This is a genomic window from Novipirellula aureliae (genome assembly GCF_007860185.1).
In the GTDB taxonomy this organism is placed as follows: Bacteria; Planctomycetota; Planctomycetia; order Pirellulales; family Pirellulaceae; genus Novipirellula_A; species Novipirellula_A aureliae.
This window is the reverse complement of the sequence record NZ_SJPY01000007.1, coordinates 230,687-461,372: the sequence shown is the minus strand read 5'-3', so window position 1 is coordinate 461,372 and position 230,686 is coordinate 230,687. Positions and strand designations below refer to the sequence as shown.

Sequence of the window (230,686 nt, the reverse complement as noted above, 5' to 3'; positions counted from 1 at the left end):
GCATCTCATCCGCCGCGCGAGCGCAAGGAATACCTAGCAAGACCGCCGCCAAACCTAGGCATAGCCACTTCGTGGACGTCATGTTTCGTGTTTGCATAATCATCTTTATTGCTCCAATCCCTCTAGTCGATCAGCCGATCGGATCGTATGAGATTTCAAGTCCACATTCTAACCCATCCTCGGCATGAATTCTAACCTAGGCTTCATCATCTCCGTACACTCCCTGGGAAGAAATGTATGCATCTTGAACAACCTCGCTTCGGGCTCGGAAGAACCGCGGCTTGGGCTCTGGCTCCGTTCCGCAACGCCATCGTTTTTGTCGTGGTGGTCGTAGTCGGGTGTTTGGGAGGCACGGTGACCGTGAAAGCTCAGGTCCCTTCGTTGATCCAGTTTTCGGTCGAAGGCCAGCGATATGAGGGGATGAAACTGGTATCACTCGCCCATGAAATGCTGCTGATTGGTCGCGACGGGGGGCTTCATACGGTGGACCCGAGAGATCAGCAATCGCAAATTCGAGAACTCGGAGAACCATACCAACCCGCATCCGTCTCCGAATTGAGAAATCAATTGCAAAGTGAGTTTGGAGCTTACTTTGAAGTCTTGACGACTCAGAACTTTTTGGTTGTCCAGCCTCGTGGGCGAGGCAATCAGTGGCCTGATTTATTCGAGAAATCGCATCGTGGTTTCATAAGCTATATGACTCGTCGCGGGGTCAACATCCGTCAAGGTCGCTTTCCGATGGTGGCAGTCGTGTTTCCTGATGAGGTCGCGATGTACAACGAATTTCGAAAACGAAAGATCGATATGTCTCGTGTTTCCGGCGTCTACTCGATCCTATCGAACCGCGTCATCACGCACGACGGTGGTCACTCGTCGATGATTGCGGAAACCGTACGGCATGAAGCAGCCCATCAATCCGCTTTCAATAGCGGCGTTCATAGCCGAGTCAACGATACCCCTCGATGGATCACCGAAGGCATCGGACAAATGTTTGAGCCGGAAGGGATGTTGACCTCGCAATCGGCATCGCAGCGGCGGGAACGTGCGAACTTAGAAAGTATGATGGTTATCAAGAAGTGGGTCGGTCCCAAAGAGAACACCGAATTTGCTCTGGCAATGCGCAGCTTGGTCGGCGGAGAAGAGTGGTTCGAGGATCCAGCGAAAATCGATTACGCGTACGCCACGTCTTGGGCGGCCATGTTCTACTTAGCCGAACGACAACCGAAGCAGTTTACAGCGATTTTGAACCATACCGCTTCAAGACCACCCCTGGTGGTTTACCAACGCGCTCAACGGATTGCCGATTTTGAGAAAATTGTCGGAATGAACATCCAAGATTTCAGTAATCGAGTGATGTGGTTTCTACGAAAAATGTAGCCTTCGGCACTCGATAACACCACTTCACACCGCGTATTCGAGGATCGACCACGATAAACGGAATGATCGCTACACGGTGCTGCCTGCACCGATCGATCGAGCGGTTTGGTGGATGCCTCCACCATGAAAATGACCCACAGTTGGGTGGAACGTTTCCGAGATCAGCCTCCAATAGAACAAACCATGATTGATAGTATCACGAGCGAGCTAGCCACTTCTGACTTGAATCCCAATGTAGGGCCTAACAAGCCGATTGTCGCCAAGGTACTTCATGTCATCAACGGCGAACACTTTGCGGGTGCCGAGCGAGTCCAATCCCATCTGGGACGCTGTTTACCCGAGTTCGGAATCACAGCCGATTTCGTCTGCATTAAACCGGGAAAGTTCCCGCAAGTACTCAAGGAGAACGGCGGCGATTGGGGACGTTGCCATTTGGCGAAAATGCAAAACCGATTCGACCTGCGTTCGGCGTTTCGAGTTCGAGATCTTGTGCGAGCCTACCGTTACGATTTGCTTCATGCCCATACGCCACGCTCTGCTATGATTGCTTCGGTCGCCTCGCGGCTGTCGGGCATTCCATGGGTCTATCACGTTCATAGCCCAGCAGCCCGCGATTCGTCCAACCGATGGTCGAATCGAATCAACGACAACATCGAAAAACTCTCTCTGTATGGCTGTTCGCATTTGATCACGGTATCCGAAAGTCTCTGCTGCGAAGCAATTGCCCAAGGAGCGGATGAGAGAAAGGTGACGGTCGTTCACAATGGTGTACCGACGATTCGGCCTGAGCGAACGAGGGTGCCGGAGCCGGGCGGACGATGGGTTTTGGGGATGGTCGCATTGATGCGCCCACGAAAAGGTTTGGAGATCGTTCTCGAAGCGCTTGCTCGGCTCGCACGCGAGGGACTTGATGTTGTGCTTCGCATTGTCGGTCCGTTCGAAACCGACGCCTACCAATCAGAGATCGAAGAGCTCATTCATCGCCTCGGGCTCGAGAATCGTATTGAAAGAGTGGGGTTCACCAGCGATGTGCCAGCGGAACTGGTAAAGATGGATGCGATGGTGCTGCCTAGCCTCTATGGCGAGGGTTTGCCGATGGTCGTGCTCGAAGCGATGGCGGCAGCCGTGCCAGTGATCGCGACTCGAGTCGAAGGGACTCCTGAAGCTGTCAATGACGGTGTAGAGGGATTGTTGGCCGAGCCTCGTGATCCGATCCGTCTGGCTGATAAAATCCGAACGCTGGTTAGCGGCGAGATCGATTGGCGGACGATGTCCGAGGCTGCGTTCCGTCGGCAAAAAGGCTGCTTTTCTGATCGCGCGATGGCGAAAGCTACATCCGACGTGTATCGGAAATTGTTAGGATTGGGATAAGCTGTGCCCCGAATGTTTCGCACTGAATGTTTCGCACTGAAATCGCCAAGGAAAACGATCATGATTCCTCGTCCCTATAAACAAATGCACTCGGATCATCCTGCTTTGATGCAGGCGTACGAAGCGTATGGCCAAGCGGCAGCGGAAGCCGGGCCATTATCGGATCGCGAAGTTGCACTCGTCAAGCTAAGCATCTCCATCGCCGCTGGCCTAGAAGGTGGCTCCCATTCGCATTGCCGAAAAGCACTCGCAGCAGGCTGTTCGGCTGATGATCTGCGTCACGTTGCCCTGCTTTCCGGACCAACGATTGGCTTTCCAACCATGATGCGTGCTCGAAGTTGGGTCGAAGATGTTTTGAAGAAACAGTCCTAGATCGAAAAACAATGTCGTTCCGCTCGGAGAGCAGAGCGACAATTGAGGCGATAGCGGATGGAGGAGCCTGTCGTCCCTTTCGGGACGTTAGTCGCGGTTTCGATCCATTTCCTCGGACTTGCGTCGAGGCTATTCCCTACCGTCGCTTTGCGACTACGAAAAAATTCAACTTTCGCGTAGCGAATGGCGACTAAAGTGAACGCGTGTAAGACGTCAGCGCCTTCATGTAGTTCGCTCGATTCAATCCCTCGGGGTTCGAACAGTTCTTCATGCTCATACTCCCTTTGATTTGCTCGACCGACTCGTATTCGTGCTCTTTCAGCCAAGACTCCAAGCCCGTTCTTAGCTCGGTCAAATGGCTACGTCCACATTGAAGCAATGACGACGCAACCATGACAGCATCCGAACCGACTAACAGCGACTTGACGACATCGGCGACACGATGAACACCACCGGTTGCGCAAAAGGAAGCGTCCACTTGATCGCGGAGGATCGCAATCCAACGCAGCGCTACACGTAATTCCTCTGGTGAACTGAGTTGCAACGCTGGCTCAAATGTCAATGACTCCAAGTCGATATCGGGCGCTAAGTATCGATTGAACAGAACCAATCCATCCGCTCCCGCTTGGACGAACCGGTGAACGACATTTGGAAGCGACGTAAAATAGGGGCCGACTTTGACTCCCACTGGAATATGCACCGATTCGCTGACTGCGTCGATTAAGTCACAGTATTGGTTTTCGACCTCGTCGGCGTTGGCATCGCTTTCCATGGGAATGAAATAGATGTTTAACTCGAGCGCTGCCGCACCAGCTTGTTCCATCGACTTGGCATAGCGAACCCAGCCACCGGGCGTCGCTCCGTTCAGACTGGCGATCACCGGCATTTTAAGATTCAAATTGGCTTCGGCAATCAGTTTGAGGTACCGGTCAATCGAGATATTGTAATGGTCGATCTGCGGGAAAAAACTCAACGATTCGGCGATGGAGTCAGCTTGGAATTCCTCGAGACGTTCCATCTCGGCTCGCTCATGTTCAATCTGTTCTTCGAACAACGACGGCAGTACTGCTGCCGACGCGCCAGCTTGCTCCAACTTTTGAAGTGATTCGATGTCCCCCGTCAACGGACTGGCCGATGCAATGAGCGGACTGTCAAGTTTTAAACCTAGATAGGTGGTCGATAGATCGATACCCATTGAATTCCTTTTGAGTTACGGTGTTAGATCAGTGTATTCTCTCTCGACACCCGCGAGTTGGGAATAGTACTTCCACGTCTCGTCGATGTCGCGTTGGGCAAGCTGCATCAAGTCCTTCGCCCGCTCTGGCTTGGACCTGGCCAACATCGCAAAACGTGCCTCCTTCATCGCTACTTCCTTAAACGGTATCGTCGGCTTTTTGCTGTCGAGTCGGAAAGGATGTTCGCCGGTTCGTGCGTTTCGTGGGTCGTATCGATACAGTGGCCAAAAACCGCTCTTCACCAAGTCCTTCTGATGTCCCATCCCTGTGGTCATGTCAATGCCGTGAGCGATACAGTGGCTGTAAGCTAAAATCAGTGACGGACCGGGGAATGATTCTGCTTCGTGAAACGCCTTGATCGCTTGAGCAGGATTGGCGCCCATTGCAATTTGTGCCACATAGACACTGCCGTAGGCGATTGCCATTTGGCCCATGTCTTTTCGGTGGGCTTCGCGTCCAAACGCAGCAAACTTGGCTGTCGCTGCACGCGGCGTCGCTTTTGATGCTTGGCCCCCTGTGTTGGAATAAACGCCTGTGTCGAGAACCAATAGGTTGACGTTTCGACCTGTCGACAAAACGTGGTCGACACCACCGAAATCAATATCATACGCCCATCCATCGCCGCCGATGATCCACATACTGCGGTCGACCAACGAATCGGCGATCATCGACAATTCATTTGCATCTGCCGAGTCATTACCCTTCAGCAATTCCTTTAATCGCGCGATCCGCTGCCGCTGATTTTGAATCTCGCGTTCGTTATTCTGCGTCGCTTTGAAAACGTCGCCTGCCAATTCGCTGCCAATCTCTAAAGAGAGCCGGTTGAGTAAATGCTCAGCACGGTTGCGTTTTCCATCGAGTGCCAAACGGATGCCAAGGCCAAATTCGGCATTGTCTTCGAACAGCGAATTGCACCAAGCCGGACCGCGTCCGTCGGCGTTGGTGGTCCAAGGTGTCGACGGTAGGTTGCCACCATAAATGGATGAACATCCGGTCGCGTTCGCGACAACCATCCGGTCGCCGAACAACTGTGAGAGCAGTTTCAAATAGGGGGTCTCGCCGCACCCCGCGCATGCGCCTGAAAATTCAAACAGCGGCAACATGTACTGAGACCCTTTGACGGTCGCCGACTTCAGTTCGGTACGATCCCTCTCTGGGATATTGGCAAAGAACTCGAATCGCTCTTTTTCCGCTTCAAGATGTTCGCTCTTGGGAAGCATGTCGATCGACTTGTGCTTCACGGACTCTTTACTCTTGGCGGGACAAACGTCGACACAGACGCCGCAACCGGTGCAGTCCTCGGGGGTGACCTGAACGGTCATCGCCGTTTTGGGATCTCCTTTGCTCTTTTCAAAACGCACTTTGAAATTCTCGGGTGCGCCTGACAATTGCATCACGTCGAACTGCTTGGTTCGAATGGCTGCGTGGGGACACACCAATGCACACAGCCCGCATTCGATACAGATATCAGGATCCCAGACAGGGATGAGTTCTGCGATGTTTCGTTTCTCATACTTTGCCGTTCCCGTCGGAAAGGTGCCGTCAACGGGAAAAGCACTCACCGGCAGCAAGTCGCCCTGGCCCGCAATGATCATCCCGGTCACCCGTTTGACGAAATCGGGTGCAAAGTCGGGCACGGGAGGCAAGCGATGCAGTTCACTGTTCGTTGCTACGGGAACGGTCACCTGGCCAAGCGAATCCAGCGTCACGTCGACCGCTTTGAGATTCTTTTCGACGACGGCAGGTCCTCGTTTGCTGTAAGTTTTTTCAACCGCTTTCTTGATTTGCACGATCGCTTCGTCGATCGGAAGCACTTTTGCCAAGGCGAAAAAACATGTCTGCATGACGATGTTGATGCGTCCAGCCAATTGCACGTCGCGAGCGATTTTTGCAGCGTCGATGACGTAGAACTTCAGTTGCTTGTCAATGATTTGCTTCTGCATTTCCAGCGGCAGTTGCTCCCAGACCTCATCGCTTGAAAACGGACTGTTGAGCAAGAACGTGCCGCCGGTTTCGGCGGTCTCTAGCACGTCCATCCGCCGCAGCAATTCGAATTGATGGCAGGCAACGAAACTAGCTTGACGGATCAAATAGGTGGACTGGATCGGACGGGAGCTAAATCGCAAGTGCGAAATCGTTGTCGAACCGGCTTTGCGAGAATCGTAGACGAAGTAGCCTTGAGCGTAGAGCGGCGTGTTCTCGCCCACGATCTTAACCGAGTTCTTGTTGGCACCTACCGTTCCGTCGCTGCCGAGTCCATAAAACACCGCGCGGGTGACATCTTCGGGTTCACTGAACCTGTCTTCGTCCCACGGCAAACTGGTTAGCGATACGTCGTCATGAATGCCGATCGTAAAGTGCCGTTTGGGATTGTCGCTCGCCAATTCATCAAAAACAGCCATCACCATCGCTGGCGTGAACTCCTTCGATCCGAGTCCATATCGACCACCGATGACCAGTGGCGTTCGCTCGCTCAGCGGATTGTATGATTCCGCGATAGCCGTCACGAGATCCTGATAGAGCGGTTCTCCAATCGCTCCTGGTTCCTTGGTTCGATCGAGAACGACAATGCGGTGGGCCGAATCGGGAATTTCTGCTAAGCAGCGACTCACGTCAAAGGGACGGAACAAACGGACTTTCAATAGCCCAACCTTCTCACCCGAACGGTTCATCGCTTCCACCGCTTCTTCCGCAGCACCGATCCCCGAGCCCATCAAGACCATCACGCGATCGGCATCGGCGGCACCCACATATTCAAACAGTTTGTAGTGACGCCCCGTCTTTTGAGCAAACCGATCCATCTCGACTTGCACGATATCCGGCGTCGATGCGTAGAACGGGTTAGCTGCTTCACGCGCTTGGAAAAAGACGTCTGGGTTTTGTGCCGTACCGCGGAGGACAGGCCGATCCGGATCGAGACTCCGCTCGCGATGCTGCCATACCGACGGCATGTCGATCAGGCTCAATACGTCCTCTTTGGAAAGTGGCTCGATTTTGTTGACTTCATGCGATGTTCGAAATCCGTCAAAGAAATGTAAAAACGGAACACGAGACCGTAGGGTTGCCGCTTGCGAAATCATGGCAAAATCGTGAGCTTCTTGGACCGACGCCGATGACAATAACGCGAAGCCTGTACTGCGGACAGACATCACATCGCTATGATCGCCAAAGATGGAAAGTGCATGAGTGGCCAAACTGCGCGCAGCGACATGGATGACCGCCGAGGTCAATTCACCAGCGATCTTGAACATGTTGGGGATCATCAACAACAAGCCTTGCGAGGCCGTGAAGGTTGTCGATAAGGCTCCTCCTTGAAGTGACCCGTGTAGTGCCCCAGCGGCGCCACCCTCGCTCTGCATTTCAATGACTTGCGGAACGCTGCCGAACACATTTTCTTGTTCGTTGGCTGCCCAAGCGTCGGCCAATTCACCCATCGTCGACGAGGGAGTGATTGGATAGATCGCGATAACCTCATTCGTTAGAAAGGCAACACGGGCGGTCGCTTCGTTTCCATCGACGGTGACAAACCCGTTTTCCATGAGCGGTTTCTCCAGTTTCAAGCCAAGTGCCAGTTTCAAATAAAGTGCATAAGCAGTTGTGCAATGCGGCCTCCATCCTAGCGTATCGAATATCGAATGGGTAAGAGCGGCCGTCGTGGATCGAAGCGTCAAAAGGGCGAGTGCATTTTCTTGCCAATTGTCAAGCTGAAATTGCAAGACAGAATGTCGCACAAGATCATTCGCCAAGTGAAAAAACAACACGGAAAACAGGTGGCAAACGTTCGGTCGTGGCAAAAACACCAATGCGACTTGCATCCTGCGGCAAAACAGCACGGTGGTGAATTTTTTCGTTTCTCGGGCAGGTGAAAAGCTTCTTGGGCAGGTGAAAATGGTTTTTTCATCATGACCCGATGCGGAATGCAAGAACCATCCAATTTCGATAGAACCTCCATTCTGGCCGTCGAATTCATACTCCGTTCTCTAGGGTCGCTTTAGGGGCGTCAAAACTTCACTCGTCAGCAATTCGACATTGGCATCGCGCCTTGCCAGGACGTGCTGCTTGTTACCAGGACGTGCTGCTTGCAAATGCCTCACGTCTACAGGCGGAGATGGCACTTCGTCGGGAACGCCGCATTGCCCAATGACTGCGGCGAGGCAAACGCGTGCGGCAAGGCAAACGCGTGCGGCGAGGCAAACGCGTGCGGCAAGGCAATGGGACGGCACATCATGTCACGCGATGCAACAACACCCCAGGCAGACTTTACCCCAGGCAGACTTTGTTGCGATTTTGCCGTGCGTTTTGCATTCGTTTTTTGGCGAGCCCCAACGCTCATGCCCCAACGCTCATGCCCCAACGCTCATGCACGGTCCTGAGGCAGAACGGTTGCCCTCGTTTGCCTCGCCTGCCTCGTTTGCCAAAATAGAATGCCTCGTCTACCAAGATAGAACTGGGAAGCCGAGATCCTGACTGGCTTTAACATGGAATGCCAAACCACTTGCAATCCGCAAGGTGCACTCTAGCCCGTGCACTCCAGTCCGTGCACTCTAGCCCGTGCACTCCAGCCAATTGTGTCGTGGTGTCGTGGTGTCGTGGTGTCGTGGTGTCGTTAGGGATGGTATTGATTTCTATCGGTTGAATGGTTCTATTCGTAATGTCGCTAGAGTCTGCTTTGGCTCTGGTCTCGCTTCCTAGCATTTGAATTTGCAAGCACGCGACGGGGGAACTTAACGTATGACGACGAACACGGCAAACGGATCCAGCACCAAAGGAATGGCCAAGAAAAAGGGAAACGTGTTTCATCGCCGCCTTGGTTCTCTGACCTATTTCCAAGCTTGCCAATTGCTTGGTGACGAAGGCGCAAATCTGATTCGCGATGGCGGACGGCTGTTTGAGATTGAATCGGATGATCACGTTTATCTTGGCGGCGATTTGTATCGCGTGCGAATCGAAGATCCTGAGGTCGACGGTGGCATCGCGATTGCATCGATCACACTTCAATCCGCTCGGTCCAAACAGCTGCAAACCAATTGCGATTGCTGTGAGGTTCCCTGCGTTCATCTCGGAGCCGCGATCGATCACTTGCTCAACGCCAAAACCGACTTGGGATTAGCACAGCCACCTGATGAATCGGTACCGCTTGAGAACTTGACTCGCGACGAACTAAACGAGCGAGCTTTGTCGGACCGAATGAAACGAGCCGAAGAAGAAAAGATGAAGGTTCGTTCGACCAATACCGGTTGCCCCTGGACCGATTATGTCGTGACCAGTGTGCAATCGGGGCGGACGTACCGTGTTGCCCTGCGGTCGTTTGAAACGGGCGAATCCTATTGCTCCTGCCCCGACTTTCGTGGCAATCGATTGCGCACGTGCAAACACATTTTGCACGTGCAAGCCAAAGTGAAGCAGCGTTTCAATCCATCGAAATTGGGCAAGCCATATCGACGCAAAAAATTATCGCTTCGGATCGATTATGGTAATGAGCGTGGCTTGCTGTTCAACATGCCCCATAAATCCGATCCTCGCATCGAAGAAATCGTAGGCAACGGCTCGGTCGTCCCGATGATCGATGCTGAGGACGTGATGACTCGCATTGCTGCACTCGATCAAGCGGGTTTCGATGTGACGATCTATCCCGACGCCGAGGATTTCATCCAACGGCAATTGGTACAAAAGCGTGTTGCCGAGGCGTGTCAAGAAATCCGCAAAGATCCTGCGACCCATCCGCTGCGGACGGAATTACTGGACGCCGAACTGTTGCCTTACCAACTCGACGGGATTGCGTTCGCCGTTGGAGCAGGCCGGGCGATTTTGGCGGACGATATGGGACTTGGAAAGACCATTCAAGGCATCGGGGTCGCGGAGCTTTTGAATCGTTTGGCCGAGATAAGACGCGTCTTGGTGATCTGTCCTGCTTCTCTGAAATCACAATGGCGGAGCGAGATTTCTCGTTTCAGTGGTCGTGATTCGCAGATCGTTCTCGGTCGTGGCGCGGATCGAGCCGAACAATATCGCAGCGACAAATTCTTTACCATTTGCAACTATGAACAAATTCTTCGTGATCTGTCAGCCGTTGAAGCGGTGCCCTGGGATTTGATTATTCTCGACGAAGGACAACGGATCAAGAACTGGGAGTCCAAAACCAGCAACGTTGTTCGGCAGCTCGACAGTCCCTTCCGCTTGGTTCTCTCAGGAACGCCGCTCGAGAATCGCTTGGGTGATTTGTTTACCGTCACGCGGTTTGTTGATGAGACACGGCTTGGGCCAGCGTATGAGTTTTTTCACCGGCACCATGTTGTCGACGAACGCGGCAAGACCCTTGGCTATCAGCGCCTCGATGAACTTCGCGAACGTTTGTCGCCGATTTTGTTGCGGCGGACGCGAAGCGAAGTCGCGAAGCAATTGCCTCAGCGTACCGATGAAATTATTCGCTGTAGTCCAACGGCGGAACAGATGGAAATTCATGATTCGCACATGGCAATCGTTGCTCAGATCGTCCACAAGCGATTCATGACCGAAATGGATTTGCTGCGGATGCAGAAATCACTGCTAATGGCTCGGATGGCTTGCGATAGTACCTATTTGATCGATCAAGAAGAGCCTGAATACAGCAGCAAACTCGAACGCTTGAGCGAACTGCTCGATGGATTGATCGACGATCCCTCCCGCAAAATCATCGTGTTTAGCGAATGGCGCCGAATGCTCGATCGGATCGAGCGTAAACTCAGCAACCTAGGTGCCGACTTTGTGCGGCTTGACGGTCAAGTCCCCCAGAAGAAACGTGGTGCATTGGTCGATCGGTTCCAAACCGATCCCGAATGCCGCGTGATCCTGATGACCAACGCTGGTTCAACCGGTCTGAACTTGCAAGCGGCCAACACGGTCATCAACGTTGACTTGCCTTGGAACCCGGCGGTGTTGGAGCAACGAATTGCACGGGCTTATCGAATGGGGCAAGAGAACCCGGTACACGTCTACAAAATGGTGACAAGTGGCGATTCGATCGAAGAAAAACTATTGAATACGTTGGCATCGAAGCAAGAATTGGCGAATGCATCGATCGACTACAATAGTGACGTGACCGAGGTCGCCATGACTAGTGGAATGGAGGATTTAAAACGTCGCTTAGAGGTCATCCTCGATCCACTGCCTCCGGCGGAACTTGACCAAAGTCAACAACGACGTGTCGAAGCGGAAACGCAACGCTTGGTGGAGCAGCGAGAAAAGGTATCAGCGGCGTCGGGACAATTGATTACCGCCGCCTTGTCACTGGCGGGTGAATTGATGAGTGGCCCCGATACAAATCCTCCAGCCGAAGAGTCGGTCGTGAAGCTGACCGAGAGATTGTCGCAGTGCGTTGAACGAGACGAACAGGGGCGTCCGAAATTGACGATCTCACTAGCCGACGACACCGCTCTTCGAGGGTTAGCGACGACGTTGGCGAAACTGCTCGATTCGTGAGCTGGCTTGACGCTTTCGTCATTTCGTCCCGGTCGATTTGAGGCATCGGTTTTGCCGTTTTGGTGACGTTGGCGTCGGGAACGAAACGATGCAAGTGATTGTTCATGTAACCGTGTCTTTTGAGCACCCGTGTCTCTGCCTACCGCTAGCGGCCTGCTGATTTAATCGGTTTGACTCGACTTATTGTTTAACGCCAAGCCGTAGGCGACCGCTTACGGAAAAGCTGACGCCTTCGGCTAAGCGTTAAACGATTAAATCGACAGGCCGCTAACGCCAAAACGGCTAATACGCAGACTGTTTTTCGAGCAATGAACGTAAACGCTTGAAGGCGTAGACGTTAGCAAAACAATTTGCAAGCCCATGAATCATCTGGGCTAGGGGAAGAAGTAGCGGAGCCAATTGCGGATTCCTTGGCCGGGAACGTAGGCAACGGGTTGCCCCCACAATCCTTGGCCGACCTGTACCAAGTTTCTTTCCTGGCCAAGCGTGATCAATGATCCAATGGGTGCAGCGGAAGCTGACTGCATCTGCGGTGGGCCGGCAACGGGCGCAGTCGCTGTCGGGAGCGTGGGCGTGCCAGCAACGGCTGCGACAGGAGCCGTGTAGCTGACCGGCGAGCAAACACCGCAATCGACGACCGAGTAACCACTTGGACCCGTTATGCAATTGCAATTGTTCATGGTCGCATAATCAGGCTGCAAGCTCGGTTGAATCAGAGGTGCGAGATCACTTGAGCTTGATGGTGAATTTCGAGGTAGCAGGTTCTGTGACGGCTGAAGTGGATTCGAGCTTGGAGCCGGCGTGCTGGACTGCACACTGGGCTGGGAATTGGGCTGGGAATTGGGCTGGGAATTGGGCTGCGTCATGCTACCAGGGGAAGCTGCTGCCGTGGGCTGAGAATTCATTGGCTGTGAATTCATTGGCTGTGAATTCATTGATGGGGGACTGAATCCACCTGATGGGAGCGGCAAACTCGAGCTTGGGGGCAACATCGGAGCACTCGGGGCTGGCATCCCATACTGCTGCATCCGTGCCGTTTGCCGGGTTTCGAATTGGCTTGCTTGGTTCGACGGATACGAACGGTTTTGAACGCGATATTTGTCAATCGCGCTCGGCGAACCGATTGGCCGCATTCTTAAGCGGGCCGCGTCGTTCACGCCCGATTGCGCTTTAACCGTCACCGGAACCGATAGGAACGGCGTAGTGGTCGCGACGAGCAAAAATAGAAACGGTTTCATCCGTACGTTCCTTCGGATTCGTAAGTCATCGAAGTCAAATTAGTGGGCAACCTTTGACTGTTACCAAATGAAATCGGTGAGCCGCAATACGAATCGGGCGGAATCGCGAGGGATCCGAGGGATTACTCGTTCGAGTCTTCTTCCGGCTTACGTCCAGCGAGTTGGGCGTCGATCATGAACAGCCCCATCGGTTGATCGCCAATCATCCTCAATTTATCGACAATCGCCTGAGCGGCTGCTTCTTCTTCGACCTGTTCGTTCACGAACCACTGTAAAAATGCTGTCGCTGCATGATCGCTATGTTTCGTGGCCAAGTCGACCAACTTGTCGATTTTACTACTGATCAGACATTCGTGGTCGTAGGAATCTTGGAAAGCTTCGAGGGCGTTTTTCCATTCGACTTTAGGCGTGTCGATCTGTTGCAGGATGACCCGGCCGTTGCGTTCATTGATAAAGTCGATGAACTTCATTCCATGGGCACGTTCTTCGTCGGCTTGCAACCGCATCCAGTTTTCCATTCCAGATAGGCTTTGTGCCGCGAAATAGTTGCTCATCGACAGATACAGGTACGACGAGTGCAATTCCGCGTTCAAATGGTCGTTAAACGCAGCTTCAATTTCTTTATTCACGATTGGCCTCAATGTCCCAGGTTGGTGATGTCGAATTGCTTTTATAGAGCGTAGCGTATTGCTCTCCGCTAATGAAGAGTATACAGATGGAGGCGTCATCGTTGCCAAAACGCTAGCCTGATGACACTACGCCTGATGACAAGGCCCCATCGGCTCGAAACCAGTTCAAAAGCAAGTCTCGTTTCTTACGAAGCGTCTTGGCAAGATCTTTCATTGGCTCGATTTTGCTTCGCATCGCTCGAGTACACCAAGCATCAAGAAATTTTCCCGCCGAAGCAGCATACGTATAACTCCGGTGGCTCACCGGGCTGTCGATTTAATCGGTTTGACTCGACTGATTGTTTAACGCCAAGCCATAGGCGACCGCTTATGGAAAAGCTGACGCCTTCGGCTAAGCGTTAACCGATTAAATCGACAGCCCGTCACACCACCGGCAGTGGATGTTTCGGCCTCCGGCCTAGCTCTGCTGAGGAGCAACTTACTTAGGGACAACGGGTCAGGGAGGGAAGAATGTCTCGCTTGGCCTTGATAAAACGGCTTGTATTGCCGAGGTTTCTTTTTGAACGTCCGATTGCCGATGCACCGAAAACATTCTTTTAGCCAGTTCTTTGCTTGATGGATGGCACCTATTCGTTTGCTGGCACCTGTTCGAGCAGCTGACGGCAATTTCCCTGAAAGCAGGCCCTCACCGCCTTGCAGGTCGTTGACGCGGGGGACTTCACGGCCCAAGATGCAATCGTCGTTCGGGGGTGGTCCCCAGCGGGCAACACGAGTTCGGAGGTTGCTGGGTGTTTGCACTTAGCAGCGGACGATCCCAAGGACAGTTACCGGAGACTCGCTAATGTTAAGAGCATGGTTTCTTACATCGTTTACTATCTGCCTATCCCTCGTACTCTTTTTGCCCCAGTCACCGCTGATCGGTGCGGATGGTGCCCAGAAAGATGGTGCCCAGAGAGATGGTGCCCAGAAAGATGGTGCCCAGAGAGATGGTGCCCAGAGAGATGGTGCCCAGAGAGGAGAGATGGCCGGATACCTGATTGTCCCACAGGGGGAAGTTCAGGAAACGTATAACGCAGGGTTCTCTCTTTATGTCGCGGCCTGGCCTTTGTTGGAAGAATATCCCGGCAATCGTTTCCAAACGGGTCTGTTCGGCACTTGGATGCACGCACAGTATGACACCAAACCGACTCGCAGACTCTATTCGGATATCGAAGGCGGTCTGGGCTGGTGGCGTGATACCCGGTTTGCCACCGAAACGCCAAAGTTCATCATGGGCGGTGTGGCTTTGAATTTCGTGGAGTGGGCCAACGGCCCCGGCGCCGGCAAAGGCAGAAGTTGGGAGCAGCCGAAAGGCAAGTATGGCATTGCCCAGCTCAGCCCATGGGTGCTATGGCCGATGGACGGACTGAACCTGAAGCAAGGCACTTCGGGTGACTTGTTCGGCTACGGATACCTGCCGCTTCCGCTCACCGAAGCCAAGCCGACGACCGCCGGGAAAGACGTTCCCACCGGCGATCAAAGCTGGACTTTGTTTCTGAACACCGGAAACTTCAAAGGCCCGGTTGCATTTTTCACTCCCTATTTTTGGTCCGCCGCGACAGCCGAAGACCCCAGTTTAGCTGGCATGTTCCTCGACGCTCGTCCGTCCAAGCCCAATCGGGCTTTGCAGATGGAAACCCAGCATATCCCCAGCATCTTGGCTACTGACAATAAGGGGGTGACTTACGCGCGAGTGGCCCCCTCTTCATTCCCTCGCGATGCCGACGGGAAATCGACAGTCGTTCACCGCGTTACCGCCTACAACAAGACAGCACTCTGGGACTCCGTGAAAGAATGGTTCGATGGTGGGAGCCCAGCCAGCGGCGCGATCAGTCCCCAAGGAGCCGCTGTGCACCGTTTTCGCGGGGGAGGTGGCGCAACCTGGAAAATCTATGCCTCCCGTACGGCCAAAGAAGAAAGAGTCCCTCTTGCTTGGCGTTCGTTTGCGACGCCGGTCGCACCCGATCCGATTTCCTACGGATTCGAGTGGAGCCCCGAGCTTACTTCGAAAAAGGACGCCAAAGACGGCCCGTTGGTCGGGTTACCCGAATACTATCGTCTGCAGAAAGATGACAATGGCAAACCTCTTTGGGTTGTCGTCCAGCCCCGGGACGTTCCGGCCGAAACGGGATTGGCCGAGGCTAGCTTTCGTCGGCCCGACGATAGTCCTTTGGAAGCCTACGTCACGCCCGACGATGCCGCGAGTTGCTGGAAGACGCCTGGGCCCGTGGCGGGACCGTTTGAGGCACACCCGGGAGACGGCAGCACGGTGACGTACTACTGGTATCGATTCGCCGACCAACCTGCAATCCTCAACGCCGACTTGACGGATCAAGAGCGTGAGCAGCTGCAAAAACGAGTCGAAAAACTCCACCGCAGTTGGACAAAGGACCGCGAATATCTGCCAGCACCCACGACTGGAAAACTGGCGGACATTGACCCCGCCTTGATTGTGACCCCGCCGAAGGGTTTGGAGGTCGGGTACGTCCCGATCGCCACACGACAAGGAATCGAATAGGTTCGTTGTGACGAGGAGGCATTTCAATCGCTCTTGACGATCCGTTTTCATGCTGCCGCAATCTGTCCAGCAAAATGTTTGTTCGATTTTCTTACTCCACGCTTATGTGGTATCTTTAGGTATCTAAGAAATTGAGCCGCTTACGCCTTCAAGGCAACAGATTGCGATGGACACCGGCATCCCGGATGAACAGTTGATGCAGTTGGTCGCCCAAGGAGATTTGAAGGCCTTTGAACTTCTTGTACTGCGGCATCAGAAAACCGCTTGGCGAACTGCCTACCGTCTCGTATCCGACCACCAAGCAGCCGAGGACCTTACGCAGGATGCCTTTGTGAAAATATTCGAGGCAGCAGACCGGTATCGCCCGATTGCTGCTTTTGGCACCTATCTTTATCGCGTCGTGGTTCGGGTCTGCCTCGACTATCTCCGCAAACACCGCCCGGAACCTACGGAGTACCTCGGCACCGACTTGGGGCCAGCCGAGCGATCCCTCTCACCCGATCAGCAAGCGGTCATTGCGGAACAGGAGCAGCGTGTACGAGTTGCCCTCCATCGCCTTCCGGCGAAACAGCGAACCGCTGTCGTTTTGCGATACTACGAGGGGCTCCGTGGTCGCGAGATTGCGGACGCGATGGCGATCAGTGTGAAGGCGGTCGAGCGGCTTCTCGCCCGCGGTCGAAAATCTCTCGAAACGCTACTGACGGATATTTTCGAGAATTAACCAATTTTTCGCGGGGGTTTCTCGAGGTTGATCCGTTTGTTCTCTTGCAAGAGGCCGCGAAACCGCAAGAAAACGTAGCCTAGGCTTCCAGCCTGGGACCACAAAAAAAACTAGGCTGGAAGCCTAGGCTACGGCCCAAGAGCGTCAAATGCGGCGATAGCGAATGTAGTACCTAGCAATTAGAGAAAGGAATGTCATGCGATGTCGTATGGTTCAACGCAAGCTGGAGCTCCTGGAAACGCAAGAGTTATCGGACTCGGAGCGTGATCAGGTCCAATCTCACCTGGAATCTTGCGGCCCCTGCCGTTCGGTTCAGGAGAGACGCCAGAAACTGCAAAAGCTACTTGTGTCGGTGCCCGTGCCCCCAGTGCCCGACCAATATGCTGCCATGGTCGTTGCTCGCGTTAAGAAACGACAGGCGATTGCCGCCGCTGCACAACGTAGACGATCGGTGCCGAAGCAGTCAATTTGGACTGGGTTCGAGTATTTAACGGGAACGGCTGCAGCATTGGCGATTGGGTTACTGATCGGGGTGTTGATGGGATACGACACTTGGCAGAACGACCGCCAGCAATCCGTTGCGATTGCGGCCAGATCAACCGACCCACTGGCCGAGTCGGGATTCCAGTACCTGGTGGAATCACGCGAGGATTCATTGGCACAAGACTACCTGCGACTTCTATCCGACTTTGAACGTTGAGGACGATTGCTGTGTGGAAGAGAGTGAAACGCTATTTGATTGTCGTATCCGCCGCACTGAATGTGGCATTCATCGGCATGTGGATGACTCAAGCGACGGCGCGTCACACACGCTCAGCCGATGCGGGAGAAAAGGTCGCCCATACGGTTTGGTGCCCGCTTCATCGGCAGTTAAAGGTGACCGAAGAACAATGGGTGCAGATTGAGCCCCCGCTGCGAGAGTTCCAGGCCGCCGTTGAGGCATTGCGAGAACAGACCGGCGAATTGCGGTCGAAAGTAATCGCTTTGATCGCTACCGAAGATCCCGATGTTGAGATGATCCACACAATGCAGGATCAAATCCTGGAGACGAAACGGCAAATTCAGCATCTCGTACTCGATCACCTTTTGGCAGAAAAAAAGATACTCACCACTGCGCAACAACAGCACCTATTCGACATGCTTCGCAACCGAACCCAACACGCTGATGGTCCACCGATGACCGCGCAGTCGCAAGGTGGCCTAGCTCCAGTACTGCAGAATCCGAACGGACCCATGAAATGACCATCGACTCCCCCGATATCACAGCAGACGAACTCAAGTCGCCACCCCAGAAGAGTATTGCAGGCAATGTGGCAACGCGAACGGTTAAGTCACGACGAGGGCAACCTCACGTGACTGACGCGTCTACCGGTCGAGCGTTACGCAAGAAGCGACGCAAGAAGAAGAGACGAGTTGTTTGGTGGCTGTTCCTTTTTTCGATGATTGGATTCAGTGTTGGATGGTGGTGGTATGCTAATCGCACGACACATTCGGCAGAAACCGTTGTCTCCACCGCAACCGTAATCCGCTGCGATTTCTCTTCGTCGGTGCTCGCGACGGGCGCCGTGCAACCACAGGTTGGCGCGGAGGTACGCGTGGGAGCTCGGCTTTCGGGAAAAGTGGAACGGTTGTATGCAAATATTGGCGACAAGGTAACTAAAAAACAGGTCATCGCTCGATTAGAACAGTCAGACCTGGAGGCGACAGTCCGGCAGCGGCAGGCGGAATTGGATCTCGCCCGCGCTAAGCTCACCTCCATCGAAACGCTGCTACCCACAGAATTGGAAAAAGCACAACTGGATTTGGATGAGTGTCAAGCTACTTACACACTCAATGAGAAAGAGTGTCAGCGTCAGCGTCAGCTCCATAGCCGAGGTGCTGCGGCGGACGATGAGTTGGAGGAGGCGGAGGAGCGTTTCGCCGTTTCAAGAACTCATGTTGCTACGGCTCGTAAAGAACTGGAGCTTGTCGAAACCCGCTTCACTGAAGAAATTCATCAGGCCCGACCCGAAATCTCGAGGGCGATGTCAGCTTTGGAACACGCACAGGTCCAACTTTCTTACGCAACAATCACCGCACCGATCGACGGTGTGATTGCATCGGTTTCCACCGAGGAAGGAGAAACCGTTGCCGCGGGGATGCAAGCGCCGACATTCGTGACGATCATTGATTTGCAGCGGCTTCAGGTCGATGCCTATGTCGATGAAGTGGACATCGGCAAGGTTCAGGTCGGTCAACGTAGCGTGTTCACCGTCGATGCTTTTCCAGAAAGCGAGTTTGAAGGTAGGGTCTCAGCGATCTATCCGACCGCATTCATCCAAGACAATGTCGTCAACTACGATGTGGTCGTCGATATCGAGACGCCTTTTCACGGACGACTGAGACCCGAGATGACTGCTAGTGTGACCATCTACCTCGAAAAACGAGACAATGTGTTGGCGATTCCAGCAAAGGCCATCAAGCGAGAACGAGGCCGAAACGTCGTCTACGTTTCCAACCACGGCCAACCCGAGGTTCGCGATGTCACGATTGGCTGGAAGGATGGCCAGTCGGTCGAGATCGTCGCGGGGCTGGAGGAAGGTCAAACGGTCTTTCTCGAACCACCCTTAGAACGCCAAGTTGACGTTGGTGACAAAACAACCATTTAGTTATCGTAGGCTGGCCGATAGTACGAGGAGACTATCATCCATGATTGAATTACAGAACATCGAAAAAACGTATCAGACGGGGAACGTAACCACTCCCGTACTCAAAGGGATCTCGTTCAGGGTCGAACCTGGCGAATACGTTGCGATCATGGGCTCGTCCGGTACAGGAAAGTCGACGCTCATGAATATCCTCGGCTGCCTCGACAAACCGACCGAGGGACACTACCGACTTGACGACGTCGATATGGTTGACCTGGATGATGACGAACTGGCGCATTGGAGAAATCACAAGATCGGGTTTGTTTTTCAGCAGTTCCATCTGCTACAGCGAACCACCGCACTTAAGAATGTACTCCTGCCCCTGCTCTACACCGACGACTATCCAGAGGATCCCGAAGAACTCGGCGAAAACGCACTTAGCATGGTCGGTCTTGCCGACCGCGTGGAATACCGGCCCCGCCAACTCTCAGGGGGCCAGCAACAACGGGTCGCGATTGCAAGAGCGTTGATCACAACTCCTTCGATCATCTTGGCCGACGAACCGACAGGCAATCTGGACAGCCGCAGCGGTGCAGAGGTATTGGCGATTTTTCAACGCTTACATCAAGAGGGCAGGACGATCGTGATGATCACTCACGATCGTGACGTGGCCGAGCACGCCGATCGCGTTATCGTCTTGGTGGATGGCCAGATCGCAGAAGACGAACTCATTCGTCAACCCAGGGATGCGGAGGCGGAATTGGCCTCGCTGCCCGCAGCAGCGGAGATCGGGTCATGAGGATGCTACGGATTGCAGGCGAAGGCGTCAACTCGCTAGCCGCGAACAAGGTACGAACGTTTCTCATGATGGCTGGCACGATTGTCGGGATCGCCGCCTTGACCGTCATCATGTCGATCGGCAAAGGCACCGAGAAGAAGATCATGAAACAGGTGGACAATTTCGGCCCGACCGCGATGATGGTCATCGCCGGTGGAGGAAGAGCTCTGCCCCCGCCGGACACGAGCGTGACGACGCTCACTTTGGCCGATGCCGAAGCAATCCGCGAACAGGTTGACGGAGTAAGAACAGTCGCTCCACAAGCTTGGCAGTTCGACGTGAATTTGAAGTACCAGGCGAACCAAATTCAATCGGTCGTCTGGGGTGTCGAACCAAATTGGCACAGCGCGTGGGCTTGGGATGTCGCTCAGGGGGATGGGATCACCGACCAGGATGTGGCAACCATGAGCCGCGTCTGTGTCATCGGTGATTCGGTTGGACGCGATCTTTTTGCTGGCACAGACCCGGTGGGAAAAAGTCTCTATATCAACAAGGTTAGTCTCACCGTCAAAGGGGTGTTGGAGCGTCGCGGTACCGCGGGGGGCGGAGGAGGCGATTTCGACAATCGCATCGTGATCCCGATCACAACCGCGATGCGACGTGTGATGAATGTGGACCATATCGGTGCCATCCGCGTTGTCAGTGAGGATGCGTCTCTGATGGCACAGCAGGCCGAACAGATCGAGCAAATTATCCGCAGTCGACACCACATTACCCCTGCCGTGGAAGACGACTTTCGCATCGTCACGCCAACGATTATTGCCGAACTTGCCCGTGGCACCTCACGCACCTTTTCGATACTGCTGATTGCGTTGGCGGCTTTAAGCTTACTGGTCGGCGGAATTGTATTGATGAATATTATGCTCATCTCCGTCGCTGAACGCACTAACGAAATCGGGTTGCGACGGGCACTGGGAGCAACGCGAAGCGATGTGTTTGTGCAATTTCTTACCGAATCCCTCAGCGTAACCTTTCTGGGAATGCTGTTGGGCAGTTTGCTCGGCGCAGCGGTTGCAATCGGCATCGCAAAGCTGACTCCGCTGCCTGCGATGGTAACCTGGCAACCTTTTGCTTTGTCAATTGCATTTGCACTCTTGGTGGGGACGGTTTCTGGCGTCCAGCCGGCTTGGCGTGCTGCGCGGCTAAGCCCCGTGGAAGCGCTGCGATGAAATGGTCCAAGAGCGTTGCCCTGTCCGTTGAAATCTTGGCGGCACACCCGCTCCGAACGATGCTCAGCACGCTGGGCATCATCGTGGGGGTCTCCGCAGTGATTCTGATGGTCTCGGCGGGTAAAGGCGCTGAAGAACGCATCCTGGGCCGGATCCGCCAAATGGGGACGAATTTGATTACTGTCAGTGCTGGCCAGACAAAAATCATTGCTGGCCGACAGCGGCAAATGAGCACCGTTACCACTTTGAAGGTCGAGGACGCTGTCGCAATTCAAGCCGATTGTCCGGCCGTTGCTTTGGCGTCGCCTGCAATAACCAAGAAATTTGCCACCCGCTGGGAATCCGAAAACGCCAACACCACCGTCCTTGGGATCACGCCACAAGGGTTTCCGATCCGCAATATCGGCATCGCATCGGGGCGTGTTTTTGACCAGAACGAATGCCGTGGTCGACGCCGAGTTGCCGTGCTTGGTCCCACGGTGGTCGAGAACCTCTTTCTAGGGGCTGATCCGATTGGGCTTACGTTTCGGGTCGGGCGAGTCCCCTTCGAGGTTATTGGTGTTACCGAACCCAAAGGGATCGATGGCAACGGACTCGATCAGGATGATGTGGTAATCATCCCGTTGGATACCGCGATGCGGCGTGTGATGAATGTCGATTTTGTTCAGACGATCTACGTGCAGGGAAATTCGAGTGGTGAGCTTGCCCAAGCGGAAAATGAAATCCGTGAACGACTACGTCAGCGGCACCGATTGGATGATAAGCCAGACGATTTCACCATCCAGAATCAAGCGGTGCTGCTGGAAACCGAGCGTGAAACGGCGCAGGCGATGACGTTGTTGATCGGTAGCGTTTCGGGAATTTCGCTAATGGTCGGCGGCGTAGGAATCTTGGCTGTTATGCTCATTTCAGTGCGGGAGCGGACCCCAGAGATTGGACTTCGCCGAGCCGTCGGTGCTAGGCGGTGCGATATCCGCAACCAGTTTCTTCTGGAATCCGGGATGCTCGCTGGCCTGGGAGGACTGATGGGCGTGGCGATGGGGGTTGGCGGTGCCAGGATCATTGGCTCTCTAGGTTACGTGGATATGGTCGTCTCGTGGCCCGCAGCCGCCATCGGCGTCGTCTTCTCGGTCTCGCTAGGGGTTGCCTTCGGTCTTTATCCCGCCGTTCGCGCTGCCTCCCTCGAACCTATCGATGCACTGCGCGCGGAATGACACACGCGGTGTGGCGTCTTCGACTGCACCACCGATTTTGGTTCGGTCGTGGCTCGAGCAAGTCAATTGGTGCAAACTGGTTAAGAACTTTGGAAAATGGTTCGCCGCATCGTCTGGTTCGCCGCTTCTTACGCGTCCAAAACGGCTGGCACTGAGTATTGAACCGTTCGATGTCCAAGCACAATATGCCGCCCCCCAGGACGATATTGCAATTTTGTTGTTCACCTTCAACGTTGATGAAATGAAATTTCTGAATGCCTGAATGCCTGAATGCCTGAATGCCTGAATGCCTGAATGCCTGAATGCCTGAATGCCTGAATGCCTGAATGCCTGAATGCAATGCACTCAAAAATGAGATTGCACCGATATTTTGCCGAAATCGGTGCACCGGTTTTTCTTTGTCGCTCTTCGACTTATCGTATTCTTGAATCCAGTTATTTGGCGGCGCGAGCCTGTTGGCAAAACACGGCCTTCGCGAAAGCATTCAAGCAGAGTAAATTCACGGTTGGTCGCTCGATGTTATCTTGCGTTTTGAGCGTGGGCTAGGCTAGAAGCCTAGGGCACGGTTTATAAAAGAATCCCTAACGATCCACTGTCATGCGAATTGTTCTTTGCTATCCGGTCTTAGACCATCATATTAAACAAATCCAAGCTGCCGCACCTGATGCCGAGATTGTGGCTGCGGAGCAGAGTGAAATTGACGAACTTTTGCCGACCGCCGATATCTTTATCGGCCACGCGAAAGTACCGGTCGATTGGGATCGCGTTCTGAAGGCAGGCCGATTGCGGTGGATCCAATCATCGGCCGCAGGACTCGATCACTGTTTGGTCCCCGGGGTGATTGACTCGGATATTCCGGTTAGCAGCGCGTCGGGCTTATTTGCTCCGCAGGTGGCCGAACAAACGTTTGCACTATTGTTTGGGTTGCTTCGCAAGTTGCCTCAATTCTTTCGAGCCGAGGCGGCACGAGATTTCACCCGTTTGCCGACGGATGATTTACGAGGCAAGACGGTTGGAATCGTCGGTATGGGCGGTAATGGGCGAATGATTGCCAAAATGCTAGCGCCTTGGGACATCCGCTTGATCGCCACGGACTACTACCCTGTCGATAAACCAGCGGAACTGGACGAATTGTGGGAATCCGACCGGCTCGATCAACTGCTGTCCGAGAGCGAGATCGTGATTTTGACGTTGCCGCTCAACAACAACACACTCGGTTTGTTCGACGACGACCGATTTGCGAAGATGCCAGACCGATCCTACTTGATCAACGTAGCACGCGGCAGTGTGGTTAAAGAAGCTGCACTGGTCAGAGCACTGCAGAGTGGGAAACTTGCGGGGGCGGGGTTGGATGTCACGGAAGTCGAACCGTTAGCCGCGACGAGTCCTCTGTGGGACAACCCGAACGTGATCATCACGCCGCACGTCGGTGCCCAGTCATTCTCACGAGTGGATGATTCGACTCATTTGGCTTGCGTGAATTTAAGACGTTTTCTGGCGGGAGAAAAACCGTACAATTTGGTCGATAAACGTCTAGGGTTTCCCCACCCCTCGGTTGTCTATCAAGGAATGGGCGAAACGACACGATCGGATCGAGACGATCAGTAAACGAAATGGTGTTACCACGAAAAGAAGGGAGTCGGTTCAATGAGCAGTCCACGAAAAACTGGCCAGTGTGATGCGGTCATCTTGAACGAGGACGCCAAGGCAGCTGGTTCGATCGTATTACCCGATTCGGCCGCCGAAGACTTCATCGCCGAGTTCAACCGCACGTACGCATCGATCGGTTGGACCGTCGAATCGATCCGACCGCCGATCAAGCGGTAGCGGAAGTCGCTCGACATTGGACCGCATCCATTGCGCCGATCCAAGTTCGCTTCAGCAGAAGGACGTGTGCTATGTCACCGCTTGATTTTAGGCTTGGCAAAGAGTGGCTGGGGCATCTTGCTCCAGCAGGCTGCGGCGGGAAGCCACAGCCACGAAAGGCTCTGACCCTAATTCTTGGCTGCGCCAAAGCATGAGTGCATAAAAAAAACTCGGAGCAACTCCGAGTTTTTTAGATGAATCATAAGTGGGAAACGACTTTGGAAGCACGGAAAAAGGCCGTGACAACCCATTCGTTATTTCTTGCGATGGCGAATCTTTGCTCGCATACGCCGCTTTTTACGCCCTACTTTTCGCCGGCCTTTTCCTGTTCGCTTCGTACCCACCTAGATTATTCTCCCGTTTCTTCGATTTAAGTTTTCTGTGCGGCTCAGGCCGCTTTGTTCATTTCTAAATGTTGAATAAGGACCTTCCTTAACGGTCAGTGTAGCAAAAATACGACAACGAACCAAGGCCCTGGACCTGCACTCCGCTAAAATGGCTTGCAAAGAAGTCCCGCAACAAGCGTTTTTATTCGAACCAGCTCCGAATCGCGTGCAACGTGGTCGCTCGACCGGCGCGGGCAATGGAAGTGGTAAGCGGAATCTCTTTCGGGCAAACGGCCACGCAGTTTTGAGCATTTCCACAGATTTGAATGCCGCCAGGGCCGCTCAACGCATCGAGTCGTTCGCCTGCTAAAGCTTTTCCAACCGGATTGTTGTTGAACAACATCGCCTGCGAAATCGCATGAGGACCAACAAAGGATTCGTTGTAGGCCGCATTTTTGCGAGCTTGGAAATCCTCATCGCTTTCACCAGCCTTCTGTTCCAATTCGATCTTCAAGAATTGAGGACAGGCATCCAAACAGCAACCACAGCTCATGCATTGGCTGAGCGGGTAGTTTTGTTCCTGGGAGTCGCGGGATTGCCGTTCGCCTGGCCCCATGTCGTAGTAGCTGTCGACGGGGACCCAAGCTTCGACGCGTTCGAGGGCCTTGAACAACCGTTGACGGTCGACAAGTAAATCTCGCAAAACAGGGAATTTTCGCATTGGCTCTAGGACGATTTCGTCGGGGTTGTCTTCGAGCAAACGATCGACCAAGGCACTGCAGCTTTGCCGTACTTTACCATTGATGACCATCGTGCAGGCACCGCAAACCTCTTCCAAGCAGCCACAATCCCAGACCACGGGAGTGACTTTTTTGCCGTCGCTGGTCTTCGATTGGGCAGCAATTTTTTGCAAAATACTGATCACGTTTAGCTCGGGCTCATACGGCAAAGTATGGAGTTCCCAATAGGGCTTTTTGCCAGGCCCGTCTTGCCGACGGACTCGGATCTTGATTTCAGTGCGTTTTTTCGTGTCGAGGGCAATCATCCGTCGATCCTGATGTTTCTAAATTTGCGTGGAAAAATGTTGTGAAGGAAACGGTTGAAGAACTCGAGAGGAGTTCCATCATTGTCGTAGCGGAGTCTATTGAGCAGGAGGTCTAGTGAGTATTGGCGAGTTTCTGCTCTTTCTTCGCTTTGGCTCGCTCGTTCCAAACCTCTTCAATCTCACTCGCACCCACCAAACCATACAATCGTGGACGTGGTGGAATGATCGAGGTGTCGAGGTCTTCGTACGTGATTTCAGGCATTTGAGTTTCGTGATTCCAAGTCGCAATCGTGGACTTGAGGAACCGTTCATTGTTCTTTTCGAAGGCATCACACCACTCTTCCGCTTGGCGACGTCGCTCGGCAGGGTCCTCCGCGGTCAACGATGGCTTCTCGAACTCCGGCTTATAATGAGCACCGCGACATTCGTCTCGCATTAACGCACCGAGCAAAATGGTTTTTGCAAGTGGAAACATGTCCTGCAGTGCTTTTGCAAACACCACGTTTTGGTTGGTCCAGCTGCCGGTATCAGAAAGGTTGACCTTCATCGCTCGTTCGTGCAGACCTTTGACCTTCTCGATTGCATCCGCCAATTGATCGTTGCGGCGAACCACGGTAGCCACGCGAGTCATCAAGTCGCCAAGCTCTTGGTGAATTAAATAAGGGTTCTCATCACTCCCTGGATTGCCGCCCAGCAGATCGTCATGACGTTTTTGCTCTTTCGCAACCGCGGCGCCGATCACATCCGCAGGCAGATCGTTTGCCCCCGAGGTTTGCTTCTCGACAAAGTTCAAGATCGACGGTCCCGTGAACAGACCGGTAAAGATACAGGACAACAACGAGTTAGCACCGAGGCGGTTAGCACCGTGGTAGTGGTAATCGCATTCACCGATGGCGTACAAGCCTTCGATGTTCGTCATATGGTTTTGCGGAGCACCTTGTTCCATGCCATCATCGGCGGACTTGACATAATCGGCCCAAAGACCGCCCATGCTGTAGTGGACCGCCGGGAAAATACGCATCGGCTCGTCACGAGGATCGACCCCTTGAAACTTCTCATAGATTTCCATGATCCCACCTAACTTGCGATCCAATTCGGCTCGCGGAATATGGGTCAAGTCAAGATAGACGCACATTTTGTCGGTATCGACGCTCAGACCATCATTGACACAGATGTCAAAGATCTCTCGCGTCGCGATATCCCGAGGGACCAAGTTGCCATATTCGGGATAGCGTTCTTCCAAGAAGTAGTAGCGTTCATTTTCGGGGATGTCGTTTGGTTCACGTGGGTCCTGAGCTTTCCGCGGCACCCAAACTCGGCCACCTTCACCGCGAGCCGATTCGCTCATCAGACGTAGCTTGTCGCTGCCAGGAATTGCGGTGGGGTGAACTTGGATAAATTCGCCGTTAGCATATTTAACGCCCGATTGGAAACAGCGGCTGACGGCGCTTCCGGTACAGAAAACGCTCATCGTGCTACGGCCATAAACCAGACCACAACCGCCGGTCGCAACGACGACCGCGTCGGCCGGGAAGGCCTTGATTTTCATCGATACCAAATCTTGGGCAACAATCCCACGGCAACGACCGGTTTCATCTTGGATAGGGTTCAAGAAATCCCAGTACTCATATTTCTTAACCATACCCTCGCTTTCCCAGCGACGAACTTGCTCATCGAGAGCGTATAGCAACTGCTGTCCCGTTGTTGCTCCTGCAAAAGCCGTTCGTTTGTATAGCGTTCCACCGAATCGTCGACGATCGAGGAAACCTTCTCCGGTTCGATTGAAGGTGACACCCAATCGGTCCATCAGGTCAATGATCCGTGGAGCCCAATAGGCCATTTCTTTTACGGGCGGTTGGTGGTTCAAGAAGTCACCACCGTAGACCGAGTCATCAAAGTGTTTCCACTCATCGTCACCAAGTTGGCGAGTCGAATCGTTCACACTGTTGATCCCTCCTTGGGCACAAACACTGTGCGACCGCTTAACGGGCGTGAGGCTAATCAAGTCGACTTTGATACCAAGCTCGGCAAGTCTCATTGCCGAAGCAAGCCCAGCAAGTCCACCACCAACAACAACAACACGATGCTCAGACATAATTAATTAGTACAGTTTTAGGTTGCAAAATAGGTTTGATGCGACAACGAACGATTCGTGGGAACCAATTCTATCAACATTCGCTTTCCGATTTACTCTTGGTCAGCCAACACTTCGGCGCCCGCGTTTTCCAACTGCTCATGAATCGCTTGTTCCTCGGCAGCCTCTTCGGCCTCAAATTGCTCCGAGATCTCGTCGGGTTGAGTACGTTTTTCTTCGGAAACAGGAACATAACCGGCATCCAAACCAACTTGGTACATCCGGTCTTCAATCATTTTCGCCCGTGCGATGTCCTCCGGTCCTGCGGAAGTCGCCGCATACCAGGCTGCCGTACCGACGAAAGCGAGCCCGATACCGAATGCAGCGCTCACGATCGAAGCACGCCGCTGAGCCGCTGGGGTCAACCACAATCCCCAAGTAATTCCGGCGGTCCAAATACCGTTGGCCAGGTGGTAGACGCAACAAAGCATGCCAACCAGATAAAACGCAGGCCAGACAAAGCCGCCAAAATCGTTCATTGCTGACATCATGGTGCTCGCCGCATTGTATGGCTTGAACTGGGCAAAATTCATTGGTTCAATGACCGCCAAATATGGCGCGAAATGGAACCAACCGTGCAGGTGCAAGACATGGACGAACAAATACACCAATGCGATCACACCCGTCCAACGCTGCCAAGAATAGCGTCGGTTGCTGGTGTACTTATATTGGCTTGTGTTCAATTTCGCATTCTTGGCGATCCAAACGCCGAACAGAGCATGGAACAGGAGCGGCAGAAAAATGCCGCCCCATTCGACGATCGGTAGAAACCGACCCAAACTGTGGATGCCATAAACGGCACCCTGGAAACTCTGGACGCTGTTGAGCAGGCTGGAGTTTACCGTCAGGTGGACACACATGTAGAGTCCTAACGGGACGATGCCTGTCAAGGAATGCAAGCGTCGGAGCAAGAACTCGTGGCGAAGAAAGAACGATGGTTCGTGAGTTGATTGAGACACTTTAGGCGTCAGGGGGAAAGCGGAGTGAGTTGTCTAGTAACCTATAAACCGAGAGTCGGCGAATTTGGCAATCTAAGTTGAGCGATGATTTTCAATTTTGTTGCATGCAACAAATTCCCTATCTGGCAAAACCGAGAGCTTGGTCCGCGAATCTGGCGAAACGACAGTCTAGCGAAAATTGACATCGAAGGAAAAGCCAGCTTTCTTTCGTCGTGGCTGGTCCTTGGACTTATGAATCTACGGATATCGCAGAAAACTACAAGCCGAGCGGCGCCAAGTTTGATGCAACAAGGACAGAATGCCACACTGGCGCACCGCTAATTGAAATAAACCTTCCCTCAAACGAGCCGAAGGGGGACATTGCCCGTGGTTCACACCCATGCTTTGCCAGCACTCAGAATGAGGGTAAAAATCTTTCGTGGCTGCGGCTTCCAGCCGCAGTTTACTGGCTCAGTTTACTGGCCGCAAAATGCCCCAGCCCTGATTCTGGCAAGCCTCAGATTCTGGCAAGCGGCCTGCTGATTTAATCGTTTAACGCTTAGCCGAAGGCGTCAGCTTTTCCATAAGCGGTCGCCTATGGCTTGGCGTTAAACAATAAGTCGAGTCAAACCGATTAAATCAGCAGGCCGCAAGCCTCAAGTCAAGCTGTCACAAAGCACTAAGCTTTCCCAGCCCAGTCGGCCCACCAGGCTTGGAACAATTCCCACTGAGTTCGTGCAAACGCCTTTTGGCTTGGACTCAATGCGTCTCCTTCCTCCAGCGGAAGTTCGTAGGCATCGTGACCGGCCAGAACCATGTAATACTTATAATAGAGAACCAAGTCGGGGCCTTCGTCGAATTTTGAAAGTACACTTAGTGCTTCGTCGAGTTCCTGAGCGTACCGGCGAGCTTGCGTGTTGCCTGATTGGGCTTGTTTACACAGTGAAACGAGTTTCAAGATTGGTTCGGGCAGACAATTTCCGATTCCCGTGATCGCACCATCCGCTCCACAATGAACAAAACCGTGGTAAACGGTTGTATCGACGCCGGCCAGCAGCAGAATGTCTTCGGAGGCGTTGGTGATGAATTCCGCAGCGTAACTTAAGGAACTTGCTCCACCAAACTCCTTGAACCCGACGAGGTTCTTAAATCCACGTCGCAGCTCGAAAAACAAATCAGCTTTCGTTTCGTAGCCATAATAGGGGCTGTTGTAAATCACCGCAGGCAATTCGGGCGCAGCCGAAAGGACGGTTTCAAAGTGATTTTTTTGGGCTGCCGAGGAGGTGCCGCGTGATAGTAGACGGGGGATGACCATTAACCCCTTGGCCCCTACCGATTGGCCATGCGCGGCATGTTCGGCGGCAAGTTTTGGGCTAATCGCCCCGGTGCCAACGATGACGGGGATACCGGCCTGAGCCAATTGCCGGACACCTTCTTGCCGCTGCGAGTCGCTTAGAAGAGGCCACTCGCCCATCGAGCCGCAGTAGACGACGCCATCCATCCCTTTCTGCATCAAATCCTGGGCCGTTTCGACCAAGGCTGCGTAATTGGGGGTTCGGTCCTTGTGGCAAGGGGTCATGATGGCAGGGATGCAGCCGCGGAAAATACGAGTGTCCATGTTGGATCAGTTGGTAAGAAGGATGTGAAAACTGGGGGGGGCCTGGGTAGGCCGAATCGCTTAATTTTCTCGATAAGCGCGGGCAACCTCTTCGGCGATTATTTTATAACCTGTTTTGACGTCGCCGTCAGGCATGGTAAAAGTGACTCGCAAACATTCGCTTGCATGTTTCCAATCGGAGTGGTCCATTCCGAAGAAAAAGTAGTTGCCTGGAACGACCAAGACATTACGTCGTTTCAGCCGCTGGTAAAGTTCCTGCGATGAGATTGGTAGATCCTTGAACCACATCCATAAAAAGAACGCCCCTTCGCTACGATGCAAAAAATAGGGCAAGGAATCATCGAAAAATTCGTGCGCCCACTGTTGGGCCAGTCGTGATTTCTCGCGATAGAAGGGTTGCACGACTTCATTGCTCAGTCGCAAAACCTCTCCGGATTCGATCAATGGCGTCACCAATGCTTGACCAAAGTTATTGTTCGCAAGACCAACGATTGACATCATCGACGACAACGACTGAATAATCTCCGTATTCGCAACGACGATTCCTGTTCGAGTTCCCGGCAAGCCGATCTTTGATAGGCTTAAAGTCAAGATCGTGTTGTCGTTCCAAATCAACCGCGTCTCCGAAAAAATCGCGTTTGGAAAGGGCGCTCCATATGCGTTGTCGATAATCAACGGGATACGATGCTGGTGGGCTAAACGCGAAAGCCGGTCAATTTCGGCATCGGTGAGCACGTTACCGGTCGGATTGGTAGGCCGGGAAACACAGATTGCTGCGATGTCGTCGGTAACTTCTAGGGCATCGAAATCGACTCGATACTTAAACTCGTGTTTCCCTGTGATTTCGATGCGTGGCTTTATCGCTCGGAACAAACCGTCGCCTGGCCCCCTTTCCGCATTGACAGACTGGTTCGCGTAACCGATGTATTCGGGTACGAGCGGAAGCAAGATTTTTTTGCGTCTTCCGTCTCGGAACTTACCAGCCAACGCGTTGAAGAGCAGAAAGAAGGCCGTTTGCCCTCCAGCCGTCACGGCGATGTTATCGGCGGAGAGGTCCCAATCGTATTGGCGGCGCAGCAGGTTGGCCATGGCCGTGCGAAAGGGGGTGTTTCCGACAGGCGGTTCGTAATGACCAAGGGTATGCTCGAGTAAACCTGGTTTGGCCAAGATCGCTTCGGTTCGCTGCCGCCAAACCGCGTCCATTTCAGCAATGTGTGCTGGTTGGCCGCCTCCGAGCATGCAAACTCGCTCGTTGCCTGGTGACGTCGCGGCGATCGCCAAAGCGTTGCCGAGATCGTCCATCAACTCGCTGATTCCGCTACCAACGCCGAGTTGCTCTCCAAATTCCGATAATTCCAAGCTCATGATCCGTCCGATTCCATCTTCTTGTTGTGTTTTTTATCAAATGAATGTGATTGGGTGAAAGATTGTGTGAAAGGCGACGATGGCCAATCATGCCGGCGACTTCTCGGCCTGTCGATTTAATCGTTTAACGCTTAGCCGAAGGCGTCAGCTTTTCCATAATCGGTCGCCTATGGCTTGACGTTAAACAATCAGTCGAGTCAAACCGATTAAATCGACAGCCCGTTCTGCTGGGCAGCTTGTTCAGCAAGCAAGCGTTTTTGGTATCGGCTTTGAACCACATCGACGACGATCAAGACCGCCAAGACAAAGTAAAAAGTACTCTTCGCCATCGGCATCACGATATGCCCAAACAGATGCAGGTCGGCCAAATGCCCTCCTTCGCTCGTCAGCATGACGCCGACAATAAACAGGATAAACAAACCGAGCACTTCGTACATGCGGTTCTTTTTCAGGAATTCGGCAACCCGATCGGCCAACCAGATCATCATCACACCACTAATCACGACGGCCGTTGCCATGATGGCGAAGTTCTTTGTCAACGCCATGGCACTCAGGATCGAGTCAAATGAAAAGACCAAATTCATGGTGACGATCAAAGCAATCGTCTTGCCAAAACTCTGTTTCTCTGACTTTTTTGATCCATCACCAACCTCATGGATCGCCAGCAAGTGATAGATTTCCTTGATCGCCGTCCATAAGATGAACGCGCCACCGAACAAGACAATCAGACTGTGTCCGGAGATTTTGGCCTCGATCAACTTGCTACTGTATTCATAAAAAGGATCCTCAAGCAACGCGATCAAGTGAATGATCAGATACAGCAGTATGATTCGAAACAGAATTGCCAAACCAATGCCGACCTGCCGTACCTTGGACTGCTGGCTCTCCTCCACTCGTTTGCTCTCGATCGAAATGTAGAGCAAATTGTCGAAGCCCAATACGACTTGCAAAAGCACCAGCATCCCGAGGGTAAAGATGCCATGCAGCGAAAAGAAACTCTCGACCGGTCCATCCGCTACGCCGGTCGCCGAAGCAAGCAATCCAACCGAGTCGGTCGCTGATATCATCCACTGCATTTTGATGCTCTTTTCCTATGAAATGGGCTCTTGCTTTGTCAACATCCTACCGCCAACGCGAAGTTTGAATCCGATAGAAACACTAGCCACGCCCGTTTTCGTGCAAAACAATTCGCGCAAGACAAAGCACAAGTATGATGCGCCGTAACCATTCAGGCTACCCGCCATTCCCCTAGCCTCGTTGGCATATCAGAGGTCGCTATCCCGGTCACCCGAGCCCGAAAGTTAAATTGGGATCGAGAACGAGTGACCCGCGTAGCCAAGGCACCAAGAAACAGCTGCGACGAATCGCTCGGCCGGAGAAGTGAAGTGGATGAGCGATGAAGTGAATAGCGATGAAGTGGATGGCATCTTAGGAGCGGGATAAATGGTAGTGGATCTTGATAAAGACCCCAGCGTGTGGGATCTTCAGCAGCGAGAAACCCGTGTCACGAGAGATTGCCTCCCAATGGCTCGTCCAAGACATCCATCGTGGTTTCTATCAAGGACACCAGCAGCTTGGTATATTGGAGCTGCATATTCTTTCATACTTCGGAAAAAGGTAAGTTGAGTTTCGATGAAGGTTCCATTTATTCACGAAGAGTTTCTGTTGGAGACCGAGGCGTCCCGTCGGCTGTTTCATGATTACGCCGTGAGCGAACCGATTTTGGATTACCATTGTCATTTGCCGCCGAAGGATGTGGCGGAAAACCGCCAGTTCAATAATTTGTTTGAGATTTGGCTCGAAGGCGACCACTACAAATGGCGAGCAATGCGGGCCGCAGGGGTTGAAGAGCGACTCTGCACCGGGGATGCCGATCCGTATGACAAGTTTTTGGCTTGGGCGCGGACGGTACCACAAACCTTGTGCAACCCGCTGTATCACTGGACGCACTTGGAGCTGAAACGCTATTTCGGCATCGACGTGTTGCTGAACGAACAAACCGCACCGGCGGTTTGGGAGCAAGCCAACGAGCTACTCGCTTCAGCGGAGCTTTCCGCGCATGGCATCCTGAATCGATTCAAGGTCAAAGTGGTCGGCACGACAGACGATCCAACGGACGATCTATCGTATCACCAAGCCATCGCCAAGTCGGAGCTCAGCACCAAGGTTTTTCCGACGTTTCGCCCTGACAAGGCGTTCAACGTGCATCAACCACAAGTTTGGAATGATTGGGTCGATGCCTTGGAGCGAGCTACGGGCCAGAGTATTTCTACGCTGGATGAGTTCCTTGATGCACTCAAGAAACGCCACGATTTCTTTCATGAAATCGGTGGGCGTCTCTCCGACCACGGCATGGAGAAATGTTATGCAGACTTTCCGAGCGATGCCGAGGCAGCAGCGATCTTCGGCAAAGCTCGTTCCGGAACGGCCGTGACGAGCGTGGAAATGGGCCAGTTCGCCAGCCACATCCTGCTCTCGGTTGGGCGTTGGAACGCTGAAAAAGGTTGGACGATGCAATTGCACCTCGGAGCTCGCCGTAACAATAACACTCGCTTGTTCAACTCCGTCGGTCCTGATACCGGGTTCGATTCGATCGCAGATACCCCGCAGATCGCACCCCTCGGTCAGCTCCTCGATCGGCTCGACCAAGAAAACGCTTTGCCGAAAACGATCGTCTATAACTTGAACCCTGCAGACAACTACGCCTTTGCAACGATGGTGGGTAACTTTCAAGATGGATCGATTCCGGGCAAGATGCAATTCGGTTCGGGGTGGTGGTTCCTGGATCAAAAGGAGGCGATGGAGTGGCAAATACGAACGCTAGCAAACCTGGGGTTACTTTCGCGGTTTGTTGGGATGCTGACCGATTCTCGTTCGTTTATGTCCTATCCACGTCATGAATACTTCCGGCGTGTACTGTGCAATTTACTCGGCCGCGATATGCAGTTGGGCCAACTGCCGGGCGACTTCGATTTGGTCGGCGGCATGGTCCGGGACATCTGCTACGCCAACGCGAAGCAGTTCACGGGCTTGGCTAACGGGCTTGGCTAGACGGGCTTGGCTAGACGGGCTTGGCTAGACGGGGCACCCTGAAAATCGGGGACATTCGTCCTCTGCCTTTGGAGAGCACTCCGTTTGGGGAGCACTCGTCATCGCGAATCAAACACTCGTTGAGTGGACCGAAGTTAAAAGGCCTTCGCCTGATGCTAACGGGATCGTGTTATTTTGCACTTGGGCTCAAATCGTAAACTGTCAAAATCTGTCTTTAGACATCCAAGAAATGTTGCTATGGTGCAGCGGTTGAAATTCTCGTCTTCATTTAATTCCTCTTTCCTGGCATGGGTTCAATGTTGAGTCGCTGTTTCGTATTGTTCGTAGGTATGGTGGTGGGTGGCTTTTTCTCGGGAACACCGCTGCGAGCCCAGAATTGGGCAGACAAGATGTTCAAGGTCCAATCTCACGATTTCCGAACGGTCGGACGCGGCGCGAAAGCGGAGTTCCATTTCGAACTCACCAATCTCTACGAAGAGGATGTGCATATTGCGGCGGTGCGAAGCAGTTGTGGATGCACCACCCCTTCGGTCACCAAAGATACCCTCAAAACTCACGAGACCGGAGCGGTCGTCGCGACGTTCAACACCAGTACGTTCGTTGGCAAGAAGGGAGCGACTTTTACGGTCGTATTCGATAAGCCCTATTACGCGGAAGTTCAATTGAAGGTCAGCGGCTACATCCGTACTGACATCACGTTTGATCCACCCGAAGTCGCATTCGGCGAATTCCGATCGGGTAAACCCCAAGAGCGTGATGTGGTCATCTCGCATACCGGTAACAGCAACTGGCGAATCACCGACGTCCGCAGCCACTGCAGCAACTTGAAGGTTTCGCTCGGACAACCTGAGCTATCGCCTGGATTGGTGCGTTATCGGATGCATGTCACGATGCAAGAGGATGTACCGGAAGGTGAGATTCAAGAGCGATTGACGCTGATCAGCAACGATCGCAGTTTTCCGACCACCGAAATGGCGATTTCAGGCCGCGCTCGAGCCGCGTTGAGTGTTTCGCCAGCCGCGGTGACGTTGGGATCGACATCCGCCGACGCCGTTGTTGAAAAACGCTTGGTTGTCAAAGGAGATGAGCCTTTTTCCGTGAAAGAAGTCGTTTGCGACGACAAGCGATTTACATTCGAAGTTCCCGTCGGCAGTAAAAAGTTGCACTTCGTCAAAATGAAGTTCGAAGGAGATGGACAAGCCGCTCAGATCTCTCAAACGATTCGCATCATCACGGATTTGCCCGGCGATCCGTCTGCAGATTGTATCGTCACCGGAACGTTGTCCGCCAAGTAAACCACTTTGTTACGAATGAACTTGCAATGCAATCCGGCGACTTCACGAATCACCCCAACCCATTTGCTCTGCACGTTGATGGCAACCGTCCGTCCAGGTCCTCCTTCCGAACGGCTGCAAAGTTCTTTGCCATGATCACGCTCTTGTTTGGCGTGACCCTTGCCGTCGGTAGCCAAAGCCGCCAATGGATTGTAAACCGTTTGATGAGCGGCTTTAGTGAATTGCAGGTGCCCGAAAAGCAGCAGCGATTGGCTCAAATCTCGGAGCTTGGTATTCCGGCAATCGAACCACTTGTCGATGCCATCCTTGATCCAGAAACCGAGGTCGCTCGGACCGCTTGCGAATTGCTTCGGCAATCGCAAAACCATTGGACCTCTTTTGACTGGTCGGACTCGCGAACCTACCATGAAGAACTCGTTAAACAACTCGCCCGGATCTCCTCTGCAATCCCAGAGGGACGCACCGGATGGACGACTTCCTTGATCCAGCAAACGATTATGGAGTCGGTGCAAAAAGATGACGCTGCTTCAAAGAACCTCTACAATTTCGCCTCTCAAACGCTCGGCAGTATGTCGCTCAGCACGGGTTCAGGGCCGAGCGTCCTCGATACCCAACCGCTCGACCAGAACGCTCCGGTGCGTTTAATGGTCCGCTCAAAGCCGTTGCCCGTTGCGGATGCGGAGAGTTTCGGGGCGTGGACCGATTGGCCAACCCCGCAGTCCCGCGAAACATCGTCGCACATTCCATCGGATGAGCAACCCTCGCAAGAATCAAAGCCAGGTGCGTCCGTTTATCGGTCGAGTGCATCGAAACTGCGACCCGTTGAATCAGGTGAAAACATTGTTTTGCGTGATATCCAAGCGACCAAACCCGACTCCTTGGCGGCGGAGACCGTGCCTGTTTCTGCTTCTCCGCTCGCTGTCACGCAATCGCCGCCTGCTGCAAACGGTACGATTGTTCCCACCAGTTATTTAACCGATTCCGCGTTTGAATCCTACGACGACCAATCGGTCATCCATTGGCTCGGCAGTGAAGAGGCATCCCTTCGGCAGAAGGCCAAATTGGAACTGATGCGGCGTGGTTTCTCGGCACAGCAGATCGAGATTGCGACTCAGATTGCATCGCCTGATTCCGCGTCGCGTTTAGCACTCGTCGACGCGATTGCACGTTCACGAATCGAGAATCCTCGACCCTGGCTCGCCATTTTGCTCAACGATTCGTACCGCGAGGTGAGGCTGAAAACGATCTCGGTGATCGCGACAATGAACGACCCCGAGATGATGCAAACTCTACGAAGTCGACTCGAGCAAGAACGCGACCCGATCGTAAACGCCCGCATCCGACGGGTTTTGAAACTCCGCTAGGTGAGACGCCCCCTGCTGGTCATCAATCTCTGCTTCCACCCCCCGGGCGAGCTAGACAATCATGTGGCTGCTATTGCTAGCGTCGAAAACCATGTTCGGGGGGTCTGTGGGGCGTCGCTCGAAAAATCGGGTCAAAATTCTTAACTTACTTATGCAGAAGGCTTTACGCTCTTTCCGGCGACTCGGCTGGAAGGAATTTGTAAAATCGGAGGTTGACCGGTGCGGTGAACGACGTACCCTAGTCCTGTCGCTCCTAAATGCAAAACGCATCGCGAAGTCATGGTTGACCAACAGATGTCCACCCATCTTTCCATTCGTACTTGAGCGTCTTCCGCGAGTTCGCCTTGCGTGAGGTTATTTCGTCAACCAGCTTGCGGCCACGGGCTGGTTTCCGTCGATGTCTCTTTGGCATGAGCCGCCGATTCATCACCAATCTCACGGGCCGGGTACGCAAAACGCGTATCCGGTCGCGAACGCTCACGGGAATAGGATTGCAATATCCGGTCGGGTTCGATCAAGGCGGCGGCCTACGAGTTTCCAGCGGCCTGCGAGTTTCCGCGCGCCAAGCTTTCAACTTTTGATGGGCGGCTGCGTGCCCGCGTTCAATAATCCAAAGTGGTTTGCGGAAATCGAACCACTCGATGCTATCCAGCTGAGGGCAAATCACGATATCGGAGGCCTCTCGCTTTTCGCGGCGCATCATTCTCTCGCCGATATCCTGCATGCGCATCATCACATCGAGCGCGGTGGTGCAATCCTCGACTCGGTTTGGATACTGGCCCACATCGACGGCGATCGACAAATCGGATGCGTAAGTTTTTGCCACAATCGATGGCAGGGAATCGATCACCCCAATGTCAGCGAGCAGCATTCCATCGATATCCACGGGAGGAAAAATGCCTGGGATTGCCATCGATGCCAGCACCGCTTGGCGAACCGATCCGTTTTCAATGACGACCCGATGGCCGCTGCGAAGATCGACCGCGACGATACTGAGGGATCTTGGCAAATCAGAAAACTGCCGATCAGGAATAAGGGCATCGACAGCAGCAGCCAACAACTCCGACGGCAGCAAAGATCGCGTTGTGGCCGCCCGAGTTAACCGGCGGTGCGCGGAATAGAGATGCTTGACGCGGTTGTACCAAGCGATCAGGGTACTCTGCGAATCATCCATAGGCTGTTTCGTCGAACCAAACAATCGTCGCTGGTCCCGCGAAAAAGCCTCTGACGACAAAAACTCCAGCGCTTGAGCTTGCACTTTCGGAGCCGACGGTTCTGCGGCGCACATTGCACCTACCATCGCTCCCAAACTGACTCCGACAAATCGTTCGATTCGGATTCCTGCCTCACCGATCGCCTGGATCGCCCCCAGATGGGCAAGTCCTCTGGCACCGCCACCTCCGAGAGCGATCACGGCTCGCCGCATCCGCGGAGCTTGCATCGGCTCGTTTTGTCCCTTTGCGGTTCGATTTCGGAGAAAGTTGGTCAGTTTCATAGAGGCGACTCTCAATGGATGCATTATAGAGAAGCGAACGGTTTGGCGTCTGTTTTTCTACTAAATCCTAGCCACAACCGGCTTTGCTCGCTGAGCCGCCCTGTTCAAGAAAGTAAATGTCGCACTATATTTACCGCTCGTTCGCTCTTTCGCGATGAATGGGATGGAATTTGTTCATGAAATACTCACTGATTTTACTTGGATTGCTATTCGCCTCTTGGTGTGTTTGGTCAGGTCATTTTGACAATCCATTTCTGTTATCGCTCGGTGTACTTTCCAGTTTTTTCTGCTTGTGGTTATCGCTGCGAATGAAAATCGTGGACGAGGAAGGGACTCCGTTAGAATTAGGCATTCTGCCGTTGGCGAGGTATATCCCCTATCTGGGAATGGAAGTCGTCAAATCAAACTTGACGGTTGCCAAGATCATCTTGTCTCGCGATCTTCCTCTGCGTCGCTGTGTGGTGACGACCAAGATGGGCCCTAAAACGGAATTGGGACGCGTCATTTTGGCGAATTCAATCACGTTGACTCCCGGAACCGTTTCGATCTGTTTGGACGACGACAACATTTCCATCCATGCGCTCTCACAGGTGGAGGCCGACGAGGATATCGCGGGCGAAATGGACCGTAAAGTTTGCGAATTGGAGGGGGCGAGATGAACAACATTGATTGGATGTTTGCGATTACAGCGATTGGAATTCTGCTGACGATGTCATTGGCGTTGACCCGGGCGATTTGTGGGCCAACGGTTTTCGACCGCGTTTTGGCCCTCAACACATTCGGCACAAAGACCGTGCTTTTTATATGCGTTGTTGACTTCATGACGACTCGTGATGATTTCCTCGATCTGGCACTACTCTACAGCTTGATGAACTTCATTGGCATGGTCGCTTTGCTAAGGTTTACCCACGACGAATCTTTAGCGGATCAGGAGCCGGCGTGATGAGCCTTTGGGATATTTTCAGTTGGGTGTTGTTGATTACGGGGTCGATCTTTTCGATGATCGGCGGGATTGGAATTGTACGACTCCCCGAATTCTATTCTCGAATGCACGGTGCCGGGATAACCGACACGATGGGTGCTGGATTGATTGTTGCTGGGTTGATGTGTCAATCGGGACTTAGCCTCACAACGTTGAAGCTTGTTGCGATTCTTTTCTTCCTGCTGATCACGAGCCCGAGTTCTTGCCACGCACTGGCGCGATCAGCGATGGAACACAGCTTTATGCCAGGCGTCGACTTGGATTCGAGTCGCCGGGCGGGCCGCTCTGGATCCGGCCGCTCTGAGTCAGGCGGGCCTGCGATAGCAGAGCAGAAGGACGCGATCAAGTCGGCTTCGCAAGAGAAGGGAACCGAGTCAGCATGAGTTTATTGATCGATTTTTCCATTCTGGCTTTTCTGGTCGTCACGGCTGTCACCATTGCTCGGCTTCGAGACTTGTGGGCCGCGATCATGTTTACGGGTATCTACAGCTTTTTGAGTGCAAGTTGGATGCTGGTTCTTGATGCACCCGATGTGGCGTTTACCGAGGCGGCGGTCGGTGCTGGGATCTCAACGGTATTGATGCTTGGCACCTTAAAACTGACCGGCAATCGAATACCGCGTCTCAAGCGAATTCGAGTGCTGCCGCTCGTATTGGTCTTAACGACCGGACTAATCCTAGGCTACGGCACGCTCGACATGCCGCATTTTGCGGATCCACAAGCACCGATTCACCTGCATCCCTCCCCATCGTTTGTTGAGCGGTCCTTGCATGACATGCATGGACTACCCAACATTGTGACTTCGATTTTGGCTAGCTATCGTGGCTACGACACGCTCGGAGAAACGACCGTGGTTTTAACGGCTGGTATTGCCGTGATGCTTATTTTGCGTCGAGACAAGACACCGTCGAGCGACTTGGTTGGCAAAGACTCAACATTCGGAGCGTCAACCAAATGAGAGCGTTTCCTATCATTCGAATCATTACCAAGATTCTGATTCCGTACATCTTGTTGTTTGCTTTCTACGTCCAATTTCATGGCGACTTTGGACCGGGGGGCGGATTTCAAGCGGGGGTGATCTTGGCGTCAGCATTGATTTTGTATGGATTGGTGTTCGGCTTGCCTGCCGTTCAGCAGGTTGCTCCACCGCGAACGGTCGAAAAACTGATGGCGCTGGGCGTCAGCATCTACGCGGGCACCGGCTTTTTGACGATGTTCCTCGGAGGTCATTTTCTCGACTACGAAATGCTCGAACATAATTGGTTGACCGATTACGGTGTTCCGGCGGGCCAGCACCTAGGCATCTTTTTGGTGGAATGTGGTGTCGGTATTACCGTGACGGCTGTGATGACGATGATCTTCTATTTATTCGCGGGCAGGAGACGAGTCACATGAATTTGGAGCAAATTTTTGGGCTATACAATTATTGGATCGTGATTTGTTTGATGATGACGGGGTTCTATATTGTGATCGCCAGCCAAAACATGGTGAAGGTCGTGTTGGGGTTAAACATCTTTCAAACATCCGTCATTCTGATGTACGTGACGATGGGAAAAGTGGAAGGAGGCACGGCACCGATTGTTCCGCCAGCAATCGCGAATGGACATGCGGCCGAGGCAGCGACTGGACATGCGGCAGCCGAGGCGATCATTTACTCCAATCCACTTCCGAGTGTTCTGATGCTTACCGCGATCGTCGTCGGTATTGCGACCACCTCGTTAGCACTCGCATTGATCGTTCGAATTCGTGAAGAATACGGCACGATCGATGAAAGCGAAGTCTTAGAAATGGATCTTCAATCGTGATCGATTTCAATTTGCCAATCCTACTAATCGTCATCCCATTGATGGCTGCCCCCCTATGCGTGTTGGTCGGCCATCGACGGGCGGCTTACGCGATTTGTTTGTTGACCACCTATGCGGTGTTTGCAATTGCGGTGGCTTTGATGATAAAAGTTTCCTCCGAAGGGGTCATCCGATACAACATCGGCAACTGGGAACCGCCGTATGGAATCGAGTACGTTGCCGATGGTTTGAGTAGCTTTGTGGTGATGTTCGTCTCGGCTCTCGGAGCGATGGTGATGACTTATGCACCGGCCAGTATTGCCAAAGAAATCCCTGAATCGAAACACTATCTGTTCTTTGCAACCTACCTGCTTTGCCTAACGGGGTTATTGGGGATTTGCATCACCGGAGACCTGTTTAATCTGTTTGTGTTTTTGGAAATTTCGTCGTTATCATCTTATGCACTGATCAGTTTAGGCCGAACGCGACGTGCTCCGCTGGCAGCTTTCCACTACTTGATTTTAGGCAGTGTGGGGGCGACGTTCATCTTGATCGGAATCGGATTGGTCTACCAAATGACCGGCACGCTGAACATGGCGGATATTGCTGGCCGTTTGCCGATCGACCATGGGCCGCGAACCGTTTTGGTCGCGTTTGCCTTCATGACGATCGGTCTGTTTATCAAAGTCGCTGTCTTTCCACTTCATTCTTGGCTGCCAAATGCCTACACCTATGCTCCTTCGGTGGTCACTTGCTTTATTGCTGCGACAGCGACCAAGGTATCGGTTTACGCATTGCTGAGAATCGTGTTCAGCATTTTTACGATGCAATTCGCGTTCGAGCAGTTACCGCTGCGAACGGCGCTTATGGTTTTGGCACTCGTCGGGATCTTTGCGGCATCGACGGCTGCGATTTTCCAAGAAAACGTAAAGCGTTTGTTGGCCTATTCGAGTATTGCCCAAATCGGCTACATCTTGCTCGGTATTAGTATGGCCAATCAAGCAGGCTTGACTGCCGGGATTAGTCATATGTTCAATCACGCGATCATCAAAGGTGGCTTGTTTATGGTGGTTGGCTGTTTCGCTCTGCAGCTTGGCTCGGTTCAGCTTTCCGATTGGCGTGGTGCCGGGCGGACGATGCCATGGACGTCGACGGCTTGGGCCATTGGTGGACTCGGTTTGATCGGTGTTCCCCTAACCGCTGGCTTTGTTAGTAAATGGCTACTACTAACGTCCGCGTTTCAAACCCACCATGTTATCGTTGCCGTCTTAATGCTTCTCAGTTCGCTGTTGGCGGTCGTGTATGTATGGCGAGTCGTCGAGACGCTGTTCTTTAGCGAGCCGACGGAGGTAACGGCGGCTGCAAAAGAGGCTCCGCTAACAATGCTTGTGCCAACCTACCTGATGATGGGATCGATTTTGTTGTTCGGTTTTTGGACGACGTATTCGGCTGACTTGGCTGCGGCTGCGGCTGCGTCGCTATTGGGAGTCGCACCATGATGACCCCAGAGAACTTGATCGTCGCAGCTCTGGTTTTGCCATTGGTCGCGTTGCTGCTCATCAATGCGTTTGGTGAATGGCCAAACGTACGTGAAGCGTGCATGTTAGCGGTTTCTGGCATGCTGTTTTTGGTCACTTGTGGATTGGCAAGTCATGTCTTTGCGGGCGAGCGACCGATGTGGTCCGTGGGCGAAATGATCCCAGGCTTCGAAATCGCTTTCAAAGTCGAACCGCTTGGAATGCTGTTCGCACTCGTTGCATCCGGCTTGTGGATTCTGACAAGTGTTTATGCAATCGGCTATATGCGTGGTCATCATGAACAGCATCAAACTCGATTCTATTGCTGTTTCGCGATTGCGATTTTCGCCGCAATGGCTGCCGCGTTCTCCAGCAATCTTTTTACATTATTTGTCGCTTATGAATTGATGACCGTGTCGACCTACCCGCTCGTTACCCATCACGGCACCAAGGCAGCACGCGATGGTGGGCGAGTCTACTTGGGAATATTGCTTTCGACATCGATCGCGTTCTTCATGTTGGCGGTCGCCTGGACTTGGTTTCTAGCCGGTACGCTCGATTTTACGCCTGGTGGGATTTTAAACTTTGCGTATGCCGATGGTAAAATCAATGATCTGCAGCTCGGCGTCTTGCTGGGGCTATTTGCATTTGGCATTGGCAAGGCCGCGCTCATGCCATTTCATCGTTGGCTGCCCGCTGCGATGGTCGCTCCGACACCCGTTAGTGCTCTGTTGCACGCGGTCGCCGTCGTAAAGGTCGGCGTCTTCTCGGTGCTAAAAGTGGTCGTGTACATTTTCGGCATCGATTTGCTACAGCTCAGTGGCGTTAGCGTTTGGTTAGCTTACGTTGCCGGCGCGACGATACTCATCGCTTCATTGGTTGCAATGAGCAAAGATAATCTGAAAGCTCGCTTGGCTTACTCCACCATTAGCCAGTTAGCCTACATCACGCTTGGCGCGGCGTTGGCGACTCCGAACAGTGTGATCGGTGGTGGCATGCACATTGCGATGCATGCGGTCGGCAAAATCACGCTCTTCTTTTGTGCGGGTGCGATCTACGTCGCCGCTCATAAGACGAACATCAGTGAACTGCGAGGGTTGGGGCGGAAAATGCCATTCACGTTTGCTGCTTTCTTGGTTGCCGCGGTTAGCATCATCGGATTGCCACCGGGCGGTGGCGCCTGGAGCAAATGGTTTTTGGCGATTGGAACGGTCGAGGCACACCTCTATCTGTTGTTGGCGGCATTGATGATTAGTTCATTATTGAATATCGCCTACTTGATCCCGATCCCCATTCGCGCGTTTATGGCTCCGTTAGAAACCGATTCCATCGGCGACCACAATTTCACAGACAGCGGGGACACAGACAGTGGGGACACAGGCAGCGGGGACACAGACAGTGGGGACACAGGCAGCGGGATTCAGGAGGCACCTTGGATGTGCGTCGTCCCGCTTTGCATCACTGCCTTGTTGAGCGTCATGTTGTTCTTTAGCGCCGAGTGGATCTACGACGTTTTGCTGCCCATTACGACGAAATAAGCTCGTTCTCAATACGATTTTAATCCTTATGAATGACTCTTCCCAAAACAGCGGTGAATCGGTTCACGCCAATGGACATGACGATCCGAGTTGGTTTGAAAGACCGAGCAACATCAACAAGATGGTGATTGCGTTGGTGGTCGTTTGCGTTCTGTTAGTTCTAGCCGATTTCTTTTACACGAACCCGCATCCACATTTCCCCGCCTGGGAAAATGTGATCGGATTCCAAGCCTGGTTTGGATTTATCGCTTTTGTCGTTGTCGTCTTTTTAGGTCGTTTGTTAAGGATTTTTGTTTCGAGACCCGAGGATTATTATGATCGATAACATTCCACCTGGTTTGATCATGATCCTCGGCGCGTTGGTATTGCCATTCTTTGCGCAACGTCTCCAAGCGATCGTGGTACTGGCATTGTCGCTGCTTAGTTTGTTGCTGTTTTGCTTGACAAGTGAAACGAGTTTCGGACACATTGAGTTGTTTGGGACAACGCTTGAAATGGTTCGCATCGATGCGACGAGTCGCATTTTTGGCATCGTGTTTCATATCGCAGCGATTGTATCAGCGATCTATGCGCTGCATGTTCGCGACACGCGGCAACACGTATCGGGAATCGTTTACGCCGGTGCCGCCATCGGTGCTTGTTGCGCAGGTGATCTGCTAACGTTGTTTGTTTACTGGGAATTGACAGCTCTTTCGAGTGTCTTTTTGATTTGGGCCAGTAACAATGAACGCTCCTATCGCGCCGGGATGCGATATTTGATCATCCAAGTCACATCAGGAGTGTTATTGCTTTCCGGTGCGATCATGCGTCTCGTCGAAACGGGGTCGCTTGAGTTTACCAAGATGGTTGTTGAAGGAGAGCCGCTGAGCGCATCGGCATGCTTGATCTTGTTTGCCTTTGGGATCAAGTGTGCGTTTCCACTGCTGCACAATTGGTTGCAGGATTCCTATCCCAAGGCGACGGTGACGGGCTCGGTATTTTTGAGTGCGTTCACGACCAAGTTGGCCGTCTATTCATTGATCCGAGGCTTCGCTGGTTTCGAGCCGTTGATTTGGGTTGGCTGCATCATGACGTTGTTCCCAATCGTATTTGCCGTGATCGAAAACGATTTGCGTCGAGTACTGGCTTACAGCTTGAACAATCAGCTCGGGTTTATGGTCGTTGGGATTGGGATTGGTAGCGACTTGGCGATCAACGGAACCATTGCCCACGCGTTTTGCCACATCATTTACAAGTCATTGTTGTTCATGTCGATGGGAGCGGTCTTGTACCGAGTCGGAACGGTAAAGGCGACCGAACTCGGTGGCCTACATAAATCGATGCCTTGGACGACTGCATTTTGCATCATCGGAGCGGGGGCGATTTCTGGTTTTCCGCTGCTCAGTGGTTTTATCAGTAAATCGATGATTATCAGTGCTGCGGCCGAAGAACATCAGTTCATCACCTGGTTGATCTTGTTGATCGCGTCAGCGGGGGTGATGGAGCACTCGGGCATCAAGATTCCGTTCTTTGCGTTTTTCGCGCACGATTCCGGCAAGCGGGTCAAAGAAGCGCCGATGAACATGTTGGTTGCGATGGGGATCGCCTCGTTTTTCTGTATCGGACTTGGGATTGCCTATCCATTGCTCTATCGGCTATTGCCCAACGATGTCGAATACCATCCTTACACCGTCACTCACGTCGTCACACAGTTGCAGCTATTGTTGTTCGCAGCGTTGGCGTTTGTGTTTTTGATGAAGACTGGACTCTACCCATCGGAACAGCGTGCCACCAATTTGGACACCGATTGGATCTATCGGCGGGCGCTACCGAAGTTGGTTGCGGTAACCAGAAAGGGCGTCCGTTCGATCGATCAGTTTTTGCGTCAGGGAGTGCTTGCGATACTTCGCCATATCGTTTTTGACGCAAGGACTCGTTTCAATGAACAGGGGCTACTTGGTCGTACGTGGTCAACGAGCACCATGACGTTCTGGTCCACTTTCTTGTTAGCGGTATGCTTGGTTTTGTACTATTTGCGGTCGTAGTTTGTAGGTAGAACCGACAAGCAGCAGGTAGACTGGCTCGACAATTGGGAGCCCCCGCACCCACCACTTGGCAACGGGAAAGCATCTCCCGGTTTTCCTCGCCGGGTCGGCACCGCCACAGCGGCTTCAAGTACAGCGTTCGCGCACGCGGGCGATGTCCGTATTGAAAGCCGCATGATCACGCTCGCAGCTTGACAATCAAGTGCGCAGAATCAAGTGCGCAGACTGCCAGATGAAAGACTGGCGTTTTGATTGAACAGCGGCAGACGATAAACATCCCGAGGAGGCTGTTGACAAAAATGGCAGAGGCAAGAACCGAGCTGCTCTAAGACTGCTTCGTTTCCACAAAACGACTCCCCAATGCCCTTTGGATTGACGCGTATTGGTCCCTTTCCAGACATTGATACCTTCTGCGAATCTTTCTGTTTCCATCTTATCGTGTCGCAAATCATTAACACTTTGCCGAAAAAAAATAATGCGGACGGTGCTTATATTCTCCTTGTATTTATTGACCGTTGCGAATTTTGTCCCTATACTGGATTCCCATGGAGTTGGCTGATCACTTGGCGGATGGTTTTGCTCGATTTTAGAGGTTGCTTCCGGGGGAGTGGGGGGTGATCCCCGTTCTGGCGAGGTTTTAAGTGGTCGTTAGCAGCTTCCTAGAGTTTTTCTCGATTTGCATCATCTCATGATTGCGGAGGGTGTTCTTCCCTAGTCTGCATTTTTAACGTGTACTTGCGCGGCGCCGAGAATGAAGGCGTCGATCGATGGAGTGCCAACAACGGCGCTCCATAATATTTCTGCCCAACAGTAAATCTCCGTAGTTTTTTCCTCTTTCTCGTTTGCACGGGTCTTCGAAATGAAGTTGTCTTATTCGTCCTTGTTCGCTGATGCCTATGTCCGCGCGCGTCGGGTTGATGCGGTCGATGGAAATCTTTTGACCGACGCCGGTGTGGCTGGCGATTGTGACCGATTTCGCGATACGCAAAGACCTCAATTCTGGGATTCTACTTCCGCTGCATACGGAACGATTACCAGTTCGGAAGAGCGACGTGGTTTCCGCAGGGTGTATGGACGCGCTCTGTTCACGGGTATGACGACAATCAATCCGCCAAATTCAACGCTCTGCATGAATGGCGATAATGCCAATACCGATGGGATTTTGCCGCCTCGTAGCAACCAGCAAAGCGGTTACCACGTTCTGATGGGCGATGGAGCCGTGAAGTTCATTACGGATTCCATGGAGGCCGGCGATCAAACAGGCGGCCAGATGATCATCTTTAAGAATAACCCTGGCGATAAAAGCCCATTTGGCTTGGGGGGTGCCTTGGGCACTATGGCCGCCAAAGAAGTTATCGAAACAGAGTTTTAAGAAGCTCTTTTGTACTAAAAGCACTTTTGTTTCGTTGCCAGCGGTGCTGGCAACGAGGCACAGAGATTGAGATTTTCCTTGTTGTTTGGACTGTCGTATCAGTCCACTTTCTTTTCTTCAGACACGGTGCTGGCACGGTCCAGCGTCGGTAATCGTCATGTATTTGAGGTATTCAAAATGCGTATGAGATTGAGAAAACGTGGCTTCACGCTCGTGGAGTTGTTGGTGGTCATTGCCATTATTGGCGTTTTAGTTGGTTTGCTGCTACCAGCAGTTCAAGCCGCTCGGGAAGCTGCTAGACGGATGAGCTGCAGCAATAACTTCAAGCAAATCGGCTTGGCGATCCATAATTATCACTCTGCCTTCAACCAGCTACCCAAGCAGGGCAGCGGCACAGGTAATAATGGAGGATTTGCATGTTATAACGATTCGGATCTGTTCAATAACTACCGCCTGAGTATGTTGGTGGGAATTTTGCCGTTTATGGAACAGCAAGCATCTTGGGAGCAAATTTCTAACCCAAGCGCACAGCGATCGGATGGGAATACGGGTGCAGGAATCGGAACACCAACCAATCCATGGGCACCGATGGGGCCAACTCCCGATGAGGCTAACTACATTCCCTGGGTTACCGAGTTTCCGGGCCTTCGCTGCCCGAGCGATGATGGGCAAGGCCGACCTGCTCTTGGACGAACCAATTATGCGGCTTGTCTAGGCGATTCCACCTACAATACGATGTACGGTACATGGGACCGAGATCGAACCGATCCAGCGGACAATGCCGCTGACTCAAATAGCACCCATCGTGGATTCTTCCGGCCATTTATTAAAAATTCGATGGGGTTCAGGGATATCCTTGATGGTCTTTCCAATACGATCGCGATGGGAGAAATCGCAACGTATCTCCAAGATTCAGACAAGCGAACGGTATTGCCCGGTGGCAATTTGACCGGGGGTAACCTGGATACGACAAATCGAAATATGCGTGACAACCCGAGTATTTGTGGCAACCATGCAAATGGAGTCGATCCTGAATCTCCAATGCGTTGGCAAAGTACTTCCCGGGAAGGAAATGCTCGCGGTTACCGATGGGCCGACGCTCAGGGTATCTACACCACTTGTTTCACGATCTTACCTCCCAACCGCGAGATTTGTTCACGTAGTAATGGTGATGACTTGGATCTAATCGGGACGATGTCGAGTAATCACTCAGGTGGTTGTCATGTATTGATGGGTGACGGAGCTGTAAAATACATGACCGACTCCATTGACGCGGGTAACTCAACTGCCGGCGCCGTTTGGTCGGGTGGATCGGGGGCTCAGGCTCCTGGTAGAGCGAGTCCTTACGGCCTTTGGGGTGCTTTGGGCACTCGCAGTGCGAAGGAAGTCATCGACGAAGAGATTTAACCCTCACCTTGTTTGACATTTGATCGCACCACGGAAGTGTCTTCCGTGGTGCGATTTTTCTGTCTGTTTCACTTATGTTTTTTAATCATTGCGGATTGTCTTTAGGAGACTTGGAATGTTTCGATCGTGTTTATTCGTTTTACTCCTTTCACTGTACGTGTCGACGATGGTCGGTTGTGACGGCGATACGGCCTCCTCTGGCGGTACCAATACGTTTGCCGACATGACTCCCGATGAATGGGCCGAATACAATGCAGAGCAAGAGAGGATCCAGAAGGAACAGGCGGCGGAGATGCCGTAATAGGGATCGGTTACACGATTCGGTACCAGCAAAAACCAGTCCATTACGGTTCATTTGGCCATGATCGCAAGGCTGATTGAACCGGGATCGCTGAGGTTATTTTTTTGCTCGTTTCGGCAGCCCCTAGCAACCATCAAACGCTCGGTTTCTCCGGGCGTTTTTTATGTCTGGAATGGGCCTATAGGGTGTCCCGGTTTCTAGCCGGATCGGCACCGCTACCGCGGCTTGACCCAGCCGACTCGAAACGCAAATTTCATCAGTACACTCGCCCTCCGCTGACCCGAATGATTCATTAGCCGTTTCGGCGTTAGAGGCTTGGCAAAAGCCACGAAAGATGCTTACCCTCATTCTTCGTTGTGACAAAGCACGAGGGCGGCTTGGCGACGATGAGGGATTGGCGCTGGTCGTACCACAGCCCGAGCTCACGATGCTTTGGTTGCGCTGACACGGCAAAACGGATGAAGAAGCATTAGGCATGCCTGACGAACAGGACCAGAAAACAAAACGACTCCGACCAAAGCGTTGGTCTCGATATGCTCGTTGAGTATGGTTGTCGTCCCCGGTATCGACAGGATATCTTCTCGTTGACGCTTCGGTTTTTCTACTCATGTCGCTACTGCGTTTTATCTATTTCCAGGCATCGACTGGAGCCTCGAGTTATCCGTTAAGGTTTAGGTAGTAGGCAAGTTATTTTGTGCTAGGATGGCTAAGGTTGTATGACTGGCAATCCCATACGCAATAACCCCTACGACTGAGAGTGGAGTTTAGAGATGAATCAACGTGGTCTTTGCCTCCTGGCGATTGCCTGTACTGTTTCGGTTGGTTGTTCATCCGAGTTGGCCTCGAATGAGACGACCAAGGTTGTTGACTTTTCAGACGTCAAGGCAGCTTCGGCATTCGATAGTGCAGCAACTTGGAAGCTAGATGCTGACGTGAAATCCAATTCAATCGATCCGCTGGAAATCCACGGAAAAGTGATTGATGAAATGCAACAACCGGTCGCCGATGCACGCGTGGGTTGCTGGGTCCAGAACTGGGACAATCAATGGAAATTGATTTCCAAAACAACGTCTGATGAGAATGGCGAATACACCTTGGATGCCGCATTCGTTCGCGATCTGGATGAGCGTTTCGCTGCAATGGGTAAGCGACATATAACTTCCGATTCATACCTATCGTCGATCAACTTTATGCTCGATGGCCGAATCGAGCGGTACGGATTCCCCGTTTACGTGTTTGCTGCGACGCCCATTGATCGTGTCGCTTGGGTAACACCGCAGCTCTTATTGTCTCGTTCGAGGATTGATTGCGACTTGGAACTCCAGCCGATTGGCGGCTCCGTCTATGGCGTTTTATATGATGAATCGGGAGAAGTTGTGGTTGGCGAGGATGTCGCGCTGGGTAGCATTTTCCAGCAGCGCAGCGGGGAATCCCTTGTTCCGTATTTGTCTCCCTTAGGTCTCAGCGGATGGAAAACAAAAACAGACAAACGGGGTCGATTCCTGTTCAATAACCTGCCGCCCAATACAGAGGTATTTGTTAACCACGAGCAATGTTGGACCAATACTCCGCTGAGAGCGGGACCCCATGCCCAAGCGATTAGGTCGAGTCCGTTTGCACTTACGAAGAGGCCTGAGATGGCAGTCGTCCTGTCTGGAACGGTCTTGCATAGCAGTGGCGAACCGGCTGACGGTGCGATCATCAAATCAGCAACCAAACAGATCACGGTCGATGAACGGGGACGTTATCAAGTCGAAGTCTCACGCTACGTATCATCCCTGAAGGTGATCCCTCCGCCAGACAGCACTGATCTAGGCTGGAAATGGAGGATTGATCGCAAAGCTGTGGCAAAGGGAATGCCACAGCCTGACTATCAATTGGTCGCCGGACGATGGATAAGTGGCACGATCCGATCGGCGCCCCAGCAGGAACCGATAAAGGATGTGATTGTCGAAACGAATGGTAGGCGATTGCTTGCAAGAACGGACGAAGCGGGAACCTTTCGTGTTTTGGTCGAGCATGGTTGCAAGACTCTAAGATTGATGCCGGGATGGCTGAGTGATCGTGAGCTAGAGCAGTACGTCAGTCAAGGGAAGTCTCTTGAAATCGAGTTATCCGTTTCTGATCGCGATGTGGAGTCGCTCGGAGAAATTCGGTTCGTCGAATCCGATTCACAACCACCGCTTCCGGTCCAAGTGACTTTTCCCGATGGATCTCCGGTGCCCGATGCAAAAGTTCGGTGTTGGGTGACGCCGAATCGCAAGCCCGGCCGCAATAAGTCAAAGCCTATTTTGCAGACGCAGTCGATCGAAGGGCAATATCGAACGTTTGCGTTGACCGACAATAGCGGTAAAGCCGAGGTGCGAACTTGCTTCGATTTTGAATGCGATCGTCTTGTTACCGTCATCTATCCCGAAGTGGATCCCCAGTTCTTTGCTGAGCTGAAGGTGAAGTCAACGCAACAACCTATTGTTAAAATCCGACTACAGCGAGCCGTTAAAATTGATGGAGTCTTGACGTTCAACGAACAACCGCTTTCGCACGGACTCATTCGTGCGGTCGCCACTGCGGAGCATTCAAACGAAGAAAACTTTCAAGTGTTGAATTTCTTAGGCGTCAGCGATTCGGACGGGCATTACGAAGTCATCGCAGCCGATGCCAATCAGTACGGTCTCACAATCCAGCCGGGGTTACTAACGAAGGGGTGGACGTTGATCGGCAACGAACCGGCAATGGTCAGCAAGGAAGAAGGTGTTGAACGAGTCACAGGCCCGGAGTTATCGATTTTGAGGGGAAACCGAACCGCTGTTTGCCGCGTCGTTAATCATCTCGGACGCGATGTCACCCAGGCGAACGTGTCTTTGTTGCCTGATCCGGGGCAAGTCGTGCTGAGCATGATCGCTGGGCAACGCGATGGCAATCGGACAAAGTTGTTTGACGTCCCCAACCGACCGATTCGTGTGACGGCTACTCTTGATCCGATCTTTCGTCCTGGTGGTTCCTTTACGAAAATGTTAGCGACTACACCGATGATTCAAGCGAGCGATATCGAAACAGAGATTGTAATTGCTCCCGCCAAGTTTTTTCCTCTCAACACGACGGCAAAGGATTGAATACATAGGTCAACGTCGACCACTCGGAACCCACCGTTTTGTTACGCAATCAAACCATCTCCATTCGCTTGCCGAGAACGATTCATTGCCATCTACCATTCTGCCGATCGAGCCAGCCCGGGTATTCGAATCGCTCAGCGTTTTTGACATGTTCAAAATTGGAGTCGGTCCATCTAGTTCACATACGATGGGCCCCTGGTTGGCAGCGACTCGGTTTTTGAAGGAACGAACGCCCGATGAATTGGAGGCCATTACGCGAATACAAATCGAGTTATTCGGTTCGCTCGCGAAGACGGGGAAAGGTCATGGAACTGATATCGCGGTCCAGTTTGGGTTGATGGGCGAGCATCCTGAAACGATTGATATTGAATCCCTGGACACGCGACTAAAGCGAATCGCTGAGTCGCGAGTCATTTGTTTGCTCGGTCGACATTGGATTACGTTCGACCCAAAGACGGATATCGTCTTTCACTTTGACGAGGTACTCCCTCAACATCCAAACGGCATGAAGTTTATTGCGTGGGCGGGTAAACAACCATTGCAGAGTGAGGCTTTCTTTTCAGTCGGTGGTGGTTTTATCCTGAAAGCGGGCGAAACGGACCTATCGCCGACGCCATCGGTTCCGTTCCCGGTTGATTGTGGTGAAGACATGTTGGTTCATTGTGCTGCTCAATCGCTATCGATTTCTCGGTTGGTTTTGAAGAACGAATTGAGCTGGCGAAGCGAGCCAGCTATTCGCGACAAAATGGGTCGGATTCGTGAAACGATGCTCGAAACGATTCATCGTGGCTGCCGATGCGACGGGACGTTGCCGGGCGGTTTAGGCGTTCGCCGGCGTGCCGCTCGAATGGCGAGGAAACTTCTTGGCGGCGAAGTCCCCGCGGATCGTGACGAGTGGATTTCAATTCTCAAGCGTCAAACGCACGACTTTTCCGTCGTGTTGGACTGGGTCAGTTGTTTTGCGCTCGCGACGAACGAAGAGAATGCGGCGTTCGGCCGAGTCGTCACGGCACCGACCAACGGGGCGGCAGGAGTGATTCCGGCGGTGATGATGTATCTACTCCTTTTCTGTGACTCCAGCGATGACGATTGGATAACGTTCTTGTTGACAGCCGCGGAAATTGGTTGCATTTTCAAAAAGGGTGCGACCATCTCGGCTGCTCAAGGCGGTTGTCAAGCAGAAATCGGTGTCTCCTCTGCAATGGCGGCTGCGGGCTTGGCAGAATGCTTGGGCGGTTCTCCACGGCAAGTGACCGAAGCGGCCGAGATTGCGATGGAGCATCATTTGGGGATGACGTGTGATCCGATTGCTGGTCTGGTTCAAATACCATGTATCGAACGCAACGCGTTCGGAGCGATCAAGGCCATTACGGCTGCCCGCTTGGCGATCGGACGTGATCCCTCGGAAGCTCGCGTCTCGCTCGACGGTGTGGTTCGAACGATGTGGGAAACGGCGCTCGATATGAACGCCAAGTACAAAGAAACATCCGAAGGCGGATTAGCTGTCCAAATAGCCGTGAACCTGAGTGAATGTTAAACGAAACGGCTCAGGCCGCGACCTTGCTTCGCTTTGCCAGAGTGTTTTGCAATCGTGAGCCTCCTTCGCGAATGCTTTCCTTTTCGGCGAGCCATTGACTGAGTGCACGGCAGGAAAACGGCTTGCTAAGCACTAAATCGACGCCTGCTCGACGAGCCGAGTCCGATTGATCGATTCGTGGGCTACTTGCAATCCAAGCGTGCTTGGTATTCTTCTGAGTAGCAACCGACTCGGTTCGGTGTCGCCATGTTTGAAAGGTCGCTGGCGAGGCGAGCGAATCATCCCAAATCACTTGATCGATGTTACGAACCCTCACCGACTCGGGGCTTCGTATCCAAACCACGCTATGCCCCAAGTCACTGATCAAATCCAAGATTGGCTCAGCCGCTGCAAAGGTTGCTGCGATAACGGCAACTGTTTTTTTGGTCGTCGCGATGATCGGCTGAGAAACATCCGTACCATCGAGCCATGCGGGTAATGATTGATTCCAAGCGTGCGATTTGATAAGGAGGAGCTTTTGATTTACGTCTGCAGAGGAGGATGCAAGTCGCAATCGATTCGACTCTGAAATTGCAAACCGTTCGTTATGCGGGACGCCATCACAAAGGCTCCCTATCAGACATGCTGCGCGAATATCGTCCGTCTTACTTAGAACCGTATTCGCGAAACGCCAATCGAAGGGGGCTCGGTTGATGCGAGCAAACAAGATTCGGTCAACGCTCATCGCAGGTCGTTGGATGGCATCGGCAATCGAATGCCGGTAAGCGATTTGAGAGGCAGAACGCTCGCAGAAATCGTACGCCTCATGTAGCTCCTTCGCATCACGTGGCCCAATCCATAAAAGAGTTTGGCAACCGCCATGCGCGGTTGGTCTGCTTGGTAGGTGACGATCCATCGTTCGTTCGTTCGGTTGGTGTTTTGTTTAGGAGTTTCGAATCGCCGAAAAAGCTAAACTTTTTACTCCTGATCGATTCGCTCTTCGCAATCCCGCAGACAACTCCATGCTTCGCCAGCGGTCTCGGTGGTGCGCAGTTCATCGAGGAATCCGTCCGCGACGATCATGCGACTCAGCTTGGCGAGGATACGAAGGTGAGTGGCGTCGTCGTAAGAGCAAATTAGAAAGAAAACATCGGTTAGTTGACCGCGATCGGCGAACGGAAGCGGCGAGGGACAAATGCCGAGGGCGACCACAGAATCGGCCAAGATCGATGTTTGGGGACGGCGTGGGTGAAGCAAAGCGACGCCGCAGTCGAGTGCCGTTGGGTGCATTTGTTCACGGACACTCACGGCTTCTGCCATCGCGGGGGCATCCCACATCAACCCCGATTTCGCCGCTAAATCGGACATTGACCGAATGACCGACCCTCGAGTCCGTGAATTCAGCGGGACGGCAATCGCGTCAACCGAGCAAAGCTCGGCGATCGGACGGTCAACCGCAGTCGGGGAAACGCGATCGAGCACTTCTTGGACTTCGTCGAGTTGTGCCGAGTCACTCGCACCAATCCTTGCCTCAAGCCAATGGTGAATCTCAGCCTCGTTAAAAACGTAATGGCCGCCCACCTTGCGGGCTGGAATACGTCCGCGATCTGCCATTTTCACGACTTGCGGCGGTGTTAAGTGCAAATACTCGGCGATTCGTGCTACGTCTAAATCTTCCATCGTTGTGTCACATCGAAAACAGGGGTAGGCGGGATTGAGGCAGTCCTGCGGTAGTGGATTTTTTTAAAGGCCCCTCTGAGGCGGGGTCTTTAACAAGATCCACTACGGTGTTTTTGCAATAAACCGCGATGAGGCGGTTCCTTGCTTTCATTGTGGTCAATTCGATCCGTCCTTCGCAACAAGCTTGTCGGCTAAAGTTTCCGAAAGCTTGAAACAAATTCCTTCCATTTTCCATTTCATCTTGACATTGGTGGTAACGAATTCGTAACTCAACATAGAACTGAATCGATTGCCTGTTTTCCCACCGTCCCTTTTGCCGTTTTCGTATGTCACTTGCTTTCACCCCAAACTGGATTCGCTCGCGAGGCGCGTTGTTGATGCGCAGCCTGGGAATCGGCTTGATTGTGGCAACTTCGGTTGTCGGCGGCAATTATGTTTCGGGGCAAAACTCGTTCGACACGCCGCAAACGAATTTGCAACCGATCGGTCCACCGCCGGGAACGAACGGTCCTTCAACGTTCCAAGGCTCGACATCGCCCGCACCGAGCGGATCGTTTAATCCGTACGCTGCCAATCCGCAGGGCTATCCGTCGAGCGCAACATTGGGGAACGCAATTCCTGCCGCTCCGAACAATGGTGGTTTGTTGAACCGACTGTTTTCTGGCACGCAAACCCCGTTTAGCACTGCGGCTCCACTCGGCTCGCCAGCCGGTTATGGATTGAACGATAACGTTCCACCGCCAGCCAACGCGGGTGTCTATCCTCCGGCATATGGGGCAGCATCGACATACGGGACACCGATCACCAATCCGCCCACTTATCCACCATCCTACGATCTACCTAGTTATGGGCAAACGACGTTGCCACCGTTCACGCAATCACCTCCCACCACTTATGGAAGTGCACCTCTAGGTGTTTCGCCCTACGGTTCCCCTTACCCGCAATCGGCACCGACAACGCTGTTCCCGAGCGGCTTGTGGAACGATTCAATGAACTGGGATACGGCAACCATGAGCGTGTATCGGTTACTGCAAGGGCCGCGTTTCCGCTATACCTACATTGGATCTGGCGATTCGACCGCGTATGATCTAGGAATCAATGACTTCGATACTTCTATCGTTTTTGCTTGGCAGAACTTTTTATATTCCAGCCAGCCGCTGATGATCGCTCCTTCCTTCTCGCTTCATTTGTGGGACGGTCCCGAGAGTAGCACAGGAGCCGATTTGCCACCAAACGCGTATAGCGCATTTCTCGATTTAGGTTGGCAAAGCGATCCGAACCAGATCTTTGGAATGGAAGTGGGAACTCGTTTCGGTGTGTTCACTGATTTTGATACCTATACCAATGATAGTTTTCGAATCATGGGGAGAGTGTTGGGGAATTTTCGCTTGACTCCGACGTCGACTCTGAAAGCAGGCGCGTACTATCTCGATCGGAACAAGATAAAACTGCTGCCTGCGGGTGGTTTGCTTTGGCAACCGACCCCCTATTCTCGTTGGGACATCTTCTTTCCCCAGCCAAAGTACTCGCGTTATTGTCGAACGGTTGGCACGCAAGACGTGTGGGGGTACATCGCAGGGGAATACGGAGGCGGTTCCTGGACGATCAAGCGAGAAAGTGGGATGAACGACAGTGTCGATATCAACGATTGGCGGATCATGATGGGGTTAGAGTGGGGACAACACGACTACATCCGTGCGGGCCGCCGAAACTCGTTCATCGAAATCGGCTACGTATTCAACCGAGAACTCGTGTATCGCTACAACCCAAACGATGACATCGACCCCGACGACGCCTTCATGCTACGCCTGGGCATCGGTTACTAACCGCACTCCAACCACTCGTGGTGCGTCAAGGTTTCGTTTTAGAGTAGTGGACGAGGTAACGAGTCCTTTTGGACCGTTGTACAGTAAGGGACTCGTAACCTCGTCCACTACGACCAACCCTATTTTTTTTGCCTCGTCAGAAGAATCTGTGGGTGAAAAGGAAGTTGCGGAAGTTTTTTTGGGGGCATGGCATTCGCGATACCCATTGCCACTCTTGCTCGACTCCCTCGATGCCTCGGAGCAAGAAACGACGCCGATCGAACATCACCTTGATGACCGCGAACGGTGGTTCGCCGAAATGACTGCGGCGACGGTATGCGATCTTGGACTCCTCCTCCGGCCTAGCTCGAATGGCGTGGACTTAAGAAAAACGGAGTGAGTTTCACAGGGGTGTTTTTCCTGCTTCCGTCCGGCTTGTCCGGGCGGAGCAACAGGTGGCAGCTACCATGAACGCAAACTCCCACGCTCGCCCCACCCCCACGAATCGCCTCCGGCGATTCGTGGGGGTGGGGCGAATTTCTTTCCGGCGTGCGGTTTGTAGCCGCCACTTGTTTCCTCCGCCGAGACAAGCTCGACGGAAGGATGTTTCGCGTTTTAGAATTCCTTCAGTCCACGCCATTCCGGGCTAGCTCTGCTGAGGGAGCAACTTCCTTAGGGACAACGGGGTCAGGGCGGGAAGGATGTCTCGCTTGGCCTTGATAAAACGGCTTGCGTTGCCGAGGTTTATTTTTGAACGTCCGATTGCCGATGCACCGGGAACATTCTTTTAGCCCTGCGGTGCCTGAAAAACCTAGCCTTCGGTACATGGGATTAATGAATCAACCCACGGATTTTTCGGTCGAGCCATTTCTCAATCTGGGCAAAGCACGAGGGTTTGCTACGACTGTTTCTGCAGTCACACACTGGCACTGAGGGAGACCGCCTAAGTTTGGGCCATTCGTCTCCCCGAGGAATGTACCCAATCACACTACTACCGCGAGAGATTCCAACGGACAAGAATTCTCCCCTCTCTTATTCTCCAAGCTCTGCTTCGACGGCTTTCAGCAATTCGGCGTCGCTCGGGGTGGTTCGCGGGCTGAAGCGATGCACCAATTTGCCCTCTCGGTTGATCAGAAACTTTTCGAAGTTCCATGATACTTTTCCACTGCCCACTGGCTCGACATCCTTGGCGGTGAGGAACTTGTAGAGGTCCGCAGCATCCTCACCGTTCACGTCGACTTTGCTGAACATCGGGAAGGTGACGTTGTACTTCGTTGAACAGAACGTCTTAATGTCCGCTTCGCTGCCTGGTTCTTGTTCCGCAAACTGGTTGCAGGGAAATCCCAGTACGACGAAGCCTTGCTCAGAATACTTTTTGTAGATCGATTCCAGCCCCGCGTACTGTGGTGTCAATCCACATTTGCTTGCCGTATTGACGACCAGAACGACCTTGCCGTGGTAATCTTCCAGGTTGACCACCTCGCCGTCAATGTTTTTGACTTTGAAATCGAGTGCACCTTTTTGGTGTTCGTCGGCATTGGCATGATTGGTCATTGCGGCGAATCCGAGAGTGAGGGCGAATGTCAGTGCGAGTAAGTATTTCATCCGAGAATCAATCCTGTTTGAGGGTTGTTTGAACATTTCACACGTTTGTTGGAAACGAGGCTTTCGCCGATTTCCGCGACTCTCTCTCGCCGATCCCGCGTCGCGGGCCCGGCACTCAGCGGGCAGGAGTCTAGGAACGAGTGGCTGAATGACATTGTACCAGCCTCGGCAATGCCCCCCAAACGACTCACTCTTTCATTGCTAAATCGCTAATTACTGACCCGCTCGATGTACTCACCCGTCCGCGAATCGATTTTGATGACGTTGCCCATCTTGATAAATCCTGGGACCATGAATTCGGCTCCCGTCTCCACCTTCGCTGGCTTGGTCACGTTCGTTGCGGTGTCGCCTTTGGTTCCGGGGACACAATCAACGACTTCCAACTCGACATGATTGGGTGCTTCGACAATAATTGCATTGCCGTTATAAAGCGTTGCCGTGCAGGTCATTCCGTCTTTGAGATACATCCAGATATCGCCAGCGATGTCACTGGCAACTTCGTATTGTTCGAACGTTGCGTTGTTCATGAAGACGTAATCTTCACCTTGGCGGTACAAAAACTGGACTTCGGTCGTTTCGACGTCGGCCGATTCGAGAGAGTCGCCCCCCTTGTAGGTGCGGTCCAGTGACGTGCCACGAAGCAAGTTTTTGAGTTTACATTTGTAGAAAGCGTTACCTTTGCCCGGTTTGACAAATGTCATCTCGGTCATCAGATAAGGATCGCCGTCAATTTGGACTTTCAGGCCTTTGCGGAAGTCACTTGTGTTATAAGTAGCCATATTGAACGGCTCCGTTTTACGAGTCAATTTTTCTATACAGGATCGGTTGCTACCGTAGAAATCGTATGAGTCAGACCCTACCGAATGGTCGACCCGGTACTCAACCGGCCAAGATTCTAACGCCGGGATCAAATTTTGTCCTACCCGGTTCGGGGGCAGAATCCACACTTTTTGACCAAAATCGTGTCGATTGGGACGTTGATTGGCTCGCAGCGATGCGCCGATCGGTCCGATTCACCGATCAGCTGAGGCGGTTAGTCGGTTTGCCGCCCGAATCGGAGGGTGGTGAGCGGGACAAGAAACAGGCAGAATCGGCTCCGGTTTTCCCCACTTTCGTGCCGCTCGAATTTCTCAGGCGGATTCGTCTCGGTAACCCCAACGACCCGCTGCTTCGGCAAGTTTTGCCAACCGCGGCAGAGGAAATCCTTCACAATGGATTCGTGCCAGACCCGGTCGGAGACCTTGACGCAATGGCGACGTCGGGACTGATTCACAAATACGATGGACGTGTGCTGCTGATCGCATCGTCGGCCTGCGCGGTGCATTGCCGCTACTGTTTCCGGCGTGAATTTCCTTACATCGAGGCTGGTTCTCGTCGTGAAAATTGGAATCCGGCCATCCGCTATATCGAGCTAAACGAAGATATACGCGAAGTTATCCTCAGCGGAGGTGATCCGTTGACGCTCGTCAATGACCAATTGTTTGAGTTACTCCAACGCATCGACTCCATCAAACACGTGAACAGGATTCGTTTTCATACGCGGCTTCCGATCGTGATACCGCAGCGTATTACGGCATCCCTATGCGAGAAATTGCGTTCGCTGCGAGCCAGCGTTTGGTTTGTCGTCCATGCCAATCACGCCAATGAACTCGACCAAGCTTGCCTTGACCGGCTCGGCATGCTGGTCGATTCGGGCATCCCCGTCTTGAATCAAGCGGTCCTGCTTCGCGGCGTTAATGACGACGAAGACTCGCTCGTCGAACTTCTGCTAAAATTAGTCGACCACAAAATCCAACCCTACTATTTGCATCAACTCGATCGAGTGCGAGGTACGAAGCATTTCGAGGTGCCGATTGAGAAGGGACTTTCATTGTTGAGCCAAATCCGTCGACGTTTGCCTGGCTATGCGGTCCCCACCTACGTTAGCGAGCTAGCTGGCCAATCCTCCAAGACCCCCACGATCGAACGGCGTTAAGAGCGTCACAGAAATTCGCCGATGTACATCTTTGAAAACCCGGTCCTACAGCGAGAACTGTTGGGAAACCTGCGGACGAACCGAGCTTTCGTGTTGCTGCTGGTCTATCAACTGCTGCTGGCTGCTGTCGTCCTTTTGGCATGGCCGAGTGAGCAGCGGTTGGATCTGACGAGCAATCCCCCGTCGGCCGCAAAATTGGTGAACCTGTTTTTCCTCGGCCAATACGTGATCGCATCGCTGATGGCCCCCAGCTTTGCGGCGGGAACGATCACTGGCGAAAAGGAACGACACACGTACGAGATGTTGCTGGCCAGTCCGTTGCGGCCTGGTGCGATCGTGATTGGCAAAATGGTTGCGTCGTTAACCCACCTCGGGATGCTAATCTTAGCCTCGCTGCCGATTATCGTTTTATGTTTGCCGCTTGGTGGCGTCAGCGTTTATGAGGTGTTGGCCGCCTACCTCGGCCTAATCGTTTCGGTGATCCTGTTCGGCGCGATTGGCGTTTTCTGCAGCAGTTACTTTTCGCGGACCAGCAATTCGTTGGTCGTCAGTTACATGCTTATCTTGCCGTTGGTCATCGGTGCCGTCCTGTTTTGGCAATCGCTCGAAGGACAAGGGGAATTGCGACTAAAATTGGCGGTTTTGGTGATACCTGCATTCGCGCTGACCGCCGTCATTTTGATGTGCTCGGCGGCAGCCGGTCGGATGCTCTACCCACCTGATGTCGGCAGCGAAGGGAACGAGGTGGTCGATTTACAACGTGAGGCGGAAGAGGCCGTTGGTTTGATTATTCAACCAGACCAATTTCCTGATCGATTGTTCGCACCGCCGAAAAAGTCAGAGCTTATGGCGGATGGGACCAATCCCGTCTACGACAAAGAGATTCACAGCGAGATTTTCAGCCAAGGCACGCTGATGCTTCGCTTGGTGATCCAGATTAGCATGTTGTTGGCAATCCCGTTGATGGGCGTCTTTCTGTTTTTCTGGGCCGAAAAAATCGCTTGGTTTACGCTCTACGTGATCGTCTTTAACATGTTGGTTGGCCCCGTCTTCTTGGCGGGATCGATGACCAGCGAACGAGAGCGGCAGACGTTGGATCTACTGTTGACGACCACCTTAACTCCTTGGCAAATTTTATGGGGTAAGTTCGTGGTCGGCTTTCGTATCTCAGGCGTTTTGACAGGGTTTCTGCTTTGGCCACTTCTATTGGGACTACTCAATGACAGCTATTGGACCAATCTGCCGAGCGTATTCGGAATGTTTGCGATCGTCGTGATGGTTTGTTTGGTCAATGCAATCATTGCATTGGCTTGCTCGTTGTTTCAAAAGAAAACGTCGATTTCGCTGCTGAGCACGTATGTCGTACTGCTACTGTTGTATATCGGGCCGCCGACGATGGTTGCGCTGATGACGATTCTCGATTTTCCAATCGAATCGATTGCAAAGGCCGAAGGGTTTGGGATTACCAGTCCTTTTTCGGCAGCCTTCTCATTGCCATTTAACGCCGATGTGCTCGGCAGTGATGGGGGAGAGGAGCCCGCGAACGTAGGCAACTTGAATATCGTATGGGGCTATTTTCTGTTTAGCGCCGCATTGGTTGTTGTAACCGTTGTTGCAATGATTGCACGCCTAAGAGCACGCGACGGTTTGTCGGAGTCGTCGTTGTAGGCTTGGTCGAAGAGCTTTCTATTAAACGACGCCGATCCGGCGTCCGTAGCGAACCACAGACCTTCTCAAGAGAGAGAGCGTGCGCAGCTTGTGAGTCTTTTGTTTTATAGCAAATTATCCAAATCAATCTTGTGGTGGCGACTTACTCAGTGGTAGTTAGCAAGTCAGACCATTTCGCAGGACTTAGCCGCGATCTTTCCAACCGGTAATTTGGCCGCATGACTCGACATATAATCAATTCCGCACCCGCCTCGCACGGCTTCGGTGCATCGACTTGCATCGTGAAACCGATCGTTTCACGAACGCCATCGATGTTGCTGTGGACACTTTTATTAGCATTTTTCGTTATTCCGGCCACCGCGGATGCCCAAATGGGCGGCGGTGGGTTTGGAGGCGGTGGTGCTGGTGCCGGGCCCAACGGCCCGACCCCCGACACAAAACCGAAATTCTTGGATCATGTTCGCAGTCGTGATGGGTTGGCCATTCGCCGCGAAAAAGGGGACGCGGTTGTCTTGGGCGTGCGGGTTGTTGGCAACAAGGTCGTCAGCAGCTATACGATTCAAGAAAAAATACAAACTCGGCGCGATCACTTTTACGATTACGAAACGGTTCTCGGAGACGTCCGTCGGCTCAATGACATCGGTTCGTTCGACCATGTGACCTTCAAAATCGACGAACAACCTGGCGGAGTCACTGTGACCTTTGTGGTTCACGAACGGCCCGTGATCACTCAGGTCGTCTTTCACGGCAACCGGGCCTTGAATGATCGCGAATTGGCAGGCCGCGCGGGCGTATCGAAATCGGATCCTTTGAGCGAATTTTCGATCGAATCGGCACGCCGCCGAATGATCGACTATTACCAAGAAGAGGGATTCAATCAGGTTTCGATCGATTCAACGATCGGCTTTAAGGATGATCCCGGAACGGTGATTTTTCGAATCAACGAAGGGCCCAAAGAGCGAATCGAAGCGATCGAGATCAAAGGGGCAACCATCGTTAGTGAGTCTCGTCTAAAGAAAATCATCAAGAGTCGCGGGCCAACCGTCGGCGTGCTCTACCACATCGGCAACGTGGCTGACATGCGAAAGATTGATGACGATGTCAATATCTTGGCTAGCTACTATCACAACTTAGGCTTTTTAACGGCAACGGTAGGTCGCCGCATTCGCTATGACGAATCGGGAAAATGGATGACCGTGACATTTGTGATCAATGAAGGACCACGCTTTACAGTCAACGATGTAAAAATTGTTGGTAACCAATTCATCACCGAAGAATCATTGCGTGCTCGTTTGGAACTGCATTCGGGTGACATGTTTGATGGCACACTGATGCGCCGCGATATTGGTGAAATTACCTATGGTTATGGTGAAATGGGCTTCATCTACGCGGAGGTGGAACCGAAAACGGTGATGCGAGATGAGGGAAATGTTGTCGACTTGGTCTACGAGATCAACGAAGGCGATCGCTGGAAGGTAGGCCGGATCTTGGTCAACATCGAAGGCGAGCCGCATTTGATGAAAGAGACGACGATGCTCAACATGGTCGATCTTCGCGAAGGTGATTGGATCGATCGACGTTCGCTTGAATTAAACCGTCGCCGTATCGAAAAGAGCTCTCTACTCGAAACGAATCCGCAACTTGCGGACCCACCGGATATCAAAGTGGTGCCTCGCGATGACTTCTAACACCGAAACAAACAAACGATATGTATCGGCTATGACGAACACGTACTGCGCAGATGAAGACGCTTTGATGAAAAAAACTGTATCCCCGTATCTCGGTTTATCGATGCTTGTCATCGCAGCGCTGTCATGCGGATGCAACCGCTGGATCGCTGGTCCTGCGCCGACGGTCGGCAACAGTCTGTTTTCCGCGAACACGCCGGGCGGGGCCGCAAACGGCACTCGATTGGTATCGGCTCCGGCAACCGAGGCGACTTCCGACGGATCCGAATCGAGCGATCGCTATGTCGCCCGTCAATATCCATCCACGCCTCCGTACGTTCCACCAACGACCGCACCGCCACCATCGACCACGCTGCCACCATCGAGTTATTCACAACAGCCGTCGCCGTATTCACAACAACCGTCTACGTATTCACAACAACCGTCTACGAATTACAACACGCCGCCATCTCTGTCATCACCTTCGAACAATGTGCCTAACTATGGTGGCGGACAAAACTACGGTTCACCAAGTGCACCGGCGTCTCCACCAACCGTTTCAGGCGAGATGTTTCCAGGAGGCGGATTTCCCAACAGTGGCCTGCCGGACAGCAGTATGCCTGGCAGCGGCTTGCCGAGCACGCTCTATGGAGATCCGGTTGCACCGCCTACCACCTATGTGCCCATGCCGACGGTGCGCGAAGCGGATCTGATAATCAATGGATACCCCGCACGAACCGGACGAATCATGCTCGGCGGTGCGGTCAATAGCGATGCTGGGGTTACCGGACAAATTACGCTCGACGAACGCAACTTTGACATCACTCGTTGGCCAACTTCCTTTCAAGATCTATTTAGCGGGACCGCGTTTCGCGGAGCGGGGCAAACGTTTCGTGTCGAAGCGGCGCCGGGCAGCGACTTTGATCGCTATACGATCAACTTCGCCGACCCCAACTTATTCGGATACAAACCCGTCAGCATGTCGATCAGCGGTTTCTTGGTCGACCGTCGGTTTCAAGATTGGGACGAACAACGGCTCGGCGGTAAGTTGAGTTTTGGTTACCGGATCACACCAGACTTGTCCGTCTCGGTTGGATTTAGTGGTCAAAACGTTGAAATCAGCAATGCTCGTGTTCCAGCGGTCACCCCCAATGGTGAAAGCGATCTTTATAGTGGTATCATCTCGCTCAAACACGATACACGGAACAGTCCGATTCAATCGAGTGAAGGACATTACTTTGACTTCAGCTTCGAGCAAGCGTTTGGTGATTTCGAATATTCGCGTTTTGAAACGGAGTACCGCAAGTATTGGTTGTTGGCTCAGCGAGCGGACGGCAGCGGTCGGCAAACGCTTTCGTATTCGAACCAATTCGGATACAGCGGCGACGACACACCCTTCTTTGAAAACTTTTTTGCCGGTGGCTATGCAACACTTCGTGGTTTCGATTTCCGTGGTGCCGGTCCAGTCGAAAGTGGCGTTTCAATCGGTGGTCGGTTTAAGTTCCTCAATACAATCGAATACATGTTTCCAATCACAGCAGATGACGCATTCAAAGGCGTCGCGTTTGTCGATTTTGGAACGGTGGAAAAAGACATTGAACTCAACAGCGATTCGTTCCGGGTGTCGCCAGGTGTTGGTTTACGGGTAGCCATCCCAATGCTGGGGCCTGCACCGTTGGCCTTCGACTTTGCCTTCCCTGTCAACAAAGCCGATACCGATCAAACCCAAGTGTTTAGCTTTTACATGAGCTTGGTTCGGTAACCTGTGACTCAAAGTAGCTTGGCGAAAGCGGCGAGGTCAGAGAGATCTTCGAGGACGGTGAACGGTCGTTCGGCTTCGAGGGATTCGCGATCATAGTTACCTGTGCAAACGCCGACGGCGCGGGCACCGATAGCGTGAGCACAGCGAATGTCCGCTGGCGTATCACCGATCACCATCACACGCCGAGTCGCAGCCTCACCCGCCATTTGAAGGATTTTTATCCTGGCTCGCCTAGCCAAATCATCTCGGTGTGCGTCATGGTCACCACCAATGATGAACCGAAAATAGTGCCGAATCCCGAAGTGATCGAGCTTGTGAATGGCGCTTTCCTGAAAGTTACCGGTCATCACGCTTAGGCAAAGCTTCGAATCGGCTGCCAACTGGTCGAGTAACTCCGCGACACCTGGCAAAAGTTCGCCACCATAGTCATTCAAAATTTTAGGGAAGATCGAAAGATAAACCCTTTGCAGTCGCCGTCGGTTTTCGTCATTGGCCGCTCGATCATTAAGGATCAGCAGTTCATCTACGATATCGCGATCGGTACGTCCACAAAACGCAATATCGACCTTGGCGTCATCGAGCTCAAATTCGCGTTGGAGAGCCTGTTGCAAGGCACCCCGCCCCCCGTTGTTGGTCAATAGAAGCGTTCCGTCGATATCGAACAGCAGCGTTTGCATTGCACGGAATTCTTTGGAGCGGGGGATTTTTGTTGGTAGTGGGACCTGTCAAAAACAGTTTAGCAGAATGGCGAGTTGATCAAGTTAGCAGCGATAGGATTTAGCGGTTGGTGCGAGCCTTCGAAACGGATTGTGGTATCGATCTCCAATCCCCCCGCTCCAATCCCCCCTCCCGTTCCAAGCCCCCCCGCGGGTGAATAAGCGGATCCTTCGAAGTAGCGACCTTCGCATTTTCTATGAAATCACGGACATCTCTCGGTGATCGACACCGCGTTTCAAACCCGCCGAGCGTGTCGCCCACAGGGCATGCGGCGAAAAAAGCAGAAAAGCCTTCACAGGGTTGCCGCGGTTTCGCCTGCCAAGCTGGCAAAACCGCGAATGGCCTGAACCACCGAGGCGGCCCTTCATGTGTCGCTAACCTGTTTTATACAATGCACTTGCGAATATTCTTTCACTTGCGGCACGGCGGTTGCTCAAAGAATCAAACCGTAACGTGGCTGCTGCCACCGTTGCAGACTTGCGTTGCCTGAGGAGTCCTATTTCTTGAGGGCACGCAATCATTATTGGAATTCACTCACCTTTACTCTGTTCGAGTGAGTCGGGCGTGCACTTTGCTTTGAAGTTAAGCGTTGCATGGTCGATTTTAGCGAGCAGTCCCTAGACGATCATTACAGGAGAAAAACGTCGTGGCAAAGCAAATCGTTTTCGACGACGACGCACGCGCGCCGCTGTTGGCCGGTGTAAGTAAGCTCGCCCGAGCTGTCCGTAGCACGCTTGGTCCTCGTGGCCGAAATGCGGTTCTGGACAAAGGCTGGGGGTCCCCCAAGGTCACCAAAGATGGTGTGACCGTGGCCGAGGATATCGAGCTAGATGACGCATTCGAGAATCTCGGTGCTCAATTGGTAAAGGAAGCTGCCAGCAAGACGAACGATGTCGCTGGAGACGGGACAACGACGGCTACGGTTTTGGCCGAAGCTATTTTTCGCGAAGGCCTAAAAATGGTGGCCATGGGGGCTGACCCGATGGCTTTGTCGCGTGGCATCGCGAAAGCGGTCGATGTTGCATCGGCCCACGTCAGCAAGTTGGCGACGCCGATCAACGAGAAGAGCAAGAGCGAAATCAAGCAAGTCGCTACCATCGCTGGTAACAATGATCCCGAAATTGGCAACGTTTTGGCCGATGCTTTTACCAAGGTCGGTAAAAATGGCGTGATCACCGTTGAAGAAGGTCGTTCGAACGAAACGACGGTCGAAGTGGTCGAGGGCATGCAGTTTGATCGCGGTTTCTTGTCGCCCCACTTCGTGACGAATCAGGACGACGTTAGCGTTGAACTTGAAGATTGCCACGTTTTGCTGTTCGAAGAAAAGATCAGTAACAATAAGAAGCTCATTCCGCTACTCGAAGCGATGAGCAAAGCGAAGAAGCCGCTTTTGATCATTGCCGAAGATGTCGAGGGTGAATCGTTGGCGACGTTGGTTGTCAACAAGATGCGAGGCATCTTGTCGGTCTGTGCGGTGAAGGCTCCTGGGTACGGTGACCGACGCAAGGCGATTCTTGGCGACATTGCTGTTCTGACCGGCGGTAAAGCGATCTTCAAGGATCTCGGTATCGATTTGGAAAGCGTCAAAGTGAGCGACCTTGGCCGCTGCAAAAAGGTGACGATTACCAGTGACGCGACCACCATGGTCGGCGGTGCAGGTAAGAAAGTGGATATCGATGGCCGGGTTGCTCAGATTCGTCGCGAAATTGAAAATACCGATAGCGATTACGATCGTGAAAAACTGCAAGAGCGATTGGCGAAGCTGGCCGGTGGCGTTGCTCAAATCTCCGTAGGTGCTGCTACCGAAACGGAAATGAAAGAACGCAAAGCGCTTCTTGATGACGCCCGCGCGGCGACGCAAGCTGCGTTGGAAGAAGGTATCGTTCCCGGTGGGGGTGTCGCTCTGCTTCGCTGCAAGAAGGCCGTCGAAAAGTTGGAAGCCGAAACCGAAGGCGATCAAAAGTTGGGTGTTCGAATCATTCGTAAAGTACTCGACCAACCGCTGCGGGCGATCGCGAACAACGCTGGACTCGATGGCGCCGTGGTTGTCAATCGCGTGTTGCAAATGAAGGGCAAAAACGACGGCTACGATGCCAACGCAGAAAACTATTGCGACCTCGTTGCTGCCGGGATCGTTGATCCAGCCAAGGTTGTAAAAACCTCTCTAACCAATGCCGCGAGTGTTGCTTCCTTGCTGCTGACGACCGAATCCTTGGTCACTGAAATTCCGAGCAAGGAAGAAGAAGGTGGCGGCGATCACGGCCATGACCACGGCATGGGTGGTATGGGCGGAATGGGTGGAATGGGCGGCGGCATGCCTGGCATGGGCGGAATGGGTGGCATGGGCGGCATGGGCGGCATGATGTAAGTCGCCAGTGTGCGAAATCCGTTTCTCAGTTGCATAACTATTTTCAAAATCAATTAACCAACTATAAGAATTACAAACATGGCAAAGTTAAGTTTACGTCCGTTGGATGACCGAGTTGTTGTCGAGCCAAACGAAGCCGAAGAGATGACCGCAGGCGGCATTTTGCTTCCCGATGCAGCACGCGAAAAGCCGCTTCGCGGTACCGTGGTTGCTGTCGGCCCTGGCAAGATGCTTGACAGTGGCAACCGTGGCGAGTTGACCGTCACCGTTGGCGACACGGTGATCTACGGTCGATATGGCGGAAGCGATATCGAAGTGGACGGCCGCGAGATGAAGATCCTTCGCGAAAGCGATATCTTGGCAAAGGTTCTTTAGGCTTTTTTCGTTGTCGACTCCATTGAGGTCGACTTCGGAAAATCATTATTATTTTCCGAGCTTCCGTAGCTCGGCTTTGGCGGCCATCGGCCGCGTGAAACATCTACAAAACCCAGCAAAATAGGAATTCAGTCGTGGCAAAACAATTGTTATTCGACGACCACGCTCGCGCCCGCATGTTGGCGGGTGTCGAAAAGTTGGCCAAAGCGGTTGCTGTAACCATGGGGCCAACCGGTCGTAACGTGATTATCGACAAGTCATTCGGTGGGCCGACAGTCACCAAAGATGGTGTGACGGTCGCAAAAGAGGTCGAACTCGAAGACCCTTTCGAGAATATGGGTGCAAAGTTGGTGATGGAAGTGGCTCAGAAGACCAGCGATGTCGCTGGGGATGGGACCACGACTGCCACCGTTTTGGCTCGTGCTATCTTCAAGGAGGGCTTGCGGAACATTGTCGCCGGTAGCAACCCTGCTGCCGTACGTCGTGGAATCGACAAGGCGGTTCAGGCCGCATCCGCAAAGCTGATCGAGATGGGCAAGCCCGTTGAGAACAAAGATCAAATCGCAAACGTGGGTGCAATCAGCGCCAACAATGACCGCGAAATTGGTGACCTTCTCGCGGATGCACTTGAGAAGGTTGGCAAGGATGGCGTGATCACCGTCGAAGAAGGCAAGAGCCGTAAAACCGAAGTCGAATATGTCGACGGGATGCAGTTCGACAAGGGCTATATCTCGCCCTATTTCATCAACGATCCGAGCACGATGGAAGCGAACTTGGAAAACGCGTTGGTGCTGCTCTATGAAAAGAAGATCAGCAACATTCGCGACCTTGTGCCGCTGCTTGAAAAATCGGCACAAACGAGTCAGCCGTTGCTGATTATCGCTGAAGACGTCGACGCCGAAGCCTTGACGCTGTTGGTGGTCAACAAGCTGCGTGGCACGCTGAATGTGTGTGCGGTGAAGGCCCCTGGGTTTGGTGATCGTCGCAAAGCGATGCTTGGTGACATCGCCGTGCTAACGGGCGGAACGTTGATTAGCGATGATCTTGGTATTCAACTAGAAAACGTCACGCTTGAACAACTTGGCCGCGCCAAGAAGGTTTCGGTCGACAAGGGTAGCACGACGATCGTTGAAGGTAGCGGTAGCCGCGAGGAGATCGACAAGCGAGTCAATCAAATCCGTGCCCAAATCGAGCAAACCGATAGCGAGTACGATCGCGAGAAGTATCAAGAGCGTTTGGCCAAGCTTTCCGGCGGCGTTGCTGTGATCAGCGTCGGTGCCGAAACCGAAGCCGAAATGAAGCAAACCAAGGCTCGGCTTGAGGACGCCCTTCATGCGACTCGCGCTGCTGTCGAAGAAGGAATCCTTCCCGGCGGTGGTGTTGCACTTGTGCGTTGCCGTGAGGCCGTTGCTGAGGCGAAGAAAAAGGCGAAGGGCGACGAGAAGATCGGCGTCGATATCGTGCTTCGCGCTCTCGATGCTCCGATGCGACAAATTGCAGATAACTGCGGCATCGACGGCAGCGTGGTCGTCGACACCGTGTCTCAGCAAACCGGTACGAATGGCTACAACGCCAACACGGGTGAGTACGTTGACATGATGAACGCTGGTGTCATGGATCCTGTGAAGGTTGTCCGCACCGCACTTGCCCATGCTGGAAGCATCTCGGGTCTTCTGCTTACGACCGAAGCTCTCGTCACAAACTTTGATGACGAAGACAAGGAACGCTTGCCTGTGGAAGGTGTCGTTTCCTAAGCGACTCCTTTGAAGGATCCCCCCAGATTCGAAGGTAATTATCGAACGGGTCGTCGCCATCGAAACGTTGGTGTGCGACCCGTTTTTACAATCCGGTTCCGAATACCATTCAAGACGACATGGCTGAAAAACGCGACTACTACGAAGTCTTACAAGTCACGCGGACGGCGGGCAAAGGCGAAATCGATCGCGCTTATCGAAAATTGGCGATCAAGTTTCATCCCGACTCAAACCGTAACGACGAAGATGCGGTTGCGAAGTTTAAAGAAGCTTCCGAAGCGTATGAGATTCTAAGCGACCAAGAGAAACGTGAGCGGTATGACCGATTTGGCCATGCAGGTGTCGACGGAGCGGCTCATCAATTCAACGATGTCGAAGATATCTTTGAAGCATTTGGTGATCTGTTCGGCGGTGGTGTGTTTGGCAATATGTTCGGTGGCGGTGGTGGTCGCGGTGGCGGACGCCGGCGATCACGGCGAGGTGCCGATATCCGCTGCAATGTGACGCTTACGCTCGAAGAGGCTGCTCGTGGGGTTAGCAAAGAGGTTTCGTTCCGTCGGCGGGTACGCTGTGGAACGTGTTCCGGCAGCGGTGCTGCACCAGGTAGTCAACCGGAAACCTGTGCAACGTGCGGCGGACAAGGGCAAGTGATCCAATCGGCGGGGATCCTACGGGTCCAAACCGCTTGTCCTCATTGCCACGGTAGCGGCCAACAAATCAGTCAGAAATGCGGTGATTGCCAAGGGTCGGGGCTGCAGCAAGAGAAGGCGGAGTTGACCGTCGAAATTCCCGCTGGAGTCGATGATGGTATGCGAGTGCGACTCCAAAACGAGGGCGAAGCAAGTCCCGATGGGGGACCACCAGGCGATTGCTATTGTTTTATTTCCGTCCTGCCTCACGCTTTGTTCAAACGCGAAGGCAATCATCTCGTTTTGCAGCTACCGATCTCGTACACCCAAGCGGCACTCGGTGCAGATATCGAAGTCCCGACGTTGGACGGCCCCAACACGTTGCGGGTTGAGGCAGGAACGCAGACGGGCGAAGTGTTTACTTTGAAGGGAGAAGGGATCGCTGACCCACGAGGTGGTCGCCCCGGTGATTTGTTGGTCCAGGTTTTCATAGAGGTGCCTAAGAAGTTGTCTGCCGATCAAGAAAAATTGTTGAGGTCACTAGCGGAAATGGAACGCGAATCGGTACTACCTCATCGCAAGACTTTTTTAGAAAAGCTGAAAACGTTTTTTGAACCCGATGAGACTCCACAAACTTAAACGTCAAAGTGCGATAGGCTTCTAGCCTGGCAAAAAATCGTTTCGTCTTGGTGTAACAGGCTAGAAGCCTATGCTACGAAAGATCACATAGAGAAAATCAAAAATGAATGACAACCAAAATAACGAACCGGAAACCTTTCAGCACGATGATTTACCTGAGCCTTCAGGCGAGCATTTTGATTCGGACACTGACAAGGACTCGTTAGCTGACGATCAAGCGGCGAAGGATGCGGTGCATGGCGAAACGCGAGATGAAGAGATCGAGCGACTAAGAGCGTCGTCGGAGTCCGCTGAGAAACGCGTGTTACAAGCTCAAGCGGAAGCGGAAAATTTTCGCAAACGTTTGCGCAAGGACTTCGAAGATCAAATGCGTTTCGCATCACTGCCCTTGATCAACGATTTGCTTGCCGTGCGTGACAACTTGAACCGGGCGACCGAAGCGGCTCAAAAGACGAGCGATCTCCAAGGGCTCCTCGATGGTGTTGCGATGGTGATTAAGCAATGGGACGATACGTTGGCGAAGTACAACGTTCATCCCATCCCGACCGAAGGGGAAACATTCGATCCCAACGTTCATGAAGCGATTTCGCAAATGCCGAGTGACGAGTTCCCCGAAGGTGCCATTTCGCATGTTGCATCCGTTGGTTACCAGCTACACGATCGTGTCATACGGCCGAGCCAAGTGGTGGTCAGCAGCGGATCCTAAGATTACCCGAAGCAAGATTTTCGGAATCCACTCGTCACAAGGCTCCTGCCTTGTTGCGTGAAGACAGGAGGCTCCTGCCTCCTCTACGGTACTTGGGGAGGCGCGAGCCTCCTACCATTGTGTCCCCAGACGCTAGGCAAAAGCCTCGATTCCAACTCGTGCTTTGTCACAACGAAGAATGAGGGCAAGAATCTTTGGTGGCTGTGGCTTCCAGCCGCAGCTTATGGGGGCAAAATGCCCCAGCCACTGTTTTGCCAAGCCTAAAAATCAAGTCCTGACAAAGCCCTGGCGTGAATCGGCGAACGCCTGACTCCAACCACATTCCTGTCCTTTTTATTCCTCGAGGCAAAGCCATGCCAACTTACGATTACGAGTGCGAAGCGTGCAACCATGCGATGGAACTTTTTCAGGGGATCAATGATCCTGTCCTAAAAAAGTGTCCTGCCTGTGGTAAAAACAAACTGAAACGATTGTTCGGCACCGGTGCCGCGATCATGTTCAAGGGCAGTGGATTTTATCAAACCGATTATCGCAGCGAGGGCTACAAAAAAGCAGCGAAGGCGGATAAGAAATCGGCCAGTGAGTCGAAGGGCGGGGATTCAAAGAAGACGGAATCGAAAGCTTCCGAAACAAAGTCGCCCGCCAAAGCGGAGACAAAGCCAAAATCTTCAAGCGGGGACAAATCCTAATGCCACACATCGAATCACCTCTGCGAGTCTCCGCGGCTCGATGTGGCTTGTTGATCGTCGATTTGCAAGAAAAGCTTGTGCCAGTGATTCCAGCCGGCGAAGCGGTTGTGAAGCAGACTCGCCGATTGATCGAAGCGGCGAAGCGATTGGAAGTTCCCTTCGCCGCAACCGTTCAGTATCCCAAAGGTCTTGGCCAATTGGTTCCACGGATTGGTGAGTTGACGGAGGTGCCCGAAGAAAAACTAGCGTTCAGCTCTGCGGTTTGTCGCAAAGCGATCGACCGGTGGGCGAACCAAGCACGCGACCAAATTGTCGTTTGTGGCATTGAGGCGCACGTCTGTGTTCTGCAAACGGTTTTCGATCTGATTGCAGAAGGTTTTTACGTTTTTGTCGTCGCCGACGCGATCGCATCACGCGGCGAATTGGACGAGAAAATTGCGATTGAGCGAATGACAATGGCCGGGGCGACGGTCATTTCCGCAGAATCGCTGCTGTTTGAATGGCTCGGTTCGGCGGAGCATCCTGAATTCAAAGCGATCAGCCGAATGATTAAGGATTTTTAAGGGCGTGACAGTCTTTATAAATCGAGTAAACTGTCTATATGACTGAACAAACCAACGAGCAAGATATGTCTCCATCGACCGCTGCTGAAACCAAGCCAGATACTCCCAAACCCGCTGCGGTAAAGGATCCGATGGTGACCGCTAGCCGTGCGATCCGGCATCAAGGTACCGAATACAGCCGCAAATTGGCTGCTGCTGCCGCGCAGGTCGCCCTCGACAATAAGGGGGAAGATGTGATGGTGTTGGACATTTGTGGCCAGACCGCAGAGTTTGACCTGTTTGTCTTGGCAACCGGTTCGAGCCGCCGGCAATTGCATGCGATCAGCGAACAGATCGACGATGTTTTGGAAAAAGAAATGGGTGATCGCCGAATGGGCATCGAAGGCTACCAAGAAAGCCGCTGGATCGTGCTCGATTACGGCAGCGTCGTGGTTCATTTGTTCGACGAAGACACTCGCGAGTACTACGACTTAGAGACCTTGTGGGCCGACGGCAAACGGATCCCCCTTGATGAACTCGGGGTGAAGGGTGTCGAGGGATAGTGCCCGTTCGGGGGATAGCCCCGGTTCTTGGGTGGTGAAATTGTGGCTGGGGTTGAGCGGTTCAGAATTTTGGCTTGTGGGGTGAATTTGTGCCGTTTCTGTTTTCGTTTACCCGTCGCAAAGCAGCGGCAGGAGGCACTCCCCCCCAACTGACGTCCCGGGCTGCTCTCGGACGTCGCTTCGTGACTTATTACGGCTTACGGCTGAATACAATGCCAAGAAATCGACGAAACCAACGAAACCAACGAAACAAGACGACATCTCAACACCTCGTTTCGAACGGCCCATGGCTAGCGGGCTGTCGATTTAATCGTTTAACGCTTAGCCGAAGGCGTCAGCTTTTCCGTAAGCGGTCGCCTATGGCTTGTCGTTAAACAATAAGTCGAGTCAAACCGATTAAATCGACAGCCCGCTAGCGCCAAAACGGCTTACCAAATGATTCAAATCTCCCTAACCAACCCCTTGCACGATGCACCTTCCTCAACTGCTTAGCCACCGCTTCTTGGTCGCTCTTGACTCACTACCAAACACTCAATCGATCGACGATTTGCAATCCTATGCGTCGATGATCCGATCGACCAATGACCCGAAGTTTGGCGACTATCAAGCCAATTGTGCGATGCCATTGTCGAAACAAATCGGCGGCGGCAATCCTCGTGACTTGGCTGCTCAGATCGTCGAAAAACTTGCGGTCGACGACCTCTGCGAACCAGTCGAAATAGCAGGTCCCGGTTTTATCAACTTGAAGCTTCGAGATCGGTTTTTGCTTGATAAGCTTCGACGGATGCTCGGCGACGAGCGTTGTTTGATCCGTAAAGCGACCGAGACAAAGAAGATCATTGTCGACTTCTCTTCGCCTAACGTCGCCAAGCCGATGCACGTGGGGCATATCCGTAGCACGGTGATCGGTGATGCACTCGCCCGCATCTTAAAATTCCTCGGGCACGAAACAATCACCGACAATCATCTAGGCGATTGGGGCACTCAGTTTGGCATCATCATCTACGGCTACAAACACTTTGGTGACCCAGATCAAGTCGCCAAGAACCCAGTGCCCGAATTGGCCAAGCTTTATCGATTGGTCAATCAACTGATCGAGTATCAAAAGGCTAAGAAATCGATTGCGAAATTAAAAGCGGCGATCGAACAAGCCAAATCGGACGTCGCATCGGCTTGTACAGCAGCCGATGCGGTTGCTGCCCCGAAGGATGCGAAAAAGGCTAAAAAGCGTGTCGAGAGTGCGAAGGGGAGGGTCAAAGCGGCGGAGTCGCAGCTTACTGAAGCGGAAGAGAAGATCGCCGCAGTCGACCGAGACGCGGAAATGTCCGCGAAAGCGAAACAACATTGCGATGTCGATACGGCTGTCCTCGAAGAAACGGTCAAACTGCACCAGGGCGACGCTCAAAACTTGCAGTTGTGGGAGCAATTCTTGCCACATTGCAAAGACGAGATCAATCGCATCTACGACGCACTCAATGTCACGTTCGACCATACACTCGGTGAAAGTTTTTATCATCCGATGTTGGCTGGAGTGGTCGAGGACTTGGAAGCACGCGGGTTGGCTCGCGATAGCGAAGGTGCCGTGTGCGTCTTTTTGGACGGATTTGATGCACCCATGATCGTCCGAAAAAAGGATGGTGCGTTCTTGTATGCAACGACCGATTTGGCAACGCTCGCTTACCGCCGAGAGCAATTTAGCCCCGACGAGATTTTGTATGTTGTCGACTCCCGACAAGGCGAGCATTTCGACAAATTGTTCGCGGTCGCTAAGCAGATCGGGATGCAAGACGTCAAAATGGTACACGTCAATTTCGGTACCGTGCTCGGCGAAGATGGTCGCCCGATGAAAACGCGAAGCGGCACGCTGATCGGCCTCGAAGGCTTGCTCCAAGACGCCATCGCTCGCGCCCGTGAAGTCGTCTGTGACCCCGATCGCATCACCAAACTCGATCCGCCGATGAACGAAACGGAGCAGGATGAGGTAGCCAATGTCGTCGGAATCGGAGCGATCAAGTACGCCGACTTATCGCATCATCGGACGAGCGATTACCGTTTTAGTCTTGACAAAATGGTTGCACTTGAAGGAAATACGTCGGCTTACGTCCAGTATTCCTACGCTCGGACTCAAGGGATTTTACGGCGTGCAGAAACATCCGAGGAGGAGGTGGTATCGATTGCCGAATCGGTCGACTCATTCTCTCACCCTGCCGAAAGAGCCTTGGCGATTTGTTTGTTAAGAATGGAAGAATCGCTCGCCACGGTGTATCAAGATTACGCTCCCAACGCGTTGGTTGACTACTTGTACGAAACGGCAAAAGCCTATGCCGTGTTTAATGACAATTGTCACGTCTTAAAAGCGGAAAGCGAAGCGATTGCGTCACTGCGTTTGGCACTCGTCGCCTTGACCGGCCGCTGTTTACGGCTGGGATTGAATCTACTTGGAATCAACGTCGTGCCACGTATGTAGCTCTCTGAAACTTCGTTATCCGTCCTAAAACTGCACTGGCTCTTTGCCTGATTTGGTTAGCAGTGCCTTGAACGTTTCGGGGTCAATGTTTTCGGTCAGGAACTTTACGGCTCCATCCCCCAACGTCGCATGCACACCCGGTCGTCCACGCATGAATGCCGTTGGATCATTCAAGTCGATTTCAATGTCGCTAGGCTTGGTCCAAACGACTGCGTTTTCTGCGTTCGTTTCGACAATCATGATCGTGTATGACAATCCATCTAAGATCTCGCGAAATCGCGTCGTTTCTCCAGGATTAGCGATCGTATTCTCGCCAACGGGCGTTTGGTAAACGGTTTGTCCTGGTTCCAATGTCAAGCGAGGGTCTACATAGATTTCAGGCATTTGCGAGATCAGTTGGCGGTTGTGCTCACTGTCCCACGGTTCGTCCAAATGGAATCGGGAATACAACGGTTGCTGTTCGATGAATGGCAAAATCTGAACCCGCCAACTCAGTAACGGTTCACCCGACTCGCTATGGATGGTTCCGGGTAGGCGACCATAAGCGGCGTGGTAATTGTGAAATGCCAACCCGAATTGTTTCATGTTATTCGAAGATGACATTCGCCTAGCAGCTTCGCGAGCGGCTTGGACCGCGGGCAATAGAAGCCCAACCAGGATTCCTTGAGTGGCAACTCCGTACTGCGACGATGTTTGAATGGTCAGTCTGCGACCTTGTTTGATCGGTTTTAGAATACTTGTAATTTGGTCGGCCATGCGATCAACGTATTGGCGCGATGCTTGTGTAACCGCATCATCGCCTTGCATGTCTTCGGTCATCGCAGCGACTCCCATTTGCCGCCCCCGTTCAATCGATTTTTCGGCAATCGCTAACAGCTCGTCGCTCGATTCCTCATCGCGAGCTAACATGACAACCCGAAAACCTGCTTCACTATCCTCAAGGTCCAACTGGATCAGTGTCGCGTCAAGCAGATCGGGTATTTTCGTAAGGTCGCGAAACTCGGGTGGAATTTGCTGAGACTGAAACTGGATAAAACCGTTCACCATCGGACGTACCGGTTCGACCGCTAACAGCACCGATAGATTGCCACGATGCGGAGTTGCACCGGATAGTTGTGCAAGGACTCCATCGGTAGATCCGGTTTCACCCGCGTCCAATACCGACTCCATATAATTCGCACTAGCCAGGATCACCGTGCGAGAGTCCTTGAGGTGGACGATCATGTCGGGCGATGCCACGAGCGGGTAACACGGCTTTGAATCGATATCGATGGCGTCCTCCATATCGATCAATCCTTCCTTCAAGTCGCCGAGTGCAAGGTCGCGATTCAAGGAGAACACCACAGCCACCATGGGAGGTGTTGGTCCAGGAACTCCGACGATGACTTTGACGCGATCGACTTCGCTGGGTAGAACCCCGATGTTCTCTTTCCCCATCGCTTCGACGATTTCGACCGGATACATTTCGACAATCGGGCTCTTCATCGTTTCACGAACACTGAAGACGGCCGTCAACATGGCATCGCTAGGAATGTAATCACTACCGATCTTTTCTTGGCCATACAATGGCGAGGTGAAAGTGCCCGTGAGACAAAGCACCATCGCTGCGGCTCGAAGTTGCATCGTGAATCTGGCGTTCATGAAAGTGCATCCTATGTGACGAAGGGAACCCAAAAGTCGTATCTTTCAACGACTCAAATCCTAGCAGATTCTTTCTCGCAGTGGGGGGTGCCCCAGTCGTTTTTCAGGAAACGGTCTCGAGCGTTATCGTCGCGAATGCGACGGGACCATCGCACAACTCATTGTCGCTACCCGTGAACGGGGGTTGCGTCGATCAAGTATCATGCCGAACCGTAAAGCAATGAATGAATCACTTGCGCATGCGAGCCAATAAATAAACGCCTGCGATGCAGATTGCGATGCCGACAAAAAGGCCCGTGAAGTCGCGACTCAAATCACTGATCGCTTCCCATTGGCTGCCGAATCCGTAGCCGAGTCCACCAAAGACTAGAAGCCACGTCAGTTCGCCGGCGATATCAAAGGCGATGAACCGTTTCAGCGAGTAGCCGCCGCTTCCGGCCAAAAGATTGGTCGGAACCGCGAGCGGCGTTAGCAGCCATCGCGTTAGGTAGATTGCCACTCCGCCGCGTTTTTGAAAGGTCGATTCAGCACGTTTCCATTTTGGGCTATCGCTGAAGCGTCGCTGAATTCTCACGCGCATCGATCGTCCCATCCCATAGGACGTCAAGTCGCCGAGTACCGCACCGGCGAACGCTTCAATGGGCGTCCAAGTGACATCCATCACCCCTTGTCGCATGAATGCACCTCCAGCGATAACGAAAATCGTACCTGGAAGCGGCACACCCACGGCGCACAGAAACAGTGTCGCTCCCAAAAATGGTGGCCCATACGCGACAATCCAGGTGAGGACATGCTCATTCAGTTCGGCGGGTGAGAAGCTCATTGTGGTTCCACCGATCGTTCTGCAATCACACGCTCGATCGCTTCACCTAACCCACCCGGTCCACCCGGGTAGTGCAAATCACGAGCTAAATCGAACAGCGGCCGATGGACGTTGACCTCGATCTTTCGATCGGAACCGTTCGGGGCCGATAGCTCGCGTGCCCGGTCATCCAAGCCAAGGTCATCGACAATCGTTGATGCGGGTATTCCTGTACTGTTGGCAACATACTCCAACGTCATCCAATCACGCAGTTCGCTGAGGCCTGTCGCGACAGGATCGGCACGATAGTCGAGGATGATATTGCGAAGACGTTTTATCAACGGAAGTTCGGATCGCGGTGAGGAATGTCCCAACTTCAAATCGTCATTCAAACGTCGAAGATCAATATCGCGTCGGTTGCGATCAGGATCAATTCCCAACTCGGCGTAGATATACTCCTTCGGCACCGCATAAGCCGCAGCAACGAAGTGGATCGTCATCCACGGTCGAATTGCGTCCAGATCAGCGTCACCGCTATCAAAGCCTTGTTCTTGGATGAACCGTACCTGTCGGTACGACTCAACCGTCCGATTTCCAAAATAGAACACCAGCCCAAGCCCCAACAGAATCATCGCCACCGTTGCTAGCCGTCGCCACGATAAAAAATCAGTATTCTCTGGCAAACTCGGGCCTCTTGAATGGAACAGCAAAGCGGATTCAGGTGGACAGCAAACGAATCCTGAATGGAGAAGGAGAACATCCCACTGTCAATATCTTACGCACAAAACACCTCTCCCCCAAGAGACCAACCCGTAGTGGATTTGCTGTTTGGTTCGTAGTCGCAGCCGCTCGTTCCGCTACGACCTGGCCGGTCGATGCAATTTACATGCGTTCCGATAGAAGCGAGAAGGGTTGGTCGGTGGTTTCACCTCTCCGCGGGCTGACCCATCCATTTCCACCGGCAGCGGATGTTTCGGCCTCCGGCCTAGCTCGAATGGCGTGGACTTAAGAAAAACGGAGTGAGTTTCACAGGGGGGCCTGCTTCCGTCCGGCTTGTCCGGGCAGAGCAACAGATGGCAGCTACCATGAACGCAAAATCCCACGCTCGCCTCACCCCCACGAATCGCCGGAGGCGATTCGTGGGGGTGGGGCGAATTTCTTTCGGGCGGCGTGCGGTTTGTGGCCGCCACTTGTTTCCTCCGCCGAGACAAGCTCGGCGGAAGAATGTTTCACGTTTTAGAATTCCTCCAGTACATGCCATTCCGGCCTAGCTCCAATGCAGTCGCGCTGTTGATCGGATACTTTGGCAACACCGCATTGCCCAATGGCCTCCGCTAGAATAAAGTCCATCCGTTGGTCGCTGGTGTCCGTGGACGGGGACGCAGCGTATAACCGGGACGGTTCTTCCAGATTGACGAAGAACGCGATTCCTTCACAGATGATCGCCTCGCCACCAGCGAAGTTTGGAGCCGGTCTCGATATGACAATAGGCCCCTTCGAGCTGAACCGACCACGCAACTTCGACCACCAACTCTGGTGCGGTTCTATTTCATTCGGAGGTCGGTAAGGATTTGCGTTGTCGGTCATCCTCATGCTTCCTGTTTAGAAATGGCGGATCGCTGCTGTACTGCTGTTTCCATGAACCACTATAGCGGATCTTTGATCGAGCACTATCATGACCAACTGGGTGACAATCGAATCTGGGTTCGTTGGTTTCTCTTCATCGGCGGACGATGGCTCACGGCGATTCTGGCAATCGCTACACTCGCCGACATAATGATTCCGAGCCAGGATTAAACACGATGAATAACGATCATTCGGCTGGAGAAGCATGTTCGGTTTGGCACTGCCAACAAATGTCAAAGGTTGGTTCATTAAGCTCGCCACCGTGAACACCTTCCCATTGTTCCGCTGAGTCTAAATTCAATTTTTGCCTTGACTCATGGGCGACTACAATTTTGCGGGCTTCCTCATAGCGGTCTGGGGGAACCAGAATCCTCGGTGCGGTCGCTCCGATGTCGAGGTGGTTGAGGATGCCACGGATAGGGTTCCCAACAACACGTGCCTCGATGCCTTCATTTTGTAGTTCGCTGCATAACAAATACGCCTCATTGTCATCAGCAGCCCGATAGACTTCACGCATCTCTGATTCTGACATGATCTGAATGGCTTAGGGACGGAGGGTTAATAACACCGGAAACGTTTGTCGCTATTTAATGGCAAACAATTTCGCACACCCCACAAAGCTGTTAAGGTATTTTCATCACAACGGGGAATTGATTTTGATTTCAACCTGGGATCGCATACGGTAATTTGTCAGATATTGCCCCCGACACAAAACACTTTGTTCGCGAACAACCGTAAAACCTTGAGCGGCGAAGAAAGGTTTTGCCGTGATGCTGGCCTCGGTCGTGATTTCTGCGATCCCCAGATTACTCGCTCGAAGCTTCAGTTCATCGACAAGCGTCTTGCCGACGCCTCGTCGCTGGTGATCAGCGGATACGAAGAGTCGGTCCAGATGCCCGGCCAGCGTCATGTCCGCAAAACCGGCGATCTCCGTGCCCGACTCCACAACGATGGCGATTCGATCGTTGAATCTTTTTTGCCATGCATCCAGATCTATTTCCGCCGGCGCCCAAGCCTGAAGCTGTTCAGTGGAGTAGTCACGCCAGTTGACTCGGTGAACACAATCACAAAAGAGTTCCGCCAGCGGCACGGCATCGGCAGGTCGATAGTGGCGGATCCGATAGGTAGAGGAAGCTTTGCGGGGAGTCATTAATCGATTCTGTACAGCAAATCTAAGGAGCAAATCTAAGGGACAGAGCATCATGTCAGGTGACGCATAAGGGACAGAGCATCATGTCAGGTGACGCAGTCAGAATCTAAGGGACAGAGCATCATGTCAGGTGACGCAGTAACACCCCGAGCAGACCAGAATCTAAGGGACAGAGCATCATGTCAGGTGACGCAGTAACACCCCGAGCAGACTATGTCGGGATTTTTGCTTTGCTATTGCACCAGATCGTCAAATAGCGTGTGTGCAAGCCAGTGAGATAGGCTTTTTCCTCGGAATGGCCGTATGACAGAGCATAGGGACAGAGCATCATGTCAGGTGACGCAGAATCTAAGGGACAGAGCATCATGTCAGGTGACGCAGTAACACCCCGAGCACAGAATCTAAGGGACAGACATCATGTCAGGTGACGCAGTAACACCCCGAGCAGACTATGTCGGGATTTTTGCTTTGCTATTGCACCGGATCGTCAAATAGCGTGTGTGTAAGCCAGTGAGAGGAAATCATAGGGACAGAGCATCATGTCAGGTGACGCAGTAACACCCCGAGCAGACTATATCGTAATTTTTGCTTTGCTATTGCACCTGATCGTCAAACAGCGTGTGTGCAAGCCAGTGAGATAGGCTTTTTCCCTCGGAATGGCCGTATTGGGTGCGTGCCTTCATCCTGGGGGCAGCTCAAAGAGCGTCACAGCAAATCATAGGGACAGAGCATCATGTCAGGTGACGCAGTAACACCCCGAGCAGACTATGTCAGGATTTTTGCTTTGCTATTGCACCGGATCGTCAAATAGCGTGTGTGTAAGCCAGTGAGATAGGCTTTTTTCCTCGGAATGGCCGTATTGGGTGCGTACCTTCATCCTGGGGGCAGCTCAAAGAGCGTCACGAAAAGGAGGGAAATCGAAGAAGGGGCACTCAGTCCGGGAGCGTCAATAGCTCGCGGGCGCGGCGGCGGAGATGGTAGCGGCGGTGCGTGCGGTGACAACGCATCGAATCGACACTCTCGGGGCGTCCAGCAATGCTGCAGAACAATTTCCCAAAGTCCTTCACCAGTTCGCACCAAGTCGCTTGCTCGAGTCCCAACCGAACCAAAATCGGTGGTGCGGCCGAAGGCGTCACTCCGCGTTTGCCCGGCGCCACCTGCCGAGCCGTCCAATCGAGTAGCTTCAAGTAATCCACGAGCGAAATCGGTAAGAAGCCTTTATCACTACAACGCTTGCCGCTGTCGCTAGCACAGGGACCTACGGGATCAAGCTGCTCATCGATCGACAGAGGTGCCAAGAAAGCATCCGGCTTGTTTTCGCTTGGTGACTCACTTTTCATCGCCTCGATTCGTTTTTGCACCGACGTATGATCGCTCTGCTCCAGCGTTTCCGCCATCGCGGCACGAATCAGGTTCAAATCCACGTAAGCGGCACAGGCCAGCAGGGATGCTTCGTCCGTCAATCGAGTTGCACGGTAGCGATCTTGGAAGAACCGGCCCGACTCCTGTTCCTCGCGATTCGCTCGCATCGCAACGCGTTGGCACAACAGCCGCATCCACCAACTGAAACTGCTCAGCCGCTCGCGGATTTCTTGGCATTTGATTGGACAACCAGCGATCGATTTGAGTTCTGTCTCGCTTGGGGGCAAAGGCGACCCGTCGGATTTGCGGCGGTGTGGACAGAGCATCAACCAGCGCCGAGCCACCTCTTTATCGCTCCAGGTCGCCACCAGATCGGGCCGCGATCTTAGGATCAAGTGGAGGTGGTTGTCTAGTATGGAAAAAGCTAGCAAATCTAAAGAGAAAAATTCTGCAAACTGTTGCAGATACTTTTCGATCCAGATTTTCCGGTGGTCGAAGTTTTTGCCGGACACTTGGTCATTTCCCATCAGGAAACAGCGTCGGCAGGTCCGATTGTACAGATGGGCGATAACGACCTCATGCGGATCAAACACTTCGCTACGTGCCAACCGAACCATCACACACCTCCCGAGAGAAAAGCATCAGCAGAATCACCAGGAATCGTATACCTCGGTTAGGGAAAAGGCAAATCCGCCAGAATCATGCTCTGTCCCTAACTGAACCTCGGTTAGGGAAAAGGCAAATCCGCCAGAATCATGCTCTGTCCCTAACTGAAATGCTCTGTCCCTAACTGACTCTCCGCCAGAATCATGCTCTGTCCCTAACTGAAATGCTCTGTCCCTAACTGAACCTAGTCCCTAACTGAACCTATCGCCCAGCTCCGCGGCCTAGCCTGTGGACCTAAAAACGAAGCATCTCGAACCTTAGCTGGCTATCGTTCTGCGCTGATCTTGAAAATGGCGTTGCAAATTGCCGAATCGGAGCACATATCAAAGGCTCACTCACTCAAATCGACCTATGAAGCACCGTTTCTAATACTCGGTCAAGTCTTCCGAAGGTGTTGTTCCTGGAGATCAGCGATGGCGACCACTTCGCCATCCGAGAAGGCGGCAAAACCGTCGGTTCGGGTGTCGTCACGAAAGTCGTCGCCTAGTTCATTAAACGCAAAACGCCAGCGGTGGAGCAATCTGCCGCGGGCGTTTCTTCGTGGTGTGCCGTCAACGAATCCAAAGGGCTGAATCCTGCTCGATCGCAAGCAGCATCACTACAGCAACTTCGGCAGTTCTTTCTCAACGAACAAACGAACCTCGTCGCGTACGCGGCGATAGCAATCGAGTGCTTCTTCCTCGCTGGCGGCTTCCTTGGCGAGTTTGGGCGGATCGTCGAAGCCGACGTGGACGAGCTTGGCTTTCGTAAGAAAGGCCGGACAGTTCTCATCTGCGTGACCGCACACGGTGATGACCAGATCGAGTGGGACGTCCGTGAGCGAACTCGCCAGTTTCGACGACTGGTTCGAGATGTCCACGCCGGCCTCCTTCATCACCTGCATCGCATTAGGATTCATTCCGTGAGCCTCGATGCCCGCTGAGTACGCTTCGATGGTATCGCCGTGAAAGTGTCTCGCCCATCCTTCGGCCATTTGGCTACGGCATGAATTTCCGATGCAGAGAAACAGAACATTCTTTTTCGTCATTTGTTTTGGTCCTTGGGCAAATCGATGTTCGTTATTGAGTAAGCGATGACTCCGCCGCAACGATGCGGCGTAATCCTGCGAGTCCGGTTGGCGGTTCGCTTTGCCAAGGAACCAACGCAACGCGACTTGCATGTGTCGATTTGACTTCTTCGATGAACGGCAACTCGTGTTGTTGCCGCTGACGCAGTGTCGGATCAGTCACTGCCAACGGGACGAGACTTTGGTTGATGACCCACGCGAACGGTTCAATCTCCGCTCGCCGTAGGTCTTGTTGCAATCGTGCGGCTTCGTGAACGGGAGTCGCTTCGGGCAACGTCACCACCAAGACTCGCGTGAAATCGGGGTCACGCAATCGCGGCAACAACTGTTCAACCGACTCGGGCATTTGGCTCGCTTGCCGAGTCACTTCGCGATGATATGCCAAGGCCGAGTCGAGTAACAAAATCGTGTGTCCTGTCGGTGCCGTGTCAAGAACGACGAACCCGTTTTCGCCTTTCGAGACCGCTTTGGCGAACGCACGGAACACCGCAATTTCTTCGGTGCATGGCGAACGCAAATCCTCTTCGAGCAAGGCTTTCCCCGGCGCGTCCAAATCTCTCCCCGCCGTTTGCATTACTTCGGCGGTGTAGTCGGCAGTCTCTTTGGCCGGGTCAATTCGCCCCACGGACAAACCGGGCAGTTCGTCGGCTGCGATTGTCGCGGAAACATGAGCCGCCGGATCGGTGGTCGAAAGGTGAACGTCAAAGCCACGTTCGGCTAACGCCACCGCAACCGAAGCCGCGACCGTCGTTTTGCCAACACCCCCCTTGCCCATCGCCAAGATCACACCATGGCCAACCGCAGACAGCTCATCAACCAAAGAGCCAAGGCCATTGGGATAGTCTGGGAGATGGGGAGTAGGAAGTGTGGGAGATTGAATTTTCAACTCGGCTTGCCCGACACGACGAAGCGAATCAACGCCCATCAATCCGCCGGACGCTAGAGGGACCGAAGTGCGATCGAGGCCCGCGATCGTTTCGGGCATCGACGCGACTGCCTCGTCACCCCGACGCTGCATCGCCGTTGCAATTTCATCGGTCGGCGTCTGGTTCTTGAAAACGCCGTTGACGATCAAGTGCTGATTGTGAACGCCCAGCTCTTGCAACTCACTACTCGTCCGGGCAGCTTCACGAAACGCCGACGGTTCGGGGCGTGTGACCAGCACCAACGTCGTGCAGTCGCCGTCTGCCAATGCATCGACGGTTTGTTTGTAGATCAATGTCTGAGCCTGCAAGCCAGCAAGCGGCCCGAGACAGGACGTACCCGTCGTGTTGTTCTCGATGTATCCCGACCAAGCCGACGGCAGCGTCAACAAACGCAACGTGTGACCAGTGGGGGCTGTATCAAAAACAACGTGATCGAACTGCGACGTTGCTTCTTTGTCGCCCAGCAATTTTGCGAACTCATCGAACGCGGCAATCTCTAGCGTACAAGAACCTGAGAATTGTTCTTCCATGCTTGCGACCGCCGCGTCAGGCAAGACGCCACGATAGGGGCCGACCATCCGTTCGCGATACTCTTTAGCCGCCGCCTCGGGATCAAGGTTCATCGCCAACAAGTTTGGCACCGATTCTATCGGCGTCGGGTGACTCGCCAGCGGCGTTCGGAGCACTTCGTCAAGGTTCGATGCCGGATCGGTCGAAACGAGCAATACTCGCAAACCGCGATCAGCCAGTTGAACCGCAATCGCGCAGGCCATCGAAGTTTTGCCGACTCCACCTTTGCCGGTGAAGAACAAGTTCCGCGTCGGCGTTTCTAAGAATTTCATCGCAAGTCTCCTGGTGTGCAAGCAAATCGAATCAGCAGCAACCCGTGTCGCCACCACAGCATCCCGAGTCGGACGCCATCGGCAGGGTCGCTCTTGGTTTGACTGCAGTGCCGGCCCACATTGCCAAATTTCCCCGTGATGGGTACTCGCTGCGACTGACCACACGATCGTCGACGATTACCAATGGCAGGCACTCGACGCCTTCGTCAGCGAGCATTTTTTGCACGGTCGCGTTCTTGACGAACTCGGTCGGGTCTTGAGCCAGGTTGAAACGAACAACGTCGTGGCCTTGCGCTTTCAGCCAATCGAGATCAGCGGAAAACTTTGGCAAGACGGGATCAACTTGCGGCCCGCAAACGCCGGTCGAGCAGCACATGGCTTTGTCGTAAATCTGAACTTTGGTCATTTCGTGTTCTCCGTTTTGAAGAGGACTAATCATTCGCTGAGACAGCGTTTTGGAGTGCGATCCTTGCCATATTCCTGCTGGCGCGTCGATACGCAACGAAAACACCTTGCCCTGTTGCTCTCCTGCTCGGATGCGTCTAGGGAAAATATTTCCAAAACAATCTTCGTGTTCTACGTGATTCATTAGACACCATTCTAGTTGGACACCAAACTAGGTTCTTGCAACTCGCCATTGTCTGAAGACTCGGCTGGAAACCAATCTTTCGTTTTGAGACAAAACTTGACCAAGCCCAGCATCAATGGCACTTCGATCAACACGCCGACGACAGTCGCTAGTGCCGCCCCCGATGACAATCCGTACAACATCGTGGCCGTTGCGATCGCCACTTCAAAGTGATTCGACGCGCCAATCATCGCGGTCGGTGCAGCGGACTCGTAAGTGAATCCCATCGCTTTGCTAATTCCATAACCGAGTGCAAAGATCACCAACGTCTGAATCGTCAACGGAATCGCGATCCACAGAATCGTCAGTGGGTTTTCAACGATGGTTTCACCCTTGAATGAAAACAACAGGACAAGCGTCGCCAGTAGCGCAGTGATCGTGACAGGCGTCAGGAAATGCAAGAATTTTTCATGGAACCAAGACTCACCCTTGGTAGCGATTAGCCATTTGCGAGAAACGTAGCCAGCCAAGAGCGGTAGTGCCACGTAGACGCCGATCGACAACAGTAACGCTTGCCACGGGACGGGAAGTTGGCCGACTCCGAGTAGGAATCCACCCAAGACTCCGTAAAGAACAAGCATCGTCAGCGAATTGATCGCGACCATGACGAGCGTGTGTCCGTCGTTACCCTTTGCCAAGAATCCCCATACCAAGACCATCGCAGTGCAAGGAGCGATGCCGAGCAAAATGCAACCAGCCAAGTAGCTTCGCCACAGCGGAACCTCGAGCATCTTCACTCCTTCGACCAGCACCACTTCGCCTGCACCATAAGTCGCCCCCACCTCAAGATTGCTTCCCAACGGAGCCTTCACGTAATCGACTGCGTCGGGGCCGATGAAACCAAGGAAGAGAGTGCCAAGAAAGAAACTGGCGATCGCGTACATGGTGAAAGGCTTGATCGCCCAGTTGATAAACAGGGTCAGCCCGACGGGCCGAATCGCCTTGCCAGCCTTCACGACTTCGCCGAAGTCAATTTTGACCATGATCGGATACATCATAAAGAACAGGCAGATCGCGATCGGAATCGAAATCACTGGCGCATCATTGACATAAATCGCCATTCCATCGAGTGACTTAGCGATTCCTGGGGCGATTTTGCCGAGCAAAATACCGGCAACGATGCACAGCCCGACCCAAACGGTCAGGTAACGTTCAAAGAATCCGATGCCTTTTTCATCAGTCGGGCAAGTGTCGGGTTGATTCATTTTCGTGTCTTTCATTTTGTGTCTCCGTCGTCGCTACAGTTTCGCCACGAACGCTTTCAGTTGCTCAAGCCGCTCGGGGTTGATGCAATAACAAACCTTCGGTCCATCGACTTCCCCCTCGACCAGGCCCGACTCTTTGAGGATTTTCAAGTGCTGTGAGACGGTCGATTGAGCCAGCGGCAATTGGTCCACGATCTCGCCACAAACACAAGCTTCGCGGCCGATCAGTAACCGCACGATCTGCACACGAGCCGGATGAGCGATCGCCCAAGCCAATGCCGCGAAATCCTCCGCCGTCGGATCTGCTTTCAGCTTCACCGGGCTTGAATCGCATCGTTTCTTGCTCGTCTTTTGCATCTTTCCGAACTCCAATATCGTTCATCTACGATAAACGATATCGGGCTAATCGAAAACTGTCAACAACAGAAATCGCGAATGAAAGCCAAATTATTTCTCGTGCTTTCATTTGACAGGTTTTGCGATGGCCAAGTTTGCTAGCTCGTCTTGTTGTTGAACGCCAAGCCGAAGGCGACCGCGTTTTGTGAGATTCCGCTACGCCTTCGGTTTGGCGTAAAACAACTCCGCTTCCGGCGGCGAGATGCCGCCGGTACTCAATGAACACCACTCAGCTACGCCGCGTCGCACGCCCGAACCGAGGCACGGTCATCGACCACCTTGCCATTTCGTATCTTCAGAACACGCTTCGCTCGCTCCGCAGCAACGGGGTCGTGTGTGACCATCACAATCGTCTTTCCTTCTTGATTAAACTCCTCGAAGAAACCGATGATTTGGTCGCTCGTTTCAGGGTCCAAATTCCCGGTTGGCTCATCAGCCAAGATGACCGCTGGGTCGTTGGCTAACATTCGCGCCAAAGCAACACGCTGTTGCTGCCCAACGCTCAGTTCGCATGGCTTGTGGTCCATCCGGTCACCCAAGCCAACTCGCTCAAGAAGCATCGCCGCCCGTTCACGCTGATCGTTTTCGCTATGTCCCGACAAGAACAATGGGATCTGAACATTCTCTTGAGCGGTTAGGTACGAGATCAGGTTGAACGTCTGGAAGACAAATCCGACATTCGCCCGACGAAGCCGTGCCCGGCCATTCGGAGTCAAGTCATACATTGACTCACCATTGAGTTGCACTCGTCCGGATGTTGGTGAGAGCATACCACCGAGCATCACCAACAAAGTACTCTTGCCACTGCCGCTTGGCCCGATCAAGGAAACGAAATCGCCTTGCGGGATCTCCAAAGTTGCGTCGTCCAATGCGACAACCGTCTGGCGACGCAATTGGTAAGTCTTCGTTACATTCTTCATGCACAACATGATTCAAACCTCCTGAAATGAAGTGACTGGGTCGAGCTTGGCGGCACGACGAGCGGGAAAGAAGCTAGCAGCCAAAGTGATACCAACGGAAATGCCAATGGCCCACAAGGCCAGTACCGGCATCGGAAAAACAGGAACGCCAGCGAGTCGCGGCCCCAACGTGATCGCCAATACCGTGCCGATTACAAAACCGCCCACTCCGCCAGCCATTCCGAGTAGAAACGCCTTAAGCAAAAAGACGCGTAGAATTAACGTTGATTCGGCCCCAAGGGACATTAACGTGCCGATCTCGCGGCGACGCTCATGAACATTGGCGAGCATATAGTTTGCAATCCCCGCTCCACCGACAAAGACGATGATCAGAACGAAAATCAGCGACAGCTTCTCCATCATCCCGTTCACCTTCGCTTGAGTGGCGACGACCTGAGTCACCGTGACCACTTTTGCATCGGGCAACAGCTTGTTGACGTTTTCGACCAACCCCGCAGCGATTTCCTTGCAGCAGCCGACAATCTCGATGCAACTGACGACAGCGTCTTTGTTGGACATCTCCTGAACGGTGTGCAAGTGAGCAAAGATCCGCGAGTCATCAACCGTCCCCGTTTCTGGTAACACAGCGACGATGGAGAATTCCTTGTCCATCAGCTTGAGGGTTTGGCCTTCTTCCAAATCGAGAATCGCGGCCGTATCCGCACCAACGAGTGCTTCATCGGTTCCCAAGTCGTCAATCACACGCTTGCGGACCAACGTCTTCTTGTCCTCACTGTCGTCGATTTCCTCCGCCTCTGGTGTCGTGCCAAGGTCAATCGCACCACAACCGATCGGCCTTGAGAAAATCCCCGCCCCAGCCCACGCCGCCTTGGCCTGAAATTCGCTTTTGGGCAGAATCCCGGTTAGCGTAAACTGGCGGCCTTCCAAATCGACCGGAACGCACAGTTTGGGGGAAAGATTGTCAACGCCTTCAAGTTCGGACATGGTCAACCGCAGCGCGTATTCCTCTGGAATCGTCTCGCTGTGCATGTCCGCTGAATAGTAATCCTGAAGCGTCACGGACTTCGGCAGCACAAGCACGTTCGCGCCCAAGCTGTCTAGCTCTCGGGCAACGGCCATCTCTGAGAAGTGACTGACGTTTTTGATCGCAACCACCGTCGTGATTCCCAGTAGGATACCGACGAAGATCGTAATCATCTGGCTCTTTCGCTCGAACAGCTCTCGCCAGACTAGGGTTTTAAGGTTCATGGGTGGGTTTCCTTTTTCAATTCCATTTGATTTCAGTATCAGCGGCATCCTGCCGCCGTTTTTGTAGCGTTTTTCTCACGGCGGCAGGATGCCACCGATACGGCAGTCAGGTAACTAGCGTTATTTCGCGGGGCCACACGGCTGGCCTGGGGCACACGTTCCGCCAGGGCAACAGGACGAGGAACTTAACTTCGTCAGTTGCTGGACGATTTCATCTTTCGTTGCGTTCTCTTGGAAAGTCGCAACGGGTTGACCTGGCGGAGTCAAGACGACCGTGACAGCCTTGTTGGCTTTTGTATCGACCTTCAACGATTGCAAGAAGTTCGCTTCGGACGGATCGGCAGCATTGACGTTGACGATCTGCGACGATTCAGCGAATTGGGGATCGACCGACAAGTCACGCACGCCTTGAAACGCCTTCGGTTCGTCGGTCATCTTCACGCATAGCAGAACTACCTTGCGATCCTGGAGCGCCTTCAAGCACGACGCAGTGCCCGTGCTGACCACGGCTTCGCGTAGCTGTTGCTCGTTAAAGTTCACCGGCAGAGCTTTCGTCACCGCACCGTTGGGGGCAATCGCCAAAACCAACGGCATTGGTGCACGACTGACGCCATACTCCTTTACGATCGCCGCGTTCTGCGGATCTGTGATTTGGATCGCGACCGTGTCAGCATGGTCCGACATCTTGCCGGTGGCATCTTGGAACACTCGCTGCATCGACTGGGTTTGCTGATCGTCCTGTTTGTAGAAAAAGACGAACAGGTACTTTCCATTGCGAGCGGCTTCCTGCACGGCATCATTCCCTGCACTTTGGGAAACCGCCGAGGTTGCCGTCAGCTGCTGGGCGTGACCTGGGCTGCTGTGGGCAAACAAAAACGCACCCGCCATGGATGCGGCAATGACGATGCGTTGGATTCGCCAGTGACTCAATTTCATTTCAAACTCCTTCTAAAGGGTGAGGTGATGTTCGCCTGAGTGGACAGCGAGGCAGGGAAAGCCAAATTCGCTTATGGGCGAAGCATTGTGCGAGCTTAGCTTATATTCGGCTAGGCAGATATAGCAGTTTAGTCGATTCGCAGTTTTTTCGTCGGATAGCGAAAAAGGGTGCAATCCCCAGCAAATAAGCGACTTGACCTTTTCTGCGTATTTGGCTAAACTGCCAAATACGCATTGCCGATAAAGAGCGAGCCAGCAAGAAGGTGGTCGCAACTAACAACGCTTTACGGCATCGCCTGCTTCATTTGCCGAATACGCCATTGAATCCAGTTTGCCTTTCAAAGAACCAGCGAAAGATATCGAGCACACGTCGCATGAGAACCCAACGCCTCCTAAACCTCGCCAAACTGCTCGGCGTCATTGCGCTGATCGGCTATGCGGTTTACTACTTCCAAACAATCCCCGTGGCAGTTTCCTCCCACACCGTCGAGCAAGACACCATCGTCGAAGAAGTCATGGGAACGGGAACACTCGAGGCCCGCGTCAAGACAACAATCAGTCCCAAAATCTCGGGACGCATTGCGGAGGTACTCGTCGATCAAGGACAAACCGTTGCCTCGGGAGAACTGCTGGTGCGATTGGATGACGAGGACCTGCAACAGCAAGTCAAAATGGCGGAAGCGACCGTTGCAACGGCGGAAGCTTCGGTGAAACGATTTGTAGCAGAAAATCAGCAAGCCGCGTCCGTGTTTGATCAATCCAATGCCGACTTTGAACGCGCAAAGTCATTGCTTAAATCTCGGGCGACCAGCCAAGCCGAGTTTGATGTCGCTCGTGAAGCGTTCGATGTCGCCAAGTCGGGAATCGCCAAAGCGGAGGCAAGCCTGGAAGAGGCGAAACAGCAAGTACAATTGGCAAAGCAGTCTTTGAAATACAATCAGGCTCGTTTGACCGATTCACGCATTGTCGCACCTTTTGACGGATTGATTGTCGAGCGATTGCGTGATGCAGGTTCGATCGTGGTTCCCGGCACGCCTGTCCTGAGTCTGATTTCGCTCGATGAGCTTTGGATTTCGGCGTGGGTAGACGAGACAGAGATGAGCGGTTTGCAACCGGACCAGCCCGCCAGAGTCGTGTTCCGTTCCGACGCCGATGCGGATTTTACCGGGCAAGTGGCCCGATTGGGAAAGCAAACGGATCGCGAAACACGGCAGTTCACTGTGGATGTGCGTGTGCTTGAGATGCCCGAGAATTGGGCCGTTGGTCAACGAGCTGAGGTTTATATTGAAACTGACCGTGCTGAGAAAGCCGTCGTGTTACCCGCCAATTTTGTTCGGTTGCAGGATGGTAAACCTGGCGTCTTTACTTTGCAAAACGAACACGCACGCTGGCAACCTATCCAACTGGGGATGAAGGGGCGTGGAAAAGTGCAAGTCACTTCGGGGTTAGCGGTTGGAGATGAAGTTGTGACTCCTGCAGTGGCGGGCAAATCAAGCATCCAAGGGCGACGGGTCGTAACACAATGAACCTCGCAATCAAAGACATCTACAAGAATTTTGGACGTTTTTCACTGACCACATTCGGCATCGGTATGTTGCTAATGATCGTCATGGGAATGGCCGGCATCTATCGTGGATTGCTAGAGGATGCCACTCTGCTTGTCGATAGCATCGGGGCTGATTTATGGATTGTTCAGCAAGATACACGGGGACCGTTTGCTGAGATTTCACGGGTTCCGACAACGCTGGTTTATCGAGCTGCCGCTGTGCCAGGTGTCGAATCCGCTCGCGAGTTTGTATTCCACACCATTCAGCGAAGGAGGGACGAAAAACTACTTCGCATGTCGATTTTGGGGCTAAGTTGGCCAGACGACAACGGCGACTGGTTGAAATTGGTCGAAGGCAGACCGTTAGAACAGAACCACTTCGAGATGATTGCTGACAAAAGCCTTGGATTGGACGTCGGTGAAGTCATTCCGTTGGGGAAAGATGAGTACACGATCGTTGGACTTACCAAGGGGATGGTCAGCACCGGTGGTGACGGAATGGCCTTCACGACCGTTCTCGATTCCCAGTCAATTCAGTTTGATTCGCCACCTGAGGCGATTCGACTTGAACGCGCTGCGCGAGACCATCGTGGAGAAACGAATGAGGTTTTCTTGCGGCAGCCTCAATTGACTGACCAACTGGCATTGCCAGGCTCTCAACTGCCAGCGGTTGCGGCTCCGATGCTAAGTGCTGTCATCGTCAAGTTAAAACCTTATGCCGACCCGACCGAAGTGCAATCCGTTATCGAGGGATGGCAGGATGTGTCGGTCTACACCACTGCAGGGCAAGAAGAACTGCTGATCCAAGGCATGGTCGACAAGGCACGTCGTCAGTTGGGAATGTTCCGAGTTTTGTTGACCATCATCGCGGGCATCATTATGGCATTGATTATCTATACATTGACTCTCGATAAACTGCATGCGATCGCGCTGCTGAAATTGATCGGAGCGCCCAATCGCGTGATTCTTGGGATGATTTTTCAGCAAGCGTTATTGATGGGCAGTTTAGGTTACGTGATTGCCTATAGCGTTGGCAGTCGCTTGTTTCCGTTCTTTCCTCGGCGTGTCGTTTTATCGAATCCCGATTTGATTCAGTTGGCTGTTGTCGTACTCGTGATCTCGTTGCTTTCTAGTTTGCTGGGCATTTGGAAAGCAATGAAGGTCGAACCCAATAACGTCTTGATGGGATAAGCCATGGTTGAATCGGAACAAGACATTGCACCTGCCCCCTCAACGCCGTTGGCGATCGAGACGCGAGGATTGCGGAAAGTCTACGGAAGCGGGAATACCGAAGTCGTCGCGATGCACGATGCCACTATGAAAGTGCGGAATGGCGAGGTGGTTGCGTTGCTCGGCCCCAGTGGAGCCGGAAAGTCAACATTCTTGACCGCAATCGGACTCATCAATCCTCCCACGTCGGGCCAGATTTGGATTGGTGGAAAGCTCGTCATGGATGGCTCTGAGGCGCAGGTGGATGTTCGCTCATTTCGTCGAAAGCATATTGGGTTCGTTTTTCAAAAGTCGAACCTGATTGATTTTCTTAACGCTCGCGAGAACGTGCAGATTGCAATGGAGCTAAACGGGGATCGTCCGCGTGTTGCCCGTCAACGTGCAATTGAGTTACTGGAAGAACTTGGCGTCGGCGACCGTGCCGATCATCGAATTTCGATGCTGTCCGGGGGACAACAACAACGTGTTGCGGTTGCGCGTGCATTGGCAAATCGGCCGAGCATCATTTTGGCGGATGAACCAACTGCGGCGCTCGACAGTCGCCTGGGAAGACAAGTGATGGAGCTGTTCCGACGGATTGCTCACCAGCATGGTGCGGGGGTGATTGTGGTCACGCACGACCACCGAACGTTAGAAGTATTCGATACACTTTACGAGATGGAAGATGGGGCGATTCATAAGCACGTCGAGGGGCTGGTTCAGCGAGCCGACGGCGAGGTTGCTTGACCGAAAAAAAATCTGAAAAGACCACTTGGCGAAAGTTACCCATTTGGCTAAACTGCCAAATACGCATTGACGATAAAGAGAAGACCATGAACAAAAAAGAATTTGCCAAATACGAAGCACGTGCCCAAATCTTCAAAGCGCTCGCCCATCCCGCTCGATTGCGGATCATGGACGAACTGACGCAATATGATGAACGGTGCGTGTGCGATTTGACTGCACTGATCGGCTCCGATATGTCGACCGTGTCGAGGCATTTGTCCGTCCTGAAGAACGCTGGTTTGATCGGCGTCGAGAAACGTGGCCAAATGATGTTCTATCGCTCAACCGTTTGTTGCCTTTCGGGATTCTCCGACTGCGTCGAAAAGGTTCTCGCTAGCAACATGGCCGAACAACGGGCACTGCTGAAATGAAATCAGCAGACGGTTAAAATTTTTTACCACAACATTTGGCGATTACGCCAAGTAACCACTTAGCAAAGTTTAACTAAGATCGAGGATTCAGCGGATGAATGCGAAACAATTGTTAATTTTGGGATCGCTCGTAGGCGTCTTTCTGTTCGCCTACTACGTGAATTTCACCAGCCCTGAGATTCAAAACGCGATCCACGAAGCGTTCTATATGTTGCAGTGGTATGTGCGTTACCACACACTTGCCTGCGTCGTTCCCGCCATGTTCATTGCCGGTGCAATCTCGGTATTCTTTTCCAAGGAAGCGGTGCTGCGACACTTGGGTCCGAAAGCGAACAAGGCCGAAGCGTATGGAGTGGCTTCAGTATCGGGGACGGTGTTGGCCGTTTGCTCGTGCAGCGTGCTGCCGATGTTCGCAGGCATCTATCGTGTTGGAGCGGGATTGGGGCCTGCGTCCGCTTTTCTTTATGCTGGACCCGCGATCAACGTGATGGCGATTTTTCTCACGGCCCGAGTGCTTGGATTTGACCTGGGGATCGCCCGCATTATCGGCTCGATCGTGTTCGCGGTGATCATTGGTCTGATCATGTCGGTCATCTTTCGTAGTGATGAAGAAGAACGGACCGCAGCAGTGATGCAATTGCCTGAGCCTCCACCTGCGAAACGCAAGTTATGGCAGACCGCTTTGTTCTTTGTCTGCATGATCTTTTTTCTCGTATTTAGCGATTGGGCAAACCCGAGTCAAACTGAAATCGTCAAGACGGACGGAACAACGATGAACGCCTCGGTGCTGATCCGCACGGCGCAGATTTACCGGGTTCAGCTTCAAGAGCCATTAGGTGATTTACCTAAGGGTGCAAAGATGATGCTCGACGTGAAGGACATTGCGTCCGAAAGAGATTTGACGCCTGACAATTACAAATGGGTCGCGTGGGTCTATCACCATCGCTGGTACTTTGCGGGCGTGTTGTTCTTGGCGGTCCTGGCAATGTCGTGGGGATGGTTCGACCGCCAAGAGCTGGCCGACTGGATGTCGGAAACTTGGAGTTTTTCTAAGTCGATTATACCGTTACTATTCGGTGGTGTTTTGGTGACGGGTTTTGTGGGGGCATTGATTCCCGAAGAGATCGTGGCGAGCTGGGTTGGCGGCGATAGTTTCAAATCCAATTTGATTGCTTCGATGATTGGCGGCATGTGGTATTTCGCAACGCTGACGGAGATTCCGATTCTTGAGGCACTGCTTGGTTTGGGAATGGGACGGGGGCCAGCGTTATCGCTGCTGCTTGCCGGGCCTGCACTTTCGCTGCCCAGTATCGCGGTGATCTACAGCGTCATAGGATTTAAGAAGACGCTTACCTTCGTAGCTCTGACGGTTGTGATGAGTACGATGGTGGGGATGATCTTTGGTTGGTTTTTCGTTTAACAAAAAAGGAAGGTATCTGATGAAGTTGATTCAAATTTTAGGAACAGGTTGTACCAAGTGTGAAAACCTGAAGGCGAACGCTGAGCAGGCGGTTCAGCAATCGGGCGTGGAAGCCAAGATTGAGAAGATAACGGACATCGTCAAGATCACGAGCTTTGGTGTGATGATGACGCCGGCCCTGGCGATCGATGGTGAAGTGAAAGTCGTCGGGAAGATACCATCGGCGGATGAAATCGCGAAGCTGTTGATTTAAGTACTCTCTAACGTCGAATGACCGGAGTATTGACGATGCAATCCGATATTTCTCGCCGTCGTTTTCTTGGTGCAGCCGGCGCTCGGTTGTGGAACGATGGAGGTGACGATATCAGCACCGATGAGTTTGGCATCCAAACGGCCAAGAATCTCGGCAAGAGGGTCGCCGAAGTCACGCTGCGTTTGAAATGATTTTGCGATGAGCCTATTTGAAATTTGCAGAAGGTAGAGAGCATGGATAACACAGAAAACCAAAAAAACAGTTGTGCGTGCAGTGAAGCTCCCAAGTTGATCTTTGCTTGCTCGGGTGCTGCCGACGTTGGACACGTATCCGATCTCGCAGCAAGAAAACTGAGTGCCGAGGGCGTCGGCAAGATGTTTTGCTTAGCGGGAATCGGTGGCCGAGTTAGCGGTATTGTCGAAACCACGCGAGCCGCTTCATCAATCTTGGCGATTGACGGCTGCCCGCTCGATTGTGCTCGCAATTCACTTGAGCAAGCCGGATTTACCGACGTCCAGCATATTCGGCTATCGGATATGCAGATGGAAAAAGGTAAGACGCCACCTAATCAGGAAAACGTCGACAAAGTGGTGCAACAGGGCCGAGCTTGCCTCATCGCCTAGTGCCGTCCCCCTAAACATGGAAACAAGCTGATGGATTTACAGAAAGCACTAAGTATCTGTCTGATTTCGTTCTTTGCAGCGACAGTCGTGGTTTTGATCGCCCGCGCTCTCGACTCACAGGCGGCAAGTCGCTTGGAGCCTCAGTTGACTCGGATTGCCGACGAACTGGAGGCGATACGGGCCTCAGGTGGATTGGCGAGCATGACGGTCGGCGATGCCGAGGATATTGCCGTCAGCGATGGCGTTGTCGTCAATTACTTCTACAGCAACACACGCTGCGCAACGTGCCGAGCGATCGAAGCACAGACGGAAGAGACAATTCGAGCAGATTTCGCGGAAGAACTCGACAGTGGAAAACTCTCTTGGAAGACGCTCAATTACGAGCAAGACAGAAACTCAGAGCTGACAAGCCAATTTGAAATCGTCATGCCCGTTGTCGTGCTCACTCGGTTTGAAGATGGAACCATGGTCGATTGGAATCGGCTGGACCAAGTTTGGGGACTGGTTAGTGACAAACCAGCCTTTGCCGAAATGATACGAGGCGAAGTGAACAAGATGCTTCGTGAGTCGCAAGGCAGCGATTTAGAAACTACGGACTCTGAAAACAATGAGTCAAATGGCAATGATTCGATTCCATTGCCCGACAGCGATGGAATTCCTTTACCGACTCCGTAAGCACGGGGTTGATTTTATTTTCCAGACCTCAACAGGAGAAATGTTATGTACCGATTTACGCTAATGACAATTGTTGCGTTTTCCAGCTTACTTGGCTCCACTGCGATTGCCGCTGAACCGCCTGCGGATCGAGTGGTGGCAATGTATTTTCATCGCACCGAGCGTTGCCCGACATGCAAGATGATGGGAGCCTACTCCGAAGAAGCCATCAAAACAGGATTTGCCGAGAAGCTGAAAGATGGCACCGTTGAATTCCGTTATATCGATTTTCAGAAGAAGGAAAACGTTGCCTTAGCAAAAGCTTACAAGGTCACCGGTCCCGCTTTGATCATCGCGAAAATCGAAGACAACAAAGTCGCCAAATACACGGACTTGAAAGACATCTGGACCAAGGTTCGCGAGAAACCCAAGTTCATCAAATACGTTCAAGAGAACGTCACAGGTTTTACGCAGTAACCGGAGCTATTCTTGTTTAACGACAAGCCGTAGGCGTGGGCTTTAACGACAAGCCGTAGGCGTCGGCGAGTCTAGGAAAACGCGGTCGCCTATCGGCTTGGCGTTAAACGAATTACGTGAATTAACAGTACGCCACACAAAGGATTGGCAATGCTCACTTACCTTCTTTACTTAATCGCCGCGTTGTATTTAGGCGTTCTGACTTCGATCAGCCCCTGTCCACTCGCGACGAATATCGCTGCGATTTCGTACATCGGAAGTAAGGTCGAAAACGGTCGCTTGGTCATTCACGCGGGGTTGCTTTACACGCTCGGACGTTGTGTTCTCTACATCGCACTCGCTGGGCTGTTGACGTTGACCAGTCTCTCGATTCCATCGGTATCACTTTTCTTGCAGAAGTACATGCACCTCGCTTTAGGACCGATTTTTCTGATCCTCGGGATGTTTCTGGCCGGCCTCGTCTCAGTAGCCTTTGGTGGCGGCATGATGAACGAGAAGCTGCAAAAGCGAGTCGATTCAATGGGGGTATGGGGAGCACTGCTTTTGGGCATCTTGTTTGCTATCTCCTTTTGTCCAACCTCAGCCACTTGGTTCTTTGGTCTGTTGGCATTGACCTTGGGGGCGGACTCAGGCGCAATCACAAGCGTACTAACCAGAATCGGCATTGCACTACCATCCGCATCGGTTCCCGGCGGTGCGTTTGTGCTTCCGTTGGTGTATGGCATTGGCACTGCGCTGCCAGTCTTGGTCGTCGCGTTTCTTTTGGCCTACAGCGCCAAATCGGTTGGCCAGACTTTCAAGGTACTCACCAAAGTCGAGTGGTGGGCGAGAATGACGACCGGGTGGGTGTTTATCTTGCTCGGCGTGTATTTCTCCTTGGCCTACGTTTTCGATATTTCCTTCACTATGACTTAGATGAAATCAATCATGACTCAGATCAATCGACGCAAAGCGTTCACGTCACTTGGAATGATCGGCAGTGCCGCTATGTTCGCGGGGTGCAGTGAAAGTGGCCTCGGGGTCGCGAATGCACAATCACACTCCGCTCCGGTTTGGAACTATGTAAAGCTTGATCCTACTGAAGTAGCCGACCGTACTTATCGCTTGTATTCCGAAGGTGGGTGTATGTACGGCCTTGTCGGAGGAGTCCTTGGGGCATTGGCGGACAAGGTTGGTGAACCGTTTCGATCCTTTCCGATCGAAATGATGCGCTACGGCGACGGCGGCGTGGGAGGCTATGGTTCACTATGCGGCGTAGTCAATGGCGGATCGGCGTTGATCGGAATGTTTCACCATGAGAAGCCAAAGGAGCAGCGAGAAGCCATGATTGCCGAACTGGTGGTCTGGTACGAGACAACACCGCTGCCGCAATACAAACCAGTGAACCCAGAATGGGCGGACGACGCAGAGCCGAGCGTCTCGGGTTCAATCTTATGTCATCTTTCAACAAACCGATGGTGCGACGCCAGCGGTTACGAAGCGTTCAGCATGGAAAAGAAGGAACGTTGTCGACGGCTGGCTGCCGATGGAGCAAGTAAAGTTGTCGAATTGCTCAATCGCGACCTTGATGGAGTCCAGATATTGGGCGAGCTAACACCACAGGTTCAATCATGTATCGATTGCCACGGCCAAGAAGAGATGGGCAACACCATGGTAAAAATGAACTGCGGAGCGTGCCACCAATTCGACGGCAAGCATCCTTGATTCAGATGGACTCACGGGTCGCCTAAGGCCTCTTTAAGTCATTTGGCTAATCGCTATCGTCGGAGGGAGAATCTTAGGGACAGAGCATCATGTCAGGTGATACAGCCACACCCCGGGCAGAAGAATCTTAGGGACAGAGCATCATGTCAGGTGATACAGCCACACCCCGGACGGACGCTGTCGGGATTTTTGCTTTGCTATTGCACCGGATCGTCAAATAGCGTGTGGAAGAATCTTAGGGACAGAGCATCATGTCAGGTGATACAGCCAGAAGAATCTTAGGGACAGAGCATCATGTCAGGTGATACAGCCACACCCCGGGCAGACGCCGTCGTGATTTTTGCTTTGCTATTTCACCGGATCGTCAAAGAGCGTGCATGCGAACCAGGGAGATAGGCTTTTTACCTCGAAATGGCCGTATTGGGTGCGTACCTTCATCCTGGGGCAGCTCAAAGAGCGTCACGAAAAGGAGGGAAATCGAAGAAGGGGCACTCAGTCCGGGAGCGTCAATAGCTCGCGAGCACGGCGGCGGAGATGGTAGCGGCGGTGCGTGCGGTGACAACGCATCGAATCGACACTCTCGGGGCGTCCAGCAATGCTGCAGAACAATTTCCCAAAGTCCTTCACCAGTTCGCACCAAGTCGCTTGCTCGAGTCCCAACCGAACCAAAATCGGTGGTGCAGCCGAAGGCGTCACTCCGCGTTTGCCCGGCGCCACTTGCCGAGCTGTCCAATCGAGTAGCTTCAAGTAATCCACGAGCGAAATCGGTAAGAAGCCTTTATCACTACAACGATTGCCGCTATCGCTAGCACAGGGACCTACGGGATCAAGCTGCTCATCGATCGACAGAGGTGCCAAGAAAGCATCCGGCTTGTCTTCGCTTGGTGACTCACTTTTCATCGCCTCGATTCGTTTTTGCACCGACGTATGATCGCTCTGCTCCAGCGTTTCCGCCATCGCGGCACGAATCAGGTTCAAATCCACGTAAGCGGCACAGGCCATCAGGGATGCTTCGTCCGTCAATCGAGTTGCACGGTAGCGATCTTGGAAGAACCGGCCCGACTCCTGTTCCTCGCGATTCGCTCGCATCGCAACGCGTTGACACAACAGCCGCATCCACCAACTGAAACTGCTCAGCCGCTCGCGGATTTCTTGGCATTTGATTGGACAACCAGCGATCGATTTGAGTTCTGGCTCGCTTGGCGGCAAAGGCGACCCGTCGGATTTGCGGCGGTGTGGACAGAGCATCAACCAGCGCCGAGCCACCTCCCTATCGCTCCAGGTCGCCACCAGATCGGGCCGCGATCTTAGGATCAAGTGGATGTGGTTGTCTAGTATTGCAAATGCTAGCAAATCTAAAGAGAAAAATTCTGCAAACTGTTGCAGATACTTTTCGATCCAGATTTTCCGGTGGTCGAAGTTTTTGCCGGACACTTGGTCATTTCCCATCAGGAAACAGCGTCGGCAGGTCCGATTGTACAGATGGGCGATAACGACCTCATGCGGATCAAACACTTTGCTACGTGCCAACCGAACCATCACACACCTCCCGAGAGAAAAGCATCAGCAGAATCACCAGGAATCCTATACCTCGGTTAGGGAAAAGGCAAATCCACCAAAATCATGCTCTGTCCCTAACTGATGTCTTGCTTTGCTATTGCACCGGATCGTCAAATAGCGTGTGTGCAAGCCAGTGAGATAGGCTTTTTCCTCGGGAGAATCTTAGGGACAGAGCATCATGTCAGGTGATACAGCCACACCCCGGGCAGACGCCGTCGTGATTTTTGCTTTGCTATTGCACCGGATCGTCAAAGAGCGTGCAGAACCAGGGAGATAGGCTTTTTACCTCGAAATGGCCGTATTGGGTGCGTACCTTCATCCTGGGGCAGCTCAAAGAGCGTCACGAAAAGGAGGGAAATCGAAGAAGGGGCACTCAGTCCGGGAGCGTCAATAGCTCGCGAGCACGGCGGCGGAGATGGTAGCGGCGGTGCGTGCGGTGACAACGCATCGAATCGACACTTTCGGGGCGTCCTGCAATGCTACAGAACAATTTCCCAAAGTCCTTCACCAGTTCGCACCAAGTCGCTTGCTCGAGTCCCAACCGAACCAAAATCGGTGGTGCAGCCGAAGGCGTCACACCGCGTTTGCCCGGCGCCACTTGCCGGGCTGTCCAATCGAGTAGCTTCAAGTAATCCACGACTGTAATTGGTAAGAAGCCTTTATCACTACATCGCTTGCCGCTGTCGCTAGCACAGGGACCTACGGGATCGAGCTGCTCATCGATCGACAAAGGTGCCAAGAAAGCATCCGGCTTGTTTTCGCTTGGTGACTCACTTTTCATCGCCTTGATTCGTTTTTGCACCGACGTATGCTCGCTCTGCTCCAGCGTTTCCGCCATCGCGGCACGAATCAGGTTCAAATCCACGTAGGCGGCACAGGCCAGCAGGGATGCTTCGTCCGTCAATCGAGTTGCACGGTAGCGATCTTGGAAGAACCGGCCCGACTCCTGTTCCTCGCGATTCGCTCGCATCGCAACGCGTTGGCACAACAACCGCATCCACCAACTGAAACTGCTCAGCCGCTCGCGGATTTCTTGGCATTTGATTGGACAACCAGCGATCGATTTGAGTTCTGGCTCGCTTGGCGGCAAAGGCGACCCGTCGGATTTGCGGCGGTGTGGACAGAGCATCAACCAGCGCCGAGCCACCTCCCTATCGCTCCAGGTCGCCACCAGATCGGGCCGCGATCTTAGGATCAAGTGGATGTGGTTGTCTAGTATTGAAAAAGCTAGCAAATCTAAAGAGAAAAATTCTGCAAACTGTTGCAGATACTTTTCGATCCAGATTTTCCGGTGGTCGAAGTTTTTGCCGGACACTTGGTCATTTCCCATCAGGAAACAGCGTCGGCAGGTCCGATTGTAGAGATGGGCGATAACGACCTCATGCGGATCAAACACTTCGCTACGTGCCAACCGAACCATCACACACCTCCCGAGAGAAAAGCATCAGCAGAATCACCAGGAATCCTATACCTCGGTTAGGGAAAAGGCAAATCCACCAAAATCATGCTCTGTCCCTAACTGATGGAACGATCGCGTTTTTGATGTCGGCAAACCGTCGCTGTTTCGGTGTGGTTTATTGACACGCATGAGTCTGAATTTGCGAAACCGAGTTGAAAGCCGCGTCTCCTAAGTACAGACTAACGAATCTATCCACCGTCTCACTTCCACAATTGGGAATCGAAAAATGATTCGAAAGTCTTTAGTCGTCGTCACCACCTTGTTAGTGTTTTCGACCATGGCGACATCGCAAGCTGCCGACACGACCACGCTCGACGTCTCGAAGCCGACTCTTGTCATTAATCTAACGAGCGGCCCTGATGACTTGCACGCGGTTAGCATGGGATTGAATTTTGCTGGCCATGGTATCGCGGATGGCCGCGAAGTCGTCGTCTTTTTCAACGTCAAGTCACCCCCCTTGGCGCGTAAGGACTTGGCGGATTCCGTTCGCTTTCAAGACAAAGAACCGATTCACACCTTGATAACCGATTTGCTAAAAAACGGTGCAAAGATGTTTGTTTGTCCAATGTGTGCGGAGATTACGGAGGTCAGCGAAGACCAACTGACGCCGGGAATCGAATTGATCAAAGATCGGAAACAGTTGTTCGACTATCTGCACAGTAACTCGGTCGTGTTCAGCTACTAGTGCTTGGTTAATCTTTCATTTTAGGGTAGTGGACGAGGTAACGAGCCCTTTTGGACCGCTGTGGAGTAAGGGACTCTCGTAACCTCGTCCACTACGACCAACCCCCATTTTAATCTGGACGCAGCCCTACACCGCGTTCAACCAGATGATCGCCCAGGGGGTTGTTCCGCAGCGCGGCTACTAGAATACTGTTGTCAACAGTCTTACGGATGTCCGGTCTCCCCGTTTTTGGTCACTAAAATGAAACGTATCGTTCACTTGTTCGTCCTTTTGTCTATCTGTTTACTCGTTGGATGTATCGAACGCTCTGTCGTGGTGAAGGTGAGCAAGGACGGAACCGGGGTTATTCATGTTCGTTCATATAAAAAGAGCGTCCAATTTGCGTTCGGTAGCCTAGCGAATAAACAGGATTCGGAAGCGGATGCAAACGCTAAGACTCCGAAATTCCCTGAGCAAGCAGAATTGAACAAAGTGGCTGAGAAACTCGGATCAGGGGTCCGGCTACGCTCCGCTGTGGCCGCGAGCAATCCTCAAGGCTGGCAAGGGTACGAGGTCGTCTTCGAGTTTGATGACGTTAGTCAGCTGCGACTGGACGACCAACTATTCGATTTGGATGACGACAAGACGAAATCGAGCAACGATAAAGAATCCTTGTCACCGAACAATTTTCTGCAAGAACTTTCAAGTCCAAGCAATCTTCGATTTGCGTTAGCAGGGGAGACGCTGCATATCACACGCCATGTAGCCGAGTTGGACACCCAAAAAGCAGTACCAAATGAAAGTCTGACGGATGACCCTTTTGCGAAAGCACCCAAGTCACGTGCATCGGCTACCATTTCGAACGCGGCGATGGAAGGCTTTCTCGCGCAGTCCTTGAAAGACGCTCGCATTGGTTTGTTCGTCCAGTTTAACGGAGGCATTGAAGCCACGAATGCAAAATTTCAAGCGGGAAATCAAATAACGTTGATGTCATTTAATCTTGGCAAGTTAGTTGAACAACGAGAAAAAGTGGAACAACTTAATTCGTTACCGTCCCAGTTTGAGGGCGATGAACTTTCGAAGCAGTTCCAACAGAGCATCGACGAAATCGACGGGTTTCAGTTCGACTTGAATCAGGAAATCTTCATTCGATAGATTTCCAATCGTCGAGACTTCCTCGCAGCGGCAAAGCTTGACTACCTTCGATCGTCTTGATCAACGTCGATTTCGTGAGCCACTTCGACGTCGTCGATAAGCCATGCCGGCAGCCTTACTTTTACGATTGGAGGATTGCCGAGCGTTGCTGTCATGGAGCGGACTCTGATTATCGGCAATCGATTCTCACGAACTTCATGGAAATCGGTCCAAGGGATCAGGAGAGGAGGATGATCATTGGAGTGGCATGAAAGTTGGGCTTTATGAAAACGGGTTCTTGCGTTTCACAATTATCATACCGTCCATGGCTGTCTTCCGCCTGCGTACCTTGCTGACGCGTCGGGACGGCCCATGCACCGTTGGCGAGTATTGGACCTTTCTTACATGGAAGAACGAACAATATGACTTCACGAAGGCCTGGGACGATCCGATTAACTTACGCATAGTTGACCAAATGCCCAAAATCTTCAACATGCCATCGGAGGTTGAAAGCGAGTGAATGGAAACGATCGTCTTGCCGACGCGAGTTTCGCCGACACGATGCTTTTCCAATAAAACGGCTTTTAAGAATTTTGGTACCGAAGTCCAACAAACTGCAAATAGATGACCGTATATGCGGTTAAACTGATCGGATGCAACCGCGTCAAATCATTTCCGCGTATTTTCTTCTTCAAGCCATCGGCACGGCGGTTTGGTGGGGGGGACTTGTTGCTTATCCGCCTAGCATGAAGTGGTTTCAGCCCCGCGATTGGCCGACGGAGACGCTATTGTCGTTTTGGCTAGCGGATTTCATCTTGATCGTCGCTGGCAGCGTGGTTGCCGCGAACGGTGTTTGGCGTCGTTGTCACGGGGCGCCAATGGTCGTTTGGATGGTCGCGGCAGTGACCTGGTATCCGACGCTGGTCTGCATCGCGATTAGCGTACAGACGGGTGAGGCTTGGATCGCGTCGTCGATGATGGTTACGATGGCAGGACTATCGCTGGCGATGGCAACCATTCATGGAAACACAACACAATCGCCAGCGACTATTCGAGTCACGCCGATGAATCGGCGCTCAGCAGTGCTGTGGACGCTTGGACAAACAGCCATCTTCTGGGGAACGTTTCTGTGGGTGCTGCCAATGGGCATCGTTGAAGTGAAACGGCACTTCGGCTGGATCGGGTTCACACACGTTTCTCAAGCACCGCTGTCGCTTGGCTTGTTCCTGGGGGCGTCTTGCTTCGGCTTATGGAGTGGCATGACGATGGCCACTCGCGGCGAGGGCACACCCCTGCCGACGGCAACGGCACCGCGTTTGGTGATCGCAGGTCCGTACCGGTTCGTGCGAAATCCGATGGCGGTCGCCGGTATCGTACAGGGCATTGCGGTGGGATGGTATTTGGGCAGTATCTCGGTGATTGCCTATTCGCTTGCCGGTGCAATTGTCTGGCACGTCGCGGTCCGTCCAATCGAGCAACGTGATCTGGCCGAGCGGTTTGGCGAAAGCTACACAAGCTACCAAAAGAGCGTTGGACTTTGGCTGCCGCGATTGTCGCTCTGCTCTCCGAGCGGAAAGTGTCTTCGGCTTTGGAAGCGAAAGTAGGAACGAAAGCACGATGAGCAAACAAAAGATATCACGCGAAATGCGAGTCGCGCCGAAATTGGATTTTTCAAAGACGGTCGGTCCCGTGTGTCGGCAGCATGCGTTACTGATCAACCCGTTTTATGCAAAGGATCCGAACTCAAGTCTTGGCAAACACGTGTTGACGCCCACCATGGCGTTGATCAGTGTCGCCGCTAACACGCCTGGTCACTGGACCGTCGACTACTAGGACGAAAACCTATTGCAAGGTCCGCCCCCGTACGATCCGTTTCCTGCGGTGGTGGGCATCACCGTGCATTTGACGTTTGCCCTGCGGGCTTACGAACTATCGCGTTGGTATCGTGACCGTGGAGCGATCGTGCACTAATGGGGAAAGATTCTCCACGATATCGATGCTGGGAAACAGATGAATGTCTATCGAGCTGACTTCAAGCAACCTTATCGTGAGGATCCACCACCGCGACGCGACCTACTGAAACGCAACGGTTACTTGACCACCACCAGCTTGATTGCCACTCGTGGTTGTCACAATCGATGCGGCTTTTGCTACTTGTCGACCAAGGGGCTGCACATGCCCTATTTGATGCGAGACGTCGAACTGATCGCCGATGAGTTTCGCCAAGATGGCCAACCCTACGGAGTTGTTACGGACAACAACTTGGGATCCAAACCAGAATACCTGCGACAATTATGTCATGCGCTGCGTCCGCTAGAGAAAATTTGGAGTGCGGCCATCTCGATTGATGTTACCGACGACCCGTCGCTAGTGCGAGAAATGGCGCTGCCTGGTTGCACTGGAGTTTTTGTTGGATTCGAGTCATTGCAGAATGGCAACATTCGCGACGCCAAGAAGAAGAGTCCGCGCACGGAGCAGTATGCAGAGCGAGTTGAATTGCTGCACCGCAATGGCATCCAAGTGAACGGGAGTTTTGTGTTGGGTTTCGATCATGATCACGAGGACGTGTTTGGGACCACAGTGAAATGGATCGAAGAAAACCGCTTAGAATGTGCGACCTTGGCCATGTCGTACTTTTACAAACGATCCAATCCGATTTGGCACCGATTGATCAAGCATCCGATGACCGCGCGGGCATGGCGTCCGTTGGTGGAGTTCACGCCGCGAAGGCACGTGCGATTTTGCCGCCGATTGGCGAAACAAAGTCTAGATAATTCAAGATCGCCGTAGCGATCCTTCGCTCTGTCCCGGACGTATCGACAACAAGACAAGTGACTGCGTAAGATAGTCGGTTTGGTTAGGTAAAAGGCGATCAGCCGCTCGACTATGTGCCTGGGTTGGCATCTTTGACGGCTTGATCCATAACGCTGATGGCAGCATCGGTGTAGCGTTCGTACTCACCCCAAAAGTGGTTCATCGCTGCTTCGTCTGCAAAGAAGAACATACGATTGTGAGTCGGATCTTTCAAACCCCATTCTCGCTTCCCAGGGACAATGCGACGTTCTTCGAAGAAGCGAACGACGTCAATTTCATTGAGCACGGGTGTGTAGGTTACGGGGTCCGACAAAAAGGTTTGCATTGCCTCGTCGCTGGCAAACAGGTAGAGCTTCCCGAGGTGGATGACACCAAACTCAGGTTTGCCTTCCACCCAACGGTCTTCGCTAATCACGGTGACGGAACAATAGCCTTCCATCGCCAATTCAGGTTCCGCAGATTTGGCGGTTTGCTTCGCTTGGGGTTGCGGCGCATTTACGGCCGTCATGCCTGGCATTGTTTGGTCATATCGCGAGCTGACCGTACGGCCTTGCGCTCCGCCTGCAAAGCCGTTCGCCGCATCGAAGGATGGCGGATTCGGAGCAGCGGGTGGTGTCGATGGCATCGACTGATTGGCATACTGCTGGCTGGGCGTCTGCTGGTTGGGCGCCATTGTTCGTGGCAGTTTGCTTTGCAACATTGCCACGTATCGCTTTGGTTCCTGGGGGCTAACGCTATGCGACAACGTTTGGCCATCACTTGTGACAATCACGTCCGTTGGAAACGCCGTCACCTTGAACATTTTAACTAGCTCAGGGTTCTTGTTGGCATGGACTTTTACGGCAACAAAATCCTGCTCGATTGCCGATTCAACATCGGAGGATTTGAAGGAGCCCTCTTCAAGCCGATCGCACCAAACGCAGTTGTCACTGTAGAAATGCAGTAGTAACAACTTGTTTTGAGCTTGAGCCTGATCGCGAGCAGCTCGCAGGTTCTCTTGCCAAGGAATCTCGGCGGAAACTTGATTGACGGTCACCATCAAGGCGGTGATCGCGAAAAGGTAAGTAAAATTTGCCGTGCGCATTACATTCGTCCTAGTGTCTTCGAATCGCTGGGGTGCGAATAGGGAGGTGCGAAACGAGTCTCGCATCATCAATTTCGACCGATTCGGCCCTGCGGCTTGAACCGAAAGTACAAATTGCGCCAACTTTAACGCCACCTCAATCTGGATGTTTTTTGAGACTTCCCGCTGATCGCAGCCAAAATCAGCGAAATGACCGTACTCGTACTCAATGAAATGGTACTCCTACTCGGACGCCCGATCCCATTCGAGTCCGCAGAGGGAGTACCGCCGAAGGCTGAGTACGAGCACGAAAACACTGGCTTTTCAGATGTTTGGCAGCAATCGGCGGAGGGGTTTACCGAGATGCGTCGTTTTTTGAATAAATGGCTCGACCGAAGAATCCGTGGTTTGATTCATCCATCCCAAGTACCGAAGAGTAGGTTTTTCAGGCACCCCTGTGAAACTCACTCCGTTTTTCTTCCGTCCACGCCATTCGAGCTAGGCCGGAGGCCGAAGGAGGAGTCCAAGATCGCATACCGTCGCCGCCGTCATTTCGGCGAAACACCGTTCGCGGTCATCAAGGTGATGTTCGATCTGCGTCGCTTCTTGCTCCGAGGCATCGAGGGAGTCGAGTAAGCGTGGTGATGGGTATCGCGACTGCCATGCCTCGAAAAAAACTTCCGCAACTTCCTTTCCACCCACAAATTCTTCTGAAGAGCCGAATCGATTGCCTTTTTTTGGCCACTCCGCTGCTTCTTTTACTCGGGTGCTTCTTTGCGAAAGACGGCGACGATGTCATCGACGGGGACGACAAACAGTTGATTATCGTGTTCCAAATCAACGGGGATTGCATTTTTGGGATGAAAAAGAATTTTGTCGTATTGGCGAAGCGGCAATTCTTCGTCGTTTTCGACGACGGCACTGATCGTCACGATTCGTCCGGTAATTGTCGGTATTTCGGCTGCATCGGGTAGCGCAATCCCACCACGTGTTTCGCGCTTCGGCTCGTCTTTTCGGACGAGTACGCGGTCACCGATCGGTTCGACGTACTCGAAGGGTTGTTTCGAGTTCTTTTTGGCCATGGTTTCTCAGACGTTCAATAGGTGCAGTGAAAATAGCTTCGCTGGTTTGTCTAGTTCGGGACAAAACTCTTCGCATGAGCTTCGCGTTTTGCGATTTCCAGATCGTGCTCGGTCATAATTCGAGCGAGTTCTTCTAAATTGGTCGATGCTTCCCAACCCAATTTCTCTTTCGCTTTCGAAGGATCGCCAAGCAGCAAGTCGACTTCGGCGGGCCGAAAGTATCGAGGGTCGATTTCAACATAATCCAGATAATCTAAATCGAGCTGAGCAAAAACGAGTTTCGCAAAATCGCGAACGGTCTCGGTCCGCCCCGTCGCGAGGACGAAATCATCGGGCTCATCATGTTGCAGGATTCGCCACATGCCTTCGACATAGTCTTTGGCGTATCCCCAATCGCGTTTCGCGTCCATGTTGCCCAAATAGAGCTTTTCTTGCAAGCCGACCTTAATTCGTCCAGCGGCTCGCGTTATTTTGCGAGTCACAAATGTCTCACCTCGACGCTCGGATTCGTGGTTAAACAGAATACCATTGCTGGCGAACATGTCATAGCTACGGCGATAATTCACCGTTTGATGAAACGCATAAACCTTTGCACAAGCGTAGGGTGATTGTGGGTTGAACGGGGTGGTTTCGCTCTGCGGAACTGCCATCACGTCACCATACATCTCGCTGCTACTTGCCTGATAGACGCGCACTTGTTTCTTCGCATTCAACAGACGTGCGGCTTCGAGCACATTAAGGGCTCCGGCACCAACGGTTTGCAACGTATAGTTGGGCTGGTCAAAGGAGACGCGAACGTGACTTTGAGCGCCCAAATTATAGATTTCATCTGGTTCAATCTCCAGCACCACGTTGCTCAATGCTTGTCCATCAGTCAAATCGCCATAATGCAGCAATAAGCTTGGTTTATCGTGAACGTCCTGGTAGATGTGATCGATGCGTTCGGTAGAGAACGTGCTACTACGGCGGACCAACCCATGAACTTCGTAGCCTTTGTTCAAAAGCAATTCTGCTAAATAGCTGCCGTCTTGACCGGTGATGCCAGTGATAAGTGCGGTTTTTTTCATTTGTCTCTCATCGGTTTAAAAAAGGAGAATAAGCTGCAATTCTCTGTTGCGAAAAAACGCGAAGAGTTTCGCAAGGCGGCTCTGCCGCGGGTGTCGATCCGCTCGGAGTGCAGAGCGGCAATGACTAGACCGAGCGTAGTTTTCCTGATTCGAGTTCCTCCAGATAATGATGGTAAGTCATTTCCAAGCCGTTTGCTAAATCGATCGAATGCTTCCAGCCCATGGTGTGCAGCTTTGTCATGTCAGTACATTTCACAGGAGTTCCGTCCGGCCGCGCGGGGTCGGTCACAATCGCTCCCGAGTAGCCCACCGTTTGTGCCACCAACTTGGCTAGTTCCGAAATCGACAAATCGACCCCCGTTCCTACGTTAACCCAATCTGGCGGTTCGCTTGTTCCCAGCAGAAAAGTAATGGCATCGGCCAGATCGTCAACATGCAAAAATTCGCGTCTCGGAGTCCCGGTTCCCCATATCATAACCTCCGGGTCATCATTCTGCTTGGCCTCGTGAAATCGGCGAATGAGAGCAGGAAGAACGTGACTGTGTTCTCGATGGTAGTTGTCGCCAGGGCCGTAAAGATTCGTTGGCATGGCGCTGTGAAATAAGACGCCATGTTGCCGCCGATAGAATTGGCACAGTTTTAATCCGCAAATCTTTGCCAATGCGTAGGCTTCGTTGGTTTTTTCCAGCGGTCCGCTTAGCAGCGAATCCTCTTGGATCGGCTGTGCACAATCACGAGGATAGATGCACGTGCTGCCCAAAAATAGAAAACGGTTCACGTTGGCTTGGTAAGCCGCATTGATCGCAGCTGTCGACATCAAGACGTTATCGGACAAAAACTCGACTGGGAAAGTATCATTCGCCAAAACGCCGCCAACTTTGGCTGCCGCAAACACAACCGCATCGGGTTTGTGGTCTGAAAAGAACTCGGAAACCGCGGCGGCATCGGTCAGATCAAGTTGCTCACGTGTGGCCGTGATAATCTGGCACGATTCCTTGGCCAAACGTCGGCACACAGCCGATCCCACCATCCCACGATGCCCAGCGACATAGATTTTTCCAGTGATTTGAGTCATGGCGATGAAATTATTGGGTTCGACATTTTTGTTCGATATCGGTTTGCGCAAAGTAAATAGTGATTTTTTTTGGGTGGTTTAAACGCTTAGCAAAGGGGGCACCTATTTTGTCGTGCTCAAAACGCTGCCCAATCCGCACGCGGTGGAAGGAGCGAGCTCCCTCCTATCATGGTCCCTTTTGGAAAAACGACTCTCCTCGATAACTTCATTTCTCGATAGCTTTCTGTGATTGAGTTATTACAACAGTCATTTTCCCTACAATTACCCGTCGAATCTTGGCGAGAATTCCGAATCGACTTTGCGGTTTGGGTGACTTACGGGATTGCACGCATTATGTAGGGATGGGCACCCAGGATCATTGTGCGCTGCCAATTCGACCGAATTGTAAGTGTACAACGACCCAAACTGAATGCTATGGTTGGCAAATTGCCATGGACGGCACAGCATTGCCCTGAAGGTCTTCTATTCTACTTTTCCCGACCTATTTAGACAAAACGAGAACGGGATGCTCAAGGACGTTAGAAAATCGCTCATTCTTTGGCCGCTAACCGCTTCGGTCATTGTCATTTCGATGACATGGTTGACCGCAGTGCCAGAGCGGTTGCCGATAGGGTTCCCAAAATCCAAACTGGCGCCGTCAATCACGTTGGGATCTAGCGTTTTCCCCAGTGGCCTCGATGATTGCCTTGATCCTCCGTTTCCGATCGTACCTGTGGTACACAATGACGAGTCGCTTCCCGATCCAAATACTTCAGTCGTCGAACGGGGAGAGCACGGTCACCGCGCGATTCGTATCCCCGATCGTCTGAGCCTCGACCGCTCGACAGGCACTGCGACGCCCCTGCAGCACCCTATTAGCCATAACGCAATCTTATCCGTTCCACTTGCGGCACCGGTTCGAAATGAAGCTCACGAGTTGGCGGGGCATGAATCTGCAGCGAAGATCGCGTTGCTTACGGTACAACCCGTTGCATCCACATCCAGCCCGAACGACGTTGTCCCTCACGAGACGATTCTGCCCAGAAATGTATCGGTCTTGGGGAAACGGATCACGAGGAAGCCGATCACTCCAACTCCTGTGGATAGCGACGCACCCACAGACAACGCACCTATCAGTCGTTACGCACCTGCGAAAGACAACGCACCTGCGAACAACGACGCACCTGCGAAAAGCAACACTGACCAAGAAACGCGAAACGACGACGAATCAGATCGATCGTATCCGAAGTCGAACCAGGTAACGAAACTTAGCCCTGCCGGATGGCCGGTTACCCGTAGTCTCGATCAATCCCTTGCAGACTTGTCAACGGTTTCCAAAGCGGATTGGGTAGCGGGATGGTCGGTGAATGTTCAAAACAAACTCGAGCAACTAAGAGGTTTGCCCCGACTTGGTCAAAGCGAAGCAGGACAATTGATCGAAGAGCTCCATGAACTTTTCGAAGACGGTTATGCCGCCGCCGAAGCATTGAACGACCGCGACCTACAAATACGTTGGCTCTACGCGTGCTATGGCTTAGAAAGAAGGGTGGCCGTATGGAAACCGATTTGGGAGCTCGCTTCGTCCCATGATGCCACGAAAACCTACGTCCGTGTGCATCGAGATTTCGGATCCTCGATTGAGGATGCGGTTGCGGCCGTCCGTGAAATTCTTCCGGAAACTCAGGACACCGAAGGATGGAATACCTATTTGCTCCTTGATGAACTCGAACGATCGAGCCGTGGGTTCGCAGCCGACGATTCCGCTTTACTGGCCCAACGCTTCCTGGCTCGACTACGCTGGCATGGTCTGCATGCGGAGCATCGCCTTTGGCTTGACAATCCCACGATCGATGCTTTGGCGGCTGCGGTCCGACCGCTGGCAGGCGGAGCCGTGGACTACGCCAGTTTGTTAAACCAAATCGAACATCAAGAGTCGAACGAAATTGATACCGTCTCGGTGGAAATCGCGGAAGCCATTCAAACGCTACAACACGCCGATAGCCCTCAAGCGGTAGAAGTCGCTAACGTTCTCAACACCTATTATCGAAACGCAAACATCCGAATTGCATTGAGTGAGCGTTTGCTACAACGGGTTCTGCCGACGATCGAGGCGAAAACCGTCCCGGTACGTACGCGGATTCTGGGAAGCCAAGTGCGAGGAAATAGCCGTGTGGCGAGTCAGTTGCAAATTTTGTTGACCCCATCACCAAATACTTGGCACATTGAACTGCAAACCCGCGGTGATGTTTACACCCGAACGGTAGGGTTCAAAGGGCCGGTTTCGGTTTTGACCGAAGGAAACTCGCAGTTTATCGCCTCAACACCGATCGAAATCCATAGCGACGGATATCGAAAAGGCATCTCATCGGTTCAGGCCAACGGAACGAATCAGTTGCGATCGATTGAAAGCGATTACGATCGCTGGCCACTCATCGGGCCACTTGTCCGCAGCATCGCGCAGTCGCAATACGACCAAATGAAGCCGGAGTCGAACCGGCAAAGCCAACGACAACTTCGTGAACAGGTAGGCAACCAGATCGATCAAGAGGTCGAAACCAAGTTGAACGAATCGAGCGATCGATTGTCACAGATGGTTCTAGGGCCTCTTGGGGCGTTGCGACTTGACCCACAAGTGGTCGACATGCAGACGACCAGCCAACGGTTGCTAGCCCGTTATCGACTCGCCGGTGATTGGCAACTCGCCGCATTCACGCCTCGCCCACGTGCTCTTCGCGATAGTTTGATGAGTGTTCAGGTCCATCAATCGGCAATGAACAACATGCTTGAACAATTGGTACCTCGAGATCATCCACGCTCGATCCGAGAGATGATTGAGCAAGCCAGTTACCTGTTCGGTCGCGACACGGCATCGATCCCGGATGACATCCCCGACGACGTCTTCATCCAATTCGCACCGACTCGCCCGATCACGGTCGAAATCGAAGAGGGACGAATGTGGTTGACGCTGCGGATCGTTCGCCTGACGCGAGGCGACCAGATGGATTTACGCCGTTTCATCGTCCGAGGCGCTTACGTGCCAGCGGTCGATGGTTTGTCAGCCACACTTGTCCGCGACGGTCATTTGCGGATCAGCGGTCCAAGTTTATCGATGCGGGAACGTTTGCCGATCCGAACGATCTTTAACAAAGTCCTCTCAACAACTCACGGGTTCCCGATCACGACAAATGTGCTCGAAACGCACGAAGCGGCTCAGAACTTAGAGATCAGCCAGATGGAAATGCGAGAAGGATGGCTGGCAATTTCCCTCAGCGAGACCGAACCGTCGCGAGTTGCCAGTCGCGGAAGAGAGATGAGTGGTGAGTGGTGAGTGGTGAGTGAAGGCTCGCCTCACTCCGCGGCTGTGTCCTCTGCTTCGATCGCCAAATCTTGTTTCGTACCGAAGGTAAGTTGCAGTCGTTCGAGTCCGATGCTGACAAAGATCAGCGGTTGCTGGTTCGGCATCTTGATTTGCGTTTCCAGCTCGTTTGTACTGCTAGGAACTTCTTTATCATATACCGAAACCACTTCGTGTCCGTCATGGCGATCGAGTGCCATGAAGTCAAGTGTTCGCGTGCGGACTCGAGGGTTCACCGGCGAGAATTTCGAATAGGCGCGGCTAAACATCAATACCGGTGACGCGCCGGGCTGCGCGATGGTGCAGCCCCAAGCCTCATCAAACTCTTTTTGCCAAAGCAGCTCGCCAACGCTTTCGTTGTCGACAACATCGTCGTTGGCGGTTTGGTCGTTGGCGGTTTTGAGCGAGATTGCAAAGACGGCATTGACGGTTTCGTGCTCATTGCTTTGTCTTGTTTGCAGCATCGGCGACGAACTATTGCGAATCGCTTTAGCCCGTCGCTGAGCAAACAGATAAAGCGTCTGCCCCATTGCCGAGGCTTGCATTCCGATCAAATCCTCATAGGACTCGGTTTGCAGTTTCGCGATTCGCGAACCGTCAACGATATCCCAAACCTCTGCGATTCCTTCGGTATCGAGCATTGCAAAGTACCGCCCGTTGACGATTCGTCCGTACGAACCAGGAATCGATCGGGTCGTTCGGTTGGCTTCATACGTCGTTTTCTCCAGCACAACGTTTTGGTTAAACGGATTCACCAAACGGACATAGAATTCTCGGCTTCGATCAGGGATTTCTTGGTAGCATAGAGCATGTTTTCCTTCGCCAGCCCACAACATGCCATGATCCCAAGACGCTTCTCTTAGCTTGCTTCCATCGAGCGTATTGTAGAAGAAAACGCGTTTCTCCATTTCTGAAATCACGGCAATTTCTTTCCCATCGGAAAGCACCATGCCTCCGAGCGGTGCACCGGCATTTCGCCAGCGGATATCACCTGTCATTTGGTCAAACGCCATCAAGTCACCACCTTGAAGGGCGACAACTTGATCACCTTGAAGCGGTCCGATGCTGAATCTTGGCTCACCATTCTTGGCGACGGGTGCATCCAATTTATAGTGATAAACTTGGTCCCCGAATCGCGTCGGACGGCTGCGGCGGTTTAATTGCGATGTTCCATCGCTGGAAAGATTGTGTTGCCAAAGCACGCATTCCGCGTCGCGATCCTTCAGCCGATGCAAATCGACTCCGATCAGCGCATTGGAGGTAATGACGACCATCATCCCGCCAGCGATTTTGGCTTCGTTTTGTCGCATATCTCGTTGCTGACTCTCAAATCTTAATGGGATAACACGCGAATCGCCATTCGGATCGCGGATTCCCAGAGCAAACGCACCTTCGCTATTCAATCGCCAATCGCGAAATTCTTCGCCATACTGAATCGTCGTATCCGCAATCTGCTGACGAAACGACATCGTTGCTCGCGTTCGTCGCGGGAGAGGTTCCCAAATCACACGAGCGTTCTCGGGCCACTCGAACTCACGCACTGCGGCTTCCGTTTCAATTTCCATCTGGGCAAGCGATTTGCCGTCCGGTGCATCGTTTCTTTCTCGCAGTCGATCGAGCACCGCCAAACCATCCTCGCCAAAACCATCAAACGTATAGATCTTTGCTAGTTCAATCAGACGGTCGGTCGACAACTCGGCAACCGATTCGGAAGTGATTGGCTTGCTGCCCAATAGCAATCCAAACGCTCGAAGCCATTGGGCGTCCTCTACGTAGCGATCAAACAATTCATCGCGAATGGGTTTGACACCTTCTAACGATCGAAATTGTGAGGCCAATGTTTGTAGCAAACCGTCGGACGCAATGCGTTTATTGCTAAGTAGCCGCAGAACGGTTTCATTGACCCGATTGAGTTGCTCCGAATCGTTGCGACGAATCAAGTCATCGGCAATTTGCGATCCGCGAGCACTTAGCCAAGCATCAAGGGTACATTGTCGGCCTGCTTCCGATACGATTCGCGACGCAGCATCTTCGGGAGTCGATTGCGAGGAAGCCAGTGCCGATAATTCGACCATTTTTTCCACCGCAACTTCATAGCGTTTTTCTGCGAACGCGGCGCGTACTTGTAGAGCTAACAACTCCAATCGTTGGTCTGGTTCGTAAATCAATTCGTCCAACGTTTCGACCATCGCCCCATCAATGACCGGAGCATCTCGTAGTGAGTCCAGCATTGCCGAAACGGATAGCATCAGCACCTCGTCGTTATCAGGCTCACGCTCTCTTGCTTCGGCAAGCAAGGCGAGAGCTTCATCGCGTTCGCCAGCTTGCAGGAGGAGTTCTGCTTTGCGTACGATTGCCAATGTGTCCTTGGGATTCGATTTCAGTGCCAGTTCCACCTTGGGTCCAAGAGATTTCTCGCCATACGAGACCGACAACTGTGTGGCCGTTTGTGAGATCAATTCACCGTCGGCCGCGACCAGATTGCCGAGCGGAAAACGCAACTGGCGGCGATCCACCACCTCCCCATCTTCAAGCGACAGTTTGACGATTTCGTTTGTCGAGGTGGGTAAAAGGTAAGAATGTTCTGCAAACGCTCCACGCCCTGAAATCAGTTGGCCGACCGATAAAGCATCGAGCCCACTCATCCAAAGTTGGTCGCCCGACGGCAACGCATAGGCCCCCACTTGATTGGCCCCAACCAACAGGAACTTTCCATCACGGATGCCTGCGAGATATCGCATCGTGATCCGATCTTTTGGTGGAAACAACATCTCGCCACTGAGCAAATTGAATCCATAAAGCTTGTCCGATTCGATCGGCGTGATGAGTAGGTATTGATCCGCAGCGACCGCTCCCCCGTTGTACCAACGCAGCATCAATTGGCTCGATTCGATTCCTCGTCGCGCTCGCGTGTTGATGCCGCGAACGATTTCGTCGCTGCGAACGTAGGTGGCTCCCCAGCGGAGCATGCGGTCGACCAAGTCGATTGCGACACAGGCTCCGGTGCTCGTCGGGCAGACGAGAACGCCTTCGTGGTAAGTCGGCGTGGCACCGGCGACACGCCGAAGCGGATCGCTATCGACGCCACCCGTTTCCACAGCGACCAAGTGTTGTCGCCAAAGTTCGTCACCCGTCGCAGGGTTGAGGCAGACCAAAAGGATATCGCCAGCGATTTCTGCCATCACGTACAACTTGCCATCGAGAGGCAGCGGTGGGCCGAGAAAAAAAGCGTCCTTCAAACTCGATTCGCGATCGTCACCTCGACCCAATCGCCAAGCCAGTTTGCCTTCGGTTTCCAGATCGAGTGCGACAAGGGTGTTCGCACTCGTTTCGCTCGGACGAGTTCCTCGCATTCCCATGATCGGGCTAAACGTTGCCATTTCGACTTCGCCCAAATCGTCGAGCATGAACACTCGCTTGCCATCACTGGTTATTTGTCCGTAGGGCAGATCATTCCAAACACGCTGGCTGAGCAGGTTGTTGGCATCGTCTTCATCCGAAAGTGCATCAAAGTCGATGTTGTCAGGATCACTGTCATAGTTCTTGTTGGTAGAAAACCATGGGTACATCCACACGCGTTTGCCCGTCCGGTAATCGACGCCGACGAGTCGCTCGGTCGTCCGCATCAGTAGTTGGTTGCCGACGCGAATCGGCGTCCAACTCGGCGGTAACAATTTGCCATTCGATGCCAATCCGGACGACAGTTCGCGGAGCGTCCGCGTTTGCCTCGGGCTCGCGGTGGTATCGACTTGCCACCGTTCGTTGGCAAGCGGTAGTTCGGCGAGACTTCGATCGTTGCGGTCGGCCTGGCCGCCAAAGTAAGGGTAGTCATTTTGCTTCGCGTTGATCGGGTTGCCGCCGCTGAATCGCTCATCCATCCAGTTGTCCATCTCAACATCGGCCGGAATCGATTCACGCTCACCATGCACCATGATTTCGCCGACGGGACGAAGCGATGCATCCCATTCTCGCCCCGCCGCACGACAAGCCACCGCGTAAATCAACTTGACCGACTGACCAAGATGAGCGACGGCAGCATCGGAAACGACCACATCGTCCAGCAATAGCGAAGCGGATAAAGCATGCCCAGCGTAGAGATCGCGTTGAGCCAACAGTAGCGAGGCTTCGTAACCGGCTTTGGCATGAAAGAATTTACGGCGAACTTCGGCAACCTGGTCCCAGTCCCTCGACTCGGCAGCGTCCGCGAGCGTCTTTCTGGCCAAAGGGCCATAACGTAGCTCATACATGTCGAGAGCTTGCGGGGGCAGACTGCCGATTATCTCTCGTGCGCGGTGCAGCAGACTGTTGCGGGAGAGCATTTGAGGGCTACCGCCGCCATTCATCTGTTCGTCGACGTCTAAAAAGAAGTCTTGACCGTGTAGGTAAGCATCATCGGATAATGATTGATCCCGCTGCAATAATTCACCAAGGCGTACAACCGCATCACTGAAATTCCTGTTTTCGATCGCACGCTCAGCTTCGCGAAGTTGTTGTTGAACACTTCGAGGAGCCTCGATCAGACGCCCCGATTGAGTATTGACAATCGGTCGAAAAAACGCCTGGCTCAAGGCAAAGTCACTGTTGAAGCAAACAAGGACGACTACGACGAGAAATCGCAGCGTCAACTTTAGCGGTGAAAAATCTGGCACGGGCATTTCCGAATGAGTTATTCGAAGGAATTGAAAGGTACGATATTCGATAAATCCCATTGTACCGTTTCTTTGGGGCCTTGCGAATGCGAACCTCGCTAGATTATCGATGCCCGGACGCCGTTTGCAACGTAAACTGAGTTGTCGCGACTCTCCGAGACGCGAATCTTGCGAGTCTCGGAGAGACTCGCCTACTTTGGGCCTTGAATTCTTAACGATTTTGCACGGGAGTTTTAAAATGCAGCGGGTTTTATGGAGTATTGTGGCGGCCGGTTCGATAATGTGCAGTTCCGTCAATGCTCAACGGTTCGATGCTTACCCGACAACGGTTCATCAATTTCGCCACCATTCGATCAATGGAATGGCGTTTCAGGGCTATGGCTATCAGAGCTATGGGAATGGAAGTCGAGGGTATCCCATTTACGGATACTCGACCATCGGCAGTGTCGCGCCGTACGGGATGGGTTACGTCAATGATCCTTATCAATCAGGGAGTTTCAAGATTCCTGATTTGCTCGATGACCCGCTTTTCATTCAACAACATCGGTACGAAAGCCGTTTCCCAGGTCGCCGTAGACGGTAATCGATCGATTTCCATTGGTGGAACCCTTACCCGCTCTCCTTCGCTTGTTCGGCATACAGCCGAAGTTGGTCAATCATGATCGCCAATTCTCGAGCGGCTTGTGGTAGAACGGTATCACATTGATCGCGGACATCGGCCAGGGGCCCTAGCAAGTCGTCGCACGCTTTATTGACCTCGTTGGCCCAGCCCCGGACGGCTTGGCGTTTTTCTTCGCAGACTCGCATCCGCTGTTCCGCCTTTTTAACCCTTGCGACCGCCTCGCTGGCGGCGGGTCGATCGCTTGCACGAACGACGGATCGTTTGCGAGCCAGGTTGTCTTTCGCTTCCGTCAATTCACGTTCCGCCAACTGGTGTTGGTGACGCCAATAGGCTGGCTGAGTGTTCGTGAAAGTTTCTTGCGTGCGGTGGACGACCGTACGAACTTCTTGAAGCGTTTTGTCCCAGTCCTCTGATAGGTGGAGGATACCGCGATGCAGCGCTGCGAGCGCATCGATACTGCGAACATTGCTACCTGACATGACTGTTCTTTCGGTTATTCATTCCAGGGACGAAAATCGAGTCCATGAACCGGCGTTTCGGGTGGGGCCCAAAACGCTGCACGTCACTGCATGATAGTTAACCACCAGAAATATATCGAGTGGAGCGTTCGGATCAAACCAAAGCGTCTGCGGTTGCGGCGTTGGCGATTTCGAACGCCAGCACGGCACTTTGCCCCAAATCCGCTGTGCTGGGAACCCGATTGCGTTCGAATCGTTCCGCTTTGGCAACAAACGGGCTGGCGTCGGCATGCGTGTTCCCAAAACTAATCCCGAGCGCTTGGGCGGCTTGGACCGCAGAACTTTGTGGGTCGACTTGACGAAGTTGGTTGACCGCTTCGGTAATCGGCACACTGGAAACCGTTGGTGGCTGATAACAAACCATCTCACCGAACTTGCCTTCGACGATAAGTCGCACCGCATGGGCACCGTACTGGGTTGCCAATACGCGATCGAACGTCGTCGGTGACCCACCGCGTTGTAGATGTCCAAGCACGCAAACACGGGTCTCATGGTGCAGTCGTCGCTCGATCTCGGCGGCCACAATTTGGCCAATTCCACCAAGTTGGGTTTGCGCCCCTGCCCGCTCGAGGCCAACACTTTGGCCGTCGGGTAAGGCGGCACCCTCGGCGACCACGACGAGCGTGAACGCTTTGCCCTGGCTTTCGCGAGACAGGATTTTGTGGCATACGTTCTCCCACGTCCAAGGAATCTCAGGGATTAAGATCACATCACCACCGCCAGCGATCCCAGCGTGCAAAGCAATCCAGCCGGCGTGCCGCCCCATCACTTCGAGAACCATGATGCGACCATGGCTTGCCGCCGTTGTATGGAGTCGATCGAGCGCATTGGTTGCACATTCTACCGCACTATCGAAGCCAAACGTGAATGCGGTCGAGGACAAATCGTTATCGATCGTTTTCGGAACCCCTACGACCGGAATTCCATATTCGTGGAATTGCTGAGCGATCGCTAATGAACCATCGCCACCGACGCATACCAAGCCTTCGATACCGAGTTGGTCGATGGTGACTTTTACTCCTGCGAGCAATTCAGGATCGATTTCGACGCGATCCGATACACCGACCGTTGCTGCAAAACGTCCTTTATTTGTCGATCCTAGGATCGTTCCGCCTTGATTCAAAATCCCGGTCGTGTTTTGCGGTGTTAGCGTCTTGTAGCGAACGGGATCATGCAGTCCTTCGTAACCTTTTAGAAAACCGATGCAATCATAACCGAGTTGACTCGATGATTTGACGACTCCGCGAATGACCGCATTGAGTCCTGGACAATCGCCACCACTGGTGAGAACCCCGATACATTTTTTTGACATGGTGCAACTTCTCTTTTGGATTTGGTATTCAAACTCCGATCCGGCCGTTACGGCCTCATCGCCGAAGTCCACTGGGAAACGATAGGTCGCAAATAGCGTTTTGAAAAACAGAAACTCAATAGTGATACGAATAGCTGATACATTCGCTACAAAGAGTCGGAATCGTCGTCAATTGTGACGAAACACCGCAAGGTTCGAAGAGCTCTCCCCCCCGACGAAACGCGAGATTGGAAGGGGTTATCGAGAAAACGACTTGCCCTAATCCTGCGTGCTACTTGCGGCGGAACACTTTGACGACCACGGTCAGGGCCATCAACATGCCAGCGGCTGGCAGCACGGCAAAGATCAGCCGCGGCTGAGCTGCGAGGATCATCAAGGCGACAATGCCAATGACAGGAACCGCAGCAGGGAACCAAGCCGCGGGGCGTCGCAGCGATGGCCACGCTATCCAGATTGCGCCCATGACCAAACCCATTCGTCCAAGTGCTGCCGACGAAAAATTTGCAAACGAGCTTTCGCCCCACCACCAAGCGGCCGTACTCGAAAAAAGCATCACGACTGCGACCAGCAGCACCATGCTACGGCGGGCATCGGCGAACATCTCGTTTTGCGTCATGCTATTTGACCGATCCTGGAACCAACTCGACAACCAAGCTCAACTCACCCGATTCTGGTGCGATCGCTTCGAACGCGACCATCTGGGTACCAGGATTAGGAGAGTCCCACTCGTGATGTGGAGTCGCAGTATCGATCGTCTGCCATTCTGCCGAAGTTGGACTTTCAATTTTCAATCGCAATGTTTTATTTTTTTGGGCGAGATGCATAACGTCTGACGAACTTGAACGCGTTGGTTTGCCGTAGGTTACCATGCCCCAGCGAACTTTCGACCCCGGTAGGATTCCCTTGATGATATCTTTGATGGTCACGATCCCATTAGGTGCCATTTCAAAACGACGATGAATCAATTTCGCTTGTCCCCGATAGATGTCCGTCAGGTCCATCACGGTGAAAGCGTTGTTTGGATCATCGCTAAAATCGATCACTTTGGCAAAGCCTGACGCATTTTGTAGTTGCTCATTGATGACGAGCGTGTTGTGTCCTTCGTTGCGTTGGCGAAAAATTTTCCAGCGATCGGAATCCTGCTTTCGGCTCCATAAATTCATTCCCCGTTGTTCGATGCCGTGATACCCTTCGGCTCCTAAATCGACTGCCCAACGCACCCCGTCGGCGTCGAGAACGAAGGAACCGATATCCATTTGCCCATGATTCGCGGAGGGCGATCCCGCCTTCGTTCCCATAAACGTCGCCGGATGCCGTGACCAATCACTGCGATGAATGGTAATCGGAACACTGCCATCGCTACTGAAATGTAAAGGCAGCGATTCGGATTCAACAAGAGATTCTGCTTCGACTTCCTCACCGTTCATCCATAACAGTGCCAGCGGTAGCAAGCGATTCGATCCCGTTCCTGAGTTGCCTTTTTTTAAGGTTTTGGCAAAATTCTCAATCCGCAATGCTTCCCCCTGCAAACACTCAGGCGAGTCGTATCGAGAGGCGAACCAAAACAATGATTCTTGAGGCTGCCGTCCCGCCCCACCGTCGGCATAGTTGAACGTTAGCCCCGACGGTCCCGTTACCAGAGCGGGGTAATTGCCTGTCTGAGCGAATCCTGGAGCTTTGCTTAACCCGAAATCGGTTCCCATCACGGACTCAAGTGCATCGATTAGGAGCACGTTAAAACCGATGCCATAGGCCCAGTACCCAGGGCCTTCCGGATAACTTCCTTTGGGCGCAATCGCACGCATTGAATTCGGTACATTTGTGATAGCACGGTGGACCGTCTTGGCTGCCAATTCAGGATAGTCGTCCATTATGGCCAATGCTCCAGCGACCATGCCGGCATGACACACTTGTCCCCAATTGTTACTTGCTCGAACCCAACCATTGTGCTCCGTTGTCCAAGGTAATTCGACCCCCTTTTCGACGATCGCTGAAGAGATCAATTGCCGTGATTCGGGGCTGAGTTCATCGTAAAGCCAATCATAGCCAATCGCGAGTGCGAGCGTCATCTCCGCCACATCAAGATAATGACTCGGGTTCCAATCAGAAAACGCAGCCGCTGCAAGCATCTCCTTTTCGCAGCGGCGAACAAAGGACGAATCACCCGTTAGGTAATAGGCCGTCGAGAGCGTTATTACACGATCGAGACATCTTCGTGACATTCCCAGCAGTCGTCGCCCCTCCAATCGCCGTGTGATCGGCGGTGCGGAATCGAGATACCGAGCTTCTTGAACCACAGCGTCCGCGAGCGTTTTCTTTAGGGTGGAGGCATCCGACAAATCAGCCAGTCGAGCGAGCTTTTCAGAATCCGCAAACAAGCGAGGATGTGGTTTTGCCGCAGGGACAATACGCTCGCTAACCGAGCTCAAAGTAACCTCAGGCGGATAGGAATAGACGGATTCAGAATTCGTCTGTGCGAAGAGATCGACAGTCAAAATGGAGGTCAGAAAAACCATAAAGACGAAACGAAGTGCAACAGTGGTCATTGTTCATTCGGTGGGTGGGTGGGATGAAGAAGTTTAACCGCCTGCCCGGCAGGCGGACTGCAATGCTTGTTAAATCGCGATTATTATAGCCCGAAACGCAAATTTTAAAGTGTCGCTATTGAGTGTCGCTATTGAGTGTCGAAGGCACGGTAGGAAATAGCCACGGGCGCGAGTCCGTGGTTTCGTTTCCAATTGGAACCGGAAGTCGCGAAGGGACGATAGGTGTTCCAGCCTATCACCTGTCCTCCCTTCGGGACTCTCCGATCGTCCTTTGACGCGAGCCCCCCGAACTTGCGTCCGCGGCTAAAGCCTGTCATCGCTTCGCGACTATCAAATAGCGCAAGCGAAGGATCCCCAGGATATCTTCGATTTCGCTTCGGGTAACAAAAACCGCCTGTCATTCGGCCTTTTCACGGAAACCTCTGCAAGTCAATCTGTTACGACGATTCTAAGCTTCCGCACGGTCTAACGGAGACCTCTTAGCCTAGTCCGTTTGGAGCTAAAAGTCGATAACGCCGTCGAACTCGAAGCGTGACCCGACGTGATAACCGACCGTGCGATCGGGCATCGCACACCAAAACGCCCCGGTCGCGGCATCGCCCGTACAATGTGCAGGGCCGATGATTGCCGGATTGATTTCCTGAATCGCTTGGACCGTGCGTTCAATCCGCGTTGCCGTCGCATTGACCAGGTGCATACCACCAAAGACGGCATGAATGGGCCGATCCTTTGTCAATGTCTGAACATACTTCAGAGTACTAATCACCCCGCGATGGGCACAGCCTAACAAGACGACCGTCCCCTCGCTGGATTCAAAATAAAGTGCTTGGTCGTCCTCGAGTTCGTCCCGCCGACTTCCGCTTGGATCCAAACAAAAGCTCTCTGGTTCTGCTTCGAAATCGGCGGTACGTGGGACCGTCCCGGTTGCGAACAAGCCTCCGCAGATGCATGTTGGCTCAATGGTTGCGGTTGAGGGGTGCCGTAAATCCTGTACCGCCGAAACCGAGGCTTTAGGCAAACCAACATCGCGACTTGTCCCTGCGGCATTCAGACTGTACTTCTCCTCAAACGCTGCTGGATGAGCGAATAATTGCAAATCAGGATTCTGTTTGATCAGAATCGCTAATCCGCCCGTGTGGTCATAGTGACCGTGACTGAGTACCACGGCATCGGTACGGCGCAAATGGATACCAAGCTTCCTGGCATTTTGCTGAAGAACGAATCCTTGGCCCGTATCGAAGAAGATTTGTTTCTCACCGTACTGAATACAAATCGCCAGTCCGTGTTCAGCGAGCATTCCTTGGCCGCGAGCCGTATTCTCGACAACGACCGTTATTTTTAGTTTTGCTGCCATGGATGATCCTGGACGATTTGATCGGCAGTGTTTCGCTCGACAAATCGAGCGTGTGCCGACGCTTTGATGCGGTTGTCTTGACGAAGCTCCGCCGCGACTTTGTAAAGAGGTGCTTGTGGCGATTCGATCCAAGCCCGGATGACCGCGGTCGTTTCGATCACAATCGGTTTGCGAAAGCGTACATTCATATCTCCGGTGACCGCAGTAATCTGATTCGCGAACAAGCAATTCGTCATTGCTGCATCGAGCAACATGCACGCGATGCCACCATGCAGCATGTTCGGGTAACCTTCGAAATGTTGTTGACAAGCGAACGTTGCTTCGACGATTCCATTGCCAACGAGTTCGAATCGCAAGCCAAGTCCTAAGCCGCTACACCGACCGTCATCATTAGGTTGATTGGCACCGCAAGCAAAACAGTTTGGATGCTCCTGGAGACGCCGCTCCTGATAGGTTCGTGAATCCTTAGGCTGAATGTGTTTAGAAGTTCGCATCGGATCATTTCGAATGCTTATAGATAAACGGCGAGTATCATGATCTACGCACATCGCAAGCGACATTTTCGGGCCAACGGCCCATTTGCATAGCTCAGCCCATCGGGCTGGGGGGGGATCACGATCGTTGCAGAGTCAGCGGTTCGGCCGTTTGCCTTAAGGTTGATGGTTAAACTGTCAGGCCGTTGGCCCTACGGGTTTCTTACTTTCTCCGAAACCCAGCCCGTTAGGCTGGGCTCGTAAATTGCCAGGGCATTTCGCCGAGGGGGAACACTTGGAATTAGGCGTTCAACTTTTCTTCGAGAGATTCGAGGAAAGCCGCCAATTCTTTCGGCAGTTTGTCGCCAAATTGCGGATAGTGATTTGCCTTGATGTCGGCGACTTCGGCTTTCCAGCCTTCCAGGTCGACCGAAAGCAATTCCTCCATATCCTCTTCGTCGACACCATCAGGCAGACTGATCTCACCCTTGGCTGGCATTTTCCCAATTGGGGTGTCAACCGTTTTGGCTTTGCCATCACAGCGGTTGAAGATGTACTCGAGCACTCGCGAGTTTTCACCGAAGCCAGGCCATAGCCATTTTCCGTCCTCGGTTTTGCGGAACCAATTGACGAAGAATACCTTTGGTAGCTGAACCCCTTCTTGTTTTCCAAGATCGATCCAATGTTGGAAGTACTCGCCCATGTTGTAGCCACAGAATGGCAGCATTGCCATCGGGTCGCGGCGAATGGTCCCGGCTTTCAAATCAAGTGCCGCAGCGGTCACTTCCGATCCGACGATCGATCCCATGAAAGTTCCGTGTGCCCAGCTATCGGCTTCGTGAACCAATGGAATCACCGACGGACGGCGACCACCGAATAGGAACGCGTCAATGGGAACGCCGTTTGGATCTTCCCAATTCGAAGCGATCGAAGGGCAGTTCTTTGCCTTGGCTGTAAACCGAGAGTTCGGGTGCGACGAAGGACCTTCCGACTTGCCTTCCTCCCATTCGTTCCCCTTCCAGTCGATCAGCTTGCCTGGAGCTGGATACCCGATCCCTTCCCACCAAACATCGCCATCCTCGGTCAGGGCAACATTGGTAAAGATTGTATCCTTTTCGATCGACCTCATGGCATTCGGATTCGATTCCATTGAGGTGCCTGGAGCAACGCCAAAGAATCCTGCTTCAGGATTGATCGCATAAAGTTTGCCATCCTCGCCAAATTTCATCCATGCGATATCGTCACCAACCGTTTCGACTTTCCAACCGGGAATGGTCGGAACCAGCATTGCGAGGTTGGTTTTACCGCAAGCACTTGGGAAGGCAGCAGCCACGTGCTTGACCACACCCTCGGGGTTGGTCAACTTCAGGATTAGCATGTGCTCGGCCATCCAACCTTCATCGCGAGCTTGCGCCGATGCAATTCGCAGTGCCAAACACTTTTTACCGAGCAGAGCGTTACCGCCGTAGCCCGATCCGTAAGACCAAATCAATCGTTCTTCTGGGAAATGAGCGATATACTTCTTGTCAAGTGGAGCACATGGCCATAGCCCATTGTCGGATTCCCCTTCGGCAAGCGGTTTACCGATCGAATGCAAGCAGGGAATGAACTCACCTGTTTCACCGAGCACTTCGAGCACGATGGTTCCAACGCGTGTCATGGTGTGCATGTTCATCACGACGTAGGGGCTGTCCGTGAGCTCGACACCAATTTTTGCGATCTTTGAACCAACCGGACCCATCGAGAAAGGGATGACGTACATCGTACGTCCCTTCATGCACCCGCGGTACAGTTCGGTCATCGTCGCTTTGAGTTCATTCGGATCGATCCAATTATTGGTTGGACCAGCAGCCTCTTTTGTCTTGGATGCAATATAAGTACGGTTTTCCACTCGCGCCACGTCGCTCGGATCACTGCGAAACAATAGACTATTGGGACGCTTCTTCAAACGAACCGCCAAGCCAGAATCAACCGTGATGTCGGACATCTTTTGGTACTCGGCTTCCGATCCATCACACCAGACCACCGCGTCGGGTGTCATCAGCTCAGCACACTCGTTGACCCAGTCGATAAGCTTTTTGTTCTTAGTCGGCAAATTCATTTTCACTCCTGATAAGGTTTGGACAGTAACAACACACTGCCTCGATTCATTTGTCTATTCATGGTGTTTTCGAAACACCACGTGGCCCGTGCCGTGCATGACGTACATAATAGGGCCAAGATGATCTTTGGCCAACAGGATGAAGGCACGTTGTAGGTGCGACAAAACGTCGGTAGCCTAAAAGGATCGCATTATGAGTCATTTTCTTCAAATAACGTTTCCCTGTTGAGACATCGTTGAGCCGAGACATTATCTCCGTACGCGGCTGCCGCGTCCACAATCTACAGGATATTGACGTCGATATCCCCCGTGGCAAACTCATCGCATTCTGTGGTGTCTCCGGTAGCGGCAAAACGTCGCTGGCGATCGATACGCTCTACGCCGAAGGCCAACGAGCCTATATCGAGAGTTTCTCAGCCTACACACGCCAGTTTCTCCAGCGACTCGACAAACCCGATTGTGATTCGATGGAAGGCATCCCTCCTGCGATCGCCGTGACGCGAGCAGGCGGTTCGCGAACGAATCGCAGCACCGTCGCCACCGCGACCGAAATTGCCGACCACTTACGCTTGCTCTATGCAAAAACCGCAAAACTGTTTTGCTACGCATGCGGCAATCCGGTCCAAAGCGATGACCCATCGACCGTGGCAGACGAGATCATTTCGGCTGCAACGGGGCGTAACGCCACCCCAACGCGGCGAATGATAGGGTTCACCGCGTGGCTGCCTGATCGCAAAGCGGCCAGCGAGATACTGCAGGGGCTCCAACAAGAGGGGTACTTGCGATTGATCGTGGGCGATCAAACGTTCCATCTGTCCGACAACGATCGTAAACAACTGGCCCAAAAAGTAGGCCGCAGCGGGATCGACTGCACGGTTATCGTGGATCGTTTATCAGCCGATCTCGATCGAACCCGCGTTACCGAATCGCTTGAAACCGCAATGGGCGAAGGGCATGGAAGAGCCGTGATCTTGACGGAGATCCAAGACGCCAGCGGTACCGTGAACGGTATCGAGATTGATGGTCGAACATGGCATCGGCAGACGGTTAGCCGCGAAAAACGTTGCGACAATTGCAACATCGATTATCCCGATCCTGTGCCACGCTTGTTTAACTTCAATAACCCTCTCGGTGCATGCCCCACATGCGAGGGCTTCGGCGATGTCGTCCGTGTCGATATGGATCTGGTTGTCCCCGATAAATCGTTATCGCTGGCTGATGGTGCGATTGCACCGTGGAACACACCTTCGTATGAACATGAAAAACATGAGCTCCTCGCACTGGCATCCGACTACGGCATTCCGGTCGACGTTCCGTTTTCTTCCCTTAAAAAGAAACACCTGCGGCTGATACAAAAAGGGGTCCCCGAGCGGAACTTTGGCGGTCTCGATGGATTCTTTGCATGGTTAGACCGCAAAAAATACAAGATGCACATTCGCATCTTTGCGTCCCGGTACCGAAGTTATCACCCCTGTGAGGATTGTGGTGGTCGCCGCTTCAATCCACTTGCCCTCGCCTACAAGTTGGACTCGAAAAACATCGCCGACGTGTTGGCCATGCAAACCGATGATGCTGCAAACTTCCTGTCGACCATCCCACTCGAAGAACGTGAACAACAAATAGCTTCGGAGCCCATCAATCAGCTCTCGGACCGCATCGGCTACTTACAGGCTGTTGGACTTGGTTACTTGCAACTCGATCGCCCCTTGCGGACCCTATCCGGCGGTGAGACGCAGCGAGTTGCGTTAACGGCGGCACTCGGTAGTTCGCTCGTCAACATGTTGTATGTCCTCGATGAACCGACCGCTGGATTGCATCCTGCCGATATCAACCGCTTGGTCGAAGCGATTTTGGGACTGCGAAATCGTGGCAATACGGTCATTGTTGTCGAACACGATGAAACACTGATCCGTCTTGCCGATCGAGTCCTGGAAATAGGACCTACCGCCGGTCGGCAAGGTGGCAAAGTGATGTTCCAAGGAACTCCCAAGCAAATGCTTAAGGCCAAAGAGAGTATCACCGGCCAATTCCTTAGCGGAAAAAGAGGATGGACGCTGAGAGATCGCCAACCTCGTAAACCACGCGGCTTCATTACCCTCGACGGCGCTTCAGGACATAACTTGAAAAATGTGTCCGTCGACTTCCCACTCGGAGTGCTTTGTCTTGTAACCGGCGTGTCGGGCAGCGGTAAAAGTTCGCTCGTTCAAGAGACGCTTTACGGAGCCGTTCGCAACCGCAAAAATCCAACAACAACGCCAACGCCATGCTTGCCGTTCGAGTCGATCCAAGGGCTAAGTCAAGTCGATGAATGCATGCTGATCGATCAGTCCGCAATCAGCAAGAGTGCAAGAAGTTGCCCCGTCACCTATGTGAAAGCCTTCGATGCCATTCGGAAAGTCTTCGCGGAAACGGTCGACGCCCGGACTCGGAACTATAGCCCAGGGCACTTTAGTTTCAACAGTAGTAAAGGCCAATGCAGCGAATGCGAAGGAGCGGGAGTGCTGCAAATTGACATGCAATTTCTAGCGGATGTGACGATGCGATGCCCATCTTGCCGCGGCTCACGCTACCGAGATGACATTTTGAAAGTTCACTACCGCGACCGTTCCATTGCCGATATTCTCGACATGACCGCTGGCGAAGCGATCTCGTTTTTTCGCGGTGAGCAAAAAGTGCAGGATCGACTGAAACGTCTTGTCGACGTTGGGCTCGGCTACATCAAGCTCGGCCAGCCGGGGACAACGCTTTCCAGCGGCGAAGGACAGCGTTTAAAGCTGGCGGCATTCTTGGCATCCGCCTCGCGGCGAAGAACGCTATTCATTCTCGATGAACCGACGACGGGACTGCATTTTGCCGACATCGTCCGCTTGGTAGACTGTTTTGATGCTCTGATCGCCGACGGACATTCGCTAGTTGTCGTCGAACACAACCCGACACTCATGCAAGCAGCCGACTATCTTATTGACATCGGTCCCGGTTCCGCTCAAAACGGTGGCACGATTGTCGCTAGCGGGACACCCGAGACGATTTGCAAGGTATCGGCAAGCTTGACAGGACAAGTGTTGACCGACCGCTTGCATCGACCAGCCTCAGCTCTACTTTAACAGGTGACTTATGAAACACGTTTACTTATTGTTATTTCTGTCTAACGCAACTGTGGCAATGGCTCAGACACCTGTCATGAAATGGGATTTTGAAACCATAAAGAATGGGCAGGCGATCGAATTGTCAACGGGCATCGCAGATGACATTGAAGGTAATTTTGAAGAGGCAGCCGGTGTTGACGGCAAAGGTCTGCGATTGGATGGTTTCACGACCCGCGTTATCCGTGAAGCAGAAGACACGACACGACTAGGCAATGAGTTCACAATAGAGGCATGGGTTTCATTGGGTGAATATCCATTGAATTGGTGTCCGCTGATCACTACCGAATCGGATGAAGTAAAGGGCTATCGTCTCCTGATCGGACCCTACGGCCAAGTTTCCTTTGAGACCGCCATCAACGAACAATGGATATCCTGTACCAGTGCCAACGAGACAATGCCTCTCCGAAAATGGATGCATATTGCGGCCGTCTACACGGCAGAGAAAGAGATGACATTGTATGTGAATGGTGAAGCGTTATGCACTGTCGCCATCAAGGGTTCACTGACCTATCCCAAAAAGATAAATTGCATTATCGGTATGGTGGCTGCCCCCAGAAGGCCAAGCGATACGATTAGAACGTGGGGCACCATGCCAGATTTCTATGGCCTCGATGGGATTATTGATGAAATCATGGTGTTCGACAAAGCCCGAACGGCAGAGCAGATCAAAATCGCTTTTTCAAACTGCACGGCCAACTCGCCAGACATTCCGGTTCGAAGGCTGCCGACAATCGAACAACATCCAGACCATTTTGGGGCGTTTTACACGAAGCTGAAATACTACGATGGATGGGATAATCTCTGGCCCGTCGATGAGGATCCTGATGTTGTTGTTTGCTTCGATAACAATCCTTGCAAATTAGTTTTCTGGCGAGGCGTTCGATATGGACCCTGTTGGGTTTCCGAAAATGAAAATTGGATGACTGACCAGAGCCTCGAAACATGGGGCACGGGCGCAAACGACATCGAGGGCTGTTTCGAACATATGCAGGACCGTCATTGTCGTTTTTCGCATGTTCGGATCATTGAAAATAATGACGCCAGAGCCGTGGTTCATTGGAGATATGCGCCGGTAAGTTCACATGGCAGTACATGGTTACCCGACCCGAAAACCGGATGGGAATGTTGGGTAGATGAGTATTACTACATCTATCCCGATGGATCCGCAGTCAGAAAAGTGTCGTGGAACAAGGGGACCACCGGCAGAGCACTCCAGCTCCAGGAATCGTTGCCTGTGACTCAGCCGGGACAACGGAATGAGGATCTCCTTGAAAAAGACTATGTGCATGTGGCTGACTATGAGTACAACACAACAGCGGTTTCGGTTGACCTCCGTCAACAACCGGCGGACTGGCCAGGAAACTATACGGTCCAACAATTCAATTTCAAGTCGCAGAACAAGCCGTACATCTGCTTTGAACCCGAAAACCGAATGTCGGTAAGATGGATCGACGGCGGGTATAACCACTTTCCCGTTAACCAAGCCCGATGCGACGGAAGATGGACCAAGACTTTCGACCGCCCATCTCACATCTCTAGTTCACCTTGTTCCAAGCCGGTTATCCATGAGCACGGAAGTCGTCTTTCCTGGAACGCCCTCTACGGAATGAATACGATGGAAATGAGCGAACTGATTGGTTTCGGCCGCTCATGGGCCTATCCGGCCGAGTTATCCACAGGACCTGAGTTTGTCTCCAATGGATATGATCGTAGCCAACGATGCTATCCGTTGGAAAACACCTCAGGCAAAGCTGCGAAGGCTGAGATAAACCTAGGCGGGAGCAAAGAATCTCCTGTCTTGAACCCTGCGTTCTCTATTAAAAATTGGCATGCAGCTGGAGCACGGATTCTCGTCAATGGAAAGGTTCATGACAACTATCGAGCGGGGATCAACCGTAAACTGGAAGGAAATGATCTGGTCGTGTTCGTGGATATCCATGAACTTGTTCCTGTCAATATAACCATTTTACCTACGACGACGAGTAACGAATCTACTTCTACGCCTCAATGAAAAAGAAGGTAGCGGGCGGAACATTCTGCGTGTGGCGAGCAGCAAGAAGCGGATGCAGCGGCTTGCTAGCTTCTTTTCTGTCCGAATGAGACGGCAACAATCGCTACCAAACTGCTCTGCCATTTGCGATCAAAGAGCATCGCGGTTGCTAGCCCGGATTATTCACGAGACACCAAACAAAAAGGGCCTTTCTTGCGTCTAAGTGTTTAACAACCAAGCACTTTCGACAAACAAGGAAGACCCTTCATGAGTTTACAGTCTGCGCAGCAATTTGTCTTCGGCTTTTGGGACAATAAACCGATCGAATTTGAGCAAGTCGAGGAGAATCTATCCTCCGATGGCGGACTGATCGCCTTTTATCAGATCGATCAAAAACTCGGCTGGACAAAATCCCTGGCGAACCTCATCTCCGACCCGCGGTCCGACCCCACTCACACCGCTCTGTCGATCGTTCGTCAACGCATCTTCGGGATCATCGCGGGATACCAGCACATCGAAAAAGAACAAACGATCCGCAAAATCCAACTCTCGAAAACGATACGTCGAAAACCGTATCAAGGAACTCAAATGTGAATGGTGTTGTGATTGACTCCGTGGCCATCGTGCCTCAATCTGTCAGAGCCGCCCTGCGAATCTCACCCAAGTTTTTGTCAAACGTTCTCAAATCAGAAGGCTCGTGATTAATTCGGGCTAGCTAATCGGCGACTTTTGTCATCTGTGTCCTATGCGTGCAGATACCGATATCTAATCATTTTCGACCAGCGTATGACCGAACACCTCGATGATCCGAATGTAGATCAGATAGAACACGGGGATGAGAATCAAGACCAAAACGGTGGCCAGCATTAATCCGAATGCTAAGCTGGCGGCCATCGGAATGAGCAATTGTGCTTGAAACGACTTTTCCATTAGCAGTGGCAACAAGCCAGCGATTGTCGTCATGCTCGTTAGTAGAATCGGACGAAAACGCCGTTCGCCTGCATCGAGTAGTGCGTGGCGAGGTTTCAAGCCATCACGGACTCGTACGTTGATAAAGTCGATCAAAACAATCGAATCGTTGACGACGACGCCTGCCAAGGCAACCAATCCGAACATGCTAAAGAGAGTGAGTGGTAGTCCTAGCACCGCATGACCCCATACGGCACCGATCATGCCGAACGGTATGATGGCCATAATCAAAAGTGGTTGGACGTAGCTTCGGAACTGTAAGACCAATAACACGTACATACAAACCAGCGCGATGCCGAAGCCGATTTTCAAGCTGCCCACGGATTCTCGGCTCTGTTCCTGTTGTCCTTCGAACCGCAGTGCGATCGCGGGATAATCCTTTTGGAGATCTGGGATAAAATCACGTTGTAGTTCATCGATGATTAGATCAGCATTGGCCGTTGTCTCGTCCAAATCGGCGGAGATGGTAATCGATCGCATTTGGTCGACACGGTTTATCTCTGAAAAACCTCTTTCCAAATGGATGTCGGCCAACTCGGTGATCGGTCGCACCCGACCATCGGCGGTACGAATTCGGATTTCGCGAAAATTGACCAAATTGTTGCGTTCTTCCTCTGGATGCCTGACCATCAATTTGACTTCATGGCGTCCTCGTTGGAGTCGCATCACTTCGGCGCCAAAGTAGGTATTGCGAACGGTTTCACCCAGATCGGTTGGCGTCACGCCGGTGGCCAGGGCGCGATCTTTGACGCGGAATTGAAACTCCCATTTACCAGGTGTATTGTCATCGGAGATGTCGAAAACGCCATCGAACAGTGCGAGTCGCTTTTTGACCACTTCCGTAGCGGCCAACAATTGATCGACATCATCACTTGGCGCCAACAGTTTGAATTCGATCGGCTTGCCGCCTGGGCCGACGCCGACGGTTCCATAGGTAACCTTTTCGACTCCCGCAAATTCTCCTGCTTCTTTTCGCCAAAGGGCCAATAGTTGATCGCTATGTGTTTCGCGGATCTCGGTATCGAACAGCTCGACAAAAATTTGTCCAACGTTGCTGCCCCCACCGCCCGATCCGCCCATCGGCCCTTGGGTATTTGTGATTTTTCCAAGTTCTCGGTAGGTCAAGCGAACGGGCCCTTTGTCCTCCGCCAGCGTATCGTTGTAAACCTCTGGCTGCTCCGCTGCAATTTGTTGGCTGACACGGCGGATCGCCTTTTCCATGATCCTTGTTGCCCGCTCGGTCTCCGATGCAGGCGTTCCGTCGGGGAAGGTGATCGTGGCCTGCAAGTAGTTATTGTCTGACTTGGGGAACAGAACACTTTGGACGACACCGCCACGAATCATACCGATCGTCACCAAGAATAACGCGATTGCAGTCGCGATCATGAACGGTGGGTGGCGTAAACCAAATCTTAGGGTCGGCAAGTACATTCGCTCGCAAACCCAATCCATCGCTCGGCAGGCAAGGCGGCTTGCCCATTCCAGGAGAATGCCGAGAGGCCTGAGCGGATAGGTAATGATCGCCAAGAGTCGAAAGAATCCGTGGTGGCGATGAGCCAAGTGACAGGGCAATACAAAACAGCCTTCCCAAAGCGAGATGAGCAGCATCGCGATCACAGCGAAGGGGATCACGGCCATAAACTTGCCCATCACACCCGATACAAAAAACATGGGTGAGAAGGCGATAATCGTGGTCGTGACCGATGCGGTCACGCTCGGCAATACTTCGATCGATCCGTCAACGGCCGCTTGCATTAGCGGCTTTCCCATCTGTTGATGCGAATAAATGTTCTCACCAATAACGATCGCATCGTCAACAACGATACCGAGAGCTACCAAAAAAGAGAAGAGGCTAAGCATATTGAGTGATTGGTCACCCCAAGCCAAGAGTGCTCCAGCGCCCATGATGGAAATTGGTATTCCCATTGCCACCCAAAAAGCCAAACGGGTTTCCAGGAACAACGCCAGAACAAGAAAGACGAGCAGAAGTCCTTGCGTACCATTTCGCATCAAGAGAGCCATGCGGTCGCGTACGTCGGTGCTGCTATCGCCCCAAAGTTCGAAACGGTAGCCTTCGGGCAATTCCTTCTGTGCGACATAGGCTCGCACGGCATCGACCATGGCGAGCAAATCCTCGCTCTTGGTTCTTTCGACATTGACGATGATGGCTGGTTCACCATTGATTTCCCCGACCGCGGTTACGTCAGCGAACTCATCGCGAACGTTTCCCAAATCGGCAACCGTTAAGACGACGCCGTTGGGCTGTGTAAGCAACGGCAAGCGTGCGATCTCTTCGCCGATGCGACCTTTATTTTTCGCTCTCAGTAAGATCTCTTGGCCTTCGGATTTCAATTGTCCGCCGGGAAGTTCCACGTTTCGAGCTCGAAGGATGCTGGCGACCCGTTGGAGCGACAAACCGTAGCTGCGGAGCGTTGATTCTGGGATTTCCACATCGATTTGGTAATCTCGTGTCCCCATCATCGACGCGGATGAAACGGCGGGAATTTGTAGGACGTCGTCGCGAACCTCTTCGGCGACCTCACGAAGTCGCAGTTCGCCTTGACGTGTTCGATCGTCTGGTCCGACGATACCGATTCGAATGGCGGCTTCGCGGAACGTGATCTGTTGGACTTGTGGATCTTCCGCCAAGACAGGAAAACTGGGGATTCGAGCGACTTCACGGTCGATTTCCGCCATCACTTTTTGAACATCTTTGATGTCACTTCGGAGTTCGGCCAACACGTATCCGGCACCCTCTTGGGCGATGGACGTAACTTTCTTGATCCCATCGATCGAGCTGATACTCTCTTCAATTTTCTGGCAAACCGCTTCCTCGGTATCCTTGGGCGTAGCGCCAGGATAGGGGACGGTGACCATCACGACCTCGAGTTCAAACTCGGGGAAGACCTCACGCCGCATTCTGGAAAACGAAATCGCACCGACCAAAACCAAGGCCAAGACCAGGACGTTCATTCCAGGCGTGTTCGTGATTGCCCAACGAATGACACTTTTCATTGAGAGGCCTCCGCCGATTCCGACTTGGCCACTTGTTGACTGCGACGTGCGATCGATACTTCTCGTTGAATGCGGGCTGCTATGGAATCACCATCCGGATTACCGATTGGAGAGACAACAACATACGCGCCTGCCGACATCGATTGGTCTTGTACTTCGCATACCCACCATCTTCGCTGGTCCAATGCGACGTTGATCGACAACGAGTCGACTGGATAGATCGCATTTCGATTGACCACCCGTCCGGCTTGCCAATCATCGGGATTGAATCGTTCTTGGTCTTTTTCGGAAGCTTCTCTATCGGATGCATCCGTTTCGAGCCGTTCTCCTTTGCCTTCCGCTTTGACAGGATTGACTGGGGTCTCTTCCGCTATCGGCGGCAAATCTAGCACAGACGGATCTGGGACGAATTCCCAAACCCGATTGCCTGGTTTTAGCCCTTCTGCGGGAATCACGACCAATGGCGTTTGGGGTCGAATGAGAAGTTTGACAGTGACAAACATGCCTCGAACGAGAGTGGTTGGTCCAGCGGTATGAACGTGGGTCACCGACGTCGTTTCGCCATCGCTGCTCTTGATAACGTTTGCTTTGCGAAATTGTTGTGGGTTATCGACCACGATGCGTACTGGAACGGTTCGTGTGTTGGGATCCAGACCGATGCCGTCGTAGCTGAGTAGTTTTGCATCCCACTGGTACTTTTTGCCCTCGCGGCCCGAAATTTCGAATTCGACGATCGCCGGAGTTTCGGGAAGTTCGTAGCCGTGATCCGCTTCCCGCTCGGACGCATCGACTTGATCCAAGACCCAGTACAGTTGGTCCATTCGCAAACTCGTTGCGACCTCGACCTTGGTCGTGTCTTCGATCGTCACGATCGGATTACCACGTGCGACAAACGAGTTGAGCTCGGCATCTTCGCTGACGATGACACCGTCGATGGGACTGCGGATTTCAGTTCGCTTCACATTTTGGTTGGCAATCGCCAATTGTGCTTGAGCGAGCCGCTCTGCTGCTTCGAGTCGTGATCGGCGTTTGCGAAGCAATTCGAGTTGATTTTCATTTCCCAATCGGGCTTGAGTGGATTGCAGCAATGCTCGTTTTGCTTTGTCGATTTCCCCCTCACTCGCATAACCACCTGGCATTGTTCGCAGTCGATCGACTTCACGTTGCTGAAGTTGTTCATCCTGCTTGGCCACTTCGATCAAGCGTTTGACGTTAATCATTTCCTGGTCGATTTCGCCAAGCGCCTCGTACTCTTGCTCTTGTAAACGAGTTAAACGCTGGGCTTCCAGTTCGTAATCGGTCGGATCGATTTTAACGAGCAGGTCTCCTTTTTTTACCGATGCTCCTGCTTCGCATCCCTCCGATTTGAAGAGTATCCGTCCAGCGACTTCTGTAGCGATTGTCACTTCGCGAAAGGGAACGACGGTTCCGTCGACTTTCAGTTGTAATGGCTCGTCGAAAGCAGCTAGCGATTTGATTTGTTCTACCCTTACCGGCATCAAAGCTTGCATCCGGCCTGCAAAACTCGCGTCCGCCGTGGGGCGTTCGGACGGCTGGACCGAACCGAGCGCAAACACTGCCGCGACGGCCGACGCGACCATCGCAAATGGAATCAAAAAGTTAAACAAGACCCATCGAGAACGTGTTTCAAACCGATGGCCAACGCCATGGTGACGCCGTTTCGACGGCGCGGGTTCCGATTTAGCAGGTGTATCCATCAATTGATTTTCTGTTGGTTTGTAAGCTTTGAGCTCAGACAAAAGGACATTCGGGTTAATAATAGGGAATCTGTTTTTTTTGCTTCAACAATGCTTCCTCTTCGGTGGCCGCGACGATGACGGCGGTCACGTGCCGACTTAATGAGTCGATGTTGTAGGCGTTGGCTCGATCTGTTTCCGAAATCAGTATTCTCACCACGCTGCGCCCGACTCGATAATAGAGGCATTGACCAACCGCGCTGAGGGCCAATTGTTCCACTTCGATCGAAGTCGCGTTCACACCAATTAACTGCCGAATCACCTTTTTTAGTCGCACCAGCATTGGCTCGAAGAAATCGCGAACCAGGTCCTCGAGGACCGAAGTTGGATTTTGCATTTCTCGCATCAGTAAATCCAACTCCCAAGTGTCTTCTCCAGGAGCCAGCATCCGTGACAATAGCGTATGGATGAGGCAATACAATTCTTCACGCGATCGTTCTGGCCCATTTTGTTCTGGCCCATTTTGTACTGGCCCACCACCTGATCCCGATCGTTTGGGGTCAGGAATTGGGAACCTTTGTTCACGCTGAAGGTGTACCTCCGCGATAACTTGCCGATAAAGCCCCAATTTATCGCCGAAATAATAACCCACCGAGGCAATATTGACATTGGCCGCCGAACAAATCTCCCGAACCGTAGCACGACTGAACCCGCGGCGGGCGAAAATCGGTCCCGCAGCGTCCAGCAATCGGGTACGCGTATCAAGTTCTGATGTGGATTCGAGATTTGCCAATAGACCACGCAACTTCAAAAAGCCAAAAGTTAAACAACTGTTTCAAACAATCGTTTAAATCCTGGAAATGTCAAGAGCCGAATTTCAATAAAGGGCTGACGGCTTGGGTAATCTAGGCAATTCGAGTAGACATTTCCACTCTTTCGGATTCTTTTGGTCATTCCGGTTCTGCCGGGCCGATATCCCTAGCAACACGATCCCTCGAAAGGTTTATCCGAATGAATCAATCAGCTTTTAGCGTCTCACGCCGTCGTCCTCGAATTTTACTACGGTTTACATTTGCCGCTACTCTTTCAGCCGGACTCTCTTTTTCCTGCACGCCAGTACTGGCATCCGACTGTGGCTGCAACACATGTGGCATGGGCGAAGTCGTGATGAGTGATCCGTGTGGTTGCCATTCCTGTGATGGCGGGGGGGTGACGAAGAATCACAATCCGATTTTTCGTACGCTTGATGCGTTGGCAGGCGGTATCGAGAAAGTGCTAGGACTCGACAAATGCAAATCGAGCCACGTCGGATGCGACAGCGGTTGTGATGCATCCCCTTATTATGAATCGATGATGGCGATTCCAAACCCTGTCCCGATGATGTCGAATTCGCAATCTTTTGATTCGCACTCATCACAATCTGTTCCACCGCCGCCGGTTGTTACACCCCATCAAACGTCACCACGTCCATCGTATGAATCCCGACCGTCGTATCCTTCATCTCCATCCAATGTTCCGATGCAATCCGCTCCGATGCAATCCGCTCCGATGCAATCCGCTCCGCGGACGCCGATGCACATGAGTGAGCCTCGCATCCAAACTCCTGTGCCGAATCAAAGGCAGGAAAACGGGGATTCGGGGGGTGGTTCGTTGTTCGATAGTTTATCGGACCCCTTCAGCGACGAGGCCCGTCGCCCTCAAACGCAGACGATTCGCCCAACGGCGTTCAATGCGTCCAAGCAAACGTCTAGCCGTCGAACGTCGCAGCGATAAAGTTCAGCGAGATTCACCTTTCCCACGCGAGAACGATTCGATGCGACATGCGTTGCTGGCGTTCGAATGAACATTTTGTATGAAATGGTAGGCGAGTCCCTTCGAGAGTTGCATGGTTCGGCGTCTCGGAGATACGCCGCTACGATGCTCCACAATCCGCACAGCGATTTTGGCGAAGCAAAAACGATTAGCTGCTGCTCACCTATGACGGCCGCACTGGCAATAGGAGGTATCAAATCCCAATGGGCAAGCGACTATTCGTGACGATCCTGTTTTGTTGCGGCTTAACGACAGCAGCGCCGGTCGTGGGGGCATTGCCAGCAGCTGATTTACTGACGATCGACGATGGATCCGTTAAGATTGGCATCGATCGACAAAAAGGCGGTGCGATCACTTGGTTGTCATCGCATGCGTATACGAAAAATATCGTCAACATTGCTGACCCTGGGCGACTGATTCAGCAATCGTATTACGCGGGTAAACGGCTTGATCGTACTGCCGAGGGGCAACATAAATCATGGAGTCCTTGGACATGGAATCCCATCCAAGGCGGTGGCGTTGGCAATGGGGGCAAAAAGGGGTCATGGGCACGCGTGACCGTTTTTGAGAAGAACGAAAATACTTTGTATTCGGAGACCATTCCAAAGCTTTGGGACATGCCAAACGAAGAGGCAGAAGCGGTGATGCGGCAATGGACGACGTTTGAGCGAAACATGCCAAGCGTGGTTCGTGTCGAATGCGAACTTCAAGCAGCGCGCAGCAACGGCGATCGCTGGGGGCAGGCCACCAACCGTCCGCAAGAGATACCGGCCTGTTATTTTACCCGGAATTTCAAGACCGTGAAGACTTATCTTGGCGAAGGCAAATGGCGACTGGAGCATCAGGTGCCTGGCCCCCCGTGGGGTCACGCCAATCCGCCACGCAAGGCGATGGCAGTCTTCGAAGCGTCGGGACAAGGTGTCGCCGTCTTCTCACCCAGCTCCAGAGCGAGTTGGAATTTTGGCCCACACGGGGATGGTCTCAGCAGTGACCCTACCGATGGTCCCTGCATGCACATCGCTCCGATTGACCGCGTTTTGTTTGGTCCCAAATCAACCTATCGCTATTGCTATTGGTTAGTCATCGGTGATGAATCGCAAATCACTTTGCGGTTGGATGAATTATGGACGAAGTATTCGAATGAAAAGTCGCTGCTTACAAATCCTTGAATGGGAAAGATCGATATTGCTCTAGAGGGTTGAAGCGGATGCAACGTGATCCATGAAATCGAGCTGGACACGAACAATTTCTTTCGTCGATGCAAAGAACGCATCGAGGACGATGGGGTCGAAGTGGGTGCCGCGTCCTTCTTCGAGGATGGAAAAGCATTTCTCTCTTGGCAATGCTTTCTTATAAGGTCGTTCTGCAGAAAGTGCGTCAAACACATCCGCAACGGCTGTGATTCGTCCTTCGAGTGGAATGTCTTCTCCCGCTAAACCCAACGGATAGCCGGTGCCGTCATAGCGTTCATGATGCGTTTGCGCAATACTCGCTGCAAGTTTCATGAGGGCACTACCGTTGCGGAGCATCTCGGAACCGTATTCGATGTGTCGTCTCATCAACCGTGCATCCGATGCACCGTGAGGTTCGATAATTCGGTGGCCGTACTTGACGTGGTTCTGAATGATCTCAAACTCTTCCGGTTCCAACTTACCCGGTTTAAGCAGGATGGCATCAGGGATCGCGATTTTGCCTACGTCATGCAACTGGGCTGCCATTTCAATGTCACGGACATACCAATCCGGCAAACTCATTGCCTTCGCAATCAAGCCCGCGAACTGTCCCACGCGGATGACGTGGTTTCCTGTGTCGTTGTCACGTAACTCCGCCGCTCGGGCCAAACAGAATACGACTTCACGGCGCGAAGATTCCAATTCACGGGTGCGTTGCTCAACCTTCAATTCAAGCTCGGCTGCATGATGTTGTAGTCGATCATGATACGATTTCATTTGTAGTGAATTTCGAACACGAGGGACTAAATCCATCGGATCGACTGGTTTGATTAGAAAGTCGGTCGCTCCCAATTCTAAGCAAATCCGTTTGATTCGTTCATCCGTATTGGCGGTCAGAATCAACACGGGAAGATGGCGGGATTTGGGTTCGCTGCGGACGCCACGCAGAATCTCGACACCATCGACGTTGGGCATGTTGATGTCGAGTAACAGGATATCTGGCTGGGCTACTTTCAAGATTCGCAAGGCTGCGGATGAATCGGTCGTCGTTTCAAAAGAACGATAGCCCGCCCGTTCAAGATATTTTTTTACGATCAAGACGTTGGCAATCTCGTCGTCGACGATCATCAACTTTCCAGGTAACGATCGGGGACTAACACTCGCTCGGTTGACGCTAGGTGTTTTGGTCGTGACCGGCGGAGGTGAATCGATTGCAGGAAGATCGATACTCATTTTTAACTACTTTATGGTTTTACGAAATCATTCCAAGCCAACTCTTGCTTACAGAATTCGCATTGAATGCCTTTATCCTTCGTAGTCTTCACAAGTAGCCAGACCTTTATGATGGACTTTATCGATTATTTTGGCTGGTAGGGTCGCAGAATCGGTGGGGATCACCATTCGCTAGCGAATGCCCTGAACTCGATCGAAACACTATTGGGCGAGAACCGTGTCACCTTTTGCAGCCGCGGCGAGAAGTTGGCGAGCGGGTTGGGTGAGTGCGCCGTGACCGGCGGGGCCACCGGCGTCTGTAAGCGAATGCGAATTTGGTGACGATTCGGCCATTCGATTCGAAGCCAACGCTTCCTTCGTAGGCAGGTCCGTATACACCGGAGGGATTGGGCTACCGCTTGAGCCGATTATCTAGCACAATGGGGTGACGATGCTGGATCGTCGTTTTTCCAAAAATGTGTTTCCATTCTCTCCAAAAGCTAGAGTCTCTTCATGCCCCCTGACGAACTGACATTGATCGAAGTCGATGGAATCGAGATCGATTTGCGAAACCGGGTTTTGGCCGCTTTTTTGGCTTGGTTGGTTCCTGGGCTAGGGCATTATTACCAAGGCCGGAAGACCAAAGCCGGATTGTTTTGTGTTTGTATTCTAACGACCTGGTTGTTGGGATTTGCACTGGGCGGTGGGCATGTCGTCTACGCGTCCAACTTTCCTGGTGATAAACGTTGGCATTACATCCTACAATCAGGCGTCGGTGCGGCGGCACTTCCTGCTTTGATCCAAGGCAAACGGATGAACGATTATACCGATTACCGCACCGGGCGCACTCGCGAGAGCTACCGTCCTCTTTGGGGAGGCTTCATGGCGCCGCCGACGCGGCCCGTCCTTGATGATCAAGCTGACGATGTCTCCGCTTGGTACGCGCGGCATGGTGCTGGTTATGAAATGGGAACTTGGTATACGGTGATCGCAGGCTTGCTGAACATCCTGGTCATCTACGACGCTTACGGGGGGCCGTTAGCGGTTCCCATAAGCGGGAAACGAAAAAAGAATGACGAAGAGGAAACGGTTTCGGAGGCGTAGCGTAGCGAGTCAAGTGTTTCGCTGCGGCCTCGTGCTTTGTCACAACGAAGAAGGGAAGAATGTGGGTAAGAATCTTTCGTGGCTGTGGCTTCCAGCCGTGGTTTACGGCGGCAAGATACCCCAGCCACGATTCTGCCAAGTCGAAAATCAAACGGTGACAAAGCACTTGAATACGATCTAAGGATCCGAAAGTCTTGGCGACTTCTTTTACCACAAGGTGTTTTTTTCTACCACAAGGTCTTTTTGATTGATGTTTACCATACTTGCCACTTTATCGATTTCACCTTCTTATCTTTTGTACTTTGTGCCGTTGGTAATCTCGATCGCAGTCGTTTTTGGTGCAACCCGGCACGAAGACAATGCGTTGATCTTGAAGCATGCCCTCGGGACGGCACGCTGGATTACTGGGTTCATGGCGATCATTCTATTTGCGTTATTTTTCATTGAATGGATGGTATAGGTGCGCATTTTAACACTCGGTGCGGGAACCGTTGGGCGTTGGATTGCGGACATGTTGTGCCGGCGGCGACATAGCGTTACCGTCGTCGATATCGATCCGCATAATGTTCGACGGATCAATAGTGAATTGGACGTGCGTGCGATTGAAGGTAGCGGGTCGCAAAGTACCGTGTTGTTTCAAGCTGGAGTCTGTTCCGCCGATATTTGTTTGGCGGTCACCGGCGATGACGAAGTCAATATCGTGGCCGCCAGTATGGCCAAGGCTCTCGGGGCACGCCGTAGTATTGCCCGCGTCTATGCCCCCGCATTTCGAGACTTGAGTACATTCGATTATCAAGGTCACTTTAATATCGACAGTATCTTAAGCTTGGAACAATTGACGGCTTTCGAGTTGGTCAGAGCAATCCGTAATCCGGATGCCATTCCTCTCGAGCATTTTGCTCGCGGACAACTACAAGTCTACGAGATGGAAGTTTCCAAGAAAGCCGCTGCGGAAGGACATCGCTTGAAAGAGCTAAAACTTGCAGGCAGTGTGCGGATCGGTTCGATCGCTCGCGAAGGCAGAATGTGGATCGCTAGCGGTGAGGATGAACTCCACGCAGGTGATCGTGTTAGTCTGGTTGGAATGCCCGACGCGGTTGCAAAAGCACGCTTGTTGTTCGGCGATAGTCGTGAGCGTGGCTCACGAAAACGGGTGATGATCGCTGGCGGTGGTGAAACGGGCTACCACCTCGCTGGTTCACTCAATCCAAACGATTATGGGATCGTCCTCCTGGAACAGGACTCCGATCGATGCCTGCAAATGTCGAAGTTGTTGCCCGATGTAACCGTTATCCAGGCGAATGCGAATCGCCGCACGATCCTAGAAGATGAGGGTGCGGGTACTGTCGACTACTTCGTCGCCTGTACAGGGAATGACGAAAGCAACATCATGGCCGGCGTGGAGGCGCGAGAGCTGGGGGCCGCCAGAGTGATGTGTGTTGTCGGCCGACCCGATTATGCAAATGTGGTCGGCAAGTTGGGTATCGACCGTGCCGTCAGTGAGCGTGACGTGCTAGCCCGACAGGTCTTAGGGTTTCTCAATGAAGGGGCCGTGATCAGCCAATGTCGGTTGCCGAACGGTGAAATCACCGTTTATGAACTCGAAGTCGTCGAAGGAACGCGAGTTACGACCGCAACGTTAGCAGAGCTCCCCTTGGCGGGACGCTGCTTGATTGCCGCAATCCAACGTGACGGATTTGTTCGTGTACCACGAGCGGACGACAAGTTGAAACACGGCGATATCGTTGTCGCCTTGGTCGACCAAGCTGCGACCGCAGAATGTTTGGCTCTCTTTAACCCCAGCGAGTTATCTTAGCCGAGTCTCTCCAAGACGCGTAAACGGATTCTAAAATCCATTTTCTGGCAGAGACGCCGCTCGGTTCGAAGCAACTACCGTTTGCTGTTTGTTTTGGGGCCCTTGGTGCCGACCGAAAGGGTGGCCCGTCAAGGCCTCGTTGTAGGGTAGTGGACGAGGTAACGAGTCCTTTTGGACCGCTGTGGAGTCAGGGACTCGTAACCTCGTCCACAACGAGCAAGCCTGATTTTTGAAATGGATGCAGCACGAGGATGGTGTGGTTACTTCGTCCGTTCTAAATTGGTTAGGTTTTCCGTTTGTATTTGCCGTGTAATAAATCGGTAGAAATCGTCCGAAATCAACTCCTTTAATTCGCGGCAAGTCTAGTTGTAGCAATGGGTTAGGTGGATTTTCGGTTTCGGGAATGCAATTGACCTGAACGGGAAAGATGCGAAGCTTAGGTGACAGCTTGCCCGATAACTTGGATGTGCCGAGTGGTGAGGGTAAGACGCAGGATTGAGTTAAAGGTTTTAACACTAATGAGTTTAACCGCTGTTGAAGCAAAAAAATCGATTGAGCCACACCGCAGTCGTTTATACAAGAATTTGGTTCCGGTCTACCAAAACGTCTGGCCTGCGGTTGCAAAGCGAAACATTCGAATTGGGATTGCGTCTCTAAACATCGAGCCAGGTAAAGAGATTTTGGAAGTCGGTGTTGGCACGGGCCTTTCTCTCGATTGCTATCCGCGAGACATCCGGCTCACCGGTGTTGATTTGTCCGAAAAGATGCTCGAGGAAGCTCAGAATTTGATCGAAGAGCGACAGTGGAGCCATGTTGAGGTGGAGCCCGGGAATGCCGAGTCCTTGAACTTTGCCGATGACTCCTTCGATGTCGTCACATCGTTCCACACGATCAGTGTGGTTTCCGACCCTCACGCGATGATGAGTGAAGTGGTTCGAGTGTGCCGACCAGGCGGTCGCATCCTGTTGGTCAACCATTTCCGTAGTGACAATCCCATGATCGCGCGTGTTGTTGATTCAGCGGGAAACATTACGAAGCACCTAGGTTGGCGCACTGATTTGGATCTCGGTGAAGTGATCGCCAAATTGCCTATCCAAGTCGATCATTGCTATAAAGCTAATCCATTGTCGTTTTTTACGATCTTGGAAGCGACGGTATTAAAATAGCGATAGACGAAGGGTGTATCCCCCCAGGATAAGCTTGTCGACTGAGACGCTTCAACACAAGTTTTTCAAAATGTGCCGCATCCGCACGTCTTGTCCCCATACGTGCTCTCGCGCTTTCTTGACTAACGGTCGTTAAGCCGTCCTACTGTGCCTTCTAGTGGCTTTGCCATGGCGGTTAGGACTGGCTTAGCCGAATCCGCCTTCGCCGTCTCGCCAGTGGCACCGCGCTTGCTTAATTCTGGCTGCGTTACGTGGCATAGTGTTTTGCCACTTTCGAAGCAACTCGCTAGAAGGAATAGCACCGTGATTCGCCGAATGTTTGTTTGTTGTGCTGTCGTCGCCGCAAGCTGTATTGCCACAGCCGATACCGCTGACGCCGGCGGCTTTCTAAGTCGCATATTCGGATGCAACGACCAATGCTGTGTGGAGGTTTGCTGCGTAGAGGTTTGCTGTGAGCCTGTTTGCTGCGAGCCTGTTTGCTGTGAGCCCGTTTGCTGTGAGCCCGTTTGCTGTGAGCCCGTTTGCTGTGAACCCGTTTGCTGTGAACCCGTTTGCTGTGAACCCGTTTGTGTTCCACGCCGACCTCGTTGCTGCTTCGGTCTTTTCCGTCGTTAGTGACGTCGTCCGCGCGTGTTCACGCCAGTCACCCGTTAAAGAATAGCAACGATGCCAAAACCGTCCTGCGGGTGATTGGCTTTCTTCTTCCCCGCTAGCCCAGATGATTCATGGGCTTGCAAATTGTTTTGCTGCCGTCGAGCTGGTCCGGGGGCCTCATTTTTTGTTCCTCGTCAAGCCAAGCGAAAGCTTACCGCGAGGCTCGCAGCTTGCCTCTTGCTCGCCGAACGGCATTCTCTTTCAGATCCACTTGTTCGGGCGTTGCGGATGGCAGTTCAAACGCTTCGTCGAGCGAGGATTGGGCTTCTTCGCTGCTAAGCAAGTCGACCGGGATTGCTCGGGAAGTCAGGACGTTGACAGTGTTGTCTTCGACTTGCGCGAAACCGCCATCGATAAAGTACCGTTGTTGACCGGCAGCGGTCTCCAATTTGAGAGTTCCATAGCCAAGACGCCCGATGAATGGGGAATGCCCCTTCATCACGCCTAACTCACCATCAAACATTGGCAACACGACGGAATCCGCTTCGCGGTCGAACTCCGTCTTCTCAGGCGTCACCACTACACATCGAATCGACATCGTTTACTTTGACCCCATTTTTTTGGCTTGGGCTTCGGCTTGCTCAATGACGCCGACATACATGAACGCTTGCTCGGGGAGATGATCCCATTTGCCGTCACAAATTTCTTCGAAGCTTCGGATCGTATCTTCAAGCGATGTGATTTCACCGGCCTTGCCCGTGAACACTTCTGCGACCAAGAAAGGTTGGGACAAGAAGCGTTCGATTCGACGAGCACGATGAACGATCATCTTGTCTTCTTCATTCAATTCGTCGACACCAAGGATCGCGATAATGTCTTGCAGTTCGCGATAACGCTGTAGAATCGTTTGGACGCGGCGGGCAATCGTGTAGTGACGATCGCCGACATATTGTGGGTCCAAAATACGTGAGTTTGAAGCTAATGGGTCGATCGCAGGATAGATACCTTTTTCCGAAATCGATCGTTCCAAGTAAATGAACGCATCGAGTTGACCAAACGCCGTTGCAGGAGCCGGGTCCGTCGGGTCATCCGCAGGCACATAAACAGCTTGCACCGACGTGATTGCGCCCTTTTTGGTCGACGTGATTCGCTCTTGCAAAGCCCCCATTTCGGTTGCCAAAGTCGGTTGATAACCTACCGCCGATGGCATCCGGCCAAGCAGCGCGGACACTTCCGAACCCGCTTGGGAGAAACGGAAAATGTTATCGACGAATAGCAGGGTGTCAGCACCGGTCGAGTCGCGGAAGAATTCAGCCATCGTCAACGCGGACAATGCGACACGCAGACGCGACCCAGGCGGTTCGTTCATTTGACCGAATACCATACACGTTTGCTCAATCACCTTACGGCCGGTTTGGCCAATTTCGGTTTCTTGCATTTCGAGCCACAGGTCGGTTCCTTCACGAGTTCTTTCACCGACTCCGGCGAAGACCGAATAACCACCATGGCTACTCGCGATTCGAGCGATCAGCTCGGTTAGGATTACCGTTTTGCCCAATCCAGCACCACCGAATAGGCCTGCTTTACCACCACGCACAAACGGAGTTAACAAGTCGATAACCTTGATCCCCGTTTCGAAGACTTCGGTGTTGGTCGACAATTCGGAGACGGGAGGAGCTTGGCGGTGAATGGGCCAATAGTCGTCCGCTTGGACGTCACCACGATTGTCGATCGGGTTACCGAGCACATTAAAGACTCGTCCAAGCGTCGCTTCGCCGACGGGGACGGTGACAGGTTTACCGGTGTCATGAACGTCCATGCCACGCATCATTCCATCGGTACTACCGAGGGCGATCGCCCGTATGCGGCCTCCGCCGAGATGTTGCTGGACCTCGCCTACCAAGTTGACCGAGACGCCTTTATGCTCGCTCTTGATCTCGACGGCGTTGTAAATTTTGGGCAATTGGCCTTCGGGGAATTCAGCGTCGAAGGTTGAGCCAATGACTTGAGTAACCTTGCCGATCGCGCCTTGTGCGGTTTCAGTAGACATGTTTTTGTATTTTGAGGTTGAAAAAAAGTTTGATGAATCTTAGGTTTAAGGTCAGGTTCGCTTAGCCTTCAAGCGCTTCGACACCGCCGATGATTTCCATAATCTCGCCAGTGATTTGGCTTTGACGAGCGCGGTTGTACTGCATCGACAATTGCTTAATCATATCGCCCGCATTATCGGTCGCTCCCTTCATCGCGATCATTCGCGAAACCTGTTCGCTAACGGCTGCGTCTAGGAAGCACTTAAACAGTCGAACCTTAAAGCTGGCCGGGACGACCTCTTCCAAAATGCTCTCGGCAGAAGGCAGAAACTCGTACTGGGCAGCATCCTTGTTTTCCGCATCATTTTCGCTGCGACTTGCGGAGTCTGCGTCATCGCCGAGCGAACCGAGCGGCAACAGCGTCTCGACCGTTGGGACTTGCCGGCTTGTACTGATGAATTTCGTGTAAACGACATCAAGCCGGTCTAACTCGCCGTTGATATACATCGCCAAATACTTATCAGCAATCTTCTCAACTTCAGCAAACGCCGGTTGATCTTCGAAATCCAGGTAGGTTTCGTCAATCTGGATGCCGCGAAACTTCATTCCGCTGATGCCTCGTTTCCCGCTGACGTCGACCGCAACCGAATCGATTTGTTCTCGTTGCTTGCGGATCATAGGAACGGCTGTGCGCAACACATTGCCGTTGTAACCGCCGCACAATCCCCGGTTACTGGTCATCACCAACACGCGCGCTGCATGAGTCTCGGTACGAGGTTCAAGCAGCGGATGTTTGACGTCCAAGCCGGCGGCCGCTAAACGGTTCACAATTTCGGTGATCCGTTGTGTATAAGCGGTTGCGGAATTTGCACGATCCATCGCCTTTCGGTATCGCGCCGTCGCAATCAATTCCATCGTCCGCGTAATCTTGCGAATGTTGCGAATCGATTTGCGACGTTTATCGAGTGCTCGTGCGTTGGCCATAAAAGTTCAAACGAAAAGTGATCTAACTTGATAGACGAAAAAGGGTTGTATTATCGGAACAAACGAAGGTTGAACGGGTATTGGTAGGGTTGCCCGTCCCGGACAGCGATCGCAGCAATGATTCCAAACACGATTTGCAAAACCGACGGCACAAGCAATAGTGGGAACAAGGTTCCACAGGAAGCGAAGAAAATGACAACACACACAACACCGACAATCAGCAGGGTGATTTGAAAGTTCAGAGCTTCCTTCGCTTGTGACTCCACAAAAGCAGACTTGTCTTTGTAAATTAAGTAAACCACGAGGGGCCCAATGAACCCAACAAAACCGCCCATCACCACTCCCGCACATCCACTGAGGTGCGCAAGCAAAGCCAAATTGCGATCCTCATCGTTGGCGCTCAATGGTTCGTTGGCGCTCAATGGTTCGGTTGGTTCTACTTTGTTTGCGTCAGGCTCATTCGGTGGCAAAAAAGGGTTGGACATCGTGATGACTCATTTCCGTTTTGGGTTTAAACCTCAACGGGCTTGTAACCCGCTTTGAATTCTGTAATGACCGCAACAATTTGCTCGGCAATCTCATCGGTCAAGTCCTTCTTCTCGGCCAAATCATCAAGCATTTTACCATGCTTGTCTTTGACAAACTGAATGAAATCTTTCTCCCACTGGGGGACGGACTTGATTGGCACATCGTCGAGGTGTCCACGTGTCCCGGCAAACAGACTGAGGATTTGCTCGGAAATCTTCATCGGTTGGTACTGTGGTTGTTTGAGCAATTCCACCATTCGGTAACCTCGATCGAGTTGGCTTTGTGTTGCCGCATCGAGGTCGGTGCCAAGTTGTGCGAACGCTTCGAGAGCACGGAAGGCGGCCAAGTCGAGACGCAAGCCGCCGGCGACTTTCTTCATCGCTTTGATCTGGGCTGCACCCCCCACTCGCGATACCGAAATCCCTGCATTCATTGCCGGACGGATCCCTGCAAAGAACAAGTCGGGTTGCAAGTAGATTTGGCCATCGGTAATCGAAATCACATTGGTCGGAATGTAGGCGGACACCTCGCCTTCGAGCGTTTCGATGATTGGCAAACTGGTGATTGAACCACCCCCGAGTTCTTCCGACAATTTAGCGGATCGTTCTAGCAATCGACTGTGGCAATAGAAGACGTCACCTGGGTAAGCTTCACGTCCGGGGGGGCGTCGCATCAACAAACTCATCTGGCGATACGCCACCGCTTGCTTGCTCAAGTCATCATAGACGATTAAGGCATGGCCACCATTGAACATGAAGTGCTCAGCCATCGCCGTTCCAGCGTAGGGGGCCATGTATTGCAGCGGAGCAGGAGCACTTGCACCCGCAGCGATGACACACGTGTATTCCATCGCCCCTTTTTGGGTCAGCACTTCGACGATACTGGCGACCGCTGAATCCTTTTGCCCGATCGCAATGTAGAAACATTTAACGCCGGTATCTTTTTGGTTCAAAATCGCATCGATCGCGATCGCCGTTTTCCCCGTTTTCCGGTCACCGATGATCAATTCTCGTTGCCCGCGTCCAATGGGGGTCATCGCATCGATCGCTTTGACTCCGGTTTGCAATGGCTCGGTAACTGGTTGTCGTTCGGCAACGCCGGTGGCAATCACTTCGACGGGGCGAGTGATGTCGGATTGAACGGGGCCTTTCCCGTCGAGCGGGTTTCCGAGCGGATCAAGAACGCGGCCCATCACAGCATCACCAGCAGGCACGCTTAGCAGTTCACCCAACGCCTTGACCTCGTCTCCTTCTTTGATCGTCAAGAAGTCGCCGAGGATGATGACACCAACAGAGTTTTCTTCCAGATTAAAGGCCAAGCCGATCGCCCCGTTAGGAAACTGGACCATCTCTCCTGCCATCACGCCGGATAGTCCGTAGACTCGAGCGATGCCGTCACCGACTTCCAACACGGTACCGACTTCACGAACGTCAATTTTATTGTCAAATTGCTCGATCTCTTGTTGCAAGACCGATGCGATTTCATCGCTGCTAAATTTCATAGGTAACGCTAATCAATGGATAGGGGCGTTTAAATGGAATGTTTAATAATAGGTTGAATGCGGAGGACTAGCCGTACTCGTTCAATTTGGTTCTTTGAAAAAAGTCTCAAACCGCTTAAGCAATTGGCTTGAGAACCCTTCACGTGCTTGCCGGCTCATTTGATCGAGCCGGTTGGCGACACTGCCGTCAAAAACGGTATCGCCCACTCGAACAATCATGCCTCCAATCAGATCGGCGTCGACATGCTCTTCGAGTCGGACTTGTCTACCGAGCGAGGACGAGAGTTTCTCAGCGACCTGATGCCTCATCGCGTCATCGAGTGGTACAGCGGTTCGGACCGATGCCACAACTCGACCAACTTTCTCGTCATGAATTCGTTCCGCGGCGACGCGGACTGCGGCGACGTAACCCAAACGATCTCGCTCCGCCATCACCTTCAAGAACTTGATGAGTGATGGATGAAACGATTCACCAAACAAGCGGTCGATCACACGGACTTTCTCTTCCGCTTTCACTCGAGGAGAAGCGAAGACGGCCCGCAGCGGTTCGCTCGAATCGAGAAAATCGTCTACGATTCGACCGAGTTCGGCAACCACTTGCTCCGCAACACCTTGGTTGTTTGCGGCATCGACCAGCGCTCGGGCATAGATACTTCCCAATTGCTCCGCACCGGTATCGAGAACCGTGTTGTGTTTTGGGGCTTCGGTCATGAAAAGGCTCTATATTCTAATTATTGCTAGGTAATCGATCGAGCGATTGGCGAATCAATTCGGCATGATCGTCTGCGTGTAGTTCCCGCCCAACGACCTGTTTGGCAACTCGCATCGCAATTTCGGATGTTTGACCTGCCAATTCGGTGAGCGCCACTTTCTTGGCGTTCTCGATATCGGCCACAGCGCGGACTCGAGTTTTCTCGGCTTCTGCCTTGGCTTCTTCGGCGATTCGTTGGCTGTTCGCTTCCGCATCGTGGCGAGCCTCCGCCAGCATCGTTTGCACTTGGCTCGACGCTTCATTGAGTTTCGTTTGATACGATTCGAGTAGTGTGCGAGCCTCAACATTCGCCTTTTGGGCCGCTTCCAAGTCGCCGTGGATTTTGTCCTCGCGTGCTTGTAGCCCCTGCAAGATCGGCGGCCATACGAAAAAGGACAACACCGCCAAAACAACCAAAAAGATTGCAATGTTGACAACGGCCGAGCCGACATCGACTTGCAAAATTGGTGGCGTGTGATCGCCATCGGCTGCGTGAGAATCCACGGCAGCCTCGGCGTGAGGAACCTCGGAAGTCTCTGCATAACATGGCACCGACGACATCCCACCAAGGGCGATCGCCATCACAACAAACAAAATGTACCGAACAAACTTCGAACGCATCGATTAGCCTTTTCCAAGCAATAGAGCGGAAACGTAGGGTCATTCAACCCTGTCGAAAACGGACTTAGGTAAGAATGTAAACAACGATCAAAGCGATGACCGTCACCCCTTCGATCAATGCTGCCGAGATCAACATCTGCGTGCTGATCGGACCTGCAGCTTCGGGTTGCCGTGCAATCGATTCGACAGCGGACGAGCCAATTCGACCAATACCGAATGCAGCACCGAGGATGACGAGACCGACGCCGATACCAGCACCCATCTTGCCAATGTTCATTACTTCCTGAGCCAAAATCATAGCCATTTCAAACATCGTAACAGTACTCCTGAGGTTATTTTCAAACCAAGTTGGTTAAAGGGATAGTGGGTTGAGTGAGAGTGTAAAATGAAGCTTGCAAACTAGTGTGAAGGAGCCAAAGGGGTAATCCGCTTTGGATCGATCATCTTGTCCAGATCCATTCGTCCTTCGTCGGTCGACGGATCGTCGTGATGAGGATCGTCGTGGTGAGCGGCGGTCATCGAGATGAACAGGACCGTCAAAAACGTGAAAATGAACGCCTGGAGGAAACAGATAAACAACTCCAATAGCGTCAAAGCCGCTCCGCCAAAGACAACCGCAAAACCGACTCCGAAGCCAAGTGTCGTCGAAAATGCGAGTGCCGTCGTGACCAAACCAACGAAAGCGGCAATCACCAAGTGACCCGCCATCATGGTTCCAAAAAGCCGCATCGCAAGCACGATTGTCTTGATCATCAGCCCTACCCACTCCAAAATATAAAGCGGGATGCCAATCACAAGCATCTTGGGGTCGTCCCAGCCGACGGGATTGAAGTGAGCAAAGAAAGCCTTCACTCCTGTTTCGCGAATGCCAATGAACAGAATCGCGACAAAACTGGTGATCGCCAACATTAAATTAAGCGACAAATTACCGGTCGCCGTGCCGCCAAAGTGGGCGTACTTCGCGTTACCGGTAAGCGATTGCAAAATGTAGCCCAGTGGGATCAACCCTAGCACGTTGCAAAACAGGATGAAAAAGAAGACGGTCCAAATGTAGTAGATATACTTGTCGGTGAGCGCACCCAAGTTCGGACGGGCAACCTCGTCACGAATAAACGCAGCCATCGTTTCAAACAATTGTGAAACGCGGCCCTTCGTCTCGTAAGCATGGAGTCCCTCGCCCTTGGGACGGACTCGGAGGGCGACGTAAGCAAACATCAAAACCACCGCGATTGCAGCGACTGCCGTCATCATCAAATGGTTGGTGATGTAGAAATCGTACACGCCGTCCTTGATGTTCAGGGCCGGAATGTCCCCGCCACCAACATGCACACTATAGAGCGGCCCATCCTCGGGGAAAATCCGATGGGGTACCACGTGAGTGATGGGGCTATGGTCAGCAGCAGCAACGATGAATGGCATCCGAGATGTCGTGAGTTGTACAGCGAAATATTGCAAAGTAAAAACAAAGAACCGCGGCGATCATCGTTGCCCCGGCAAATTCATGAACCAACCGATCGTCCCAATCTCAATCGTCGTCAAATAGACGTACCAACCAAGCAGGGTGATTGCTAGCCATTGCGGTGATTCCGCCAATTGATAGCGGCAATAGACAAACATTGCAACCGTCCCCAGCAGACGAATAATCATCGCCGTGCCCCAAGCGACGGTAAACCGACCAAACTCGGCCCACGTTTGCTCACGCGAGCCACGAGTATAGCCAAAAGTATCATGACGGGAATCCTCTTGAGACACGCTTTTTTCAGGTTCGTCGCTTTTTTTTATGCTAGACCCCGTCGCTTGTCCTATCTGGGCAAGGACTCCCGGGAGCATTGCGACGAAGCCGATTATCCCACTGCCCAAAGAGATGAGTAGAAAACTCGCCACGGATGCACTGTTCATGAGAGCCAAAATGCCCCAGCCGAGCAGCATCGCAATGGCCCAACCCAAGAAGACGGCCCGAAGGGCTCTGCCGAATACCCATGCGGTGTTGGGGAATGCCCGCGGCGAGCCCTCGCTAGGGTTGGGTTTCGAAGGCTTGGGCCCAGAGGGCGTCATATCTTTGCCGGTGGTGTGTGCCACCGGTCCATGTAACTGCGTTCCCTCTAGCCCGAAGGGCGACACGACACATTCTATTGGATGAGACTGGCTATTGGATGAGACTGGGGCAAGTCACTCGAAGCGTTGCTAATGCTTACGGGCCAGCCTTCACCGCTACGATGATAAATCGGGTCATCGCTAAACTGAACCCCACAAGCATGGCTCCTGCGGTAACGAAGGGCCGATCCGCGTCTCGCCAGTCGTCAATCCAATATCCCACAGCGGTAAAAAGCAGTGTTGTGCCCGCGAGTTCAATTCCCATACCCGCAAAGCGAACCCAGTTTCGGTTTGCTTTTTTCTCGGTCGGGGATTCGGATTTGGAGAGATCCGATCGCTCGCTATTGGATTCCGGTTCCTTCGTGGTCATCATCGCTCAACATGCTCGTAGGCGAGTCTCTCCGAGACTCGTAGCTTTCGCCGTCTCGGCGAGACGCCGCTACTTGGATTCGCAATTTTCGTGGCTCTCGTAGGCGAGTCTCTCCGAGACTCGCAGCTTTCGCCGTCTCGGCGAGACGACGCTACTGAGACTCGTCATTTTCGTGGCTCTCGTAGGCGAGTCTCTCCGAGACTCGCAACTTTCGTCGTCTCGGCGAGACGCCGCTACTGGGTTCGTCATTTTCGTGGCTCTCGTAGGCGAGTCTCTCCGAGACTCGCAGCTTCCGTCGTCTCGGCGAGACGCCGCTACTTGGACTCGTCATTTTCGTGGCACTCGTAGGCGAGTCTCTCCGAGACTCGCAGCTTTCGTCGTCTCGGCGAGACGACGCTACTGGGTTCGTCATTTTCGTGGCTCTCGTAGGCGAGTCTCTCCGAGACTCGCAACTTTCGCCGTCTCGGCGAGACGCCGCTACTTGGATTCGCAATTTTCGTGGCTCTCGTAGGCGAGTCTCTCCGAGACTCGCAGCTTTCGCCGTCTCGGCGAGACGCCGCTACTTGGGTTCGTCATTTTCGTGGCTCTCGTAGGCGAGTCTCTCCGAGACTCGCAACTTTCGCCGTCTCGGCGAGACGCCGCTACTGAGACTCGCATCTTCCGTCGTCTCGGCGAGACGCCGCTACTGAGACTCGCAGCTTTCGTCGTCTCGGCGAGACGACGCTACTGAGACTCGCAACTTTCGCCGTCTCGGCGAGACGCCGCTACTGAGACTCGCAACTTTCGTCGTCTCGGCGAGACGCCGCTACTGAGACTCGCAGCTTTCGTCGTCTCGGCGAGACGCCGCTACTGGGACTCGCAACTTTCGTCGTCTCGGCGAGACGCCGCTACTGAGACTCGCATCTTCCGCCGTCTCGGCGAGACGCCGCTACTGAGACTCGCAGCTTTCGTCGTTTCGGCGAGACGCCGCTACTGGGCTCGTCATTTCGGTGGGTCGGAGGACGCTGCTAGCGGGCTGTCGATTTAATCGGTTTGACTCGACTGATTGTTTAACGCCAAGCCATAGGCGACCGCTTATGGAAAAGCTGACGCCTTCGGCTAAGCGTTAAACGATTGAATCGACAGCCCGCTAGGGCTACACGATGACGCGATCGACCGTCATCACCATCGCGCTGGGCTGAGCCGAACGAGTGTTCCAGTAATCCGGTGCCCAACGCTGGTATTCGATGAACATCGCGATGACGGCAACAAGTAAAAATAGCACACTTAAAATCAGCATCACCGTGTAGACGCTCGGTGGTTGTTTGCGGCTTGGTTGTGGCTCAGTCGATGGAAGTGTCGACACGGTCATTCTCCTTGATAATACCTTGACTGTAGTCCGACAAAATGCTCGCGACCGCATGATCGGGTTCAACTTGCAAAACCTGCAATTTTCCTACGTAGCGGCCATCGCGAGTCACTTCGAGTCGGTGTCCTTTGCGAAGACCATCATCGTAGCCGATCGAAACTTCGACCAACTTTCTCGGGCGATTGATGACCAAGACGGTGCCGTTTCGTTCGGGTGGTGCCCCGTCAAGCGGCTCATGGATATCGATTCCCTTGGAGTCGACGACCTCTTTGTAACGAGTCACCTGGGCTAACAATTGTTCGTTACGCTCGCGTTGGATTTGCACAATCCCGCGAAGTTCGTTCATTTGATCGGTTAACTTAAGCGTTTGCGTGAACAGATCATCACGGCTTTTTTGTTCGCTCCTAATCTGTTCGCGAAGGACCGCGGTTTCAGCCGTCAATTCCTCGAGCGATTGGGCACGGCTGAGGTCGGTTTGCGAGAGCACCGTATTTTTAGCTTCCAACGTTTCAACGGTTGCTTGACTCTTTTGAAGTTCTTCGTTGGTTTGATCGTACTGGGTCTGCAGAGCAGCCAAAGCGGTTCGTCGAGCCGCTTGTTCGCGAGCCAAATCCGCTTGGATATCGTTTCGGGCGTCCCGAAGTTGCTGATTGGTCGATTCTAATGTCTGGATGTTTTCCTTTAGTCCACCTGGCCCCATCACCATGTCTCGCCAGTTCCGATGCGATGCATTCACGGCGAGAGCCAGGACCATAAAGGTGAGGCTAAGGACGAGGATAATGACTGTGAACGATTTCCCGAGCAGGGTCATTGCGAAGATTCCGTAAAACGTTCTAACCGAAAAGAAATTGCCGTGGGCCACAAGCGGGTGATAGCTAACTTGCCTCACTTAACACGACTACTGAAGTATAGTTAGCCAGAAAAACGAATGTCAACGATTTCATCAGGAAATCTGGGTTTCTTCGTAGCGGTTTTGTCGAAGTTGGGGTTTTGCCGGTTGTTCAGGGCAAAAAAATGGTTGGAGTGTCGTGGTTAGGCGATTCGTGGCGCCGCTCCGAGCGGCGAAAGCCTGGACTCCAACGCTAGAATTCCGTCTTGACCAATCGAATTGATTGAAGGAATTGGTCGATCGTTGCCGTTCGCTCTTCGACTTTGGGGTTGAGTGCCGACATGATACTTCGGGCTAAACGGGGATCGATCGCAGGGCAATACTCTAGTAAGTCAGTCGGTGCCGTGGTGTCATGATACAAAGCTGCTCGTCCGTTCACTTCGTCTCCTTGCCAAGGATGCTTAAATGAGCACAGGCAAAAACAAGTGACGCCGAACGAGAACAGGTCGACACGCTGATCGGTATGCCGGCGGCGGACGATTTCAGGAGACATATACAGCGGGGTGCCCGTCCGATTTCCTGGTGCCATGTAGGGAGCGGTGGCTGGGATTGTCAAGCCGAAATCGATCAATTTGATCCCGCTCATGTCGGGCAAGCAGATGAAGTTGCGTGGGCAGATGTCGCGATGAATGAATCCTTTGGAATGGACATACTGGATCGCTTCGGCCATTTCGCGAATTAGCATCAGCCGGCGTCCGCGAACCAATTCCTCATGCTTGTTGACGATAATATGCTGCAGACTCGGACCTTCGATATACTCCATGACGATGATCGGCTGCCCCTTCGTCGTCACACCCGCTTCATAGGTTTCAACGACTCTGGGGTGTTTCATTCCCATCGCGATCTCACCCTCACCCGGTTTCCCCAAACCTTTGAAACGTGCCTCGAATAGGTCGTGTTTTTCGATATCGAGTAACTTCACGCCGACCACCCGATCTTTTTCGCGGTCGCGGGCAACAAAAAATGCGCTCATCGTCCCAACCGCGCTCGTTCGCATTCGTTCGAACCGCGACTCGACATTGATAACGCTATTGAAACTTGAGCCCGACGAAGCGAATCGTGCTTTGAGCGAATCGATCAGACCCATAATGTTTTCCTTCCCCTTTCGACTTTTCTACTTTCTACTTTCTACTTTCCGCAATAATCAATGGTCCGAGCAATCTCGGTTTTTAGGCTTTTGCGAGCAACGATACGGTCGATGTAACCATGTTCGAGCAAGAATTCGCTCGTTTGAAAGCCTTCGGGTAACTCGATCCCTATGGTCGCTTTGATCGTTCGTGGTCCGGCAAACCCGATCAACGCCTTCGGTTCCGCAAACACTAAATCCCCCAGCGACGCGAAACTGGCTGCCACACCTCCCATCGTCGGGTTGGTCAGTACGCTGACAAACAAACCGCCTGCTTCATCATACCTTGCTAATGCAGCGGTCACCTTTGCCATTTGCATAAGTGACAAAATTCCCTCGTGCATGCGGGCACCCCCGCCGCTTGCGCTAATGATAATCAAAGGTAAGCTCTGGTCGGTAGCAAATTCGACCAAACGCGTTAGCCGCTCGCCCACGACGGACCCCATCGACCCCATGATAAAAGCGCTGTCGGTAACGGCAAAGGCGACTCGGCGGGCACGAATCATGCCGGTCCCTGTGACAACGGCATCGGTTAATCCGGTGCGTTTTTGTTCATCCTTGAGTCGGTCTGCATACTTTCGGCGATCCGAAAATTCCAAGGGATCGACCGATTGCAATTCTTCATTCATCGCTTCGAACGTACCGTCGTCCAATACCTGAGCGATACGCTCATGAGCGGAAACGTAAAAGTGGTACTCGCACTTGGGACAGACGTTCAGTCGTTGTGCGACTTCTTTTTTGTATACCGAAGCGGAACAGCCGGGGCATTTCACCCACAAACCTTCCGGAACGCCACGTTTTTTATTTTGAGCCATGCTTGTTGCTGTGTTGACTGAATCTGAGGTTTTCGGTTCGGTAGCGGCCATGCCTGCCTCGCGAAAGAATGAGGGTGAATAAGTGAGGGAGTAAGACGATGACGATCAAGACGCGGAAGGAATATAGCGAGTCGGACGGAATCGTTCCCAGTGCACTAGAAACCAATGTACAGGATCGTCGATCGTTGTTCGATCCGGCTTTTTTTTTGTGGCTCGAATCGCATCGCGGCGATGGCCGCAAAACAATGCTTCTCGAAGCGATAGCGGCGGCGGATCGATCGACAGGGGGCGAGCGATCCCATACATTACCCGATCGAGACATTGAACGAGAGGATTTGGATTAAGACGAGACGATGGGCAAGAAAAAGAAAAACAGTAGAATTCCGCACAAATACCAGCCTTGGATTGATGCACGCAAAAAATACCGCCTGTCCCACGCCCAAATTCAAATGGCTCGGGAATTGGGGATGTCACCAAAGGGATTTCGTAGCTTAGCGAATACCGACAACAAGCCTTGGAAAGCACCGCTCCCCCAGTTCATCGAATCGCTCTACGAAAAAAAATTCAACAAAACCGAGCCCGACCAAATTCTATCGATCGAAGAAATGGCCGCCGAGCACATGGCGAGACGGGAAGAGCGGAAAGCTCAAAGGGCAGCTCTCGAAGCCGAGGCGGTCGTTGAGGCGGCTGCCGAAGACGAACAGCCTTTTAACGAAGCCGCCTCGAAGTAAGGCAGCCGAAGCCCTGCCGTTTGAAGGGTTCGTTTTACAAACGCGTACGCTTGTCGTCGTCCCCCCCGGCGCGCCGCCGAATGACGCGTAATGAAGGAATTCTGAAACGTGAAACCTCCTTCCGTCGAGCTTGTCTCGGCGGAGGAAACAAGTGGCGGCTACAAACCGCACGGCCGAAAGAAATTCGCCCCACCCCCACGAATCGCCGGAGGCGATTCGTGGGGGTGGGGCGAGCGTGGAATTTTGCATTCATGGTAGCTGCCACCTGTTGCTCCGCCCGGACAAGCGGGACAGGCAAGCGGGACAGGCAAGCCGCCCAGACAAGCCGGACGGAAGCAGGAAAACACCCCTGTGAAGCTCATTCCGTTTTTCTTAAGTCCACGCCATTCGGCGCAGCGCAGGGGCGGCTGTCAGGTTTTTGATTCAGCTGAACTTGAAAACGCGCGGCCGTTGAATCAGTGGAGAGCATATCACGGGGACAATTGCGAACCACTTTCCTGAATGCGGCGTGCCATGCGGCGAAGTTTAGGTGATACCGCTGGCATCGCACTGGGCCTGGCAATCTTCAGCGTCGCGACCTGAATTGGAAACGCCGATTCGAACACCGTGTTAGACCTCCATTCCCGCTGTGACTCAATTTGATCGATGACCTCTTCAAATTGTTTCATGTCGAGAGGTTTGGGAAGCAGGCAGGTGGCTTTGAAATCTTCGGCGATTCGGGCTATTTCAGCGTCCACCAATCCACTGATCATGATGACCGGTAGTGTGCGGATCTGTACGTCGGAGTGATTTCGGATAGCGCTCAGCAGATCTAAACCGCTACCGCGAGGCATCTCGATGTCGGCCACGACCAAATCGGGCGGAGATTCCAAGATTGCCTCCCAAGTGTCGGTTCCACCGCTAAACGTTTTGCACTCGTAATCAAGCATCGAAAACCAAGTTCGCATCATTTCTCGCGATGCACGAAGATCGTCAGCCGCAAAACAAACTCGCATACAAGTACTCCATTCCATTATAAAAGGTCAAATCGATTGGCACTCAACCGGCGACCCGATTTTATTTCTGCGTCGGGGGACCGGCAAGTGTTTCCAGCCGGAGCCTGCACATGTTACGCTCTATTGTAGGCTTTGGGTCGTTATCGATAAGCTAGTATTTCGGTTAGCATTCGAAGTAATCTGGGTTTAGCCGGGTGATGAATATTTCTATCGTTTTGTTTCAAAGTGTCCAATGAAAATCGACGTGCTTTTATTTGCTGCGATCCGCGATTTGGCGAACCAGGATTCCATTGAAATTGAGGTTTCCAAGGATGCTACGGCGGTTGACGTTCTCAACGCTGTCGGCAAGCACTTGCCCGCTATTGGGCCGTTGTTGCCCTCTTGTCGCATTGCTCTCGATTCACGCTATGTTGGCAACGATCAAGTCGTTGCCGATGCGACGGAAATCGCTCTGATCCCACCCGTAAGTGGAGGCTAGCAAATGACGCTTGCGACGGACCGTGTGTTCATTTCGATCGTGGAGGAACCGATCAACTGGATGTCTTTTCACCATCAATTAGAGGATCCAGATGTCGGGGCTCATGGATGGTTTTCGGGAGTGACGCGCCGCAAGACGGGTGACCGAATTACAGAGTCGTTGTCTTATCAAGCTCATCGGCCGATGGCGGTTCTAGAGCTGCGTCGCTTGGCGAATGAAGCAATGGCTCGGTTCGAGCTAACCAGGCTATTGATCGTTCATCGGCTTGGCGTCGTTCCGATCGGCGAACCGAGTGTGGTGATCGGTTGCAGCAGTGCTCATCGCAAGCAAGCCTTCGCAGCACTTCCTTGGTTGATGGATCAGATCAAAGAGGATGTCCCGATCTGGAAAAAAGAAATCTATCTCGATGGCACCACCGAGTGGATTCACCCCACGAACCAATAGTACCGAACTCAATGCGATCCCCACGAATCTATCTCGATCATGCAGCCACGTCGTGGCCAAAGCCCGAATCGGTATTCGCTGCGACCGATTTGTATCATCGTCACGTCGGCGCTGCAGCGGGGCGCGGCCAATATGCTTCGGCGAGCAAGGCGGACCACGTCGTTGCGGCGGTTCGACGCCACGTTGCCAGTTTGATTTCGGCAGAATCAAGCGATTGCATCGCGCTGTTTAGCAACGGGACCATGGCACTCAATGCCGCCATCGCGGGTATCCTTTGCGAAGGAGATCATGTGATTACGACCGCGGCGGAGCACAATAGCGTTCTGCGGCCTTTGTCTCACTTGAACGCTCTCGGCCGAATCTCCCTTACGATCGTCGATTGCGACCGGTACGGCTTGGTCGATGCCGCTGCCGTTGCCGAGCACCTTCGTGACACAACAAAACTAGTGGCCGTGACGGCCGCCAGCAACGTGACCGGGACGCTGCAGCCCATCGAAAAAATTGGCCAATATTTGGCAAAATCTCAGGCTGCTTTTTTGGTCGACGCCGCACAAACCTTCGGCTACTTGCCGATCAATGTTGAAGCGATCGGCGTCGATCTTTTAGCGGCTCCAGGCCACAAGGGCGGCAACGGACCACAAGGTACAGGGTTTCTTTATGTCGCCCCAGAATGGCACCCGCGTATTGCACCGAGTACGTTCGGTGGGACGGGAACTCAGTCGGAATCACTGGAAATGCCGACGACGATGCCAGCCAAATTGGAAGCGGGGAATTTAAACGTCGCTGCCCTCGCCGGATGGGCTGCAGGATTGAAGGAGTTGATCGAAATTGGTCAAGCTCTGCACACGCAGCACTGCAAAGCACTCGCGAATCACTTGCATGAAGGTATCCGAGCGATCGGGAGCTATGAGTTGTTTGGCCAAGGCGACGATTTGCCGATCGCCAGCATCCGCGCGGCCCATTTTACGCCAAGCGACTTGGCGGTAATCTTGGATGCTGAATTCGGCATCGAAACGCGTGCAGGTTTGCATTGTGCCGCGCTGATCCATTCCCATCTGGGTAGCTCGCCCGATGGGACGCTGCGGATCAGCGGAGGAGCCGCGACGACGCCGGAAGAGATCGATCGTTTACTAGCTGCATTGCGGACGGTTGCAGCGGAGTTCTAGGCTCGGATTATTCATGAGCGTCCTGATTTGAGAACGTTTGAAAAAAATGGCTCCACCGAAGAATCCGTGGGTTGGTTCATCCATCCCAAATACCGAAGGGTAGGTTTTTCAGGCACCGCAGGGCAAAAAGAATGTTTTCGCTGCATCGGCAATCGGACGTTCAAAAATAAACCTCGGCAGAACAAGCTGTTTTATCAAGGCCAAGCAAGACATTCTTCCCTCCCTGACCCCGTTGTCCCCCCTGACCCCGTTGTCCCTCAGTAAATTGCTCCTCAGCAGAGCTAGCCCGGAGGACGAAACGATCCACAGGCCGGAGGCCGACACATCCACTAGCCCGGATGATTCATTAGCCGTTTTGGCGATAGCGGGCTGTCGATTTAATCGGTTTGACTCGACTGATTGTTTAACGCCAAGCCATAGGCGACCGCTTATGGAAAGGCTGACGCCTTCGGCTAAGCGTTAAACGATTAAATCAGCAGGCCGATAGCCACGGCTGCGTGATTTGTCGTGTGAACCGTGGCTAACGGGCTGTCGATTTAATCGGTTTGACTCGACTGATTGTTTAACGCCAAGCCGTAGGCGACCGCTTATGGAAAAGCTGACGCCTTCGGCTAAGCGTTAAACGATTAAATCAGCAGGCCGCTAACCCGGATTATTCATTAGGCGTTTTGGCGCTAGTAAGCTGTCGATTTAATCGGTTTGACTCGACTGATTGTTTAACGCCAAGCCGTAGGCGACCGCTTATGGAAAAGCTGACGCCTTCGGCTAAGCGTTAAACGATTAAATCAGCAGGCCGCTAACGCCAAAACGGCTAATACGCAGACTGTTTTTCGAGCAATGAACGTAAACGCTTGAAGGCGTAGACGTTAGCAAAACAATTTGCAAGCCCATGAATCATCCGGGCTAGGCTCGCACGCCAATGGTTTCGTCGGATTTGTGAACAACGAAAGTCTTGGCGACCTTCTGCCACGCCTCTACGCGGCGAAGCATTGCCCAATCCTCTACAGCGTCACGGCTACTTCCGCTGAAAAGACCGCGTTTGGGTCTCCTCGTTCTGTGAGTGTCTTGATAAGAGTTTCGAGTGTCCGCGTCACCCTGCCCTCGTAGAGCACTTTTTCACCTGCTGTGATGGTGATCGGCTGGTCGAAATCGATCATCGAATCATCCATGCGGATCGTAAGCCTTTTGACATCCTCGGTTTCGATATCGAACGACTGTCCTTGATGAGTTGCAACAATCAACGAATTTTTTGGCTGTTGCGATTCATCGACTGCCAACCAATAGAATCGATGGTGAAAAACACCACTCTGTTTCCAAACGACCTTTTCGGGGCGAAGGTTGCGCGTAAACTTTGCCATCCAATCGAGTGCGACAGCATCTTGGCGATCCATCCAATGTCCTTTGCCTTGATGGATTTCAACATAGTGCTTGTAGCCCTTAGGGTCCGAGGAATGTAATTCGGCAAGCTTTGCCGACCATTTTGCGGCAACCTCGTTGCGATGAAAGCCATTGTCGTTTTGCCCGACATGAATGGTGAAGCCGATGTTGCGAAGGCTGAGCGGTGAGGCGTTGTTGGGATGGCCCGCCATCATCGCCGCGGCGGCCCAGCGATCCGCCATCCGTGGTGCAAGTTGATAGACTCCGTCGCCGCCCGCGGAATAACCCATGATAGAAACACGATTGGGGTCAACGTTTTCAAAAACGATCATGTTTTCGATCAGCCGAGCGAAGCAAGTATCCACATGGGCTTGGTGCCACATGTTCCAACTATCGGTCGGAGCGCGAGGAGCGACGTAGACGCCCTCCTTGGGTTGATACAAACGCTTTTGATTTTCCCACTGAGAATCGTTGACGATGGCTGCCGTCCCCCCGCCACCATGCATCGAGATATACAAGCTTCGCCCCTCCGATGGTTGCTCGCCGAATACTTTGTAGTCAAACGGCATCGCGTATTCGCCAACCACGATTTTCTTCGCTCGCATTTCCTCGGCTCGATTGCGGCGAATCAGCAATTGGTATTGATCCCAAAGCAGCTTGCTCGCCAGTTCTGCCTGCTGTCGAGATAGTGGCTGCTCCGCGAATGACATCTCTCGAATCTGGCTTAGCTCGACGTTGCCTCGGACAGCAACCTCAAGCATCGTGATCGGATCGTCGGTTGCACCAGGATTTTGAGCTTCGCCATTTGCATTCGTCGTTGATCCAAAGGAGGCATTGGATAGACAAACAAACGCTAGCAGGAGCAGCACGCGAGTGGAATCGCTTCGAGTGTTTAGAAAGAGCATAAAAAAGCCTTTTCGGAATGCCGGTAAATAAAGAACCCGTTGGGGGCAGGGAGAGGGTACTTCTCGCAAATCACCACCAAGATTAGCAAGGCAACCGTACTCAATGAACTCCTCCCCCTCCTCCTCCTCCTCAATGAAATCTCGCTCGTCCTCGGGCGGCCAAGACGCTGCGAGCCCGAGTCCCGCCGTAGGCCGACGTTCCAACGCGCATTTCTCACAAGGCTTTAAATGCGACGATTTCGACCGCCTGGTTGCCTGACGCATCGTAGATTTTGCCAATTGCCAAAACTCGCTGCCCCTCGGAAAGGTCAATGCCCGACACGTTGACGCTTCGTTGCTCCGAACCAGGTGCATTGATTTGTAATGCGAGGCCATTCGGTTCTCTTGTAACTTGGCCGACCAGAACCGCTCCATCGGTTTTCCGCTTCGGATAATCAAGCCATTGGTTGGCAACATTGCCTAGATCGTTTACGAGTGGCGAGCGCGTAATATTGCTGAGCAAGCGATTGACGGCTTCGCTCTGCCCGGCGTTTGGTTCTGCTCCAACTCTCGCGACCGCGTCATAGGCCCTGGCGACCAATCCGCCACGTTTGGAGGGCTCGCCGTCAAATCGCATCAAATTCCCAAGTTGTTGGTTTGCATAAGTCACTGCCGCGCCGATTGCGGCATCGATTTGAGGGGGCGCCGAATCGTCGTTTTTGGGTGTCTCGGGTTCGACGGTGATGGTGCTATTGGGACGAGACCGCGTTTCTTCTAGGCTGAGCTCCTGCCGTGGGCTGGGCTCCTGTCGTGGGCTGGGCTCCTGTCGTGGGCTGAGCTCCTGCCGTGGGCTGAGCTCCTGTTGTCGGCTGGCCACTGGCGACGCCAATGGCATCCCCCGTTCTGGTCCTGCCGATTTGTCTGGTTTTGATTCGGAACTCGGCAGCTCGTTCCTATGGTTACCAGACGCGAGCGACTCTAGCACGTCTCCCAAATTGTCCACTTGGAAATTTTCGTCATAGTTTTCTGGCAGCGGCAAAATGTCGATAAAGTTTTCGGCTTTCGGTTGGTTGGCCGGCTCCGCCAAAGTCGGATCGGATCGATTCACGCTTGATTCTTCTGGGTAGGTGACCGATCCGTTTTCGGATCCAAGGTTCGTTTCGGATGACGGATCGGATAGATAGTCGCTCGGTTTGGCGATCGGTTGGTTTGCCGTCTGGGAATCGGCCGTTACGTATTCGGACGAACCACGAAGCTTCTCATTTGTATCTTGCAGTTCACTGCCCAAGCCGTTCGCCATGTCCACGGTGCGACCCGGGCGTGACCATTTGCTTGCAGGGTTCGCGAGATTGCTACCCGGCTGGGCTGCGACGCGTTGGGAGCCAGCGTTTTGTCCGACGAAAGGCCAAAATCCCAAATCGGGAGCTTTGCCGATCGCCAATAGAATGCCGCCTGCCAAAGGTAAAGCCAAGACGAGGCCTCCGATCGTGCCAAGGATGCCCTTTATTGGCGAGGATTTTGATTTTTGCCGGGGACGAGCATTGACTCGCATGGGTGTTGCCGGGATGGGATCGGCATTGCCCAGCGAAGACTCGGCCACCCGCAAATCGCCCCATTGGTCGTCCGCCTGATCATCAACGATGGCTTCGTCTTGGTTGGTTCGATCGGCATCAAAATCCGTGGGCTCCCTGCGATCATCCACTAGGCTGGAAACGTCATCGACCGTTAGTTCCGATTGGTCGCTCCACGTTTCTTCAATCTTTGATGAATCCGCGGCATCGGGTGAAGGCTGATCGAAATCGAATTCATCCAAGCCGGATTCGTCCGTCGATGGAATGTCCTGGTGCCCCTTTTCGCCTGTCGCTGGGTTACTTGAGGCAGGAGGCACTACCGCGACAGGATTTGAAGCGAGATTAAATTCAAGCGGCTGACCATCCGCCGATTGAAGCTGAACGACCGGTGGAAGGTTGCCCAAGATCTCACTAGCCGAATAGGATTCGCCGCACCAAGGACATTTGGCAATCGCGTCGGCTGGCAAATCAGCAGACGGCAAACGAAAGGTTTCCGAACATCGGGGGCATTGAGACGTGATCATGCAGCAGCTTCTTAGGGGAAAAGCGGTATCAGTTGGCGGCGGCAAGAAAACCGCGCCGTATTGTAACCCGTCAAAGCGAAAATTGCAGGGGGCGTTTCGCCTTTCAGGCGTGCCTTTCAGACGCAAGGGCTTCGGTGAGTCGCCTCCGTGGAACTGGTTAAAAAATTCTCAAGCTTGGATTGTTAACAAGATCTACACACTCTGGTAGAAGACAGACTTTCAATCGTTCGCTTCCGTCCCGTATAAACGTCGGAGCTTGGTTCGCAGATAGTTAATCAAATGCGTCGCTTCGAGTGGTTTGCCAGTAGCATTCTTGACAATGTCATCCCCGCTCTCACATTGACCTCGGCTATGAACATGCTTTCCAAGCCACTCCAAAAGCGGCTGGAAGTTTCCACGCGAGATCTCTAATTCCAAATCACCGATGTCAAGTGCTGCTGCATCATACAGCTGAGCACTCGCTAGATTCCCTATCGTATAGGTTGGAAAATAGCCAATCAATCCTGCACTCCAATGGACGTCTTGCAACACTCCTTGGGCATCCGATTGAGGGCGGATCCCTAAGTCGCTTTCATATCGGTCGTTCCACGCTGCGGGTAAATCGTCGATGGCAAGCGACCCGTCAATGAGTTGCTGTTCCAAATCAAAGCGAATGATAATGTGCAGATTGTAGGTCGCTTCGTCCGCTTCGACTCGAATCAACGATGGCTCGATCTGATTCATCGCGAAATGCAAATCCTCGCGTTTGACATCATCTAGCACCGGAGCAAAGTGGGCCTTCGTATCATCAAACAGCCATTGCCAAAATGCATGGCCGCGGCCAACTTGGTTTTCCCATAATCGGGATTGAGATTCGTGAATGCCGAGTGAGCAATACGAACCAGGCGGCAAGCCGAACCAATCCGTCCGCAAACCTTGTTCATACATGCCGTGCCCCGCTTCGTGCATCGCGGCAAACAAGCCGGCCGGCAACCAGGCCTCATCATATCGGCTAAGAATCCGACAATCGCTCGGGCCGAGTGTGGTGCAAAAAGGATGAGAGGTTTCGTCCAATCGCCCTCGGTTGAAATCGAAACCAATCGCTTCGGCAACGCGATGGCTAAATGACTGCTGCAGAGGAATCGGATAGTGTCGCGTCAGCAAGCTTCGATCGGGCTGCTTCGTTGCACCGCGAACCTCTTCAATCAATTCAACCAAAGGCTTCCTCAAATCGCGAAACATCCGATTTAACGATTCGACTCGAGCATCGGGCTCGTATTCATCAAGCAGTGCCTCATAGACGCTTCGGTCGGTACCCTCCGCGATGCGTTGACCCGCTTCGCGTTTGAGCCGAACGACCTCATCGAGAGCATCTCGGAACATCGAGAAATCATTTGCTTTTCGAGCGGCATCCCAACGTTGTTGACCAACGACCGTGGCCGTCGAAATCTGTTCGACCAACTCACTTGGCAATCGCGCGTCACGTTTCCAATTGCGAAGCAATCCTCGAATGGTCGCGATTTGCTCGGTTGTAGAAGATGGAGCATCGGAGACCATGTCTTGGTCGAGCTGCTTCAACGCTTCGCCATAGGCGGCATCAGTGCGAAGATCGTGAATCTTCCCACGCAAGTAGCTCACCTGCCGAGCACGGTACTCGCCACCACCGAGCGGCATCCCCGTTCGCTCGTCCCACTCCAGCGTATCGGCTACGGTTTGTAGCAACATGGCTTCGCGAGCTTTCTCGCATACAAAGTCAAATTTCGAAAGGTTCATTGGCTAGCGATGTCGTTCTTGAAAGTTTGTGATTTTCCTGCAAAGCCTAACACTCAGGCAGCCTTTTGATAAGGGTCTCGGTTACTTGAGGTGACTGGTTTCGCGTCTCGGAGAGACTTGGTTACTTGAGGTGACTGGTTTCGAGTCTCGGAGAGACTCGGCTACTAGAGGTGACTGGTTTCGCGTCTCGGAGAGACTTGGTTACTTGAGGCGACTGGTTTCGAGTCTCGGAGAGACTCGGCTACTAGAGGTGACTGGTTTCGAGTCTCGGGGAGACTTGGCTACTAGAGGTGACTGGTTTCGCGTCTCGGGGAGACTTGGTTACTTGAGGTGACTGGTTTCGCGTCTCGGGGAGACTTGGTTACTTGAGGTGACTGGTTTCGCGTCTCGGGGAGACTTGGTTACTTGAGGCGACTGGTTTCGCGTCTCGGAGAGACTCGGCTACTAGAGGTGACTGGTTTCGCGTCTCGGAGAGACTCGGCTACTAGAGGTTATTCGTTTCGACTTGCTAGGTCGTTTAGGAACGTTGAGGGGTCTTTCATGCTTGTATCGCGGAGTTGGCGGCTTCTCTTCGCTTGGGCGTTGGTGCGGTAGAAGAGGATGGCGGCCAAGCCTGACCCCACTAAGAAGGCAGACGTGACCAAGGCAAAAAGAGATGTGAATTGGAGGCGTTGCGGTTGATCTGTTGGATTCGCTTCGCTTGCATTCGTCATCGGAGAAGATGATCGTTCGGAATCGGTGGGGTCGGCCACCAATCGTCCAACGATGACAGGAGCCAAATCGGGGCCGGCAGCGGAGCGATAGGCGAGCCGTTTTAAAAAGCGTCCCGCAACCATGACGGGCGGGCCCTCGCTCAGGATATTGTCCGCTCCGACGGCATCGACTTCTTTGGGAACCTCAGGCACGATTGCCAGCAAGGGACGATCGGTTCCACTCAACGGGCGTAGCCAAAGTCGATAGTAGTGGGTAAGTCCATAAGCATTGGAGGCAATCGATTGCTCCGGGGTCGATTGTCGCTCGCATCGCGCCACGCGTCCGCGAAAGGAAACGGAGGCACCAGCGTAGACCTCGGGTTGCTGCAGCAGCGGCAGGATGCCAATTAGCGGTCCGATGTCGGTTTGTGTTGATCGCCGTTTGGCAAGCGGATCGGTATACCGGGCTTCTGCTAGATACTGGGCTTCTGCCAGATTCTGGGCTTCTGCCAGATACTGGGCTTCTGCCAGAAATCGATACAGCGCGTCAACGTCTTTCCCACTCCAGACACCGCCATCGACCACGCGACCGATGGCGAGTTGGTCGAGTGCGTGGATGAGAGTCTCGAGTCGTAAGTTCCGTTCCGTCGATTCCGTTTCCGGTCTTTTCGACTGGACGGATAACGGAAACTGGTTCAGAAACTCGATCCAGCCCTGCCGCTCATGCTGTCGAATCGGAGCGGATGGATCGGCAAAACATTCCGCCATCCACGAAGACTCCGGCCGATTCATGTTCGCATCGATAACGTCATTTTTCTGCCTCGATTCGCCTTGTTGTTTCATTCTCAAACATCCGGCTAGCCATACCGGTTGCTCGGCCAGAGGTATGTGGGCAGCGATCCAGTCTGCTTCGGTCTGCAAGGCTCGATCCATTTCGACGGCCACTTTCTGGCTCGAGTCTATCGCTGTCGATACGTGTGACGGCCCCACCAGTTTGGGGGCCGGTTGGTGGTCAGAGAAGAAGGGTTGGTAGAACTCGGGCTTCGAGACCTGGCGGATCACGACGACGACCAACAACAAACCGAGACTCAAGCGGATCAAGCGTCGGTTGGTTTGGATCGACTCGGCTCGCCGAATTCGGTGCCCCGGTTGGCGGTTATAAAGGCTATCTTCGTTAAATTGCGATGGAATTCTCATGGGAACTGTTTAGGATCAATATCAACTACTTGAACGTGAAGGCAAGGCACCGTAACCTAGCATTTAGGCGGCATCCTACAATGTTAGTCAATTCCAGAATTTCTTTTTCACAGCATTCGAGCACGACTTTGCAGTTTCTTCATCGCCTTATGCGGTCGACGCAAACTCTTCCCCTTCGAATTTTGCGATTCCTCCGCCGCGACGCTTTTTCCTCGGTAATCGGGGGGGAGGCCATACGCGTCTCCATCATCGGCATCATGCTAATGACGCTTGTGGGGATGCAAACGGCGAGTGCAAAAGAGCCGGCTAACGCCTTTATCAAGCAACTTCGGGCAGATGGTTATTTCGATATGACGATTGTCTATCTCGACCGCTTGAGCTCGTACCCTGGAGTCGACGATTCTCTGTTGCAGGCTGTTGAACTGGAGAAAGCGCAGGTCTACATCGATGCGGCCGTTGCGTCTCGAAGCGTCAGCGATCGGGATGACTATTTTGCCAAGGCCGAGTCATCGTTGTCCCGATTTCTTGAGAATCAATCTCATCCCCGCCTCTCGGAAGCTCGCCTTCAGCTTGGCAAGTTGCAAATGGTTCGCGGTAATCAGTTGGAGATGCTCGATACGATTTCTGCGAATAAGGAGAAGGCCCGCCAATCTTATGTCGCGGCAGCTGAGACATTTCAAACGATCGTCGACGATTTGCGAGAAAAACTGAAAACGATGCGAGGCCAATCGGATGATGACAAGATCGATCCAGGGCTTCGGGACCGATATCGTGGTGAGTTCTTGCAAGCCAAACGGAATACTGCCGAGGCGAGACGGTTGGCCGCGATGACTTATGCGGATCCAGCAAAGGATGGCCGTCAGTTGCTTGAGGAGGCGATTGCGGAATTCGAAGATCTCACAAAAAACTACGACGGGTTTGTGACCGGAGCGTTGGCGCTTGTCAATTTAGGTCAATCCTACGACGCCCTAGGGCAAGCGGAAAAGGCGAAGGACTGTTATTTACGGATGCTTGAGCAACCGGAAGATGACGATCTGAGAGAGGCGAAGTTTCAATCGGCCACCGGCCTGATTCGAATGGCCATGTCCGAGTCGCCACCAAACTATGCCGCGGCGATCGAACGTGCTGCGGTGCTCGTGCAAGACGTTCGACCCAATGAGGTTGGGCTCCAAAGCTTGGCAAGCTTGAAGTTGGAATTGGCAAAAGCCTATCTGGCCAAGGCGGCTGACAAAGAAAACCTCAAGAAGGCGGAAACGAACATTGCTGAATCCGATGGACGAAAGCTGCTCAATGAAATTGTCAAGGTTCCTGGTACTCATTTGGAGGAATCACAAGAGCTACTGCGAAGCTTGGGAATCAAAGTCGCCGAGGTCAAGATACCGAAGGTCGAAGACCCTAAGAATTTCGACGACGCTCTCGAAGCTGCTCGCCAATTGTTGCAGGTGAGCGAAACCACCAAACAGGCACTTGAGCTCATCGAGAGGCAAGGTGGTGATGGCCCGGATCTGCAAACGCAAAAAGCAGAGCTCAATCAACAATGGAAGAATTCGATCGTCGTCGCGATCGAGATTTTGAAACGCGGGATCACGATGGTCGATGCTTCGACCGATTTATCCCAGCTTGGCGAAGCACGCCAGATTTTAGCTTATTTGTTGTATCAAGAAAAACAGTATCGCGATGCTGCCGCCGTCGGCAGCTTTATTGCACAAACCTTGCCTGGCACCGAACTTGGCCAGCAAGGTGGCATGATTGCACTCAATTCCTTCCAAATGCTGCTTTCCGAAGTTCCGGAAGCTCAGATACCAAATTTGATCGGTCGAATACGAGACTTTGCCGATTCATTAGGGGATGGATGGCCCGATGATTCATTGGCCTCCGCTGCCCGAGGAATCATGGTTCAATTGGCCCTTCGCAATAACGAATTTGATCGCTCCAAGGAGTTGATCGAGGAGATGGATGCGGGTCCAGAACGAGCTCGATTTGAACGCTTGCTTGGTCGGATCTATTGGAATGCCTCGGTCGTTGCAAAACGAGAGGGCGATGAAGGTGAAGCGGAGAAACAATTGAAAGAAGCCGATAGATTTCTGGTTGCAGGCCTCGATGGAATCGGCAATGCGGAGATCGAAAGCGAGGTTCTGCAAGCCGCTTTGGTGTTGGCCAAAGTCAGGTTGCGTCAGGGTAAGGGTTCGCAGGCATTGACGGTATTGGAAAATGCATCTTACGGGCCGCTCAAACGACGCGATGAAGTCGCCGCTCAAGATGACGCGTTCCGTGGGAATCTCGCTGCACTCGAACTGAATATTGTGGTCTCGCAAATGACCAGCCCCAACGCGGACCTCGACGCATTGATGAAGCGTGCAACCGAAGTGATGGAGAAGTTGCAGGCCACGTTCAACGATGCCGAGGGGCAAAAACGGTTGGCGGGAATCTATGCGGAAATGGCTACCGAACTCCAAAGTGAATTGGAATCGACCAGCGGTGAAAAGAAAACGCAGCTGATCGAAGCGTTCCGCGTGTTCTTAAGCCGAATCGCCGCGACAACGCAAAATCCAACGCGGCTAAAATGGATCATCCAAACATTGGTCCAACTTGGCGAGTCAGCGATGCCTGCCAAGGCGATCAAGGCGGAAGGACAAGCAGCGGAGCTGCTCTCATCGGCTGTGCAAACTTCCAAGAAGCTACAGGCATCAGGCGAAGAATCTTCGCTAGCGATCCAGTTTCAACTTGGCCGTGCTCAGCGGCTACTCGGGAACTATAAAGACGCTCTCGATATTTTTACGGCCATCTTGACCGAGAAGCCAACCATGCTCGACGCCCAAGTGGAAGCGGCAACCGCCTACGAAAATTGGGCTTTGATCTTGCCCGATCGTTTCAAGCCAAAAGCCTACGAGGCGGCCTTATTTGGCGCTCGAAAAGGCAGCGATAACAAGAACATCCTTTGGGGATGGGGGAAGATCAGCAGTTTGGCGAACCGCAATCAACAATTCGAAGAGACGTTCTTTCTCGCCCGTTATCATATTGCTTTGTCTCGCTTTCTCTGGGGCCGCGCTGCGAAAGACCCAAAGTTGTTCAAGCGGGCGGAGCAAGATATTGTCCAAGTCCAAGCTCTGTACCCCGATCTCGGCGGCGATCAACACAAACAAAAATTTGAAGCCTTACTTCGGCAGATTCAGAAGGAAATAGGTAAGTAGTATGACTCGTTCGGTTTACCGAAATGCCCATCAGCCCTGTTTGCCGTTTCTTATCATTTTGGTTACGGCAAGCCTATTTGCATGCGCCCAAGCGTATGCTCAAAATGACACGATCTATCCGCTGACCGGATCGCCCATTCGCGCAGCAGTCGTCGAGACGACTGCCGAGTACGTCGCGGTTGAGCGTGGCGCGACGAACCAGAAGATTTCGTCGGGAGAGATCCTGAAGATCCTGTTCGAAGGTGATCCTCCAGGGCTGACCAAAGGCCGTGAATTTGCTCTGGATGGCCAATACAAACAGGCACTCGAAGATTTGGCCGAAGTCGTCCGAGACACTCTGCCTCGCAAGATCATCGAAGAGGATTGGGAATTTTATGTTGCCTACTCGCAAAGCCAATTGGCCTTGGCGGGACAAGCGGACAAAAAGTCCGCGGCCGCTCAGATGATCGCGTTCGCATCGAACCACCGGACGTCTTGGCATTGGTTTAGCGCGGCAAAGGTAATCGGTGATTTAGCTCTCGCGCTCGGAAACACCGATGATGCGTTTAAGTGGTATGGAGTGCTGCGGCGAGCTCCCAGTACGACCCAGAAAATCCAGTCGGTTTACTTGACGGGATTGGCCCACTTCGCGGCAGGCGATGTCGAAAAAGCGATCGCCGAGTTTGAAAAGGTGATTGGAATCAATGTCCAATCCGCTCCCGATGCTCGTTTGCAATCGCTCGCCAAGGCCGCCTTGGCGAAGGCCTACGCGAAACAGAACCAAGCCGATAAAGGACTCGAACTTGTCTCTTCCGTTATCGCCGAATTGGGGCCAACCGATATCGAAATGTCCGCCCGTGCCTACAACGCGCAAGGTGCCAATTTTGAGTCAAAAGGCGATACCGAAGGTGCGATACTCGCTTATTTGCACACCCATTTGATGTTTTCAAGCCAAAGTGATGCCGATGCTTTTGCATTGTCGCGGTTGGCTGAACTTTGGCCCAAAGTCGGCAAGCCAGAGCGGGCTGCGGCAGCACGACAACGCTTAAGAGATCGCTATCCCGGATTTCGCCCTTGAATCGTAGCACCCCACACATTGGTGTTGTGAGCCCACGGTGAACTTGGCCTTTGCCAAAGGAATTTTCCACTTAGCTAACAGAACCCTCTTCCATTCGCTAGACTCATCTTCCAATCAACTTTCACAAAACTGTTTACAAAACAAATTCGGAGTATCTCATACATGTTCGCTCCCTGCGGTCCGCTCGTTAGCCCCAAGCACCCGAATGATGGGACCCCGAATGATGGGACCCCGAATGATGGGATGTCCGTTGGAAAATCGGTTGTTCGCTTGCTTCGCTTGCCTTGTTTCGCCCTGCTCGCATCGCTGATGTTTTCGGCTTCGGCCGGGGCACAAGATGAAGATGCAATGGCCGAATTCGGCGTGGACGTGGCGGGAGGGCCTACGGAGGTCATCGTCGCCGAAAACGAGCCGGGTGTGGATGCCGGTGATGAAACGACACCTGCCGCCAAAGATCAAAACCTGCTCAGTTGGGTGATCAAATCACTCGGTTGGGGCTACGTGTTCATCTTCCTGGCTCTTTCGATCTCGCTCGTTTCCCTGTTCGTGATGAACGTCTTGGCCGCACGACGCGACACGCTTTGTCCCAACGAATTGATTGAGAATTTTGAGGAATTGTTGAACGAAAAACAGTTCCAAGAAGCCTACGATATGGCCCGTGCTGATGAGTCGGTTTTGGGCAAAGTGCTTTCTGCAGGGCTCGCAAAGATCTCTCGTGGGTACGACAAAGCTCTCGAAGGGATGCAGGAGGTCGGCGAAGAAGAGAGTATGAAACTCGAACATTTGCTCTCCTACATGGCCTTGATTGGTAACCTCAGTCCAATGATCGGGCTGTTTGGAACCGTTCACGGAATGATTTCGTCGTTCCAGGTCATCGCAGTCGGCGGGGCATCGCCGAAACCGGCTGAATTAGCGTCCGGTATCTCGACGGCGTTGTTTACGACGCTGATCGGATTGGCGATTGCGATCCCAGCGATTGCCGCCTACAACATTCTCCGCAACCGTGTCTCTCGGCTCTTGCTCGAAGTCGGCGTGTCGAGTGAAAACTTGATGAGCCGATTTGAAGATGTTCAGCCCAAGGGGGCCAAAAAGTAGATGCGAGTCAAATCGAAAAAGCCTGACTTGTCCAGTGGCGACTTGACGCCAATGATTGACATGACGTTTCAATTGATCGCATTTTTCATGGTTCTGATCAACTTTGCGCAAACCGAAGCGAACGATCGAGTCGTCTTGCCTAGCAGCCAATTGGTCAAGCCGCCCGAAGCTCCATTGGAGTTCCCGATCATCCTCCATGTCGCACAGGATGGCGAAATTGTCTTGGGTGGCGATGACTACACGGTCGAAACGTTACGCATTGGCTTGCAGCGTGAGATGGTGGTCATCAAGGCGGAAGGCAAAACAGCGGACGACGCAAGCGTTGTCATCCGTGCCCATCGAGATACCGCAATGGGCGACGTTCAAGAGGTGATCCGCGTGGCACAGGAGCAGAGTCTGGTGAACTTTGCCCTGCGAGTGAAAGAGGACAATCGCTAATGAGAATTCGTAACCGTGGTGAGGTTGAAAAGAATGAACTCAACATGACCAGCATGATTGATATCGTCTTCTTATTGCTCGTTTTCTTCGTGATGACTTTCAAAATCGTTGAGATGGAAGGCGATTTCAATGTCCGTATGCCTCTCGGTGAAAGTAGTGGGGTCATTGACGAAACGGATTTGCCCCTAAAACTTCGGCTCCGCGCGGACGCCAATGGACAATTGGCCTCGATGTCTCTAAACGATATCGATTTGGGTAGAGACTTTGTCCAACTTCGTAGCAACGTTTTGTCCTTGGTCGGCAATTCGGCACCGATAGAAGGTGACGAGGGACCCGAGATTGAAATCGACAGCGACTACAATCTGCGATACGAAAATGTGATTAACGCGATTACGGCGGTGAGTGGCTACAAGGATGGCAATCAAGTGGTCAAGCTTATCGAGAAGATTAAATTCGCAAAGGCTCGTCGGTAACCACTGCGGATGATCTTGCTTCTCGACAACTACGATTCGTTCGTCCACAATTTGGCACGCTACTTTCGTAAATTGGGTTGCAAGACATTGGTCGTCCGCAGCGATGAGATTGACGTACAGGCGTGCCAAGAACGATCACCCGAGGCGATCGTCATCTCCCCAGGCCCCGGTCACCCTAGCGATGCTGGCTGCTCGGTTTCCGTGGTTCGCGATTTGTCGTCGACGGTACCGATTTTGGGTGTCTGTTTGGGGCATCAAGCGATCGGGCTGGCCTTTGGTGCTCAAATCGTTCGTTGTGCTCCGGTCCACGGATCGGCATCGACCATCACGCACGACCGAGAAGGGGTTTTTCGAAACTGCCCATCGCCCTGCCAAGTGGGACGCTACCATTCGCTAGCGGTCGGTCCGAGCAACTTTCCGAAAACCTTGTCGATCACCGCCAGAACCAATGACGGCATCATCATGGGCATCCGGCATCGACAATTGCCCGTTTTTGGTGTCCAATTTCACCCAGAATCGATTCTTTCGGAGATCGGTGAAACGGTGGTGAAGAATTTTGTTGACACGTTGAAAACGAAGTAAAGACGATGATTCTCGAATCAATAGTCACGACCGTTGACCAGAGAGGACGAGTGAACATCGCACCGATGGGGCCATCGGTGGACGAGGGTTTCCAAACCGCAATGGTGGACGAGCTTGTCTTTGAATTACGTCCCTTTTCGTCTTCACAGACCTACAAGAATTTGGTTGCCAATCGTACCGCCACCATTCATGTGACGGACAACGTCGACCTGTTTTCCCGTGCGGTGACGGGCGGGTTCGAGAATGGGGAGGATGTCCGTTCGATGGTCGATTGTCTTGATGATCAGTTCTATGTTCTGCGTGATTGTCACCGCTGGTTTGCTGTGGAAATTGACGAGAGCATCACTGTATCGAATGATCGAGAAAAATCGGGCGAAGCGATTCGGCACCGTTTCGTTTGCCATGTCAAGCAAACGGGAATCGTCCGCCCCTTCTTTGGTTTTAACCGGGCGAAACATGCGGTTGTGGAAGCGGCCATTCTTGCCTCACGCATTGGTATATTGCCGATCGAGCAGATTCGGATCGAGCTTGAATCGCTACAACCGTTGGTCGACAAGACAGGCGGTAAGACCGAGATGGATGCTTTCGATCGAATCAAACGGTTGGTGGATGGTGTGACCCCAAATCGATCTCTCTTGCAATCGAATGCTTCGTCATGACGTCAATTCAAGTTCGCGTGACGACTGGATCAAGACTTCATTTGGGACTACTTGATACGGTCGAACCGTTTGGCGGTGTCGGCTTGATGATTGACCAACCTGTTACGGAAGTGACGGCTGTTCGAACGAGTCAGTATCAGCGACCCAACGTTGCAAGCCATCGTATCAACGCGATCGCCGAGAATTTCCGAACGGTTGCCGGGCAAACGGAATTGCCACCCTGCCAAATCCATGTTCACCATCAACCCAAACCGCATTGCGGGTTAGGCAGCGGAACCCAGTTATCGTTAGCCGTTGCCGAAGCGATGTGCCGACTTTTCGATGTCGACTTATCCGCCGAACAGATTGCGTTGACGGTAGCGCGTCGAGGCAAACGCTCCGCCGTCGGAATTCATGGCTATTTTAACGGTGGATTGGTGTTGGAGGGAACATCGAATCGCGTCAATAACGCGTCGATCAATCCCATCATCGATCGAACGGCCATCCCTGCCTCATGGTGTGTGGGACTATTCCAAGAGTCAAGCTCACCTTGTTTCGTAAGTGGCCAACTGGAGCAGACTCATTTCGACAAACTGAAACCAGCATCCAAAGCATCTCAAGCCAAACTGCGAGAAACAGCGACAAAGCAGCTCTTTCCAGCTGCACGAGCATCGGATTTTGGTCGGTTCGCCGAAGCGGTCGAGGCCTACAACCATGCCAGTGGAATGTTGTTCTCGTCAGTGCAAGGTGGCGCCTACAACGGCCCATCGATCACGCGGTTGGTCGATAAGCTAAAACAAAACGGTGCGACTGGTGTCGGGCAAAGTAGTTGGGGACCGACCGTTTTTGCATGGTTCCCATCGCGTCAAGAGGCCACCCGATTTGTCGATCAAACCGTCGATCAAACAAAAATCGAAGTTCGCTATGCCGCGGCCAAGATCGAACCGCGACAGATCCAAGTGGATCGTTAGGCCGACCCACAACCAAACACCATCGCTTGCTTCGATAGCTAGGGGCGACCGCAAACAGGGTGTACAATGCTTCTCTTGAAGGCTTTGCGAACGCAATTCGTTCGCCGGCTGAACGGCTGAGGTTTTTCGACTTACTTTGGAGTCAAGCGGTGATACGGTTCAAGTGCCCTGGTTGCCAAACCCTTTTGAAGGCTCGCCCCGACGCAGCCGGGCGACGCGCCAAATGCAACCAGTGCAGCAAAATGATCGAGATTCCCAAGCCATCGCCACCGGCACCAAGGCAAACGGCGAAGGAAAACATCGGTCCCATGCCGACAACTCGTTTGCCCCAACCAACATCAAAACCAACATTTGGTGATGGAGTCGGCGATGCGATTGCGAAAAACGCAGCGACCGATAAAAAAGCCGTGGCAAAGAACCTGGCATCACAATTAGCCAACCTTTCGAATGCCCCGGAATTGCCTGCCGAGCCCGTAGCTGACGTCAGCCCCGTGGTTGACGACAGCGACGATTTCTTCAAAGCACTTGATGCCGCAACCGAAAGTGTGAATGAAGCGGTCTTGGCACAACAGCGGATGCGGACGGCAGCGCTCGCTGCGAAGTTAACGCCTGCTCAAATTGAGACATGTTTTCGTGGTGATTTCGAACCCGTTGTGCAAAATTGGTCCTATGGCCACAGCTTGCTCGGTACCGCAGCAATGATGCTTTTTCTGCCGAGCCTATTTACAATCATCGTCCTGGTCTCGACCGTGTTCATGTTCATTGGTATCTATACCTGGAGCGGTAGAGAGTCAACGGGCCAATTGCCCAATCCGTTTCTAGCGTTTGGAGCAATCGGTTTGGGGCTACTTGTCTTAGCGTGTTGGGTTCCGATCGTCAGCATGTTCTTTGCAACCATCGCAACGCTCTTTTCGGGAACGCACAAAGCTCCTGAAACACGAACGCTGACTCGCGAAGCACAGCCGACGATGTATGAGTTTGTGGATCAGATTTGCAAGCGGATGGGAACACCGCCTCCTTCTCGAATCGATCTGAATTGTGGTTTTAATGCATCAGCATCGTTCGACCATGGCATGTTGAGTTTCGAGAAGAACAATTTGGTTTTGACGCTCGGCGTCCCCTTGATCGCGACCCAGTCGGCCGAGCAATTGGCGTCGGTGATCGCTCATGAGTTCGGTCATTTTTGCCAAGGTGCGGGAATGCGAGTTCATTTCGTGTTGGCGAATTTGAATGGGTGGTTCGTTCATTCGGCTAGTCGCAAAGCTTATCGTGATGAGATGGTCGCCGATGTGGTCTCGAATTCGGACATTGGCTCAAGCGTTTTTGGACTTCTATGGGCAATCAATTATGTAATCGGCTCTATCGGGCGGTACATGATGAGGATATTTGCCTACGTGGGTTATGCGAGCAGCGGTAGCTTGTCTAGGCAAATGGAGTTTGACGCGGATCGCTACGCCGTCCATCTGGCGGGAAGCAAAGCGTTTTGCGAATCAGAAACTTCCGCTCAGCAGTTTGGAGTTGCCTACCGTGTTTCCGTCATGAATTTGCAGATGCTTTATCAAGCTGGCATTCTGGTCGACAATATTCCACGATTGGTCCAGCACATTGGTAAAACGATGCCAGCGACAACGATTGAACGGATTGCAAAAGCCTCGGAGCAAGAGCGAATCAACGCCTTCGACACGCATCCGCCGTCTCGGGATCGTAAACGAGCGGCAATGGAATTAGCAAAACCAGGGATCGTAAAGGTAGGGCGTCCCGCACGCGATTTGATCGACCGCTGGACAGACCTTTGCGAAAACATCACGCTTGACTTCTACCGCGAAGTGACAGGAATGAAGATCAGCAAACAAAATGTGTCAAAGCTCGAAGACGTTTTGGCTGCGGAGCATAAGCTGTTGTTGGACAAGGAATGAGGGGACTTGTTCCTAAGCTCCCGGCTGGGAACACATTGTTCGGAAGGCTCTCGCCTCCCGAGCGTCTCAAGAGGGCGGAGGAGCCTTCAATCACGCCCTTTTCAGGGCAACGGAATTAATAACACCACGAACTCTTCGTTGGGGAAGAGTGAATCACGTTCTAACGGCAAACAATTCAAAATGGACAAACGGTTGCTCGACTACTTGCAGAGAATTCTCAACGCCCGCGTTTACGATGTGGCAATCGAAACGCCGCTCGAGATTGCCGAGAAACTTTCGGGCCGATTGGAAAATCGAGTTTGGCTCAAACGGGAAGATACCCAGCCGGTCCACAGTTTTAAGCTGCGTGGTGCCTACAATAAAATGGTTCACCTCTCCCCCTCGGAGTTAGCTCGAGGCGTCATTTGTGCATCAGCTGGAAACCACGCACAAGGCGTTGCCCTCAGCGCCCGACACCTCGGTTGCCAAGCGGTCGTGGTGATGCCTGTCACGACACCAGAGCTTAAATCGGATGCTGTGCGGGCTTTGGGAGGCCAAGTGGTTCTGTACGGAGACAGTTATTCCGATGCGTATGAACATGCTTTAACGTTACAAAAGCAAAGTGATTTCGTGTTTGTCCATCCGTTTGATGATCCCGACGTGATTGCCGGCCAGGGCACCGTTGGAATGGAAATTCTTCGGCAACACCAACATCCAATCCATGCCGTGTTTGTCGCCATTGGTGGCGGGGGACTGATATCGGGAGTCGCTGCCTACATCAAAGCGGTTCGTCCCGAGATCAAAGTGGTCGGGGTCCAGATGATCGATTCTGACGCGATGCTGCAAGCGGTCCGAGCGGGTAACCCCGTCCCGTTATCCGACGTGGGACTGTTTTCCGATGGCACGGCCGTGAAACGCGTCAGCGACGAAACGTTTCGATTGACCCAGGAGTTGGTCGACGATTTTGTCACGGTCGATACCGATGCCGTTTGCGCAGCGATCAAAGATGCATTCGAAGATACCCGCAGCATCTTGGAGCCCGCCGGTGCGATGGGGATCGCGGGAATGAAGCAGTACGTCAGTCAGCATCACTTGCGTGGAGAAGAGCTGGTCGCGATTACTTGCGGTGCGAATATGAATTTCGATCGGCTTCGCTTCGTGGCCGAGAGAGCCGAGGTGGGAGACCAACGTGAAGCTTTGTTTGCGGTGACGATCCCAGAAACGCGAGGCAGTTTTAAACGTTTATGCGAAACGATTGGCGGACGAAATGTGACCGAGTTTAGCTACCGCATCTCGGATCATCGTGAAGCTCAAGTGCTTGTCGGACTTGCGATCGCCGATCGCGGCGAAGCGGCGACGATTCGCGACGCGTTGGCTCAACAGCGTTTTGCTGCTTTGGATTTGGTGGATGATGATTTGTCGAAAGAGCATCTTCGGTACATGGTCGGCGGCCGTAGCCCTCGATCCGAAAATGAACGGCTCTATCGCTTCGAATTTCCTGAACGTCCAGGAGCTTTGATGCGGTTTCTGTCCCGTATGCATCCCGATTGGAATATCAGCCTGTTCCACTATCGCAATCAAGGTGCCGACTATGGACGCATTTTGGTCGGTATCCAAGTGCCCAATGATGACTTGCCTGTGTTCGACAACTTTCTCGCGTCACTTGGCTACCCCTATGTCGATGAAACCGAGAACCCTGTGTACCATCTTTTCTTGCGTTGATATAGAAACCGTTTAAGCATCGGGTTTAGGATTCCACGATGGGGACAACACGGTAATACCAACGACCAAAGACTCGATCCTACTCGGAGAGAGTTTGGTGAAAATTTGCGCCTTGATGGCTCAACGGTCGTGTCATAACGTCGGTCAAAAACAGATGCCATTCTTCGCTCCATTGAAAACGGTTTCTCCATTGAAAAGAGGCTCCGCCGAAAGAATCCGTGGTTTGATTCATCCATCTCAAGTACCGAAGGGTAGGATTTTCAGGCACCTCAGGGCAAAAAGAATGTTTCGGTGCATCGGCAATCGGACGGTTAAAAATAAACCTCAACAAAACAAGACGTTCTTTCCTCCCTGACCCGTTGTCCCTAAGTAAGTTGTTCCTCAGAGCCAGCCCGGAATGGCGTGTACTGAAGGAATTCTGAAACGTGAAAGATCCTTCCGTCGAGCTTGTCTCGGCGGAGGAAACAAGTGGCGGCTACAAACCGCACGACCGAAAGAAATTCGCCCCACCCCCACGAATCGCCTCCGGCGATTCGTGGGGGTGGGGCGAGCGTGGAATTTTGCGTTCATGGTAGCTGCCACCTGTTGCTCCGCCCGGATAAGCCGGACGGAAGCAGGAAAAAACACCCCTGTGAAACTCACTCCGTTTTTCTTCCGTCCACGCCATTCGAGCTAGGCCGGATGATTCATGGGCTTGGAAATTGTTTTGCTAACGTCTACGCCTTCAAGCGTTTACGTTCATTGCTCGAAAAACAGTCTGCGTATTAGCCGTTTTGGCGTTAGCGGGCTGTCGATTTAATCGTTTAACGCTTAGCCGAAGGCGTCAGCTTTTCTGTAAGCGGTCGCCTATGGCTTGGCGTTAAACAATAAGTCGAGTCAAACCGATTAAATCAGCAGGCCGCTATCGCCAAAACGGCTAATGAATAATCCGGGCTAGCCCGGAAGCCGAAACATCCTTGCCGGTGGCGTGATCCCTCCGATCTGTGGATAGTTGCACCATCGCCCCCCAGGCCGGAGGCCGAAACATCCTTGCCGGTGGTGTGAGCCCTCCGATCTGTGGATAGTTGCACCATCGCCCCCCAGGCCGGAGGCCGAAACATCCACTGCCGGTGACGTGATCCCTCCGATCTGTGGATAGTTGCACCATCGCCCCCCAGGCCGGAGGCCGAAACATCCTTGCCGGTGGTGTGAGCCACCGGAATGGATGGCAACCGAACCGCTAGCCCGGAGGGCGACACATTACGATCGATGTATCGGCCTCCGTCGGCGAGCAAAGAGGCCGAAGGAGGAGGAGGAGTCCAATATCGCGTATCGTCGCCGCCGTCCTTTTGGCGAAACACCGTTCCCGGTCATCAAGGTGATATTCGATCTGCCTCGTGGCAATGGGTATCGCGACTGCCATGCCCCAAAAAACTTCCGCAACTTCCTTTTCACCCACAAATTCTTCTGAAGAGCCTTAAAAAGAAGTTCGATCCCCGTAAAGCAACCGCAGGGGAAAAGCGATGAGAGCGATATGCAATCCGCCATCACCTCGAAAGTCTTGGTGACTTTCGCTACCTCCGCATCCGAATCGACGTTGCTCCGATAGTCTAGGTTCGAGTGTTAATACCATGACATTCAGAAGATCGTGTCATCTTGTTTGCTTTTCTCCGTATCAAGCTCATCAACTTGATCGTTTAGTTTACGACTTGCCAGACGAGTGATATAGACGGTCACGATGACGGTGGCCACTAACCCAATCGCCAACATCGCCCACTCAGCACTGGAACGCTCGCGATCGGCCCCGAGAGCTGCACCGGAAACATGGCCGATGTAGACATACAAGAAGGTACCCGGCAGCATCGCAATCCAACTCGTCACCACGTAGGGCCAAAAGCGAATGGACGTCAAGCCGTACAAGTAGTTTTGTAGGTTGAAGGGAATAGCGGGGGACAATCGCAACAGACCCACGATCTTCCATCCACCTTCGGCGATCGCTCGATCCATTGCATCAAAGCGGCGGCTGCCTGTTGCCATTGCCGCGACCTTTTCTCGGGCAGCATAGCGAGCAATCAAGAAGGTCAACGAAGCACCGATCGTCGACCCCAGCGAAACCACAGCAAAACCGATCCAAAGGCCGAAGGTCGCACCAGCAACCAACGTCAATATCGTGCCGGGGACGAACAAGATCGTCGCAAGGATGTAGAGCAGCACCAATACGAATGGCCCCCAAAAACCTAGGCCAGCGATCCACGTTTTTACCGACGACATCGCTTGGTCAATCGGTAGTAGGCGTACCGCAACAAGCAAGCAGATGACGATCGAAACGATGATCGCCCACCGAAAGACGGGTGCCTTTTGCCTTGTCTTGGAGTCGGCAGGTTGGGAATCGGCGTTCAAAGTGGTCCCAGGCTAATGCTTGGTAAGGGAGTAAGGATAAAGTTTGCCGTAGTGGATCTTGTCAAAGATCCCTCATGGGAAAGGATCTTTGACAAGATCCACTACCCGAAAGCGTTTTATTCACTCTTTCGGTGAAGCCAGGGAGGGTCGCAAAGCGAGCCGTTGGCAAACGATCCGGCGAGGGTGAAGTGGACCGGCAATCCTCCATTGGATGTGTAGGTGGTTGCGTTAGCGGACCTGCGGTTCCGATCAAGCATCGATTGTATCGTTCGCGATTGATTTGCGGGACGGTTCAACGACCGGATCGACTTTGGCGACTCGTTCAAGAACCACCAAGCACATGTCATCGAAGGGCGGTGTGGGACCGATATGCTTCAAGACGGCAGAGACAATTTTGTCTTTCATCTCTTCTGCGGTTCCGCCCTCGGCAGCAATTTCACGCATCCGCTCCATCCCGAACTCCTGATCCGCCGCGTTCATCGCTTCGTTGATACCGTCGGTATACATGATCGCGACATCGCCCAAATTCATTGGGATTTCGACGGCTTCATACGTCATTCCATCATCGATAGCGATCGGTAGACCGGACTCCTCTTCGCCAGGTTCGCAAATCGAACCGCACTTGGCTATGCGGACGATGGGCGGCATATGTCCGGCATTGACGATCGTCACCTTATCACTTTTGGGATCGACGACCATGAGTAGGAAGGTGATAAAGCGTTCGACTTGCAACCCGCTCATCCGGTCGTTTAGTCGTTCGATGGCGCGAGCAACGTTGTCATCGCTAGCCAAACAAAACCGTGTTTCCGCTGACAATTTTGCCATGAACATTGCTGCGGCCACTCCATGGCCGACGACATCGGCAACGACAATTCCGACACGTCCATCGGCCAAATGGATGTAGTCGAAATAGTCACCCCCGATATGATTGGCTGCCTTGTAGAAGCTGACGACATGGTAGCCAGGCGCGTCAGGAGGCGATTGCGGTAGAAAGGCTGCTTGCACTTCGGTTGCCAGCTTCAGGTCTTGTTCGACTTCACGTTGGATCAATGCTTGTTCATAGAGCCGGGCGTTATTGATCACGATGCCCGCTTGCGCGGCCACCCCGCGAAGCAAGTCGGCATCCTCGTCGCGAAATTGGCCGCGGCCTCGAAGTGAATCGATTTGTAACGCCCCGAATGCGTTGCCCTCTCCATCGATTAGCGGAGCACAAATCATCGATTTGATCGAAAAATCGGCGATCGATTGGCTGCTGTCAAAACGTACGTCCTCGGATGCGTCGAGTGACAAGACCGGTTCGCCCGTACTCATTACCTCACGAATAATCGTACGGCTAATTCGTACCGTTTCCGTCTCGTCACGGGTGTGTCGGGTCTTCACCCAACGCGTGGTCAAATTGCCTTTAGCGTCCTCCATGACCACGAAGCCACGATCGGCAGCGGGGAAAATGTCGAAAAGACTGGTGAGTACATTGGGGAGAACCTCGTCGAGCCCGAGCGAATTGCTGAGGTTGGTGTTGATCCTCATCAACGCCTCAAGTTTCGCTTCGGGCGTTGCCGACAACTTCAAACCATCGCCGCTACTCTTGAATTCGACTTTCGATGCGTTCAACCGATCGGTCTTCTCGTCTTCGACCATCAGAATGCCAAAGTTGGCACCATCGAACGTCATCTGGTTCTGGTCCTGAGCAAATTCGGGGATCTCTTCATGGTGAAAGATCAGATCGACCTCGCTGATGCGAATACGGTCACCTTCGCGCAGAAGTTCTGGTTTGGAGAGCAATTGGCCGTTTAGAAAGGTGCCGTTTCGGCTGCCAGAATCCTCGACAAGAAAATCATTCCCGCGGCGAACGATTTTCGCGTGATATCGGCTGACGGCCCCCGCGTCGACCAAAACGTGGCATTCGGGATGCCGACCGATCGACGTTTCACCGTCTTGCAGTTCGAAACGCTCGGCAATTCCGTCAGTTCCTAAAGAACTGTTCGACAAGTAAGCCATCAGAAATTGAACCTTCTACGGAAGTGGTACGGAGTCGTTATTCGCGTCGGAACGTCGATTTTACGATGGGGTAGCGAGCCGATATTCTAAGTCTGGAAAGGGAAATCAACAACGAGACACCAAACCCGAAAAATCGTTACGCCTTGCCATCTTGACGTCACGCCAAAAAACAATCTAAATAGTGTTCTCCGTCATGGAATCGATTTCCAGTCGGCGACACTGCCCCATAGTGTAATTGGCAACACGACAGATTCTGACTCTGTTATTTTAGGTTCAAGTCCTAATGGGGCAGCCTTCTGCTCCCCTCTGTACAAATTTAGAGACTGCGCGTGATTGTAGCAATTGATGGTCCCGCTGGCGCTGGCAAGAGCAGCATCGCGCGTCAAACCGCTGATGCGATGGGTTTTGAGTTCCTCGATACCGGCGCCCTCTATCGCGCGGCGACTTTAGCCGTAATCCGTGCTCAAATCGATTTTCAGGATGTGGAGGCGATGGTTAACTTGACCAGCGGTTTGCGGATCGATTGGGATGGTACGCGTGTTCTGTTGGATGGTGAGGATGTTTCGAATGAAATTCGTTCGCCAACCGTGACCGATGCGATCCGTTACCTAGCCGACCAACCGCTCATTCGCAAGCAGTTGTCCGCATTGCAGCGTCGAATTGCCGATGGACGCAATGTCGTCACCGAAGGACGCGATCAAGGAGCCGAGGTCTTTCCCGAAGCCGAATGCAAGATTTTTTTAACCGCCTCCCCCGAAGAACGAGCAAGGCGACGCTGCGAGCAATTACGGAAAGATGGCCGGCACTTGACCCATGCCGAAGTGCTCGCCGCCCAGAATAAGCGGGACCGCGAGGATCAAACGCGAGAAGTGGGACGATTGAGAGCGGCTGACGATGCCATCGTACTCGATACCGATGGAATGACGCCCGGCGAAGTTCTCGAGGTCGTCCTCACAACCGTTCGCGAAAAGAAAACATAGTGGGCGAGGTTGCGAGTTCCATCCTGGGGTGCTCAAAGGGTGCTCAAAGGGTGCTCAAAATTCGGGTTGGATCCTGTAGCGGTGAGCATCGTTTTTGTTCCACAGCTACCCCTTTGCCAATTTAGAATTCGGTAGCTGACACTTGTTGCTCCGCCCGGACGAGCCGGACGGAAGCAGGAAAATCATATGGTAGCTGACACTTGTTGCTCCGCCCGGACGAGCCGGACGGAAGCAGGAAAATCATATGGTAGCTGCCACTTGTTGCTCCGCCCGGACGAGCCGTACGGAAGCAGGAAAATCACCCACTGCGAAAGTCACTGCGTTTTTCTTAAGTCCACGCCCTTCGAGGTAAGCTTTGCTGAGGAGCAACTTGCTGAGGGATAACGGGCTGAGGGCGGGAAGAATGTCTCGCTTGGCCTCGATAAAACGGCTTGTTTTGCCGAGGTTTATTTTTGAACGTCCGATTGCCGATGCACCGAAAACATCCTTTTTGCCCTGCGATGCTTGAAAAACCGACCGTGTTCTGTACTTGGGATTGATGAATCAACCCACGGATTCTTCGGTAGAGCCCAATCCTGAGGACTCGTAGCCTCGTCCACTACCAGCAACGAATGAAACCCCAGTCCGACCACCCGCCGACCTTCAACACGCTGGGCAATTACAAATGGCCATCCGTGCCAGCCGATGAATCGCTCAAGAAATTTAGTTGGAAGATTTGGAGGCGTTATCGTCGTCAGCGACAAGATCCGTTCATCTCGGACGAATCCTTGCGATCGGCCAATCGTCGAAAGCTCGATTCGATCGCAGTGCCGCCGTTGTGTGGGACGATCTTGGAAGAAATGCAAGCCACATTTGCCGATTGGATTGCCGATCCTGCTCCTGCGCGTTGGTTGCATTTGGTGGTGCTGCCTCCTTGCGAACCGAACGACTTGGTGCGAACGTGGGCTCGGCAACACGGGCATCGCATCCTCGAACCGCCGAGTCGAGACGTGCTGACCGACCCTCGCGCAGAGCTCACTTATCACTGCGATAGCGACGATGCTGTGTTGGTGGTTCCTCGTTTGGAGCGATGGTTTCTGCGCCACTACGATGGGCTGCATCATGTGCGGAATTTTTTAAGCAAGGCGGCCGAGGCTGAACGACATTGTGTGATCGGTTGTAATTCATGGGCTTGGGCGTTTTTGAATAAGGCGATTGGAGCGGGGGGGCTCTTGCCAGCGGGATTGACATTCGCTGCCTTCGACGCCGATCGCCTGAGAGTTTGGTTTGAACAGCTCGCGACGCATGCTGATTATAAAGATCGTACGTTTCGCTTTTCGACCAGCGGCAATGAAGTCTTTCCATCGGATCTGGCAAGCAAAGAGACGGGAGAGTTCTTTCAAAAGCTGGCAGCGACCAGTCTAGGGATCCCCTGGATCGCATGGCACCTGTGGCGGCGCCGTCTGCGATTCGGGCCTGACGATGAGCAACAGAACGCTCCCTCCGAAAAGTTCCCGGACGAAACGACGATTTGGGTTGCCGCTTTGGAGGAAATGAAATTGCCAAGCTGCGACGTCGACGCGTCGTTATTGACGCTGCACACGCTATTGATTCACGACGGTCTGACGGCAAGCGAGTTGGATGTGGCGACCCCCAGTGTGGATGCGTCGAACGTCTTGCCATCGCTGATGGCAGCGGGCTTTGTGCGAAGAGAGGGGGACCAGTATTTTTGCGCTGCGGCGGCTTATCCGGCGATCCGCGACGCATTGCAGGACTCCGGATTTCCGCTGGATCAACTCTAGGAAACGACATGCAGAACAAGTCTGGACTTCCCGCCGCTGCCGTCATTGCGGATCCTTCCCCAAATGGTTCCGATCGGGCGAAAGAGGAAGCGGTAAAACTTATCAATGACTTGCAAGACATCAGCTTCGTCGAAATCGGTTTGGTCGTCTTAACGGCTTGGCTGGTGATCCATTTGACTCGCAAACTGTTGCCGTTGTTGGCCGAGCGTGGGCCAAGTCAGTTTCGGTTGTATCTCTTGAACACCGTGCCGATCGTCCGGTTGCTGGCGTTGACGTTCGCGATCCTGTGGGTCATCCCGATTGTTTTCAACGTCACATTTGAAAACTTCTTGGTGATCGCAGGAGGTGCCAGCGTCGCGATCGGGTTCGCGTTTAAGGACTACGTCAGTGCTCTGATCGCGGGGATTATCGCCGTCATCGAGCGGCCGTACCGGCCCGGTGATTGGGTCGAGATCGATGGTGACTATGGCGAAGTGACCGGCGTCGGAATGCGTTCGCTGACGCTGCGGACCGCATCCGATGATTTAATCACCGTCCCGCACACTCGAATTTGGGATCAGAATATCTCGAATTCCAATAACGGGAAACGGACATTGATGTGCGTCACCGATTTCTACGTCGCGTCGAAACAAGATCACGCAGCGATTCGCAGTCTCCTTCGCGACGTGGCAATGACGAGCGGCTATCTGCAATACGAAATGCCAGTCCTGGTGATGCTCAGCAACGAACCGTGGGGAACACACTACAAAGTAAAAGCGTACCCGTTTGATCTACGTGATCAATTCGCCTTCATCAGTGACGTAACCGTTCGCGGAAAAGAGGCGTTATCGAAACACGGCATTGAAGAAATCACGGTGCCGCTCTGCTCTTCGAGCGGCTAACGCAATGGGCGTCCGCTCCTCGAGCGAAGGGCGTCGAACGGCATGTATTTCAGCAGCCTCGCTGCCCGATCCAGCCTTCTGTCGAGCTCGTCTCGGCGAGCCCAACGGCCCTCAATCCCTCAAGCCCCAAGCCCTCAAGCCCTCAAGCCCTCAAGCCCTCAAGCCCTCAAGCCCTCAAGCCCTCAAGCCCTCAAACCTCAAACCTCAAACCTCAAACCTCAAGACTCAAGACTCAAGACTCAAGACTCAAGACTCAGACCCTCGGCAAATTATGCATTCCGATCGGAGCGCAGAGTGATGATGTCGTAGCGGATAAAGGGTGGCTTGTTCAGAAATGGCAAATTTGACTAACATGTAGCTGAACCGTTTTGCACCGACATCACGACCATAGGCTAGCCGCCCACACTTTTACCCCGAAATATCTCATGATCTACCTTGTCACTGGCGTTGCCGGATTTATTGCCAATCGTGTTGCTGCGGAGCTTCTCGATGCGGGGCATCAGGTGGTCGGAATCGACAACCTGAACGACTACTACGACGTCCGGCTCAAGCAGCATCGACTCGAGAAGCTTGACGATCCAAATTTTACATTCGTAAAAGGTGATATCGAAGACCCGTCCACGCTTGAGCCTCTTTTTGACCAGCATGCATTCGACGCGGTATTGAACTTGGCAGCCCGAGCGGGGGTGCGGTACAGCATGGCCAATCCGCACGTCTACATGACGACCAACGCGATGGGATCGTTGAACTTGCTCGAGCAAATGCGGCGAACGAACGTCAAAAAGTATGTCCTGGCATCCACCTCATCGCTTTACGCCGGTCAACCGATGCCATTCTTGGAAACGTTACCGGTCAACACGCCGATTTCGCCGTATGCCGCCAGCAAGAAGTCGGCCGAGGCGATGGCCTATGCCTACCATCATCTGTACGATATCGACATATCGGTTTGTCGCTATTTCACCGTCTACGGCCCCGCAGGCCGGCCTGACATGTGCATCTTTCGGTTTATCAAATGGATCGACGAAGAGACACCGATTGAACTGTTTGGCGATGGCGAACAATCGCGTGACTTTACTCACGTCGACGATATCGCTCGCGGTACGGTCGCCGCACTCAAACCGGTTGGCTACGAAGTCTTCAACTTGGGCGGAGGAGGTGAACCGGTATCACTCAATACCGTCATCGCTTCGCTGGAACAAAGTCTCGGTAAAAAAGCGAGGCTGGTCCACAAGACGTTTCACAAAGCCGACATCGTCACCACGCAAGCGAACATCGAGAAAGCTAAAACGCAACTCGGTTGGCACCCAAGCGTGACGCTCGAAGACGGGCTGCAGCAATGCGTTGATTGGCATCTCGAAAACAAGCCATGGTCGAGCAGTCTCGTTCTGCCGTGATGCGGCATCGCAGCATTTTCACGCTGCTCGGTTGTCCGAGCGAAGGGCGTCTACCGAATGGCTCATCCATGGGCTAGATTATGTGCCTTATCGATCGATTGACTATCTAGCTAAGACTTGTCAAACGCCGAATGCAAACCAGAATATCGGGGAGGTTCTTATGGGGCTCGGGGCAACTCATCTCCTGTCACCCAAGTGGACGAAGTCTGCGCCGACGGAAGCCCCATCGCGAGAGTCGCCAAGCCCTTCGCCCGCTCATAAATCCCTCATAAATCCCCGCTCAACAAAGTGAACACTAGCAAAACGGTTCTCTCCCAAGCATTGGAACGCCCTGATCGGTAAAGCCGATCAACCACGAAGTCACCGAAAAACTCCAGTGATCACTGACAACTGACAAATGACCATTCGTGTCGATTCGTGAGATTCGTGGCAATACCAATCCACGCCTAAATCAGCCACAAAGGAAGGGTCCATTGTCCGACGCGGAGATTGGCTTGATGCAGTCCGCCTAGTCCTCGTCAACGATTTTGGCCACGAATCGTACGTTTACTTTTCAACGACTTTTCAACGACGAAATCATCCGCGTCTGTCACCCAGGTGGAGATCTTTCGTGGCTGTGGCTTCCAGCCGCAGCTTCCAGCCGCAGCTTCCAGCCGCAGCTTCCAGCCGCAGCTTTCAGCCGCAGCTTCCAGCCGCAGCTTTCTGGGGCAAGATGCCCCAGCCACTCTTTTGTCAAGCCTGAAATCAAGATGCAACGCAGCACCCACGACTCATTTCTCCCCTGGACTTTCGGCCCGTTCAACGCTAATAAAGCTGAACCGCTAAGCGACGCCTGTTTTAGCTGCCAAAAATAACTTCACGTTTTTCTCTACGCAAATTATCTCTACGCAAAACCTCTCAATCATTAGAGACCTTTCCAAACCGAGTCGACACCGGTCACCGCTCAGTTCCCGTCTCAAAAATCAATTGCAGACTCCGACCCTTTCACTGCTTTGGCCCTTCTGATTTCAAAAAAATGCTATCAAATAAATCAATCCTAATCACCGGTGGTACCGGTTCGCTTGGCAAAGAACTGGTAAAGACCATTTTCGACAAGTGGCCTGATGTCGGCCGAGTCGTTATCTACTCGCGCGACGAGCAGAAGCAATTTCAAATGGCGCAGGAGTATCCTGCTGTGAAGTATCCGAGCATTCGCTTTTTCATTGGTGATGTGAGAGACCGAGAAAGATTGCAACGGGCTTTAACTGGAGTTGATTTCATTGTGCATGCGGCGGCGATGAAACATGTGCACATTGCAGAGTACAATCCAGACGAATGTGTGAAGACCAATGTGGGCGGTGCCGAAAATGTGATTGAATCTGCGCTGCAAAGTGGTGTCAGCCGAGTCGTGGCATTGTCAACCGATAAGGCCTGTGCCCCGATCAACCTTTACGGAGCAACGAAACTAACCTCTGATAAACTGTTCATCGCGGCAAACAACATTCGCGGGAAAAAAGACATTCGGTTTTCCGTTGTCCGTTACGGAAACGTCATGGGGTCGAATGGATCGGTAATCCCATTTTTCCTAGAGAAAAAGAAAACGGGTGTGTTACCGATTACCGATTCGACGATGACGCGTTTCAATATCTCACTGCAAGACGGTGTCGCAATGGTTCTTCATGCCCTTGAACATGCTTGGGGTGGCGAGCTATTCGTACCGAAAATACCTTCGTACCGAATCATGGAACTAGCCGAAGCGATCGGTCCTGAGTGCGAACACAAGATAATTGGCATACGGCCGGGCGAAAAAATTCATGAAGAGATGATTACAGCATCTGATTCTTTCACCACCTACGACCTCGGGAAGTACTTTGTTATCCTGCCCCAAACACCAGCTTGGAAAATAAAGGAATTCGTTGACAAATTCGCTGCCAAACGGGTGACGCAAGGATTTAGCTATTCCTCAGGCGACAATCCAGAATTCCTTACCGTTGACCAGATACGACAAGAAATACGTGAACGTCTCGACCCGAATTTCCAGATCGAGTGATTGCCTAAACTTAGATATTTGGGTCGTGGATCTTGTCAAAGATCCTGACACACTGGGGATCTTTAACAAGATCCACTACAAAACACGATCGACCAAACTTTTGTTCCAAAAATGATGATTCCCTACGGCCGTCAATCGATTAGTGAAGCCGATATCGCGGAGGTTTCTAACTCGCTGCGGTCGAATTGGCTGACGACGGGCCCCTTGGTCAATCGGTTCGAGGAAGAGTTTGCGAAACGCGTGGGTGCTAAACATGCCGTGGCGGTTTGTAACGCGACCGCGGCGTTACACTTGGCAATGATGGTTGCAAACATCGGCCCAGGCGATCGTGTTGTCACCAGCCCTAATACCTTTTTGGCATCGGCAAATTGCGCAGCGATGGTGGGAGCGATACCCGACTTTGCCGATATTGATCCTGTTTCCTATAACCTTTGTCCTGAATCGCTTCGAGGAAATTGGCAGGCGGACACAAAAGCTGTCATCGCAGTGCATTATGCGGGTCAAACGGCCGACATGCCAGCGATTGCCGCTGTGGCGAGAGAGCGAGGAGCGATCGTGATCGAGGATGCCTGCCACGGTGTCGGCGGCAGCTTTGAACATGAAGGCAAAAACTGGAAGATCGGTGGCCATCCTTGGGCCGACATGTCGACGTTCAGTTTTCATCCGGTGAAAACGATGACGACCGGTGAAGGCGGGATGCTGGTTACCGATAACGACGATTATGCAACAAAAGCAAGAATGCTGCGGACACACGGGATGGTTCGCCAACCCGATGAGTTCGTCGGAATCGGAGACGACCACTTCGAGGAAAAGGGCCCTTGGTATTATGAGATGCAGGAGCTGGGTTACAACTTCCGCATCACCGATTTTCAGTGTGCACTCGGTTTAAGTCAACTGAAGCGGCTAGATACCTTTTTACAGCGGCGACGCGAAATGGTTTCTCGCTACAATGAAGCCTTTAAGGAAACCGAGTACCTGCAGACTCCCAAACTGCGTAATCCAAACGATCGCGATCTGACCTCGTGGCATCTCTATACTGTCTTAATTGATTTTGCCGCCATCGGTTGCACACGGACCGAGTTCATCAAACGGCTCGTTGAGAAAGGTGTCGGCTCTCAAGTGTTGTACATCCCGGTGCATTTGCAACCGTGGTACCAACGCCAATACGGTTACGCGATATCGAAATGCCCGATCGCCGAAGACTATTATGCGCGTACACTTAGCCTGCCACTGTACCCCGAGATGACGGATCAAGATTGTGAACAGGTGATCGCGGGCATTCGCGACATTCTATCATCCGTCGCCAAAACGAAAGAAAAAAATGAGTAATCAACACACTGACTTTGGCACCCCGCAAGAGGAGTTTTGGGCAGGTTCGTTTGGTGACGAATACATCAATCGAAACACGGAAGAAAAGTTTCTTGCTTCGAACATCGCGTTTTTTTCAAAGATACTATCCAACACGTCAGGCATCAAATCGATCGTTGAATTTGGACCCAATATTGGACTCAACTTGCGTGCCCTGCAAATGCTACTGCCATCGGTTGACATGGCGGGGATTGAGATCAATTCGGAAGCCGCCCGGCAATTAAAATGTAGCCTTCCGAAAGCGGAAATATTCAATGAGAGTATTTTGACCGTCGAGTTACAGAAGCAATTCGATCTTGCGCTTATCAAAGGGGTTCTGATCCACATCAATCCCGATTCGCTTCCTGACGTATACGACAAATTAGCGAACGCTTCCGCAAGGTATGTTGTGATTGCAGAGTATTACAATCCTTCGCCTGTCTCCATTCCCTATCGAGGCCATGACGATCGACTATTCAAACGCAATTTTGCAGGCGAATTCCTTGATCTTCACTCTGAATTTTCGCTAGTCGATTACGGGTTCACATGGCATCGCGATCCCAACTTTCCGCAAGACGATTTGACTTGGTTTCTGCTGGAAAGACGCAAATGAATATAGCAGTCATACCTGCCCGTGGCGGCAGCAAGCGGATCCCGGGTAAGAACATCCGTGAATTCTGCGGTCAACCGATCATCAAATATTCGATTGATGCGGCAAAGCAAACAAAACTCTTTGATCGCATTATCGTCTCGACCGACTGCCCCGAAATTAGCAAAGTGGCTGTTGAAAACGGTGCAGAGGTACCCTTTGTTCGTCCGCCCGAACTATCCGACGATTTCACCCCCACCATTCCCGTTGTACGCCATGCCGTGAATTGGATCTGTCAGAACGATCGGACGGTCCATTATGCCTGTTGCCTCTACGCTACCGCACCGTTTGTCCAGAGCGAAGACATGATTCGAGGCATGCAAAAACTGGAGGCCTCACCTGACGCTTCCTTTGCCTTTTCCGTCACCACGTTTGCCTTTCCGATCTTTCGAGCGTTGCAAGTGCATGACGAACGCGTCTCGATGTTCTGGCCCGAGCATGAGTCAACACGTTCACAGGATCTGCCAGAAGCTTTCCACGATGCGGGACAGTTTTACTGGGGTACAACCGATGCCTGGATGAAAGACACCCAATTGTTCTCGTCCCAATCCATTCCCATCTCGATCCCTCGGTATCGAGTCCAAGATATCGACACGCTCGAGGATTGGCAGCGAGCAGAGAGAATGTACGAAGCAATTGACGAGAGTCAACGTCGATGAGATTGCTAATCCGAGCAGACGCTTCCGCAACCATTGGTGCGGGGCATGTTATGCGCTGTTTAGCGCTCGCCCAGGCTTGGCAAGATGCCGGTGGAGACGTGACGTTTGTGTCGGCAACCCTTTCTGAGTCACTCGGGAAACGAATCGAGAGCGAGGGATTTGAGCTGGTTCGAACTCAGACAATTGCTGGCTCTCCCGACGACTCTCTGCAATTACAGAAGCTTGCCAAAGACCTTGACGTCACCGCGATTGTCATCGATGGCTATCTGTTTGGTGTCGCCTACCATGCCGCCCTGACAAAGCTTGGCCGAACAACGCTTGCAATCGATGATGATGGACACCTTGCCGAGTATTGTACGGACTTCGTGCTGAACCAAAATCTGGGGGCGACGAGCTCGCTTTACGCCGACGTGTCACCCAACACGCGATTGTTGCTTGGAACCCGTTTTGCACTGTTAAGACGTGAGTTTCGCTCCTTCGAGCCTCGTCAAAAGGAGCAACACAACCACAACCGCATTCTTGTGACGCTCGGTGCGGCGGATCCTGACAACGTGCTTGAGACCGTCGTAAATGGATTGAGGCAGTTGTCAGATAGATCGCTCCGATTTCGCGTGCTGACAGGGACCCTAAACGATCGACATGATTCACTCGTCTCACTGGTTTCAGGTGATGCTCGGTTCGAGTTCATCGGTCATGTGGAACAAATGTCTGAAATGTACGCATGGGCGGATTTCGCAATCGCTGCGGGCGGAAGCACCAATTGGGAAATGTGTCGCTATGGGTTGCCGCGAATATTGATCGTGCTTGCCGATAACCAAATAGGTGTGGTTCAAGAACTGTCTCATCAAGGGATCGCGGTGAATCTGGGGTCCACATCGGACGTCCTTCCTGGTAGCGTTAGCGATGCAGTCAGAAGGTTGATCGAAGACCACGAATTTCTTGATCGGGCTAGGAAAAACTCAGAGTTTCTCGTCGATGGACAAGGGGCGACGAGAGTTGTTGATGAACTTCGCCGTGTGAACAGGGAACGAAACGAAATCGACGGTGCAAAGAGTCTCCTGCTTCGTGAGGCGACGCTGAACGATTGGAAACTTCTTTTGGAATGGCGCAATGATATTGAGACTCGGGAGGCGAGTCTGAATCAACACTCGATTTCCGAGTCCGAACACAAAGCGTGGCTCAACAAGTATCTATCGGATCCTGAGAATCACTTATGGATCGCGGAAGTCAATGGTGAACCCGTCGGAACCGTCCGTCTAGACCAAGGTGAGCCAAGAGAATTATCGTGGACCGTGGCCCCCGACGCGAGAGGACAAGGAATTGGTCGTTCGATGGTACAAACCGTACTGCTTACGATGCGTTCTGCCGTTCATGCAATTGCTCGTACGAACAATATTGCATCCTGTCGAATTGCGAGATCGGTTGGGTTCCATGTGACTCGTTCCGATGACGAATGGACGGAGTTCTTTTACGTACCAAAGGCCAACAAGAATGACTAGCGATTGTGTAAAGCATTGGTTTCAAGGAACAAGAACCTATCTCATCGCTGAGCTTTCCGCGAACCACGGTGGTAGTCTGGATCATGCGATGGAATCGATTCGTGCAATGAAAGATTCTGGAGCCGACGCTGTCAAGCTTCAAACCTACACCGCCGACACCCTTACGATCGATTGTGATCGCGACGATTTCAAGGTCGGAACAGGATCGCTTTGGGAGGGACGAACACTTTATGATCTCTACCAAGAAGCACACACACCTTGGGAGTGGCACGAGCCGCTATTCCAGCTTGCAAACGATTTGGGAATGGATTGCTTTTCAACACCGTTCGACAAGACATCGGTTGACTTTCTGGAGACGCTAAATCCGCCAGCCTATAAAATCGCTTCCTTTGAACTGGTCGACCTACCCCTGATTGAGTACGTCGCTTCCAAAGGTCGCCCGGTCATCATGTCAACGGGAATGGGGTCACTCGCAGAGATCCACGACGCGGTCGAGATCGTCAAGAAGGCAGGCGTTCCTTTGGCTCTGCTGAAATGCACTAGCGCCTATCCCGCATTACCCGAATCGATGAATCTCCAAACGATTCCCCATCTAGCCGACGCCTTTGGGGTGCCCGCTGGCTTGTCGGATCATACACTTGGGATCGCAGTTCCTGTTGCAGCCGTGGCGTTGGGAGCGTGCATCATTGAAAAACATTTTACGCTTTCGCGTGAAGCCCCAGGCCCGGATAGTGCCTTCTCACTCGAACCACATGAATTCAAAGCAATGGTCGATGCTGTCCGTGTCACCGAGCAAGCTTTGGGAACGGTCAACTACGAATTGACCGAGAAAGAGCAAGCCAGCAAGGTCTTTCGGCGATCACTGTACGTGGTGAAGGATATTGCCAAGGGTGACATGTTCACGGAAAAGAACGTCCGGAGTATCCGCCCTGGATACGGTTTGCCTCCAAAGAGGCTATCGGAAGTCGTTGGCCGGACTGCGAGGCAAGACATCGCGGCAGGGACCGCTCTCCAGCTAGAGTTGCTGAGCTGACACCATGTTCATCGTAAACGGTGGTGTTAGCAAAACCGTTCCCACACATCAATCATCCGAACATTAACGAAGGTGAAGGAGTACTTTATGCACCCACAAAAATTGCAGCAAGCGTTTCAGGATGGCGAAAACGTTACCTCCATTTTGAAACAAGAGTCGAATTCGGATGTGAATACCCAGGAAATCATAGAAACGGCATATGATCTCCAAGCCGGTAGTTATATTCGCGCGCTTGATGACGAATGGATGATGGCGCACAAAATCGAGTATGGAAAAGCCATAGCGGATCAAATACGAGAATTAACCGATCCAACCAGTATCATCGAAACCGGTGTTGGAGAAGGCACCACGCTTTCATTTGTTTTACAACACCTCAATGCTCCGTCGGTGGATGCCCATGGATTCGACATTTCTTGGTCGCGAATCGCGTGTTGTCGACAATGGATGCAGAAATACTGGAGCGGCAACTGTTTTTTATCCGTTGCGAGCTTGCTTCATTTGCCTTATGCCGATTCATGTTTTGACGTTGTTTACACGTCACACACCATTGAACCCAATGGTGGAAATGAACTCGCGATACTGAAAGAGCTATACCGTGTGACATCGCGCTATCTAATCTTGTTAGAGCCTGGATATGAACTTGCTTCGCCAGAGGCAAGGGAACGAATGGAAAATCACGGCTATTGTACGGGGCTTGTTGAAAAAGCGGCGACGCTAGGCATGTCGGTGATCAAGCACGAACTGTTTGGCCTTTCAGCGAACCCGATGAATCCTACGGCATTGATTGTGATAGAAAAATTCCCCGATGCGCCATCGGCGACACCCCGATTGGCCTGTCCAAATTTTGGTGACTCGCTAGAGGACTACGGCGATGCGTTCTATTCGCCCGGTAGCTTAAGGAGCTATCCCAAAATAGGGGGGATTCCTTGCTTGCGCCGAGAAGATGCTGTAATTGCAAGCGCTTACCAACGCATGATTTTGTGAAGTTGATAATTTAAAGTTGGGATAGGCTGCTTCCTCCCCTCTGCCCCCATTTGAGTCGATTGGTGAGATTCGTGGCCGCCCCCTCCCCCACCCCTTCAGACGCGCGATCCACCCTTAGCCACCCTCCCCCCCTATCTCCCCCCCCCAAAAAAACGCGACAACCATCCCCACAGCCATTCGTGTCGATTGGTGAGATTCGTGGCCGCCCCCCCGCCCCCTTCAGACGCGCGATCCACCCTGAGCCACCCTCTCCCCCTATCTCGCCCCCCCCAAAACGCGACAACCATCCCCGCAGCCATTCGTGTCGATTCGTGAGATTCGTGGCCGCCCCCCCGCCACCCCTGATCCACCCTGAGCCACCCTCTTCCCCCCTTCGTTTGGCAAAACCGTCATCTTCCACCGCTCGATCGGCCAAATCTTCGATTCTGGCATCCGTAAGGCTCGAAACGGCAACCGTTCCAATCAAACTGTCGTCCATAGGCATTCCACCTTCACCCTTTCACAATTCAAGTTTCCCCTGTCACCCAAGTGGACGAAGTCCGCGCCGACGGAAGCAAATGGAAGGCCACGAATGGCGCGAATCGGCACAAAAAAGAGCACTGTAGCGAACGTCGCCAAGACATTCCGCACGGATGATGCTTTTTGTATGCGTAGTGGATCTTGTTAAAGATCCTTCGCAACCGGGATCTTTAACAAGATCCTTCGCAACCGGGATCTTTAACAAGATCCACTACTGGCAATCAGATTTTTTTCCTCAACATCAAACCATCTCAACTTGTCTAAACGTATTCTTATCACGGGCGGAGCTGGATTTATCGGCTCAAATCTCGTTCGCATGGCGATTGACGCAGGTCACCATGTCCTCAACTTGGATAGCCTTACCTACGCTGGCAACCTAGCGTCTCTCTCCGAGATCGAGGCCAATCCCAGGTATCGTTTTAGCAGAACCGACATCACGAATGCTGGCGGCGTTGACCAAGTCGTCAAAGAGTTTCGTCCTGAAGTCGTCATGCACTTGGCTGCCGAAAGTCACGTTGATCGCTCGATCGACGGTCCAGGGCAATTTATTCAAACCAACGTCATCGGCACCTACAACCTGCTACAGTCAAGTTTGAACCATTGGCGTTCATTGGCACCGGACGCAGCAGCTCAATTCCGTTTTCTCCATGTCTCCACCGACGAGGTTTACGGATCGCTGGGAGCGGAAGGAAAGGGGAAATTCACCGAAACGACTCCCTACGATCCACACTCACCCTACTCCGCCAGTAAAGCGTCGTCAGACCATCTCGTCCGTGCTTGGCATGACACGTATGGGCTGCCGGTTTTGGTAACGAACTGCAGTAACAACTATGGCCCCTTCCAGTTCCCTGAAAAGCTTATCCCCGTCGTCATCCTAAAATGTCTTCGTGGCGAGAGCATTCCGGTCTATGGTAAAGGGGAAAACATTCGCGACTGGCTCTACGTGGAAGATCACTGCCGAGCGTTGTTGACGGTTGTGAGTCAGGGCAAAGCGGGGGAAACCTACAACATTGGCGGGAACAACGAACGCACCAATCTCGAACTTGTCCGAACGCTTTGCGATATTTTGGATGAGCTTCGCCCCTGCTCATCGGGACAGCCACACCAGAACAAAATCACCTTCGTAGCCGACCGGCCTGGCCACGATTTACGATATGCAATCGATGCAACGAAAATCGAGCAAGAACTCGGCTGGCGTCCGCAAGAAGATTTCGAGAGTGGCTTCCGCAAGACCGTCGAATGGTACTTGAGTAATCAAAGTTGGTGGGAAAGCATCCTGTCAGGTGATTATCAATTGGAACGCCAAGGTTTGAACCCATCCGAGGAAGTGCAATGAAAGGTATTATACTGGCCGGTGGATCTGGCACACGGCTGCATCCGATCACGTTGGCGATGAGCAAGCAATTGCTGCCGGTCTATGACAAGCCGATGATCTACTACCCGCTATCGGTTTTATTACTAGCCGATATTCGAGAAGTCTTAATCATCTCGACCCCCGAAGATCTTCCGCACTTCGAAAAACTGCTCGGCGACGGTAAAAACTTGGGTTGCCAATTTAGTTATGCCGAACAAGCGGTTCCCAATGGGTTGGCCCAAGCATTTGTCATTGGAGAACAGTTTATCGGCGACGACAGCGTCGCATTGATCTTGGGTGATAACATTTTTTACGGATCTGGTTTTGGGCAATTGATCCGTGAACATATCGACCCAGACGGAGCGGTCGTGTTCGCCTCGCAAGTCCACGATCCCGAACGCTACGGAGTCGTCGAATTCGATGCGAAGCGGAACGTACTGTCAATCGAAGAAAAACCTGTAAAGCCGAAATCCAATTTCGCGGTTCCTGGCCTATACTTTTACGACAACCAAGTCATTCAAATCGCGAAAGAAGTCGAACCATCGGCCCGAGGCGAATACGAGATAACGAGTGTCAACAACGAGTATCTTAAACGCAAACAGCTAAAAGTAGGCTTGTTTAACCGAGGTATCGCCTGGTTGGACACTGGAACCTTTGCATCACTCAATGAAGCATCCACGTTCGTGCGTGTGATCGAAGAACGCCAAGGGACAAAAATCGGCTGTATTGAAGAAGTTGCCTATTACCGAAATTTCATCGAGCGAGACCAAGTGCTGGCGTTGGCCGACCGGTACGGAAAGAGTGGTTACGGCGATTACCTCAAGAAAATAGTCACACCCGTTATTCCAGCGTAATTGAAATCCAGACAATCGTAGCGTGAAGAGATACCTCGATAACTGCTGTTTGAATCGACCGCTTGACAACAGGTCTCAGTTGAGAATTACTGCTGGAAGCAGAAGCAATTCTTGGGGTGTTAGCAAAAAGCGGTCAGGGGCAGGTAACGCTTGTGTCGTCTGATGTGCTTGTCTTTGAGGCAAAGCAAACACAACATCCGCAAAAGAAGGCATGTTTACTCGCGACATTGGAAACATGTCCCGAGTTCGTTAAACTTAAACTTGCTTTAGAGCTGCCGAAATGAACGCTTTACCAATACTACCCACAGCCGACTTGACCAGTACTGCGGTTTCACTTCTTTGCCGGGAAATTGGGCCAGTCAACACGGCTCGGTTTATCAACCAATTTACTTTGGGATTTGGTGACTATACAAAGGAACGAGATCAGTTACTCGGAAATTTAACGGTGGATGAAATCGTCGCACAAATCAAAAAGCAGGATATGGAATCGAAATAACGATCCGTCAATTTTCCATCATCGCAGTCACAAGTGTTTGGATAACCAAAACGCGAGTAACCACCGCATTAGAAAGAAAAAGCAGCTTGACGCAAACTCGGAGCTGAACAATAGAAGAACGACAAGCGAGTTTTCTACCAAACTTTCCCCCGAACCCCACAAGCTCTTTTTTTACCCTCCATTTTTTTGCCAACTCTTTCCCGCGTCATTCGTGTTGATTCGTAGGATTTGTGGCTAAAGGATTTCGAAAACTCCATGTCCCTCTCTGCCTCCGCGGTAAACCCGCAGATGACAAACGACAAATGACCACCTCGCCTTGAATTTTTGAATGAGCATCGTACCCCCTACCGCTGACAAATCGATCATTGACAAAGCAGTCGCTGATAAACCGATCTACGTCACCCAGCCATCGCTACCGCCGTTAGAGGATTTTATTCCTTATCTGGAACAGATTTGGGAAAACAAAATTCTCACCAACAACGGGCCGTTTCACAAACAGCTCGAGCAGGCACTGTGTGACTACCTTGGTGTCGATCACCTTGCCCTATTTACTAACGGCACGATTGCACTCGTCACCGCGCTGCAGGCTTTGCGAATTACTGGTGAAGTCATCACGACACCTTTTTCGTTTGTCGCGACCGCCCACTCGCTGCTGTGGAACAACATTAAACCTGTCTTTGTCGACATCGACCCAAAGACATGCAATCTGGACCCCGACAGAATCGAAGAGGCGATTACGCCACAGACGACCGCGATCATGCCAGTCCATTGTTATGGCAACCCCTGCGCCGTCGAACGCATTGAGGAACTGGCGGATACTTACGGATTAAAAGTCATCTACGATGCCGCCCATGCTTTTGGAGTCAAGTACAAAGGTGAAAGTCTACTCAAGCATGGTGATTTATCCGTCCTCAGTTTCCATGCAACCAAGGTTTTCAATACTTTTGAAGGGGGCGCGATCATATGCCCCGACGCAAAGACGAAACAGCGAATTGATTACCTGAAGAACTTTGGCTTCGCCGACGAAGTCACGGTTACCGCACCAGGTATCAATGGCAAGATGAGTGAAGTCAACGCTGCCTTTGGACTGTTGCAACTAAAACACATCGATAAAGCACTTGAACGCCGGCGTGAGATCGAGAGAGCTTACCGAGAAGCACTGACGGACGCAAAAGGGATTTCGCTACTTCCGATTCCAGATGACACAATCGGCAACGCCTCCTACTTCCCGATCTTCGTTGGAGACGACTACCCACTTAGTCGCGACGCATTGTACCAAGCGTTGAAGGACGCAGGCATCAATGGCAGGCGGTATTTCTATCCATTGATCAGCACGATGCCGATGTACAGAGGGGTACTTGATGGAAAGCCAGTGTCCCTAGACAAAGCTTCCAGAGTTGCAAATCGAGTCATTTGCTTGCCAATCTATCCAAACTTATGCGACAACGAGATAGAAGTGATTTGTAATTGCTTCTCTAATCAAAGCGGAACATTAGTAGGTAGCAATAGTGAAGAACGATGAAAAATTTACGATTGGTTGGGTGAACGCTGCCGAAAAAAGAACGCACGTGCCGACCTTGCTTAAGCAATTTGGTGACATTCTGCCGACGCCTCTAAGTGAGCGTGTCAATTTGGATGCTTACGCTGACAAATTGATTAATAGTGCAGACATCGCAATTGCAAATGTTAATGGAAAGAATGTTGGTTGTATTGTGCTATATGCTAACGATACGGAAGATTGGAGATCATATTGTCCGCTCCTTTCCGTGCTTCCAACTCACCAAGGAAAGGGTATTGGTAGTTCTTTGACATCCCGAGCGATTTCTCTAGCACGACAACGGGGAATGAGATCGATGCAACTTGAAACAGAGGTTGACAATCGTTCCGCTCAAAAGCTGTATCGCTCGTTTGGCTTTAACAACTTAAAAAGTGATGGTCACAAACTTTTAATGCTAAAAGAGTTGATTGACCCATTTGCCTCATCTCTAATGACACCGATTGAACAACATCCTGTATTAGTAGCCAGGCTGAATCTAGATGTTGATTTAAGAGTAAAACGTGACGACCTATACCCATCACCAGGTGGAGGGTCAAAGGCGAGGAAAATTAAATACATCATGAGGGACCTGATTGCTCAGGGGCACGATGTATTAGTTACAAACGGCGGTCCACAGTCGAATCATGCACGTGCGTCGGCTGTCGCGTGCTCGCTCTTGGGTATTGACTGTCACTTGGTACTCGTTATTGAGAAAGGCGTCCAATATAAAGAAACTGGCAATCTCCTGCTGATGCGGATGAGCGGTGCGACGATTGAGTTTTGCGAGAAAGACCAGCTATCTGAACGAATGGATCAGGCAATTAAATCATATGAAAATAAAGGGCGAAGTCCTTTCTATGTCTGGGGCGGCGGTCATTCTGTTGCAGGGACGATTGCTTACGTTGAAGCGGCGAAAGAAACACAATTACAATGCTCCGATTGGATTCCAGACTACCTTGTCGTTGCTTCAGGAACCGGCACAACACAGGCTGGGCTCACGATTGGCTACGAAAACCAACCCACACGAATTATTGGTATTTCCGTAGCTAGAGACGCCGTTCGTGGAACTCAAGTTATTCATGACAGCATAAAGAGTTATTTTGATCATTCCGAGCTTGATGCCCCCCACCTTACTGTTGACTTTCGCGATGAATGGACTTGTGGTGGATACGAAAAGACAAACCCAACACTTCTAGAGATTGTTCAGCAATCAGCTAGGTCAGGATTAATTGTTGACCCAACGTATTCAGGCAAGGCGTTACTTGGGATGCTTGAATTGATCAAGCGACGCGTAATTCGGACTGGAAGCAAAGTCTTGTTTTGGCATACCGGTGGACTGATGAACCTTCAAGCTTCCGAGTTAACAGGAAGGTCTGTCTCATTGTGATGTTCCAAAACAGGGGTAGGTCAATCCAATGAATGTGAAACCGATGAATCTTTTGTTTACGAGTTCGGGGCGTCGCGGGTATCTTCTCGATTATTTTAGATCAGCACTCGACGGCAGAGGAGAAATTCACGCAGCAAATAGTGACCAACGAGCTTCGTCGTTTCTTCATGCAGACAAGTCAGTCGTAACACCTCTGATCTACGACGAAAATTACATTCCTTTCCTTCTTGAGTACTCAGTTGCCAATCGAATAAAAGCCATCATCCCGCTCTTTGATATTGATTTACCGATACTAGCCAGTGCAAAAACAAGATTTGCCGAGGTTGGCACGACGATAGTCGTCTCGAGTCCGGCTGTAGCGATGATCTGTAATGACAAACTCAAAACAGACAGCTTCTTACGGTCAAATGGGTTCAACACGCCTGCAAGCTTTACGAGCCTTGCGGACACATTAGACGCGTTGGCTAGGAATTTGATCGAGTTTCCCTTGGTCGTAAAGCCACGTTGGGGGATGGGATCGATCGGCGTAAATATGGCGGAAAACGAAGGAGAATTGATAGTTTTTTATGAAAAGGTTCGACGAGAAGTTCAACGCAGTTACTTAAAGTATGAATCAAATGTTGACTTGGAACATTCAGTATTGATCCAACAAGTATTGAAAGGCCATGAATATGGGCTGGACGTCGTAAATGATCTCGACGGAAATTATGTAACAACCTTTGTCAAAAAGAAGCTAGCCATGCGAGCTGGTGAAACAGATGCGGCGATCACTATAGACAGTGATCAACTAAAGTCGCTCGGCAAAAAACTCGCGGGAGCACTCGGCCACATAGGGAATTTAGACGTGGACATTTTTGTTGCTGATGACAACGTTTCAATCCTGGAACTAAACAACCGTTTCGGTGGTGGTTACCCGTTTTCTCATCTAGCAGGAGCAGACATTCCGCAGGCGATCCTAGCATGGATCCGCGGAGAACAACCGGCTCCAGAGTGGTTACATGTACGGCATGGTGTGACTGGGACAAAGGATCTCGTCATTCGCTGCCTGTCCGATTGAATACTACGAAACCATGAATCCTCCAACATCCCCCGCTCCCATTTCAAAGGCATCTTCTGGATTGCAAGCCAGAACGATCAGTGGTGTGCTCTGGAATTTTGGCGAGCAACTTGCTGGCCGTGGGATTGGGATTGCAGTCCAGTTGCTGCTTGCTCGGCTTTTGGTCCCCGAGGATTATGGCCTTGTCGCAATGATGGCGGTTTTCATCGCTGTTGGTAATTCACTAATGGATTCGGGTTTCACCCAAGCTCTGATTCGCTTGCCAGATGCGAAACAAGTTGACTTCAACACCGCGTTTTATTCGAATCTATGCTTGGGCCTGCTGTCCTACGCGTTGCTCTTCGTCAGCGCTCCACTGGTTGCAAACTTTTATGACGAACCCAGGCTGGTTTTACTGATTCGAATTGCTTCGCTCTCGATCCTGATCGGTTCGTTTCAAGTCGTCCAATTATCGCATCTTGCCCGTGAGATAAATTTTCGTTTAAAGGTATGGATCACTCTGCCTTCGGGAATCGTAGCGGGGCTTCTCGCAGTGATTTTGGCCGCCTTGGGTTTTGGGGTTTGGGCGCTCGTCGCCCAAACCATAATAGCCTCACTGTTGAAGCTCATCTTGCTTTGGTCCTTCCAGAAATGGCGCCCCACGCTTTCGTTTAGTCGAAATTCGTTTAAGACATTGTATTCGTTCGGATGCAAGTTATTTGCCTCCAGCTTGTTGGACACAATATTTAACAATGTCTACGTTATCGTTATTGCGAAGATGTTTAGTACCCCACTTGCAGGGCTCTATTTCTTTGCCGACCGATTACAACGGTTAGTCATTCAGCAGTTGTTTATGAGCATCACGACGGTCACCTATCCAGCGTTAGCGATGGTTCAAGATGACAACCAGCGTTTGAAAATGGCCTATCGCAAGATACTATTGACGACGTCCTTCGTTGTCTTTCCCGTACTGATGCTGATGGCAGCATTGGCTGAACCCTTGTTCGAATTCTTGTTAGAAGAGAAATGGTTGCCCGCAGCGCCCATGTTGAGATTGATGTGTGTCGCTGCACTCTTCTATCCACTGAGTTCACTTAATCTCAATATATTAAAGGTAAAGGGACGATCTGATTTATTTCTAGGCCTTGAGATCATTAAAAAAATTCTGATCTCCGTCGTGCTGTTGGTGAGCGTTCGTTATGGAATTACGGGTATCTTGTATGGTCGAATTTTCACCGCCTGTTTGGCTTTTGCACCTAATAGCTATTACTCCATTGAGTTACTTGGCTATTCGCTTCGGGAACAGATTAGAGATGTTTTTCCTAGCTTGTGTCTCTCATTGGTGATTGGAATTGTCAGTTATCAAATCTCAATCCATGTGGATTGGCATTCATTATCTAAATTGATCTTGTTAGGTGTTCTATCAACCACAGCCTATTTGTCTCTTGCTAAGTTGTTTCGTTTTGAAGCCCTCTCGATTGTGACGGGGATTTTTTTCAACAGGATTCAGTTGCTTCGAAGACCTAAAACAACACCATGTTAAGAACCGAATATGAGATTTTCGGCGAACGGCTTCGGTCTTAGATTTGTTGCATCGCAACTATATCGTGAACAGTTCATTGGTGATGCGTTGAAGGGCTCTTTGATTCAAGTAGTTAGCTTTTCGGTTGAAATATTCGTTCATGACGATGCCTCGACGGATCGAACTGTTTTACCACTAAGCGAAAAACCTACGCATGAATCGCATAAATACACACAGGATTCGCTTTTGAATCTACAAGCTCGACAGTCCAGATTTTCCAATTGCCGTTGAATTAAAACTCGAATGCCTCATGGACAAGTTGTTAGATAATACAAACCGTAAGGTTCGAATCGCCCATTTAGTAACCGATGAAAAATTCATTGATAGTGCATATGAGTGGTTCAACACTGTGCTACCGGCAGGTAATGATATTTTCGTTACGACGAACGAAGAAACACCGACCCATATAAAAGAAGCTCCTTATGAAATAGTAGGAACCGAGTGCTTTCGAAATATAAGCTTTTTGGATTCACTGAGGCGTTACAATTTTGTGGTGATCCACTCGTTGACGGTGATCGCGCAGAAGGTCATTCTTCGATGTAATAGGGACTTGGTGTTTGTGTGGGTGGGTCACGGATTTGACTATTACCCTCTTATGGTTAAAAGTACGAATGATTTACTGCTGCCGTTAACGAAACAGTTACAAACGGAGGTTAGGAAAAGCACGCCGAAATCTCAAATGACAAAGATAATCAAATCTCTTGTCATGCAGTTTGATGGTACGAGGTTGAGAAAAGTATATGAATTAAGAAGGAATCGACGACGGGCGGCAGCCATTCGCAGAATCTCGTTTTTCTCACCAGTGCTCCCAAGCGAATACGAGATGGTGCGAGCCTGTGGGATTGGCCCATTTCCCAAACATGTCCGATGGAATTATGGACATTCAATAAGATCGCTCAGAACGATGACCGACTTAAACTTAACGGGTAACAGTATATTGCTCGGTAATAGTTCAACAATTACGAACAATCATACTGAAGCTATAGAGATTCTCGCAAATTGTCCGCTCTCTGATCGAAAAATCATTTGCCCACTCAGCTACGGGGATGCCAAAATCGCTGAACGCATCTCCTTACTGGGACAAGAAAAATGGGGTGATCAATTTATTGCATTAACGGATTTCATGGCTGCTGCGGAGTACGCAACCGTCGTTGCGGGTTGCTCTCATGTTTTAATGAACCATCGTCGCCAGCAGGGAGGTGCCAATGTCACGCTTGCTCTTTGTCTTGGCGCAATCGTTTTTCTTCGAAGGGAGAACCCTTTGTATCATTTTCACAAAGATAATGGCGTTGCATTGTATACAGTAGAGGAGTTGATACAAAACCCTAGTCTTTTAGAGCAAAGTCTGACTGCAGAACAAAAAGACAAGAATCGGCAAATCGTATTGGAAGTTATTGGGCAGGAAACCAGCCTGTTGAAAACGCAAAATTTCATCCAAACTGTATTGGCTTTTTCAAACTCGTCTAATTCACTCTGAATCAGAATAGGCCTAAACAAACTTTTGTTCGTAAAATGATTATTAAATGAAGACCTTGCTAATTGTTTCACAGGCGTTCTACCCACATCCCGTTGTGGCGCAACGCGGATGAGTCAGTGGGCGAATCATCTTCCGGAATTTGGATGGAAGACCACGGATTTCGCGGATTCTTATCCTCTGCATAGATCAATGGTGCCTCAGTTAGATTCAAATTTGAGGTTGGTAACAATGGCCGTTTGGGCGGTACCCCCTTTTTTCAATAGATCCCTGGCGAACCCTAGATTCAAATTTTGTAGAAGCACCAGAAGTCATAGACGCTAAAAAATGAATCAGAACCTAGACAGAATGGAAAACGGAACGAAGCCGATTGCGCCTGCGATTGTTGTTTGTGCGTTTGATCGGCCAAGTTCGCTTACACGACTTTTAAAGAGCCTCGCTGAGGCCGAGTATCGTGGGTACACACCGACATTGCACATTAGCGTCGATTTCTCTGGCACTTCAAAAAATGAAGCAACGATAGAGATAGCCAAACGGTTTCAATGGAAGCATGGTGAATGCGTTGTCGATATTAAGACGGAGAATCTTGGTTTAAAAAAACATGTGCTTTCCTGTGGAGATCTCTCAGCAAAATACGGTAGCGTTATTGTCCTCGAAGACGACTTGTTTGTATCGCCCTGCTTTTATTTATTCGCTCATCAATGTGTTCAGGAATTTGGAAACCATCCGAGAATTGCGGGGATTTCGTTGCATCGGCATCGCAGTAATTTTAATCTTAACCTGCCATTTGATGCCGCCGATGATGGGTCAGATGTTTTTTTTATGCGAGTCGCTCAGTCATGGGGACAACTTTGGACCCATTCACAGTGGAAAAGTTTTCGACATTGGTTGGACGCGAACCCTGACGCGGGAAATTCAGCTCAACTTCAACCGACAGTACGAGGTTGGGGAGCGAAGTCGTGGCTGAAATTGTTCATGGCATACTTGATAGAGAATGACCTCTATATGGTTTATCCTAGGACGTCTTTGACCACCAATTTTTCAGAAGCGGGGACTCATGTGAAGCGAAAACGGCCATTGGGACAAGTGCCGTTGATGGAACGCATAAATACCGTCCGATTCCCAGACTCATTTGATCGGTCAATTCGATACGATGAGTTTTTTGAGCGACAACCGGAGTCCATGAGACGCTGGCCGCTCGACCTTCCTCCCGGAGACGTCGACCTTAACCTCTACGGAGCCAAGTCGCCCGATTCCATTAGAAAGAAGTTTGTAATCGCTCCTGGCGATGGTAGTTCTGCAATTGCGAGTTTTCCTCTTCAAATGCGCCCATTGGAATTGAATTTACTCTTGCCAGAATTGCCAAGCGTTGATTTGCCACTCCATTTGACTCTAGCTAGTAATTATAAAATCGCGAATCCATTGAGTTATACATCTCCACACGTTTGCGACTATTTTCTCGGTCACGCCAACAAGCGGAAAATGTTGAAATCGTTTGTCAATGCATTTTTCGAACAGTTAGCTAGCAGACTGCGTCGATGATAAGATGTATGACGGTCTTTGGTTTCACTGTGGGACATGGGGCCATTTACGAATAACCAATCTAATCGATATCGCAGCGATCTGTCTTCGCGATCGAAGCACCAATTGCAGTGGAATTCGGCGTGCGAGTTGGGCGAACATGATTCAGCTCGCACAAGCAGCTTTAATAATTTTGGGAAAACCGAACTGCCTAGAAAAAACACTCTCGTCATCGAAGGACGGTCCTTCAAAGACGGAATTATGCAGGATGAAATCGCCGCCTGATTCATTTTCTCAGAACACAACTATTGACAATAACTCATGAACAATCTGCATACGTTTGTACCACCTTCCTTTGTTTGCATGCTCCAAACGAAAGTTGTCGGTGCAGCTGAGAATATTATCAGCGAATTCATGGATGAGACATCCCAAAAGCCAGAGATCACCATATCCAATCAGGCTGACATGGTGATCATCGCAGCCTCGCAGGGTTGTCATGTGGCCTCGGATTCCACACGTGGGCTAACCGCGATTCTTCACGGCGAGCTGTATATGAATGCGGGGGCGAACCACGCAGCATTTGCGCTTCAGCAGCTGGCGGACCAAGGTGAATCCTTCGCAGCGAAGTTGAACGGTTCTTTTGTTCTGTTGATAATCTCGGAACATGAGCCGTTCGTTCGTATCATCACCGATAGGCTCAATTCTCGTCGAGCGTTTCACAGCTTTGATGGTAATCGCCACTGGATCTCCAGTTCTATTCACTGGCACCCCACTGATTCACTACCGGTAAATCCAGTCGGCATTGCCCATTTGTTAGCAAGTGGTTCGATGCAAAATTTCCATACCCCTTTCGAAGGGGTGCGAGTCCTCGAACAGGCTTCGATTCACGTTTTCGACCATGACGGACTTCACTCAAGTCGCTACTGGACATTGCATTTTGAACGGGGCGAGAACGGTTCCGATGAATGCGTCCTGCTGGATGAACTGGCCGATATTGTCACTGAATCGGTTCGTGTACGCCTGTTTGATGATCCCTGTAGTTGGGTTTCCCTCAGCGGTGGGTACGACTCGCGTTTGATCACCCAATTGCTGGCCAACGAAAACGCCGACGTACGAAATTTTTCTTACAAGATTAGCAATGCCGAATTGAACACAGAGTCGGATGGTTTCCTCGCGAGCGAATGGAGTGAGTTATTAGGACAGCCTCACCTGTTCACAAACGCCTACCATGGCGATCAGCTACAGGCTTTACAGCGTAACGCTGACTTGGGGCTGGGGATGTTGAACTTCTGCGGAGAAATTGACTCGTGGTTTGAACTTGCGAAGGCCTTTGATCCAGCAAGAACAAATGCAGTTTTTGCTGGAGACACAGTTTTTGGATTTCAATGGGACATTGAAATCGACTGCGTTGAGGATGCATTGCGGACGGTTCATGTTTACGGTATTGGCGAGCTCGGACCGCTCAAACATGTTGTTCCTCAACATACGTGGAATACGTTTTCCGAATGTCTACCGGACGAACTGCAAACCATTTTCAATCGAGTCCCAAAGGATGTTGACCTGATCACTGCCAAGGATTACCTGTACATCGATCAGCGATTGCCAAATACGATTTTGGCGTGGCGAACGATCGTGTCTGACTATTTTGCACCGGTCCGAAATCCGTTCGTCGACAACCGGCTACTTGATTTCATCGGACGGGTTCCCGTTTCCTTCCGACGAGATCGCGGGGTCTATCTCCAGATGATCCAAAAATTCTACCCTCAGGTAACCAACTTCCGCAGGGCAAAAAGCAGCGGTTGCCTTCAGGAATGGCGGAAAGAATATGCCCGGTTCTGTGATCCGCTTGTGGATTGGTTGAGAACCAGCGATAGCAAACTGGATCCTCTGATACCGCCGGATGCGATCGTCCGTCTGCTAAAGGACTTGGGAACCTGGCGGCACAGCCCTTACTCGCCACGAACCTTGCCATCGCGTCTGATTCTCAAGACCATAAAAGGCACGAAGATCGGGAATCGCATTCAACGAAGATTTCCCACCGCCGGCATGAAGCATCTTCTGAATCGCATCATCCCCTTACGGGCATTTCTTGGAACCCCTATTATTCGTCCCTAGCTCACTTGCAGCATTGCCGTCAGAAGGTAGTTTAGACGAAAATAGAGATACTTCGACAGGTGTGGTTGTTGGTGACGTCCTGCTCTCGAGCGTGACTGGAATCGCCTTGCCACGTAGCCCTAAGCGACGCCGCTGCGGACAGGAATCTTGAAAAGTAAAATTGAATATATTCGCCAACCCCAAACTGTATTCATAGATATGGGAACATACAAGCATGGGGATTATTCGCTCCTTGTTAGAATCCATTCCCATCGGCGACCAACCAAAACGACTGAAGAAGGAACTACGAAATTATTTGGCTAGTAATATTTGGTGCGGTGCTTTTAGCTTTTGCATTTGCATCTTGGAAACGCCCCGGCGTTGCCATCGGTTTAGTTTTCACCATGTTTGGTGTTGAACAGTTTTTCCAAACACGCAGTGCAATCTTTTTGGATCGCTCGTCTTTAGTAAATCTGGGAGTGGGTATTGTTACCGCGTTTGCAGCCTTCTGCTGGCTTAGCCGCAACGAGTTCCGGTTCAATCTCGATAAAACTCAGGCCGCAGCTATATTGCTGATACTATTTTCTCAAGCAAGCCGGTTTTGGACAATCGCGCCTGAGGAATTTGCACAGTACTACGGCCGTGCGCCCTTGCCATACTACGTTCTTTACTTGCTAGTCGCACCCATTCTCAGCCAGAGTAAAAATGGGATACGAGACGGAGTTCAGGCAGCGATCTACATCGGGGTTCCATTGGTGATTGTGATTTCGTTTTTTGTTGAATGGCATGTCCGAGGAATCTCTCTTGCCAGGCCTGTTATGCATCACGGTTCGCTGAAATGGTTCACACCGCCTTTGGCTCTCGCCGATACGGCATCGTATATCGCAATTTTCTGTGTCATTTTAAGACCGAAAAATTCATTGTGGAAGATGGTCCATTTAGCGACCTTTGCTTTGGCCTGTAACATTGTTTTCCGGACTCAGTCTCGAGGACAATTAGTTTCGTTGGCTGTCGTGATACTAACGTTTTATCCAATCGCAAATCAGGTAAGCCAGGCCAGAACGTATCTGCTCACCCTTGCAGGTTTCATAGCTGGCGGTTTGGTCCTATACCTTACTTTCTCATTTCTAGGTTTGGGAGAAGTAAACCGTTGGAATGAGGTAAGCATGCGTAGAGGATTCGAAGGCCGTGCTGAAATGGTCATGTTACTGTTCAAGGCATGGTCCGAGAGCGATTTTTTCCACCTACTATTTGGTCTGGGTTCAGCGGCTGGATGGAAAACGAGTGGATTCGATGTTCATAACTTGTCTGTAGAGATTCTCGGGGAACTGGGAATCATCGGATTTTCGATATATCTATATATCTGTGTTCAAGCCTTCTCAAATGCTATTAAGATTATAGGGAAGCTTAAGCACTATCCCGAAATGCGGCGTGAGGCCGTTATTCTAATAGCTTTATTTACCTACAGCTGTATTCTAAGTCTGAAGAGTGTTGCCCTTTTTTCAACAGCTCCGCTGATGTTTTTCTTTGCAATTGCACTGAGTCAACTGGAAAAACATAGTCGCGAGTTCACCTTCGAACGAATCCGCTGGAAACAACTGCTGTCTGTTACGTAATACTGGATTTGCGAAGGTAGGGAGTGATTTGGCGTGTACTCTTCTCTGTTCGCGTTTTATTTTCCCATTTCGATGAAAGCAAGGCAACATAGCAGCCTGGCCTGGACTCTGCTTTTTTGCAATTGCGATTACCTATATGGAACACCAAAGCGAAAACTACTGTGCGGAAAGCATTACCTTTAGACATTGGGTTTTATCAACGATGACGACGAATGCGGCCCATTATGTCTCGGTGCGCCCTTTTGGGGATAGACGATTTTCGGTACGGCAACGATGAGAGTCTTGGTTTTTGAGCATTCGTTTAAAGTTGGTGGACACAGACTCCCCTACGCTTCCAAGACCGCAAGTGCGTTTGAGGGATCGGATGTCCTTGTTGCATTGCCTTCTCAGTTGTCAGGGGATGAGTCTATTTGCCGTTACTTCAAACATGAGAATGTTCATTTTTATGAGGCCAATCCGACATCGGGGGCATTGAGTAACGCAATCGAAGCCGGCAGATGTTTGGTTAGACTTGTCAAACGAGTTCGTCCAGATTTGGTTGTCATCCCGACCGCCGATGGACTTGCTACGATGCTTGGAATGATGAACCTATTGAAGTTGAATGGTTGCCTCCGACAAATCAACATAGATGCTTGTTTAATGAAGCCACAGATCGGACGACCAACGACTTCGATGCTTCGCAATTGGACCAACCAACTCAAATGGTGGATCACCACTAAGGGCCCGTGGCAAAGGTTACTTCTGATTGATCCCTTGGCTTGGTCAGCGGTTAAAAACTCAAAAGCGAGTCGCATTTTTCTATGTCCTGATCCTGTTCCAACGCAATTTGTCTTTGATAAAACCGAAGCGAGATTAGCATTGGGCTTACCGTCGGCTGGGCGGATGATTGTTTCGGTTGGCGGACAGGATCGCCGAAAAGGAACCGACTTGCTACTACGCGCATTCGAAGTCGCCAGGTTCGCCGACCAGGACCGACTGGTACTGATCGGAAAAATATCTGATGAGATTCGCCCTCAGATCCAGGTGATTCAACAAAACTCCGTTTTGGCGAATCGGCTAATTATCATCGATCGGTACATATCGGAGGACGAGTTTCAGCAGGCAATCATAGCAAGCGATCTCGTTGCGATGCCCTATCGAAGTACTGATCGTCCGTCTGGGATTGCTTGCCGATGCTTGGCATGGGGTCGACCTGTGATTGCTACAAATAGCGGTTGGTTGAAATGGGTTGTTGACGACTTAGGGGCTGGATTTGCAGCAGACCCATTGGAATCAAAAGAATTCGCAAACATGTTGGAACATGCTCTTGATCAATGTGACAGATTTTCGCTTACGACTAAAGGTCAGAGCTTTGTTGAATACAACTCAGAGCAGAACTATGCCAAAGTGTGGAGAAATGAAGCAACCCGTTTACAATCCTTCTTTTGCTCGGCAAACGGTCAATCCGTTTCATCACAATGGTAGTCCCCCCTCATAAAACGCATTGTGTTCCATTGGGCAGGTTTTACTAAATTAAGTCGACGAGACACTAATCAACTAAAGATGCGGCAACTAGCATGAAAATCGTTTACACGCACCAAGTATGTCTTCATTATAAAATTCCTTTCCTACGATTACTGAAATCAAATCACGGACATGATGTATTTGGTATCTTCGGTCAATCTCATTGGAAACAAAGTAAGTTTCGTTCGGTAAGCGATATTCCTGACATTCACTATCAATTATTGCCAACAATTGATCTGTACCTTCCTTATCGCAAGCGATATGCCCATGTTTTTTGGAACCCCACTCTAAAGAGAACTCTTCAAACCATTCAACCTGACGTTGTGATCACTGGGCCAAGCAATTTTCCCAATAATAGTGCGATTGCGAGTTATTGTAACAAGTACAACATTCCCTACATCTGGCACGGATTAGGTAGTATGTACTCCACGGATTCGATCGTTAGGAAATTCATGAACAAGCGGGTACGCAAGTTCATTCAAGGGGCGGCTGGCGGTCTCGCATTCAACACAGATTCGAAAAGATACTATGTTGAAAAATACGATGTGGATTCATGTTCGATTCAAATTGCTCCGAATGTTGTAGATACCGAAAAGGTTTATTCTGATCGAATATTGTACAGTGAGCAAGTTGCACATCTTAAGAAGGAATTGAATCTAGAGGGCTGTAAAGTAATCCTCTTTGTTGGGGCTATAGACCCCGTGAAAAAACTGGATGTACTGCTAGAAGCGTTTAAAAAAATCAAATTTGAAGGGAACTATAAGACTAAACTGCTGATCGTTGGCGACGGAACGCTCACATCTAAAATGAAAGATCTTTGTGGTGAATTAGGAATAACCGATTCGGTAGTTTTTGTTGGGAAAAAAATAATTGATGTGAACTTGTATTATATGCTCGGCGATGTGTTCGTTATGCCCGGTTTAGGCGGTCTGGCGATAAGTCACGCAATGGCGCATGGTCTACCAGTCATTACCGCTCCAGCGGATGGTACAGAGAAAGACATAATTCAAGACGGCATCAATGGCTTTTTGCTAGATAACGGTCAGGGCGCTGAAGCCATCGCAATGTATCTGACCCAATTATTGAATGACGATGAGTTGCTCAAAAAGATGTCTAATTCTGCAAGGCACTCCATTGAAAAGACGTTTAACATCAAAAACACCGTCTCCATTTTTGACAAACTTGTTTCACAAGTTGCTCTTTCACGATGACATCAAAATTAATTTCTTCACAAAAGATATTTATCGTAGGTGTTGGCAGGTCCGGCACTTCGCTACTTCAATCTATGTTGGCTGCACATTCTCAGATTGGATTTCTGCCTGAAACTGGCTTCTTTCGACGTTTCATCGCTTCCAGAAAAGGTGAAGTTGTTTCGGGGGAGTCGTTTCGAAGCAAACTGTTAGATGACAAGAAATTGCAACGAATAGAATCGCTAATTGAACATGTAAATGCGGCTGACTCAAAAAATCCAGCGCTCACCTTTTACGAATCCCTGTTCCGTGCCTTTCCTGGAAAGGCGTGTGTTGGAGACAAGGATCCCAAATGCATTGAGTTTTTACCGGCTATTGGAGCAATATGGCCTGACGCGAAAATACTTCATATTGTACGAGACCCAAGAGACGTTCTTTGCTCTAAAAAGAAGGCTGCTTGGTCAAAGGGCAGAAGTCTTTTCTTCTATCTTCTAGCTGGACGTTCGCAACTCCTGCTTGCAAAAAAAGCGGAAGCGTGCTTACTTGAATCTCAATTATTTCAAATCCATTATGAACATTTAATTGATTCGCCAGAGGATGCGCTTAAACCAATCTGTGACTGGCTCGGAGTTCGATTCGAATTAGATATGCTGGAATTCGCATCGGCGGCCAAAAAACTAGTCGCCAACGACGAACTTGAATGGAAAAAAGAAACCTTCGGTCCTTTGCTAAAAGACAATGCAAACAAATGGATGTCTGAGTTGACTGCGTTTGAAATCTATGCAACGGAGCTATCAATATTTTCCGCGATGGACTCGATTCCTTACGAGAAGTCTTTGAAATCCAGCACGCTAAATTTATGGAAACGTAGTGCAGCCAAACTACTTGCGTTAGCCGTTTGCTTCTGCGCATGGCTTTACGCATTGAAACGGGAACATACAAATCGCAAGTTGGCGCAACGATATGCTTGACCCAAATGAGCTAGTTTCTACCCGTGGGATAGTTCACTGGCATCAAGGAAACACGGTGCTAAAAAGTATCGGGCGTGATCTACTTGTGAGCCACAACGATGGAAGGGAGTACACGATTATCGGGAAGTTGCCTTCTGAAGGAGTCGAAAAATATATTCCCAAGACTCGATTACTTCTGAGGCTCGTGAGAGGGAATCCCAAGCATGTTTTGCCGATTCGCTCGGGCAGTTGGATGATTTTTGACCGTCGGGATATATGGAGCTTAGACGAGGCTCGCAAGAAACCACGTAGTCTCTCAAAAATTCATGGTTCTCGCCCGCTACGTCTTTTGGCGACTGACTCTAGAGTGGCTTACGGCGAATATCGGTCAAATCCTACCCGTGAGCCGATTGGAATCTGGGAGAGCATTGACGACGGCGTTCACTGGGAGTTGGCCCACAAATTCCACGGTATCAGGCATGTCCATGGTGTTTTTTGGGATCCCATTGATGAGGCCGTTTGGGTAACAACGGGCGACGATGACTCCGAATGTGCGATATGGAAATTCGACGAGAGTTGGGGGCATGGTCAGAAAGTACTTAGTGGAAACCAGTCGAGTAGGGCAATCGATTTGCTCTTCCGACAGGATGCAATCTATTTTGGCAGTGATGCACCAGAAGAGGTGAATGGAATTTATCGCATGAATCGAATCGACCATGTTGCTGAGCGGGTACAGGAGGTAGCCGGTCCAGTTTTCCACGCTGGCCAATTTGGTTGCAGCACTGTTTTCACAACAGCTTGTGAGCCTAGCAGGGTAAACACCTATCCTAAGACTCAGCTTTGGCTTTCTTACGAAGGCGTAAACTGGCATTGCCTCTTGGAGTTTCGGAAGGATAGGTTTTCAATGAAGTACTTCCAATACGGGCAAATCATTCTGGCAGCGGGGAGCGGTTCCGAAGAAGGTTTTTGGATTACTCCCTATGCCACTGAGTACGACCAATGTAGTTTCTTTATCCCGTTCGAATTGGTGTCTAAAAGTCTCACCAGATAGTTGCGTGAACTAACGCATTGATAAGACAGGAATTGTTATTGATTTGTTTTTTTTGCTCGGATGTGATTTTGTTTCAAAAACGCCTTTCAGCAATCTGAAATGTACAGACTCAATCGAAATAACAATTCTCATAAATTCATATTATTTTTCGCTTCAATAAATAGTACAATTTGTTGCATAAGGTAGTTCAAGCAAAAATTTACTTTTGAACAACACTTATGAAAATACTTTTCTACTGTCATTACTTTCCTCCCGAGGTTAACGCTCCGGCGACTCGGACTTATCAACATGCTCGGCGCTGGGTTGAGGCCGGGCATGAGGTGACCGTTGTGACTTGCGCTCCCAATTGTCCTGATGGGGTTGTCTTTGATGGTTATCGAAATCGCTTTTTTCGACAAGTCGAAACGGTTGACGGTATTCAGGTCGTCCGTGTCTGGACCTACGTTGCTGCCAATAAGGGAACACTACCTCGGATCGCCAACTACGTGAGTTACCAAGTCAGTGCATTGTTGGCCACGCTCCGTTTATCTCGTCCTGACGTCGTTGTTGCGACCAGTCCCCAGTTCTTTTGCGGTTGGGCAGGCGTGTGGGCTTCTCGCTTAAAATGGCGTCCGTTCGTGTTGGAAATTCGCGATATCTGGCCTGAATCGATCGCTGCTGTCGGTGCGATGAAGAAAGGTATCGCTACGCGATTCTTGGAATGGCTCGAGCTTCGTATGTACCGTGCTGCTGACCGTATCGTTGCCGTCGGTACTGGCTATCGTGATAACGTTGCTCGCAAAGTGCCTGAGATGGCGGACAAAATTTCGGTCATTACCAATGGTGTCGATGCATCGAGTTTTCATCCGCAACCACGCGACGACGAATTCTTGAATCAGTACGGCTTAGCGGGTAAGTTCATTTGTAGTTACGTCGGAACGATCGGCATGGCGCACGGATTGGAAGTTGTCATTAAGGCAGCAAAAAAGTTGCAGGCGTCGCAACGCGATGATATCGCGTTCTTAATCGCAGGTGATGGAGCACATCGCGAACCGTTGCAGGCGATGGCATTGGAACAAGGCGTTGAGAAACAAGTTGTCTTTACCGGTCGCCTGCCCAAAGAGCAAATGCCAAAGGTGCTGGCCAGTTCCAATTGTTGCTTGGTGCACCTAAAAGGAACCGAACTGTTTGGCACGGTTATCCCATCCAAAATTTTTGAGACGATGGCGATGGAACGGCCCATTATCATGGCGGTCAAAGGACCAGCACGTGAGATCGTGATGGAGGCGGGAGGTGGCGAGCCGATGATTCCAGACGACGAAGAGGATTTGCTTCGAATTGTAATCAATATGGCCGATCACCCAGAGGGTACTGCAGCGAAGGCAAAGCACGCTCGTCAGTATGTACTGGAGCATTTCAATCGTGACCGATTGGCAACCGAGATGCGAAAGGTTGTGGAGTCGGTGGCTAACCAATCGTAGCCTAGCTGGACATGCAACGACTTCTTTCTCTTCTTCGATACCACAAGCCGTCTCAGTTTGCTTGGCGGGGTTATCGAATCGCCCAATCTCGTTGCCCAGCGAGTTTACGTCGGGCCTATCGGCCTGGAGTGACTTCTTGCCGTATTCGTGACGAGTCGGTTGCGACGTTGTCGATGATGGCGGACCGGCGACTAGGTCTGTGGCCGTCACGTCAGAACCCTGAAATGCTTCGCCAGATGAGCGAAGGGACGTTCCGGTTTTTGAATCTTTCAAAGTCGTTGGTCGCTGACGGCAAGGGCGACCAGCCGCGAATCGACTGGCATCCTGATGCCCCTCGTCTGTGGCGATTCCATCTTCATTATCACGAATCACTTTTAGAGTTGGCCTCTCTTGTCGGCCCCGAGTCCGCTTGGGCGATCGTTCGCAGTTGGTTGGACGATCCCGCGAATCAGACTCCCACCGTCGATCCTGATGCGTGGCATCCCTTCTGTATCTCCCAACGATTGCCCGTTTGGTTGATGTTGGCTAGTAGGTATGATGTACCCATGGACGTGGCATCTGGCTTTTGGCAGAGTGTTGGCGAACAAGTGGATTGGCTTTGGAATCATTTAGAATGGGATCTCGGCGGCAACCATTTGCTCGAAAACTTGCGGGCTTTAGCGATCGCGCACATGGCATTGGAGAGCGAATCAGCAATCCGTTCCAACAAACTCTACAAATGGATCGATCGAGAATTGTCGAATCAAATCCTGTCGAGTGGTGAGCATTTCGAGCGAACGCCGACTTACCACGCGATCATGACACTCGCGGTCCAAGAGATCGCGGATTCCTTACAGCAACTCGCTGTAGGGGATCTCGCTGAGAGTTCCCAAAGCACCGCCAAGCAAATGGCTGAATTTCTCCAAGCCATCCTTCATCCTGACGGGCAAATCCCTCTGCTTGGCGATTCTGTATTCGAAGAAACTCCGAATCCGCGAATCCTTTGCAGCGACATATTCCATTCGGTAGGGGAAGTCGCAGAGACTTCCCAGTACGCAGCATCTGAACTCTCTGCGAGTCCAGCTACCAATGACGACTACTGGGTTTGGCGATCTTCAGACCAGCAAGATTTTCTGTTGTTTGATGTTGGCGCGGTAGCATGCGACCATCTGCCTGCTCACGGCCATGCCGACCTACTTGGTATCGAAGCATCGGTCGCAGGTCACCGGTTCCTCGTCGACACCGGGACGTATGACTACGAAGATACCCCTCTGCGTCAGGCGTCCCGATCGACTTTGTCCCACAACACGGTGACGATCGATGGCGAGGATCAGTGCGACGTTTGGTCACGATTTCGCATGGGCCGACGCGGACACGTTCGATGGAAGAAAACAGGTCGTGTGGAATTAGCGGAAGGCCATCAAGCCAAATGGTGCATGGCCGCCCATGATGCCTACAAATTCCTCGGCATCACCGAGACGGTTCGAGCGGTAATTGCCATCGAAAATCATGATCGCGGAACCAATTGGTTGATCGCCGATTGGTTCATTGGCCGTGGTATACACGACCTGGTCTCAACGCTACAAATCGAGCCCGATTGGAAAGCGACGATTCAAATCAGCGGTGACGTGATTTGCGAGCATCCTGGGCTGGATTTCAAGCCACAGATTCGAATGTTGACTGCCGGAGAATTGACAATTGAACCAGGCGTCTATTGTCCTGATTTTGGGGTTGCTTTACCCAATGAATCGATCGTGGCGGAAACCAATTGCGTAGAACGAGAGCCAATCGGTTGGCTGATAAGTCCTGATGGTAGCAACCCCGGATTAGAGATTTCTCTCGCCGACGATCATCTCGTCGTCACCCATGCCAACGATTCGCATGAAATCCTTCGAATCTCAATCTCATAGACTTGCTAACTTCAAATCGTCTGAGCTCCCTGCGAGTTCAGCTTCCCGTAGCAGAAGTCGCAGAGACTTCTGATTTCCTTCGCTTTTGCCTGAGCTCTCTGCGAGTTCAGTTACCTTAACAAATGAAAATGAAAAATCTTGCTTGCGTGGTCGGTGCACGACCCAACTTTATGAAAATGGCTCCGCTTCTACGTGCTTTAAATGCAACGGGGAAAGCGAATGCGACTTTAATTCATACGGGTCAACATTACGACAAAACACTGTCCGATGTGTTTTTTGAACAACTCGAGATCCAAAAGCCTGATGTTTCTTTAGACGTCGGCTCGGGGACTCAAGCGGGACAGACCGCAAAAATACTCGAACGGATCGAGCCCGTATTGGAAGCAGGCGGCACGAACGGCAAACCATTCGATTACCTGGTCGTTGTCGGCGATGTGAATTCGACGATGGCTGCCGCGATCGCTGCGGCAAAACTGCAAATCAAAGTCGCTCACGTCGAAGCAGGGCTGCGCAGCTTTGACCGCGCGATGCCTGAAGAAATTAATCGGATCGTGACAGACTCCATCTCCGATCTGTTGCTGGTGTCGGACCCCGCTGGAATCGATCACCTCAAACGAGAAGGACATCCCGACTCGGCAATCCATCTTGTCGGCAATTTGATGATCGACACTCTGATGCATTCCCTTGAAAAATCGAAGTCGACGTCCGTGCTATCCGATTTCAAGTTAATGCCAAAACAATATGGTGTTGTCACATTGCATCGACCCTCTAATGTCGACGACAAAGAGACGTTAACGGGCATTTTGAAGGTATTGAAAAAAGTCAGTGATGAGTTGCCAATTGTTTTTCCAATTCACCCTCGAACCGCAGCAAGGATTGAAAGCTTTGGAATCCAATCACTGCTCGATGATGCGCCAGGAATCACGGTGATGCCACCGCAAGGTTATTTGGAGTTCTTGTCGCTAACAAGTAATTCAAAAGTCATCGTGACCGATTCGGGTGGCTTGCAAGAGGAATCGACAGTCATGTCGATCCCTTGTCTGACGATGCGAGAAAATACCGAACGCCCGATCACCGTGACCGAGGGCAGCAGTACTCTGGTCGGCAACGATGCCGGATTGCTGGCCCAGCAATTGCAATTGGTCCTCGATGGCAAGTACGATGTCGGATCCTGTCCCGCCGGCT

At 52.2% G+C, this 230,686-nt stretch carries 202 protein-coding genes, 1 tRNA gene and 1 pseudogene (2 of these 204 cut by a window edge); 128 read left to right on the top strand and 76 right to left on the bottom strand.

Annotated elements, in window-relative coordinates:
- Positions 1-82, bottom strand: partial view of a hypothetical protein gene (locus Q31b_RS21900; RefSeq protein WP_231617755.1) — the beginning only. Its footprint begins 1,193 nt before the window's first position; the window shows 82 of its 1,275 coding nt (coding positions 1-82); its start codon is at positions 80-82; its stop codon lies beyond the left edge, outside the window.
- 155 nt (positions 83-237) lie between these two features.
- Here Q31b_RS21900 and Q31b_RS21895 point away from each other — a divergent pair, with 155 nt between their 5' ends.
- The 3 genes from Q31b_RS21895 (at position 238) to Q31b_RS21885 (ending at position 3,120) form a co-directional block, all read left to right on the top strand.
- Positions 238-1,377, top strand: coding sequence for a DUF1570 domain-containing protein (locus Q31b_RS21895; protein WP_146601774.1), 1,140 nt, complete (start codon positions 238-240; stop codon positions 1,375-1,377).
- A gap of 183 nt (positions 1,378-1,560) precedes the next feature.
- Positions 1,561-2,748, top strand: a complete 1,188-nt coding sequence (locus Q31b_RS21890) for a glycosyltransferase family 4 protein (protein WP_197172020.1) — start codon at positions 1,561-1,563, stop codon at positions 2,746-2,748.
- A gap of 60 nt (positions 2,749-2,808) precedes the next feature.
- A complete protein-coding gene (locus Q31b_RS21885) occupies positions 2,809-3,120 on the top strand; it encodes a carboxymuconolactone decarboxylase family protein (protein WP_231617754.1) in 312 nt (103 codons plus the stop codon).
- Positions 3,121-3,310: 190 nt separating this feature from the next.
- Here the strand turns inward: Q31b_RS21885 and Q31b_RS21880 are convergent, their stop codons facing one another.
- A complete protein-coding gene (locus Q31b_RS21880) occupies positions 3,311-4,315 on the bottom strand; it encodes a dihydroorotate dehydrogenase-like protein (protein WP_146601772.1) in 1,005 nt (334 codons plus the stop codon).
- A gap of 15 nt (positions 4,316-4,330) precedes the next feature.
- Positions 4,331-7,894, bottom strand: a complete 3,564-nt coding sequence (gene nifJ, locus Q31b_RS21875) for a pyruvate:ferredoxin (flavodoxin) oxidoreductase (protein ID WP_146601771.1) — start codon at positions 7,892-7,894, stop codon at positions 4,331-4,333.
- Positions 7,895-9,086: 1,192 nt separating this feature from the next.
- On the opposite strand from nifJ, the gene Q31b_RS21870 reads away from it, so the two are divergent.
- A complete protein-coding gene (locus tag Q31b_RS21870; RefSeq protein ID WP_146601770.1) occupies positions 9,087-11,813 on the top strand; it encodes a DEAD/DEAH box helicase in 2,727 nt (908 codons plus the stop codon).
- A gap of 374 nt (positions 11,814-12,187) precedes the next feature.
- On the opposite strand, the gene Q31b_RS21865 is transcribed toward Q31b_RS21870, so the two are convergent.
- The 3 genes from Q31b_RS21865 to Q31b_RS29405 all read right to left on the bottom strand — a co-directional run bounded on the left by Q31b_RS21865 (position 12,188) and on the right by Q31b_RS29405 (position 13,984).
- Entirely contained in the window at positions 12,188-13,051 is an 864-nt protein-coding gene (locus tag Q31b_RS21865) for a hypothetical protein (protein WP_146601769.1), read from the bottom strand.
- A gap of 122 nt (positions 13,052-13,173) precedes the next feature.
- Complete coding sequence (locus Q31b_RS21860) at positions 13,174-13,680, bottom strand: ferritin (RefSeq protein ID WP_197172017.1); 507 nt, start codon at positions 13,678-13,680, stop codon at positions 13,174-13,176.
- A gap of 112 nt (positions 13,681-13,792) precedes the next feature.
- Positions 13,793-13,984 carry a transposase gene (locus tag Q31b_RS29405; protein ID WP_261343876.1) on the bottom strand — a complete coding sequence of 64 codons (192 nt, stop codon included), beginning with the start codon at positions 13,982-13,984 and terminating at the stop codon, positions 13,793-13,795.
- A gap of 594 nt (positions 13,985-14,578) precedes the next feature.
- Between Q31b_RS29405 and Q31b_RS21850 the strand changes: the two genes are divergently transcribed.
- The 11 genes from Q31b_RS21850 to Q31b_RS21800 all read left to right on the top strand — a co-directional run bounded on the left by Q31b_RS21850 (position 14,579) and on the right by Q31b_RS21800 (position 24,633).
- Entirely contained in the window at positions 14,579-16,237 is a 1,659-nt protein-coding gene (locus Q31b_RS21850) for a hypothetical protein (protein WP_231617752.1), read from the top strand.
- A 166-nt stretch (positions 16,238-16,403) separates the two neighbouring features.
- A complete protein-coding gene (locus Q31b_RS21845; RefSeq protein WP_146601768.1) occupies positions 16,404-16,958 on the top strand; it encodes an RNA polymerase sigma factor in 555 nt (184 codons plus the stop codon).
- Between the two features lie 196 nt (positions 16,959-17,154).
- On the top strand, positions 17,155-17,658 hold the full coding sequence (locus tag Q31b_RS21840) for a zf-HC2 domain-containing protein (RefSeq protein WP_146601767.1): 504 nt from the start codon (positions 17,155-17,157) through the stop codon (positions 17,656-17,658).
- A 23-nt stretch (positions 17,659-17,681) separates the two neighbouring features.
- Positions 17,682-18,200: a Spy/CpxP family protein refolding chaperone gene (locus Q31b_RS21835; RefSeq protein WP_146601766.1), complete on the top strand. Its 519-nt coding sequence runs from the start codon at positions 17,682-17,684 to the stop codon at positions 18,198-18,200.
- Positions 18,197-19,606, top strand: coding sequence for an efflux RND transporter periplasmic adaptor subunit (locus tag Q31b_RS21830; RefSeq protein ID WP_146601765.1), 1,410 nt, complete (start codon positions 18,197-18,199; stop codon positions 19,604-19,606). Before Q31b_RS21835 ends, Q31b_RS21830 begins: the two co-directional genes overlap by 4 nt.
- A 40-nt stretch (positions 19,607-19,646) precedes the next feature.
- On the top strand, positions 19,647-20,384 hold the full coding sequence (locus Q31b_RS21825; RefSeq protein ID WP_146601764.1) for an ABC transporter ATP-binding protein: 738 nt from the start codon (positions 19,647-19,649) through the stop codon (positions 20,382-20,384).
- The gene (locus Q31b_RS21820; protein ID WP_146601763.1) at positions 20,381-21,592 is read left to right on the top strand and encodes an ABC transporter permease; all 1,212 of its coding nucleotides are present in this window, start codon (positions 20,381-20,383) and stop codon (positions 21,590-21,592) included. The genes Q31b_RS21825 and Q31b_RS21820 overlap by 4 nt, the downstream gene beginning before the upstream one ends.
- Complete coding sequence (locus tag Q31b_RS21815) at positions 21,589-22,806, top strand: ABC transporter permease (protein WP_197172013.1); 1,218 nt, start codon at positions 21,589-21,591, stop codon at positions 22,804-22,806. Before Q31b_RS21820 ends, Q31b_RS21815 begins: the two co-directional genes overlap by 4 nt.
- Entirely contained in the window at positions 22,787-23,068 is a 282-nt protein-coding gene (locus tag Q31b_RS28550) for a hypothetical protein (RefSeq protein ID WP_197172010.1), read from the top strand. The genes Q31b_RS21815 and Q31b_RS28550 overlap by 20 nt, the downstream gene beginning before the upstream one ends.
- A gap of 335 nt (positions 23,069-23,403) precedes the next feature.
- The gene (locus tag Q31b_RS21805; RefSeq protein ID WP_146601761.1) at positions 23,404-24,414 is read left to right on the top strand and encodes a D-2-hydroxyacid dehydrogenase; all 1,011 of its coding nucleotides are present in this window, start codon (positions 23,404-23,406) and stop codon (positions 24,412-24,414) included.
- 39 nt (positions 24,415-24,453) lie between these two features.
- Positions 24,454-24,633, top strand: a complete 180-nt coding sequence (locus Q31b_RS21800) for a hypothetical protein (RefSeq protein ID WP_146601760.1) — start codon at positions 24,454-24,456, stop codon at positions 24,631-24,633.
- Positions 24,634-25,200: 567 nt separating this feature from the next.
- Here the strand turns inward: Q31b_RS21800 and sdhB are convergent.
- The 6 genes from sdhB to Q31b_RS21770 all read right to left on the bottom strand — a co-directional run bounded on the left by sdhB (position 25,201) and on the right by Q31b_RS21770 (position 33,174).
- On the bottom strand, positions 25,201-26,043 hold the full coding sequence (sdhB, locus tag Q31b_RS21795) for a succinate dehydrogenase iron-sulfur subunit (RefSeq protein ID WP_146601759.1): 843 nt from the start codon (positions 26,041-26,043) through the stop codon (positions 25,201-25,203).
- A 112-nt stretch (positions 26,044-26,155) separates the two neighbouring features.
- Positions 26,156-28,138 carry a succinate dehydrogenase flavoprotein subunit gene (gene sdhA / locus Q31b_RS21790; protein WP_146601758.1) on the bottom strand — a complete coding sequence of 661 codons (1,983 nt, stop codon included), beginning with the start codon at positions 28,136-28,138 and terminating at the stop codon, positions 26,156-26,158.
- Between the two features lie 92 nt (positions 28,139-28,230).
- Positions 28,231-29,136, bottom strand: coding sequence for a succinate dehydrogenase cytochrome b558 subunit (locus tag Q31b_RS21785; RefSeq protein ID WP_146601757.1), 906 nt, complete (start codon positions 29,134-29,136; stop codon positions 28,231-28,233).
- Positions 29,137-29,794: 658 nt separating this feature from the next.
- Positions 29,795-30,733, bottom strand: coding sequence for a dihydrodipicolinate synthase family protein (locus tag Q31b_RS21780; protein WP_146601756.1), 939 nt, complete (start codon positions 30,731-30,733; stop codon positions 29,795-29,797).
- A gap of 60 nt (positions 30,734-30,793) precedes the next feature.
- Positions 30,794-32,098: a valine--pyruvate transaminase gene (locus Q31b_RS21775; RefSeq protein ID WP_197172007.1), complete on the bottom strand. Its 1,305-nt coding sequence runs from the start codon at positions 32,096-32,098 to the stop codon at positions 30,794-30,796.
- 206 nt (positions 32,099-32,304) lie between these two features.
- On the bottom strand, positions 32,305-33,174 hold the full coding sequence (locus Q31b_RS21770) for a TerC family protein (RefSeq protein WP_231617751.1): 870 nt from the start codon (positions 33,172-33,174) through the stop codon (positions 32,305-32,307).
- A 556-nt stretch (positions 33,175-33,730) separates the two neighbouring features.
- On the opposite strand from Q31b_RS21770, the gene uxaC reads away from it, so the two are divergent.
- From uxaC to Q31b_RS21755, 3 genes are all read left to right on the top strand, one after another.
- Positions 33,731-35,149, top strand: a complete 1,419-nt coding sequence (gene uxaC, locus Q31b_RS21765; protein ID WP_146601755.1) for a glucuronate isomerase — start codon at positions 33,731-33,733, stop codon at positions 35,147-35,149.
- A gap of 287 nt (positions 35,150-35,436) precedes the next feature.
- The gene (locus tag Q31b_RS21760) at positions 35,437-36,444 is read left to right on the top strand and encodes a DUF1573 domain-containing protein (RefSeq protein ID WP_197172005.1); all 1,008 of its coding nucleotides are present in this window, start codon (positions 35,437-35,439) and stop codon (positions 36,442-36,444) included.
- Positions 36,445-36,470: 26 nt separating this feature from the next.
- Complete coding sequence (locus tag Q31b_RS21755; protein ID WP_146601754.1) at positions 36,471-37,808, top strand: HEAT repeat domain-containing protein; 1,338 nt, start codon at positions 36,471-36,473, stop codon at positions 37,806-37,808.
- A gap of 514 nt (positions 37,809-38,322) precedes the next feature.
- Here the strand turns inward: Q31b_RS21755 and Q31b_RS21750 are convergent.
- Positions 38,323-39,303: a patatin-like phospholipase family protein gene (locus tag Q31b_RS21750; protein WP_146601753.1), complete on the bottom strand. Its 981-nt coding sequence runs from the start codon at positions 39,301-39,303 to the stop codon at positions 38,323-38,325.
- Between the two features lie 176 nt (positions 39,304-39,479).
- Between Q31b_RS21750 and Q31b_RS21745 the strand changes: the two genes are divergently transcribed.
- The 15 genes from Q31b_RS21745 (at position 39,480) to Q31b_RS21675 (ending at position 54,878) form a co-directional block, all read left to right on the top strand.
- Positions 39,480-39,962 carry a Na+/H+ antiporter subunit E gene (locus tag Q31b_RS21745; RefSeq protein WP_146601752.1) on the top strand — a complete coding sequence of 161 codons (483 nt, stop codon included), beginning with the start codon at positions 39,480-39,482 and terminating at the stop codon, positions 39,960-39,962.
- Complete coding sequence (locus Q31b_RS21740; protein ID WP_146601751.1) at positions 39,959-40,246, top strand: monovalent cation/H+ antiporter complex subunit F; 288 nt, start codon at positions 39,959-39,961, stop codon at positions 40,244-40,246. Before Q31b_RS21745 ends, Q31b_RS21740 begins: the two co-directional genes overlap by 4 nt.
- On the top strand, positions 40,246-40,668 hold the full coding sequence (mnhG, locus tag Q31b_RS21735; protein ID WP_146601750.1) for a monovalent cation/H(+) antiporter subunit G: 423 nt from the start codon (positions 40,246-40,248) through the stop codon (positions 40,666-40,668). Before Q31b_RS21740 ends, mnhG begins: the two co-directional genes overlap by 1 nt.
- Positions 40,665-41,243, top strand: a complete 579-nt coding sequence (locus Q31b_RS21730) for a DUF4040 domain-containing protein (protein WP_146601749.1) — start codon at positions 40,665-40,667, stop codon at positions 41,241-41,243. The genes mnhG and Q31b_RS21730 overlap by 4 nt, the downstream gene beginning before the upstream one ends.
- Entirely contained in the window at positions 41,240-41,680 is a 441-nt protein-coding gene (locus Q31b_RS21725; RefSeq protein ID WP_146601748.1) for a Na(+)/H(+) antiporter subunit B, read from the top strand. Before Q31b_RS21730 ends, Q31b_RS21725 begins: the two co-directional genes overlap by 4 nt.
- Positions 41,677-42,090: a cation:proton antiporter subunit C gene (locus Q31b_RS21720; protein WP_146601747.1), complete on the top strand. Its 414-nt coding sequence runs from the start codon at positions 41,677-41,679 to the stop codon at positions 42,088-42,090. Before Q31b_RS21725 ends, Q31b_RS21720 begins: the two co-directional genes overlap by 4 nt.
- Complete coding sequence (locus tag Q31b_RS21715) at positions 42,087-43,568, top strand: monovalent cation/H+ antiporter subunit D family protein (protein ID WP_231617750.1); 1,482 nt, start codon at positions 42,087-42,089, stop codon at positions 43,566-43,568. The genes Q31b_RS21720 and Q31b_RS21715 overlap by 4 nt, the downstream gene beginning before the upstream one ends.
- Complete coding sequence (locus tag Q31b_RS21710) at positions 43,565-45,124, top strand: proton-conducting transporter transmembrane domain-containing protein (protein WP_231617749.1); 1,560 nt, start codon at positions 43,565-43,567, stop codon at positions 45,122-45,124. The genes Q31b_RS21715 and Q31b_RS21710 overlap by 4 nt, the downstream gene beginning before the upstream one ends.
- Before the next feature lie 28 nt (positions 45,125-45,152).
- Positions 45,153-45,449 (top strand): hypothetical protein, encoded by a 297-nt coding sequence (locus Q31b_RS21705; protein ID WP_146601746.1) that lies wholly within the window; start codon positions 45,153-45,155, stop codon positions 45,447-45,449.
- On the top strand, positions 45,439-47,148 hold the full coding sequence (locus Q31b_RS21700) for a Na(+)/H(+) antiporter subunit D (RefSeq protein ID WP_231617748.1): 1,710 nt from the start codon (positions 45,439-45,441) through the stop codon (positions 47,146-47,148). Before Q31b_RS21705 ends, Q31b_RS21700 begins: the two co-directional genes overlap by 11 nt.
- 859 nt (positions 47,149-48,007) lie before the next feature.
- Positions 48,008-48,520, top strand: a complete 513-nt coding sequence (locus Q31b_RS21695) for a DUF1559 family PulG-like putative transporter (RefSeq protein WP_146601745.1) — start codon at positions 48,008-48,010, stop codon at positions 48,518-48,520.
- A 177-nt stretch (positions 48,521-48,697) separates the two neighbouring features.
- Positions 48,698-49,927 carry a DUF1559 domain-containing protein gene (locus Q31b_RS21690; protein ID WP_146601744.1) on the top strand — a complete coding sequence of 410 codons (1,230 nt, stop codon included), beginning with the start codon at positions 48,698-48,700 and terminating at the stop codon, positions 49,925-49,927.
- Between the two features lie 115 nt (positions 49,928-50,042).
- Positions 50,043-50,228 carry a hypothetical protein gene (locus Q31b_RS21685; RefSeq protein WP_146601743.1) on the top strand — a complete coding sequence of 62 codons (186 nt, stop codon included), beginning with the start codon at positions 50,043-50,045 and terminating at the stop codon, positions 50,226-50,228.
- 770 nt (positions 50,229-50,998) lie between these two features.
- The gene (locus Q31b_RS21680) at positions 50,999-53,341 is read left to right on the top strand and encodes a carboxypeptidase-like regulatory domain-containing protein (RefSeq protein WP_146601742.1); all 2,343 of its coding nucleotides are present in this window, start codon (positions 50,999-51,001) and stop codon (positions 53,339-53,341) included.
- Positions 53,342-53,426: 85 nt separating this feature from the next.
- Positions 53,427-54,878, top strand: coding sequence for an L-serine ammonia-lyase (locus tag Q31b_RS21675; RefSeq protein WP_231617747.1), 1,452 nt, complete (start codon positions 53,427-53,429; stop codon positions 54,876-54,878).
- A 10-nt stretch (positions 54,879-54,888) separates the two neighbouring features.
- Here Q31b_RS21675 and Q31b_RS21670 read toward each other — a convergent pair whose 3' ends face one another.
- Together Q31b_RS21670 and Q31b_RS21665 are read right to left on the bottom strand one after the other, a co-directional pair.
- The gene (locus Q31b_RS21670; protein ID WP_146601741.1) at positions 54,889-55,773 is read right to left on the bottom strand and encodes a hypothetical protein; all 885 of its coding nucleotides are present in this window, start codon (positions 55,771-55,773) and stop codon (positions 54,889-54,891) included.
- Between the two features lie 62 nt (positions 55,774-55,835).
- Positions 55,836-56,537 carry a PTS sugar transporter subunit IIA gene (locus Q31b_RS21665; RefSeq protein ID WP_146601740.1) on the bottom strand — a complete coding sequence of 234 codons (702 nt, stop codon included), beginning with the start codon at positions 56,535-56,537 and terminating at the stop codon, positions 55,836-55,838.
- A gap of 326 nt (positions 56,538-56,863) precedes the next feature.
- Between Q31b_RS21665 and Q31b_RS21660 the strand changes: the two genes are divergently transcribed.
- Together Q31b_RS21660 and Q31b_RS21655 are read left to right on the top strand one after the other, a co-directional pair.
- Positions 56,864-58,363, top strand: a complete 1,500-nt coding sequence (locus tag Q31b_RS21660; protein WP_231617746.1) for a hypothetical protein — start codon at positions 56,864-56,866, stop codon at positions 58,361-58,363.
- A 148-nt stretch (positions 58,364-58,511) separates the two neighbouring features.
- Positions 58,512-58,742 (top strand): hypothetical protein, encoded by a 231-nt coding sequence (locus Q31b_RS21655; protein ID WP_146601739.1) that lies wholly within the window; start codon positions 58,512-58,514, stop codon positions 58,740-58,742.
- 632 nt (positions 58,743-59,374) lie between these two features.
- On the opposite strand, the gene Q31b_RS21650 is transcribed toward Q31b_RS21655, so the two are convergent.
- Positions 59,375-59,947, bottom strand: a complete 573-nt coding sequence (locus tag Q31b_RS21650; protein WP_146601738.1) for a glutathione peroxidase — start codon at positions 59,945-59,947, stop codon at positions 59,375-59,377.
- 209 nt (positions 59,948-60,156) lie between these two features.
- Entirely contained in the window at positions 60,157-60,726 is a 570-nt protein-coding gene (efp, locus tag Q31b_RS21645) for an elongation factor P (RefSeq protein WP_146601737.1), read from the bottom strand.
- Between the two features lie 65 nt (positions 60,727-60,791).
- Here efp and epmB point away from each other — a divergent pair, with 65 nt between their 5' ends.
- From epmB to Q31b_RS21625, 4 genes are all read left to right on the top strand, one after another.
- Positions 60,792-61,922 (top strand): EF-P beta-lysylation protein EpmB, encoded by a 1,131-nt coding sequence (gene epmB, locus Q31b_RS21640; RefSeq protein WP_146601736.1) that lies wholly within the window; start codon positions 60,792-60,794, stop codon positions 61,920-61,922.
- Positions 61,923-61,943: 21 nt separating this feature from the next.
- Positions 61,944-63,590: an ABC transporter permease gene (locus Q31b_RS21635; RefSeq protein ID WP_146601735.1), complete on the top strand. Its 1,647-nt coding sequence runs from the start codon at positions 61,944-61,946 to the stop codon at positions 63,588-63,590.
- 218 nt (positions 63,591-63,808) lie between these two features.
- A complete protein-coding gene (locus Q31b_RS21630; protein WP_231617745.1) occupies positions 63,809-65,278 on the top strand; it encodes a BamA/OMP85 family outer membrane protein in 1,470 nt (489 codons plus the stop codon).
- Positions 65,279-65,345: 67 nt separating this feature from the next.
- On the top strand, positions 65,346-67,019 hold the full coding sequence (locus Q31b_RS21625; RefSeq protein WP_231617744.1) for a BamA/OMP85 family outer membrane protein: 1,674 nt from the start codon (positions 65,346-65,348) through the stop codon (positions 67,017-67,019).
- An 8-nt stretch (positions 67,020-67,027) separates the two neighbouring features.
- On the opposite strand, the gene Q31b_RS21620 is transcribed toward Q31b_RS21625, so the two are convergent.
- Entirely contained in the window at positions 67,028-67,696 is a 669-nt protein-coding gene (locus Q31b_RS21620; protein ID WP_146601734.1) for an HAD family hydrolase, read from the bottom strand.
- 686 nt (positions 67,697-68,382) lie between these two features.
- Between Q31b_RS21620 and groL (Q31b_RS21615) the strand changes: the two genes are divergently transcribed.
- The 9 genes from groL (Q31b_RS21615) (at position 68,383) to argS (ending at position 78,468) form a co-directional block, all read left to right on the top strand.
- Complete coding sequence (gene groL / locus Q31b_RS21615) at positions 68,383-70,104, top strand: chaperonin GroEL (RefSeq protein ID WP_146601733.1); 1,722 nt, start codon at positions 68,383-68,385, stop codon at positions 70,102-70,104.
- Between the two features lie 78 nt (positions 70,105-70,182).
- Complete coding sequence (locus Q31b_RS21610) at positions 70,183-70,479, top strand: co-chaperone GroES (RefSeq protein ID WP_146601732.1); 297 nt, start codon at positions 70,183-70,185, stop codon at positions 70,477-70,479.
- Between the two features lie 134 nt (positions 70,480-70,613).
- Positions 70,614-72,233, top strand: coding sequence for a chaperonin GroEL (groL, locus tag Q31b_RS21605; RefSeq protein ID WP_146601731.1), 1,620 nt, complete (start codon positions 70,614-70,616; stop codon positions 72,231-72,233).
- A gap of 119 nt (positions 72,234-72,352) precedes the next feature.
- A complete protein-coding gene (gene dnaJ / locus Q31b_RS21600; protein ID WP_146601730.1) occupies positions 72,353-73,501 on the top strand; it encodes a molecular chaperone DnaJ in 1,149 nt (382 codons plus the stop codon).
- Positions 73,502-73,604: 103 nt separating this feature from the next.
- Complete coding sequence (gene grpE / locus Q31b_RS21595) at positions 73,605-74,207, top strand: nucleotide exchange factor GrpE (protein ID WP_146601729.1); 603 nt, start codon at positions 73,605-73,607, stop codon at positions 74,205-74,207.
- Positions 74,208-74,560: 353 nt separating this feature from the next.
- The gene (locus tag Q31b_RS21590) at positions 74,561-74,896 is read left to right on the top strand and encodes an FmdB family zinc ribbon protein (protein WP_146601728.1); all 336 of its coding nucleotides are present in this window, start codon (positions 74,561-74,563) and stop codon (positions 74,894-74,896) included.
- Complete coding sequence (locus tag Q31b_RS21585; protein WP_146601727.1) at positions 74,896-75,459, top strand: isochorismatase family protein; 564 nt, start codon at positions 74,896-74,898, stop codon at positions 75,457-75,459. Before Q31b_RS21590 ends, Q31b_RS21585 begins: the two co-directional genes overlap by 1 nt.
- A gap of 38 nt (positions 75,460-75,497) precedes the next feature.
- The gene (gene rsfS / locus Q31b_RS21580; RefSeq protein WP_231617743.1) at positions 75,498-76,001 is read left to right on the top strand and encodes a ribosome silencing factor; all 504 of its coding nucleotides are present in this window, start codon (positions 75,498-75,500) and stop codon (positions 75,999-76,001) included.
- A gap of 469 nt (positions 76,002-76,470) precedes the next feature.
- Positions 76,471-78,468: an arginine--tRNA ligase gene (argS, locus tag Q31b_RS21575; RefSeq protein WP_146601726.1), complete on the top strand. Its 1,998-nt coding sequence runs from the start codon at positions 76,471-76,473 to the stop codon at positions 78,466-78,468.
- A gap of 24 nt (positions 78,469-78,492) precedes the next feature.
- Here the strand turns inward: argS and Q31b_RS21570 are convergent, their stop codons facing one another.
- From Q31b_RS21570 to Q31b_RS21555, 5 genes are all read right to left on the bottom strand, one after another.
- Complete coding sequence (locus Q31b_RS21570) at positions 78,493-80,109, bottom strand: DUF1559 domain-containing protein (protein WP_146601725.1); 1,617 nt, start codon at positions 80,107-80,109, stop codon at positions 78,493-78,495.
- A 229-nt stretch (positions 80,110-80,338) separates the two neighbouring features.
- Entirely contained in the window at positions 80,339-80,932 is a 594-nt protein-coding gene (locus Q31b_RS21565) for a DedA family protein (RefSeq protein WP_146601724.1), read from the bottom strand.
- Positions 80,929-81,594: a hypothetical protein gene (locus Q31b_RS21560; RefSeq protein ID WP_146601723.1), complete on the bottom strand. Its 666-nt coding sequence runs from the start codon at positions 81,592-81,594 to the stop codon at positions 80,929-80,931. Before Q31b_RS21560 ends, Q31b_RS21565 begins: the two co-directional genes overlap by 4 nt.
- Positions 81,595-82,021: 427 nt before the next feature.
- The gene (locus Q31b_RS29400) at positions 82,022-82,144 is read right to left on the bottom strand and encodes a hypothetical protein (protein ID WP_261343875.1); all 123 of its coding nucleotides are present in this window, start codon (positions 82,142-82,144) and stop codon (positions 82,022-82,024) included.
- A gap of 3 nt (positions 82,145-82,147) precedes the next feature.
- Positions 82,148-82,498: a hypothetical protein gene (locus Q31b_RS21555; protein WP_146601722.1), complete on the bottom strand. Its 351-nt coding sequence runs from the start codon at positions 82,496-82,498 to the stop codon at positions 82,148-82,150.
- 51 nt (positions 82,499-82,549) lie between these two features.
- Between Q31b_RS21555 and Q31b_RS28545 the strand changes: the two genes are divergently transcribed.
- Entirely contained in the window at positions 82,550-82,708 is a 159-nt protein-coding gene (locus Q31b_RS28545) for a hypothetical protein (RefSeq protein WP_197172003.1), read from the top strand.
- Positions 82,709-82,724: 16 nt separating this feature from the next.
- Here the strand turns inward: Q31b_RS28545 and Q31b_RS21550 are convergent, their stop codons facing one another.
- The 3 genes from Q31b_RS21550 to Q31b_RS21540 form a co-directional block, all read right to left on the bottom strand.
- The gene (locus Q31b_RS21550; protein WP_146601721.1) at positions 82,725-83,069 is read right to left on the bottom strand and encodes a putative signal transducing protein; all 345 of its coding nucleotides are present in this window, start codon (positions 83,067-83,069) and stop codon (positions 82,725-82,727) included.
- A gap of 105 nt (positions 83,070-83,174) precedes the next feature.
- Positions 83,175-83,687: a GNAT family N-acetyltransferase gene (locus Q31b_RS21545; RefSeq protein ID WP_146601720.1), complete on the bottom strand. Its 513-nt coding sequence runs from the start codon at positions 83,685-83,687 to the stop codon at positions 83,175-83,177.
- A gap of 932 nt (positions 83,688-84,619) precedes the next feature.
- Positions 84,620-85,666: a hypothetical protein gene (locus tag Q31b_RS21540; protein WP_146601719.1), complete on the bottom strand. Its 1,047-nt coding sequence runs from the start codon at positions 85,664-85,666 to the stop codon at positions 84,620-84,622.
- A 440-nt stretch (positions 85,667-86,106) separates the two neighbouring features.
- On the opposite strand from Q31b_RS21540, the gene Q31b_RS21535 reads away from it, so the two are divergent.
- A complete protein-coding gene (locus Q31b_RS21535) occupies positions 86,107-86,202 on the top strand; it encodes an EF-Tu C-terminal domain-related protein (protein ID WP_231617742.1) in 96 nt (31 codons plus the stop codon).
- Positions 86,203-86,313: 111 nt separating this feature from the next.
- Here the strand turns inward: Q31b_RS21535 and Q31b_RS21530 are convergent, their stop codons facing one another.
- The 8 genes from Q31b_RS21530 to Q31b_RS21495 form a co-directional block, all read right to left on the bottom strand.
- Positions 86,314-86,742, bottom strand: a complete 429-nt coding sequence (locus tag Q31b_RS21530) for an arsenate reductase ArsC (protein WP_146601718.1) — start codon at positions 86,740-86,742, stop codon at positions 86,314-86,316.
- Between the two features lie 31 nt (positions 86,743-86,773).
- Entirely contained in the window at positions 86,774-88,549 is a 1,776-nt protein-coding gene (gene arsA, locus Q31b_RS21525) for an arsenical pump-driving ATPase (RefSeq protein WP_146601717.1), read from the bottom strand.
- 31 nt (positions 88,550-88,580) lie between these two features.
- Positions 88,581-88,955, bottom strand: a complete 375-nt coding sequence (gene arsD / locus Q31b_RS21520) for an arsenite efflux transporter metallochaperone ArsD (protein ID WP_146601716.1) — start codon at positions 88,953-88,955, stop codon at positions 88,581-88,583.
- 194 nt (positions 88,956-89,149) lie between these two features.
- Positions 89,150-90,397 carry an ACR3 family arsenite efflux transporter gene (gene arsB / locus Q31b_RS21515; protein WP_390622341.1) on the bottom strand — a complete coding sequence of 416 codons (1,248 nt, stop codon included), beginning with the start codon at positions 90,395-90,397 and terminating at the stop codon, positions 89,150-89,152.
- An 18-nt stretch (positions 90,398-90,415) separates the two neighbouring features.
- On the bottom strand, positions 90,416-90,739 hold the full coding sequence (locus Q31b_RS21510; RefSeq protein ID WP_146601715.1) for an ArsR/SmtB family transcription factor: 324 nt from the start codon (positions 90,737-90,739) through the stop codon (positions 90,416-90,418).
- 272 nt (positions 90,740-91,011) lie between these two features.
- The gene (locus tag Q31b_RS21505; protein WP_146601714.1) at positions 91,012-91,707 is read right to left on the bottom strand and encodes an ABC transporter ATP-binding protein; all 696 of its coding nucleotides are present in this window, start codon (positions 91,705-91,707) and stop codon (positions 91,012-91,014) included.
- Positions 91,708-91,710: 3 nt separating this feature from the next.
- The gene (locus Q31b_RS21500) at positions 91,711-92,946 is read right to left on the bottom strand and encodes an ABC transporter permease (protein ID WP_146601713.1); all 1,236 of its coding nucleotides are present in this window, start codon (positions 92,944-92,946) and stop codon (positions 91,711-91,713) included.
- 120 nt (positions 92,947-93,066) lie between these two features.
- Positions 93,067-93,882, bottom strand: a complete 816-nt coding sequence (locus Q31b_RS21495) for a hypothetical protein (RefSeq protein ID WP_146601712.1) — start codon at positions 93,880-93,882, stop codon at positions 93,067-93,069.
- Between the two features lie 374 nt (positions 93,883-94,256).
- On the opposite strand from Q31b_RS21495, the gene Q31b_RS21490 reads away from it, so the two are divergent.
- The 12 genes from Q31b_RS21490 (at position 94,257) to Q31b_RS21440 (ending at position 102,925) form a co-directional block, all read left to right on the top strand.
- The gene (locus tag Q31b_RS21490) at positions 94,257-95,408 is read left to right on the top strand and encodes an efflux RND transporter periplasmic adaptor subunit (RefSeq protein WP_146601711.1); all 1,152 of its coding nucleotides are present in this window, start codon (positions 94,257-94,259) and stop codon (positions 95,406-95,408) included.
- Entirely contained in the window at positions 95,405-96,619 is a 1,215-nt protein-coding gene (locus Q31b_RS21485; protein ID WP_146601710.1) for an ABC transporter permease, read from the top strand. The genes Q31b_RS21490 and Q31b_RS21485 overlap by 4 nt, the downstream gene beginning before the upstream one ends.
- A gap of 3 nt (positions 96,620-96,622) precedes the next feature.
- Complete coding sequence (locus tag Q31b_RS21480; RefSeq protein WP_146601709.1) at positions 96,623-97,384, top strand: ABC transporter ATP-binding protein; 762 nt, start codon at positions 96,623-96,625, stop codon at positions 97,382-97,384.
- Between the two features lie 86 nt (positions 97,385-97,470).
- Positions 97,471-97,794 (top strand): ArsR/SmtB family transcription factor, encoded by a 324-nt coding sequence (locus Q31b_RS21475; protein WP_146601708.1) that lies wholly within the window; start codon positions 97,471-97,473, stop codon positions 97,792-97,794.
- A 94-nt stretch (positions 97,795-97,888) separates the two neighbouring features.
- Positions 97,889-99,214, top strand: a complete 1,326-nt coding sequence (locus Q31b_RS21470) for a permease (protein WP_146601707.1) — start codon at positions 97,889-97,891, stop codon at positions 99,212-99,214.
- Between the two features lie 19 nt (positions 99,215-99,233).
- A complete protein-coding gene (locus Q31b_RS21465) occupies positions 99,234-99,467 on the top strand; it encodes a thioredoxin family protein (RefSeq protein ID WP_146601706.1) in 234 nt (77 codons plus the stop codon).
- A gap of 35 nt (positions 99,468-99,502) precedes the next feature.
- Complete coding sequence (locus tag Q31b_RS28540) at positions 99,503-99,658, top strand: hypothetical protein (protein WP_197172001.1); 156 nt, start codon at positions 99,503-99,505, stop codon at positions 99,656-99,658.
- Between the two features lie 42 nt (positions 99,659-99,700).
- Complete coding sequence (locus tag Q31b_RS21460) at positions 99,701-100,090, top strand: putative zinc-binding protein (RefSeq protein ID WP_146601705.1); 390 nt, start codon at positions 99,701-99,703, stop codon at positions 100,088-100,090.
- 30 nt (positions 100,091-100,120) lie between these two features.
- Entirely contained in the window at positions 100,121-100,765 is a 645-nt protein-coding gene (locus Q31b_RS21455; RefSeq protein WP_146601704.1) for a nitrophenyl compound nitroreductase subunit ArsF family protein, read from the top strand.
- Positions 100,766-100,810: 45 nt separating this feature from the next.
- Positions 100,811-101,221 (top strand): nitrophenyl compound nitroreductase subunit ArsF family protein, encoded by a 411-nt coding sequence (locus Q31b_RS21450; protein ID WP_146601703.1) that lies wholly within the window; start codon positions 100,811-100,813, stop codon positions 101,219-101,221.
- Between the two features lie 150 nt (positions 101,222-101,371).
- The gene (locus Q31b_RS21445; RefSeq protein WP_146601702.1) at positions 101,372-102,136 is read left to right on the top strand and encodes an aromatic aminobenezylarsenical efflux permease ArsG family transporter; all 765 of its coding nucleotides are present in this window, start codon (positions 101,372-101,374) and stop codon (positions 102,134-102,136) included.
- Entirely contained in the window at positions 102,137-102,925 is a 789-nt protein-coding gene (locus tag Q31b_RS21440; RefSeq protein WP_146601701.1) for a C-GCAxxG-C-C family protein, read from the top strand.
- A gap of 492 nt (positions 102,926-103,417) precedes the next feature.
- On the opposite strand, the gene Q31b_RS21435 is transcribed toward Q31b_RS21440, so the two are convergent.
- A complete protein-coding gene (locus tag Q31b_RS21435) occupies positions 103,418-104,464 on the bottom strand; it encodes a transposase (RefSeq protein WP_146601700.1) in 1,047 nt (348 codons plus the stop codon).
- Between the two features lie 394 nt (positions 104,465-104,858).
- Positions 104,859-105,905 (bottom strand): transposase, encoded by a 1,047-nt coding sequence (locus Q31b_RS21430; protein ID WP_146601699.1) that lies wholly within the window; start codon positions 105,903-105,905, stop codon positions 104,859-104,861.
- Positions 105,906-106,170: 265 nt separating this feature from the next.
- Between Q31b_RS21430 and Q31b_RS21425 the strand changes: the two genes are divergently transcribed.
- From Q31b_RS21425 to Q31b_RS21400, 7 genes and pseudogenes are all read left to right on the top strand, one after another.
- Entirely contained in the window at positions 106,171-106,629 is a 459-nt protein-coding gene (locus Q31b_RS21425) for a DsrE family protein (protein WP_146601698.1), read from the top strand.
- 240 nt (positions 106,630-106,869) lie between these two features.
- Positions 106,870-107,763, top strand: coding sequence for a hypothetical protein (locus Q31b_RS21420; protein WP_146601697.1), 894 nt, complete (start codon positions 106,870-106,872; stop codon positions 107,761-107,763).
- A gap of 288 nt (positions 107,764-108,051) precedes the next feature.
- A pseudogene (locus tag Q31b_RS29715) lies at positions 108,052-108,168 on the top strand (DUF1559 domain-containing protein); the annotation flags it as partial.
- Positions 108,169-108,395: 227 nt separating this feature from the next.
- Positions 108,396-109,346: a methyltransferase family protein gene (locus Q31b_RS21410; RefSeq protein WP_146601696.1), complete on the top strand. Its 951-nt coding sequence runs from the start codon at positions 108,396-108,398 to the stop codon at positions 109,344-109,346.
- Positions 109,347-109,359: 13 nt separating this feature from the next.
- Positions 109,360-109,575 carry a hypothetical protein gene (locus Q31b_RS21405; protein WP_146601695.1) on the top strand — a complete coding sequence of 72 codons (216 nt, stop codon included), beginning with the start codon at positions 109,360-109,362 and terminating at the stop codon, positions 109,573-109,575.
- A gap of 12 nt (positions 109,576-109,587) precedes the next feature.
- On the top strand, positions 109,588-109,713 hold the full coding sequence (locus tag Q31b_RS29395) for a hypothetical protein (RefSeq protein WP_261343874.1): 126 nt from the start codon (positions 109,588-109,590) through the stop codon (positions 109,711-109,713).
- Positions 109,714-109,752: 39 nt separating this feature from the next.
- On the top strand, positions 109,753-110,532 hold the full coding sequence (locus Q31b_RS21400) for a B12-binding domain-containing radical SAM protein (protein ID WP_146601694.1): 780 nt from the start codon (positions 109,753-109,755) through the stop codon (positions 110,530-110,532).
- Positions 110,533-110,626: 94 nt separating this feature from the next.
- On the opposite strand, the gene Q31b_RS21395 is transcribed toward Q31b_RS21400, so the two are convergent.
- Complete coding sequence (locus tag Q31b_RS21395; RefSeq protein ID WP_146601693.1) at positions 110,627-111,640, bottom strand: DUF255 domain-containing protein; 1,014 nt, start codon at positions 111,638-111,640, stop codon at positions 110,627-110,629.
- A 189-nt stretch (positions 111,641-111,829) separates the two neighbouring features.
- Between Q31b_RS21395 and Q31b_RS21390 the strand changes: the two genes are divergently transcribed.
- Positions 111,830-112,255 (top strand): hypothetical protein, encoded by a 426-nt coding sequence (locus Q31b_RS21390; protein ID WP_146601692.1) that lies wholly within the window; start codon positions 111,830-111,832, stop codon positions 112,253-112,255.
- Positions 112,256-112,377: 122 nt separating this feature from the next.
- Here the strand turns inward: Q31b_RS21390 and Q31b_RS21385 are convergent, their stop codons facing one another.
- The 3 genes from Q31b_RS21385 to Q31b_RS21375 form a co-directional block, all read right to left on the bottom strand.
- Positions 112,378-112,701 (bottom strand): co-chaperone GroES, encoded by a 324-nt coding sequence (locus Q31b_RS21385; protein WP_146601691.1) that lies wholly within the window; start codon positions 112,699-112,701, stop codon positions 112,378-112,380.
- Positions 112,702-112,751: 50 nt separating this feature from the next.
- Complete coding sequence (gene gmd / locus Q31b_RS21380) at positions 112,752-113,768, bottom strand: GDP-mannose 4,6-dehydratase (RefSeq protein WP_146601690.1); 1,017 nt, start codon at positions 113,766-113,768, stop codon at positions 112,752-112,754.
- Positions 113,769-113,892: 124 nt separating this feature from the next.
- Positions 113,893-114,843, bottom strand: coding sequence for a GDP-L-fucose synthase family protein (locus Q31b_RS21375; RefSeq protein ID WP_146601689.1), 951 nt, complete (start codon positions 114,841-114,843; stop codon positions 113,893-113,895).
- Between the two features lie 505 nt (positions 114,844-115,348).
- On the opposite strand from Q31b_RS21375, the gene Q31b_RS21370 reads away from it, so the two are divergent.
- Entirely contained in the window at positions 115,349-118,150 is a 2,802-nt protein-coding gene (locus Q31b_RS21370; protein WP_146601688.1) for a hypothetical protein, read from the top strand.
- Positions 118,151-118,170: 20 nt separating this feature from the next.
- On the opposite strand, the gene Q31b_RS21365 is transcribed toward Q31b_RS21370, so the two are convergent.
- Positions 118,171-122,826 (bottom strand): outer membrane protein assembly factor BamB family protein, encoded by a 4,656-nt coding sequence (locus tag Q31b_RS21365; RefSeq protein ID WP_197171999.1) that lies wholly within the window; start codon positions 122,824-122,826, stop codon positions 118,171-118,173.
- Positions 122,827-123,064: 238 nt separating this feature from the next.
- Between Q31b_RS21365 and Q31b_RS21360 the strand changes: the two genes are divergently transcribed.
- Entirely contained in the window at positions 123,065-123,409 is a 345-nt protein-coding gene (locus Q31b_RS21360) for a hypothetical protein (RefSeq protein ID WP_146601686.1), read from the top strand.
- Positions 123,410-123,435: 26 nt separating this feature from the next.
- Here the strand turns inward: Q31b_RS21360 and Q31b_RS21355 are convergent, their stop codons facing one another.
- The 7 genes from Q31b_RS21355 to Q31b_RS21325 form a co-directional block, all read right to left on the bottom strand.
- On the bottom strand, positions 123,436-123,927 hold the full coding sequence (locus tag Q31b_RS21355; RefSeq protein ID WP_146601685.1) for a hypothetical protein: 492 nt from the start codon (positions 123,925-123,927) through the stop codon (positions 123,436-123,438).
- 133 nt (positions 123,928-124,060) lie between these two features.
- Positions 124,061-125,278: a 6-phosphofructokinase gene (locus tag Q31b_RS21350; RefSeq protein WP_146601684.1), complete on the bottom strand. Its 1,218-nt coding sequence runs from the start codon at positions 125,276-125,278 to the stop codon at positions 124,061-124,063.
- Positions 125,279-125,549: 271 nt separating this feature from the next.
- Complete coding sequence (locus tag Q31b_RS21345) at positions 125,550-125,894, bottom strand: hypothetical protein (protein WP_231617741.1); 345 nt, start codon at positions 125,892-125,894, stop codon at positions 125,550-125,552.
- Position 125,895: 1 nt separating this feature from the next.
- Positions 125,896-127,824: a heparinase II/III domain-containing protein gene (locus Q31b_RS21340; protein ID WP_146601683.1), complete on the bottom strand. Its 1,929-nt coding sequence runs from the start codon at positions 127,822-127,824 to the stop codon at positions 125,896-125,898.
- Between the two features lie 499 nt (positions 127,825-128,323).
- Positions 128,324-129,178 carry an MBL fold metallo-hydrolase gene (locus Q31b_RS21335; RefSeq protein ID WP_146601682.1) on the bottom strand — a complete coding sequence of 285 codons (855 nt, stop codon included), beginning with the start codon at positions 129,176-129,178 and terminating at the stop codon, positions 128,324-128,326.
- Positions 129,163-129,672 (bottom strand): PaaI family thioesterase, encoded by a 510-nt coding sequence (locus tag Q31b_RS21330; protein WP_197171997.1) that lies wholly within the window; start codon positions 129,670-129,672, stop codon positions 129,163-129,165. The genes Q31b_RS21335 and Q31b_RS21330 overlap by 16 nt, the downstream gene beginning before the upstream one ends.
- A gap of 280 nt (positions 129,673-129,952) precedes the next feature.
- Positions 129,953-131,752, bottom strand: a complete 1,800-nt coding sequence (locus tag Q31b_RS21325; RefSeq protein WP_146601680.1) for a phosphoenolpyruvate carboxykinase (GTP) — start codon at positions 131,750-131,752, stop codon at positions 129,953-129,955.
- Positions 131,753-131,988: 236 nt separating this feature from the next.
- Here Q31b_RS21325 and uvrA point away from each other — a divergent pair, with 236 nt between their 5' ends.
- The 3 genes from uvrA (at position 131,989) to Q31b_RS21310 (ending at position 137,482) form a co-directional block, all read left to right on the top strand.
- Positions 131,989-134,856 (top strand): excinuclease ABC subunit UvrA, encoded by a 2,868-nt coding sequence (gene uvrA / locus Q31b_RS21320; RefSeq protein WP_146601679.1) that lies wholly within the window; start codon positions 131,989-131,991, stop codon positions 134,854-134,856.
- 58 nt (positions 134,857-134,914) lie between these two features.
- Positions 134,915-136,909: a LamG domain-containing protein gene (locus Q31b_RS21315; RefSeq protein WP_197171995.1), complete on the top strand. Its 1,995-nt coding sequence runs from the start codon at positions 134,915-134,917 to the stop codon at positions 136,907-136,909.
- 246 nt (positions 136,910-137,155) lie between these two features.
- On the top strand, positions 137,156-137,482 hold the full coding sequence (locus Q31b_RS21310) for a transposase (protein ID WP_146601677.1): 327 nt from the start codon (positions 137,156-137,158) through the stop codon (positions 137,480-137,482).
- Between the two features lie 171 nt (positions 137,483-137,653).
- On the opposite strand, the gene Q31b_RS21305 is transcribed toward Q31b_RS21310, so the two are convergent.
- Genes Q31b_RS21305 through Q31b_RS21295 form a run of 3 tightly spaced genes read right to left on the bottom strand, consistent with a single transcriptional unit; the run spans position 137,654 to position 143,362 of the window.
- On the bottom strand, positions 137,654-140,872 hold the full coding sequence (locus Q31b_RS21305) for an efflux RND transporter permease subunit (RefSeq protein ID WP_146601676.1): 3,219 nt from the start codon (positions 140,870-140,872) through the stop codon (positions 137,654-137,656).
- Complete coding sequence (locus tag Q31b_RS21300; RefSeq protein WP_146601675.1) at positions 140,869-142,590, bottom strand: efflux RND transporter periplasmic adaptor subunit; 1,722 nt, start codon at positions 142,588-142,590, stop codon at positions 140,869-140,871. The genes Q31b_RS21305 and Q31b_RS21300 overlap by 4 nt, the downstream gene beginning before the upstream one ends.
- Before the next feature lie 55 nt (positions 142,591-142,645).
- Positions 142,646-143,362: a CerR family C-terminal domain-containing protein gene (locus Q31b_RS21295; RefSeq protein ID WP_146601674.1), complete on the bottom strand. Its 717-nt coding sequence runs from the start codon at positions 143,360-143,362 to the stop codon at positions 142,646-142,648.
- Positions 143,363-143,580: 218 nt separating this feature from the next.
- On the opposite strand from Q31b_RS21295, the gene Q31b_RS21290 reads away from it, so the two are divergent.
- Entirely contained in the window at positions 143,581-144,342 is a 762-nt protein-coding gene (locus tag Q31b_RS21290; RefSeq protein ID WP_146601673.1) for a hypothetical protein, read from the top strand.
- A 242-nt stretch (positions 144,343-144,584) separates the two neighbouring features.
- Positions 144,585-145,550 (top strand): hypothetical protein, encoded by a 966-nt coding sequence (locus Q31b_RS21285; protein ID WP_231617740.1) that lies wholly within the window; start codon positions 144,585-144,587, stop codon positions 145,548-145,550.
- Positions 145,551-145,571: 21 nt separating this feature from the next.
- Here Q31b_RS21285 and Q31b_RS21280 read toward each other — a convergent pair whose 3' ends face one another.
- Both Q31b_RS21280 and Q31b_RS28535 read right to left on the bottom strand, forming a co-directional pair.
- Positions 145,572-146,786 carry an HD-GYP domain-containing protein gene (locus tag Q31b_RS21280; RefSeq protein ID WP_146601672.1) on the bottom strand — a complete coding sequence of 405 codons (1,215 nt, stop codon included), beginning with the start codon at positions 146,784-146,786 and terminating at the stop codon, positions 145,572-145,574.
- A 201-nt stretch (positions 146,787-146,987) separates the two neighbouring features.
- Complete coding sequence (locus tag Q31b_RS28535) at positions 146,988-147,134, bottom strand: hypothetical protein (RefSeq protein WP_197171993.1); 147 nt, start codon at positions 147,132-147,134, stop codon at positions 146,988-146,990.
- A gap of 144 nt (positions 147,135-147,278) precedes the next feature.
- Between Q31b_RS28535 and Q31b_RS21275 the strand changes: the two genes are divergently transcribed.
- From Q31b_RS21275 to Q31b_RS21260, 4 genes are all read left to right on the top strand, one after another.
- Entirely contained in the window at positions 147,279-147,869 is a 591-nt protein-coding gene (locus Q31b_RS21275) for a DUF6677 family protein (RefSeq protein ID WP_231617739.1), read from the top strand.
- 250 nt (positions 147,870-148,119) lie between these two features.
- Positions 148,120-148,329: a hypothetical protein gene (locus Q31b_RS21270; RefSeq protein ID WP_146601671.1), complete on the top strand. Its 210-nt coding sequence runs from the start codon at positions 148,120-148,122 to the stop codon at positions 148,327-148,329.
- Positions 148,330-149,685: a Trk system potassium transporter TrkA gene (trkA, locus tag Q31b_RS21265; protein WP_146601670.1), complete on the top strand. Its 1,356-nt coding sequence runs from the start codon at positions 148,330-148,332 to the stop codon at positions 149,683-149,685.
- Positions 149,686-150,203: 518 nt separating this feature from the next.
- On the top strand, positions 150,204-150,851 hold the full coding sequence (locus Q31b_RS21260; protein WP_231617738.1) for a class I SAM-dependent methyltransferase: 648 nt from the start codon (positions 150,204-150,206) through the stop codon (positions 150,849-150,851).
- An 805-nt stretch (positions 150,852-151,656) separates the two neighbouring features.
- On the opposite strand, the gene atpC is transcribed toward Q31b_RS21260, so the two are convergent.
- The 16 genes from atpC to accD form a co-directional block, all read right to left on the bottom strand.
- A complete protein-coding gene (gene atpC, locus Q31b_RS21250) occupies positions 151,657-152,043 on the bottom strand; it encodes an ATP synthase F1 subunit epsilon (protein WP_146601669.1) in 387 nt (128 codons plus the stop codon).
- Between the two features lie 3 nt (positions 152,044-152,046).
- Positions 152,047-153,495, bottom strand: a complete 1,449-nt coding sequence (gene atpD / locus Q31b_RS21245) for a F0F1 ATP synthase subunit beta (RefSeq protein WP_146601668.1) — start codon at positions 153,493-153,495, stop codon at positions 152,047-152,049.
- Positions 153,496-153,556: 61 nt separating this feature from the next.
- Positions 153,557-154,459 (bottom strand): ATP synthase F1 subunit gamma, encoded by a 903-nt coding sequence (gene atpG, locus Q31b_RS21240; protein WP_146601667.1) that lies wholly within the window; start codon positions 154,457-154,459, stop codon positions 153,557-153,559.
- 50 nt (positions 154,460-154,509) lie between these two features.
- The gene (locus tag Q31b_RS21235; protein ID WP_146601666.1) at positions 154,510-154,944 is read right to left on the bottom strand and encodes a DUF4870 domain-containing protein; all 435 of its coding nucleotides are present in this window, start codon (positions 154,942-154,944) and stop codon (positions 154,510-154,512) included.
- 26 nt (positions 154,945-154,970) lie between these two features.
- The gene (gene atpA, locus Q31b_RS21230; protein WP_146601665.1) at positions 154,971-156,488 is read right to left on the bottom strand and encodes a F0F1 ATP synthase subunit alpha; all 1,518 of its coding nucleotides are present in this window, start codon (positions 156,486-156,488) and stop codon (positions 154,971-154,973) included.
- An 81-nt stretch (positions 156,489-156,569) separates the two neighbouring features.
- Positions 156,570-157,199 carry an ATP synthase F1 subunit delta gene (atpH, locus tag Q31b_RS21225; RefSeq protein WP_146601664.1) on the bottom strand — a complete coding sequence of 210 codons (630 nt, stop codon included), beginning with the start codon at positions 157,197-157,199 and terminating at the stop codon, positions 156,570-156,572.
- A 16-nt stretch (positions 157,200-157,215) separates the two neighbouring features.
- Positions 157,216-157,860: a F0F1 ATP synthase subunit B gene (gene atpF, locus Q31b_RS21220; protein WP_146601663.1), complete on the bottom strand. Its 645-nt coding sequence runs from the start codon at positions 157,858-157,860 to the stop codon at positions 157,216-157,218.
- A gap of 64 nt (positions 157,861-157,924) precedes the next feature.
- Positions 157,925-158,173: an ATP synthase F0 subunit C gene (gene atpE, locus Q31b_RS21215; protein ID WP_146601662.1), complete on the bottom strand. Its 249-nt coding sequence runs from the start codon at positions 158,171-158,173 to the stop codon at positions 157,925-157,927.
- Between the two features lie 86 nt (positions 158,174-158,259).
- Positions 158,260-159,279, bottom strand: coding sequence for a F0F1 ATP synthase subunit A (gene atpB, locus Q31b_RS21210; RefSeq protein ID WP_146601661.1), 1,020 nt, complete (start codon positions 159,277-159,279; stop codon positions 158,260-158,262).
- 60 nt (positions 159,280-159,339) lie between these two features.
- A complete protein-coding gene (locus tag Q31b_RS21205; protein ID WP_146601660.1) occupies positions 159,340-159,612 on the bottom strand; it encodes a hypothetical protein in 273 nt (90 codons plus the stop codon).
- A 439-nt stretch (positions 159,613-160,051) separates the two neighbouring features.
- On the bottom strand, positions 160,052-160,327 hold the full coding sequence (locus Q31b_RS21200) for an AtpZ/AtpI family protein (RefSeq protein ID WP_146601659.1): 276 nt from the start codon (positions 160,325-160,327) through the stop codon (positions 160,052-160,054).
- 148 nt (positions 160,328-160,475) lie between these two features.
- Positions 160,476-160,736, bottom strand: a complete 261-nt coding sequence (locus tag Q31b_RS21195; RefSeq protein WP_146601658.1) for a hypothetical protein — start codon at positions 160,734-160,736, stop codon at positions 160,476-160,478.
- 723 nt (positions 160,737-161,459) lie between these two features.
- Positions 161,460-161,669, bottom strand: a complete 210-nt coding sequence (locus tag Q31b_RS21190) for a hypothetical protein (protein ID WP_146601657.1) — start codon at positions 161,667-161,669, stop codon at positions 161,460-161,462.
- The gene (locus Q31b_RS21185; RefSeq protein ID WP_146601656.1) at positions 161,647-162,483 is read right to left on the bottom strand and encodes a hypothetical protein; all 837 of its coding nucleotides are present in this window, start codon (positions 162,481-162,483) and stop codon (positions 161,647-161,649) included. The genes Q31b_RS21190 and Q31b_RS21185 overlap by 23 nt, the downstream gene beginning before the upstream one ends.
- 271 nt (positions 162,484-162,754) lie before the next feature.
- Complete coding sequence (locus Q31b_RS21180) at positions 162,755-163,648, bottom strand: serine/threonine protein kinase (protein ID WP_146601655.1); 894 nt, start codon at positions 163,646-163,648, stop codon at positions 162,755-162,757.
- 41 nt (positions 163,649-163,689) lie between these two features.
- On the bottom strand, positions 163,690-164,502 hold the full coding sequence (accD, locus tag Q31b_RS21175) for an acetyl-CoA carboxylase, carboxyltransferase subunit beta (protein ID WP_146601654.1): 813 nt from the start codon (positions 164,500-164,502) through the stop codon (positions 163,690-163,692).
- Between the two features lie 98 nt (positions 164,503-164,600).
- Here accD and Q31b_RS21170 point away from each other — a divergent pair, with 98 nt between their 5' ends.
- From Q31b_RS21170 to Q31b_RS28530, 3 genes are all read left to right on the top strand, one after another.
- Entirely contained in the window at positions 164,601-164,846 is a 246-nt protein-coding gene (locus tag Q31b_RS21170) for a hypothetical protein (protein ID WP_146601653.1), read from the top strand.
- A 9-nt stretch (positions 164,847-164,855) separates the two neighbouring features.
- A complete protein-coding gene (locus Q31b_RS21165; protein WP_197171991.1) occupies positions 164,856-165,233 on the top strand; it encodes a hypothetical protein in 378 nt (125 codons plus the stop codon).
- A gap of 108 nt (positions 165,234-165,341) precedes the next feature.
- Positions 165,342-165,491, top strand: coding sequence for a hypothetical protein (locus Q31b_RS28530; protein ID WP_197171989.1), 150 nt, complete (start codon positions 165,342-165,344; stop codon positions 165,489-165,491).
- Between the two features lie 212 nt (positions 165,492-165,703).
- Here the strand turns inward: Q31b_RS28530 and Q31b_RS21160 are convergent, their stop codons facing one another.
- On the bottom strand, positions 165,704-166,228 hold the full coding sequence (locus Q31b_RS21160; RefSeq protein ID WP_197171987.1) for a response regulator: 525 nt from the start codon (positions 166,226-166,228) through the stop codon (positions 165,704-165,706).
- Between the two features lie 232 nt (positions 166,229-166,460).
- Here Q31b_RS21160 and Q31b_RS21155 point away from each other — a divergent pair, with 232 nt between their 5' ends.
- From Q31b_RS21155 to Q31b_RS21145, 3 genes are read left to right on the top strand one after another with little or no spacing between them, the layout of a single operon-like run.
- Positions 166,461-166,706, top strand: coding sequence for a MoaD/ThiS family protein (locus Q31b_RS21155; RefSeq protein ID WP_146601651.1), 246 nt, complete (start codon positions 166,461-166,463; stop codon positions 166,704-166,706).
- Between the two features lie 3 nt (positions 166,707-166,709).
- Positions 166,710-167,150: a molybdenum cofactor biosynthesis protein MoaE gene (locus Q31b_RS21150; RefSeq protein ID WP_146601650.1), complete on the top strand. Its 441-nt coding sequence runs from the start codon at positions 166,710-166,712 to the stop codon at positions 167,148-167,150.
- Between the two features lie 11 nt (positions 167,151-167,161).
- The gene (locus tag Q31b_RS21145) at positions 167,162-168,316 is read left to right on the top strand and encodes an aminotransferase class V-fold PLP-dependent enzyme (protein ID WP_146601649.1); all 1,155 of its coding nucleotides are present in this window, start codon (positions 167,162-167,164) and stop codon (positions 168,314-168,316) included.
- Between the two features lie 1,001 nt (positions 168,317-169,317).
- On the opposite strand, the gene Q31b_RS21140 is transcribed toward Q31b_RS21145, so the two are convergent.
- From Q31b_RS21140 to Q31b_RS21125, 4 genes are all read right to left on the bottom strand, one after another.
- Complete coding sequence (locus Q31b_RS21140; protein ID WP_146601648.1) at positions 169,318-170,802, bottom strand: dienelactone hydrolase family protein; 1,485 nt, start codon at positions 170,800-170,802, stop codon at positions 169,318-169,320.
- 10 nt (positions 170,803-170,812) lie between these two features.
- On the bottom strand, positions 170,813-172,672 hold the full coding sequence (locus Q31b_RS21135) for a hypothetical protein (protein ID WP_146601647.1): 1,860 nt from the start codon (positions 172,670-172,672) through the stop codon (positions 170,813-170,815).
- A gap of 219 nt (positions 172,673-172,891) precedes the next feature.
- Positions 172,892-174,424, bottom strand: a complete 1,533-nt coding sequence (locus tag Q31b_RS21130) for a carboxypeptidase M32 (RefSeq protein ID WP_146601646.1) — start codon at positions 174,422-174,424, stop codon at positions 172,892-172,894.
- 491 nt (positions 174,425-174,915) lie between these two features.
- Complete coding sequence (locus Q31b_RS21125) at positions 174,916-176,313, bottom strand: hypothetical protein (protein ID WP_146601645.1); 1,398 nt, start codon at positions 176,311-176,313, stop codon at positions 174,916-174,918.
- A gap of 257 nt (positions 176,314-176,570) precedes the next feature.
- On the opposite strand from Q31b_RS21125, the gene Q31b_RS21120 reads away from it, so the two are divergent.
- The 11 genes from Q31b_RS21120 to Q31b_RS28525 all read left to right on the top strand — a co-directional run bounded on the left by Q31b_RS21120 (position 176,571) and on the right by Q31b_RS28525 (position 188,950).
- Positions 176,571-179,504 (top strand): tetratricopeptide repeat protein, encoded by a 2,934-nt coding sequence (locus tag Q31b_RS21120; RefSeq protein ID WP_197171984.1) that lies wholly within the window; start codon positions 176,571-176,573, stop codon positions 179,502-179,504.
- 1 nt (position 179,505) lies between these two features.
- Positions 179,506-180,561 (top strand): tetratricopeptide repeat protein, encoded by a 1,056-nt coding sequence (locus tag Q31b_RS21115; protein ID WP_146601643.1) that lies wholly within the window; start codon positions 179,506-179,508, stop codon positions 180,559-180,561.
- Between the two features lie 243 nt (positions 180,562-180,804).
- Positions 180,805-181,656 (top strand): MotA/TolQ/ExbB proton channel family protein, encoded by an 852-nt coding sequence (locus tag Q31b_RS21110; RefSeq protein ID WP_146601879.1) that lies wholly within the window; start codon positions 180,805-180,807, stop codon positions 181,654-181,656.
- Positions 181,657-182,094: an ExbD/TolR family protein gene (locus Q31b_RS21105; RefSeq protein WP_146601642.1), complete on the top strand. Its 438-nt coding sequence runs from the start codon at positions 181,657-181,659 to the stop codon at positions 182,092-182,094.
- Entirely contained in the window at positions 182,094-182,567 is a 474-nt protein-coding gene (locus tag Q31b_RS21100) for an ExbD/TolR family protein (RefSeq protein ID WP_146601641.1), read from the top strand. Before Q31b_RS21105 ends, Q31b_RS21100 begins: the two co-directional genes overlap by 1 nt.
- A gap of 9 nt (positions 182,568-182,576) precedes the next feature.
- Positions 182,577-183,149 (top strand): anthranilate synthase component II, encoded by a 573-nt coding sequence (locus Q31b_RS21095; RefSeq protein WP_146601640.1) that lies wholly within the window; start codon positions 182,577-182,579, stop codon positions 183,147-183,149.
- 5 nt (positions 183,150-183,154) lie between these two features.
- A complete protein-coding gene (locus tag Q31b_RS21090; protein WP_146601639.1) occupies positions 183,155-183,808 on the top strand; it encodes a DUF447 domain-containing protein in 654 nt (217 codons plus the stop codon).
- Complete coding sequence (locus tag Q31b_RS21085; RefSeq protein WP_146601638.1) at positions 183,805-184,758, top strand: GHMP family kinase ATP-binding protein; 954 nt, start codon at positions 183,805-183,807, stop codon at positions 184,756-184,758. The genes Q31b_RS21090 and Q31b_RS21085 overlap by 4 nt, the downstream gene beginning before the upstream one ends.
- A gap of 149 nt (positions 184,759-184,907) precedes the next feature.
- Complete coding sequence (locus Q31b_RS21080) at positions 184,908-186,674, top strand: M48 family metalloprotease (RefSeq protein WP_146601637.1); 1,767 nt, start codon at positions 184,908-184,910, stop codon at positions 186,672-186,674.
- A 180-nt stretch (positions 186,675-186,854) separates the two neighbouring features.
- A complete protein-coding gene (ilvA, locus tag Q31b_RS21075; protein ID WP_146601636.1) occupies positions 186,855-188,375 on the top strand; it encodes a threonine ammonia-lyase, biosynthetic in 1,521 nt (506 codons plus the stop codon).
- 425 nt (positions 188,376-188,800) lie between these two features.
- The gene (locus Q31b_RS28525; protein WP_197171982.1) at positions 188,801-188,950 is read left to right on the top strand and encodes a hypothetical protein; all 150 of its coding nucleotides are present in this window, start codon (positions 188,801-188,803) and stop codon (positions 188,948-188,950) included.
- 1,042 nt (positions 188,951-189,992) lie between these two features.
- Here the strand turns inward: Q31b_RS28525 and Q31b_RS21070 are convergent.
- Together Q31b_RS21070 and Q31b_RS21065 are read right to left on the bottom strand one after the other, a co-directional pair.
- Entirely contained in the window at positions 189,993-190,754 is a 762-nt protein-coding gene (locus Q31b_RS21070) for a TVP38/TMEM64 family protein (protein WP_231617736.1), read from the bottom strand.
- 249 nt (positions 190,755-191,003) lie between these two features.
- Positions 191,004-192,752: a SpoIIE family protein phosphatase gene (locus Q31b_RS21065; protein ID WP_146601635.1), complete on the bottom strand. Its 1,749-nt coding sequence runs from the start codon at positions 192,750-192,752 to the stop codon at positions 191,004-191,006.
- Positions 192,753-192,972: 220 nt separating this feature from the next.
- Between Q31b_RS21065 and Q31b_RS21060 the strand changes: the two genes are divergently transcribed.
- The 30 genes from Q31b_RS21060 to wecB form a co-directional block, all read left to right on the top strand.
- A tRNA-Gln gene (locus tag Q31b_RS21060) sits at positions 192,973-193,044 on the top strand.
- A 37-nt stretch (positions 193,045-193,081) separates the two neighbouring features.
- On the top strand, positions 193,082-193,732 hold the full coding sequence (gene cmk, locus Q31b_RS21055; protein WP_146601634.1) for a (d)CMP kinase: 651 nt from the start codon (positions 193,082-193,084) through the stop codon (positions 193,730-193,732).
- Between the two features lie 611 nt (positions 193,733-194,343).
- Positions 194,344-195,513, top strand: coding sequence for a hypothetical protein (locus Q31b_RS21050; protein WP_146601633.1), 1,170 nt, complete (start codon positions 194,344-194,346; stop codon positions 195,511-195,513).
- 8 nt (positions 195,514-195,521) lie between these two features.
- Entirely contained in the window at positions 195,522-196,394 is an 873-nt protein-coding gene (locus Q31b_RS21045; protein ID WP_146601632.1) for a mechanosensitive ion channel family protein, read from the top strand.
- Between the two features lie 425 nt (positions 196,395-196,819).
- Positions 196,820-197,788, top strand: coding sequence for an NAD-dependent epimerase/dehydratase family protein (locus tag Q31b_RS21040; protein WP_146601631.1), 969 nt, complete (start codon positions 196,820-196,822; stop codon positions 197,786-197,788).
- 1,015 nt (positions 197,789-198,803) lie between these two features.
- Entirely contained in the window at positions 198,804-199,817 is a 1,014-nt protein-coding gene (gene pseB / locus Q31b_RS21035; protein WP_146601630.1) for a UDP-N-acetylglucosamine 4,6-dehydratase (inverting), read from the top strand.
- A 111-nt stretch (positions 199,818-199,928) separates the two neighbouring features.
- On the top strand, positions 199,929-201,146 hold the full coding sequence (pseC, locus tag Q31b_RS21030; protein WP_197171980.1) for a UDP-4-amino-4,6-dideoxy-N-acetyl-beta-L-altrosamine transaminase: 1,218 nt from the start codon (positions 199,929-199,931) through the stop codon (positions 201,144-201,146).
- Entirely contained in the window at positions 201,139-201,777 is a 639-nt protein-coding gene (locus Q31b_RS21025) for a pseudaminic acid biosynthesis-associated methylase (RefSeq protein ID WP_146601629.1), read from the top strand. The genes pseC and Q31b_RS21025 overlap by 8 nt, the downstream gene beginning before the upstream one ends.
- Complete coding sequence (pseF, locus tag Q31b_RS21020; protein ID WP_146601628.1) at positions 201,774-202,472, top strand: pseudaminic acid cytidylyltransferase; 699 nt, start codon at positions 201,774-201,776, stop codon at positions 202,470-202,472. The genes Q31b_RS21025 and pseF overlap by 4 nt, the downstream gene beginning before the upstream one ends.
- A complete protein-coding gene (gene pseG, locus Q31b_RS21015) occupies positions 202,469-203,971 on the top strand; it encodes a UDP-2,4-diacetamido-2,4,6-trideoxy-beta-L-altropyranose hydrolase (RefSeq protein ID WP_146601627.1) in 1,503 nt (500 codons plus the stop codon). The genes pseF and pseG overlap by 4 nt, the downstream gene beginning before the upstream one ends.
- The gene (pseI, locus tag Q31b_RS21010) at positions 203,964-205,004 is read left to right on the top strand and encodes a pseudaminic acid synthase (protein ID WP_146601626.1); all 1,041 of its coding nucleotides are present in this window, start codon (positions 203,964-203,966) and stop codon (positions 205,002-205,004) included. The genes pseG and pseI overlap by 8 nt, the downstream gene beginning before the upstream one ends.
- A gap of 168 nt (positions 205,005-205,172) precedes the next feature.
- On the top strand, positions 205,173-205,988 hold the full coding sequence (locus tag Q31b_RS21005; RefSeq protein WP_197171978.1) for a class I SAM-dependent methyltransferase: 816 nt from the start codon (positions 205,173-205,175) through the stop codon (positions 205,986-205,988).
- A 775-nt stretch (positions 205,989-206,763) separates the two neighbouring features.
- On the top strand, positions 206,764-207,843 hold the full coding sequence (rfbB, locus tag Q31b_RS21000) for a dTDP-glucose 4,6-dehydratase (RefSeq protein WP_146601624.1): 1,080 nt from the start codon (positions 206,764-206,766) through the stop codon (positions 207,841-207,843).
- A complete protein-coding gene (rfbA, locus tag Q31b_RS20995; protein ID WP_146601623.1) occupies positions 207,840-208,715 on the top strand; it encodes a glucose-1-phosphate thymidylyltransferase RfbA in 876 nt (291 codons plus the stop codon). Before rfbB ends, rfbA begins: the two co-directional genes overlap by 4 nt.
- 280 nt (positions 208,716-208,995) lie before the next feature.
- Positions 208,996-209,211, top strand: coding sequence for a hypothetical protein (locus tag Q31b_RS20990; RefSeq protein ID WP_197171976.1), 216 nt, complete (start codon positions 208,996-208,998; stop codon positions 209,209-209,211).
- Between the two features lie 328 nt (positions 209,212-209,539).
- Positions 209,540-210,733, top strand: coding sequence for a DegT/DnrJ/EryC1/StrS family aminotransferase (locus Q31b_RS20985; protein ID WP_146601622.1), 1,194 nt, complete (start codon positions 209,540-209,542; stop codon positions 210,731-210,733).
- On the top strand, positions 210,720-212,135 hold the full coding sequence (locus tag Q31b_RS20980) for a pyridoxal-phosphate dependent enzyme (protein WP_146601621.1): 1,416 nt from the start codon (positions 210,720-210,722) through the stop codon (positions 212,133-212,135). Before Q31b_RS20985 ends, Q31b_RS20980 begins: the two co-directional genes overlap by 14 nt.
- Positions 212,136-212,163: 28 nt before the next feature.
- A complete protein-coding gene (locus Q31b_RS20975) occupies positions 212,164-213,192 on the top strand; it encodes an ATP-grasp domain-containing protein (RefSeq protein ID WP_146601620.1) in 1,029 nt (342 codons plus the stop codon).
- A gap of 13 nt (positions 213,193-213,205) precedes the next feature.
- A complete protein-coding gene (locus tag Q31b_RS20970; RefSeq protein ID WP_146601619.1) occupies positions 213,206-214,714 on the top strand; it encodes a lipopolysaccharide biosynthesis protein in 1,509 nt (502 codons plus the stop codon).
- Between the two features lie 289 nt (positions 214,715-215,003).
- Positions 215,004-216,230 (top strand): TDP-N-acetylfucosamine:lipid II N-acetylfucosaminyltransferase, encoded by a 1,227-nt coding sequence (locus Q31b_RS20965; RefSeq protein ID WP_146601618.1) that lies wholly within the window; start codon positions 215,004-215,006, stop codon positions 216,228-216,230.
- Between the two features lie 324 nt (positions 216,231-216,554).
- Positions 216,555-217,769: a glycosyltransferase family A protein gene (locus Q31b_RS20960; protein ID WP_146601617.1), complete on the top strand. Its 1,215-nt coding sequence runs from the start codon at positions 216,555-216,557 to the stop codon at positions 217,767-217,769.
- A 300-nt stretch (positions 217,770-218,069) separates the two neighbouring features.
- A complete protein-coding gene (locus tag Q31b_RS20955) occupies positions 218,070-219,863 on the top strand; it encodes an asparagine synthase-related protein (RefSeq protein ID WP_146601616.1) in 1,794 nt (597 codons plus the stop codon).
- 317 nt (positions 219,864-220,180) lie between these two features.
- Positions 220,181-221,458 carry an O-antigen ligase family protein gene (locus Q31b_RS20950; RefSeq protein ID WP_146601615.1) on the top strand — a complete coding sequence of 426 codons (1,278 nt, stop codon included), beginning with the start codon at positions 220,181-220,183 and terminating at the stop codon, positions 221,456-221,458.
- A 273-nt stretch (positions 221,459-221,731) separates the two neighbouring features.
- The gene (locus Q31b_RS20945; protein ID WP_146601614.1) at positions 221,732-222,922 is read left to right on the top strand and encodes a glycosyltransferase; all 1,191 of its coding nucleotides are present in this window, start codon (positions 221,732-221,734) and stop codon (positions 222,920-222,922) included.
- A 92-nt stretch (positions 222,923-223,014) separates the two neighbouring features.
- A complete protein-coding gene (locus tag Q31b_RS20940; protein WP_146601613.1) occupies positions 223,015-224,172 on the top strand; it encodes a glycosyltransferase family 4 protein in 1,158 nt (385 codons plus the stop codon).
- Positions 224,169-225,122 (top strand): sulfotransferase family protein, encoded by a 954-nt coding sequence (locus tag Q31b_RS20935; RefSeq protein ID WP_146601612.1) that lies wholly within the window; start codon positions 224,169-224,171, stop codon positions 225,120-225,122. Before Q31b_RS20940 ends, Q31b_RS20935 begins: the two co-directional genes overlap by 4 nt.
- Before the next feature lie 883 nt (positions 225,123-226,005).
- Positions 226,006-226,152 carry a hypothetical protein gene (locus Q31b_RS29140; protein WP_231617735.1) on the top strand — a complete coding sequence of 49 codons (147 nt, stop codon included), beginning with the start codon at positions 226,006-226,008 and terminating at the stop codon, positions 226,150-226,152.
- Positions 226,153-226,370: 218 nt separating this feature from the next.
- Entirely contained in the window at positions 226,371-227,612 is a 1,242-nt protein-coding gene (locus tag Q31b_RS20930; RefSeq protein ID WP_146601611.1) for a glycosyltransferase family 4 protein, read from the top strand.
- 128 nt (positions 227,613-227,740) lie between these two features.
- Complete coding sequence (locus Q31b_RS20925) at positions 227,741-229,501, top strand: heparinase II/III family protein (protein ID WP_197171972.1); 1,761 nt, start codon at positions 227,741-227,743, stop codon at positions 229,499-229,501.
- Positions 229,502-229,629: 128 nt separating this feature from the next.
- Positions 229,630-230,686: the 5' portion of a non-hydrolyzing UDP-N-acetylglucosamine 2-epimerase gene (gene wecB / locus Q31b_RS20920; RefSeq protein WP_146601609.1), read on the top strand. It continues 47 nt past the right edge of the window; 1,057 of the gene's 1,104 nt are visible here — the first part of the coding sequence; its start codon is at positions 229,630-229,632; its stop codon lies beyond the right edge, outside the window.

Excerpts from the sequence above, each read along its gene's own strand:
- Q31b_RS21280 (WP_146601672.1), bottom strand. The coding sequence starts at position 146,786 with ATGAGTATCGATCTTCCTGCAATCGATTCACCTCCGCCGGTCACGACC.
- Q31b_RS21270 (WP_146601671.1), top strand. The coding sequence starts at position 148,120 with ATGTTTACCATACTTGCCACTTTATCGATTTCACCTTCTTATCTTTTG.
- Q31b_RS21085 (WP_146601638.1), top strand. The coding sequence starts at position 183,805 with ATGACGTCAATTCAAGTTCGCGTGACGACTGGATCAAGACTTCATTTG.
- Q31b_RS21430 (WP_146601699.1), bottom strand. The coding sequence starts at position 105,905 with ATGGTTCGGTTGGCACGTAGCGAAGTGTTTGATCCGCATGAGGTCGTT.
- Q31b_RS21570 (WP_146601725.1), bottom strand. The coding sequence starts at position 80,109 with ATGAACGCCAGATTCACGATGCAACTTCGAGCCGCAGCGATGGTGCTT.
- Q31b_RS21700 (WP_231617748.1), top strand. The coding sequence starts at position 45,439 with ATGATCGATAACATTCCACCTGGTTTGATCATGATCCTCGGCGCGTTG.
- Q31b_RS21165 (WP_197171991.1), top strand. The coding sequence starts at position 164,856 with ATGGGCAAGAAAAAGAAAAACAGTAGAATTCCGCACAAATACCAGCCT.
- Q31b_RS21120 (WP_197171984.1), top strand. The coding sequence starts at position 176,571 with ATGCTAATGACGCTTGTGGGGATGCAAACGGCGAGTGCAAAAGAGCCG.
- Q31b_RS21870 (WP_146601770.1), top strand. The coding sequence starts at position 9,087 with ATGACGACGAACACGGCAAACGGATCCAGCACCAAAGGAATGGCCAAG.
- Q31b_RS21665 (WP_146601740.1), bottom strand. The coding sequence starts at position 56,537 with ATGGAAGATTTAGACGTAGCACGAATCGCCGAGTATTTGCACTTAACA.
- arsA (WP_146601717.1), bottom strand. The coding sequence starts at position 88,549 with ATGAAATTCTTAGAAACGCCGACGCGGAACTTGTTCTTCACCGGCAAA.
- Q31b_RS21460 (WP_146601705.1), top strand. The coding sequence starts at position 99,701 with ATGGATAACACAGAAAACCAAAAAAACAGTTGTGCGTGCAGTGAAGCT.
- Q31b_RS21375 (WP_146601689.1), bottom strand. The coding sequence starts at position 114,843 with ATGACTCAAATCACTGGAAAAATCTATGTCGCTGGGCATCGTGGGATG.
- Q31b_RS21565 (WP_146601724.1), bottom strand. The coding sequence starts at position 80,932 with ATGAGCTTCTCACCCGCCGAACTGAATGAGCATGTCCTCACCTGGATT.
- Q31b_RS21340 (WP_146601683.1), bottom strand. The coding sequence starts at position 127,824 with ATGACCACTGTTGCACTTCGTTTCGTCTTTATGGTTTTTCTGACCTCC.
- Q31b_RS21540 (WP_146601719.1), bottom strand. The coding sequence starts at position 85,666 with ATGGTTCGGTTGGCACGTAGCGAAGTGTTTGATCCGCATGAGGTCGTT.
- Q31b_RS21630 (WP_231617745.1), top strand. The coding sequence starts at position 63,809 with ATGACTCGACATATAATCAATTCCGCACCCGCCTCGCACGGCTTCGGT.
- Q31b_RS21025 (WP_146601629.1), top strand. The coding sequence starts at position 201,139 with ATGAGTAATCAACACACTGACTTTGGCACCCCGCAAGAGGAGTTTTGG.
- Q31b_RS21770 (WP_231617751.1), bottom strand. The coding sequence starts at position 33,174 with ATGCAGTGGATGATATCAGCGACCGACTCGGTTGGATTGCTTGCTTCG.
- Q31b_RS21135 (WP_146601647.1), bottom strand. The coding sequence starts at position 172,672 with ATGATCACGTCTCAATGCCCCCGATGTTCGGAAACCTTTCGTTTGCCG.
- Q31b_RS21445 (WP_146601702.1), top strand. The coding sequence starts at position 101,372 with ATGCTCACTTACCTTCTTTACTTAATCGCCGCGTTGTATTTAGGCGTT.
- Q31b_RS21585 (WP_146601727.1), top strand. The coding sequence starts at position 74,896 with ATGCCACACATCGAATCACCTCTGCGAGTCTCCGCGGCTCGATGTGGC.
- Q31b_RS21450 (WP_146601703.1), top strand. The coding sequence starts at position 100,811 with ATGTACCGATTTACGCTAATGACAATTGTTGCGTTTTCCAGCTTACTT.
- arsD (WP_146601716.1), bottom strand. The coding sequence starts at position 88,955 with ATGACCAAAGTTCAGATTTACGACAAAGCCATGTGCTGCTCGACCGGC.
- atpA (WP_146601665.1), bottom strand. The coding sequence starts at position 156,488 with ATGAAATTTAGCAGCGATGAAATCGCATCGGTCTTGCAACAAGAGATC.
- arsB (WP_390622341.1), bottom strand. The coding sequence starts at position 90,397 with ATGAAAGACACGAAAATGAATCAACCCGACACTTGCCCGACTGATGAA.
- Q31b_RS21555 (WP_146601722.1), bottom strand. The coding sequence starts at position 82,498 with ATGACCGACAACGCAAATCCTTACCGACCTCCGAATGAAATAGAACCG.
- Q31b_RS21335 (WP_146601682.1), bottom strand. The coding sequence starts at position 129,178 with ATGGCAGCAAAACTAAAAATAACGGTCGTTGTCGAGAATACGGCTCGC.
- Q31b_RS21100 (WP_146601641.1), top strand. The coding sequence starts at position 182,094 with ATGAGAATTCGTAACCGTGGTGAGGTTGAAAAGAATGAACTCAACATG.
- Q31b_RS21530 (WP_146601718.1), bottom strand. The coding sequence starts at position 86,742 with ATGACGAAAAAGAATGTTCTGTTTCTCTGCATCGGAAATTCATGCCGT.
- Q31b_RS21780 (WP_146601756.1), bottom strand. The coding sequence starts at position 30,733 with ATGGACACTCGTATTTTCCGCGGCTGCATCCCTGCCATCATGACCCCT.
- Q31b_RS21550 (WP_146601721.1), bottom strand. The coding sequence starts at position 83,069 with ATGTCAGAATCAGAGATGCGTGAAGTCTATCGGGCTGCTGATGACAAT.
- uxaC (WP_146601755.1), top strand. The coding sequence starts at position 33,731 with ATGAAGGTTCCATTTATTCACGAAGAGTTTCTGTTGGAGACCGAGGCG.
- Q31b_RS21110 (WP_146601879.1), top strand. The coding sequence starts at position 180,805 with ATGTCCGTTGGAAAATCGGTTGTTCGCTTGCTTCGCTTGCCTTGTTTC.
- Q31b_RS21130 (WP_146601646.1), bottom strand. The coding sequence starts at position 174,424 with ATGAACCTTTCGAAATTTGACTTTGTATGCGAGAAAGCTCGCGAAGCC.
- Q31b_RS21145 (WP_146601649.1), top strand. The coding sequence starts at position 167,162 with ATGCGATCCCCACGAATCTATCTCGATCATGCAGCCACGTCGTGGCCA.
- rsfS (WP_231617743.1), top strand. The coding sequence starts at position 75,498 with ATGACTGAACAAACCAACGAGCAAGATATGTCTCCATCGACCGCTGCT.
- Q31b_RS21730 (WP_146601749.1), top strand. The coding sequence starts at position 40,665 with ATGAGTTTATTGATCGATTTTTCCATTCTGGCTTTTCTGGTCGTCACG.
- pseG (WP_146601627.1), top strand. The coding sequence starts at position 202,469 with ATGAGATTGCTAATCCGAGCAGACGCTTCCGCAACCATTGGTGCGGGG.
- Q31b_RS21805 (WP_146601761.1), top strand. The coding sequence starts at position 23,404 with ATGCGAATTGTTCTTTGCTATCCGGTCTTAGACCATCATATTAAACAA.
- Q31b_RS21480 (WP_146601709.1), top strand. The coding sequence starts at position 96,623 with ATGGTTGAATCGGAACAAGACATTGCACCTGCCCCCTCAACGCCGTTG.
- Q31b_RS21740 (WP_146601751.1), top strand. The coding sequence starts at position 39,959 with ATGAACAACATTGATTGGATGTTTGCGATTACAGCGATTGGAATTCTG.
- Q31b_RS21720 (WP_146601747.1), top strand. The coding sequence starts at position 41,677 with ATGAATTTGGAGCAAATTTTTGGGCTATACAATTATTGGATCGTGATT.
- Q31b_RS21680 (WP_146601742.1), top strand. The coding sequence starts at position 50,999 with ATGAATCAACGTGGTCTTTGCCTCCTGGCGATTGCCTGTACTGTTTCG.
- atpF (WP_146601663.1), bottom strand. The coding sequence starts at position 157,860 with ATGCGTTCGAAGTTTGTTCGGTACATTTTGTTTGTTGTGATGGCGATC.
- Q31b_RS21750 (WP_146601753.1), bottom strand. The coding sequence starts at position 39,303 with ATGAAACTGACCAACTTTCTCCGAAATCGAACCGCAAAGGGACAAAAC.
- Q31b_RS21695 (WP_146601745.1), top strand. The coding sequence starts at position 48,008 with ATGAAGTTGTCTTATTCGTCCTTGTTCGCTGATGCCTATGTCCGCGCG.
- Q31b_RS21510 (WP_146601715.1), bottom strand. The coding sequence starts at position 90,739 with ATGCAAAAGACGAGCAAGAAACGATGCGATTCAAGCCCGGTGAAGCTG.
- Q31b_RS21890 (WP_197172020.1), top strand. The coding sequence starts at position 1,561 with ATGATTGATAGTATCACGAGCGAGCTAGCCACTTCTGACTTGAATCCC.
- Q31b_RS21825 (WP_146601764.1), top strand. The coding sequence starts at position 19,647 with ATGATTGAATTACAGAACATCGAAAAAACGTATCAGACGGGGAACGTA.
- Q31b_RS21350 (WP_146601684.1), bottom strand. The coding sequence starts at position 125,278 with ATGTCAAAAAAATGTATCGGGGTTCTCACCAGTGGTGGCGATTGTCCA.
- accD (WP_146601654.1), bottom strand. The coding sequence starts at position 164,502 with ATGGCTCAAAATAAAAAACGTGGCGTTCCGGAAGGTTTGTGGGTGAAA.
- ilvA (WP_146601636.1), top strand. The coding sequence starts at position 186,855 with ATGGACAAACGGTTGCTCGACTACTTGCAGAGAATTCTCAACGCCCGC.
- Q31b_RS21455 (WP_146601704.1), top strand. The coding sequence starts at position 100,121 with ATGGATTTACAGAAAGCACTAAGTATCTGTCTGATTTCGTTCTTTGCA.
- Q31b_RS20940 (WP_146601613.1), top strand. The coding sequence starts at position 223,015 with ATGAAAATCGTTTACACGCACCAAGTATGTCTTCATTATAAAATTCCT.
- Q31b_RS20970 (WP_146601619.1), top strand. The coding sequence starts at position 213,206 with ATGAATCCTCCAACATCCCCCGCTCCCATTTCAAAGGCATCTTCTGGA.
- Q31b_RS21200 (WP_146601659.1), bottom strand. The coding sequence starts at position 160,327 with ATGATGACCACGAAGGAACCGGAATCCAATAGCGAGCGATCGGATCTC.
- Q31b_RS21745 (WP_146601752.1), top strand. The coding sequence starts at position 39,480 with ATGAAATACTCACTGATTTTACTTGGATTGCTATTCGCCTCTTGGTGT.
- atpC (WP_146601669.1), bottom strand. The coding sequence starts at position 152,043 with ATGTCGATTCGATGTGTAGTGGTGACGCCTGAGAAGACGGAGTTCGAC.
- epmB (WP_146601736.1), top strand. The coding sequence starts at position 60,792 with ATGAGTCAGACCCTACCGAATGGTCGACCCGGTACTCAACCGGCCAAG.
- Q31b_RS21290 (WP_146601673.1), top strand. The coding sequence starts at position 143,581 with ATGAATCAATCAGCTTTTAGCGTCTCACGCCGTCGTCCTCGAATTTTA.
- Q31b_RS20945 (WP_146601614.1), top strand. The coding sequence starts at position 221,732 with ATGAGAGTCTTGGTTTTTGAGCATTCGTTTAAAGTTGGTGGACACAGA.
- Q31b_RS21325 (WP_146601680.1), bottom strand. The coding sequence starts at position 131,752 with ATGAATTTGCCGACTAAGAACAAAAAGCTTATCGACTGGGTCAACGAG.
- Q31b_RS21800 (WP_146601760.1), top strand. The coding sequence starts at position 24,454 with ATGAGCAGTCCACGAAAAACTGGCCAGTGTGATGCGGTCATCTTGAAC.
- Q31b_RS20965 (WP_146601618.1), top strand. The coding sequence starts at position 215,004 with ATGGACAAGTTGTTAGATAATACAAACCGTAAGGTTCGAATCGCCCAT.
- pseF (WP_146601628.1), top strand. The coding sequence starts at position 201,774 with ATGAATATAGCAGTCATACCTGCCCGTGGCGGCAGCAAGCGGATCCCG.
- Q31b_RS21840 (WP_146601767.1), top strand. The coding sequence starts at position 17,155 with ATGCGATGTCGTATGGTTCAACGCAAGCTGGAGCTCCTGGAAACGCAA.
- Q31b_RS20985 (WP_146601622.1), top strand. The coding sequence starts at position 209,540 with ATGAGCATCGTACCCCCTACCGCTGACAAATCGATCATTGACAAAGCA.
- Q31b_RS21420 (WP_146601697.1), top strand. The coding sequence starts at position 106,870 with ATGAAACGTATCGTTCACTTGTTCGTCCTTTTGTCTATCTGTTTACTC.
- Q31b_RS21710 (WP_231617749.1), top strand. The coding sequence starts at position 43,565 with ATGATGACCCCAGAGAACTTGATCGTCGCAGCTCTGGTTTTGCCATTG.
- atpH (WP_146601664.1), bottom strand. The coding sequence starts at position 157,199 with ATGACCGAAGCCCCAAAACACAACACGGTTCTCGATACCGGTGCGGAG.
- Q31b_RS21160 (WP_197171987.1), bottom strand. The coding sequence starts at position 166,228 with ATGCGAGTTTGTTTTGCGGCTGACGATCTTCGTGCATCGCGAGAAATG.
- Q31b_RS21845 (WP_146601768.1), top strand. The coding sequence starts at position 16,404 with ATGGACACCGGCATCCCGGATGAACAGTTGATGCAGTTGGTCGCCCAA.
- Q31b_RS21650 (WP_146601738.1), bottom strand. The coding sequence starts at position 59,947 with ATGAAATACTTACTCGCACTGACATTCGCCCTCACTCTCGGATTCGCC.
- Q31b_RS21475 (WP_146601708.1), top strand. The coding sequence starts at position 97,471 with ATGAACAAAAAAGAATTTGCCAAATACGAAGCACGTGCCCAAATCTTC.
- Q31b_RS21235 (WP_146601666.1), bottom strand. The coding sequence starts at position 154,944 with ATGTCCAACCCTTTTTTGCCACCGAATGAGCCTGACGCAAACAAAGTA.
- Q31b_RS21180 (WP_146601655.1), bottom strand. The coding sequence starts at position 163,648 with ATGGGTCTGATCGATTCGCTCAAAGCACGATTCGCTTCGTCGGGCTCA.
- Q31b_RS21725 (WP_146601748.1), top strand. The coding sequence starts at position 41,240 with ATGAGAGCGTTTCCTATCATTCGAATCATTACCAAGATTCTGATTCCG.
- Q31b_RS21660 (WP_231617746.1), top strand. The coding sequence starts at position 56,864 with ATGTCACTTGCTTTCACCCCAAACTGGATTCGCTCGCGAGGCGCGTTG.
- Q31b_RS21670 (WP_146601741.1), bottom strand. The coding sequence starts at position 55,773 with ATGGATCGTCACCTACCAAGCAGACCAACCGCGCATGGCGGTTGCCAA.
- Q31b_RS21305 (WP_146601676.1), bottom strand. The coding sequence starts at position 140,872 with ATGAAAAGTGTCATTCGTTGGGCAATCACGAACACGCCTGGAATGAAC.
- Q31b_RS21685 (WP_146601743.1), top strand. The coding sequence starts at position 50,043 with ATGTTTCGATCGTGTTTATTCGTTTTACTCCTTTCACTGTACGTGTCG.
- Q31b_RS21090 (WP_146601639.1), top strand. The coding sequence starts at position 183,155 with ATGATTCTCGAATCAATAGTCACGACCGTTGACCAGAGAGGACGAGTG.
- Q31b_RS21500 (WP_146601713.1), bottom strand. The coding sequence starts at position 92,946 with ATGAACCTTAAAACCCTAGTCTGGCGAGAGCTGTTCGAGCGAAAGAGC.
- Q31b_RS21105 (WP_146601642.1), top strand. The coding sequence starts at position 181,657 with ATGCGAGTCAAATCGAAAAAGCCTGACTTGTCCAGTGGCGACTTGACG.
- Q31b_RS21390 (WP_146601692.1), top strand. The coding sequence starts at position 111,830 with ATGACCGTACTCGTACTCAATGAAATGGTACTCCTACTCGGACGCCCG.
- Q31b_RS21310 (WP_146601677.1), top strand. The coding sequence starts at position 137,156 with ATGAGTTTACAGTCTGCGCAGCAATTTGTCTTCGGCTTTTGGGACAAT.
- Q31b_RS20975 (WP_146601620.1), top strand. The coding sequence starts at position 212,164 with ATGAATGTGAAACCGATGAATCTTTTGTTTACGAGTTCGGGGCGTCGC.
- mnhG (WP_146601750.1), top strand. The coding sequence starts at position 40,246 with ATGAGCCTTTGGGATATTTTCAGTTGGGTGTTGTTGATTACGGGGTCG.
- atpD (WP_146601668.1), bottom strand. The coding sequence starts at position 153,495 with ATGTCTACTGAAACCGCACAAGGCGCGATCGGCAAGGTTACTCAAGTC.
- sdhA (WP_146601758.1), bottom strand. The coding sequence starts at position 28,138 with ATGTCTGAGCATCGTGTTGTTGTTGTTGGTGGTGGACTTGCTGGGCTT.
- Q31b_RS21490 (WP_146601711.1), top strand. The coding sequence starts at position 94,257 with ATGAGAACCCAACGCCTCCTAAACCTCGCCAAACTGCTCGGCGTCATT.
- Q31b_RS20960 (WP_146601617.1), top strand. The coding sequence starts at position 216,555 with ATGAATCAGAACCTAGACAGAATGGAAAACGGAACGAAGCCGATTGCG.
- Q31b_RS21705 (WP_146601746.1), top strand. The coding sequence starts at position 45,153 with ATGAATGACTCTTCCCAAAACAGCGGTGAATCGGTTCACGCCAATGGA.
- Q31b_RS21285 (WP_231617740.1), top strand. The coding sequence starts at position 144,585 with ATGGGCAAGCGACTATTCGTGACGATCCTGTTTTGTTGCGGCTTAACG.
- Q31b_RS20930 (WP_146601611.1), top strand. The coding sequence starts at position 226,371 with ATGAAAATACTTTTCTACTGTCATTACTTTCCTCCCGAGGTTAACGCT.
- Q31b_RS21465 (WP_146601706.1), top strand. The coding sequence starts at position 99,234 with ATGAAGTTGATTCAAATTTTAGGAACAGGTTGTACCAAGTGTGAAAAC.
- Q31b_RS21885 (WP_231617754.1), top strand. The coding sequence starts at position 2,809 with ATGATTCCTCGTCCCTATAAACAAATGCACTCGGATCATCCTGCTTTG.
- argS (WP_146601726.1), top strand. The coding sequence starts at position 76,471 with ATGCACCTTCCTCAACTGCTTAGCCACCGCTTCTTGGTCGCTCTTGAC.
- Q31b_RS21050 (WP_146601633.1), top strand. The coding sequence starts at position 194,344 with ATGAAACCCCAGTCCGACCACCCGCCGACCTTCAACACGCTGGGCAAT.
- Q31b_RS21300 (WP_146601675.1), bottom strand. The coding sequence starts at position 142,590 with ATGGATACACCTGCTAAATCGGAACCCGCGCCGTCGAAACGGCGTCAC.
- Q31b_RS21370 (WP_146601688.1), top strand. The coding sequence starts at position 115,349 with ATGCTCAAGGACGTTAGAAAATCGCTCATTCTTTGGCCGCTAACCGCT.
- atpG (WP_146601667.1), bottom strand. The coding sequence starts at position 154,459 with ATGGCCAACGCACGAGCACTCGATAAACGTCGCAAATCGATTCGCAAC.
- Q31b_RS21760 (WP_197172005.1), top strand. The coding sequence starts at position 35,437 with ATGGGTTCAATGTTGAGTCGCTGTTTCGTATTGTTCGTAGGTATGGTG.
- grpE (WP_146601729.1), top strand. The coding sequence starts at position 73,605 with ATGAATGACAACCAAAATAACGAACCGGAAACCTTTCAGCACGATGAT.
- Q31b_RS21125 (WP_146601645.1), bottom strand. The coding sequence starts at position 176,313 with ATGAGAATTCCATCGCAATTTAACGAAGATAGCCTTTATAACCGCCAA.
- Q31b_RS21820 (WP_146601763.1), top strand. The coding sequence starts at position 20,381 with ATGAGGATGCTACGGATTGCAGGCGAAGGCGTCAACTCGCTAGCCGCG.
- atpB (WP_146601661.1), bottom strand. The coding sequence starts at position 159,279 with ATGCCATTCATCGTTGCTGCTGCTGACCATAGCCCCATCACTCACGTG.
- Q31b_RS21395 (WP_146601693.1), bottom strand. The coding sequence starts at position 111,640 with ATGCGCACGGCAAATTTTACTTACCTTTTCGCGATCACCGCCTTGATG.
- pseB (WP_146601630.1), top strand. The coding sequence starts at position 198,804 with ATGCTATCAAATAAATCAATCCTAATCACCGGTGGTACCGGTTCGCTT.
- Q31b_RS21590 (WP_146601728.1), top strand. The coding sequence starts at position 74,561 with ATGCCAACTTACGATTACGAGTGCGAAGCGTGCAACCATGCGATGGAA.
- Q31b_RS21610 (WP_146601732.1), top strand. The coding sequence starts at position 70,183 with ATGGCAAAGTTAAGTTTACGTCCGTTGGATGACCGAGTTGTTGTCGAG.
- Q31b_RS20935 (WP_146601612.1), top strand. The coding sequence starts at position 224,169 with ATGACATCAAAATTAATTTCTTCACAAAAGATATTTATCGTAGGTGTT.
- Q31b_RS21505 (WP_146601714.1), bottom strand. The coding sequence starts at position 91,707 with ATGTTGTGCATGAAGAATGTAACGAAGACTTACCAATTGCGTCGCCAG.
- Q31b_RS21635 (WP_146601735.1), top strand. The coding sequence starts at position 61,944 with ATGTACATCTTTGAAAACCCGGTCCTACAGCGAGAACTGTTGGGAAAC.
- Q31b_RS29140 (WP_231617735.1), top strand. The coding sequence starts at position 226,006 with ATGAAGTACTTCCAATACGGGCAAATCATTCTGGCAGCGGGGAGCGGT.
- Q31b_RS28540 (WP_197172001.1), top strand. The coding sequence starts at position 99,503 with ATGCAATCCGATATTTCTCGCCGTCGTTTTCTTGGTGCAGCCGGCGCT.
- nifJ (WP_146601771.1), bottom strand. The coding sequence starts at position 7,894 with ATGGAAAACGGGTTTGTCACCGTCGATGGAAACGAAGCGACCGCCCGT.
- Q31b_RS21170 (WP_146601653.1), top strand. The coding sequence starts at position 164,601 with ATGACGATCAAGACGCGGAAGGAATATAGCGAGTCGGACGGAATCGTT.
- Q31b_RS21545 (WP_146601720.1), bottom strand. The coding sequence starts at position 83,687 with ATGACTCCCCGCAAAGCTTCCTCTACCTATCGGATCCGCCACTATCGA.
- Q31b_RS21040 (WP_146601631.1), top strand. The coding sequence starts at position 196,820 with ATGATCTACCTTGTCACTGGCGTTGCCGGATTTATTGCCAATCGTGTT.
- rfbA (WP_146601623.1), top strand. The coding sequence starts at position 207,840 with ATGAAAGGTATTATACTGGCCGGTGGATCTGGCACACGGCTGCATCCG.
- Q31b_RS21625 (WP_231617744.1), top strand. The coding sequence starts at position 65,346 with ATGAAAAAAACTGTATCCCCGTATCTCGGTTTATCGATGCTTGTCATC.
- dnaJ (WP_146601730.1), top strand. The coding sequence starts at position 72,353 with ATGGCTGAAAAACGCGACTACTACGAAGTCTTACAAGTCACGCGGACG.
- Q31b_RS21410 (WP_146601696.1), top strand. The coding sequence starts at position 108,396 with ATGCAACCGCGTCAAATCATTTCCGCGTATTTTCTTCTTCAAGCCATC.
- Q31b_RS21095 (WP_146601640.1), top strand. The coding sequence starts at position 182,577 with ATGATCTTGCTTCTCGACAACTACGATTCGTTCGTCCACAATTTGGCA.
- Q31b_RS21775 (WP_197172007.1), bottom strand. The coding sequence starts at position 32,098 with ATGAGCTTGGAATTATCGGAATTTGGAGAGCAACTCGGCGTTGGTAGC.
- Q31b_RS21405 (WP_146601695.1), top strand. The coding sequence starts at position 109,360 with ATGAGCAAACAAAAGATATCACGCGAAATGCGAGTCGCGCCGAAATTG.
- efp (WP_146601737.1), bottom strand. The coding sequence starts at position 60,726 with ATGGCTACTTATAACACAAGTGACTTCCGCAAAGGCCTGAAAGTCCAA.
- pseI (WP_146601626.1), top strand. The coding sequence starts at position 203,964 with ATGACTAGCGATTGTGTAAAGCATTGGTTTCAAGGAACAAGAACCTAT.
- Q31b_RS21045 (WP_146601632.1), top strand. The coding sequence starts at position 195,522 with ATGCAGAACAAGTCTGGACTTCCCGCCGCTGCCGTCATTGCGGATCCT.
- Q31b_RS21275 (WP_231617739.1), top strand. The coding sequence starts at position 147,279 with ATGCCCCCTGACGAACTGACATTGATCGAAGTCGATGGAATCGAGATC.
- Q31b_RS21195 (WP_146601658.1), bottom strand. The coding sequence starts at position 160,736 with ATGACGAACCCAGTAGCGTCGTCTCGCCGAGACGACGAAAGCTGCGAG.
- pseC (WP_197171980.1), top strand. The coding sequence starts at position 199,929 with ATGATGATTCCCTACGGCCGTCAATCGATTAGTGAAGCCGATATCGCG.
- Q31b_RS21895 (WP_146601774.1), top strand. The coding sequence starts at position 238 with ATGCATCTTGAACAACCTCGCTTCGGGCTCGGAAGAACCGCGGCTTGG.
- Q31b_RS21360 (WP_146601686.1), top strand. The coding sequence starts at position 123,065 with ATGCAGCGGGTTTTATGGAGTATTGTGGCGGCCGGTTCGATAATGTGC.
- Q31b_RS21495 (WP_146601712.1), bottom strand. The coding sequence starts at position 93,882 with ATGAAATTGAGTCACTGGCGAATCCAACGCATCGTCATTGCCGCATCC.
- gmd (WP_146601690.1), bottom strand. The coding sequence starts at position 113,768 with ATGAAAAAAACCGCACTTATCACTGGCATCACCGGTCAAGACGGCAGC.
- Q31b_RS21425 (WP_146601698.1), top strand. The coding sequence starts at position 106,171 with ATGATTCGAAAGTCTTTAGTCGTCGTCACCACCTTGTTAGTGTTTTCG.
- Q31b_RS28545 (WP_197172003.1), top strand. The coding sequence starts at position 82,550 with ATGAACCACTATAGCGGATCTTTGATCGAGCACTATCATGACCAACTG.
- Q31b_RS21400 (WP_146601694.1), top strand. The coding sequence starts at position 109,753 with ATGAATGTCTATCGAGCTGACTTCAAGCAACCTTATCGTGAGGATCCA.
- Q31b_RS20990 (WP_197171976.1), top strand. The coding sequence starts at position 208,996 with ATGAACGCTTTACCAATACTACCCACAGCCGACTTGACCAGTACTGCG.
- Q31b_RS21260 (WP_231617738.1), top strand. The coding sequence starts at position 150,204 with ATGAGTTTAACCGCTGTTGAAGCAAAAAAATCGATTGAGCCACACCGC.
- Q31b_RS21385 (WP_146601691.1), bottom strand. The coding sequence starts at position 112,701 with ATGGCCAAAAAGAACTCGAAACAACCCTTCGAGTACGTCGAACCGATC.
- Q31b_RS21880 (WP_146601772.1), bottom strand. The coding sequence starts at position 4,315 with ATGGGTATCGATCTATCGACCACCTATCTAGGTTTAAAACTTGACAGT.
- Q31b_RS21755 (WP_146601754.1), top strand. The coding sequence starts at position 36,471 with ATGCAATCCGGCGACTTCACGAATCACCCCAACCCATTTGCTCTGCAC.
- Q31b_RS20955 (WP_146601616.1), top strand. The coding sequence starts at position 218,070 with ATGAACAATCTGCATACGTTTGTACCACCTTCCTTTGTTTGCATGCTC.
- Q31b_RS21065 (WP_146601635.1), bottom strand. The coding sequence starts at position 192,752 with ATGGCTTACTTGTCGAACAGTTCTTTAGGAACTGACGGAATTGCCGAG.
- Q31b_RS21435 (WP_146601700.1), bottom strand. The coding sequence starts at position 104,464 with ATGGTTCGGTTGGCACGTAGCAAAGTGTTTGATCCGCATGAGGTCGTT.
- Q31b_RS21150 (WP_146601650.1), top strand. The coding sequence starts at position 166,710 with ATGACGCTTGCGACGGACCGTGTGTTCATTTCGATCGTGGAGGAACCG.
- Q31b_RS28550 (WP_197172010.1), top strand. The coding sequence starts at position 22,787 with ATGCACTGCGCGCGGAATGACACACGCGGTGTGGCGTCTTCGACTGCA.
- Q31b_RS21485 (WP_146601710.1), top strand. The coding sequence starts at position 95,405 with ATGAACCTCGCAATCAAAGACATCTACAAGAATTTTGGACGTTTTTCA.
- Q31b_RS21115 (WP_146601643.1), top strand. The coding sequence starts at position 179,506 with ATGACTCGTTCGGTTTACCGAAATGCCCATCAGCCCTGTTTGCCGTTT.
- Q31b_RS21830 (WP_146601765.1), top strand. The coding sequence starts at position 18,197 with ATGACCATCGACTCCCCCGATATCACAGCAGACGAACTCAAGTCGCCA.
- Q31b_RS21815 (WP_197172013.1), top strand. The coding sequence starts at position 21,589 with ATGAAATGGTCCAAGAGCGTTGCCCTGTCCGTTGAAATCTTGGCGGCA.
- Q31b_RS21355 (WP_146601685.1), bottom strand. The coding sequence starts at position 123,927 with ATGTCAGGTAGCAATGTTCGCAGTATCGATGCGCTCGCAGCGCTGCAT.
- Q31b_RS21330 (WP_197171997.1), bottom strand. The coding sequence starts at position 129,672 with ATGCGAACTTCTAAACACATTCAGCCTAAGGATTCACGAACCTATCAG.
- Q31b_RS21620 (WP_146601734.1), bottom strand. The coding sequence starts at position 67,696 with ATGCAAACGCTGCTGTTCGATATCGACGGAACGCTTCTATTGACCAAC.
- Q31b_RS21440 (WP_146601701.1), top strand. The coding sequence starts at position 102,137 with ATGAAATCAATCATGACTCAGATCAATCGACGCAAAGCGTTCACGTCA.
- Q31b_RS21315 (WP_197171995.1), top strand. The coding sequence starts at position 134,915 with ATGGCTCAGACACCTGTCATGAAATGGGATTTTGAAACCATAAAGAAT.
- Q31b_RS21345 (WP_231617741.1), bottom strand. The coding sequence starts at position 125,894 with ATGACGCAAAACGAGATGTTCGCCGATGCCCGCCGTAGCATGGTGCTG.
- Q31b_RS21470 (WP_146601707.1), top strand. The coding sequence starts at position 97,889 with ATGAATGCGAAACAATTGTTAATTTTGGGATCGCTCGTAGGCGTCTTT.
- Q31b_RS21155 (WP_146601651.1), top strand. The coding sequence starts at position 166,461 with ATGAAAATCGACGTGCTTTTATTTGCTGCGATCCGCGATTTGGCGAAC.
- atpE (WP_146601662.1), bottom strand. The coding sequence starts at position 158,173 with ATGTTTGAAATGGCTATGATTTTGGCTCAGGAAGTAATGAACATTGGC.
- Q31b_RS21690 (WP_146601744.1), top strand. The coding sequence starts at position 48,698 with ATGCGTATGAGATTGAGAAAACGTGGCTTCACGCTCGTGGAGTTGTTG.
- Q31b_RS21185 (WP_146601656.1), bottom strand. The coding sequence starts at position 162,483 with ATGACCCTGCTCGGGAAATCGTTCACAGTCATTATCCTCGTCCTTAGC.
- sdhB (WP_146601759.1), bottom strand. The coding sequence starts at position 26,043 with ATGATTGCCCTCGACACGAAAAAACGCACTGAAATCAAGATCCGAGTC.
- Q31b_RS21865 (WP_146601769.1), bottom strand. The coding sequence starts at position 13,051 with ATGAAACCGTTTCTATTTTTGCTCGTCGCGACCACTACGCCGTTCCTA.